Below are 230686 nucleotides of genomic sequence, written 5' to 3' on the forward strand. Positions count from 1 at the left end.
TGCTGTTTGCCTGCCCGGGTGGCTGGGTGCTGCACGCGACGCGTCGCCGCGAACAGCGGGCGCGGGCCTGTCTCGAAGCGCGTAGCAGCCAAAGCAATGAACGATTCGAAGCGCTGCTGGACCTGGCCACCCAGCGCATGAACCGGTTTTTCTACCGGTTCGGTTTTGCCTGCCTGGGGTTGGCACTGCTGATGTCGTGGATCAGCACTCAGCTCTGACTCCCTAAAGCGCCAACCCCGCCTTGACCCGATACTGATTGCGCACCGGCGTCGCGTATTGCAGCACCAGGAACGGTCGGTGTTCCTCCGGGCAAGCGTCCAATCGACGCTGCCATTCTTCTTCAGCCTTGGCCAGTTCCTCGGCGCCGAATACCTCGGCCGCCGTCGGCACCTGCAATTGTGGATCGGCATCGGCCCATTGGGCGTAGGCCAGGTAGTGCACCGGGAACAGGCGATAGCCGCCGAGAATCTGCCGGTCCATCTCCAGGGCCAACTGCTTGGTGTCCTCGAACAACTCGCTGATCGGCGGGGCGAAATTCACGTGGACCCGGCCCTTGTAGCCGGTGATGCCCTTGGCGATGCTGACGTCGTCCTCGCCCGGCGCCTTGGTGTACGTGCCGGTCGTGGCGCGGATGTACAGTTCGCGGGCCTTGGCCTGGTCGCACGGGTCATACTCGTAGCTGATCGACACCGGAGTGAGGTTCAGCGAGCGGATGACTTCGCCGAACGGCTCGTCCTTGCGGCTCATGTGGAACATCTTGAGGATCGCCGATTCGGTGCGATCATCCCCGTCCTTGGCGCGGCCCTCGGCCTGGGCGATCCAGATCGACGCGCAATCGTTGCGAATCGAGTGGTTGATGTACGCCGACAGCAACTGGTACGCCGCCATTTTTTCCCGGCGCCCGGTAATGGAGCGGTGCACGATGAAGCTCTTGTTCAGGCGCATCAGGTCGCTGACAAACGGCTTCTGCAGCAGGTTGTCGCCGATGGCAATGCGCGGGGTCGGCAGGCCGGCGTGGTACACGGCGTAATTGACGAAAGCCGGGTCCATCACGATGTCGCGGTGGTTGGCGATGAACAGGTACGCGTTGCCGGACTTGAATTGCTCCACCCCGGTGTACGTCACGCCATCGGTGGCGCGTTCGATAGTGTGGTCGACGTAGAACTCCACTTTGTCCTGCAAGGTGGCGACCGATGTCACACCGGCGAACTCTCGACGCAATTTCTGCGCTATAAGAGGTTTGAGCATCCAGCCAAAAGCGCCGGCCAGGCGCGGGAAGCGGAAGTGGGTGAGGATATCTAGAAACGCCTTGTCGCTGAGCAGCCGCGCCAGCACCGCTGGTACTTCGCTGTCGTCGTAAGGTCGGATGGCATCGAATTCGCCCATCATGCTCTCTTGTTGGAAACGGCTAGGGTAAGTAAAGGTTCGATCGAAAACGCGACAGGGCACGGTCTGAAAGTAAGCCAGACAAAAATAGCCCTGCAAACAGACCGGCGATTATACGCACAAGTCACTTGGGAGACCGCGATGCTGGAAGCTGCTCTTTATGAATGCCCGTATTGTGGGGAAGAGGTAGAGACTTCAGTGGATCTTTCCGGCGGCGACCAGACCTACATCGAAGACTGCCAGGTCTGTTGCCGACCGATTACCTTCGTCCTGCAGGTCCACGAAGACGAATGGCACCTCGAGGTCTTCAGCGAAAACGAGTGATGGGGCGGCCATGCAGCGAATCTACGAGTTGGAAAACCTGATGGAAGGCGAATTGCTCCAGGGCATGCTCGCCAGCGAAGGCATCACGGCGCACCTGGTCGGCCGCGACCTGGTGGGTGGCGCGGGTGAGTTGCCGATGTACGGCCTGCTGGGGCTGGCGGTTGAGGACGATCAGGCGCAATACGCCCGGGAATTGATCACCGCCTACAATGCCGCGCTGCCGGTGCCTGGCGATGAACCCGACAGTTACCCCGGTACGCTGGTCTGTTAGGCTGGCCGCCGTTTGATACGAGAGCCGTGTTGCCCCATGTGTGGACGTTATGCCCTGTTTCGTTGGAACCCCGCCTTTGCGGCCTTGCCCGGCTTCCCCGCCGACCAGAAGGCCCAATGGAACATCTCGCCCAATGACTCGGTACTGATGCTGCGCGCCGGCGCCGACGGCCAGCGCGAATTGGCCCGGGCGCGTTGGGGGCTGACGCCGCCGTGGCTGACCGATCTGTCCCGCACGCCGGCTCACGCCCGGGCCGAAACCGTGGCCGAGCAGCCCATGTTCCGCGAAGCCTTGCGTTTGCGGCGTTGCCTGCTGCCGGCCAACGGGTTTTATGAATGGCGCGGCGGCACCCGCAAGCGCCCGTACTGGCTGACCCCGGGCGAGGGTTCGTCGCTGTTTTTCGCGGCGATCTGGGAAGCCTATCCGGTGCAGGAGCAAGTGTGGCTGAGCACCGCTGTCATCACTCAACCGGCGGCCGGTCAACGCCGGCCACTGATTCTCGATGAAGAGGGCCAGCGCCAGTGGCTCGACCCCGAGACACCGCTGCATGTCTTGCAAGGACTGCTGGCGAGCGAGCCGGGGCAATTGCGCGAGCGGGTGCTGGCGAACATGGTCAACGACCCGAAACTCAATGGGCCGGAGTGCCTGACCCCGGCTTGAATCCGCGACTGTGCATCAGACCTTGAACTGATTGATCAACCGCCGCTGCTGCTCCGCCAGCTTGGTCAGCCCGGCGCTGGCCGCGCTGGATTCGTCGGCGCCGCTAGCCACCTCGTTCGCCACCTGCCCGATGTTGATCACGTTACGGTTGATGTCATCGGCCACGGCGCTTTGCTCCTCGGCGGCGCTGGCGATCTGGGTGTTCATGTCGTTGATCACCGACACGGCCTGGGTAATCGTCTCCAAGGCCTGGGCTGCTTTCGCCGCGTGCTGCACGCTTTCGTCGGTACGGTGCTGGCTGTCCTCCATCACGCGCACCACGTCCCGTGTGCCTTGCTGCAATTGCTGGATCATCGACTGAATCTCTTCAGTGGCCTGCTGCGTCTTTTGTGCCAGGTTGCGCACTTCATCGGCGACCACCGCAAAACCACGGCCCTGTTCACCGGCCCGGGCGGCTTCGATGGCCGCGTTGAGCGCCAACAGGTTGGTCTGCTCGGCGATCCCGCGAATGGCGGTGAGGATTGCGTTGATGTTCTCGCTGTCCTTGGCCAGGGTTTGCACCACGCCCACCGCCTTGCCGATTTCCACGGCCAGCGCGCCGATGGACGTCGAGGTATCCCGCACGATCTGCATGCCCTGGCTGGCAGCCTGGTCGGCGTGACTGGCGGCTTGGGCGGCCTGGGTTGCGTTGCGCGCTACATCCTGCGCCGTGGCGGTCATTTCTTGCACGGCGGTGGCGACCTGGTCGATCTCCGACATTTGCTTGTGCACACCTTGGTTGGTGCGGATCGCGATGTCGGCCGTGTGCTCCGATGAGTCGCTGACGCTCTGCACCGATGTCACCACTTGGGTGATCATGCCCTGCAACTTGCTCAGGAACGTGTTGAAGCCCTTGGCGATGGCGCCCAGTTCATCGGCGCGGTCGCTGGTCAGGCGGCGGGTCAGGTCGCCTTCGCCCTGGGCGATGTCATCGAGCATTGCCACCATTTGCTTGAGCGGTCGGGCGATGCCATGGCCCACCAGCCAAATCACCAGCAGGCCGAGCGCGGCAATGGCCAGGCCGACCATCGCCATGCCGAAAATATCGGTCTCGCGCTGATCGTCCAGGTCCTTCTGCAAGGCTTGCAGGTCGGCCATGACCGCGTTCAGCGGCAGTTGCATCATCAATGTCCAGCGCGCTTCGGCCTGGCCGATGCCGAAGGGCATGTACACCTCGATGTGGCCGTGCTCTTCGTCGATGTCGTAACGCACTTCGCCAATGCCGAGCTTGGTCAGGTTGTCCAGCTCGCTGGCGTCCAGCAGGTCGCTGGCTTTCTCGCCGAGCTTGCTCGGGTCTTTGGTGAAGGCCACCAATCGGTTGTTGTTCGAGAGCAGGGCCATTTCCCCGGCGCCGCCGTATAGCTTGGCGTCCGCGGCGACGAGCATGTCCTGGATGAAGTTCACCGACAGGTCGGCGCCGACGATGCCTTGGAACTTGCCCTCGACCAGGATCGGTTCGATGAACGAGGCGAGCATGGTCATCGTATTGCCGACGCGGTAGGGCGCCGGGTCGATCACGCAGGCTTTCTTGCTGTCCTGGGAGCACAGGTAGTACTCACTGGCGCGAATACCCGTGGACAGCAGTTTCTGGTCGGTCACGTCGGCGAGCTTTTCCAGGCCCAGGGTGCCGTCCTGATTACGAAACCACCACGGCAGGAAGCGCCCGTTGGTTTCCATGCCCAGCACTTGGCTGTTCACATAGTTGGCGTCGTCGTGGTCGATGGCGTTCGGTTCCCAGGCGATGTAGGCACCGAGGATTTTCGGGTTGCGCACCACGGTTTCCCGCAGCAGGCTGATCATCTGTTCACGAGGGAGCTTCAACTGCGGGCTGCCATCCGTGCCGCTCATGCCCATCAAGGCGTTGGTAGTTGCCAGGCCCCGGGCGAGCAACAGTGGCGCTTCGAGCTCCCGTTGGATCAAGCTGGCCTGGGTATGGGCGAGGGCGCTGAGGCGTTGCTCGATGAGTTGTTCAAACTGCGCCTTGGTCCGCTGTTGCACCATCTCCTGAGTACGGGCGCCGGCGAATAATGCATACAGCACCAGGGCGCCGACCACGCTGAGCACAATGGCTCCGGCCAGGGCGGCGACGGAAAATTGGATCGATTTGAATTTCATAAAGGCTCCGGACGCGGAAATGACGTCTGGAATTTTTATCGGCGTTTTCCGGGCCCGACATGAGGCGCTGTTCGTCGGATGACTGTTTTGGCATCGTCGGTGTCGCAAATGGCCGGGTTGAGATCTGACCGAAAAATCGGTAATCCGCTTCTGTGTATCTGGCGCCGATACAAATCAACGCCTAGGATACGCCCACGATTCCATGGAGCTTCTTTTGTATGAACAAGACTTTGATCGTGAGTGCCTTGAGCGCGGGTCTGCTGCTCGCCGGTTGCCAGTCGGTCAACACCACCAGCGGCGGAGCCGTGGGCGTGGAGCGCAAGCAGTACATGTTCAGCATGCTGTCGACCGCTGAGGTCAACCAGATGTATGCGCAGTCCTATCAGAAAAGCATGGGCGAAGCGAAAGCCCAGGGCGTGTTGGACAAGACCAGCAGCGATGCCAAGCGCGTCCAGGCCATCTCCAGCCGGTTGATCGCCCAGGCACCGGTGTTCCGTCCGGATTCGGCGCAATGGAACTGGGAAGTGAACCTGATCAAGAGCGACGAGCTCAACGCCAGCTGCGGCCCTGGCGGGAAAATCATTTTCTACACCGGTTTGATCGAAAAGCTGAAGCTCAACGACGATGAAATCGCCGCGATCATCGGCCATGAAATCGCCCACGCCTTGCGCGAGCACGGCCGTGAAGCGATGTCCAAGGCCTATGGCATCGAAATGGCCAAGCAGGGTGCCGGTGCCATATTCGGCCTGGGCCAGGACAGCCTGGCGCTGGCCGATACCGTGGCCAACTACGGCATGACCTTGCCCAACAGTCGTGGCAACGAGAACGAAGCCGACCTGATCGGCCTCGAACTCGCCGCCCGGGCCGGCTACGACCCGAACGCTGCAATCACCTTGTGGAATAAAATGGCCAAGGCTTCGGAGGGGGCGCCACCAGAGTTCATGAGCACCCACCCGGCGTCGAGCAGCCGGATCGCCTCGTTGCAGGCGGCGATTCCGAAGGTTATGCCGCTTTATCAGCAGGCTAAAAAGTAAGCGTCGTCATGCAGTAAAGCTGTGGCGAGGGGGCTTGTTCCCTCGCCACAACAGCCTCAAACCCATCCACTGCTCTGCATCGCCTTGTACACCGCCACGATCGCCAGGATGAAGAACGCCGAGGCGGCCAGGCGGCGGATGAGGGTCAACGGCAGTTTCTCGGCGGCGAAGTTGCCGGCCAGTACCACCGGCACGTTGGCAATCAACATGCCCACGGTGGTGCCAATGATCACCAGCCACAGTTCAGGGTATTGCGCAGCGAGCATGACCGTGGCGATCTGGGTCTTATCGCCGATTTCCGCCAGGAAGAAGGCGATCAGCGTGGTCAGGAAAGGTCCGAACTTGCGGGCGGTATTGGCTTCGTCGTCGTCCAGCTTGTCCGGCACCAGGGTCCACAGCGCCGTTGCCGCGAAGCTGGCCGCCAGTATCCAGTGCAACACCGCGTCCGAGAAGAACCCGCCGACCCAGGCGCCCACCGCGCCGGCCGCCGCATGGTTGGCCAGGGTCGCGGCGACGATGCCGGCGATGATCGGCCAGGGTTTACGAAAGCGAGCGGCGAGGATCAGCGCGAGCAGTTGCGTCTTGTCGCCGATTTCGGCCAGCGCAACGATAGCGGTCGGTACGAGGAAAGAGTCCAGCATCAGGGGATTCCTAAGAGGGGCGGGTCGACACGGCTATGACACGTACAGCCTCCCCGCCCCGGGTAAGGTGTGCGTGTCATAGGTCTTGTCAAACCCAGCGACCCTCTATGGGGGCGCTTGGGCCGCATACGCCATGGTCTGCTGACCAAGTATGTTGACGTATGCCGGGCGAGCATGGCGCTCGCGGGAGACTACTCCCCTAGGACGGTGCGGATTCTGCCTAGGCAAATCCGTTTGGGCAAGCGCTGTTTTTCTAAAACGCTTCAGCCGCGCTTGGCTCGGTAAATGCGAAAACCCTGGCCTTCGGCCTTGATCGCACAGATACCCAGATGCTCTTCGATCAATGGCTGATATTTGAGGAAACTGTTCGCCACCAAGCGCAGCTCGCCGCCGTTTTTCAGATGTTTGGCTGCTTTTCGCAGCAAGTTTTCTGTAGCGTGGTAATCGGTGTGGACGCCGACATGGAACGGCGGATTGCTCAGGATCGCGCTCAAGCCCATCGGCGCGGCATCGATGCCATCGCCGGTCAAAACCTCGGCTTCCAAGCCGTTGGCGGCCAGCGTCAGGCGACTGCTGGCGGCCGCGAAAGCGTCGACGTCAAGCAGCGTCACCGTGTTGTGCGGGTAACGGCGCTTGACTGCTGCTCCCAGCACCCCGGCGCCGCAGCCGAAATCCAGCAAATGGCCGCTGGGTAGTTTGTCCAGGTGTTCCAGCAGCAGCGCACTGCCGCGATCCAAGCGACCGTGACTGAACACGCCTGGCAGGCTGATCACCGTCAGCGGGCCCTCGGCGAGCGGCAATTGGTAACTTTGGGCCAGGCTTTCCAGGGGCTTGGCTTGGGGCGCATTGGCGACCGTGACCTGCCAGAGTTGGCAATGGCGCGCACTGTCGAGCTTGCGTGGCTTGCCGAAAGGGTTGAGCTGCTTGGACGCGCCTTCTATGCCGCTGCGCTTTTCGCCCACCAGGTACACTTCGCGACCGGCCAAGCGTGACGCCACGGCATTGAGAACGTAGTCGGTGAGGTCCTTGGCCTTGGGCAGGAACACCACGGCGGTGTCGAATTCGCGCTCCGGAACGTTCACGCCAAACTGGCTGCGTTCCGGGAACCGCGCGTCCAGCGCCGCCTGGTCGCCGGCGTGCCAGCACCAGCCATGAGCCTCGGGCAAGCGGCCGAGCAGATCATCGGCGGGCAGGCCGGCCAGCAGGACCGAACCCTGGAATAACTCGGCCTGACGAAGCAGTACTTCACTGCGCGGATCCATGGGCTGCTCCTTGAAAAAAAGTGCGGCAGTTTATCAACTGACGACACGTCGCGCTGTACCGCTGAAGAACCCTTGCGCGTTTTCCGTCAGTTGGCCGACGATTCGCTGGCGTGCCTCGCGGCTGCCCCAGGCGTTGTGGGGCGTGACGATCAACCGGGGGATGTCGCCGGCCAACAGCGGATTGCCCTGGGTCGGCGGCTCGACGCTCAGCACGTCGGTGGCAGCGCCGCCCAAGTGACCGCTGCGCAAGGCGTCGGCGAGGGCCTGTTCGTCTACCAGTCCGCCGCGTGCGGTGTTGACCAGGAACGCGCCGGGCTTGAGCAATGCCAGTTCGCGCGCGCCGATGAAATGGCGGGTGTGCTCGGTGAGCGGGCAGTGCAGGGTCAGGGCGTCAACTTGCGGCAGCAGCTCGTCCAGCGGCACGCGGTCGGGGCGGGCAGGGCGACCTGGAATCTGCCCCGGCAGCACGCGCATGCCAAAGGCTTCGGCCAGCCGCGCGACGGCACCGCCCAGTTCGCCATGACCCAGCAAGCCGAGGGTCTTGCCCTCCAGTTCGACAATTGGGAAATCCAGCAGGCAGAACTGCGGAGCCTGTTGCCAACGACCTTCGCCAACGGCTTTTTGGTAGTCGGCCAACCGCGTCGCCAGGTTCAGCAACAGCATGATCGTGTGCTGTGCCACCGACGGCGTGCCGTAGCCCTGGCAGTTACACACGGTGATGCCATGCTGGCGGGCGGCGGCCAGATCGACGTTGTTGGTGCCGGTGGCGCTGATCAGGATCAGTTTGAGTTCCGGGCTGGCGGCCATGGCGGCGGCATCGATCACCACTTTGTTAGTGATTGCCACCGTGGCGCCCTTGAGCCGCTCTGTCACTTGATCCTGGGTGGTCCGGGCGAACAGTTGCAGCTCACTGAAACATTGGCGCAACGGGCTCAAGTCGAGGTCACCGAGGTCCAGGGAAGGATGGTCGAGAAAAACGGCGCGAGCGGTATTCGTCATCAGCTGTACCTGTTATCTAAAAGACCGAAAGCGTAATGTGGCGAGCCTATCAGATGCATTGCGGCCGTGGTGCCGTAGACCCGTGGGATTTCATTTAACACAAGACTGTCGCAAGGAGCCCCATCATGTACCTCGCCGAATTCCTCACCGTCGCCCTGATCCACCTCTTGGCCGTCGCCAGTCCCGGCCCGGACTTTGCCGTGGTGGTACGGGAAAGCGTGACCCACGGTCGCCGCGCCGGGACGTGGACGGCGCTGGGCGTGGGTACGGCGATTTTCCTGCACGTGGGCTATTCGCTGCTGGGCATCGGCCTGATCGTGTCCCAATCGATCGTACTGTTCAACGCACTGAAGTGGGCCGCCGCCGCGTACCTGTTGTACATCGGCTTCAAGGCCTTGCGAGCGCAACCGGCCAAGGCCACCGAGGAAAACCTGCACAAGGCAGTGGGCGAACGTACCGCGCGCGGCGCGTTCACGGCTGGCTTCATCACCAACGGCTTGAACCCCAAGGCGACGTTGTTCTTCCTGTCCCTGTTCACCGTGGTGATCAATCCCCATACGCCGCTGGCGGTCCAGGCCGGCTACGGCGTTTACCTGGCCGTCGCCACGGCGGCCTGGTTCTGCATGGTGGCGATGCTGTTTAGCCAGGCGCGGGTGCGCGCCGGTTTCGCCCGCATGGGCCATTGGTTCGACCGGACCATGGGCGCGGTGCTGATTGCCATTGGCGTGAAGCTGGCGTTTACCGAGGCGCATTGACCGCGTAGGACAGCGTCCCTTGGATGGCTCAAGGCTAGTATTTCCGGGCGGATCAAATCATTCCTTCGGCTGATTTGATCCGCCGGCAGGCGCATTAGAGTGCTTACCTTCCAGCCAAGACCGTGCAGTCAGAAAAGGGACTCCTATGTTGCAGACTCGCGTTATTCCGCCAGCCGAGGGCGCTTATCAATACCCGTTGCTGATCAAGCGGCTGCTGATGTCCGGGGCGCGCTATGAGAAAACCCGCGAGATCATCTATCGCGACCAGATGCGCTACAGCTACCCGACGCTGATCGAGCGTGTCGCGCGCCTGGCCAATGTGCTGACCGAGGCGGGGGTGAAGGCCGGTGACACGGTGGCGGTGATGGACTGGGACAGCCATCGTTACCTGGAATGCATGTTCGCGATCCCGATGATCGGCGCGGTGATCCACACCATCAACGTGCGCCTGTCGCCAGAGCAGATCCTCTACACGATGAACCACGCCGAGGACCGCTTCGTGCTGGTCAACAGCGAGTTCGTCGGGTTGTACCAGGCAATCGCCGGGCACCTGACCACGGTGCGGAAGACGCTGCTGTTGACCGACCTGCCGGAAAAAACCGCCGACCTGCCAAACCTCGTGGGCGAATACGAGCAACTGCTGGCCAGCGCCAGCCCGGTCCACGATTTCCAGGACTTCGACGAGAACTCCGTCGCCACCACGTTCTATACCACCGGCACCACGGGCAACCCCAAGGGCGTGTACTTCACCCATCGGCAACTGGTGCTGCACACCATGGGCGTGTCGACCATCATGGGGTCCATCGACAGCGTGCGGCTGCTGGGCACCAACGACGTGTACATGCCGATCACGCCGATGTTCCACGTCCACGCCTGGGGCTTGCCGTATGTTGCGACCATGCTCGGGCTCAAGCAGGTCTACCCGGGGCGCTACGACCCAGAGTTCCTGATCGAGCTGTGGCGCAAGGAAAAGGTCACCTTCTCCCATTGCGTGCCGACCATCCTGCAAATGGTCCTCAACGCCAAGGGCGCCCAGGACACCGATTTTGGCGGCTGGAAAATCGTCATCGGCGGCAGCGCGCTCAACCGCAGCTTGTACGAGGCAGCGAAGGCCAAGGGCATCCAGCTCACTGCCGCTTACGGCATGTCGGAAACCGGCCCGCTGGTGTCGTGCGCTCATCTCAACGACGAGCTGATGGCCGGCAGCGAAGACGAGCGCATCACTTACCGGATCAAGGCCGGCGTGCCGGGGCCGTTGGTGGAAGCGGCGATCGTCGACGGCGAAGGGCGTTTCCTGCCGGCGGACGGCGAGACCCAGGGCGAACTGGTACTGCGTGCGCCGTGGCTCACCGAGGGTTATTTCAACGAGCCACAGAAAGGCGCCGAACTCTGGAAGGGCGGCTGGCTGCACACCGGCGACGTCGCCACGCTCGACGGCATGGGCTTCATCGACATCCGCGACCGCATCAAGGACGTCATCAAGACCGGCGGCGAGTGGATCTCGTCCCTGGACCTGGAAGACCTCATCAGCCGGCATGCGGCGGTACGCGAAGTAGCAGTGGTCGGCATCCCCGATCCGCAGTGGGGCGAGCGGCCGTTTGCCTTGCTGGTCATCCGCGAAGGGCATCAGATCGGGGCTCGCGAGCTCAAGGAACACCTCAAGCCGTTTGTCGAACTGGGGCACCTGAGCAAGTGGGCGATTCCGAGCCAGATCGCCCTTGTTACGGAAATTCCCAAGACCAGCGTCGGCAAGCTCGACAAGAAGCGCATCCGGGTCGACATCACCGAATGGCAGAGCAACAACAGCACCTTCCTCTCGACGCTTTAAGCGTTCGCGCCGTGCCCGAAAAGGGCACGGCAGCCCCACCAAGCAAGCGCTTGTCTTGTCAAAACCGAAAATTCAGCCATCCTTGCCGTGCCGACAACCGTCGGCCTGGCGAAGGACTGTTCCAGAGTGGTCGAAGGCTGCAAATCACACTTTAGAGGGATCAAGCCGTACTACCTGCTGGCTATAGTCCGCTCAAGGATTTTCGGAATGGGACGCGCGTGCCAGCACGGCGAAGGGTTTCCGGAAACGCCCACTGCCATAACAATAAAACACATGGAGTTGCGTCGATGACCTCAGCAAACACTTTCTGGCGCCGGGCAAAACTGCCTCTGGCCGTCAGTCTTGCCTCCTCGCTCGCCGGCCCGGCATTCGGCGTCAGCTTCAACATCGGTGAAATCGAAGGCCAGTTCGATTCGTCCCTGTCGGTGGGCGCGAGTTGGTCCACGTCCAAGGCCAACCGCGATCTGATCGGGGTGAACAACGGAGGCAAGGGCCTGTCCCAGACCTCCGATGACGGCCACCTGAACTTCAAGCGCGGGGAAACCTTCTCGAAGATCTTCAAGGGCATCCATGACCTGGAGCTGAAGTACGGCGACACCGGTGTGTTTGTACGAGGCAAGTACTGGTACGACTTTGAACTCAAGGACGAGAACCGTCTGTTCAAGGACATCAGCGACAGCAACCGCAAGGAAGGCGCCAAGTCCTCCGGCGGACAACTCCTCGATGCGTTCGTCTACCACAACTACGCCATCGCCGATCAACCGGGCTCGGTCCGCCTGGGCAAGCAGGTGGTCAGCTGGGGGGAGAGCACCTTCATCCAAGGGGGTATCAACTCCATCAACCCGGTCGACGTGTCCGCGTTCCGTCGCCCAGGCGCCGAGGTCAAGGAAGGCCTGATCCCGGTCAACATGTTCTACGTGTCCCAGAGCCTGACCGATAACTTGTCGGCTGAAGCCTTCTACCAGATCGAGTGGGATCAGACGGTTGTAGATAACTGCGGGACGTTCTTCTCCCAGCCGGATGTGATTGCGGATGGGTGTTCGGATAATTTGCGGGTACTGAACAAGCGTTCGACTATCCCAGGCGCCTTCTTGCCGTTCCTGACTGCGAACGGAGTGGATGTGAACGAGGAGGGCGTGCTGGTACGTCGAGGCCCGGATCGTGATGCTCGGGATAGTGGCCAGTGGGGCGCATCGCTGAAGTACATGTTTGAGCCGCTGGATACCGAGTTCGGCGCCTATTTCATGAACTATCACAGTCGCGCGCCTATTTTCAGTGCCACAGGTGCGCCGGCGGCGGCCTATGCTTCGCCATTACCACTACGGCCACTGATCGTGGCGGGCAATTCACAGTATTTCGTTGAGTACCCTGAAGATATCCGGCTCTATGGTTTAAGTTTTTCCACAACCTTGCCCACCGGTACCGCATGGAGTGGGGAGCTTAGCTACCGTCCGAATGCGCCGGTGCAATTGAGCACTACTGACATCCTTTTCGCCGGCGTGACGCCCATCCCGGGCTTCGGGGACGCATCCGTGCTTGATGGCTCGCCAGGTCAAGACCTGCACGGCTATCGCCGCAAAGAAGTCACCCAATTCCAAACCACGTTTACTCACTTCCTTGATCAGGTCATGGGCGCCAGTCGCTTAACCCTGGTAGGCGAAATCGGAGTCACGCATGTCGGTGGTCTGGAAAGTAAATCCGAGGCACGCTACGGTCGCGATCCGGTGTTCGGCCCAGGCGAACTGCCAAACGGTTTCTGTGATTCGCTCAATGACAGGACTGCCGCAGGCGGTGGGCAGACCGCTAACGACGTAAACAGCAACTGCAACAACGACGGCTTCACCACCTCCACCTCTTGGGGCTATCGCGCTCGTGCCATCTGGGAATACCCGGACGTCTTCGCCGGTGTGAATCTCAAGCCCAACGTGGCTTGGTCCCATGACGTAAAAGGCTACTCGCCAGGCCCTGGCGCCAACTTCGAGGAAGGTCGCAAGGCTGTCAGCCTCGGGCTGGATGCCGAGTACCAGAACACCTACAACGCGAGCCTGGCCTACACCAACTTCTTTGGTGGTGACTTCAGCACCGTGGACGATCGCGACTTCCTGGCGCTCAGCGTCGGCGTGACCTTCTAAGCACCGTATTTCAGGACGAACACTATGAAAATAACAAAAAATCTGTTGCAAGTCGGTGCGCTGGGGTTATCCCTGCTGGCGACCAGTGTCATGGCCGCCGTGCCTGCCGCCGAGGCCGACAAGCTGGGCAAGAGCCTGACGCCGATGGGCGCCGAGATGGCTGGCAATGCCGATGGGTCGATTTCCGCCTGGAAACCCATGGCCAAGAACGCTGGCAGCGTCGACGGCAAGGGCTTCCTCGCCGACCCGTACGCCAGTGAGAAACCTGTGTTCACCATCACGTCGCAGAACGTCGACCAGTACAAGGCCAAGCTCGCCCCAGGCCAGTACGCGATGTTCAAGCGCTACCCGGAAACCTTCAAGATGCCGGTCTACCCGACCCATCGCGGCGCCACCGTGCCGGATGAAGTCTTGGCCTCCATCAAGAAAAACGCCGTGAACACCAAGCTGGTGGGCGCTGGCAACGGCCTGGAGAATTTCGAGACGGCCGTGCCGTTCCCGATTCCCCAGAGCGGGCTGGAAGTGATCTGGAACCACATCACCCGCTATCGCGGCGGCAGCGTGACCCGCCTGGTGACCCAGGCCACGCCGCAGCCCAACGGTTCGTACAACCTGGTGTACTTCAAGGACCAGTTCGTCTTCCGCGACAAGATCAAGGGCTTCGATCCGGCCAACCCGGGCAACGTGCTGTTCTACTTCAAGCAACAAGTGACCGCACCCGCGCGTCTGGCGGGAACCGTGCTGCTGGTGCACGAGACGCTTGACCAGGTGAAGGAGCCGCGCAAGGCCTGGATCTACAACGCCGGCCAACGCCGCGTGCGCCAGGCGCCGCAAGTCGCCTACGACGGCCCGGGTACCGCCGCCGATGGCCTGCGTACATCTGACAACCTGGACATGTACAACGGCGCGCCGGACCGTTACGACTGGAAGCTCGAAGGCAAGAAAGAACTCTACATTGCCGCCAACAGCCACAAGATCGATTCGCCGCAGCTCAAGTACGCCGACATTCTTAAGGCTGGCCACATCAACCAGGACCTGGCGCGCTATGAACTGCGTCGCGTCTGGCACGTGACCGCGACCCTGAAGGAAGGCCAGCGTCACATCTACGCCAAGCGCGACTTCTACATCGACGAAGACACCTGGCAAGCCGCGGTCATCGATCACTACGACGGTCGTGGCCAACTGTGGCGCGTCGCCGAGGCCCATGCCGAGAACTACTACGACAAGCAAGTGCCGTGGTACGCCCTGGAAACCCTCTACGACTTGCAGTCCGGACGCTACCTGGCCCTGGGCATGAAGAACGAAGAGAAATCGGCCTACGACTTCGGCTTCACCGCGTCCACCAGCGACTTCACCCCGGCGGCACTGCGTCAGGAAGGCGTTCGCTAAACCGCTTTCCCCGAGGCCGCATCCTCAAGAAAACGCCCCGACTGGTTCGGGGCGTTTTTTTTTTGGCAACCCCAACAGAAATTGGCCACTTGTAGCCTTTTTGTAGTCATTTGTAGCACTCCCTTCAATACCTCTCCGTTTACGGCTAGTCTGCGGACATCTGCAACGCCGCCATCCGCATTTCAAACAAGAGCCGGCCATGACTGATTTGTCTTCACCCCCGGATTCTTCCCGTGCAGCCATCGCGGTACAGGAAGGGCGTTTTTACCGCCCACCTCTGCCCGACGGGCATGTCGTGCGGCCGCGGTTGTGCGAGCGTCTGAGCGCTGGGCTGGGGGGGCGGTTGCTGCTGGTGAGCGCGCCGGCGGGGTTCGGTAAAAGTTCGCTGGCGGTGGAGTTCTGCCAGGGGTTGCCGGCCCATTGGCGAAGCCTGTGGTTGGGGCTCAGTGCCAGGGACAACGATCCGGGGCGTTTCCTGGAGCGGCTGCTCGAAGGGCTCCAGGCGTTTTATCCCCAGTTGGGTGGCCGCGCTTTGGGCTTGCTGAAAATGCGTCAGCGCCACCAACCCTTCGCGTTCGAAGAATGGCTCGACGGCCTGCTGGATGAGCTGTCCGCGCATTTGTCAGCAAGCGCGCCCTTGCTGCTGGTGCTCGACGATTACCACTTGGCGCAGAGCCCGGTGCTGGATCGCTGCCTGCAATTTTTCCTCAATCACCTGCCCGAGGGGTTGCTGGTGCTGGTCACCAGCCGTCAGCGACCGGACTGGCACCTGGCACGCCTGCGGCTGTCGCGGCAGTTACTCGAACTCAACGAGCAGGACCTGCGCCTGACCCACGACGAAGCGCTGACCTTGCTCCAGCATCACAGCAGCGCGTTGCGTGGCGAAGCGTTGGAAAGCCTGATCCAGCGCAGCGAAGGCTGGGTCGCCGGGCTGCGCTTCTGGTTGCTGGCCGCTTCCGAAGCCGGCAGCGAAGGGCGACTGCCCCAAGCGTTGCACGGCGGTGAAGGGCTGATCCGCGATTATCTGCTGGAAGAAGTCATCGACTGCCTGCCCGCCGAGGTGCAGGCGTTTCTCTACGACATCGCCCCCCAGGATCGCTTTTGCAGCGAACTGTGCGATGCGGTGCGCGACGCCCATGACAGCCACGAAATCCTCAAGTTCCTCGCCGCCCACCAAGTATTCCTGGTGCCGCTGGACGAACATGGGCATTGGTATCGTTTCCATCATCTGTTTTCCGACCTGCTGCGCAGTCGCCCGAGCGCGCCGGCCATGGTGCCGGCCGGGACCCTGCATTTGCGTGCCTGCCGCTGGTTCAACGCCCAGGGCCTGATCGACGAAGCCGTGGAGCAGGCCCTGCGCGCCGGGCATCTGGACGTGGCGGCGAACCTGGTACAAAACCTTTCGGAGGAGCAACTGCTGGCCGAGCAGAACGTCGGCATGTTACTGCGCTGGAAAATGGACTTGCCCGACAGCCTGCTCATCAGCACCCCACGGCTGATCGTGCTGTACAGCTGGGCGCTGGGGCTGGCCTGCCAACTGGATGCCGCCGAAGAATTGGCCGCCCATTTGAGCCGCTTCCTGCCGGCGCCGTCAGCCACCGCGCATAAATCCATGCTCGCCCAATGGCTGGCGCTGAGCGGCATTGTTGCCCGCGGTCGTGGTGATCGTGAGGCCACGCTGCGCTATTGCACCGAGGCGCTGGAAAGCCTGCCGCAAAAACGCTACGGCCAGCGCCTGATGTGCTTGTCCACCCTGTCGAACCTGGCGATTGCCGACGGGGACCTTTGGCGCGCCCGGGCGTTGAACCGCGAGTCCCTGGAGTTGGCGCAGCGGGTTGGCAACCCACTTTTCGAGGCCCTGGCCCATTACGATCGCGCCCGGGTCTTGCAGGCGCGAGGGGAGATCCTGCGGGCACTCGAAGAGGTCAAGCAGGGACTGCAACGCTTGCACCCACTGTCACCCCAACGGCTGTACGCGGTGCGGGCACGGTTGGTCTTGTATGAGGGATTTTTGCTGACGCTGCGCATGCAGAACCAGGCCGGGTTGGCGCGGTTGCAGGCGGGGCTGACCGAAGCCCGGGCCTGCCGCGATATCAGCGTGTTGATCGGCCACTGTGTGATCGCTCGCGTCGAAGGCCAGGGCGGCGAGTTCGCCCGGGCCTTTGCCGAACTGGCCGAAGCCGAGCGCTTGATGCATATCTGGGACGTTCCGCCGGTTTATTACCTGGCGATGATTACGCTGGTCAAATGCGAGCTCTGGCTGGCCCAGGGCCGCACCGAACTGGCCGAAGCCTGGCTGGTGCGGCTGGGGCAGACCTACACGGGCGAAGGCGCCGCCGCCCCGCCGGAATTCCATCCACAACTGCCGCTGCATGTCGAACTGCAACAGGCGTTGCTCGAGTCGATCCGCGGCCAACCGATGCAGGCCGAAGGACGGCTCAATGCGTTGCTCGAACATTCGCAGCAGACCGGGCGGCAGATGCTCAGCGTGATGGTGCTCAACCAGAAAGTCGCCTTGCTGTTGAGCGCGGGGCGCGAGCCGGAAGCTCGCGTGGCCTTGGCCCAGGCGTTCGATGCCGCTGTTGGCGGCGCGCTGCAGCCCTTCGAGTGGCTGCTGCAAAAGCATCACGAATGGTTGCGCGAGCAACTGCTCCAGGCGCCGCCCAGCGGCCTGCGCGAGCACTTGCTCGAGCGCTTGCCGACGGCGGCGCTGCAACCGACCGAGTCCTGCGCGCACGTCGAAGCCCTCAGCAGCCGGGAGCGGGCAGTGCTGCAACTGATTGCCCAAGGATGTTCGAATCAGGAAATCAGCGAGCAATTGTTCATTTCGCTGCACACGGTGAAAACCCACGCCAGCCATATCAACAGTAAACTGGGGGTGGAACGCCGTACCCAGGCCGTGGCGCGAGCGAAGGCGTTGGGGTTGCTGGGCTGAGCAAGATTTTTTGCTCAGTGAGCAAACTAGCCATTGAGTGTGAACCCGGGAAATAGTCGAATGTTGCCCCTCTACAAAACCATCCCATCCCCTGTCGGCGAACTGATCCTCGTGGCCCGAGGCACGAAGCTGGCCGCTATCCTGTGGGAAAACGAACGGCTCAACCGCGTGCGCCTCGGGCCTTTGGAGCAAGACAACGCTCACCCGACCCTCAAGGAAACCGAGCGCCAGCTGCTTGAATACTTCACGGGTCAGCGGCGTGGTTTTGAATTGGATCTGGATTTCGCCGGTACCGATTTCCAGGTGCGGGTCTGGCAGGCATTGCTGACCATTCCGTTCGGCGAAACCCGCAGTTATCGCGACATCGCCATCCAGATCGGCCAACCGACCGCAACCCGCGCGGTCGGCGCTGCCAATGGACGCAACCCGATCTCGATCATCGCTCCCTGCCACCGCGTCATCGGCACCTCCGGCAGCCTCACCGGTTTCGCCGGCGGCCTCGCGGCGAAGCAGTTCCTGCTAAGCCTCGAAGGCCAGCAGAGCCTGCAACTGGCGTTCTGAACCCCGTGCCCGGTTCCGAGTGGTCGCTCAGGTTGGGGGTAACTTGGGCGCCAGCATGCGGGTTGGCGGCTTGCCGTTGGCGTTGTGCTGGACGATGTCCGTCGGCTGTCCCTGTTCGTTGAAAAATACCTGGCCGATCCCCGCCGAATTCCACAACCGCTCCCCAGCCTCGGCGTGCTCGGGGGTGTGAGGCACGATGCGCATGCTGCGACGCTTGGTGAACCAGTTCAGCGGCGAGCGTGGGGAATAGAGCCAACGGTTCAAGCGATCGAACCATTCCAGCAGCGCCGGCGGGAATTCATTCTTGATGCCGCTGCTGGTGATTTGCCAGATGCGCGGGCCGCCCTTGCGATGTGGGATAAGTACCTCGTAGACGAAGGAGTAGTGCACGTCGCCGGACAGCACCACGTAGCTGCCAGGCGTGCGCGAGTGGCGGAAAATATTCAGAATCACCTGGGCCGCGCCACGGTGGGCCATCCAGTTTTCCGCATCCACCAGCAGCGGGAATCCGCACCAGCTGAACACCCGCTGTACCGACTCGATCAGCTTGACGCCAAAAATTGGTGCCGGCGACACGATGATCGCCGAGGGATGATCCAGTAATTCCTGTTGCAGTTCGCTCAGGGCTTCCCAGTCCAGCAGGCCTGACGGTTGCTTGAGGTTGTTCTCGCTGCGCCAGCGCCGGGTGCGAGTGTCGAGCACGACCAGCGCCGGAGAGCTTGGCAACACGTAATGCCAGCGTTGGAAACTGAGCAGCGTGTCGATCAACCGGTCCTGGGGTTCGCTGTCGAGGTAGCGGTCGTTGGCGGTGCCGCACAAGGCCACGGTTTGTTCGACCACCTCGTCAAACGCGTCCGGGTTGTTGCCCCAGCCCTGGCAGAGCATGTAGGCGATCAGCGCGTTACCGATGATGCGCTTGGAGAACGGATGGCCGTAGGCCGTTTCCTCCCATTGCGCGGAGAGATTCCAGTCATCGGTGATGTCGTGGTCGTCGAAAATCATCAGGCAGGACAAATGCGCAAACACCCTGGCGACGCCGTCCAGCCCGGTTTTGAAGGCCTCGATGCGTTGCTGTTCCAAGTCGTAGCGCTGGCGCCGCTCGGCGGTCAACTCGGGAGGTTGCGGGGCGATCAACGTCCAGGGCACCGGCGACCAGACCAGCAGGTACATCGCCATGACTTCGGCGAAGGTCACCAGGTGGTTGTCGGCGCTGCTGCTGGTGAAAATCGGCTTGCGCGCGCCGCCGAAAAATCGCTCGCGCAGGGTTTCGTTGCTCTCGAGCGCCGGTAGCAGATCCGCGCGATGGTAATAGCTGGCCGGGTGTTGGTAGAGCTTGGCGCTGTCCTCCACCACCGCGCCCTCCAGGCATTCCTCGAACAACCCCAGGCGCTCGATCAAGGCATGAATCGCCCGCAACATCGGCCCGGCGACGTCGTCGGCGTACACCTGGTCGCCACTCATCATCAACAGGGCTGGCTGTTGCTCGGGGGCTTGTGCCAGCAATCGGTCGATACACAGCAATCCGTCATTGGCCGGATAATGGGGTTTGCGGCAGGAGCCGTGGACCAGTTGCTCGATGCGCGAATGCAGTACGAAACTCGGGTATTGCGCGCCGTCATACAACAGATGCGGCGCCCATTCGGCGATAGAAACGCCATCCACCAGTAGGTCATATTCGATGACCACATCCAAGGGCAGGGCGGCGTCGAGTCGCACGTCGATCAGGTGCACGAACGCCTGGCGCCCCACCGGCACCACGGTGCAACGCGTGGCATCCAGCGCAAGATCGCCCACGCCGTCCAGTCGCAAGGTCAATGTCAACGGTCGCGACCCCACCAGCCATATCACCAGCCGCGTGGCTTCCAGTCGCCGCAACAGCGGACCGACGAGGACGGGGGGCAGGGAGTTGGTTGTGTCGGAAGGGGACGGCAACATGCGTGGGAAAAGCTCTGCTTCAGAATGAGGCAGGGATCATAACGCAATGTGCTGAGTTGCTGGGAAGGCAGGCCCGACCTGTGACAAACCCGCTCCCGTGGCGAGGGAGCAACCTCCCTCGCCACGGTTCAGGCCCGAATATCAGCTCATCCCCAACCAGTTCGGCAGCGCCAGCGAAATCCATGGCACATAGGTAATCAGCACCAGGAACGCCAGCAGGATCATCAACCACGGCATGGCCGCGCGGATGGTCGCCGTCAGCGACATGCCGGTCACCGCCGAGGTCACGAACAGGTTCAGCCCCACCGGCGGCGTGATCAGGCCGATCTCCAGGTTCACCACCATGATGATGCCCAGGTGGATCGGGTCGATGCCCAGCTTCATGGCGATAGGGAACAGGATCGGCGCCAGGATCAGGATGATCGCCGACGGTTCCATGAACGCACCGGCAATCAGCAGCACGATGTTCACCACCAGCAAGAAGGTCACCGGCGTCAACCCGGCCTCGATCACCCACGCGGTGATTTGCTGCGGCAACTGCTCGGTGGTCAGCACATGGGCGAAGAGCATGGCGTTGGCGATGATGAACATCAGCATGATGCTCAGCTTGGCCGATTCCAGCAGCACCTTCGGTGTTTCGCGGAACGTCAGGTCCTTGTAGACGAACAACGCGATAAACGCCGAGTACACCGCTGCCACCGCGGCCGCTTCGGTCGGTGTGAACATCCCGGAATAGATCCCGCCGAGAATGATGACCATCAACAACAGGCCCCACAGCGCCTTGCGCGCAGTGGCTAACCATTCACGGAAGGTGGCCCTTGGTAGGGCAGGCAGGTTCTTTTTCACCGCGACAATATAAATCGCCACCATCAAGGACAGTCCCAGCAGCACGCCAGGAATCACACCGGCCATAAACAGCTTGCCGACGGACGTTTCGGTTGCGGCGGCGTAGACCACCATTACAATCGAGGGCGGAATCAGGATCCCCAATGTGCCCGCGTTGCAGACGATGCCTGCACCAAACGCCTGTGGATAACCCGAGCGCACCATGCCGGCAATCGCGATGGAGCCGACCGCCGCCACCGTCGCCGGGCTTGAGCCGGACAACGCCGCGAACAGCATGCACGCCAACACCGCCGCAATCGCCAGGCCGCCCCGGATGTGTCCGACGCAGGCGTTGGCAAAATCGATCAACCGTCGCGCCACGCCACCGGTGGTCATGAACGCACCGGCCAGCAGGAAGAACGGAATCGCCAGCAGGGTGTAGTGTTCGGAAGTTTCGAACAGCTTGATCGCCAACGAGCGAACCGAGTCGGGGCTGAAGAAAATGATCGTCAGCGATCCGGCCAAACCCAGGGAAATGGCGATGGGTACGCCGATGAACATCAGCACGAACAGCGCGATGAACAGGAAGGCAATGGTCATGGCTTGTCTTCCTCGATCTCGGTCAGTTTGATCGCTTCGGCCGCTTCATCGGCCAGGCCGAGGCCTGTCTGACGATTCATCAGGATGCGTACGAGAATTTCCGCAAAGCGGATGAAGACCAGGGCGAAACCCACTGGCACGATCAGCCCGACATGCCATTGCATGATGCCGAAATGGCCGAGGTCTTCGGCGCCGATCTCGGCAATCATCAAGGTGTTGATCCATTCGTAACTCGCCACCGCCAGCAACCCGGCATAGGCGAGGCAGCACAGGCAGGCGATCACGCCGATCAAACGCTGCACCGGTTTGCTGGCGAGCTTGACCAGCGCATCGACACCAATGTGCCCGGCGGTGCGCACGCCATACGACAGGCCAAAGAAAATCAGCCAGCCAAACAGCGCCTTCGTCAGCGAGCTGCTCCAGGTCATGGCCTGGGCCATGCCCATGATGCCGTCGCCGATGGCGAACATCGGTTCGCTGGCGGCCGGCCAGTTGTCACCGAGGCTATAAAAAACGCTATAGAGATTGTTGAGGACCACGTAGACGAAAGTTACCAGCGTCATGGCGGCCAGGAGGAAGGCAATGAACCCTTCCTCGAAGTGTTCCCAGGTGCGCCGAAGGGCGTTCATGGATGACATCTCCTGCTAGAGGACGATAGGCCGGCGCCACCAGGGACGGCAACACCGGCCAACCCATTACTGAGCCTTGTTGGAGGCTTCGGCGGCTTTGATCAGGTCGGCGCCGATGTCCCCTTCGAACTTCTTCCAGACCGGCTTCATCTTGTCGCGCCATTCGTTGCGTTGTTCAGGCGTGAGGGTAATGATTTCGGTGGTCTTGGCATCGAGGATGCGCTGCTTGTCGTTCTGGTTCAGTTGCGCCGCTTCTTTGTTCACGTGAGCGGTGACTTCCACAAGGATCTTGTCCAGTTCGCTGCGCACGTCTGGCTGCAGGCCGTTCCAGAACTTGGTGTTGGTGATCAGCATGTAGTCGAGCACACCGTGGTTGGACTCGGTGATGAACTTCTGCACTTCATGCATCTTCTGACTGTAGATGTTCGAGTACGGGTTTTCCGCACCGTTGACCACGCCGGTCTGCAGGCCTTGATAAACCTCGGCGAAGCTCATCTTGCGCGGGTTGGCGTTGACGGCCTTGAACTGTTCTTCCAGCACCGCCGATGCCTGTACGCGGAACTTCAAACCACGGGCATCCTTGGGTTCACGCAGCGCTTTGTTGGCCGACAGCTGCTTCATGCCGTTGTGCCAATAGGCCAGGCCGGTGATGTTCTTGCTTTCCATGGACTTGAGCAGCTTCTGGCCTTCCGGGCTCAGCTGGAAACGGTCCACGGCGGAGATATCGTCAAACAGGAAAGGCAGGTCGAACAACTGCACGCTCTTGGTGTATTGCTCGAACTTGGCCAGGGACGGCGCAATCATCTGCACGTCACCCAACAGCAGGGCTTCCATTTCCTTGCCGTCGCCAAACAGCGAGGAGTTCGGGTACACCTCGACCTTCACTTTGCCCGGCAGCCGTTCTTCCACCAACTTCTTGAACAGCAATGCACCTTGGCCTTTAGGGGTTTGCTCGGCCACTACGTGCGAGAACTTTATGATCACCGGGTCAGCCGCCATGGCGGTGCTCAACGCGCTGAGGGCCAGCGCGCAGACGAGTGCTTTCCACATAGGTTTAAACATTGGGGTTTCCTTTTATTTTTAGTTTTTCTCGTGCGGGCTCATTCAAAACACAACGCACGGTGGGACAGTTGCAAGTCTAGGCAGAAAAATAGCTTGCCGGACGATTGTTACATTAAACGCGCCGCATTACTGCGCCTGATTGGACGCCTCGGCAGCCTTCACCAAGTCCGGCCCGATAGCTTTTTCAAACTTCGCCCATACCGGCTTCATCTTGTCGCGCCAGGCGTTGCGTTCCTCTGGCGTGAGGGTAATGATTTCGGTGGTTTGGGCTGCAAGCACGCGTTGTTTGTCCTGTTCGTTCAGACGATCGGCCTGGTTGTTCACGTCGGCGGTGACTTCAGTCACGATCTTGTCCAATTCGCTGCGGATATCCGGCGGCAGGCCGTTCCAGAAATCGGACGTGGTGATCAGCATGTAGTCGAGCACGCCGTGATTGGTCTCGGTGACGTACTTCTGCACTTCATGCAGCTTTTGGTTGTAGAAGTTTGAATAAGGGTTTTCCGTCGCGTTGATCACGCCGGTCACCAATCCCTGATACACCACTGAAAAAATCATCTGTTGCGCTTTGGCGTCGACGGCCTTGAACTGTTCTTCCAGCACGGCGGAAGTCTGCACCCGGAACGTCAGGCCACGGGCGTCTTCGGGCTTGCGCAATGGTCGGTTGGCCGACAATTGCTTCATGCCGTTGTGCCAATAGGCCAGGCCCTTGATGTTATTGCGCTCCATGGCGCGCAACAGATTCTGGCCTTCAGGACTGGTTTGAAAACGATCGACTGAGGCAATGTCTTGAAACAAAAACGGTAAGTCGAACAACTGCACGGTTTTTGTGTATTGCTCGAACTTGGCCAGCGAACGGGCAATGATCTGCACGTCCCCCAGCAGCAACGCTTCCATTTCCTTGTCATCGCCAAACAACGTGGAGTTGGGGTAGACCTCGACCTTCACCTTTCCCGGCAAACGCTCCTCAACGAGTTTCTTGAACAGCAACGCACCCTGGCCCTTGGGTGTCTGCTCGCCTACCACATGGGAAAATCTGATGACGATAGGGTCAGCCGCCGTGGCCGTGCCCAGCGTGATAAAGGCCAGCGTGCACGCGAGCGCTTTGCAAAAAAGTTTGAGCATGGCGGATCCCTTCGAGTCATGTTTATCGTACGGGCCCATCCCGGCCCCGGCGAACTGCAAACACTGGCAAGTCTAGGAGAAAAACGACGGACCGCCGGAGTGTTACGAATCCAGCGCCGGACCCTTCAGCTCGATCTGATTGCCGTCCGGATCGAAGCAGTAGATCGACCAGCCTTCGCCCTCCGCGCCGTAGCGCATTTGCGCTTTCTCGACCTTCAGTCCGGCTGCTTGCAGATGTGCGAGCAGGGCGGGTTCGTCAAACGGTTCGATGCGCAGGCAGACGTGGTCGACGTTATGCCCCTGCTTGCCAGGCGCCGCACCGCCGTGACGGCCAAGCGGCCCGTCCACATCCACCAGATCGATCATCGACGCACCAGCGCCGAGGTGCATCAAGCCGAGATCGTCCCGACGTTTTTTGAGTTCGCAGCCGAGTACTGATGTGTAGAAGGCGATGCTGCGCTCGATGTCTCTTACACGCAGGACGACATGGTCGATGCGTTGAAGGGTGAAGTGCGTCATGGAGGCCTCCGCATGGGTGCTGCGCCAATAGATCCTGACACTGTAGTGGACAATTGCGCAGCGGTGCAGTCGTGTTGTTTTCTATCTGTGTGGTATGACGACATTTCAAGTCGTCATCTTTCGCAAAAGGCCGCCGCGTCGAGGTGTGGTCAATTTTTACTGATTGCAGGGGTTGACAGCCCCGATGAAACGTTCAAATAATCCGCCACGTTGTATGACGACATACAAATCAAAATAACAACACGGTGGCCCCTCCCTATGAGAATCACAGGCGTTCACGTCGAAATCTTTTCCACCCCGTCGCGCCGCGCCCAGGACAGTGCGGGCCACGCCCATCCGGGTGACGAGGGCATGATCAAGATGGCCCTGCTGCGAATCAGCTGCGACGATGGCTCGGAAGGTTATGCCTTTGGTACGCCTGAATTGATCCGTCCACACATCATCGAATCGTTCGTTCGCAAGGTGCTGATCGGCCGCAACCCGATGGACCGTGAAAGCATCTGGCAGGACCTGGCGCACTGGCAGCGCGGCAGCGCCGGACAGTTCACCGACCGGGCGCTGGCGCTGGTGGAGCAAGCCTTGTGGGATCTGGCCGGACGCAAGCTGAAGCTGCCGGTGCACAAGCTCATTGGCGGCTACCGCGACAAAGTCCTGGCCTACGGCTCGACCATGTGCGGCGACGATTTGCCGGGCGGTTTGTCCACCCCGGATGAGTACGGCCAGTTCGCGGAAAAGCTCGTCAAGCGTGGCTACAAGGCCATCAAGCTGCACACGTGGATGCCACCGATTTCCTTCGCGCCCAATCCGCGGATGGACATCCAGGCCTGCGCGGCAGTGCGCGAGGCGGTGGGTCCGGACATCGCGCTGATGCTCGATGGTTATCACTGGTACAGCCGCATGGACGCGCTGACCATCGGCAAGGCGCTGGAGCAGCTGAATTTCGCCTGGTTCGAAGAGCCGATGATGGAAGACTCGGCTGAGTCCTATGCCTGGCTCGCCGCCAACCTGGACATTCCGGTGCTGGGCCCGGAGAGCATCGCCGGTAAATTTCACAGCCGCGCCAGTTGGGTGACGCAGAAATCCTGTGACATCCTGCGCGCGGGCGTGGCGGGTGTCGGCGGCATCGGGCCGTGCCTGAAAGTGGCGCACCTGGCCGAGTCGTTCGGCATGGACTGCGAAGTCCACGGTAACGGTGCGGCGAACCTGGCGGTGGTCGGGGCGATCAGCAATTGCCGTTGGTATGAGCGCGGCTTGCTGCACCCGTTCCTCGACTATGAAGAAGTGCCCGCGCACCTCAACAGCATCGTCGACCCCATGGACGCCGACGGTTATGTGCACCTGTCCGACCGGCCGGGGTTGGGCGAGGACATCAATTTTGCATATATCGAGGCCAACACTTTGTCCCGACATTGATCCTGTTCCACGCCTGAGGCCGATGGCCGCCCGGGCGACAAGTCTTTATAAATATAAGAAAGGACTGAACCATGAATCTCTGGCCCAAGCGCCTGACCAGGCTGCTGTGTGTCACCGTGGCCCTGTGCGCAGTGCAGGTGCCCGTCAGCCTGGCGCAAGGCGAAACGCCCCCCGACCAATTGGTGGTGGGCATGAGCATGATCAATCTGCTGTCCCTGGACCCCGCCGCGGCGACGGGGCTGGAGGTCGCCGAAGTCAACGCGAACGTCTATGACATGCTCCTGGAGCAGGACGCGGCGCAGCCGGACACGCTGGTTCCGGCCCTGGCGAAAACCTGGGAAGTCAGCCCCGACCGCATGCGCCTGACTTTCCAATTGCGCGATGACGTCCGTTTTCACTCCGGTGCACCGCTGACCGCGCAGGATGTCGCCTGGTCGTTGCAGCGCGTCGTCACCCTCAACCGCGCCCTGGCTTCCACCTGGAAAGCCTACGGTTTTACCGCCGACAACGTGGTCAAACTGATGCGCGCCGAAGGGCCGCAAACCTTTGTCATGGAGCTGCCGCGGGTCACCGACCCGATGCTGGTGCTGAACACCCTGGCAACTTCGCCCAGCGCATTCATCGTTGATCGTTCGGTAGCCTTGCAACATCAGGTCGGCGACGACCAGGGCGCGGCCTGGCTGGCGACGCACACGGCTGGATCCGGTGCGTTCAAGCTCGACATCTGGCGCGCCAACGACGTCATCCTGATGAGTCGTAATGACGACTATTGGCGCGGCGCGCCGAAGTTGCGCCGAGTGATCATGCGCAACATGACCGAATCCCAGGCCCTGCGCCTGATGGTCGAGCGCGGTGATTTGGACGTCGCCCGCGGCATGGCCGCGACCGACATCAAGGCGCTGGGCAAGGTCGATGAAGTACGCATCCAGAGCATTGCCCGCGGCACGCTGTACTACGTGGCGATGAGCATGCAACAGCCGCTGTTCCAGGACATCCGCGTGCGCCAGGCCATCCGCCTGCTGATCGATTACCAGGGCATCAACGACGTGGTGATGCCGCACTACGGCGTGATCAATCAGCGGCCGATGCAACTGGGCTTGCCGGCGCGCCTGGACGATCCAGGTTATCGCCTGGATGTGGCCAAGGCCAAGCGCCTGCTGGCGGAGGCCGGACATGCCGAGGGCTTCAAGGTGAGCATTCGCTCGCTGACCGATCCGCCCTTCATCAACATTGCCACCAGCTTGCAAGCGACGCTGGCCCAGGCAGGCATCCAGGCGACGATCATCACCGGCACCGGCAACCAGATCTACGGGGCGATGCGCGATCGCCAGTTCGACATCCTCGTCGGGCGCGGCGGTGGCGGGGCGGAGCGCCATCCGCACTCGAGCCTGCGGGCCTTGGTGTACAACCCGGACAACCGCAGCGAAGCCAAGTTGAGCAATTTCCAGGGCTGGCGCACCTCGTTTTTCAACCCGCAGCTCAACCAGTTGATCGAACAGGCCGAGCGCGAGCGCGACCCCGAGCGCCAGCGGCAGATGTACGCCCAGGTCCAGACCCTCTACGACCAACAGGCCGGGGCAATCATGCCGGTCTCGCAGATGGTGGACGAAGTGGTGATCCACGCCGATGTGCGCAATTACATCGGCCACACCGCCGCCACCACGCGCCTTCGCGACGTTTATAAGCAGCGCTGAAATCGACGGCCACTCGGCCAAGGCAGGAATGAACATGTCGACTGCATCTTTTTCAATCTGGAGCACCCGGGCCGCTTCGGCAACCCGGCGCAGCGGCTCGGTGGCGGTGACGCTGCTGGGGTTGCTGCTACTGACTTTCTTTATCGGGCGGGTGATGCCCTTGGACCCGGTGCTGGCCATCGTCGGCCCGGACGCCGACGCCTCGGCCTACGCCCAGGTGTACAAAGAGCTGGGCCTGGACAAACCGTTGTGGACCCAGTTCGTGATCTACCTCGGCGACTTGCTGCACGGTGATTTCGGCATGGCCTTGCTGACCGGTAACCCGGTCATTACGGACATCGCCCGAGTGTTTCCGGCGACGTTGGAACTGGCGACCCTGGCGATTTTGTTCGGCGTGTTGGCAGGCTTGCCGTTGGGTGTCTACGCGGCGACGCATCAGGGACGGGCCGGTGACCATGTGGCGCGGCTGATCACCTTGTTCGGTTACTCCACGCCGATTTTCTGGATCGGCATGATGGCCTTCCTGGTGTTCTACGCCTGGCTGGGTTGGGCCGGTGGCGTCGGGCGGATCGGCCTGGCCTATGACGGGCTGATCCCGAGACACACCGGCTTGCTGTTGATCGACACCGCCTGGTCCGGCGATTGGGAAGCCTTTCGCAGCGCCTTGCGCCACATCCTGTTGCCGGCGGTGATTCTCAGCTTCAACTCGGTCGCCTACATCAGTCGCATGACCCGCAGCTTCATGCTCGAACAACTGTCCCAGGAGTACATCATCACCGCCCGGGTCAAGGGTTTGTCCCAGCGCAAGATTGTCTGGGGCCATGCCTTCGGCAACATCCGCGTGCAACTGCTGACCATCGTCGCGCTGGCCTACGGCGGGCTGCTGGAAGGCGCGGTGCTGATCGAAACCGTGTTCGCCTGGCCGGGCTTCGGCCAGTACCTGACGAGTAGTTTGTTGCTCGGTGACATGAACGCGGTGATGGCCTGTGTGCTGCTGATCGGCCTCATTTTCGTGACGCTGAACCTGATCAGCGATGCGCTGTACAAGATCTTCGACCCGAGGACTCGCTAATGAATCTGCCCCTTGCTTCCAGCGCAGCCGGCAGTGCCGCGCTGCCCGCTTCGAGTACGGCAGCACTGGTCGCCAGCAGCCTGCGCCTGCTGCGATTTTTGCTGCGCAACCCGATGACGTTTGCCGGCCTGGTCGTCGTCGCGACCCTGATGTTGGTCGCGATCTTTGCGCCGTGGATCGCCGGTCACGACCCACTGCTGCAAAACCTCGCCGGCGCCTTGCAAGCACCCAGCAGCGTGCATTGGTTCGGCACCGATGAGTACGGTCGCGATGTGTTCGCCCGATTGGTGTATGGCTCGCGCATCACGCTGTACATCGTCTTGCTGGTGACGGTGATTGTCGGCCCCATCGGCCTGTTGGTCGGGACCATTTCCGGCTACTTCGGCGGCTGGGTCGACAGCCTGTTCATGCGCATCACCGACATCTTTATCTCGTTCCCCAGCCTGGTGTTGGCGCTGGCCTTCATTGCCGCCCTCGGTCCGGGATTGGAGCACGCAGTAATCGCCATCGCACTCACCGCATGGCCGCCGATTGCCCGGCTCGCCCGCGCCGAAACCCTGCCGCTGCGCAACGCCGACTTCGTCGTCGCGGTGCAGCTCCAGGGCGCATCGAACACTCGGATCATCCTGCGCCACATCATCCCGATGTGCCTGTCGTCGGTGATCATCCGCCTGACCATGAACATGGCGAGCATCATCCTCACTGCCGCCGCCCTGGGTTTTCTCGGCCTCGGCGCCCAGGCACCGCTGCCGGAATGGGGCGCGATGATCTCCACCGGGCGACGCTACATGCTCGAAAGCTGGTGGCTGGTGGCGGCACCGGGTGCGGCGATCATGCTGGTGAGCCTGGCCTTCAACTTGTTGGGCGACGGCTTGCGCGATGTCCTCGACCCCCGCAGCCAATCCTGAGGAACAGCCCATGACTGAGATAAAACTTGCGGTACAGGACTTGTGCGTGGAGTTTCGCAACGCCGGCAAAACTTCCCTGGCGGTGCGTGATGTGTCGTTCAGCCTGGGGCGGGAAAAACTCGCCATTGTCGGCGAGTCCGGCTCGGGAAAATCCACCGTCGGCCGCAGCCTGTTACGCCTGCATCCGCCGACTGCGAAGGTCACTGCCAAGACCCTGCGCTTCGCCGATATCGATTTGCTGAAGGCGAGCGAAAAGCAGATCCAGGCGATTCGCGGCGCGCGCATGTCGATGATCATGCAAGACCCCAAGTACTCGCTGAACCCAGTGGTGCGCGTGGGCGAACAGATCGCCGAAGCGTATCTGGCCCATCACAAGGTGCCCCATCGCGAAGCCCGCGAACGAGCGCTGGACATGCTCGCCAAGGTGCACATTCGCGATCCCCGGCGGGTCTATGACCTGTACCCCCACGAAGTCTCGGGCGGCATGGGCCAGCGGATCATGATCGCGATGATGGTGATCACCGATCCCCAGGTGATCATCGCCGACGAACCTACTTCGGCGCTGGATGTATCGGTGCGCCGACAGGTGCTCAACGTGTTGGAAGAATTGGTCAGCGAGCGTGACCTGGGGCTGATTTTCATCAGTCACGATCTGAATCTTGTGCGGCATTTCTGCGACCGCGTGCTGGTGATGTACGCCGGCCGCGTGGTCGAGTCGATTGCCGCTGCCGATCTGGATAACGCCACCCATCCCTACACCCAAGGCCTGTTGGCCGCATTGCCGAGCCTGGACCATCCGCGCGCCACGCTGCCGGTGTTGCAGCGCGACCCACACTGGTTGAACGCTTGAGGAGCCTGTCATGAGCATGATCGAAATCGCTGGGCTGAACCTCAGTTTTGGCACCGGCGCGGCACTGAACGCGGTACTGCACGACGTCGATTTGAACGTCGGCGAAGGCGAGGCATTCGGCTTGGTCGGGGAGTCCGGCTCGGGCAAGACCACCGTGCTGCGTTGCCTGGCCGGGCAGTACCAGCATTGGACGGGACGGCTGCAAATTGCCGGTCAGGCGGTGACGCGCAAGCTGCCGCTGGACCACTACCGCACCGTGCAGATGGTTTTCCAGGATCCATATGCCTCGCTGCATCCGCGCTACACCATCGATGCCGCGTTGCAGGAGCCGCTGCGCATCCATGGCATCGATGGGCGTGCGCAGAAGGTCAGCGAGATCCTGCGCAAGGTCGGCTTGAACGACAGCTTTCGCTTCCGTTATCCGCACCAGTTGTCCGGTGGCCAGCGCCAACGGGTGGCGATTGCCCGGGCGCTGATCCTGCGTCCGCGGGTGCTGTTGCTGGACGAGCCGACCTCCGCGCTGGACGTCTCGGTGCAGGCGGAAATCCTCAACCTGCTGGCCGACTTGCGCCGCCAGGAGGGGCTGACTTACCTGATGGTCACTCATGACCTGGCCGTCGTTGCGCATTTGTGTGATCGGCTGGCGGTGATGCAGCAGGGCAGGGTAGTGGAGACGCTCGACAGTCATCTGCTGGCGAACGGTGGCGCCGCCCACGAATACACACGCCTGTTGGTGCAAGCCAGCCGCGACATACAACGAATACCTATCGCCGTCTGAAGTAATTAACCCGCTGTACCCGTTTCTAAACCGCAGAACCCGTTGAATCGCACGTTTCACCGCGCGCACGCGCTCGCCTGCGATTTGGCGTTTCACCCAACTAGTTATTTCAACCAACAAGAATAAAAAAACATGAAAAAGACCCTCGTAGTTTTGTCGATCGCTTCCCTGTTCACTTCGGTTGTCGCTCAGGCAGATACCGGTTACATCAACGTTCGCCATCAATACGCTGAAAAGACCCGCATGCACGCCGACCGCGCCAAGTTCGGCATTAGGCTGGATAACGGCGTGGGCCTGGAAGGCGAACTCAAATACAAGACCGCCGGTGACCGGCAGGACGTCGCCTTCGACAATACCGTCGGCAGCGGTCATGAATTTACCGTCAACTACCAGCACAAGATCAATGATCGCTGGATGTTGACGCCCTCGTTGGCGCTGGACAGCGATGAGGAATCCACCACCTACAAATTGGGATTGCGCCTGGGCTACCGCGTGAGCAAGGAGCTGAGCATCGCCGGTCGCTACCGTTTGGATTCAGCCAAGCTGGACCGCGACAAGATCGACCGTGACGTGCCGCACAATGGGCAGGACGATCAAACGGTCAACCGTTACGATGTCTATATCAACTATGGTCCCCAAGGACCGTGGGCCTATGAATATCAATTGACTTACTTCGATGCCGACTACATTCGCTATAACGGCGGCACCGATGATTATGAACAGAACGCCGTGGTCAAATACCAGTGGGATAAACGCTGGGCGCCGTTCTTTGAAGTGGGCGATATTAAAGTCAACTCGGTCGACAGTGATCGCCAGTTGCGGCTGCGGGTGGGTGTCAAGTACAGCTTCTTCTAAGTGTTATTCGTTGTAAAAAGCCTGTCGTCGCTGCGTTTCACACAGGCGCATGCGGCTGTTGCTCAAGTGCAAGTACATGGCCGCCCGCGCCGCATCGACGTTACCACTGGCGATGGCGTCGAAGATTTGCTGGTGTTCGGCGTTGATGCCTTGAAGATAGGCGCTGCGATCACTTTGCCCTGAGTAGGCGGAGTTCATCCGGGTGCGCGGAATCAGCTTCGTGCCCAGGTGCTTCATGATGTCGATCAGGTAGTAATTGCCGGCCGCCTTGGCGATTTTCAGATGGAACTGGAAGTCGGCGTTGATGGTGGTGCCGGATTTTTCCGGACCTTGCAGCAACGCCTCCAGCGCCTGGGCCAGTTCGGCCAGGGCTTCGGGCGTGGCGCGTTCGGCGGCCATGCCAGCGGCCTGGACTTCCAGGCTCAGGCGAAACTCCAGCAGGTTGAGCACATCCGACAACGTGGCAATCGTCGCCGGCCCGAGGGTAAAACCTTCGGGTGCCGGCATGTCCAGCACAAACGTGCCAACGCCATGGCGCGTCTCCACCAATCCCGCCGCCTGCAAGCGCGACAGCGCCTCGCGCACCACCGAACGACTGACGCCTTCGGCTTCCATGATGTGCACTTCGGTGGGGAGCTTTTCGCCGCACTTGAGGATGCCGTCGCGCATGCGCTGGGCAAAACGGTCGACCAGGGTTTCGGCGAGGCGGCGCGGTTTGTTCAGTGGAGATAACGCTTGGTCCGTCATCGGCGTGCTCTTGTGTGATCAGCGGGCATTATAGTGAGTTTTAGCGCAAGGTCGCGGCTATAATGCCGCGATCGTCTGGCTTGATGGATAAGTGCAATGGAGCGTGTCACAACCGATCGACGCCTGAGCATGACTCAGCAACTGGTGGTCGACCTGACGCAGCAGATACTCGCCGGCGAACTGCCCGCGGGCAGCAAGTTGCCGACCGAACAGGTGATCATCAAGGAGCGCGGCGTCAGTCGGACCGTGGTGCGTGAAGCCATGTCCCGGCTCCAGGCCGAAGGCTTGGTCGAAACCCGTCATGGCATCGGCACCTTCGTCGTCGACACCGCCCGCCCAGGCGATTTCCAAGGCAGCAAACACGTCAAGGGCGGTGCCTACGACGCGCTGGCGGTCATCGAACTGCGCCTGAGCCTGGAAGTGGAAGCGGCCGCCATCGCCGCGCAACGCGCCACGCCGGAACAATTGCAGGCAATGCGTGAAGCGCTCGACGCCGCGAACGCTATTGATGCGATGGATGAGGAAAGCGCCAGGATGGATTTCGAATTCCACCTGCAAATCGCCCAATGCACCGGCAACAGTTTTTTTATCGACGCAATGACACACGTGGGCAATACGCTGATCGCGGTAGTGCAACAGGCCGGGCCGGCTGTGACGTTGGAAAATCGAGCGCTGGTGGTGCGTGAGCGGGAGCAGATCTACGCGGCATTGGCGCGACAGGATGGCGAAGCAGCGCGGGCGTCGATGCGGTTGCATCTGATCAATATGCTGCAGCGGGTTCGCGGTGTGGTCGAGGTGGTGGCGCGATAAGCTTCCGCTGCAGACCGTCAATGCGAGCACATCCGGCATGCTCGCAGGGGGAAGTCACGGCTAAAGCGTTCCAGCTAGTTGCGCTTCCAGCACTCCGCAAACCGCGCGCACACCCCGTAACGTTCGTCCATCTGGGCCATCCTCTCCAGGTGATGACCCACCGCTTCGCCCGTCACGCCATTCCCGATCCGGAAATACTCAAGCATCATCGCGACATCAAGGTCCGTCTCGGCTTTCTCTGGCTTGGCATTGGTGGCTTTGGGCAGCGCCCACTTGGCCGGATCAGTCTTCACCGTGACGACCAGGCTTTTATCGATAACCCGGTTCATCAGCTCCAAGCGATGGGGTGTGTCCGGGTAGGTCTTAGGAAAGAACGCGTTGCGACCGGCGCAGGCCGGAAAGTCTTTTTTCACAATTGGGATCGGTGTACGCAGATCCTTGCCGTCGACCCGTTGCAGGCGTTGCAACTGGGTCAGGCAGAAATTCTTCTCGGTCTTGAACGTCACCTCGTATTCGGCGTTTGCCTCGGGCGTAAAGTTGAAGCCCTTGCCACATACGGCATAACCGCTGTTCATGTTGGTGCGCAGGTAGACCTGCTCCTTTCGCTTGCAGCGGCGCCCAAATGACGCCGCTGCAAGCGAGTGGAGTCAAACCGCCGCCGGGTTCTGTTTCTCCGGGTCAATGCCATAAAGTGCAATCGCCTCGGCGACCTTTTCCCTCGGTATTTCCCCGTCATCGGCCAGCGCTTTCAAAGCTGCCAGCGCGATGAAATGGCGATCCACTTCGAAAAATCTGCGCAGCGATTCGCGAGTGTCCGATTGGCCGAAACCGTCGGTGCCGAGGGCTACGAAACGTCGTTTTGGCACGAACGGACGGATCTGGTCGGCGAATATTTTCATGTAGTCGGTCGCGACCACTACCGGGCCCTGTTTGTCCTGCAGGCAACTTTCCACGTAACCGATACGCGGCGCATGTTCCGGATGCAACAGATTCCAGCGTTCGGCATCCTGCCCGTCCCGACGCAGTTCGGTCAGGCTGGTGACGCTCCAGACCTCGCTGCTGACGCCGAAATCCTGCTCCAGCAACAGCGCTGCCGCTACCACTTCCTGCAGGATCGATCCGCAGCCCATCAGCTGCACGTGCTTGCCCTCGATGGGCTGTTCAGGCGCCGAGAGTCGGTACATGCCTTTGAGAATGCCTTGCTCGGCGCCCTCGGGCATCGGCGGATGGGCGTAGTTTTCGTTCAGCAGCGTGATGTAGTAATAAATGTCCTCGTCCTCGGCGTACATCCGCCGCATGCCATCCTGGATGATCACCGCCAATTCGTAGGCGTAGGTCGGGTCGTAGGACACGCAGCAGGGAATGGTCGAGGACAGCACATGGCTGTGACCGTCGTCATGTTGCAAGCCTTCACCCATCAGCGTGGTCCGGCCGGACGTGGCGCCGAGCAGGAAACCCCGGGCGCGAGCGTCGCCTGCCGCCCAGGCGAGATCGCCGACGCGCTGGAAGCCGAACATTGAGTAGAAGATGTAGAACGGCACCGTCATCACGCCATGGGTGCTGTAGGAAGTGCTCGCCGCGATCCAGGAAGAAATCCCGCCGGACTCGTTCAACCCTTCCTGCATGATCTGGCCGTCCCGGGCTTCCTTGTAATAGCTCAGTTGGCCGGCATCCTGAGGCGTGTACAACTGGCCGACGTGGGAGTGGATACCGATCTGGCGGAACAGGCTTTCCATGCCGAAAGTGCGTGATTCGTCAGGGACGATGGGCACGATCAGCTTGCCGATGTTCGGGTCCTTGAGCAGCGTGCCGAGGATGCGCACGAAGGCCATGGTGGTCGAAATCGCCCGCTCGCCGGTGCCTTTGAGCTGGGTATCCAGCGTCGCCAAGGGCGGGATCTGCAAAGGCTCCACCGCACTGAATCGGGCAGGCACGTACCCGCCCAGTTGCGTACGCCGGGCTTGCAGGTAAAGCGCCTCGACGCTGTCGGCCGTCGGCTTGAGGTAGGGCATGTCGCCCAGTTGCTCGTCGCTGAGGTCCAGGCCGAAGCGATCACGGAACGCCTTGACCGCGTCGTCGCCCATCTTCTTGAGCTGGTGATTGATGTTCTGGCCTTCACCGGCTTCACCCATGCCGAAGCCCTTCACAGTCTTGGCCAGAATAACCGTCGGCCCGCCGGTGTGACGCATGGCGGCGGCATAGGCGTTGTAGACCTTTTCGGGATCGTGGCCGCCGCGCGACAGCTTCCAGATATCGTCATCGCTCAAGTCGCTGACCAACTCCAGCAGCTCGGGGTATTTGCCGAAGAAATGCTCTCGTACATAGGCGCCATTCTGGGATTTGTAGTTCTGATAGTCGCCATCGACGCACTCCATCATCCGCTGGCGCAGCAGGCCGGTCTTGTCCTTCTCCAGCAGGGCATCCCAACCGCTACCCCAGATCACCTTGATGACGTTCCAGCCGGCCGCGCGGTACAGGCTTTCGAATTCCTGGATCACCTTGCTGTTGCCGCGCACCGGCCCGTCCAGGCGCTGCAGGTTGCAGTTGACGACAAAAATGATGTTGTTGAGCTTCTCCCGACCGGCAAGGGAAATTGCCGCAAGGGATTCCGGTTGGTCCATTTCGCCGTCGCCGAGAAACGCCCAGACTTTACGTCCCTGATGTTCCTTCAGCCCGCGATCTTCCAGGTAGCGCATGAACCGTGCCTGGTACGCGGCGGTGATCGGTCCGAGGCCCATGGATACCGTCGGGAATTGCCAGAAGTCCGGCATGAGCCTTGGGTGCGGGTAGGACGAGATGCCGTCGCGATCGGTCTCGCGGCGGAAGTTGTCCAGTTGTTCTTCGCTCAGACGACCTTCCAGATAGGCGCGTCCATAGATGCCCGGCGAGGAATGGCCCTGGATATACACCATGTCGCCACCGAACTGCTCGGTGCGTCCACGGAAGAAGTGTTCGAAGCCGACGTCATACAGGACCGCCGCCGAGGCGTAGGAGGCGATGTGCCCGCCCACGTTCGAATGCTTGCCGGCGCGCAGCACCATGGCCAGCGCGTTCCAGCGAATATAGGCGTTGATCCGGCGCTCTACGGCCAGGTCGCCGGGGTACGGCTGCTGACGGTCGACCGGGATGGTGTTGACGTAGGGCGTGGTGACTCGCCCATAAAAATCGCCATGGCGGTTGGCGTCGAAATCCAGCATCTGGTCAATCAGGTAGTGGGCGCGAGACCGTCCTTCAACGCTCGCCACCGATTCAATGGATTCGAGCCATTCGCGAGTTTCTTGTGGATCCTCGTCGAGAAACATGGATTGTTGTGCCATCGTTGTCGTCTCCTGGACAGTGCAGCAGCACCGAGTCGTTTGGTGCCTGACTAAGGGGCGTGGGTCGACGCCAACCTTCAAGAATGTTTGTAGTTGCAATTGCAACTACGTGCGAGAACTTAGCCTGTCGCGCGCTACAATTGCAACTAAATCGATCTCATGAAAAAGGTGATGCATGTCTTCCAGCGAGCCGGATACCTGGTTCAGATTCGTCAGGGCGCACCGCTGCCTGATCCGCGAAATCGAGCGTCGGCTAGCCGCCGCCGGGTTGCCGGCCTACGCTTGGTACGACGCGTTGTGGGGCTTGGAAAGCGGCCCCGACGGAACCCGGCGCATGAACGAATTGGCAGATGTCATGGCTATCGAGCGCTACAATCTCACTCGCCTGGTGGACCGCTTGGAGGCTGAGGGCCTGGTCACCCGCAGCCGCGCCAGCGATGACGGCAGAGGTGCGTATGCCGCCATCACCGAGAGCGGAAAAGTGCTGCGCAAAAAGATGTGGCAAATCTACGAAGGGACGGTGGATGAATTGTTCCTGTCGCAGTTCGACGACGAACAGCAGCGGGTTTTCAGCGAGGCGCTGGAGCGTGCGGCCAGCGCAGCGCGCAATAGTGGGCGGGCGAAGTGAGGCGTTGCTCACTGCAGCAGGTACCGCTCCATGGCTTGCTCGACGCGTGCCTGGTTGATCACGCCTTCCTGAGCCAGCGCCTGCAGGGCCAGTACCACGATCCAGTGCTTGTCCACCCGGCCCATGGTGGTCCCGGTCGAGTCGGCACCGATGGCCACGAACCGTGACTTGACATGCGCCCCGATCTGCTCGGCGACATGCCGGGCGTAACCGGTCACTGCCACTACTGGCCAGTCTTCAGCGTCCAGGCAGTCGAGCAGATGCGCCGACCGTCGCGGCATCCCGGGATGCAGGCGGTTCCAGCGTTGCGCCTTGTCCGCGTCACGAGCCAGGCGGGTGTAGCTGGGGCAGCTCCACAGTTCGCTGGCCACACCCCAATCCTCGCGCAGCAACTGCGCCGCCGCCGCCACCGATTGCAAGGCCAGGCCTGCACCCAGCAAGCGCACCCGGGGCAGCCCCGAATCGACTTCGACGCCGCTGAGCCGGTACATGCCTTTCAAGGCCTGACTCGCGCTTAGGCCGCTGATGGGAGCGATGAAGTCATTGGGCTCATCGTGCAGCGCCATGTAGTAAAAACCTTCGTTGCCTTCCACATACAAACTCTGCAACGCCGCCAGGGCGATGGCATGCGCTTCGGCACCGCTGGCCGGATCGAATGGCACGCATCGGGGGTTGGCGACCAACCAGAGCGGCACCCACGGATGAGCACCTTTGGGCCAGCGTGAAGGCTGCGTCTCTATGTCATTGCACAGGATGCCCCGGTGAGCGGACTCGTTGGAAAGCGCACAAAGCTCGGCTGATGTCGCCGAACTGGTCAGGTACAGCAATGGTTTTTCACTGGCGCGGGCCGTGGCGCTGAAACGCAGGGGCCACGCGCTGATACGGGTGTGGGCATCTGCGGTTTGACGTTGCTTGTTGTCGCGGATGACCCAGATATGCCTGGCCGTTCCCGGGTCCCTTTCAAGGCGATTGGCGATGTCGATCATGGTGAAGAGCGGCGAGGAAAAACCAGCGGTGTGTTGCGGTGAAAAAGTACGGATCTTATCGATGCAGACCTGTGCAGCCAGGCTGGTTTCTGGCGTTTTACTGAAGCTGGAAAAGCCGATCATTCCACAATCTCCCGTGCGTTCCGTCGTGCTTGCACCATACTGCACGGCTTAATATGATTGCAAATGCAATTAAATAAGTCAGGAATGGAGTTCTTCATGAACGAGGCTTCCCCCATCACGCTGTATACGGCTGATACGCCAAACGGGCAAAAAATCAGTATTTTCTTGAAAGAAGCAGGCATTGGCTACGAAGTGGTGAAGCTCAACCTGTCTGAAGGGCGTCAGCATTCGCCGCAATTCCTCGCCATAAACCCGAATGGAAAGATCCCCGCGATCGTGGATCACCAGGCGGGGATATCGGTTTTCGAATCCGCCGCCATCCTGGGTTACCTGTCGCAGAAATACGGCCGCTTGCAACCTGATGGGGCTGTCGAACAGCTAGCGGTACAGCAGTGGCTGTTCTTCCAGGTGGGGGCCATTGGTCCGATGCTGGGCCAGCTCTGGTGGTTTTTGCATGCAAGCACTACGCGCAACGAGGAAGCAATCACGCGTTATCGCAAAGAAGCCCTGCGCCTCTATGGCGTGGTGGACAGGCAACTGGCGGAGCGCAGTTACCTGGCGTCCGACCAATATTCCATCGCGGATATTGCGGCTTTCCCATGGTTGCGCACCTATGAGGAGCTGGCTTTGGATATCACTCCGTACCCCCATGTGCTGCGCTGGCTAAAAACGATCGAGTCCCGTCCTGCCGTGCAAGCCGGGCTAGCCGAGTCTCGGGACACCCCTATAACTTGATGCCGCCCTGTTCTGGAGTTCGCCGCCCGAGCTGCAGGCGAGGGCCGGCTTCTCCAGCAGATGAATATCGTCAAGTCCTGCTTCATCCGGGTCATCGTACGTGTAGTGGTTATTTGGCTTTACTACGACTTGAGACTTGGATTGAATGCTTCCACAGCTCTACAAGGAAATCTGTAAAAGAAATAAATCCATAAAAAAGGGAATTTTTATGAGCAGTCAAGCTGTGAAAGGCCGGCGAATCATAAATACCGGGTCTGAGCTGGATGAAAGACTCAAGAGTACATTTGAAAAATGCCTGCGTCCGTTGGAAGGGTGCCATTACGCTTACTTCGTCATGTATAAAGGGCGCGATGTAAAGCCAAGAATTTTTTCCAACTATCCCAAACGTTGGCTCGATGTGTACAAGGCCGAGAACTATCATCTTATCGACCCGGTCATCAAGCACGGCATGAAGTGCATAGCGCCTTTCTTCTGGCATGAGGCGCTTGAGTCCAAGGCATCCGGTCAAGGGCAGGCGGTTTTTGCATCGTCGGAGCAATATCAGATATCGGACGGCTTTACTTTCAACCTGCACGATGCCAATGGTTTATTCGCTGCATTGAGTATCAGCAATACTGAGCGCCGTAAAGACTTCGAACAAACCATGATGCGCAGGGCGGCAGAAATCCAGATGACGCTCGTGCAGTTTCACCACAGATTGACCGAATGCTTTTCGTTGAACGAGTTATTTCCGGAGCTGACCGAGGCCGGTCTGTCGGACCGAGAGCTTGGCGTATTGAAATGGGTCGTCATGGGCAAGGCTTACAGCGAAATCGCCACAATCCACGCCATCTCGGTGCGCACCGTGAAATTCCATATGGCAAACATTGTAGACAAGCTATGCGTCTGCAACGCTAAACAGGCCGTCTACAAAGCTGTCAGCTTGGGACTGGTCTGAAAATCGCCAGCCATGCTGGCGATAGCGGGCTGTTTGGCGGTCATTGGCACGCCACGGGGCTGCTTGGACTCTATCGTTTGCTTAAGGCTCCAATCGTTCTCGGGGCGCACTGGCATATTGAGCAGCAGCACTTTTTCGCCGGGTGAGGCTTCGCCAGTATCCATGATTTCGTAGCGCCAACCAGCCCTGAGGACGATGCGCGACATGGCTTGGCTGACCACCGTTATGATCGAATCGAGGTTATGCCGGGCAGCATGATCGTGCATTGCCAAAAGCAGCATTTCGGTAAGCGGTACTTCGCTCAATCCCATGGCTCGGGAACGGGTCTTATCCACAAAAAAGCGACTGGATTCAGCAATCGATTCATGTTTGGGAAGTCCACACTTGAAGAATTTACGGAACGGGCCTTCGACCATATAAGGATTCAGCGTATTTATCAGGCGCAAACTGCTCAGTGGGCGCCCTGCATACAAACCTACGAGATAGGTTGCCTCGGCGTTGTCATATTCGTCGATCTCTCTTCCGTGGTGAGTCGTGACGCGCCATTCAAGTCGATCGGAAAAAATTTCCTTTCTCAATCCATACAAATCATTTAGCAACTCTTGTGAGGCTTCTGAATAGTTGATGGCGTGGAAGCTGAGCTTGTCCATATTTCCTGCAATATCCTTGCGTATTTGAATACTGAACTGCTATTGCGCGCCGAGCATGGCGACAGTGCTCAAATAAAGCAACTGTACCTAGATACAGGCAGGAAAAGACAAAGCTGCACCCAGGTACAGTTGTTGGACAAGAAAACAACGTTAACTATAGCGCAGGGTTTATCTACAGTGCCGTGAGCCAGCCGAGTGAGATAGACATCTTTAGCACCTATAGGAATAACAATATGAGTGTCATGACCCGTCTGGATGATAAAGAAGATATCACCCAACATGAAATTTCTGCCTTGAAGACACGCTTCAATCTCGCTGACGCCCACACGCATCAGGACCAAAGTGTTACCCAGCGAGAGATAGTCAACCGTCTTCCCGAACTCTGGTATCGCGCGCAAGGCCAAAGCCAATATCAAAGCGAGCAAGAATTCATCCAGGCCTTTTTCACCTTTCATGGCCAGGAGCATGCGCTCAAGCGACATGACGAAATTTATCTGGTTTATGCTGCCTCGATTGCAATGCACATCACCGCGACCTACCTGCGCAAACGCAATATGCGCGTAGGGTTGATCGAACCTTGTTTCGACAACCTGCATGACCTGCTCAAGCACATGGAAGTGCCGTTGACGCCGTTGGACGAAACCCTTCTGCAATCTCCGACGAACGTCTATGCAAAGCTTCAATCGGCGGCGGCAAATGTCGATGCGATTTTCCTGGTGGATCCCAATAACCCGACCGGTACCAGCATGTTTGCCAAGGGCGCCGACACCTTTGTTGAAGTGGCGCGTTACTGCAAGGACCACGGCAAACTGCTCATCCTGGACTTTTGCTTCGCCGCTTTTTTCAAAGCAGCAGGAGGCAGTCGTGTTGACGCCTATGCCATCCTGGATGACATCGGTACCCAGTACATCATCATGGAAGACACCGGAAAAACCTGGCCGCTACAGGACACCAAATGCGCGACGATCATGGCCAGTCGGGCGATTAACCCTGACATCTACAGCATCGTTACGAGCGTATTGTTGAACGTGTCGCCATTCATCCTGAATGTGGTGACTCAATATATTCGCGATAGCAGTGATGACGATTTCGAGTCGGTGCGTTCCGTACTCGACGTTAACCGCGCAGTCGCCCGACGCCATCTGCAAGGTAGCTTTCTGAATTACCTGACGCCAATGGTCGAGACCAGTGTCGCCTGGTTTGAAATCCTCCGCGATGACGTATCTGCCGATGATTTGCAGGCTTACCTGATGGCGTACGAAGTCTATGTCCTGCCTGGCAAATACTTTTATTGGAGCCAGCCGCAGGCCGGCCAGAAGTACATCCGCCTGGCGCTTGCGCGCAAACCCGAGGAATTCGAACAGGCGGTCGAAACCATCGCCCTGGCATTGGAGAACTATCATGGCTGAAGTCTCCGTTCCGGTTATCGACGCCACGGTATTCATGGGCATGCACCATAGCGATCCTGAGTTGCAGGCCAAATCGCTGGGTTTCTTCCGTGCATTTTATTCGCGTCAGGTGCTGATGAGCTTCGGCCAGATTGGGATATGTGATGCCATCATCTGGAAAAAGAGCCGGCACTTGCAGGACGTCTACTACCCGTTCATGGATGTCCTTCACACGGACATGGATATCCAGCGCCGAGGTTATTGCAACAAGGTTTTGAAACGGGCCTGCCTGGAACCTGACTGGGCGCACCTGAGCGTGGAAAAGAGGTTATTGGCGGCTCATGTAGTTGAGCACCAACAACCCTTTTTTACCCATGACGACTCGCTGCGTGAGCTGAGTTTGTTGAAGCCGTTCCTGAAAACATTTCCTTCATCGCTTTCGCAGTCCGCATTCCCTGAAAAACTTCAGCGTTTGTACGAGCAGTCTATGGAAATGACGATCGGGCAGGAGGATTTCCAGTATGTCGGGTAAGCATATCTATGTGCCCTTGATCACGCCGCTCGACGAACAGTCGCGGATCTGCGAGGCCAGCGTGCGCCGGTTGCTGCATTGCTCAAGGCCGTTTGTTGATGGCTACATTCCGTGCCTGACGTCCGGTGAAGGGTGGCGGCTTGGCAGGCGGGATTGGCAGCGCATGTTGGAGCTGACGTTGGCGCATGCGCAGGATAAAACCGTCATCGCCGGTATTGAAAGGGCGACGACAGCCGAGGTAATCGAATACGCAGTGTTGGCGCAAAAGCTTGGCGCCCAGGCGATCATGTTTACTTCGCCTTTTGCCCCCGGCACCCGCCAGCAAGACATCATCGAACACTACCGTTCGGTGCATGACGCCACGTCACTGGATATCTTCATCTACAACGAATCGGCGTTGTCCGGTAACGAGAAAAGCTTTGAAACGTTGCTTGCCATCGCCCAACTGCCAAGGGTCATCGGCATCAAGGACTCGCCATCGCAACCGCGCGTTCAAAGCGAAATCGAGCGACTGCGCAGCGAAGGCCTGGATTATTTCATCGGCTGGGAAATGCTCTTGGCGCGGGACCTGGAATCCGACGGCAACGTGGTGTCGTTGGCCAACCTGGAACCTGGGCTCTGTCGAATGGCGATCGCCACCCGGCAAACGGCGGTCGGCAGGCTGGTGGAAACCCTCAATGAGCATTTCGAACTGGGCGCGGACGATTGGTATGCCCAGGTCAAGAAAGAGCTCAAGGCCCGGGGCGTCATCAGCACCGACCAGGTATTGGCAGAGCAGGAGGCCCTCGCATGAGCGAACTGCAAAAGCAACTGTTCCTGGCCAATCGCGCCTGTATCAAGCAGCTCAAGCCGCTGGACGGCCACATCCTGGCCTTCGAACGTGACTGGATCGAATCAACCATCGACAAGACGCGAACCGCCAACCCGCCCACCGACCTGAGCGCATTGCGCAAGCAACTGGCCGAACTGGTGGAGTTGGACCGCAGCGTGATACCGCCCAGCGCGGCTTACGTGAGCGATCAGATGACCCTCGATGAATTCAAGATCCTGGTGCAGGAGTTCGCTCTTGATGGCTTGACCGAGGCGCAGGTGTTTTACCACTTGATGCCGCGGCTGAGCCTCGCCGCCCAGATGCCGATGTTGCGCATGATGATCGACGAATTTGGCTCCGGTAACTTAAAGCGTTCCCACACGACCCTGTACATCGACCTGCTTAACGAACTGCAGATGCCCACCGACTTGGGGTTCTATATCGACGTCAACGCGGCGGCCGGTTTTTCGTTTCCCAATATGTTCTGTTGGCTGGCGATGCGGGCAGACGACCCGTCGTATTTCGCTGGGGTAATCACCTATTTCGAAACGGTTGTGCCGTTCTTTTTCGAGTGCTACACCTCGATATGTTCGCGTTTGCAGATCAAGGCCCATACCTATTATTCCGAGCACGTCCACATCGATGTATTCCACGCTATTGAAGGTCAGCGCCTGCTCAAGGCGATGGATGCGGCAGGCGACCTGAACCCGACCAAAGCCTGGGAGGGGATATGCATGGGACGCGAAATCACCAACGTTGCTTTTGATGCCGCTGTTGATAAAGCCAGGCACCAGAAGTATTTCGACAAGGAGCGGATGATTGAGCGAGCCATCTGAGTTCCATCGCCCAGGCACATTCGCCGTCATCATTGGCGATCAACACTTCCAGGTGCCGCACACCTGTCCTCATCGCGCCGGATGGTTGGAACATGGCGTGGTCAATGAGCAACGCAAGAGCATCACCTGTCCCTTGCACTTTTCGGTGTTCAGCCTGGAAACGGGCGAACAACTGAGTGGGCCCCCTTGTGGGCGCCTTGAGGTGAAGCGCTTGAGTTAGCGCACATATTGACGGTGCGGTATTGCTGTCGGCCGCCGCGTCCCTTTGAGGCGCGGCGGTTAAGGTTAAGAACTGGCACTTGTGCGCCGATTTGCCGGTGCACTGGAGCTTGCTCCCGCTAGGCTGCGTAGCAGCCCAACCAATTTACTGACATGGCCGCAAGCAAAAACCATTATTGGATGAAGGCATCATCCTTCCCGGCGCATTCCGTTATGGCCGTACTCCAATAAAGAGATTGAGATTTTCAGGTAGTGTTTGCTGTATCGCTCGTTCTATTTGTCGAACCTGCGCTTCGCTCAAGGGCAACTCGCCAACGACCTCGTCCGCCAAACTCTCCCACCCCAAAATAGCCATGATTGCCGACTCAAATTCGGACCCCACGTCTAGCTCGAACTGAATAAAATCATCTTCGTGGTCTTCTGGGAAAAAGCCGGTTATTTCTAGATGCATTGATTGCACTCCTCACTTCGGGGTGGTTCGTCCTGGATCTGCGTCTTTTGTTCGTTCACCCGTGTCGGGGTTGAACTCACCCAGGTGCGCTCCCTGTTTGTCATAAAGCTCAATCCTGCCGTTCTCGTAATCCCATTCATAAATCCTGCCTTTACGGTCTTTCCAGCGACTCCTTTTCTGGCCTCCGCCTTGGACACTAGACATCTTCTTTGCTCGTTTAGCATCGGGAAAAGCAGTCAGCACCTTAGGCGCCGGATAATAACTATGATCCCCCCCAAAAGGCCGAGCAAACACCACATAAAGCGACTTCAGCCCCGTATCCGCCGGGAACACCAGGATACAGTCATCCGCCGTAACATCTTCTCCCGGTAGGCCGTCGATCTGGCTGTCGACATCCTCCGCTATCGGATGGACGAGGATCGTGCCCAGCTGCCTGCCTATGTCTTCGGGATAGGTCAGCGGTGGAAGCGAGCCGAGTGGGCTTTGCTGCGGCGTCCATATGAGCGTGATGCCGTTGAGGTTGGCCTCCATGGCGGTCTGGTCGGCGTTCCAGGTCACTTGTACCGTGCGCACGGAGTCGTCGCCGGTGGGGCCGCTGTGGATGCCGTATACCTGGAGCACGCCTTCGGCGTCGCGGCGGAATTGGAAGCGCACTCGGGTGGTGGCGTGGCTCATGCGGCGTAGCTGGTCATCGGTGTGAAGCGTGCCGTCGGCCATTTTGGTGGGGAGCATGCCCAGGACGAAGACGCTGGCCGGTCCGCCCGCGCCGCGTATGGCCCAGGTGAGGCGCTGCTGCATGATGCCGCCACCGGCGATGCGGCCTAGCGCCAGATCCGCGCCGAGCGCTGAGGCAATCGCGGTGCTCGCCGAGGGCATGAGCATGGCGCCCGCCACCATGATCCGGCCGAAATTCGAGGCCGCTTCGGTGGCCGTACCGATGCCCGTTTGGCACCAGTTTGCGGCAGTGCAGGATTTGGCGAACACCAAGTCATCCCGGGGCTTGGGCAATGGCCATTGTTCCGGGGCTCTGTCGACCGATTCTGGCGCAGGCCTCGACCGAGGCATGAAGCTGCCACCTGCGCCGGCGGAACCTGGCTTCACCAGCAACAAATCGCCGTTCCTGACGGCTTCGACGATATCGCTGTCATGGGGGATCTTCGACAGCGTTCCAAACTGATCCAGCCCGTCGATGGGGTGACCGCGCATCAGCGCGTCATCGACCAAACGTGCGGCCATTTCGGGAAGCTCCGTCGGTTCGAGCCCCTGATCCGCACTCCTTATCAAGCGCATTGCGTTCCTTGCGTTCAGTTAGGCGGGCTATTCTGGTGATGCGCGCTACGGCCAGCAACGCAAGGACCTTTGCGGCATATGTCTGGCCTGGGAGCCGGGACGTGGCGAGATTTCAGCGATCAGTCTTCGGTACAGACACTTAACGGATTACCAGGGATTTCACGGTCATGAAAAAACAAGAACAAGACAGCCTCATCCAAACCTTGAAAAAGCGCTTCGAAGACCACCTGAACCGTCACCCGGACATCCCATGGGCCGACGTCCAGGCCCGACTGGAAAACCAGCCAGGTGCCTTGAAATCGCTCCAGGCGATGGAAGCCACCGGCGGCGAGCCCGACGTGATCGGCCATGAGCCGAAGACGGACGTGATCACCTTCTGCGATTGCGCCAAAGAAAGCCCGACCGGCCGCCGCAGCCTTTGCTACGACCGCGCGGCGCTGGACGCGCGCAAAGAGAACAAGCCCAAAGGCAGTGCCATGGAAATGGCCGAGGAAATGGGCATCAGCCTGTTGACCGAAGACCAGTACCGAGCCCTGCAAACGCTGGGCGAGTTCGATGCGAAGACGTCCACATGGCTGGCGACACCTTCCGAACTTCGCGCCCTCGGCGGGGCGTTGTTTGGTGACTACCGTTATGAACGGGTGTTCATCTACCACAACGGCGTGCAGTCGTATTACGCGGCGCGTGGGTTTCGCGGGTTGCTGCGTGTCTAAGCAAGTCCGTGGCGAGGGAGCTTGCTCCCGCTGGGCTGCGCAGCAGCCCCTTGCGGTGTGCCAGGGGAAAACGGTCGCAGATTTTACGACTGCTGCGCAGCCGAGCGGGAGCAAGCTCCCTCGCCACAAAAACTCATGCGTCCGAAGCGCCGCCATGCAACAGAACCACCTCACTCAAAAACCAAAACCCCACTTCCCTTGGTCTCGACCATCTCGGCAAACGCCGGCAGCCGCGCCACGAAATCCGCTTCAAACGCCAGATACCGATCCTGCGCCGGCACATAGCGAATCTCCGGCTTGATCCGCGGGATATCTTTGGTCGACAGCTTCACCACCTCATTGCTGACCTGATTCCAAAACCACGCCAAGGTCTGCGTGCCAAAAGTGTTGGCGCGATAACTCCACACCCACCAATCCCCATGCCCGCGTGCAACTTGAAGCTGCCCATGAAACGTGCGCAACGTGATGACTTGTTTGGGCTGCGTGACGAGCATGCGTGTGTCCTGGCGCAGTTCACTGCCGAAACCGTCCAACGTCGCCCGGGTCGTGGCGCCGGTGATGAAGTTGAAGCGCCACGCCACCAGAACCGTCTCTTGATAACCCGTATGCTCGACGTTCTGCCGTGCGCCTTCGCTGAACAACAGGATCTCGTCACCGCCCAAGTAAGCCGTTGCGGCGCGCAACTTGTAGGCCTCGGCGGGCATCGGTTTGGCGACAATGGCCTGGTGCGGCGGGTCTTGATTCCAAGTCCAGCACTTCGGACCGTTGTGCTGCATGAACAGCAAGCGGCCAGCGCCGATGGGCAGGATTGTCAGTTCATCCGCGTACTCGAAAATCACCTCGCTGCTGTGCGCCGTGATCCGCCAGATCCGCGTCAAATGCTCGGGTTCGTAGATGCGCTTGCGTTCGAATATCTCCGAACCCACCACCACGCAAGGCTGTTCAAACTCCGGCCACTGCACCCCGACAGGCCCGAACGCCGCGATCTCGTCGCCTTGCCGAACTTCATATTGGTAGCGGTCGTCCGTACTGTAATCGCCGCGTACGACCCGACGCTTCCACAGGCTGCGCTGGGCATCGGCATCGATGAGCTGCAAGTCCGCGCCGTCCACGCCATCGGTGCGATGTTCGAGCATGTCCTGCTCGGCGGGCGGCCATTGGTTGTAATCGATCAGAAAGCACAACCACTGGTCTTCGTCCTGCTCGGTAATGGCGGCCCAACCGTTGCGGTAGTTGTATTCATGCACATAGGTGGCGCCGGGGTACTCATGGACTTCCTGCAGCCATTTCACCTTGCCGCGCTTGGGTTTGGCCGGTTTGAGCTCGACGGCGGCAGGCTCCGGCCGCTCGATCAAACTCGCCGTGAACCTCGGCTCGCCGCGCTGGTCCTGCCAATGCTGGGCAAACGCCTCGCGCTGATCGGCCGGGACAATCACCGGCCGATAATCATCGCCACCGGCATCCAGGTTCCACAAGTCATAACCCTGACCCGCCAACAGCGGCGCCAACGCCTCGAAGCAGACCTCGGGCATCTCGTTGGACAGTTCATCCAACAACGCCTCGAACCCCGGGCCGGCAAACACACCGATGTCGGGATAGTAATGCTGTAACAGCCCGAGCAAGTCGCTGCCGGGTGTTTTCCAATCGATATGAACCAATGGATCAAAACGAGATTGCATCACGCCTGTCTTCCTTGTGGATTCTCTGCGCATCTTAGCCGCATACCGCCGAACTTAAGCAAACCCATGATCCCTGGGCGAGGGTGCAAGCGCCGGATCGTCGACTGGCCTGGTTTTGCAGTTGAGCCCGGCCGCGGCGGTTATATCGTTTTTGCTGCTCCTTGGGGAACCAACCAACAAAATGATCTTATTGACTGTCAACTCTTACAGTTGTTGTGCAATTTTCCCCCACCTACAGTACCCGGAGTAACTTCAGCGGAAGTTGCAAAATTACTGAGGAACCGGAAATGACAGACGATAACGAAAAAACAAAGCGCCCCTTACCGATGGTGGGACAGGTAGAGCTAATAGAGATAATAGAGGAACGTCCACAATCCCCACAAATCTTCAAAAAAGTTGGGGCACACTTGCTCCGCGACCCCGAGGACTATGGCTATCACAGTGCCGGCTACATAGCTGGGTTTATGCAAAACTCGGCACAGGGAGGAAAATCTGCGGAGTCGAATATCTATATAGGCTTTCCGGTCCTTGACTGCCGCGCCGACAAGTTAGAAAAATATAGCTACCCAAGCGATTTCCTCAGCGGTCCCTCTTTAGGCTGGTTTTACATCGACCAGGACGGTCAGGAGCATCGGGTGACAACGGGGGAGATCGCGCTAAAGGTTGGCCTTCACTTTTATTCTTATGACGGCACATTTAGCTTTACTGATCGGGACGATAAAACATTCAAAGGATCTTTTAACCTTAAGCTCTCCGTACCCGGATCCAAGTGATAAAAAAACCAAGGCACACGCTCCGCGGGATACGCACAACGGCGTAGTTCCCGCGAGCTTGTCGAAGCGCGTAACGAGGCGATACCCCAAGCGGGAGCCGTAACACAACGAGGCTCATATCACTGTTCCGGAAAATCAGACAAATAGCACACAGGCGAACTCCCCTCCGCCCGCTTCTCCACCTCATCCTCCAACCATTGCGCCAACACCACCGCATTGTTCTCAACCATCGATTTAGCCGCATACACCAACGTCAGCGTCCCATCCCGGGCAATATCCACCAGCTTCCACCAATGCTCCGGCCGTCCCGCCAGCTCTCGCCGGTACGCCACGCTGAACTCGGCAAATGAAAGCGCCCCCGCCTTGAACGCCTTGCGCAGCGCATGTGAAGGCCCGACCTCCGGCAGCCACTCATCAATGACCAAAGCATCCTTGCGGCAATTACGCGGCCACAAGCGGTCAACCAAAACCCGTACGCCATCCTCGGCGCTCGCTGTTTCATAGGCGCGTTTGCATTGGATCATCACAGCCTGCCTGTCGAAGTGAGACCGCCTCAGCATAGGTCGCCCATGACGAGGCGACCAGCCTGCATCCGCCGTACCTCTCCCTCCCCGCGTAAAAAAATTTTCATCGCATCCCTTCATTCAAAAGCCCTGGGCGCTCAAGCAAAAGCGCGCTCTACAAGTCGCAGAGATGATGGGGCGGAGCACTGTGGGATTTTCGAGCCGCCATCCGTCCGGATGCGCTTTTCCATTTGATTTGTCGACAGCGAACCGCCTGGTCGTCATGGCGCGACCCGCCGTATTAAGGATGAGTGAACAAAAATGAATAGAGCTTACCGAGTCGTCTGGAATGCCGTGATGGGCGCGTGGCAGGTGGCATCCGAGTTGGTCAAAAGCCATGGCAAAGACAAAAGCCGTCAATCCCTGAGCCTTTTCATCGGCGTGGGCGGCGGTGTCTTCGCCTCGGTCGCGGCGGCGGGAGGGTTGCCTTCGGGCGGCACTATCGTGGCGGGTAGCGGCAGCGTTCATCAGAATGGCAACAACATGGCCATTCATCAGGGCAGCGATAAGCTCGCCATTGACTGGCAGAGCTTTTCCATCGGCAAAGGCAACACCGTCCAATTCTTCCAGCCTGGCGCTTCGTCCGTCGCATTGAACCGGGTGTTGGGCTCGGACGTATCGGTGATCCAGGGCGCGTTGAAAGCCAACGGCCAGGTGTTTTTGGTCAACCCCAACGGCGTGCTGTTTACCCCCAGCGCCCAGGTTGATGTCGGCGGCCTGGTGGCCTCCACGCTCAACGTGTCCACAGAAGATTTCCTCGCCGGCAACTACCGCTTCAGTGGCGACAGCGCCGCATCGGTGGTCAACCAGGGCAACATCAATGCGGCACAGGGCGGCACCATTGCCCTGATCGCCGCAAAAATCGTCAATGACGGCAACATCACCGCCCACAAGGGCAATGTGCTGCTGGGCGCCGGCAGCGTCGTGACGCTCGACCTGGGCGGGCCGGTGCAGTTGGAAGTGCAAGAAGGCGCGCTTCAAGCGTTGATCGAAAACGGTGGTGCCATTCGTGCCGATGCCGGCCGAATCCTGCTGACCGCCCGCGCGGCGGAAACCCTGGCGAGCACCGTCATCAACAACACCGGTTTGATCGAAGCCCGTTCCCTGGATATCGGTGAAAACGGCCTGGTCACGCTGATGGGCGACCACGGCGATGTGCAAGTCGCCGGACGCATCGACGTGTCCTCCGATACCGCCAAGGGCGGCAAGGTCGTCGTGACCGGCGATCGCGTGGCGATCAAGGGCGGCGCTGAGCTCGACGCCACCGGGGCCAAGGGCGGCGGCGAGATTTATGTGGGCGGTAGCTGGCAAGGCAAGGACCCGGCGATCAAACAGGCCAGCCAGACCACCATCGCCGCCGGTGCCGTGCTCGACGCATCGGCGACCGACAACGGCAAGGGCGGTACCGTGGTGGCCTGGTCCGATGTCAAGAAACCGGGCAGCGTGACCCGCGTCGATGGCACGCTGAAAGCCACGGGCGGCGCCAAGGGCGGCGACGGCGGCAAGATCGAGACCAGCGGCGCCAAGCTGGCGGTCAGCAAAGCCGCCGATGCGTCGGCCAAGAACGGCAAGGGCGGCTTGTGGTTGCTCGATCCGGACAGCGTCACGGTGGGGCCGGGTAACGGCGGGTTGACGGGCGGCGCCAATGGCACAGAAGCCACGGTCGGCTTCGACGCGATCGATACGGCCCTGGCCGGCGGCACCGATGTCGCGATCAAGGCCGACAACAGCATCCACTGGAACGGCGACTACACCCCGACGAGCATCAGCGGCGACCGGACCCTGACCTTGCAGTCCGGGCACAACGACGGCGGAACAGGCCGCTATGTCTTCGGCAATATTTTCCTCAACGGCGATATCGACGCCAGTGGTGCCGGCAATGGCAACAGCCTGGCGTTGATCCTCAACGGCAAGATCGCCCTCAACACCGACGTCAGCCTGAAAAGCAACGGCGGCAATGTCGTATTTGCCGGCGTGGTGGATTCCGATGCGGTGGCCAACAAACGCGAACTGCGCGTCGACGCCGGTTCAGGCTCGATCATCTTCAGTGACATGGTCGGCGGTAACAGCGCGTTGGGCGCCCTGTACGCGACCACCAGCGGCGCCGGCAAAACGTTTATCAACGGCGCCAGAGTCTTGACCAGTGGCGAGCAGATCTACAACGGCGCCGTCGAGCTGGGCACGTCACAATTCCTGAACGCCGACTTCGAAAACGGCCTGGTCGGCTGGAAGACCTCCATCGCCCAGTTCTTCACCGGCGTCACCGTGGTCGAAGGCGTGGTCTCGCCGGATGATCCGACGTTGCCGACCACCTCGCCAACCAATGGTAATGCGCCAAGCGTTTCGCCTGGCGACCAGGGCGACATGACCTACAAACCCCTCACCCCGGTCGCCGCGGCTGGCCAGGGCAAGGACGGCGGCGCTGCGCTGCTGCTGGGTACCGAAAACAATTCCAACTGCCTCAACGCCCCTGCTGGCTGCATCATGCGCGGCCCTTCGGTGGTGAGCGAGGGCACCGTCTCCCTGGCGGCGGGGGAAGCGGTCAGTTTCGATTACAAACCGGTCGCGGGCGGCGACACCTACGATGTCTTCGGCTATCTGTTGAACGTCAACACCGGCGAATACCAGATCATCCTGAACGAAACCGGGAACGGTACGGGCGCGGTGGATTGGAAAAGCCATACGGCAACGGCTGATAGGGCCGGCACCTACAAGTTCGTGTTCGTCTCGGGCAGTTTCGACCAAACTGCCGGCAAGCAGGTCGGCGGCTCGCTGTACGTCGACAACATCAAGACCAACACCTCGGGCAGCAAGGGCCTGCAAGGCAGTTCCATCACCTTCAACGGCAGCCTCAACAGCACCGACAACAACCTGGCCATCAAGGCCGACGATATCAATTTCAACGGCGGCGCCGGCAGCGTCACCGGCAATGGCTCAATTGCCCTTGAGACCAACACCCCGAGCAAAGACATTGCCGTGGGCGGCAGCACCGGCGACGCCCCCGGTGCGTTGGAACTGACCGGCAGCGACATCGGCGCCTTGGGCGACGGGTTCACCTCGGTCAAGATCGGCGGCGAGGACATGACCGGTGACATCAGCATCATCGAAGCCACCCGCATCAACGACAACCTCATCCTCGATGCCGGTACCGGCAATATCCACATCAATGACCAACTGACCGTGGCGGACGCACCGGGCACCGGTAACGACGACAACAAACCGGCTCCGGTCCTGGCGTTGCAAAGCAATGGCGGCAAGATCGACCAGACCTCCGGCGGCGCCATTGTCGCCGATGGCCTGGTGCTGCTGGGTGACGGCGCTGTTCATGACCTCGACAACGCGGCCAACGACGTCAACACGATCGCCAGCGACACCGGCACGGTCAGCTTTGCCGATGTCGATGACCTGACCGTCGGCGTGGTGACCATTCCCGATAGCCAGTCCCCGGCAAACCCGCAAGGCGTGCCGGTCGCGGGCATGACCCAGACCGGCGGCCTGAACCTGGTCGCCGACACGCTCACGGTCGGCCAGGCCTTGCTCACCCAAGGCGATACCAGCCTGAGCGCCGATGAAATTGACCTCGCCGCCAGTGTTGCCGGTGGCGGCAGTCTCACGCTGAAGCAGAAGACCGATGGCCTGGATATCCACGTGGGCGGCAGCGATGACCCGGAGGTGACCGGGCCTAATGATCCGTTGGTGCTGTCCGACGCTGACCTGGCGAATATCCAGGATGGCTTCGACAAGGTCGTCATCGGTAGCGACAAGACGCGCAACATCACCGTCGACGATGAAGGCGCGACGTTCCTGGACGATCTGGCGCTGGTCGCCAACGGCGCCCTCGACCTGCTGGGCGATCTGACGCTCGAGGATCCCGAAGGCACCGACGAAGACGGCACCACCGGCAAAGGGCTGACACTGAGCATCGACGCGGGCAAGGGTGCGACCCAGGCAACGGGGGCGACCATTACCGCAGACGAATTGGCCCTGCGCGGCGAAGGCGATTTCGACCTGGGCAAGGGGCATGACGTGGGTGTCATCGCCGCCGATGTCGGCAGCCTGAAGTTTGCCGGCAACGGCAACCTGACGGTGGGCGTCGTGGACGGCACGGTGGGGATAACCTCCGATGAGGCGGTCACTCTGAAAACCGATCACGACCTGGCGCTGGTCAAAGGCATCACCATTGAAAATGGCCCACGTGATGACGCCAGCCAAGGCCAAACCCGCGCCGACGACATCATCACCCTGGAAGTGGCGGGCAACACCACCCAGTCCGGCGACGCCGCAGCCAAGCTCAATGCCAGCGGCCTGGTGCTGCTGGACGGTGATTACGCGCTGGGCAACAAGGGCAACGTGATCGGCGATATCGCCAGCGATGCGGGCAAGGTCCAGTTCAACAACAGCGGGAACCTCAAGGTGGGCACGCTGACCGCGACCCATGTCGACGGCACGCAGACAACCGTCACCGGCGTGAACAACACCGGCGACGTGAGCATCGGCACCCAAGGCAACCTGGCGATCAACGAAGCGCTGACAACCAGCGGCAACGTGTTCCTCAACGTCGATGGCAAGACCACCCAGAATGCCAAAGGCAACATCACCGCCGATGGCCTGGCGCTCAAGGGCGGTGATTTCGACCTGCGCAACGCCAGCAACTGGGTCGGCGATATCGCCAGCCGAGCGAAGGATGTCAACTTCGTCAACCGCAGCGACGTGATCGTCGGGACGCTGACCGAGACGGCGCTGGACGGCACTCAACTGGATCAGATCGTCGGTATTGGCAACACCGGCAAAGTCCAGGTGGTGACGACGACCGGCAACATCACCCTGACCGAGAATGTCAGCACCACCAGCAATGCTTCCAACGCGATCGTGCTCAACGCCGGTCAATCCGCTTCGGCCGGCGTGGCAGCGGGCGGCGACGTGAAAGCCGACGCGGGCGTGACGGTCTCCACCGGCGCCGGTGGTCGGGCGGTGATCTACACCGGTAGCCTCGCCGGCAGCACCCACATGGTGGATGTAGTCGGCAGTGGCAGCGGCAACTTCCGCTACAACAGTGACGAGCAACAGAGCAATTTCGGCAGGGCGCTGGGCAATACGGGCGTGCATGCCGTTTACCGCGAGCAGCCGACGCTGGTGGTGTCCACGAACGGCGCGACCACCCAGACCAAACCGTTCGATGGCGGAACCACGTTCAATGGTGGCGGTTTCGCCGGGTTTGACGCCAACGGTCTGTGGAACGGCGACACCAAGCAGATGCTCGGCCAACCGGTGTATTCGATTGGGAGTCCGGACGTGGGTTCGCACCAGATCAACATCGGTGGGCTGGCCGATCTCGGTTACCTGATCGTCAGCGACCCGGCCAACGCCAACGTCACCGTGACGCAGTCGTTTGACATCGAAGCCATCCAGCAGAGCGTCGCCGATGCCACACGCGTCGGCGCGCAGGTGACGTCGCCCCATGCCCCGGAGCTCAACCCGGCCCAGCCAAAACCGGTTGACTGGTCTGACTATGGGGTCGATGACGGCGGTCTGTTGCTGGTGGATCAGGGCGGCACTCGTGCGAACGGCGGCAACGGCGAAGGCGATTCGGCTGCCCAGGCCCAGGACGCCGACAGCGAGCGGGAACTGGCCGGCAACGTCTGCGCCGATGGCGGTGTATCGGGTGGAGGCGCCTGTGCGGCCTACCCGCCGCAGACCGTGTTCGTCGTGCGCGGCGGTGTGCGCTTGCCAGGTCCAGGTCTGGCCATGCGTCCCTGATCCGCACTTTTCCCTTTGAAAAAGCCCCTTGGCCGCGTCCCTGGACGCGGTCATGGGCTCAGGCAACCCGTATTCTCCGAGACTTATTCAATGCATAACAAACTGATGTCCTGCGCCGCAGGTCTGGCGTTGCTCTCCACTTCCCCGGCCTGGGCGGCGACCCTGCCGGCACGCCCAATCCCCGACGCCGGCCGTATCCTGCAAGAGCTGCCGATTCCCCAGCAGGAACTGCCGCAAAGCATTCGCCTGGATGTAGAGGCGCCGCAACCGGCCCAGGAAAAAGTCGGCGGTGCCAAGGTCCAACTCAACGCCGTCCACTTCACCGACAATACCCGCATCGACGAGGCCAGCCTGCAACGCGTCGTCGCGCCGGCCATCGGCAAGGCCCACGACCTCGACGAGCTGCGCGAAGTCGCCCGGCAGGTCACGCTTTACTACCGCGAGCACGGCTACCCGTTTGCACGTGCCTACCTGCCGGCACAGCGCATGGCCAATGGCGAGCTGACCATCGCGGTGATCGAAGGGCGGTATGGCAAAGTCACCGCCGTCAATGACGATGCGAAACTTGCCGCACAGGCGCAGCCCTTCCTGGACGACTTGAAACCGGGCGACGTGATCGAGCGTGACCGTTTGGAGCGCAGCATATTGGTACTGTCTGACTTGCCGGGCGTGGCTGTTCGCCCGGTCATCCGCCCGGGTGAGGAGCTCGGTACCGGAGATCTTGATGCCAAAGTGAGCAAAATCGAGGCCTTCGAGGGTAAGGCTACGCTGGACAACCACGGCAATCGCTACTCGGGGCGCAACCGCCTGACGGTACAAGGTGACTGGAACAGCCCGTTGATGCTGGGCGACAAGCTCAGCGCCGCCGTGATGGCCACCGATGAAGAACTGTATTTCGGCAGCCTCGGCTACTCGATGCCATTGGGCACGTCCGGCCTGCGCGGCAACGTCGGTTATGCCCAGAGCGCTTACGACCTGGGCGCCGAATTCGCCGACCTGGGGGCGACCGGCACCGCCGAGGTCAGTAGCATCGGCCTGAGTTACCCGCTGCTGCGCAGCAACCAGGCGAACGTCATGTTGGCCGGGCAATACCAGCACAAGGACCTTGAGGATAAGTACGAAGTGCTGGGTCTGAGCTTTGAAAAAAGCAGCAACACGCTGCCCATCAGCTTGCAATTCGACGTGAGGGACACCTTGTTCGGTGGCGGCATCACCTACGGCGGCGCGACGCTGACCTACGGCGACCTGAAACTGGATTCGGCCCTGCGCGAGGGCGATCGCCAGACCGCCCAGACCGAAGGCCAATTCAGCAAAGTGAACGTCGACCTCGCCCGCCTGCAAGCGCTGCCCTCCAACTTCACGCTCTTCGCCCGGTTCCTCGGGCAGTGGAGCCAGGACAACCTCGATTCTTCCGAAGATTTCAGCCTCGGTGGCATCGACGGCGTGCGGGCGTACCCCCAAAGCGAAGCCTCGGGCGACGAAGGCATGCTGACCCAGATCGAGCTTCGCTACCCGATCGACAAGCTCACGCCTTACCTGTTCTGGGATGCCGGCAAAGTCCGCATCAACCACAACGAGTGGGCCGATGAGGAAAACACCCGCAGCATCTCCGGCGGCGGTGTGGGCCTGCGCGCTCAATACGGCCCAATCTCGTTCGATGCAACGGTCGCATGGCGTCACTCCGGCGGTGAAGCGCAGAGCGATACCCGCCAGGAGAACCCGCAGTTGCTGGCGCAGATCGGTTACCAGTTCTAACGACTGCTGCTCATTTAAGAAACTCAACAAACCCGTGGCGAGGGAGCTTGCTCCCGCTGGGCTGCGCAGCAGCCCCAAAGCAGTGAACTCAATCTTCCTGAAACACCGAGTTGCCTGGTTTGGGGGCTGCTTCACAGCCCAGCGGGAGCAAGCTCCCTCGCCACGGTTCGAGTGACCCGCTCGAACCCTCTCGCCAGGGCTGACATCCAGGCGCAGCCTCTTTCTGTTTGATATCCCGCCCCCGCCTCTGCGCCCCCCGCCAACAACATCCCGCATCGGACGGCATGACCGTTTATCGCCCCATGAAAATTTGATAGCTTCAGTTCTCGCTTTCCCTGCCGCTATATCGACTTGTTGCCGGCCCGATACCTGTTCCTCGCCTGGCAATTTCGCGACAGTGACCTGGCTAAACACAAAAAGAGACCTGGCGAATGGACAACGGACGATACGAAAGGCAGGCAGCGACGGCGGGGGGCGTGGTGGCGTCCGACGCGTTGCCGCATATTCTGCTGATCGACGATGTACCTGAAGACATCCGCGCCACGCTCATTCTTTTGAAGACACAGTCTTGGCGCATTTCCCTGGCCAGCGACGCCTACCAGGGCTATCAACGAGCCCTCGCCATGCGCCCGGACCTCATCGTCCTGGACGTGCACATGCCGCAAATGGACGGCTTCAGCCTGTGCCGGCTATTGCGCGAGGCGCCGGCCACCCGGCACACCCCGATCCTGTTCCTGTCTTCGGCCAACACCTCCTTGGAGCGGTTGGAAGGGCTGAGCGTGGGCGCGGTGGACTACATCCCCAAATCATGCGCCCCCGAAGAAGTACTGGCGCGTATCAAGATCCACCTGCAGTTGACCTGGCGTGCGCCACCGGCCACCCATGAAAGCCCGGCCGACCCGGAGCCGCAAGGCGATGAGATCGTGCTGCGCGCGGCGATGCGACTGATCGAAAACCAGCTGGACGACATGCCGTCCCTGGGCATGCTCGCGCAAAAAGTCGGCACCCATGAAAAACGCCTCACCGGCATTTTTCGCGAACACTTGGGGATGACCGTGTTCGCCTACATTCGCGACGCCCGATTGCGACGCGGCCAGGATTTGCTCTGCGAAAGCGCCATGAGCGTGCAGGACATCGCCGAGCTGGTGGGTTTTCGCAACGCCTGCAACTTCACCACGGCCTTCCGCCAGCGAATCGGCATGACGCCCAGTCAGTTTCGCCAGCAAACCCTGGGCATAGCAGATACAGAGTCGGCCGGGCGCCCCTGATGCGGCTTCTTCAGTTTGTATTACTGACGATAACGTTGTTATCCACAGGCTTGCTGCACGCCGCGCCTGTGGATATCTGCCGGGCTGATCACCTCGACTTGATCCCCGCGATACAAGTTTTTGAAGACTCCCAGGCCAACCTGAGCCTGGAAGACGTCGCGCAACTGCCCGACACCCATTTCAACCCCGCCACCCCAGGCTGGCCGACCCAAGGCTATAGCCGCTCCGCGTTCTGGTTGAAAGTGCAGCTCACCAACTCAAGCGTTGCGGCGTGTTCGCGTCTGCTGGTGATCGGCGCGCCGCGCCTGGAAGACATCCGCGTCTACCAACCGGGGCATGACGCCCACGCCGGAGCAGCCTATCCCATCGCTGAATGGCCCCAGCCGGCGGCGCGTCAACCGGCGTTCCCGGTCTCGCTGGCGGCGGGGGAGAGCGCCACGGTGTTCGTCCGCGTGGCGAGCAACTTCCAGATGTTGCTGGAGCCGGAACTGTGGTCCGAACCGGCGCTGCTGCGCAGCCAGCAACAGACTTACCTCAGCGACGGGCTCACCCTCGGCATCGTCCTGTTGGTTGTCCCGTTCGGCTTCATCGTCGGCTGGATCCTCCGTTCCCGATTGCTCAGCGTGAACGCCGGCGCAGTGCTCAGCTACATCCTGCTGACCTGCATCCTCAACGGCTACCTGATCTACTGGCCCACCGCGCTGGGTTGGACGCGCGAGCTGCTGACCTGCGCCAGCGCAATCTCGTTCGTACTGTTCCTGACCTACTTCCGCGTGCTGTTGCAGGTTTCTCAACTGCCCAAAGTCATTGGCTGGAGCTATTGGGTGCCGCTGCTGGGCTGTATCGTGGGGCGACTCTGGTGGCTGAAGATCGACTCGGTCCAGGGTGCGCAAATCGTCCAGATGTCCCTGTTCAGTTTCTATGGCGTGTTGCTCGGCACACTGTTCATGGCCTGGCGCAGACGACTAAGCTACAGCTGGATGGCCTGGTTGGTGCCGGGGCTGCTGGTTGGGCAATTGCTGATGCGGATTTTCTTCCCGCAAGAACAACTGCCCTGGCAATCGCCGGAAACGAAATACAGCCTGTCGTCCACCTTGGCGGGCGTGGTGTTGCTGGTGTGCACCTTGATCATGGAAGTCGCCCGCAGCCGCAACCGCGAAAAACAAGCGCTGTCCAGCCTCGAACAACAACGCCAAGCCGAGCACGAACGCCTGGAAAGCACCGTGGCGCTGCGCACCTCGCAGTTGCGCGAATCCCTCGCGGCCCGCAGCGCGTTGATGGCGCGGATCAGCCACGACCTGCGCTCACCGCTGGTGCGCATCATCGACTACGCGCGCCTGCTGCACGCCGGGCCCAACCGCGATTACCAAGCCACCATCGAGCGCAATGCCCGCCAGCAACTGGAGCTGATCGACGAGATGCTCGAGTTTTCCCGTGGCGAGTTGGAGCAGATGCAACTGGCTCTCGCGCCGGGCTACCTGTACGGCTTCCTCGAAGAAATCGCCGGCGAAGCGGGCTTTCTTGCCGCGCGCCAGGGCAATACCTTCGAGGCGGTGCTGGCGGAGGACTTGCCGCCACTCGTAGAAGCCGACTTCAAACGCCTTCGGCAGATCCTCATGAACCTTCTGGCGAACGCAGCAAAATTCACCCGCAACGGCCAGATCCGTTTCGAAGTGAGTGCTACTCCGGGAGCGACCGCAGACACCGTGGAACTGCGCTTCAGCGTGATCGACAGCGGCATCGGCATTGATCCACAAGAGTTCGAACAACTGCTGCAACCGTTCCGCCGCGGCCGCAATGCCCAGCGTTACGAAGGCAGCGGGCTGGGCCTGTCCATCGTCACGCAACTGCTGGAACGCATGGACAGCCGCCTCGAACCCCAAGCCACGGAGCAGGGCAGCCACTTCAGTTTTCGCCTGCCATTGAAATGCGCCCAAGAACACGACCTCGAAATCGGCATCGTCGACAACAACGCCACGCCGCTCGACGGGCAGGGCAAGCATGTCCTGCTGGTGGACGACATCGAACAAAACAGCGAATGGCTTTATGACTTGCTGGCCGGTTACGGTTTCGACGTGAGCATGGCGGCGACCGGCGAAGACGCCTTGGCCTGCCTGGCCGGACAATCAATCGACCTGCTGATCAGCGACCAGATGATGCCCGGCATGGACGGCTGGGAACTGCTGCGCCACGTGCGCGACAGTGGGCGCGATCTGCCGGTGATGCTTTATTCCGCAGTGCCGCCGCGCAGACCGGAGGATTATCCAGAGGACCTGGCCTTCGACGCGGTCTTGCTCAAGCCCGCAGACAGCCGCGAACTGCTGGCCTGCGTCAAGACACTGGCTTGCCCGGAAACGGTGCGTCGCGCGATGGCTCGGGAGTTCTAGCATGCCGGGTTCAGGTTATCGGCTGCTTCTGCTCGGCAGTCTCGCGGCATCGCCTTGGGCATCAGTAAATGCCGGACAAGAAGCGCCCAGCGCGCTCACACTCGACGAAACCACCGTCACCGCCCGCCGCCGCGAGGAGGACCCGCAAAACGTACCGATCCCGATCAACGTCCTCTACGGCGATCAACTGGACGAGGCCGGCCTGCACACGCTTAAAGACATCCAGCAACGCGTGCCCGGTTTGATAGTCTCCGGTCACGACGCCCGTTTCGCTGGCTTCGGCCTGCGCGGTTTCGGCGCGACGGCCTACAACGATGGCCTGGAAGGCAGCGTCGGCACCTACGTCGATGGCGTTTACCAGGCGCGCCAGGGCATGGCGTTCACCGAGTTGATGGACATCGAGCGCATCGAAGTGTTGCGCGGGCCGCAAGGCACCTTGTTCGGCAAAAACACCACGGCGGGCGCGCTGAATATCATCACTCGCCAGCCGACCTTCCAGCCCGAGGCCAATCTCGAAGCCAGCTACGGCGAGCACGGCTTGCGCGAATTTCGCGGGACGATTTCCGGTCCGCTGCAAGACGACGTCCTGGCCGGCCGACTGAACGTCTTCGACAGCGCCGCCGATGGCACCGTGGAAAACCTGCACGACGGCACCCGCCTCGGCGACGCCGACAGCCAGGGCCTGCGCGGCCAATTATTGTGGACGCCGAACAGCGACTTCAGCGCCCGCCTGATCGCCGACTACGCCGAGCAAAACGAGGCCGGCAACGTCCTGCTGCCCAATCATTACAGCGAGCAAACCCGTAAGCGTGCCAAGTTCCTCGGCTATCCACTGACCGAGCCCGACCCTTACAAACGCGAGTCCCGCATCGACGCGCCGGGCCGTCCGCAAACTCTGCAGAACGGCGTCTCACTGGAGTTGAACTGGGACCTCGACGAGGCAATGCGCTTCACCAGCATCACCGCCTACCGCGACTGGGATTATCGCGCCGCCCGCGATGGCGACAGCACTGCGCTGTCGGTGGCCCGCTCCGAAACCGAACTGGGCCACCGGCAGTTCAGCCAGGAATGGCGCCTGGCCGGGACGGCCGGCTCGTCCGTCGACTATGTCGCCGGGCTCTATTACCTGCGCCAGCAACTCGACCGGCAGATCGACGCCGAATTCGGCAAGGACGCCGCGTCCTGGTTCGTCGGCGATCAACTGGAGCAACTGAAGCAACTAGGCATCAACATCACCGATCCGAGCCAGGTGCCTTCCATGCTGCTCGATGGCGCCCAGCAACGTTATGACGGCGAGCAGAAGGGCGACAGCCGAGCCATTTTCAGCCAGGTTTCCTGGCGTCCGATTGACTCGCTGGAACTCACCGGCGGCCTGCGCTATAGCCAAGAGCGCAAGGACGGCTGGGTCTCCCGCGACGTCAGCAACCTCGCGCCGCTGACCGGCTTGCCCCCGGTGTTCCAGGCCGGTGGGCAACTGCTGCGCGACATCGCCCTCGGCGGTGGTTATTACCGCGAGGACTCGATTAAAGAAAACAACGTTTCCAGCCTCGCCAGCGCCAGCTACCGCTTCAGCGATGCGGTGATGGGCTACGTCAGCTGGTCGCGGGGCTACAAGGCTGGCGGCATCAACTTCGACGTGGTTGGTCCGTTCACCGCGCCCACCTTCGAGCCGGAACGCGCCACGTCCCTGGAGTTGGGCATGAAGACGCGCTTCTGGGACGAGCGCGCGATGCTCGACCTCGCCGTCTACCAGACCGACGTCGACGACTACCAAGCGCTCACCTACAGCCCGCCCACGTCCGTGTTCGCGCCGCCGCTGCGCGACAACCTGATCAACGTCGGCAAAGTCCGCCTGCGCGGCATCGAACTCGATTCCGCCTGGCAACTCACTTCCCGACTCACCGGCCGCCTCGGCCTGGCCTGGAGCGATGCGCGCTACCGCAGCTTCCCCAACGCACCGTGCCCACCGGCCTCGGGCCAATGGACCTGCGACCTCAGCGGCGAGCGTCTCTACAACGCGCCGGAATGGAACCTCAGCAGCGGCCTCGACCATACCCATCCGCTGCCCTACGGATTGGAAGCCTTCAGCGGCGTCGACTACAGCTTCCGCACCGGTTACTACGGCACCCTCGAAGGCGGCGAGGGCAGCTATCAACCCAGCTACGGCCTCACCAACCTGCGCCTGGGCCTGCGCAGCCAGGACCGTTCGTGGGAAGTGGAAGGCTGGGTGCGCAACGTCTTCGACCGGCAGTACATCACCGCCGTGTACTCACTGCTCGGCGCCGGTGATTACGGCGTCATGACTGGCAGCGAACGCACCCTCGGCACCACCGTCAGACTTCGCTATTGACCGAAATAAACCGCGTCGGACAAAACGCCAAACGATTACCGCCGGCCTTCTTCGACAGGTACATCGCCTGATCCGCCTTGCTGATCAGCCCATCGACCTCCAGCCCATGCTCCGGATAAAACGCTACCCCGATACTCGCCGCAATCTCCACCGTCTGCGCCCCGATCAAAATCGGCGCATTGGCCGCCGCCAGCATCCGCTTGAGCAAAGGCTCGCAGTCTCCCACTTCCTGCAACCCCACCAGCCCCGCGACAAACTCATCGCCGCCGAGCCGCGCCAACGTATCGCCCTCGCGCAACGTCGCATTGATCCGCGCCGCGACAATCTGCAACACCCGATCCCCCCAGTCATGCCCATAACTGTCGTTGAGCGCCTTGAACCCATCCAGATCAATAAACGCAATCGCCACCTTCTGCTGATGCAGGCGCGCCTTGCCCAACGCCTGGCGCATGCGCTCGGCCAACAACAAGCGATTGGGCAACTGCGTGAGCGCGTCATACCGCGCATCCCGCTCCAGCAACTGCAAGCGCTGCTTCATCTGCGTCATGTCGCCGAGCAGCGCCACGTAATGCTGAACATTGCCGTGCCGGTCATGCACCGCACTGATGCTGATCCGCGACGTCATCTCCCGGCCATCCTTGTGGCTACTTTGAATCTCACCGGACCAGTGGCCGTGGAAATCCAGCGCGTTTTTCATGGGGGCGTAAAAAGCGGTGAGGCGGCGGACCATGCGATGTGAGTTCAACTCGCGGCCCTTGATCTCTTCTTGCCCGTAACCGGTGAGGCGGGTGAAGGCCTCGTTCACGGCGATGACCCGGCCGAAGGGGTCGACAAGGATGATGCCTTCGCGGGCGTGGCTGAACACAGTGGCGGCCAGCTCTGGGCAGAGGGTGTTGAGGTGCCGGTCCAGCGCGCTTTCGTCACGGGTCGCCGGCCATACCTTGGAATCGAAACCTTGCTGGGCCAGATAGGCGGCGAGGGACGATAGCGACTTGTGCAGACGGATGAGCGCATTCGTGGCAAGCCTGGCGTTGAGGCAGTAGCTGCGAATGAAGGTGCGTAGGTTCATGGGAGGTACACGGTGCTCGGGTTGCAGCGGTAGGGTGAGTGAAGCGGGCATTATCGAGGCGGGGAATGGGAGGGGCGTTTGCTGGAGCGGATGGGGGCTTTGCGGGAGAGGATGTATGGGGAAGATTTTTCTTGGAGGTAAGGATGCGCGCAGCGATCAAGCTAAGGGAGTCGCTGCGCGCGACGTTTCATTAGTCCAATACAACAATGCCTTTTTGGGGAACGTTCACGAACGGCAACGCACTGCATCGCTGATGATGGGCTTCAAGGGCCAGTGCCTCGTACCAATGTAGATAGCCATTCAGCATATGTTTGGGGATGTTTGAATTGCGCAGCGGAAAGAACGCGACGGACAATTGGTCTTCCTTTTGTTCATGCCAGCGCCAGCCAGCCGAATGGCCACGAGCCCGGGCTCCCCAAAGCCCTGCGGACCAGGCAAATTGCCCCATGCGAAACTTGAAACTGCTCGTTTGCCCAATGTATTGGACGGTTGGATTGTCGGGAGAGGCCTTCCCGGTCGCTCTCCAGGCAATGCAGTAGACGCCCTTCGCAGCAACCATCTGTGCGAGAACGGGGTCCACGCCAGTGGATTTCTTGCCGACCCCGGGCCAGAAGCAACTGCTGATTTCTGCCCAGGGGTACCAGCCTGCGCCATGCGCCTCAAGATCAAACAGCTCGGGAACTTTCATTGTGATTCGTCCTTGATCGATCAGATTGAAGTGAAGGCAGGATACCGAGACTGATGCCTTAGTGCCATTATCCGGCTGAGGTATTGGTTTTGGCGGCGGTTGCTGGTCAGACAGGCACGGAGAGTTAGCTGCACGAAACGGAGTCAATCAACATGGCGGCCTCACTCAATACGCTCGGTGGGTGATATTCAGGCGCAGTTGTTGGCGGTGGTGCACAGCGCGCAATCGGCACAGAAGAGCGAGAACCCCTAGCTCCTCTGATCGCCACGCTGCTACCAAGTAGACACCGAACCCCGTGGCGAGGGAGCTTGCTCCCGCTGGGCTGCGCAGCGGCCCCTCTTCATCCATCGGCCAACCGCTCACGCCAGCCAAATGAAGCCCTGTCAGTAAAGCCCGACAGACACCGCCACGAAGCCTAGCCAGCCCACGTCGCCTTGCGCCTTTGCCTACAACTACGCCAGAATCCGCCGGCTTGTGCGCCTTGGGTTACGTCGGTAGTTTGAGACCTGTCACTGCTCATCAGTGATCGGGTTTAGTCGCCCGTTTTACCTAAGGCGTATCAGGTCCCTGTCGGACAGGCTTTGCTGTTCCTGTATTGATGGTGGCTGTGCGCAGGGCGCCCTCGGGCGCGCCGGGATTCTTAGGTTCACCGGTCGACTAACCTGCGCACAGCTGCCGCCCTCTCGTTTAGTCGCGAGGTGGTTCCAGCATCACTATAGGAACCTAAGTACATGGCCAAAATTACACCGAACCCTCCCGTTACCGATGAACACGTGTCTCGTGTCCAATCCGCCCGCAATAAGAAAATCGATGACGCTGCTACGCGGGCGTTGGATTTTTACCTGAAACCCAAGCCTAAGAGCGAAACGTCTGACAGGAGTGACTCCATTTTTCGGATTGATCCGGGTGTGGATTCTGAGTGCTTGCTTGCGAATCTCAGTGAGAATCTGGCTTCGGCGAATGCGATGATCAGCGATTTGGCGTTTGATCTGGATGGGTCGCGAAGGCGGGTTGCGTTGGGGATTTTGCAGGTGATTGAGGTGAGTGAGCTGTTGGCGAATCGGGCTTTGGATATTGTTGAGGTGAGGTAGCCGAGGCGTTCGTCTCGGTAGAGGAAAGGTCTTGCGCAGCAGACCTTTCCTGCCGCCTGACGGGAGCATCAAAGCACACCGCAGACCTGCACCGTGTGTGGGAAGACCAGAGTCGTTGTGATCTGCGCAAACACATCCGACAATTCCCGGTACTAAATCAGCTGGAGGACTTGCGTTGTTCCGCACCGTCCAAGTGGACGATCGGGGCTTCGATGTGAGCTGGGACGATGACTTGGAACTGGCGTCGTTACGCCCGGTGAAGGTCGATGATACGACGCCGAGGCCTTCCAGGATCTGGTGTAGGTTGTACGCAGCGCCGTGGAGAAATTTTACGTAAGGGTAGAAAAAATCCCCTATTGAAATTGACATGAGTTTGAATCCTTCAAGTCTGTAGTCATTCCTTGGTTTGCCTAGAAAAGAGCGTAAAGCGGCCAGATATTTGTGAGTCTATCCGAAGCGGACCGTGCCGTAGCTGAGTAGACACTTCATCGTGGGGGGAGCTCATTCCAGCTCGAGCGACTAACGAATCCAATGCGCCACCCAGAGTCTTTTGCCTGGATCGCCAATCGATAGGGCAGGGGCAGGGCCCTGTCCTCCACGACATTTCTACACTCAGCATTTCGTCGCCCGAGCCTTGCACAAGAGCAAGCAGGGCGACACTCACAAGCTCCATTACATCGGTTGATATGCCTGATTCGTGCCGCTGCCGATGCACTGCTGGCGGAACAAGCGAGCCTACGGAGCTGGGTTTTGCATGGATTTATGCATAAATGCATAATTTCTATTGATTTTATTACTGTGATTTTATACAGTGTTTGCGCCTTGTTCGCCGCCAGCTCTAAAGGGCTGAAAGCAACGTAGGCACGGAAGCCGCAGGTTTCGTTAGAGACCTTTAACAGTGCTGATGTCCCACTGATCAACAGTGGGGTTTCATATTAGGAGAGACATAATGTCTGCAAATGGAACAATTGAATTACCTCCAATAATTATTACACCTAACCCGCCGCCTCTACCGCCGCTGCAACCGCCCAGACCGATACCAGGTGGTGGTTATATTGCGAAGCCCCAACCGTGGGTAAAGGGGGTTGGACCAATTACAAAGCTAAGTGACTTGCGCATAAACTTAGATCATCCCAGTTCGTCAGTTTCTATATTTGTGGTGGCTGCTGGTTCCATAAAAAATATTGGAGATGCTTACCAAGCGAGTGTGCCAAAAATCCCCGCCAATCTAGAGTTGGAAGTCAGTCAGGCTATTGGCTCAAATGCTGATAGAACACTAGATGGGCTGAGGAAAGAAAAGGCGTTGATGGAGGCCCTTTTGCTGGCCAAGCAAGTTGCAATTAAAAACGATACTGTGAAATCCAACTCTTTTTTTGGAAGGCCTTTTTTAAGTAAGGACTTCAAGCAGAATGGAGTGGATTTTGTTAATCGAATTTTCTCTCATCGTGATAAGGACGCATATTATAATGTTTTTATTGCGGCCGGTATTGCGGCTTACAATGTTAAAGTTTTAGCAGAGGAGATTAGAATCCTCACTGAGAAAACTAAGACTCTCGCTACGAAGGTTGCGGCAGCCCAAGCAGCAGAGAAGGCCAAGGCAGAAGCTGAGGCTAAACGATTGGCGGAGGAGAAGGCCAAGGCAGAAGCTGAGGCTAAACGATTGGCGGAGGAGAAGGCCAAGGCAGAAGCTGAGGCTAAACGATTGGCAGAGGAGAAGGCCAAAGCAGATGAGGAGTTGAAAGGCGCAATTAAGTTCACCGCTGATTTTTACAAGGATGTAAGTGAAAGGTTCAGCACGCAGATGTCGTCTTTAGCTCAGCAGATGTCTGAGGATGCGAAAGGCAAAGTGCTTCGTAGCGCTGACGAGGCTTTGCGAGCGTTCGATCAGTACAAGGGCAATCTCAACAAGAAATTCAATGCCGCTGATCGGGCGGCAATTGTTAACGCTCTTGAGTCGCTAGATAGGAGCGAGCTGGCAAAAAATCTTGATTTTTTTGGTAAGGCTTTTGGGTACGTGGGAAAAGCTATCGACGCCACGGATCTGCTTGTCGAAATCAAAAAAAGCTATAAGACCGGTGACTGGAACGGTACGGTTTTGAAAGTCGAAACTCTATTTGCCGGCGCAGCGGCGACTGGTCTAATAGCGTTTGCGTTCGGCCTATCAGTGAGCACGCCTATGGGTATCGTTGCATTTGCTCTGATCATGGCGTTGGTAAGTGCGTTTGTTGACGATGCACGTGTCAAAATGTTCAACGACGCTCTCGATTCTATTTTGAGTCGATAAGGAAAAGGAGAGCGGTCTATCTAGGCCGCTCTCTTTATTCCCAAATAAATCAAAAAGCTACCGCCCAAAGGTATTGCCGTAGCCATGCATATAAAAAAATAGATGACGTAGAGTCCATTCTTTCCCGGGCTCTCAGTCAATAATCCAGTCGTCCAGAATTCACGGGTTGTAAAGCGTAGGCATGTATTTTCAATAAGCTTTCGAGAAAAGGGAAAAAGAAAGGCGCTGCAGAAGCCTGCAATCAGATAGCGCGGATTGGCTGTTTCGTATACGGGCTCTTTGTAAAACCAAACGCTTAGGCCTAGCACGAGTAAGCTGAGCGAAATTAAGAGATTGTTAAAGTAATATTTTTTGTTCAATGGGTGCCTCAAGAGTCATGTTGGGTGTCGGCTCGTTTGTTAAAATTTGCTTGAGGTTTTTTTGAGTTGTATGCAATTTCATCGCTGTGCCAGATAGTAATAAAATAACGTAATTATCAAGGAATAATATCAGTTCCTTCTGATGCTTGTATGATTTAGCTATTCTACTAGGGGCGTCCCGCCAATCTCAAGAGTCAAACGGGCGGATGTTTATACCCTTGCGCATCGTACGCGCCATTTTTTGGAGAAAGGGGATAGTTAGGTTCTAGGTTTACCTATCAATTGATTTCTTCTCGATGTACCCAAATGTCAATGATCGGAGCACGAAATTCGTCGCTGACTGAGCACAATCAGTGCCTTTCGCTTAGCAGCGTAATCCTTCGCGGCGATCGCGCCGGTAATCGCGATGGCGATCCAGAAGAGCATTTCCAGGTTGCTTACCATCCGCCGTTTCGCCTCGTGGGTTTCGGTCAGCCAACTGCCTATTGCTGCGATGATGTCGTCCATGGGTGACCTGCGTTTTGCCTGTCGAGCACTGCGGTTCACAGAATATCTTTCAGATAGGCTTTAAGCGCTATGAGCGGAGCATCTAGGCCTTCTATCGCCTGCACGGCGCTAAATGTCGTCGTCAGGTGATGCAACTCCCGCCCCAGCACCGTATCCACCCCACCAACCGCCCCCAGCGCCAAATCCAGGCACCGACCTATCTCACTTTGAATTCCAGCCACATCCCCCCGCCGTACCAACAACCCAAAGACTTCCCGATCACATCCGCCCATCAATGGATCATCCCGCAGGATCGGGCTGTGACCCTCTGTCTCATAAGCCAGCTTCAGCGAGTAAAGAGCGACCGTTTCCAGCAGCAATTCCATGGGGTGAAATCCTTTGTCAGCGGGTGAGAAGGGGGCGGTGGGTCAACTGGGCGTCGCAAGGCGGAGCATCGGTAGGGGCTGTGACATTTTTGTGAGCGCTTCGCGCTCAAGCGGGAGCAAGCTCCCTAGCCACAGGTTCCTACTAGCCACAGATTCTTCTTTGCCACAGGTTTGGTAATTGGGGCAGCTTCGCGGCCCAGCGGGGATAAATCCCCTCGCCACAAAAGCGTGCAGGGGATTGCCTGAACTCTGCGTTAGCCACAGAAAACCACTTTCCTACAGACGAAAAAAAAGACCTTGAATTTCAAGGTCTTTCTTTAAGATGGTGCCCCGAGGGAGACTCGAACTCCCACTCCTTTCGAAAACGGATTTTGAATCCGCCGCGTCTACCAATTCCGCCATCAGGGCTCAATGGCGGCGAAGTATAGAGAGGTGCCTACCGTTGGTCAATCACGTTTCATGGTGAATTTTTAATAATTCCGCTAGACTTTCCGGCCCTGCTAGACGAACCCCATCATGCGTGTTGCTGACTTTACCTTCGAACTCCCGGATTCGCTGATCGCTCGCCACCCTTTGGCCGAGCGTCGCGCCAGTCGACTGTTGACCCTGGACGGGGGCAGCGGGGCTATGGCTCACCGTCAATTCACTGATTTGCTTGAGCATTTGCGCCCAGGCGATTTGATGGTGTTCAACAACACCCGGGTGATTCCGGCGCGTTTGTTTGGCCAGAAGGCTTCCGGCGGCAAGCTGGAAATTCTGGTGGAGCGGGTGCTGGACAGTCATCGCGTGCTGGCCCATGTGCGGTCGAGCAAGTCGCCCAAGCCTGGCTCGTCGATCTTGATCGATGGCGGCGGTGAGGCGGTGATGGTGGCGCGGCATGATGCGTTGTTCGAGTTGGCGTTTGCCGAAGAGGTGTTGCCGCTGCTCGACCGTGTCGGGCACATGCCGTTGCCTCCTTATATAGACCGCCCGGACGAAGGTTCGGATCGCGAGCGTTATCAGACCGTTTACGCCGAGCGCCTGGGGGCGGTGGCGGCACCTACGGCGGGGTTGCATTTTGATCAGCCGTTGCTGGAGGCGATTGCCGCCAAGGGCGTGGAGACGGCGTTCGTGACGCTGCACGTCGGCGCCGGGACGTTCCAGCCGGTGCGGGTGGAGCGCATCGAAGACCACCACATGCACAACGAATGGCTGGAAGTCAGCCAGGAAGTGGTCGATGCCGTGGCGGCCTGTCGCGCGCGCGGCGGGCGGGTGGTGGCGGTGGGGACCACCAGCGTGCGCTCCCTGGAAAGCGCCGCGCGCGATGGCGTGCTCAAGCCGTTCAGTGGCGACACCGACATCTTTATCTACCCGGGCCGGCCGTTTCATGTGGTCGATGCCTTGGTCACCAACTTTCATTTGCCCGAATCCACGCTGTTGATGCTGGTTTCGGCGTTCGCCGGTTATCCCGAAGCCATGGCCGCCTACAAGGCCGCCGTCGAGCATGGATACCGCTTTTTCAGCTACGGTGATGCGATGTTCATCACCCGTAACCCCGCGCCACGCGGACCCGAGGAAACAGTATGAGTCGCACCTGTCGCATGTCCTTCGAGTTGCTCGCCACCGATGGCAAGGCTCGTCGCGGTCGCCTGACCTTCCCCCGCGGTAGCGTGGAAACCCCGGCGTTCATGCCGGTGGGTACCTACGGCACGGTCAAGGGCATGCTGCCGCGTGACATCGTCGCCACGGGCGCGGAGATCATCCTCGGCAACACCTTCCACCTGTGGCTGCGCCCGGGCATGGAAGTGATCAAGGCCCACGGCGACCTGCACGATTTCATGCAGTGGAAAGGCCCGATCCTGACCGACTCCGGCGGCTTCCAGGTGTTCAGCCTGGGCGCGATGCGCAAGATCAAGGAGGAGGGCGTGACCTTCGCTTCTCCGGTCGATGGTTCCAAGGTGTTCATGGGGCCGGAAGAGTCGATGCAGGTGCAGCGCGACCTGGGCTCGGACATCGTGATGATCTTCGACGAATGCACGCCGTACCCGGCCGATGAAGACGTGGCGCGGGTGTCCATGGAGCTGTCGTTGCGCTGGGCCCAGCGCTCGAAGAATGCCCATGGCGAGAACACCGCGGCGCTGTTCGGCATCGTCCAGGGCGGCATGCACGAGGATCTGCGCAAGCGCTCGCTCGACGGCCTGGACAAGATTGGCTTCGATGGCCTGGCGATTGGCGGCCTGTCGGTGGGCGAACCGAAGCACGAGATGATCAAGGTGCTTGATTACCTGCCGGGCCTGATGCCGGCTGACAAACCTCGTTACCTTATGGGCGTTGGCAAACCGGAAGATCTGGTTGAGGGTGTGCGCCGCGGGGTGGACATGTTCGATTGCGTGATGCCAACCCGTAATGCCCGCAATGGGCATCTGTTCATCGACACTGGCGTGCTGAAGATCCGTAACGCGTTCCATCGCCATGATGATTCGCCACTCGATCCGACGTGCGATTGCTACACCTGCCAGAACTTCTCCCGCGCTTATCTGCATCATTTGGACAAGTGCGGCGAAATGCTCGGCAGCATGCTCAATACCATCCACAATTTGCGCCATTATCAGGTGCTTATGGCTGGTTTGCGCGAGGCTATCCAACAGGGTACATTGGCCGCCTTTGTCGAGGCCTTCTATGCCAAGCGCGGGTTGCCTGTTCCGCCTTTGGACTGAGTTTTCCGATCCCTAGATTCAATATTGCAACTGGAGTGCTAAATGAGCTTTTTTATCTCTAATGCCATGGCTGACGCGGCTGCACCTGCTGCTGCCGGCCCTATGGGTGGCGGTTTCGAGTGGATTTTCCTGGTCGGTTTCCTGGTCATCTTCTACCTGATGATCTGGCGTCCACAGGCCAAGCGCGCCAAAGAGCAGAAGAACCTGCTCGGCAGCTTGCAAAAAGGCGATGAAGTGGTCACCACCGGCGGCATCGCTGGCAAGATCACCAAAGTGGCTGATGACTTCGTTGTACTGGAAGTGTCGGACACTGTTGAAATGAAGTTCCAGAAGGGCGCCATCGCGGCCACGCTGCCAAAAGGCACGCTGAAAGCGATCTAAGTAACAACTTCTCTTCAATCGACGGGGCGCGCAAGGCGCCCCGCGTCATAAGCGGGCGGCGTGATGCTGAACAAATACCCTCTGTGGAAATACGTACTGATCCTGGCGGTGCTGGCGGTCGGTGTGATTTATTCCGCTCCGAATCTATACCCGGATGACCCGGCCATCCAGGTCAGCGGCGCCAGCACGGCGTTGCAGGTCACCCAGGCCGATCTGGACCGCGCGAGCGCAGCGCTCAAGGCGTCCAATATCGATGTGAAGGCTGCGTCCATCGCCGAAAACGGCAAGGGCGGCCTGTTGCGCCTGGTCAAGTCGGAAGACCAACTGCCAGCCAAGGACGTCGTTCGCAAGGCCTTGGGCGACGATTACGTGGTAGCCCTGAACCTGGCGCAGACCACCCCACCGTGGCTGCGCAATCTTGGCGCGCACCCGATGAAGCTGGGTCTGGACTTGTCCGGTGGTGTGCACTTCCTGCTGGAGGTGGACATGGAAAAAGCCCTCGACGCACGCCTGAAAGTCTATGAAGGCGACGTCAAGAGCCTGCTGCGTAAAGAGCGCCTGCGTTATCGCAGCCTGCCGCAGTTCGAAGGTGCCATTCAGCTGGGCTTCAGCGATGAAGATGCCCGCGAACAGGCCCGTGCGCTGATCCGCAAGAACTTCAACGATTTCGACATCGTGCCGGCCGACCTCAATGGTCAGGCGGTGCTGCGTCTGGCGATGACCCCGGCCAAGCTGGCGGAAATCCGCGAATACTCCATCAAGCAGAACTTGACCACGGTGCGTAACCGCGTCAACGAGCTGGGTGTGGCCGAGCCAATCGTGCAGCGCCAGGGCGCCAACCGCATCGTGGTTGAGCTGCCGGGTGTGCAGGACACCGCCGAAGCCAAGCGTATCCTTGGCAAGACCGCCAACCTGGAATTCCGCCTGGCCGCTGAGCCGGGTGCGTCCAAGGCCACTACCGAGAGCTTCGAATTCCGTGAAGGCGGTCGTCCGGCGGCGCAGATCGAGCGTGGCCTGATCATCACCGGTGACCAGGTAACCGACGCCCAGGCGGGCTTCGACGAGCAGGGTCGCCCACAGGTGAACATTCGCCTGGACGGCCACGGCGGCGAACTGATGAGCCGCGCCACGCGCAGCAACGTCGGTCGCAGCATGGCGGTGATCTTCATCGAGCAGAAGCCGACCACCACTTACACCAAGCAAGTGGTCAACGGTGTTGAGAAGGACGTACCGGTCCAGACCTTCAAGGAAGAGAAGAAGATCATCAGCCTGGCGACCATCCAGTCGCCACTGGGCAGCCAGTTCCGCATCACCGGCCTGACCGGCCAGGGTGAATCCTCGGAACTGGCCTTGCTGTTGCGTGCTGGCGGCCTGGCCGCGCCGATGTACTTCGCTGAAGAGCGCACCATTGGCCCGAGCCTGGGCGCCGACAACATCACCAAGGGTGTCGATGCGTCGCTGTGGGGCATGCTGTTCGTGTCGCTGTTCATCATTGCCATCTACCGCTTCTTTGGCCTGATCGCCACGGTTGCGCTGGCGGTTAACATGGTGCTGCTGCTGGCCTTGATGTCCTTGCTGGGCGCCACGCTGACCCTGCCGGGTATCGCCGGTATCGTCTTGACCATGGGTATGGCGGTGGACGCCAACGTGCTGATTTTCTCGCGGATACGTGAAGAGATCGCCGCGGGCATGTCGATCCAACGGGCAATCAACGAAGGCTTCGGCCGCGCATTTACTGCGATTATCGACTCCAACCTGACCACGTTGCTGGTCGGCGGGATTCTCTTTGCCATGGGCACCGGCCCGGTCAAGGGCTTCGCAGTGACCATGTCCCTCGGGATCTTTACCTCGATGTTCACAGCCATTCTGGTGACCCGTGCAATGGTCAACCTGATTTATGGTGGCCGTGACGTCAAGAAGTTGTGGATTTAAGGGGCTGCCATGTTACGTACAATCAACTTCATGGGCGTTCGCAACATTGCGTTCGGCGTCACATTGTTCCTTACCGTCCTGGCCCTGTTCAGCTGGGCCACCAAAGGCCTGAACTACGGCCTGGACTTCACCGGCGGTACGCTCATCGAGCTGACCTACGAGCGTCCGGCCGACGTCACCAAGGTGCGTGAGCAACTGGCGTCCTCCGGCTACAGCGATGCCATCGTGCAGAGCTTTGGTGCAACGACTGATCTGCTGGTGCGGATGCCAGGTGAAGACCCGCAATTGGGTCACCAGGTAGCCGAAGCTTTGCAGAAGGCCGGCGGCGACAACCCGGCCCAGGTCAAGCGCGTCGAGTTCGTCGGCCCACAGGTGGGTGAAGAGCTGCGCGACCAGGGCGGCATCGGCATGCTGCTGGCGCTGGGCGGCGTGATGCTCTACCTGGCTTTCCGCTTCCAGTGGAAATTCGCGGTGGGCGCGATTGTCTCGCTGATCCACGACGTGATCGTGACCGTGGGCATCCTGTCGTTCTTCCAGATCACCTTCGACCTGACGGTGCTGGCGGCGGTGTTGGCGATCATCGGTTACTCGCTCAACGACACCATCGTGGTGTTCGACCGGGTGCGTGAAAACTTCCGTGTGCTGCGCAAGGCCTCGCTGATCGAGAACATCAACATCTCGACTACCCAGACCCTGCTGCGGACCATGGCAACGTCGATCTCGACCTTGCTGGCAATTGCCGCGCTGTTGTTCTTTGGCGGCGACAACCTGTTCGGCTTCTCCATCGCGCTGTTCATCGGTGTGATGGCGGGTACTTACTCGTCGATCTACATCGCCAACGTGGTGCTGATCTGGCTGAACCTGAGCTCCGAGGATCTGATTCCTCCAGCGGCCACTGAGACTGAGGTGGACGACCGCCCGTAAGGCTCGGTTTTCCGTCCGTCACCGCTGAAAAGGCGCGAGTTGAACTCGCGCCTTTTTTTGTGCTCCAAGGCTGGGAGAAGCGCGGATTAATCCGCATGTGATGGCCCTGGAGGTTCAAGTGAACAAATCGATGCTGGTTGGTGCGGTATTGGGTGCTGTCGGTGTGACTGCCGGTGGTGCGGTCGCGACCTACAGCTTGGTAAAGAGTGGCCCCGAGTATGCGCAAGTACTGGCCGTGGAGCCGGTCAAGACCCAAATCAAGACCCCGCGTGAAGTGTGCAAGGACGTCACCGTGACCCGGCAGAAGCCGGTTCAGGATCAACACCAGATCGCCGGTACCGTGTTGGGTGCCGTAGCCGGTGGCCTGTTAGGCAACCAGATCGGCGGCGGCAACGGCAAGAAAATCGCCACCGTGGCGGGTGCGGCCGGCGGCGGTTATGCCGGTAACAAGATTCAAGAAGGCATGCAGGAGCGCGACACCTACACCACCACCCAAACTCGCTGCAACACGGTCAATGACATCAGCGACAAGGTTGTGGGCTACGACGTTCGCTACATGCTCGATGGCAAGGAAGGCAAAGTCCGCATGGACCGCGACCCGGGCAACCAGATCCCAGTCAGCAAGGAAGGCCAGCTGATCCTCGGTCAGAACGAACCGGCCCAGTAATTGGAAGATGTACAAGAAGCACCCTTCGGGGTGCTTTTTTACGCCCGCGTTTTATGCCCCGCCCAAATCCCCTGTGTGCGAGCCCGCTCGCGAAAGCGGTGGTTCAACCTGCGTCAATTTCAGGGTGTAAACCATCGTGGCGAGGGAGCTTGCTCCCGCTGGGCTGCGCAGCAGACCCAAGATCTTGCGGTCGCTGCGCAACCGAGCGGGAGCAAGCTCCCTCGCCACGGGGGGGGGTACTCATTGGTTTGCACAGGCATAAAAAAAGCACCCCGAAAGGTGCTTTTTCTGTAGCCGAGTTGTTTAACGCTTCAACGAAGCCGGCAAGTGCGGCTGGATCGCCGTCAGCACGGCCTTGAAGCATTTGGTGTTGCCGGCAACGATGTGGCCTTTTTCCAGGAAGTCGTGGCCGCCGGTGAAGTCGCTCACCAAACCGCCGGCTTCCTGGATCAGCAGGGCGCCTGCCGCCATGTCCCACTCGGACAGGCCTGACTCCCAGAACGCATCGAAACGACCGGCAGCGACGTAAGCCAGGTCCAGGCTCGCGGCACCGGCGCGGCGGATGCCGGCGGTCTGGCCGACCAGGGCGCGGAACATGCCCAGGTAGTTGTCCAGGTTGTCCATCTGGTCGTCACGGAACGGGAAGCCGGTACCCAGCAGGGCGCCGTCCAGGCTGGTGCGGCCGCTGACGCGTAGGCGACGACCGTTCAGTTGGGCGCCGCGACCACGGCTGGCGGTGAATTCTTCTTGGCGAACCGGGTCCAGCACGACGGCGTGTTCCAGGCGACCACGGTATTTGCAGGCGATGCTGACAGCGAAGTGAGGGATGCCGCGCAGGAAGTTGGTGGTGCCGTCCAGCGGATCGATGATCCACAGGTACTCTTCGCCTTCGATGCCAGTGCCGGCGTGCATGCCGGTCTCTTCACCGAGGATGGAGTGGTTGGGGTAAGCCTTGCGCAGGGCGTCGACGATCTTCTGTTCGGCGGCGCGATCGACCTCGGACACGTAGTCCTTGGCGTCTTTTTCATCGACCTTGATGGTATCCAGGCGCTCGATGGAGCGGAAGATCAGTTCACTGGCGCTGCGGGCGGCGCGCAGCGCGATATTCAGCATGGGCTGCATGGATGTGTCACCTAAGGTTGTTAAAGAAAGCCGCGCATTCTATCAGAAAGTTTTCTCAGGAGAAGGTTGGTGTTCGCTTTCATAGCTTAACGGTAGGTGCTTAGGTAAGATTTGCTCCCTTTTAAGTGTTCGAGAGCGCCTCCCTTGTTGCAGAACATTCGTGTCGTCCTGGTCAATACCAGCCATCCGGGTAATATCGGCGGAGCTGCGCGGGCCATGAAGAACATGGGCCTGTCGCGGCTGGTGCTGGTCGAGCCTCGCTCGTTTCCCCATCACGAAGCCGATGCCCGGGCGTCCGGCGCCGGTGATGTCCTGGCCAATGCCCAGGTCGTCGCCACGTTGGAAGATGCCCTTGTAGGGTGCAACCTGGTGCTCGGCACCAGCGCCCGTGATCGCCGCATACCCTGGCCGCTGCTCGACCCTCGCGAGTGCGGCACCAAAGTGGTCGAGGAAGCCGCGCAGGGCGCTGAAATCGCCCTGGTGTTCGGCCGTGAAGATTCCGGCCTGACCAATGAAGAGCTGCAGCGATGTCACTTTCACGTGCATATCCCCTCCGACCCCGAATTCAGCTCGCTGAACCTCGGGGCGGCGGTGCAGGTGTTGAGCTATGAAGTGCGTATGGCCTGGTTGAAAGCCGAAGGCCAGCCAAGCAAGGTGGAAAAATACGAGGCGACGTCGCCGCGCAGTGAGACACTGGCGACCATGGACGAGCTGGAGCGGTTCTATGAACACCTGGAGCAGACCCTGGTGGATATCGAGTTCCTCGACCCGGACAAGCCTCGGCACTTGATGGCGCGCCTGCGTCGGTTGTACGGACGAAGCTCGGTGAGCCGGGCGGAAATGAATATATTGCGCGGCATCCTCACGGAAACCCAGAAAGCGGCCCGTGGCGAGCTGATTAAGCGGAAGGAATAAAATGTTCGAACGTTTGCGTGAAGATATCCAGAGCGTTTTCCATCGTGACCCAGCGGCGCGCAATGCTTTTGAAGTGCTGACCTGCTACCCGGGCATGCACGCCATCTGGATCCATCGCCTGTCCGGCGCCTTGTGGAACATGGGTTGGAAATGGTTGGCGCGGCTGGTCTCGAACTTCGGGCGCTGGTTGACCGGCATTGAGATCCATCCGGGCGCCAAGGTCGGTCGCCGGTTCTTCATCGACCACGGCATGGGTATCGTCATCGGCGAAACCGCCGAGATTGGCGACGACGTCACGCTGTACCAGGGCGTGACCCTCGGCGGCACCAGCTGGAACAAAGGCAAGCGCCACCCGACGCTAGAAGACGGCGTCGTCGTCGGTGCCGGCGCCAAGGTGCTCGGGCCGTTCACGGTGGGCGCGGGGGCGAAAGTCGGCTCCAACGCCGTGGTGACCAAGGCCGTGCCCCCCGGCGCGACCGTGGTCGGCATTCCAGGTCGGATCATCGTCAAGTCGGACGAGGAGCAGGATGCCCGGCGCAAAGCCATGGCCGAGAAGATCGGCTTCGACGCCTACGGTGTTGGCGAAGACATGCCCGACCCGGTGGCCCGTGCCATCAACCAGTTGCTCGATCACCTGCAAGCGGTGGACGGGCGCCTGGAGGGGATGTGCGGCGCCCTGAAGGACCTCGGCAGTAATTATTGCGCCAAGGACCTGCCTGAACTGCGCGAAGAAGATTTCGCCTGCGTGAAGGACAAGGACGAAACCCGCGCCAGCTGATCTCATCGCGGTATCGCTGGCCGCTGCAGGCTAGCCTTTGCTATGATGCGCGCGCTCTTTTGCGGGTAATCCCGAGTAAAGCACTAGGTCTTATACTTGACTTAAATACTCGGGAATTGCATACTCGCCCCCATTCCGAACTCCGTGGTAATTGTCCATGCGACTGACTACAAAAGGCCGATACGCCGTGACCGCGATGCTCGATCTGGCATTGCATGCGCAGCACGGGCCGGTGTCCCTGGCCGATATCTCCGAGCGCCAGGGCATCTCCCTGTCATACCTCGAACAGCTGTTCGCCAAGCTGCGCCGCAGCAACCTGGTTTCCAGCGTTCGTGGCCCCGGTGGCGGCTATCAGCTGTCGCGGGAGATGCAAGGCATCCAGGTCGCGCAGGTGATCGATGCCGTGAACGAATCGGTCGATGCGACCAAATGCCAGGGCCTTGGCGACTGCCATGGCGGCGATACTTGCCTGACCCATCATCTGTGGTGCGATTTGAGCCTGCAGATTCACGAATTTCTGAGTGGTATCAGCTTGGCCGACCTTGTAACTCGCCGTGAGGTGCAAGAAGTAGCCCAGCGTCAGGACCAGCGCCGTTGCAATAGCAAGTCGCTGCACCTGGACAAGATTGAAGCGTCCGCCGTCGAATGACTGCCGCAGAGCACGCGGAACGCCAGCCAGCCTGATTTAGGAGAGAGTCCATGAAATTGCCGATTTACCTTGATTACTCAGCGACCACCCCGGTTGATCCGCGTGTTGCGCAAAAAATGAGTGAATGCCTGCTGGTCGACGGAAACTTCGGCAACCCGGCGTCCCGTTCCCACGTATTTGGCTGGAAGGCTGAAGAGTCGGTCGAAAACGCCCGCCGCCAGGTCGCCGACCTGGTCAACGCCGACCCGCGTGAAATCGTCTGGACCTCCGGTGCTACCGAATCCGACAACCTGGCAATCAAAGGTGTCGCGCATTTCTACCACACCAAGGGCAAGCACCTGATCACCTCCAAGATCGAGCACAAGGCTGTCCTGGACACCATGCGCCAACTGGAGCGTGAAGGCTTCGAAGTCACCTACATCGAGCCAGGCGAAGACGGCATCATCACCCCGGCCATGATCGAAGCTGCACTGCGCGACGACACCATCCTGGTCTCGATCATGCACGTGAACAACGAAATCGGCACCGTCAACGACATCGCTGCCATCGGCGAACTGACCCGCTCCAAGGGCGTCCTGTTCCACGTCGACGGCGCGCAGTCCACCGGCAAGGTCGACATCGACCTGTCGAAGCTGAAAGTCGACCTGATGTCGTTCTCCGCCCACAAGACCTACGGCCCTAAAGGCATCGGCGCGCTGTACGTGAGCCGCAAGCCGCGTGTTCGCATCGAAGCGACCATGCACGGCGGCGGTCACGAACGCGGCATGCGTTCGGGCACCCTGGCGACCCACCAGATCGTCGGCATGGGCGAAGCCTTCCGCGTGGCCAAGGAAGACATGGCTGCCGAGAACGTTCGCATCAAGGCCCTGAGCGACCGTTTCTTCAAACAGGTCGAGCACCTCGAAGAACTCTACGTCAACGGCAGCCTGACCGCCCGCGTACCGCACAACCTGAACCTGAGCTTCAACTACGTTGAAGGCGAGTCGCTGATCATGGCGCTCAAGGATCTGGCCGTGTCATCCGGTTCGGCGTGCACCTCGGCGTCCCTCGAGCCTTCGTACGTACTGCGTGCCCTGGGCCGCAACGACGAACTGGCGCACAGCTCGATCCGCTTCACCTTCGGCCGCTTCACCACCGAAGAAGAAATCGATTACGCCGCGCAGAAAGTCTGCGAGGCCGTTACCAAGCTGCGCGCTTTGTCGCCGCTGTGGGATATGTACAAAGACGGCGTCGATATTTCGAAAATCGAATGGGCGGCGCACTGAGAAGTCGCCACCAGAGCGGCTCCACTGATGAGGATTAAAGCAAATGGCATATAGCGAAAAGGTCATCGACCACTACGAGAACCCGCGCAACGTCGGCAAGATGGACGCGCAGGATCCTGACGTCGGCACCGGCATGGTCGGCGCCCCGGCGTGCGGCGACGTAATGCGCCTGCAGATCAAGGTCAACGAGCAAGGCATCATCGAAGACGCCAAGTTCAAGACCTACGGCTGCGGCTCGGCCATCGCGTCCAGCTCCCTCGCCACCGAGTGGATGAAAGGCAAGACCCTCGATGAAGCCGAAACCATCAAGAACACTCAGCTGGCCGAAGAACTGGCGCTGCCGCCAGTGAAGATCCACTGCTCGGTACTCGCCGAAGACGCCATCAAGGCCGCCGTTCGCGATTACAAGCAGAAGAAAGGCTTGATCTGATCCGCGTTACGGTAAGGAGTTTTCCATGGCTATCCAGATGACAGAAGCGGCAGCTAACCATATCCAGCGCTCTCTTGCAGGGCGCGGCAAGGGCGAGGGTATCCGCCTGGGTGTTCGCACCACGGGCTGTTCCGGCCTCGCCTATGTACTGGAATTCGTCGACGAAGTCGGTGAAGACGACCAGGTATTCGAAAGTCATGGTCAGAAAGTGATCATCGACCCGAAAAGCCTGACGTACCTGGACGGCACCGAGCTGGATTTCGTCAAGGAAGGGTTGAACGAAGGCTTCAAGTTCAACAACCCCAACGTGCGCGGTGAATGTGGCTGCGGCGAAAGCTTCAACATCTGAGGCAGCTTGTGGGTACTCCTTGTCATTTTGCGTTGTTCCAGTTGCAGCCTGCGTTCCAGTTGGACCTCGATCAGTTGTCCGCGCGTTATCTGGAACTGGCCCGTGGCGTCCATCCCGACCGCTTTGCCGATGCCTCCGAGGCGGAGCAGCGGCGGGCGCTCGAGCAGTCGGCGAACCTCAACGAGGCTTACCAGACGCTCAAGCACCCGGCCAAGCGCGCACGTTACCTGCTCGCCATCAGCGGCCATGAGTTGCCGCTGGAGGTCACGGTCCACGATCCCGAGTTCCTGTTGCAGCAGATGCAATGGCGTGAGGAGCTTGAAGACCTGCAGGACAGCGCCGACCTGGCCGGAGTCGCGGTATTCAAGCGCCGCTTGAAAGACGCCCAGCAAACACTGAACGACAGCTTCGCAGCCTGCTGGAACGATGCCGCGCAACGCGAACAGGCCGAACGCCTGATGCGGCGCATGCAGTTCCTCGACAAGCTCACCTACGAAGTGCGCCAGCTCGAAGAGCGCCTCGACGATTAACCCAGTGCCGCTCCGGTCGCACGCCTGATTACAGATAAGTCCTGATTACGATGGCCCTACTGCAGATCGCCGAACCCGGCCAAAGTCCACAACCGCACCAGCGTCGCCTGGCTGTCGGGATCGACTTGGGTACTACCAATTCCCTGGTCGCTGCCTTGCGCAGCGGTCTTTCCGAACCGCTGGCCGACGAGCAGGGGCGGGTGATCCTGCCGTCTGCCGTGCGCTATCACGCCGATCATGTCGAAGTGGGCGAGTCGGCCAAGCTGGCCGCGGCCACCGATCCGCTGAACACTATTGTCTCGGTCAAGCGCTTGATGGGTCGTGGTCTGTCCGACGTCAAGCAATTGGGCGATCAGCTGCCGTACCGCTTTGTCGGCGGCGAATCCCACATGCCGTTCATCGAAACCGTACAGGGCCCGAAAAGCCCGGTTGAAGTGTCCGCCGACATCCTCAAGGTCCTGCGCCAGCGTGCCGAAGCGGCGTTGGGCGGTGAGCTGGTGGGTGCGGTCATCACTGTTCCAGCCTATTTCGATGATGCCCAGCGCCAAGCGACCAAGGATGCGGCCAAGCTCGCCGGCCTCAACGTCCTGCGCCTGCTCAACGAGCCGACGGCCGCTGCGGTGGCGTACGGCCTGGACCAACACGCCGAAGGCCTCGTCGCGATTTACGACCTGGGTGGCGGCACGTTCGATATTTCTATCCTGCGCCTGACTGGTGGTGTTTTCGAAGTCCTGGCCACCGGTGGCGACAGTGCCCTGGGCGGCGATGACTTCGATCATGCCATCGCCGGCTGGATCATCGAGCAAGCGGGCCTCTCCGCTGACCTCGACCCGGGTGCGCAACGCCAACTGCTGCAAACCGCCTGCGCGGCCAAGGAAGCCTTGACCGACGTCGCCACGGTTGAAGTTGCCTATGGCGACTGGAAGGCCGCGCTGACCCGCGAAGCCTTCGATGCCCTGATCGAGCCCATGGTCGCCCGCAGCCTCAAGGCCTGCCGCCGTGCCGTGCGTGATTCCGGCGTTGAGCTTGAAGAGGTGAAGGCAGTGGTCATGGTCGGCGGGTCGACCCGCGTGCCTCGGGTTCGCGAAGCCGTCGCCGAAGCCTTTGGCCGCCAGCCGCTGACCGAAATCGACCCGGATCAGGTGGTGGCCATCGGCGCCGCGATCCAGGCTGACACCTTGGCCGGCAACAAGCGCGAAGGCGGCGAATTGCTGCTGCTCGACGTGATTCCGTTGTCCCTGGGCCTGGAAACCATGGGCGGCCTGATGGAGAAGGTGATTCCACGCAACACCACCATCCCGGTTGCCCGCGCCCAGGACTTCACCACCTACAAAGACGGCCAGTCGGCCATGATGATCCACGTGCTGCAAGGCGAGCGTGAGCTGATCAGCGACTGCCGTTCCCTGGCCCGCTTCGAACTGCGCGGCATCCCGGCGATGGTTGCTGGTGCGGCGAAGATCCGCGTGACCTTCCAGGTCGATGCCGACGGCTTGCTCAACGTCTCCGCCCGCGAGCTGGGTTCGGGCGTCGAGGCGAGCATCCAGGTCAAGCCGTCCTATGGCCTGACCGACGGCGAGATCGCCAAGATGCTCAAGGATTCCTTCCAGCACGCCAGCGACGACAAGGTCGCCCGCGTATTGCGCGAACAGCAAGTCGACGCCCAGCGCCTGATCGAAGCCGTGCAGGCCGCCCTCGAAGCCGATGGCGAGCGCTTGCTCGACGCCGAAGAGCGCATGGTCATTGAAATGCGGATGCAAGAACTTTCTGAATTGATCAAAGGCACCGATGGTTATGCCATCGAGCAGCAGACCAAGCGTCTGTCGCAGGTCACCGATGCCTTTGCTGCCCGCCGCCTGGACTCGACGGTGAAAGCCGCCCTGGCGGGGCGCAACCTGAATGAAATCGAGGAATAACTGATGCCGCAGATCATTTTTCTGCCACACGCCGAGCATTGCCCGGACGGTATGGTGGTAGAGGCCGAAACCGGCAAGTCCCTGCTTGAAGTGGCCCATGACAACCACATCGAGATCGAGAGCGCCTGCGGCGGCGTGTGTGCCTGCACCACGTGCCATTGCATCATTCGCGAAGGTTTCGACTCGCTCAATGAGGCCGATGAGCTGGAGGAAGACTACCTTGATCGGGCCTGGGGCCTTGAGCCGACGTCGCGCCTGACCTGTCAGGCCAAGGTTGGCACCGAGGACCTGGTGGTCGAAATCCCGAAATATTCGCTTAACCATGCGGCTGAAGCGCCGCACTGATGGTGACACTGTCATGAGCTATGGTTGGAATGATGTACAACGCATCGCGGAAGAATTGGCCGAGGCCCACGAGGGTCTCGATCCGTACTCTGTAGGTTTCGTCCGCCTGCAGCAGATGATCCTGGAGCTGCCGGACTTCGATGCCACTTCTGGCCGAGTCGGCGAGAAGGTGTTGGAAGCGGTCCAGGAGCTCTGGGCCGCAGAATTGGACTGATCGCCTCGCAGGTTAGGCAATACCCAAGAACCCGCGTATAATTCGCGGGTTTAATTTTTCGTAAATTACCGTTTCTGGAGTTACACCATGGCTGTTCAACGTACTTTCTCCATCATCAAGCCTGACGCCGTTGCTAAAAACGTGATCGGCAAGATCGTTACCCGTTTCGAAGACGCTGGCCTGCGCGTTGTAGCTTCGAAAATGAAGCAGCTGTCCAAAGCCGAGGCCGAAGGCTTCTACGCTGAGCACAGCGAGCGCGGTTTCTTCGGCGAGCTGGTTGCCTTCATGACCTCCGGTCCGGTTGTCGTTCAGGTGCTGGAAGGCGAAAACGCCATCGCTCGCAACCGTGAGCTGATGGGCGCTACCAACCCTAAAGAAGCTGCTGCCGGCACCATCCGTGCTGACTTCGCTGAGTCCATCGACGCCAACGCCGTCCACGGTTCGGACTCCGAAGCCGCCGCTGCTCGCGAAATCGCTTACTTTTTCTCCGCTACTGAAGTAACCACTCGCTAAGCCCAGGCTTTTGAGTGAAGGTGAATCCATGACTACATCGAACGGCAAAACCAACCTGTTGGGCCTGACCCAGCCGGAAATGGAGAAATTCTTCGACTCGATCGGGGAGAAGCGTTTCCGTGCCGGCCAGGTAATGAAATGGATTCACCACTTTGGCGTCGACGACTTCGACGCCATGACGAATGTCAGCAAGGCCTTGCGCGAAAAGCTCAAGGCTGTTGCTGAAATTCGCGGTCCGGAAGTGGTCAGCGAGGACATCTCCAGCGACGGCACCCGTAAGTGGGTGGTGCGCGTGGCGTCCGGTAGCTGCGTCGAGACCGTCTACATTCCCCAGGGCAAGCGCGGCACCTTGTGCGTTTCGTCCCAGGCAGGCTGTGCCCTGGATTGCAGTTTCTGCTCCACCGGCAAGCAAGGCTTCAATAGCAACCTCACCGCCGCCGAAGTGATCGGCCAGGTGTGGATAGCCAACAAATCCTTTGGCAGCGTCCCGGCAACCGTCGACCGTGCCATCACCAACGTGGTGATGATGGGCATGGGTGAGCCGCTGCTGAACTTCGACAACGTCGTGGCCGCCATGCACCTGATGATGGACGACCTGGGCTACGGCATCTCCAAGCGCCGCGTGACCCTGTCCACCTCCGGCGTGGTGCCGATGATCGATGAGCTGGCCAAGCACATCGACGTCTCCCTGGCGTTGTCGCTGCACGCACCCAATGACGCATTGCGTAACCAATTGGTGCCGATCAACAAGAAATATCCGCTTAAGATGCTGCTCGAGTCGTGCCAGCGCTATATGTCGTCCCTGGGCGAAAAGCGCGTGCTGACCATCGAGTACACCTTGCTCAAGGACGTGAACGACAAGGTTGAACACGCCGTCGAGATGATCGAGCTGCTCAAGAACATCCCGTGCAAGATCAACCTGATCCCGTTCAACCCGTTCCCGCATTCCGGCTACGAGCGCCCGAGCAATAACGCGATTCGTCGCTTTCAGGATCAGCTTCACCACGCTGGCTTCAACGTCACCGTGCGCACCACCCGCGGCGAAGACATCGACGCCGCGTGTGGCCAGTTGGTAGGACAGGTGCTGGATCGCACCCGTCGCAGCGAACGCTACATTGCCGTGCGCGAATTGAACGCCGCCGACGATGCAGTGCAAAACGCTGCGAACAGTCACTAAGAGAGGAACTCTATGTCCCTGCGCTTTGCGCTGCTGTTGCTGTTGGCCGGCCTTTGTTCCGGTTGTGTGCTGTCGGGTGACTACAACCCGATGAAGACCAGCAAGGGCCGCGACGAAGCGCGCGAAGCCTACGTGCAGTTGGGCATCGGCTATTTGCAACAGGGCATGACCGAGCGGGCCAAGGTGCCCCTCAAGAAAGCCCTGGAGCTGGACGGCAGCGATGCCGATGCCAACGCGGCGCTGGCCTTGGTGTTCCAGGCGGAGATGGAGCCGGAACTGGCCGATGAACATTTTCGCAAGGCGCTGTCGGCCCGGCCGCAAGATGCCCGATTCCTGAACAACTACGGCAGCTTCCTTTACGAGCAGGCTCGTTACAAAGAGGCCTACGAACGCTTCGAGCAAGCGGCCGCCGATACCCTTTATCCCGAACGTTCACGGGTTTTTGAAAACCTTGGCATGACCGCCGCGAAACTCGGCCAGCGCGACCTGGCCCGCCAGCAGCTTGAAAAGGCACTGCGACTCAACCGCCAGCAACCGCGCGCATTGCTGGAAATGGCTGAGTTGTCTTACGAAGACAGGCATTATGTGCCCGCGCGTGACTATTACGAACGTTTTAGCCTGCTGAGCGAGCAAAATGCACGTAGTCTATTGCTCGGCGTTCGGCTGGCACATGTGTTTGAAGATCGTGACAAGGCCGCAAGCTATGGCCTGCAACTCAAAAGACTCTATCCCGGTACGCCGGAATATCAGCAATACCTGTCGGAGCAATGATGAAAGCGGCGCATCCCGAAGTTGTAGCAGCGACTCGCGTAAATCCCGGTGAGACCCTGCGTCAAGCCCGCGAAAGCAATGGTTGGTCGCTGGCCGAAGTGGCCCTCAAGCTCAATCTCACCGTGACTTCCCTGGGCAATCTGGAAGCTGGCGCGTTCGACAAATTGCCTGGGCACACCTTTGCCCGGGGCTATATCCGCGCCTATGCCAAATTGCTCGGCATGGACCAGACAGTGCTGGTCCAGCAATTCGATCAATACACCGGTTCCGACGCCCAGGGCAGCAGCGTGCACAGCCTGGGTCGTATCGAAGAGCCGGTGCGTGTTTCCCACACCATTTTGCGAATCGTCAGCCTGTTGCTGCTGATCGCGGTGATCGGTGGCGGTTTCGTCTGGTGGCAGGACCAGGCGTCCTTGCGCACCAAGGAACCGGTCGCCATGAACCCTGAACACGTCGAAGTCGAAGGCGCCGACGGCACCACCCAGATCCATCCGTTGGATGAGCCGGAAGACCAGGCTGTCGTGGAAGCACAAGCCGAAGGCGAAACCGCCCTGGCCTTGCCTCAGGGCCAGGACGGCGCCGAGGCCGATGCCGCCGCTGGCGCTGAGCCGAGCGCTCCAGTGGCTCCCGCACCTGCTCCAGCTCCTGCCGCACCGACGGCTCCAGCCCACGCCGGCACCGCGCCGGCAGCCCCGGCCCCGACGCTGGCCGCGCCAGCGCCAACCGTGGCCACGCCGACGGCTCCCGCGGCCCCGGCAGCTCCGGCAACCGCGGCGGCTCCGGCACCGGGTGATGGCCAGGTACAAATCCAATTCATCGCCGACTGCTGGACGCAGGTCACCGACGGCAACGGCAAGGTGTTGTTCAGTGGCCTCAAGCGCAAGGGCGACAGCACTTCCATCAACGGCAAGCCTCCGTTTGCGGTACGCCTGGGCTATGCCCGTGGCGCGCAGGTCAGCTACAACGGCCAGCCGGTCGACGTGGCTCCGTTCACCAGTGGCGAGACCGCTCGCCTGAAGTTGGGTCAATAAGTCATGCACGGCGAATCTCCAATCAAACGTCGCGAATCCCGGAAGATCTGGGTCGGTAACGTGCCCGTGGGCGACGATGCGCCAATCGCTGTGCAGAGCATGACCAACAGCGACACCAATGACGTAGCCGCCACCGTTGCGCAGATCAACCGCCTGGAAGCCGCCGGTGTCGACATCGTGCGTGTTTCCGTGCCTGACATGGACGCCGCCGAGGCGTTCGGCAAGATCAAGCAATTGGTCAAGGTGCCGCTGGTGGCCGACATTCACTTCGACTACCGCATCGCTTTGCGCGTGGCCGAGCTGGGCGTCGACTGCCTGCGTATCAATCCGGGCAACATCGGTCGCGAAGACCGGGTGCGCGCGGTGGTAGATGCCGCTCGCGACCGTGGCATCCCGATCCGCATCGGCGTCAACGCCGGTTCCCTGGAAAAAGACCTGCAAAAGAAATATGGCGAACCGACCCCGGCCGCGCTGGTGGAATCGGCCCTGCGCCATGTGGAGCACCTGGAGCGCCTGAATTTCCAGGACTTCAAGGTCAGCGTGAAGGCGTCCGATGTGTTCATGGCCGTCGAAGCCTACCGCCTGCTGGCCAAGGAAATCGTCCAGCCGCTGCACCTGGGCATCACTGAAGCCGGTGGGTTGCGTTCGGGCACGGTGAAATCCGCCGTCGGCCTCGGTATGCTGCTCGCCGAAGGGATTGGCGATACCATCCGCATCTCGTTGGCGGCGGACCCGGTCGAGGAAGTGAAAGTCGGCTACGACATTCTCAAATCCTTGCACCTGCGTTCCCGCGGTATCAACTTCATCGCCTGCCCGAGTTGCTCGCGGCAGAACTTCGATGTGGTCAAGACCATGAACGAGCTGGAAGGGCGCCTTGAAGATTTGCTGGTGCCGCTGGATGTCGCGGTGATCGGTTGCGTGGTCAACGGGCCGGGCGAAGCCAAGGAGGCCCACATCGGCCTGACTGGCGGTACGCCGAACCTGATTTACATCGACGGCAAGCCGTCGCAGAAACTGACGAATGACAATCTGGTGGATGAGCTGGAACGGCTGATCCGCCAGAAAGCGGCCGAAAAGGTCGAAGCCGACGCAGCGGTCATCGCGCGCGGTTAAGTCGAAAGATTAAGGAATACATGTGAGCAAGTCTCTGCAAGCCATTCGTGGCATGAACGACATCCTGCCCGAGCAGACGCCCCTGTGGCGCTATTTCGAGGGCACCGTGGCGCGCCTGCTGGATAACTACGGTTACCGGCAGATCCGCATGCCCATCGTCGAGTTCACCGAGCTGTTCAAGCGCTCCATCGGCGAAGTCACCGACATCGTCGAGAAAGAGATGTACACCTTCGACGACCGCAACGGCGATTCGCTGACCCTGCGTCCCGAAGGCACCGCGGCGTGCGTGCGTGCGGTGCTCGAACACGGCATCACCGGTGGCGGACAGGTGCAGAAACTCTGGTACATCGGCCCGATGTTCCGTCACGAACGTCCGCAGAAAGGCCGTTATCGCCAGTTCCACCAGATCGGCCTGGAAGTGTTCAACCTGGAAGGTCCGGACATCGACGCCGAGCTGATCGTCATGACCTGGCGCCTGTGGGGCGAGCTGGGGCTGCGCGATGCGGTCAAGCTTGAGCTCAACAGCCTGGGCACCAGCGAGTCCCGTGGCCGTTATCGCGAAGCGTTGGTGGAATTTCTTTCCGGGCACGTGGACAAGCTGGACGAAGACAGCCAACGCCGCCTGAAGACCAATCCACTGCGGGTGCTGGACACCAAGAATCCGGAAACCCAGGCGATCCTGGTCGACGCGCCGAAAATGGCCGACTACCTCGACGACGAATCCCGTGCGCATTTCGAAGGGCTGAAGGCGCGCCTGGACGCCGTCGGCATTCCCTACGTGATCAACCCCAAGTTGGTCCGTGGCCTGGATTACTACAGCAAGACCGTATTCGAATGGGTCACCGACAAGCTCGGCGCCCAGGGCACCGTATGCGCCGGCGGCCGCTACGACGGGCTGGTGGAACAGATGGGCGGCAAGCCCACGCCGGGCGTGGGCTTTGCAATGGGCATCGAGCGCCTGGTGCTGATGCTTGAAGCACTGGACAAGGTGCCTGAAGAACTGGCCCGCCAGGTTGACGTCTACCTGTGCGCCTTCGGCGAGGCCGCCGAACTGGCAGCCCTGGCCCTGAGCGAACGGGTCCGCGACCAGTTGCCCAACCTGCGCCTGCAGATCAATGCCGGCGGCGGCAGTTTCAAAAGCCAATTCAAGAAAGCCGACAAGAGCGGTGCGTTGTACGCATTGATCCTCGGTGACGACGAACTGGCCCAACAAGTGGTAGGTTTCAAACCCCTGCGTGGCCAGGGCGAACAACAAAGCATTGCCTGGGATGCGCTTGCTGCACACCTGGCCACCTGCGTCGTGCAGGGTTGAAGCTGTCAAACAGCCGATTTAGCGATTAAGGAGTATTGGGGTGTCGAGTAGCGAAGATGAACAGCTGGCGGATTTGAAGGACTGGTGGACGCGCAACGGCAAGCCACTGCTCACTGGCGGCCTGCTGGCGCTGGTCATCGTGTTCGGTTGGCAGGCCTACCAGAAATACCAGGGCAACCAGTCGCAAGGCGCCTCGATGCTCTATCAGCAATTGCTGGAGACCACCCTGACACCGGACGGCAAGCCTGACCCTGCCCGCGTGGCGGACCTGGCTGGCAAGCTCAACAAGGAGTTCGGCGGCACCGCCTACGCCCAGTACGGCAGCCTGTTCGTGGCCAAGGTCGCGGTAGACAGCGGCAAACTGGACGACGCGGCCACCGAGCTGAAGGCCATCGTCGACAAGCCGGCCAACCCGACCCTGGGCGAAGTGGCGCGTCAGCGTCTGGCACAGGTGCTGGCGGCGCAGAACAAGGCTGAAGACGCCTTGAAGCTGCTCGACGGCGACGCCGACAAGGCGTTCCTGGCGACTCGCGAAGAACTCAAGGGCGACCTGCTGGTACAGCTGGGCCGCGCTGATGAGGCCCATGCGGCCTACCAAAAAGCCAAGGCTGCGCTGTCGGATGAAGCCGCGGTCGGTGGCCTGCAAATCAAGCTGGACGACCTGGCTAAAGGGGATGCGTGACGTGATCCGTTGGAAACATGCAGCATTGCTGGCCCTGGCCATTCTGGCCGCGGGTTGCAGCAGCAACAGCAAGAAAGAACTGCCTCCAGCCGAACTGACCGACTTCAAAGAAGAAGTCGTGCTGCAGAAGCAATGGAGCCGTTCCATCGGTGACGGCCAGGGCGAAACCTACAACATGCTGGTGCCGGCTATCGACGGCGACACCATCTATGCCGGCGACGTCACAGGCGTCATCATGGCGATGGACCGCATGAGCGGCGACGTCAAATGGGAAAAGGATCTTGAACTGCCTGTGTCCGGCGCCGTTGGCGTGGGTTACGGGCTGGTGATGATCGGCACGCTCAAGGGCGAGATTGTCGCCCTTGACGCGAGCAGCGGTGAAGAGAAATGGCGCGCCCGCGTGACCAGTGAAGTCCTGGCACCGCCTGCCACCAACGGCGACGTGGTAGTGATCCAGACCCAGGATGATCGTCTGATCGGTTTGGATGCCGCCACCGGCAGCCAACGCTGGTTATATGACAGCACCCCGGCGGTACTGACCCTGCGCGGCACCAGCGCACCGATTGTCACCAACCGCCTCGCGGTGGCTGGCTTGTCGACCGGTAAAGTCGTTGCCCTGGACATTTCCAACGGCGTGCCGCTATGGGAACAACGCGTAGCCATCCCGCAAGGTCGTTCGGAACTGGAGCGCGTGGTCGACATCGACGGCGGCCTGCTGCTGTCCGGCGGCACGCTCTACGTTGCCAGCTACCAGGGCCGCGTCGCGGCGTTGGACCTGGAAAGCGGCCGTGTATTGTGGCAGCGCGATGCCTCCAGCTACGCCGGTGTCGCCCAAGGCTTCGGCAGCGTCTACGTGAGCCTGTCCTCGGGCACCGTCGAAGGCGTCGACGAGCGTTCCACCACGGCATTGTGGAGCAACGATTCCCTGGCCCGCCGTCAACTGTCGGCCCCGGAAGTCTTCTCCAGCTACGTTGCAGTGGGTGACCTGGAAGGTTACCTGCACCTGCTCAGCCAGGTGGACGGTCGTTTCGTCGGCCGCGAGCGCATCGACAGCGACGGCCTGCGTGCCCGTCCGCTGGTGGTGGGCAGCATGATTTATGTGTATGGCAACAGCGGCAAACTGGAAGCCCTGACCATCAAGTAAGACTATGCTTGGGGCTAATCCCCCAAGCGGCCTTGTTCGCAAGGTTCGCAGGGCTTGCACAGACTGCCCCGAGCACCAGCCGCTGCCTCGCAGCGGCTTTTGTATTTTCTGAAATAACGAAGTGGAGAGCCGCATGGTTCCCGTAATCGCCCTGGTGGGCCGACCGAACGTCGGCAAGTCCACCTTGTTCAACCGCCTGACCAGGACTCGCGACGCCATCGTCGGCGACTTGTCCGGTCTGACCCGTGATCGCCAATACGGTGAGGCCAAGTGGCAAGGGCGTACCTATATTCTGGTCGACACCGGCGGCATCTCCGGTGATGAACATGGCATGGACGAAAAAATGGCCGAGCAGTCGCTGCTCGCCATCGAAGAAGCCGATGTGGTGCTGTTCCTGGTAGACGCCAAGGCCGGTTTTACCGCCGCCGACCAGATGATCGCCGAGCATTTGCGCAAACGTAACAAGCGCTCCTACGTGGTTGCCAACAAGGTCGACAACATCGACCCGGACATGGCTCGCGCCGAGTTCGCGCCATTGGGAATGGGCCAGGCGATCCCGATAGCCGGCGCCCACGGCCGTGGCATCACCCAGATGCTGGAAATCGCCCTGGCTGATTTCCCCAAGGACGACGCAGACGAGCCGGAAGAGGGCGAGGAAGAAATCGTTGCCGAGGGCGAGGAAGCCAAGCGCATTCCTGGCCCGAGCGAAAAAGACGGGATCAAGATCGCCATCATCGGCCGCCCGAACGTCGGCAAGTCGACCCTGGTCAACCGCATGCTGGGCGAAGACCGGGTCATCGTCTACGACCAGCCCGGCACCACCCGTGACAGCATCTACATTCCCTTCGAGCGTAACGAAGAGAAGTACACGCTGATCGACACCGCCGGTGTGCGCAAGCGCGGCAAGATCCACGAGGAAGTCGAAAAATTCTCCGTGGTCAAGACCTTGCAGGCGATCAAAGACGCCAACGTGGTGATCTTCGTGATGGACGCCCGCGAAGGCGTGGTCGATCACGACTTGAACCTGCTGGGCTTTGCCCTGGAAGCCGGTCGTGCGCTGGTCATCGCGATCAACAAGTGGGACGGCATGACGCCGAGCGAGCGCGACTACGTGAAGGTCGAATTGCAGCGCCGGCTGTTCTTCGTCGACTTCGCCGACATCCACTTCATCTCGGCCCTGCACGGCACCGGCGTGGGCAACCTCTACGCCTCGGTACAGAACTCGTTCAAGTCGGCGGTCACTCGCTGGCCGACCAACCGCCTCACCCAGATCCTCGAAGATGCGGTGGGCGAACACGCGCCACCGATGGTCAACAACCGTCGGATCAAGTTGCGCTACGCCCACTTGGGTGGTGCCAACCCGCCGATCATCGTGATTCACGGTAACCAGATCGAAAAGGTGCCCAAGTCGTACGTTCGCTACCTGGAGAATACCTATCGCCGCGTCCTGAAGCTGGTCGGCACGCCGATCCGCATCGAGTTCAAGGGAGGCGAGAACCCGTACGAAGGCAACAAGAACACGCTCACCGACCGCCAGGTCAACAAGAAGCGCCGCTTGATGTCGCACCACAAAAAGGCCGACAAGAAGCGCCGCGATAAGAAATAAAAGCAGCGGCAAGTTGTAAGCTGCAAGCGGCAAGTTCGGTGCGCATCAGCTTGTAGCTTGTAGCTGCCGTAGAAAAAGGTGCCCTTGCGGGCACCTTTTTTTGTGGCGGCCGATTGGGCTATCCTCGACCTCTCCCGCGCCGCACCAGAGCCGGGTGCAGACCCAGGGAACCCTCGATGATCACCAGCAAGTTGCCGAATGTCGGCATCACGATTTTCACCCAGATGTCCCAGCTCGCCGCGCAGACCGGCGCGCTCAATCTGTCCCAGGGGTTTCCCGATTTCGACGGTCCGCAGGCCCTGCGCGATGCGGTCGGCCGGCATATCGCCGAAGGCCATAACCAATACTCGCCGATGACCGGCCTGCCAGCGCTGCGCCAGCAGATCGCGGCAAAGATCGCCCGCAGTTATGGCGCCAACGTCGATGCCGATCAGGAAGTCACCGTGACCCCCGGCGCGACCCAGGCGATTTTCTGCGCCATCGCGGCGGTGGTTCACAGCGGCGACGAAGTGATTGTCTTCGACCCTAGCTACGACAGCTACGAGCCTGCCGTGCAATTGGCCGGTGGGCGTTGCGTGCATGTTCAGTTGGGCCTGGACGATTTCGCCATCGACTTCCAGAAGCTCGGCGAGGCCCTGAGCCCGCGTACGCGCATGATCATCCTCAATACCCCGCACAACCCCAGCGGCGCCTTGATCAGCCGCGCCGAGCTGGACCAGTTGGCGGCGCTGATCCGCGATCGCGACATTTACCTGATCAGCGATGAGGTCTATGAACACCTGGTGTTCGACGGCGTACCCCACGCCAGCGTCCTCGCCCACGAAGAGCTGTATCGTCGCGCCTTCGTGGTCAGCTCGTTCGGCAAGACCTATCACGTCACTGGGTGGAAAACTGGCTACGTGGTAGCGCCAGCGGCGCTGACAGCTGAGCTGCGCAAGGTGCACCAGTACGTCAGCTTCTGCGGCGTGACGCCGTTGCAGTACGCCCTGGCCGACTACATGGCCGAGCATCCGGAACACGTCGACGAACTGCCGGACTTCTACCAGGCCAAGCGCGACCTGTTCTGCGATCTGCTGGCGCCGTCGCGCTTCAACTTCAAGCGGGTCGCCGGCACCTATTTCCAGCTGGTGGATTATTCGCAGATTCGCCCCGACCTGAATGACGTCGACATGGCCGTCTGGATGACCCGCGAACATGGCGTAGCGACCATTCCGATCTCGGTGTTCTACCAGAACCCGCCCCAAGGCCAGCGCCTGGTGCGCCTGTGCTTTGCCAAACGCGAGGAGACGCTGCGCGAAGCGGCGGAAAAACTATGCGTGATTTGAGTGCATTGCCGGACCTGAACATTGCGTTGGTCCAGACCACCTTGGCCTGGCACGACCGCCAGGCGAACCTGGAGCATTTCGAGGCGCTGCTCGAACAGGCGCGCGGGGCGGACCTCATCATCCTGCCGGAAATGTTCACCACCGGATTTTCTATGGAATCCGAAACCCTGGCGGAGCCTGAGAGCGGCCCCGCCAGCCAATGGCTCAAGGTCCAGGCGGCGAAGCTGGACGCGGTGGTCACCGGCAGCGTGATCGTCCAGGCCGGCGACGGCAGCCATCGCAATCGCTTGCTGTGGGCGCGACCGGACGGCGAAGTGTTGTATTACGACAAGCGCCATCTGTTCCGCATGGCGGGTGAACACAATCACTACACACCGGGCGAGCGCCAAGTACTGTTCGAACTCAAGGGCTGGCGGATCCGGCCGTTGATCTGCTACGACCTGCGCTTCCCGGCCTGGAGCCGCGACGCCGAGGACACCGACCTGTTGCTGTACACCGCCAACTGGCCGGGCGCCCGGCGCCAGCATTGGAATCGCCTGCTGCCGGCCCGTGCCATCGAAAACCTCTGCTACGTGGCGGCGGTGAACCGTATCGGCACCGATGGCAAGGGTTTCGCCTACACCGGCGACAGCCAGGTACTGGACTTCCAGGGCGAGACACTCCTCGGTGCCGGCGAGGCCGACGGCGTATTCACCGTTCGCCTGAGCGCGGCGGACCTGGCGGCGTACCGCACACGGTTCCCGGCGAACCTGGACGCTGATCGCTTCGAATTCGTATATTGAAACGATTCAGTCCTCAAGGAACGCTGTTGCAGGCCGATAACGGGTCAGCCAAGGAGGAGTCCCCATGACCAGTATCAGTGCAACGACCGTAAACCCTTATCCGCTGTCGGCACCCAAAGTGTCCATTCGCGGGGCTGAAGAAGAAAAAGTGCTCAGTCCAGTAGCACCGACTGATAGCGCGGAAGAAAAAGACAAGAAGTTGGAAGTCGACACCAGCGGCGCGAACATTGCCGGCGTTGGTGGCAGCAATGGCAGCAACGTCATCGAACAGCTGAAGAAGCAGATCGAGCGGACCGAAAAGTTGCTCGCCGACCAGCAAGCCCAATTGGCCCGTGTGCAGAAAAGCCAGGCCAACCAGGAGCAGAAAGCTCAGGAAACCATGGCGATCCAGACCCAGATCATGGGGACCCAGGCGACTTTGCAGACCTTGCAAGCTGCGCTTTTGCAGGCGATGACCGTTTCGATCGATACCCATGCCTGATAACGGTATGGCCTGACAGCCAGGCAATAATCAAACAAACAAAAGGCCCCGGGATTCACACCCCGGGGCCTTTTTGTTATTCAACGATCGATCAGGCCGCTTTGGCTTCCGGCTGGCTCAGCGAGCGGTTCAGCGCACTGAACAGCGCCTTGAAGCTTGCCGTGGTGATGTTTTCATCGATGCCGACGCCATGCACCGCGCGTTCACCGTTGACTCGCAGTTCGATGTACGCCGCGGCCTTGGCGTTGGTGCCGGCGCCGATGGCGTGTTCGTTGTAGTCCATGATTTCCACCGGGATCGGCAGCCCGGCCACCAGGGCTTCCAGCGCGCCGTTGCCCTTGCCGCGCCAGTGCAGGTTGGTCTCGCCCTGGCCCTTGCTGGCCACTTCAACTTCCACTGCACTGTTGCCGTTTTCTTCCTGCAGGCGATGGCTGACCAGCGCATACGGGGTATTGGCTTGCAGGTATTCGCGCTGGAGGAGGGCATGGATCTGCTGAGCGGTCATTTCCAGGCCCAGGCGGTCGGTTTCACGTTGCACCACTTGGCTGAACTCGATCTGCATGCGACGCGGCAGGCTGATGCCGTATTCCTGCTCCAGCAGGTAGGCGATGCCGCCTTTGCCGGACTGGCTGTTCACGCGGATCACCGCTTCGTAGCTGCGACCGATGTCGGCCGGGTCGATCGGCAGGTACGGCACTTCCCACAGGGTGTCCGGTTTCTGCTGGGCGAAGCCCTTGCGAATCGCATCCTGGTGCGAGCCGGAGAACGCGGTGTGGACCAGGTCGCCGACGTACGGGTGACGAGGATGAACCGGGATCTGGTTGCATTCCTCGACTACTTTGCGCACGCCGTCGATGTCGGAGAAATCCAGCTCGGGGTTGATGCCCTGGGTGTAGAGGTTCAGCGCCACGGTCACCAGGTCGACGTTGCCGGTGCGCTCGCCGTTGCCGAACAGGCAGCCTTCGACGCGGTCGGCGCCGGCCATCAGGCCCAGCTCGGTGGCAGCGACGCCGGTGCCACGGTCGTTGTGGGTGTGCAGGCTGATGAGCACGCTGTCACGACGGCTGATGTTGCGGTGGAACCACTCGATCTGGTCGGCGTAGATATTCGGGGTGGCGACTTCCACGGTGGCCGGCAGGTTGAGGATCACCTTGCGCTCGGGCGTCGGGTTCCACACTTCGATCACTGCGTCGCAGACCTCCTTGGCGAACTCCAGCTCGGTGGCGCTGAAGGTTTCCGGCGAGTATTCGAACTGCCATTGGGTTTCCGGCTGCTGGGCGGCATATTTGACGAACAGCTTGGCCGCGTTCACGGCGATTTCCTTCACGCCTTCCTTGTCCTGGTTGAACACGATGCGGCGGAACGACGGGCAGGTGGCGTTGTACAGGTGGACGATGGCTTTTTTCGCCCCGCGCAGGGATTCGAAGGTCCGGGCGATCAGGTCTTCACGGGCCTGGGTCAGCACCTGGATGGTGGTGTCGTCCGGGATGTGGCCTTCTTCAATGAGGGTGCGCACGAAATCAAAATCGGTCTGGGACGCGGCTGGGAACGACGCCTCGATTTCCTTGACGCCTACCGCCACCAGGGTTTTCCAGAAGCGCAGCTTCTTCGCAGCGTCCATCGGCTCGATCAGCGACTGGTTGCCATCGCGCAGGTCGGAGCTGCACCAGATCGGCGCGGCGGTGATGGTCTTCGACGGCCAGGTGCGATCCGGGAGGTTGATGGTCGGGAAGGCGCGGTATTTCGAAGACGGGTCTTTGAGCATGCTCATGGGGCGGAATCCTTATTGTCGTGGCCGGAAAAAGGCGGCCTGCCGGTGGTTCGAATAGGGTGGCTTGTCAGCCGGGACGAGGTGCCGCGATTCAGCCCGGCAGTCGTGCGCTGACGAGGCACAGGCTGCGGTGCTGGCGAAGCTGGATGAGGGTGTGAGAGGTTTTCATGGATTCAACCCTAACCGTGTGCACCGGGGATCGCAAGCAGTCGGAAAAAATTGGGATAAGTTCTGTTTTTAGGTAAAAGCACGAGATTTAATCGCGCTTTTTAGCAATATTTGTCTCAAAAATTGCGTCGATATTTGGAGCTCGGCAATTGCTGGTCGGCAGTGTCAGGGCTGGAACGCTCCGATGAAAATCGCCGGGTCCACCCGCGCATCGTTCAGGCTGATGTTCCAGTGCATGTGCGGCCCGGTCGCCCGGCCCGTGGCGCCGACCTTGCCCACCACTGTGCCCCGTGCCAGTTGCTGGCCAACCTTCACGTCGATTTTCGACATGTGGCAGAACATGCTGATGAAGCCCTGGCCATGGTCGACGAACACCGTGTTGCCATTGAAAAAGTAATTGCCGGTGAGGATGACCTTGCCGGCGGCCGGGGTCTTGATCGGTGTGCCGGCTGGTACGGCGAAATCCAGGCCGGAATGCGGGTTGCGTTCCTCGCCGTTGAAGAACCGGCGCACGCCAAACTTGCTCGACAGCGGGCCGTTGACCGGTTTGTCCAGCAACAGGTTGCTGGGAATGTTCGGGCTGAAGCTACGGTAGGCCTTCAATTGGACCGCGAGCTCGGCATTGATCCGCGCAAGGTCCGCCGGGTCCGGATTCACCTGGCGTTTGTTTTTCAACGTGATGCGCTGCTCGGGGTACTTCTTGTAGCCGACTACGAATGGCTGGGTGGTGCCGCCACTGCTGATCTGCTGGGTACCGGGCTGGACCGTCAGCGGAATGCCGACAATCGCCAGCCAGTTTTGCTGCTCCTTGACCACCAACACCGGTTTGCCCAGGTACGTGGCTTTCGGCGCCTGGGCCGCGGCGCCCAAATCGACCACGGCCACGCCGCCAGGCACCGGCTTGTTCAGCAGGCGGGTGATGTAGCTGTCGGCATGGGCGTTGAAGGCCAGGCACAGCAAGAGCAATGGAGCGAGAAATCGCGGCATGAATCAATCCAGTAGAGAAAGGGTGACCGGCGTCAGGTGATTGTCTTCGACCCGCACCAGCAGTTCGCCTTCGCCGAGCTTGGCGGTCAGGCGCTGGCCGGTCTGGGTCTGTGCGGCATTGCGGACCGCATGGCCGCGCTCGTCCAACAGAATGCTGTAGCCGCGGCCGAGGGTCGCCAGAGGGCTGACGATGTGCAGCGTCTGCATCTGATTCTGTAACTGCACGCGTCGGGTTTTCAGGCCTTCGCGCATGGCCCGGGGCAGGCGTTCGGCCAGGCTCTCCAGGCGATGGCGCAGCATCGCCAGCTGCCGGCCCGGATGTTGCCCAGCCAGGCGGGTCTCCAGGCGGATCAAGCGCTCGCGACGGATATTGAGACTGCGTTCGAAGGCCCGGCGCATGCGCATGTCCAGGTCGTCGAGGCGCTGGGCTTGCTGGCGCAGGCGTTCGCCGGGATGACGCAGGCGTCGAGTCAGGCCTTCGAGGCGAAGTTGATCGCGCATCAGCCGGTCGCGCATGCGCATCACCAACCGGCGATGCAGGCTTTCAACCCGGCGAACCAGATCCCCGGCATCCGGCGCCAGCAGTTCGGCGGCGGCGGACGGCGTCGGCGCGCGCACGTCGGCGACGAAATCGCTGATGGATACGTCGGTTTCATGGCCGACGGCGCTGACGATCGGCGTGACGCAAGCGTCCACCGCGCGGGCCACCGCTTCTTCGTTGAAGCACCACAAGTCTTCCAGCGAACCGCCACCCCGGGCCAGGATCAGCGCATCGAAACCGCGGGCGTCCGCCAATTTCAGGGCGCGGACGATTTGCGCGGTGGCTTCGCGGCCTTGCACGGCGGTGGGAATCAGCGTCAGGGCAATCTGCGGCGCCCGGCGGCGGAACACGCTGATGATGTCGCGGATCACCGCGCCGGTCGGCGAACTGATGATGCCGATGCGCTGCGGGTGAGCCGGCAGCGGCACCTTGCGCTCGGCGCTGAACAGGCCCTCGGCGCTGAGTTTTTCCTTCAAGGCATCGAAGGCCAGGCGCAGGGCACCATCGCCGGCCGGCTCGACGGTGTCGAGGATCAACTGGTAGTCGCCGCGACCCTCGAACAGCGAGACCTTGCCGCGTACCTTCACCGCCAAACCGTCCTTCAAGGCCTGGCGCACCCGCGCGGCGTTCTGCCGGAACAGCGCGCAACGCACCTGGGCGCCGCTGTCCTTCAGCGTGAAGTACACGTGGCCAGAGGCGGGCCGGGCGAGGTTGGAGATTTCGCCCTCGACCCAGATGTTGCTGAACACGTCTTCGAGCAGCACCCGCGCGCGGCCGTTGAGCTGGCTGACAGTCAGGACCTCGCGGTCCAGGCCCAGTCGGGCAAAGGGATCTTTAATCATGGGCGGCATGATAAGGGGATTCGTAGGTGAATCTCCATGAGCGCAGACATTTCGATTCCGTTAGCTCCATTACGGACAGCTCCGCCAGCATAAATGCTGGATATGCCGCGACACATCTGGCTAAAGTCGCCGCTTTCGTCCTCAGGGAAGTGCCGGATGGAGCTTTTGTCATGGCTGGGCCAGTGGTCATTCGCACCGACGCAGTGGCTGGTGATCGGGCTGGCGATCATCCTGGCCTACATTGTTTTTGGTATCGCCGGGTTTGGCACCGCGTTGGTGGCCGCGCCGATCCTGCTGCTGTACATGCCGCTGTCCAAGATCGTGCCGCTGCTGGTGCTGCTGGATTTTGTCGCGGCGTTCGGCAATCTGTTGCCCTCGCGGCGAGACGTCGCCCGGTCCGAGTTGCTGCGGTTGTTGCCGTGCATGGCGGTGGGGTGCACCCTCGGGGTGATTTTCCTGCTTAACCTCAAGTCCGACCTGTTGCTGTTGTTGATGGGGCTGTTCATCAGCGCCTACGCGATCTACAGCCTGTTGATTAAAACCCGGCCGACGCAGTTGTCGGCGCTGTGGGCGCTGCCGATGGGAACGGTGGGCGGGATGTTCGGTGCGTTGTTCGGCAGTGGCGGCTTTTTATATGCCATCTACCTCAGCAGCCGTTTGTCCAAGGAGGCGGCCCGGGCGACGCAGAGCGCGCTGATCAGTTGCAGCACGGTGGTGCGCTTGAGCCTGTTCGTCATTGCCGGGGTGTATGCCGAGCTACCCTTGTTGGTACTGGCGCTGTGTTTGTTGCCGGCCATGGCGCTGGGGCTGTGGGTCGGGCGTCGCTTGACCATGAAAATGTCCCGAGAGGCGTTCGTGCGCCTGGTTACCTGGCTGGTGCTCGCCAGCGGCCTTGCGTTGATTGTGCGCTACCTGAATGCTTGACCTGGCTCGGCCAGGGATTAAGCTGCCGGCCTTCTATCAGACCCGCCAGGGAAACAGCCAGGCCTCGCCATGAACTCGCAAAGCATCATCGTCCCGAAAATTTCTACCCTCCCGGTCCATGAGCCCCGAGCCCGGGCGATCGTGCGCTGGCTGGTGCGCAAGAATATCGTCGAAGAGCAACTGACCACTTGCGGGCGCACCGGCAACCGCATGGCCCACGCCATCGCCCCCGGTGCCCGCCATGTGGTCCTGCATCCCGACGCGCTGCCGTTCGGCGAACCGGTCAACGGCCTGGAGATCATCACCAAGCGCTGCATCTATACGCCGGCCAAGGGTTTTCTTGAGGAGGCAGGTTGTGCCGAGTGTCGCAAGGAGGTCGGCGAAGCGTTGTTCGAAAGCCTGGAAGACTGGATGCCGGGGCGCACCGATAACTTCACTTGCCCTGAGTGCGGGCATGAAGATGACATCAACGGTTTCCTTTTCCTGCAACCCTGCGCTTTCTCAAACCTGGGTTTCATTTTCAATAACTGGCTGGAAGCGGGGTTCAAGCAGGCTTTTCTCGATGAATTCGCCGATTGGCTGGATTTGCCGGTGAGTTGGGTGAAGGTGGAGTTGTAGCCAGAAACACGCAACCTGTGGCGAGGGAGCAAGCTCCCTCGCCACAGGTTCGGTGTATGACCGGAGCGCATTGATCAGCCCCGTCAATCACCCCGCCAATAATAGACAGAGTTTTACATTGAGCCAGACGGGGTCCATGAGTATAATGGCGCGCTTCCATTTTCCCGCTCGGGAGCCCCCGCGATGCTGCGTATCAGCCAAGAAGCTCTGACCTTCGACGACATTCTCCTAGTGCCCGGATATTCCGAAGTACTGCCCAACGAAGTCAGTCTCAAAACCCGTCTCACCCGTGGCATCGAACTGAATATCCCCCTGGTTTCCGCTGCCATGGACACCGTGACCGAAGCCCGTCTGGCCATTGCCATGGCCCAGGAAGGCGGTATCGGTATCATCCACAAGAACATGACCATCGAACAGCAGGCCGCCGAAGTGCGCAAGGTCAAGCGGTTCGAGGCTGGCGTGGTCAAGGACCCGATCACCATCGAGGCTGACGCCACGGTTCGCGATCTGTTCGAACTGACCCGCATGCACAACATCTCCGGCGTTCCGGTGCTGCACGATGGCGACCTGGTCGGCATCGTCACTTCCCGCGACGTGCGTTTCGAGAATCGCCTGGACGCCACCGTCCGTCAGGTGATGACGCCTAAAGAGCGCCTGGTCACGGTCAAGGAAGGCATCGGCAAGGACGAAGTTCGCGAGTTGCTGCACAAGCACCGCATCGAACGCGTGCTGATCGTCGACGACAAATTCGCCCTCAAGGGCATGATGACCGTCAACGACATCGAAAAAGCCAAGGCCTACCCGCTGGCCAGCAAGGACGACCAGGGTCGTCTGCGCGTCGGCGCTGCGGTCGGCACCGGCAAGGACACCGGTGACCGCGTTGCGGCCCTGGTCAATGCCGGCGTTGACGTGGTGGTGGTCGACACCGCCCACGGTCACTCCAAGGGCGTGATCGACCGCGTTCGCTGGGTCAAGCAGAACTTCCCTGACGTGCAGGTGATCGGCGGCAACATCGCCACCGGCGCCGCCGCCAAGGCCCTGGCCGAAGCTGGCGCCGACGCGGTCAAGGTCGGTATCGGCCCTGGCTCGATCTGCACCACGCGCATCGTCGCCGGTGTCGGCGTGCCGCAGATCAGCGCCATCGCCAACGTCGCCGCCGCCCTTGAAGGCACCGGCGTGCCGTTGATCGCCGACGGCGGTATCCGCTTCTCCGGTGACCTGTCCAAGGCCATCGTCGCCGGCGCGTCTTGCGTGATGATGGGTTCGATGTTTGCCGGTACCGAAGAAGCACCGGGCGAGATCGAGCTGTTCCAGGGGCGTAGCTACAAGGCCTATCGCGGCATGGGTTCGCTGGGTGCCATGTCCCAGGCCCAGGGTTCTTCCGACCGTTACTTCCAGGACTCCTCCGCGGGCGCCGAGAAGCTGGTGCCGGAAGGCATCGAAGGTCGCGTGCCGTACAAAGGCACCCTGAGCGCGATCATCCATCAACTGATGGGCGGCCTGCGTTCTTCCATGGGCTACACCGGCAGCGCTGACATCGAAGAGATGCGCACCAAGCCGGAATTCGTGCGCATCACCGGCGCCGGCATGGCCGAGTCCCATGTCCACGACGTGCAGATCACCAAGGAAGCGCCGAACTACCGCGTAGGTTAAGGCCTTCAGCAAAACGTTAAATCACCGGGGCTGTTCATTCAGCCCCGAGTTGTTTCTGATTCACTACATGAGAATGAGTCATGGCCCTCGACATTCACGCTCACCGCATCCTGATCCTCGACTTCGGTTCCCAGTACACCCAGCTGATCGCCCGCCGCGTGCGTGAAATCGGCGTGTACTGCGAACTGCATCCGTTCGACATGGATGACGAAGCGATTCGCGAATTCGCTCCCAAAGGCGTCATCCTCGCCGGCGGCCCCGAGTCCGTGCACGAAGCCGACAGCCCACGCTGCCCGCAAGCCGTGTTCGACCTGGGCGTGCCGGTCTTCGGTATCTGCTACGGCATGCAGACCATGGCCGAGCAGTTGGGCGGCAAGGTCGAAGGTTCGGACCTGCGTGAGTTCGGTTATGCCCGCGTCGACGTCGTCGGCAAGAGCCGCCTGCTGGACGGCATCGAAGACCACATCGACGCCGATGGCCTGTTCGGCCTCGACGTGTGGATGAGCCACGGTGACAAAGTCACCAGGATGCCGGAAGACTTCCACATCCTGGCCAGCACCCCGAGCTGCCCGATCGCAGGCATGTTCAACGACGATCGCCGCTACTACGGCGTGCAGTTCCACCCGGAAGTGACCCACACCAAGCAGGGCGGCCGCATCCTGTCGCGCTTCATCCTCGACATCTGCGAGTGCGAAGCCCTGTGGACCCCATCGAAGATCGCCGAAGACGCCATCGCCCAGGTCCGTGCCCAGGTCGGTACCGACAACGTGCTGCTGGGCCTGTCCGGTGGCGTCGACTCCTCGGTGGTTGCCGCATTGCTGCACAAGGCCATCGGCGACCAGCTGACCTGCGTCTTCGTCGACAACGGCCTGCTGCGCCTGCACGAAGGCGAGCAAGTGATGGCCATGTTCGCCGAGAACATGGGCGTCAAGGTGATCCGCGCCAACGCCGAAGAGCAGTTCCTGAACAACCTGGCCGGCGAGTCCGACCCGGAGAAGAAACGCAAGATCATCGGCCGCACCTTCATCGACGTGTTCGATGCCCAGTCCAACAAGCTGGACAACATCAAGTACCTGGCCCAGGGCACCATCTATCCCGACGTGATCGAGTCGGCCGGCGCCAAGAGCGGCAAGGCCCACGTGATCAAGTCCCACCACAACGTCGGTGGCCTGCCGGAAGAGATGAACCTCAAGCTGGTCGAGCCGCTGCGCGAATTGTTCAAGGACGAAGTGCGTCGCCTCGGCCTGGAACTGGGCCTGCCGTACGACATGGTCTACCGCCACCCATTCCCAGGCCCGGGCCTTGGCGTGCGGATCCTCGGTGAAGTGAAGAAGGAATACGCCGACCTGCTGCGCCGCGCCGACCACATCTTCATCGAAGAACTGCGCAAGGCCGACTGGTACCACAAGGTCAGCCAGGCATTCGTGGTGTTCCAACCGGTGAAATCGGTGGGCGTCGTTGGCGATGGCCGTCGCTACGCTTGGGTCGTCGCCCTGCGCGCCGTGGAAACCATCGACTTCATGACCGCTCGCTGGGCACACCTGCCGTACGAGCTGCTGGAAACCGTTTCCGGGCGGATCATCAATGAAATCGAAGGCATTTCTCGCGTCACGTATGACGTGTCGAGCAAGCCGCCGGCGACGATTGAGTGGGAGTGACGGAAGCTCAACAGGGTAACCCCCTGTTGTCCTGAAATCGATGCAACGTCGATTTTGTGATCGGAGGGAGAAAGGGGCAGGTTCAGCCTCTTTCTCAGCTCTGACGAGCCGGTTGTTGAAATAATCGTTTTTGCGCACTGCTCTTGTTATCTAATCGTTTTTATCCCATCTTAATCGTTAGCTGACCAGATCAGGCGGCACGACATCATTTCTTAGTCCCTAAAACTCATCTTGTCCGCGGAGGCCCTATATGACCGATTTGCCCGCAGACCCGATAGGCGCCGCCTGGCTGGCTCAAATCTATGGTGTGCAGCCTCTGGGGCGACTGCCGGTGATGAGTCAAGTAGGCGGGAGACGCGCAACTCAAGTCACCGATGGCTTTCGTATGGAGACCTACACCGAGGCGATGCGGCCGGATGAGGAGCCGGCTGCACATCTGCAGTTCCATCTGCGTCATGAAGTCCCGCATCTGGAGTTCCTTGCCCGTCTGTTCGAGAAGACGGGGCCTGTTTTCGTCCAGGACTGGGTTACGGTCGAGCCTACTGGGCAGTACGCGCGTCGTGCTGCGTTTCTATATGAATGGCTGACCGGAGACACTCTGGTCGTGCCCGAGCGCTTAGGCGGCAATTACGTCGATGCCATTGACGAAGCCAAGCTGGTATCGGCAACCCGCGACCGAGTGGTCAAGGTGCAGCGCTGGCGGGTAAATGACAACCTGCCCGGCACGCGTGAATTCTGCCCCTGCGTGGTCAAGACCGAGGCGGTAATGCGTGCGGTTGGACTGGACGTCCCACGCCTGTTCGGTGAATTGACAGATGAGTTCGGCGAGGATCTGCTGATGCGGTCGGCGGTCTGGATGACGTTACGCGAGAGCAAGGCCAGCTTTGCCATCGAAGGCGAGGCCGACCGGGTAGGGCGGGTGCAACGCTTTGCGGACGTGATGGCTCGTCGTACAGGGCAAGGTGCAGTCCCGTTGAGCAATGCCGCACTTGCAGAGTTGCAGCAAGAAATTCTCGGTGATCGGACGACGATCGCCCACTTCGGCGTGCGCCAGTCACCGGTTTTCGTCGGCGAAACGGTGCGCTACCAAGAGGTCGTACATTACGTCGCCCCTGCGGCCGATGAGATCGGCGCGATGCTTGAAGGGCTAAAGGTGTTCCTCGAAAGGACGCAAGGCCAATCGTCAGTGATGCGTAGCGCGGTGACAGCCTTTGGTTTCGTCTATATCCACCCTCTCGCTGATGGTAACGGCCGTGTGCACCGGTTTTTGGTCAATGACGTACTGCGACGCGACGGCGTGATTCCTGATCCGGTGATTTTACCGATCTCAGCGGTTATTACCGATGACGCGGGCGAGCGTCGCGGCTACGACCGAGTGCTGGACCAAGTGTCCAGGCCGCTTATGCAGGCTGTACGCGAACAAGTAGTCTTCGAATCCAGGCAGACGACCTATCCAGACGGTGTCGTGTCGAATTTCTCTTTTCAAGGTGCTGACCAAGCACGACCGCTGTGGCGTTATCCGGACCTCGGACCCCATACCGTGTTTCTGGCCAATATCATTGGCCGGACGTTGACCGAGCAGATGCGCGAAGAGTCTCGTTATCTGCGCAGCCACGCCCGGGCGCGGGCGATGCTGAAGGAGGTGGTCGAGATGCCCGATCAACAGGCAGATCGGGTGCTGCGCTCAATTGAGCAGAATCGTGGCGAGTTGAGCAATGTGCTTGCCAAGGAAATGCCCGTCCTGCAACAGGCCGGGGTGTGGGCTGAGATCGTTGATGCTGTCTCGCAGGCGTTTGCGCAGGACGGTGGAGTGGGTGTTGCTGTGATTGATCGCTATCGTCCGGGAAAGCCTGTCGACCGCTGAAACCCGGGCCAATTCGTACAGCACCCGTCCTTGCGGTCTGACTTGCCGCACTGAGCAAACTCAGTAACATGCGGGTCATGACTCTCGTGATCAGCTCTCTGGAACGTTTCCCTTAACTCCCCCGAACACTGCGAGGCTGCTCGACCCATGCCAAAGACGACTCCTCTGTCCGTGATTAAACCCGATCAAGTCCCGATTTCGAAGTGAACGAAGGTTGTCGATTGACAACCTTTTCCGCCGCGCGAATGCTGGAGATCACGGATGATTCGTCCCTCGCACCCGAAGAAAGAGGTCGAAGAAACGCTCAGGCAGGAATAAAACAATGGAATTTATCTTTACCCTGAAATATCAGCTTGCTGACGACGGCTGTGCCATGGAGGAATTGGTTGAGCGGTTGGGTGAAGCTGGCTGCGACGATGCCCTGGTAGGTATCGGACAGCCTGGGCGGCTGGCGCTTGAGTTCACTCGCGATGCGCCTGATGCCGCTGAGGCGGTGCTTAGTGCGCTAGACGATGTGCGCCGCGCGGTGCCGTCGGCCAAGTTGATCGAGGTTGCGCCTGATCTGGTCGGTCTGACCGACGTAGCCGAGATCGTAGGGGTCTCGCGGCAGAACATGCGCAAGCTGATGTTGACTCATCCGGGCAGCTTTCCGACGCCGGTGCACGAGGGCAGTGCATCCATCTGGCATCTGGCGGACATTCTGACCTGGCTGCAGGCCCGGGGCAGTTATTCGTCCGCCTCGGGTGTGTTGGATGTGGCCCGGGTGGCCTTGCAGGTCAATGTTGCGAAAGAGCGCCGACGGCTAGCTGAGGTGGGTTTCAAGGAGTTGGAAGCGCTGATTGAGTAACAGCGCTTATCGTCCGAACGCGCGCCGCGACAATCCTTCACTTAATCTTTCTCAATTGCAGGTGTATCGTATTCGCCTTTTCCGGGCCCCCCGGTCCGTCGCAGATTCAAGAGGTAGTCGCGTTCATGTCCTTTACCCGTCGCCAAATTCTCGGTGGCCTGGCCGGTCTTGTTGTCGTTGGCGTAGGTGCGGGAGGCGCGTCGCGGTATTGGCTGGGCAAGATGGCGGATGCCGAGGCCGGTCATGACTATGAACTGATTGCGGCGCCGTTGGACGTCGAGCTGGTAGCCGGGCACAAGACCCAGGCTTGGGCTTTTGGTCCGTCGGCGCCGGGCACCGAGCTGCGGGTGCGCCAGGGGGAGTGGTTGCGGGTTCGCTTCATCAATCATTTGCCGGTCGCGACCACGATTCATTGGCATGGGATCCGCTTGCCGCTGGAGATGGACGGCGTACCGTACGTCTCACAATTGCCGGTGTTGCCGGGTGAGTACTTCGATTACAAATTCCGTGTGCCGGACGCTGGCAGCTATTGGTATCACCCCCACGTCAACAGTAGCGAAGAGCTCGGGCGTGGGCTGGTGGGGCCGTTGATCATCGAAGAGCGTGAGCCCACCGGCTTCAAATACGAGCAGACCCTGAGTCTCAAGAGCTGGCATGTGGATGAGCAGGGCGAGTTCGTCGCGTTCAGCATCCCCCGTGAAGCGGCCCGTGGCGGCACGGCGGGGCGGTTGTCGACGATCAATGGCGTGGCGCAAGCGGTGATTGATTTGCCGGCCGGGCAGATCACCCGGGTGCGCTTGCTCAACCTCGACAACACCCTGACCTATCGCATCAACATCCCCGGCGTTGAAGCGCAGATCTATGCGCTGGACGGCAACCCCATCACGCCGCGCCCGCTGGGCAAGGAATACTGGCTGGGCCCGGGCATGCGCATCTGCCTGGCAATCAAGGCACCGCCGGCCGGGGAAGAGTTGTCGTTGCGCAACGGCCCGGTACGCCTGGGCACCCTGCGTTCGGTGGCCAACAATGACGCGCCGACTCCATGGCCGCCAGCATTGCCGCCTAACCCCGTGGCAGAGCCGGACCTGGCCAATGCCGAGAAACTCAACTTCAATTTCGAGTGGGTCGGCTCGGTGTCGGTCAATGTCGACAACGGCAAGCCGCCGAGCCTGTGGCAGATCAACGGCAAGGCTTGGGACATCACCGACAAGACCTGCGCCGACCGGCCGATCGCCACCCTGAAGAAAGGCCAGAGCTACATTTTCGAATTGAAGAACATGACCCAGTACCAGCACCCGATCCATTTGCACGGCATGAGCTTCAAGGTGATTGCGTCCAACCGGCATAAAGTCATTCCGTATTTCACCGATACTTACCTGCTGGGCAAGAACGAACGGGCGCAGGTGGCGCTGGTGGCGGATAATCCTGGCGTGTGGATGTTCCACTGCCATGTGATCGATCACATGGAAACCGGCCTGATGGCCGCCATCGAGGTGGCGTGATGCGCCAGATTCGCCCCGCCAGAATCATCGACCGCAGCGGTGACCAGGACTTCATGCGCGAAGCCCTGGCCCTTGCCGAGCAGGGTGCGGCCCTGGGCGAAGTGCCGGTGGGCGCGGTGTTGGTCCAGGACGGTGAAATCATCGGGCGTGGCTTCAACTGCCCGATCAGCGGTCACGACCCCAGCGCCCACGCCGAAATGGTCGCCATTCGCGCCGCCGCCCAGGCCGTGAGCAATTATCGCCTGCCCGGCAGCACGCTATATGTAACGTTGGAGCCGTGCAGCATGTGCGCCGGCCTTATCGTCCATTCGCGTATCGCTCGGGTCGTCTACGGCGCCCTGGAACCCAAGGCCGGGATTGTGCAGAGCCAGGGGCAGTTCTTCACCCAGGGTTTTTTGAATCATCGGGTGATGTTCGAGGGAGGGGTGCTGGCCGAGGAATGCAGCGCCGTGCTAAGCGAGTTCTTCAAGGCCCGACGAGCCAAGCCCCAAGATTAAACACATACCCCTGTGGCAAGCCTGGATTGCAGCGGCGGATCTGCGCTGTCTGTTTATTTGCGCGCCACAATCACCGCTCGCATCGGCGCCGGCAGCCCTTCGATGGTCTTGCTGTGGTCGGTGGGGTCGAGGAAGTCGCTCAGCGACTGGTACTTCATCCATTCGGTGCTGCGCTGTTCTTCGACGGTGGTCAGGCTTACGTCCACGCAACGCACGTCGCTGAACCCGGCACGGCGCAGCCAGCGTTCCAAGGCCGGGACCGACGGCAGGAACCACACGTTGCGCATCTGCGCGTAGCGGTCCTCGGGCACTAGCACCTGGTGCTCGTCGCCTTCGATCACGAGGGTTTCCAGCACCAGTTCGCCGCCTTTGACCAGGCAATCCTTCAAGGCCAGCAAGTGTTCGATCGGCGAGCGGCGGTGATAGAACACGCCCATGGAAAACACCGTGTCGAAGCCTTCCAGTTCCGGCGGCAGGGCCTCGAACGGGAACGGCAGGTGCCAGGCGTTGGGCTGCGACAGGTAACGCTGCACGGCCTGGAACTGACAGAAGAATAACCAGTTGGGATCGACACCGATCACCGTGTCGGCCCCGGCGCCCAGCATGCGCCACATGTAATAGCCGTTGCCGCAACCCACGTCGAGGATGCGCTTGCCCGCAAGGTCCAGGTGCGGCGCCACCCGCGACCACTTCCAGTCCGAGCGCCATTCGGTGTCGACGTGCACGCCAAACAGATCGAACGGCCCTTTGCGCCATGGCGACAGGCCCATCAGCGCCGTGCGCATCTGCACACGGGTTTCGTCGGAGCAATCGACATCCAGCGTCAGACCGTTCAGCAAGTCCACTGTGGTTGGCTGCAAGTCCGGCAAAGCATCAAGGGCGCTTTGCCAGCGCTCCAGATCGCCATGGCCCTTTTCCATTTTGCTGTCGAGCTGCGCCTGCAGCGTTGCGGCCCATTCGGCCAGCGGCGTGCCAGCCAGATGGTGGGTGAGGGGCGACAGATCAATCATGGCAGGGCAATCAACGAGGCGAAGTTAAGACACTGGAACCACGGCACGACTTTCGAGAAACCGGCCGCCAGCAGGCGCTCGCGGTGTTCGTCGAGGCTGTCGGGCTTCATGACGTTTTCGATGGCGCTGCGTTTCTGGGCGATTTCCAGCTCGCTGTAGCCGTTGGCGCGCTTGAACGCCACGTGCAGGTCGGTGAGCAGCGTGTGTTCCTCGGCATCGTTGAAGCGCAGCTTCTCCGAGAGGATCAAGGCACCGCCGGGCAGCAACGACTGGTGGATGCGACTCAGGAGTGCGGTTCGCTGGTCCGGCGCGATAAATTGCAGAGTGAAGTTCAACGCCACCACCGAGGCGGGCTGAAACTCGAGGGCAAGGATGTCGCCTTCGATCACTTCTACCGGCAGCAATTCCTGGAACATCGAGTCCTGGCCGTTGAGGTACTCGCGGCAGCGCTCGACCATGGCCGTCGAGTTATCCACGGCAATCACGCGGCAACCGTCGGTGCGCACGTGACGGCGCAGCGCCTGGGTCACCGCGCCCAGGGACGAACCCAAGTCGTAGAGCACGCTGCCCGGCTGGGCAAATTGCGCCGCGAGCACGCCGAGGTTCTCGACGATGGTCGGGTAACCCGGTACCGAACGCTTGATCATGTCCGGAAACACCCGCACCACGTCTTCATTGAAAGCGAAGTCAGGCACCTGGGCCAAGGGTTGGGCGAATAGGCGATCGGGTTCTTTGCTCACGGCGGTTCCGGTGGCAGGGGTGGAAAAGGCCGGCATTTTAACCAAAAAAACCATGAGCGCGAGCTTTGTTCAGGGGAACGTCAATTCACCGAAATGGCGCACTCAAAGGTTTCGACCGGTGGCACTTCCGGTGCCCAGGGCTGTTGATACGTCAGGCGTAATTTCCCGGTTCCGCCGGCAAACGCCTGGAAGCGCCAGGTGGACACTCCTGCGGCGCCGACAATGCCCGCGTCTTCGGGGTTGCGGTAAACCTCTGGCCCCAAGGCTTTCAGCACGCCACCCGCTGAATCCTGGATCGCCCAGCGATAACCGGTGCTGGGATTGCTCGGCAAACTCAGGATCAGGTTCTGCCCATTGTTGAGTTGCACGGGGCATTGGCTCTGTTTCTCCACCGTCACGTTTTGTTTTGGCTGCGTGGCGCAGGCGCTCAACAGGGCGAGGCTGACAGGGACGAGCAAGCGGGTGAGGGACATAAAGGCTCCGGCATTCACGACGAACGGCGAGCATAACCGAAGATGCCACGGGGTGTGTCGGGCGGGATGCGTTGCCTGTGGAGGCCCCCTCGCGCGCGAAGCTCGCGATGGGGCCGTACAGCCACTACATGAGTATCAGAACAACACCTTCGCCACATCCGCGAACCGCTTGGCAAAGTGCACCGTGACGCCTTCCTTGAGATAGTCCGGCAGTTCTTCGAAGTTGCCCCGGTTGGCTTCCGGCAGGATCAGTTCGTTGATTTTCTGCCGCCGCGCCGCGATGACTTTCTCGCGTACGCCGCCAATCGGCAGGACATGTCCGGTGAGGGTCAGTTCGCCGGTCATGGCCACGCCTTTTTTCGGTGCCTGGTTGCGCGCCAGGGACAGCAAGGCGCTAGCCATGGTTACGCCGGCGCTCGGGCCGTCCTTGGGCGTGGCGCCCTCCGGTACGTGCAGATGCACAAAAGCCTCGTCGAAGAACTTCGGATCCCCACCGAACTGCTTCAGGTGAGAACTGACGTAGCTGTGGGCGATTTCAGCTGATTCCTTCATCACCTCGCCCAGTTGCCCGGTGAGCTTGAAACCACGATTAAGGGTGTGAATGCGCGTCGCTTCGATCGGCAGGGTTGCACCGCCCATGCTGGTCCAGGCCAGTCCGGTAATCACGCCGACGCCGGACAGCACCTGTTCATTGCGGAACACGGGTTTGCCCAGCGAGGCTTCAAGGTCCTTCGGCCCGAGCTTGATCACCGCTTTTGGATCGTCGATCAGCTTCATGACCGCCTTGCGTACCAGTTTGCCCAGTTGCTTTTCCAACTGGCGTACCCCGGCCTCGCGAGCATAACCGTCGATCAAGGCCTTGAGGGCGCTGTCATTGATACTGAGGCTGCCCTTGGACACACCCGCCTTGGCCAGTTGCTTGGGCCACAAGTGGCGCTTGGCGATGGCGACTTTCTCTTCGGTGATGTAACCCGACAGGCGGATCACTTCCATGCGGTCCAGCAGCGGGCCAGGAATCGAGTCCAGCGTGTTGGCGGTGCAGATGAACAGCACTTTTGACAAGTCCAGGCGCATGTCCAGGTAATGATCCAGAAACTCGACGTTCTGCTCGGGGTCAAGGGTTTCCAGCAACGCGGAGGCCGGGTCGCCCTGGTAGCTCTGGCCCATTTTGTCGATTTCATCGAGCATGATCACCGGGTTCATCACTTCGACGTCCTTGAGCGCCTGCACCAGCTTGCCCGGCTGGGCGCCGATGTAGGTGCGCCGATGCCCCTTGATCTCGGCCTCGTCGCGCATGCCGCCGACGCTGAAGCGGTAGAACGGTCGCCCGAGGGATTCGGCAATCGACTTGCCTACGCTGGTCTTGCCCACGCCCGGCGGGCCGACCAGCAAGACGATGGAACCGCTGATCTCGCCTTTGTAGGCGCCCACCGCGAGAAATTCCAGGATACGGTCCTTGATGTCATCCAGGCCGGCGTGATGCTGGTCGAGGATCTTGCGGGCATGCTTGAGCTCCAGTTTGTCCTGGCCAAACACGCCCCACGGCACCGAGGTCGCCCAGTCGAGATAATTGCGGGTAACGGCATACTCCGGTGAGCCGGTTTCGAGGATCGAGAGCTTGTTCATTTCCTCTTCGATGCGCTTCTGGGCCTGGGCCGGCAGCACCTTGCCTTCGAGGCGCTGCTCGAACTGTTCAAGGTCGGCGCTGCGGTCGTCCTTGGTCAGCCCCAGCTCCTGCTGGATGACCTTGAGCTGTTCCTTGAGGAAGAACTGGCGCTGGTGTTCGCCGATCTTGCTGTTGACCTCGGCGGAAATTTCTTTTTGCAGCCGCGCGACCTCCACTTCCTTGCGCAGCATCGGCAGCACTTTTTCCATGCGCTTGAGCATCGGCACGCAGTCGAGAACTTCCTGCAACTCGCTGCCGGTGGCGGAGGTGAGCGCGGCGGCGAAGTCGGTCAGGGGCGAAGGATCGTTGGGGCTGAAGCGGTTGAGGTAGTTCTTCAGCTCTTCGCTGTACAGTGGATTGAGCGGCAGCAGTTCCTTGATCGCATTGATCAGCGCCATGCCGTAGGCCTTGACCTCGTCGGTCGGCTCGCTTGGTTGGTGCGGGTATTCGACTTCCACCAGGTAAGGCGGGCGATGGTGCTTGAGCCAGGTGCGGATGCGCACGCGGGTAAGGCCTTGGGCGACGAACTGCAATTTGCCCGCTTCGCGACTGGCGTGGTGCACCTTCACCAGCGTGCCGTACAGCGGCAGCTTCGAGGTGTCGAAGTGGCGCGGGTCCTCTTGGGGCGAGTCCATGAAGAACAGCGCCAGGGAGTGATGATCGGACTTGGCCACCAGTTCCAGGGTTTCAGCCCACGGTTCTTCATTGACGATGACCGGCAGCACTTGGGCCGGGAAGAACGGACGGTTGTGGATGGGAATGATGTAGACCTTGTCCGGCAGGCTCTGGCCAGGCAGGGCCAGGCCGGTGCCGGAAACGGTGTGCTCGATGTGCTCGGCGTCTGCGTATTCGTTTGTGGCTTCAGTAGAGTGCTGGTCGCTCATGGGGCACCTGCGCAATGGAGTATGGATCTTAGATGGGGCAGGTGAGGGGTTGTTTCAATGCTGGACAATTGTGAGCGGTTATTTCATTGGCCTGTGTTCAGGCTGGCGACAGGTTGGCGTGGCGAGGGAGCTACCCCTCGCCACAGGGGCTCAGTCAATGCGATTCAGATCGTTGTGACGGGTTTCCTTCAAGCACAGGACCGCGATTACGCTGAGCGCTGCGGCGACGGAAACGTAACCGCCAACGTAGCTTAGGCCGCCCATCGCCACCAGTTTCTGGGCGAAGAACGGCGCCGCTGAGGCGCCGACGATGCCGCCGAGGTTGTAGGCAGCCGACGCGCCGGTGTAGCGCACATGCGTGGGAAACAGCTCCGGCAGCAACGCACCCATGGGCGCGAACGTTACCCCCATCAGGAACAGCTCGATGCACAGGAACAGCGCCACGCCCCACGTCGAGCCGTGGGTCAGCAGGGGCTCCATGAGGAAACCCGAGGCAATCGCCAGGACGCCACCGATGATCAGCACCGGCTTGCGCCCGTAGCGGTCGCTGGCCCAGGCCGACAGCGGCGTGGCGGCGGCCATGAACAACACGGCGAAGCACAGCAGGCCGAGGAAGGTTTCGCGGCTGTAGCCAAGGGTGGCGACGCCGTAGCTCAAGGAAAACACCGTCGAGATGTAGAACAGCGCATAACACACGACCATGGCGGCAGCGCCCAGCAATGTCGGTGCCCAGTACTGGCTGAACAGCTCGACCAGCGGGATCTTCACGCGTTCCTGGCGAGCCATGGCATTGGCGAATACCGGCGTTTCATGAAGTTTGAGCCGCACATAGAGGCCGACGATCACCAATACGGCACTGAGCAGGAACGGAATCCGCCAGCCCCAGGACCGGAACTGCTCGTCATCCAGGCTCATGGCCAGGGTCAGGAACAAACCGTTGGCAGCCAGGAAGCCGATGGAGGGGCCCAACTGGGGAAACATGCCGAACCAGGCCCGCTTGCCCTTGGGCGCGTTCTCGGTGGCGAGCAATGCTGCGCCGCCCCATTCACCGCCAAGCCCGAGGCCCTGGCCGAAACGCAGCAGGCACAACAGGATCGGCGCCCAGGCGCCGATGCTGGCGTAGCCGGGCAGCACGCCGATAAGCGTGGTGCACACGCCCATCAACAGCAGCGAGGCCACCAGCGTGGACTTGCGTCCGATCCTGTCGCCGAAATGGCCGAACAGCGCCGAACCCAGCGGGCGGGCGAGAAACGCGATACCGAACGTCAGGAAGGACGACAGCATCTGTGCCGTGCCTGAGGTCTGCGGGAAAAACACCGGCCCGATCACCAGTGCGGCGGCGGTGGCGTAGACGTAGAAGTCATAGAACTCGATGGCGGTGCCGATGAAGCTCGCGGTCGCCACGCGGGTCGCCGAGTTGGTCGGTTGCGAGGCCACGGTGTCGTTGCAAGTGGTGGTTGTCATGCGGTTATCCCTGACAGTCATGTGCTCCGTTGGAGCGAATTATTATGGTCGAACACCCAGGGATGTGGGTTAGGGCGCTGCCGCTGTTTCGGGTAGGAACAGTCGCAGGGTTGAAGCGGATACTGCCGGTGGACTGCACGAACTGTCCGAATGCAGGGTAGGCACGGGGCTCGGGCGGGGCTGGGTAAGCGGATTGAGTATAGGAAGGGGGCTAACGGATCGACAAGAGCGCTGGCGTACAATATCGGCGCTTGCGATGAGCTTTTTGTGGCGAGGGGATTTATCCCCGTTGGGTCGCGCAGCGGCCCCCAAAATGGTTAGCCCCAGTGGCATCCGGCTCAGGCATCGTTTTTTGGGACTGCTTCGCAGCCCAGCGGGGATAAATCCCCTCGCCACAACAGTGTTTCACCTTGAAAGCCTGTTGGGATTTCAGGAGACGGTGGGCACCGAACTGTTATGCCACACCAGCACCTGGCTCACGCGGTTGTCGACGGTTTCGATGATTTCCAGCCGGTAGCGGCCGATCTTCAGGCAAACCGGACTCTCGGGGATGGTTTCCAGCGCCTCGGTCACCAGCCCGTTGAGGGTCTTCGGGCCGTCGCAAGGCAGATGCCAGCCCAGGGTCCTGTTCAGTTCGCGGATAGACGCCGCGCCATCGATCATCAAGCGCCCATCGGGCTGTGGATGGACGTGAGGGTTGTCGAGGCTGTGCTCGCTTTCAAACTCACCGACGATTTCTTCGAGGATGTCTTCCAGGGTCACGATGCCCAGCACTTCGCCGTATTCGTCCACCACCATGCCCAGACGCCGCTGTTGCTTGTGGAAGTTCAGCAATTGCAGCTGCAACGGGGTGCTTTCGGGCACGAAGTACGGTTCGTGGCAGGCCGTCAGCAGCGCTTCCTTGGTCAGGCTCGTATCCGCCAACAGGTGACGGATCTGGCGGGTGTTGAGCACGGCTTCGACCTGGTTGATGTCGCTGTGGAACACCGGCAGGCGGGTACGACGGTTCAGGCGCAACTGCTCGATGATATCGCCGATGGGATCGTCGAGGTTGATGCCGTCCACCTCGCTGCGGGGCACGAGGATGTCGTTGACGGTGATGTTGTCCAGCGCGTGGATACCGGAAACCGGATGCGCCCGACCGTGGCCGTGCTCCTGCTCGTGGTCGGTGCGCGGCGGTGCGGGCATTTCATCGTCGCTTTGCTGGACCGCGCCGCTCTTGCGGGCCAAGGGGTGCAGCAGCAACTGGCTGAGGCCATTGAGCAGCCAGGCTGCGGGATAAAGAATTTTCAATGGCACGCTGAGCAAGCTGTTGCCCACGTTGAGCACCGCATCGGGGTGACGGGTGGCCAGGGTGCGTGGCAGGTAGTCGGCAAAAACCAGCAAGGCCGCGCCGCTGCCGAGCCAGGCCAGCCAGGGGCCATTTTCCAACCAGGTGAAAATAGCCAGCCAAGTGCCGATGACCACGGCGAGGGCGCGACAGAGGGTATTGCAGAGGACCAGGCTGACCAGTGGGAAACTCAGCTTGGCCAGCGGCTTGTCGCTGGCGCGCGAGGCCCTGCGCTGGGCCAGCAAGTGCTGTTGGGCGGCTTCGATGGCCGTGAACAGGGCCGACCAGAGGATCAGCACGACCATTACCGCAAACAATGGCCCCAAGGGCAGCCTATCCATCAGCGTCATCCATCAAATATGCAGGATGTATTCACGGACCAGCTTGCTGCCGAAGTAGGCCAGCATCAGCAGGCAGAACCCGGCCAGCGTCCAGCGTATGGCCTTGTGGCCGCGCCAGCCGAGACGGTTACGGCCCCACAGCAGCACGCTGAACACCACCCATGCCAGGCAAGCCAGTAACGTCTTGTGTACCAAATGCTGTGCAAACAGGTTTTCTACGAACAGCCAGCCGGAGATCAGCGACAGCGACAGCAACGTCCAGCCGGCCCAGAGAAAACCAAACAACAGGCTCTCCATGGTTTGCAGCGGTGGGAAGTTGCGGATCAGCCCGGACGGATGCTTGTGCTTGAGCTGGTGGTCCTGGATGAGCAGCAACAACGCCTGGAACACGGCGATAGTGAACAGGCCGTAGGCCAGGATCGACAGCAGGATATGCGCAAGGATGCCGGGTTCTTCGTCGATGATCTGCACCGTGCCCGACGGCGCGAACTGCGCCAGCAGCACCGTGGCCAATCCCAGCGGGAAGAGCAGCACCAGCAGGTTTTCCACGGGGATGCGCGAGCAGGCCAGCAGCGTCAGGGCAATCACGGCGACGGCGATCAGGCTGGCGGCGTTGAAAAAATCCAGGCCCAGGCCGATCGGCGTCATCAAGTGGGTAAAAAGGCTGGCCGCATGGCCGAGCACCGCCAGCACGCCCAGCGTGACCAGCAGGCGTTTGTTCGCCTTGGCGCCAGTCGCCAGGCGGGTACCCTGATAAAAGGTCGCAGCGGCATAAAGACAAGCGGCGGCGAGGGAGGCAAGCAAGCTGGGTGACAAGGGGAGCATAAATCCTGTTAGGCAGGCCCGAAAGGCGCGAGTTTGGCATAGAACCCCCATCGCACGAAAGACCACCGCAACCGACAGCGAGGTGTACGTCGCGCGCTTCTTCGCTATAATCCGCGACCTGCCCACGCCGCAGGCTCGCCGAGCACATATTTCACGGTCTGGGCCGCCATTATCCCGGTCTCATCTGGGCCTGAAAGGATCGCGCATGTTTGAAAACCTAACCGACCGTCTCTCGCAGACGCTGCGCCATGTCACCGGCAAGGCGAAACTGACCGAGGACAACATCAAAGACACCCTGCGCGAAGTGCGCATGGCGTTGCTCGAAGCCGACGTCGCCCTGCCGGTGGTCAAGGACTTCGTCAATTCGGTCAAGGAGCGCGCCGTCGGCGCCGAAGTGTCGCGCAGCCTGACGCCGGGCCAGGCGTTCGTGAAGATCGTCCAGGCCGAACTCGAAAGCCTGATGGGCGCCGCCAACGAAGACTTGAACCTGAGCGCCGTGCCGCCAGCCGTGGTGCTGATGGCCGGCCTGCAGGGCGCGGGCAAGACCACCACCGCCGGCAAGCTGGCGCGCTTCCTTAAAGAGCGCAAGAAGAAGTCGGTAATGGTCGTGTCGGCGGACATCTACCGTCCGGCGGCGATCAAGCAGCTGGAGACCCTGGCCAACGAGATCGGCGTGACGTTCTTTCCGTCCGACCTGAGCCAGAAGCCGGTGGACATCGCCCAGGCGGCTATTAAAGAAGCAAAACTGAAATTCATCGACGTGGTCATCGTCGATACCGCCGGTCGCCTGCACATCGATGAAGAGATGATGGGCGAGATCAAGGCGCTGCATGTCGCGATCAATCCGGTGGAAACCCTGTTCGTGGTCGATGCCATGACCGGCCAGGATGCGGCCAACACCGCCAAGGCCTTCGGTGACGCGCTGCCACTGACTGGCGTGATCCTGACCAAGGTCGACGGCGACGCCCGTGGCGGTGCCGCGCTGTCGGTGCGGGCCATCACCGGCAAGCCGATCAAGTTCATTGGCATGGGCGAGAAGAGCGAAGCGCTCGAACCGTTCCACCCCGAGCGTATCGCTTCGCGTATCCTCGGCATGGGCGACGTGCTCAGCCTGATCGAGCAGGCCGAACAGACCCTCGACAAGGACAAGGCCGACAAACTGGCCAAGAAACTGAAGAAGGGCAAGGGCTTCGACCTCGAAGACTTCCGCGACCAGTTGCAACAAATGAAGAACATGGGCGGCCTTGGCGGCCTCATGGACAAACTGCCGAACATCGGTGGCGTGAACCTGGCGCAGATGGGCAATGCCCAGGGCGCGGCTGAAAAGCAGTTCAAGCAGATGGAAGCCATCATCAACTCCATGACTCCGGCCGAGCGCCGCGACCCTGATCTGATCAGCGGCTCGCGCAAGCGTCGGATCGCCATGGGTTCCGGCACCCAGGTGCAGGACATCGGTCGCTTGATCAAGCAGCACAAGCAGATGCAGAAGATGATGAAGAAATTCTCCGCCAAGGGCGGAATGGCCAAGATGATGCGCGGCATGGGCGGTATGTTGCCCGGCGGCGGCATGCCGAAAATGTAAAGAATCCAGGCGTCGGCAGTCATGCCGGCGCTGCCCACGGGGACGTGGGATCTCCAGCCCGCTCGCTTCGGCGGGGGCTGACCAGCCGTTTTCAACGACGGCTTCATGGCAGATCTGAACGGCACGCTGATAGGCGCCGGAAAAAGTCATTTGCAAAAGTCCGGATATTCCTTAGAATATGCGGCCTTTCGGGCACCTATGCCCGCTGTGCATTTAGATTTGCAGCACCGACTACAGGAACGATGTTCACATGCTAACAATCCGTCTTGCCCTTGGCGGCTCCAAAAAGCGCCCGTTTTACCACCTGACCGTAACCGACAGCCGCAACCCGCGTGACGGTTCGCACAAGGAACAGGTTGGTTTCTTCAACCCTGTTGCCCGTGGCCAGGAAGTTCGTCTGTCCGTGAACCAAGAGCGCGTAGCCTACTGGCTGAGCGTTGGTGCACAACCTTCTGAGCGCGTTGCTCAGTTGTTGAAGGAAACGGCTAAGGCTGCGGCCTGAGCAATATGAACGCGACGCCAAAAGATGCTGATGATTTGATCGTTGTCGGCAAGATCTATTCTGTTCATGGCGTTCGCGGCGAAGTGAAGGTGTATTCCTTTACTGATCCGATCAAGAACCTGTTGGAGTACAAAAACTGGACGCTCAAGCGCGAAGGTAGCGTGAAACAGGTGGAGCTGGTCAGCGGACGTGGGAACGACAAGTTCCTGGTCGCCAAGCTCAAGGATCTCGATGATCGTGAAGAAGCGCGTCTTCTGGCCGGTTATGAGATCTGCGTGCCGCGCAACCTGTTCCCTGAACTGACCGACGGCGAGTACTACTGGTACCAGCTGGTGGGTCTGAAGGTCATCGACCACCTCGGGCAATTGCTCGGGAAAATCGATCACCTGCTCGAGACCGGTTCGAACGATGTCATGGTGGTCAAGCCTTGCGTCGGCAGCCTGGATGATCGCGAACGCCTGTTGCCCTATACCGAGCAATGCGTGTTGGCCGTCGACCTTGCCGCAGGCGAGATGAAGGTGGAATGGGATGCGGATTTCTAGACGTGGCTAATTTGCGCGTTGAAGTCATCACATTGTTTCCCGAGATGTTTTCCGCCATCAGCGAGTACGGCATAACCAGCCGCGCGGTGAAACAGGAGCTGTTGCAGCTCACCTGTTGGAATCCGCGGGACTACACCACGGATCGACATCACACTGTGGACGATCGCCCGTTTGGCGGTGGTCCGGGCATGGTGATGAAGATCAAGCCCCTGGAAGATGCGCTGGTTCAGGCCAGGACAGCAGCCGGGGAGGGTGCGAAGGTGATCTACCTGTCGCCCCAAGGCCGCCAGCTGACTCAGTCGGCGGTACGCGAGCTGGCGAATTCGGATGCATTGATCCTGATTGCCGGCCGTTATGAAGGCATTGACGAGCGTTTCATTGAAGCTCATGTCGATGAAGAGTGGTCGATTGGCGACTATGTACTGTCTGGCGGCGAGCTGCCGGCAATGGTGCTGATCGATGCGGTTACACGACTGCTGCCTGGAGCTTTAGGGCATGCGGATTCCGCTGAGGAAGATTCCTTTACGGATGGTCTGCTGGATTGCCCGCACTACACCCGACCGGAGGTGTATGCGGATCAGCGTGTTCCCGACGTGTTGCTAAGTGGCAACCACGCGCACATCCGGCGTTGGCGTTTACAGCAGTCCCTTGGTCGGACCTATGAACGACGCGCCGATCTTCTGGAAAGCCGCTCGCTTTCTGGAGAAGAGAAGAAGCTGCTCGAGGAATACATCCGCGAGCGGGACGATAGTTAACAACGTATCGATGGTAAGTCCGATGACTTGCCTTAGGAGCACAGCATGACTAACAAAATCATCCTTGCACTCGAAGCAGAGCAGATGACCAAAGAGATCCCTACCTTTGCCCCGGGCGACACCATTGTCGTTCAGGTGAAAGTGAAGGAAGGCGACCGTTCGCGTCTGCAAGCGTTCGAAGGCGTTGTTATCGCCAAGCGTAACCGCGGCGTAAACAGTGCATTCACCGTTCGTAAAATCTCCAACGGTGTTGGCGTAGAGCGTACTTTCCAGACCTACAGCCCGCAAATCGACAGCATGGCCGTGAAACGCCGTGGTGACGTGCGTAAAGCCAAGCTGTACTACCTGCGTGACCTGTCCGGTAAAGCAGCTCGCATCAAGGAAAAACTGGCTTAAGTCCAGCTTCCGATGCAAAAAAAGCAGCCTGCGGGCTGCTTTTTTGTTGCCTGCGATTTGCTCTTTGAGCACCCTGCCTGTCTTCGTTCTCCGTTTCGATGCCGTTTACACCTGCATCCAGTATGAGTTTTTATGCCTGCCATTGATCATCCATTGATAGACCAGTTTCTCGATGCCCTGTGGCTGGAGAAGGGCCTGTCCGACAACACGCGGCAGGCCTATCGCAGCGACCTGGCATTGTTCAACGGTTGGTTGCAGGAAAAGAACCTGGAATTGGCCAATGCCGGGCGGGAGTTGATCCTCGATCATCTGGCGTGGCGCCTGGAGCAGAACTACAAGCCCCGCTCGACCGCGCGGTTTCTCTCCGGTCTGCGTGGCTTTTATCGCTATCTGCTGCGGGAAAAACTGATTGCGGTAGACCCGACCTTGCGCGTGGAAATGCCGCAACTGGGGCGTCCGCTGCCCAAATCCCTGTCGGAAGCCGATGTGGAGGCGCTGCTGGCGGCGCCCGACCTCGGCGAAGCCATCGGTCAACGCGACCGGGCAATGTTGGAAGTCCTGTATGCCTGCGGCCTGCGCGTCACCGAATTGATCAGCCTGACCTTGGAGCAAGTGAATCTGCGCCAGGGCGTGTTGCGGGTCATGGGCAAGGGCAGCAAGGAGCGGCTGGTGCCGATGGGCGAGGAAGCGATTGTCTGGGTCGAGCGCTACATGCGTGATGCCCGTCATGAACTGCTGGGCGGACGTCCCAGCGATGTGCTGTTTCCCAGCCTGCGCGGCGAGCAAATGACTCGCCAGACGTTTTGGCATCGTATCAAGCACCAGGCCAAGGTGGCCGGGATCAACAAATCCCTCTCTCCCCACACCTTGCGCCATGCCTTTGCCACGCACCTGCTCAATCACGGCGCCGACCTGCGGGTAGTGCAGATGCTGCTCGGTCATAGCGATCTGTCCACTACTCAGATTTACACCCACGTCGCCCGGGCGCGGTTGCAGGATCTGCATGCCAAGCATCATCCACGCGGCTGAGTGGCGTACCGCCCTCGCCACGGCTATTGATCCTGGTCCGTTGTGTTTTCTCTTGCGACAGCTGCATTCGGCCCCGCGGGCCTTATGTGGTAGGCTTTGCCGGTTTGCACAGTGGGCGGCTGGAACCCGGATCTGCGGGTCGGCGTTTCCCCGTCCCATTTGTCCGCCTCAGGAGTCCCCATGCGTTTGATCCAGTTGTTTACAGCCGCCGCCATTGCGTTGGCCAGCACCTTTGCTTTCGCCGACGACGCGGCTGACCAGGCTATCCGCAAGAGCCTGGCCAACCTTGAGCTTGAAGTGCCGATCGAAGCCATCACTGCCAGCCCCATGTCCGGCCTGTATGAAGTCAAGCTCCAGGGCAGCCGCGTGCTGTATGCCAGCGCCGATGGCCAGTACATCGTCCAGGGCAACCTGTTCGCACTCAAGGGCGGCAAGCCGGTCAATCTCACCGAGATCACCGAACGCCAGGGCGTTTCCAAGCTGATCAACGGCATTCCGGTTGCCGAAACCGTGGTCTATCCGGCGGTCGGCGAAACCAAGTCCCACATTACCGTCTTCACCGATACCACCTGCCCGTATTGCCACAAGCTGCACGCCGAAGTGCCGGAGCTGAACAAGCGCGGCATTGAAGTGCGTTATGTGGCGTTCCCGCGCCAGGGCCTGGGGTCGCCAGGTGATGAGCAACTGCAGGCGGTCTGGTGCTCGAAGGACAAAAAAGCGGCCATGGATAAAATGGTCGATGGCAAGGAAATCAAGGCCGCCAAGTGCGAGAACCCGGTTTCCAAGCAATTCGCGCTGGGCCAGTCCATCGGCGTGAACGGTACGCCGGCCATCGTTTTGGCGGACGGTCAGGTGATTCCGGGCTACCAGCCGGCGCCGCAAGTCGCCAAACTGGCCCTTGAGGCGAAATGATCATGGGCCGTGTGCTTCTGAAGATCACGGCTCGGCGAAAACTTTCGCTGGGCCGTTAAACACTAAGTCGCGTAGCTGCGCGGCTGTATTTCACGGCCGACCTTGCGTCGGCCGTTTCATGGGGAGTCAAGAGTGAATCCGGTCAAAGTAGGCATCTGTGGGTTAGGTACCGTCGGTGGCGGCACCTTCAACGTACTTCAGCGCAACGCCGAGGAAATTGCTCGTCGTGCCGGGCGTGGAATCGAAGTGGCACAAATTGCCATGCGCACGCCAAAGCCTCAGTTCCAGACGACCGGTATTGCGATTACCAACGATGTCTTCGAAGTGGCCACGAACCCTGAGATCGACATCGTGATAGAGCTGATGGGCGGCTATACCGTTGCCCGAGAGCTGGTACTCAAGGCCATCGAGAATGGCAAGCATGTGGTCACCGCGAACAAGGCGCTTATCGCCGTTCACGGTAATGAAATTTTCGCCAAGGCGCGTGAGAAAGGCGTAATCGTGGCGTTCGAAGCCGCCGTGGCCGGTGGCATCCCGGTGATCAAGGCGATTCGCGAGGGCCTGTCGGCCAACCGCATCAACTGGGTCGCGGGGATCATCAACGGCACCGGCAACTTCATCCTCACCGAGATGCGCGAGAAAGGGCGCACCTTCGAGGACGTGCTCACCGAGGCCCAGGCCCTGGGTTATGCCGAGGCTGATCCAACCTTCGATGTGGAAGGTATCGACGCGGCGCACAAGCTGACGATCCTGGCGTCTATCGCCTTTGGTATCCCGCTGCAGTTCGACAAGGCCTACACCGAAGGCATCACCAAGCTGACCACTGCCGACGTGAACTATGCCGAAGCCCTGGGCTACCGCATCAAACACCTGGGCGTGGCGCGCAGCACCGCCAGCGGCATCGAATTGCGAGTGCACCCGACGTTGATTCCGGCTGACCGCCTGATCGCCAATGTCAACGGCGTGATGAACGCGGTGATGGTCAATGGCGATGCCTCCGGCTCGACGCTGTTCTATGGCGCCGGTGCCGGCATGGAGCCGACCGCGTCTTCAGTGATCGCCGACCTGGTGGACGTGGTTCGCGCCATGACCTCCGATCCGGAAAACCGCGTGCCACACCTGGCCTTCCAGCCGGACTCGCTGTCGGCACATCCGATTCTTCCGATCGACGCTTGCGAAAGTGCCTACTACTTGCGCATCCAGGCCAAGGACCATCCGGGCGTATTGGCCCAGGTGGCGAGCATTCTCTCGGAGCGTGGCATCAACATCGAGTCGATCATGCAAAAGGAGGTCGAAGAACACGACGGCCTGGTGCCAATGATCCTGCTGACCCACCGCGTGGTCGAGCAGCGCATCAACGATGCGATTGCCGCATTGGAAGCCTTGCAGGGCGTGGTTGGCCCGGTGGTCCGTATCCGCGTCGAGCATTTGAATTGAAGCAGCTGCAAGCTCCGAGCTAAAAGCTGCAAGTTAAATCAATACAGCTCCAAGCCATGAGCTGCAAGCTACAAGTAAAAGCCCGGCTGCTTTTAACTTGTAGCTTGAAGCTTGAAGCTCGAAGCTCAAACCGAAGGTTTGCCCCTATGCGCTATATCAGCACCCGCGGCCAGGCACCGGCCCTGAATTTTGAAGATGTCCTGCTGGCCGGCCTGGCCACGGACGGCGGCCTCTACGTGCCGGAAAACCTACCGCGTTTCACTCAGGAAGAAATCGCCTCCTGGGCCGGCCTGCCGTACCACGAACTGGCCTTCCGCGTGATGCGCCCCTTCGTCACTGGCAGCATTCCAGACGCCGATTTCAAGAAGATCCTCGAAGAGACCTACGGGGTTTTTTCCCATAACGCTATCGCCCCGCTTCGCCAGCTCAACGGTAACGAATGGGTGATGGAGCTGTTCCACGGCCCGACCCTGGCCTTCAAGGATTTTGCCCTGCAATTGCTCGGTCGCTTGCTCGATTACGTGCTGCTAAAGCGTGGCGAGCGAGTGGTCATTGTCGGTGCGACCTCCGGTGATACCGGTTCGGCCGCCATCGAAGGCTGCAAGCATTGCGAGAACGTCGATATCTTCATCCTGCACCCGCACAACCGCGTCTCGGAAGTGCAGCGTCGGCAGATGACGACGATCTTTGGCGAAAACATCCACAATATCGCTATCGAAGGCAACTTCGATGACTGCCAGGAAATGGTCAAGGCCAGCTTCGCCGACCAGAGCTTCCTCAAGGGCACCCGGCTGGTGGCGGTGAACTCGATCAACTGGGCGCGGATCACGGCCCAGATCGTCTATTACTTCCACGCGGCCCTGCAGCTGGGCGGCCCGGCCCGTTCGGTGTCGTTCTCGGTGCCCACCGGCAACTTCGGCGACATCTTCGCCGGGTATCTGGCGCGCAACATGGGCCTGCCGATCAATCAGTTGATCGTCGCCACCAACCGCAACGACATCCTGCACCGCTTCATGAGCGGCAACCAGTACGTCAAGGAAACCCTGCACGCCACGTTGTCGCCTTCGATGGACATCATGGTGTCGTCGAACTTCGAGCGCTTGCTGTTCGACCTGCACGGTCGCAATGGCGCGGCGATTGCCGGCTTGATGGACAGCTTCCGCCAGGGCGGTGGTTTCAGCGTCGAGGCCGAACGCTGGACCGAAGCCCGCAAGTTGTTCGACTCCCTGGCGGTGGACGATGCGCAGACCTGCGAAACCATCGCCGAAGTGTTCGAACAGAGCGGCGAATTGCTCGATCCGCACACGGCGATTGGCGTAAGGGCCGCCCGTGAATGCCGTCGTAGCCTGGACATCCCCATGGTTATCCTTGGCACCGCTCACCCGGTCAAGTTTCCCGAAGCTGTGGAGAAAGCTGGCGTAGGAAAAGCGCTTGAACTGCCTGCACATCTTTCTGATTTGTTTGAGCGAAAAGAGCGGTGCACCGTATTGCCCAATGACTTGAAAGCCGTGCAGGCCTTTGTCAGTCAGCATGGTAACCGCGGCAAGCCTCTCTGACGTCCGCAAGCTGTCACATTTTGAAGCCCGTCTCCTGACGGGCTTTCTTGTTTCTGCATGCCAAACTGGCCGGGTTTTCGCCTTGGAGGGAGGGGCGAGTCATCTCGAAGGAAATGCAGATGTTGTTCTTTATCCGATGCAAACCAGCACTGAGCTGGATGATGGTTTTCACGCTGGCCTATTGGGCGCAGTGTGCAAGCGCCCAATTGGCGGCTTCCGGGCAATCACCGTTCGAGTCAGGAGGGCGGCTGGCGCTCGACGCCGATGAACTGAAATGGATCAGGGAAAATCCACGTGTCGTTGTTGCCTCGATGCAGTTCCCGCTGTATCTGTTCAAGGATGAGCATGGACGGTGGAATGGACTCACCGACGACATTCTCCGGCGCATCCAGGACATGACCGGGCTGGAGTTCGTCCATCGGGAATCGTTCTCCCCCGATCAATTGATGACGATGTTGCAAAATGGCGAAGCGGACTTGACGACGACCCTGGTGATGAACGACGAGCGCAGGGAGTTTCTGAGTTTCAGTCATGCATTTGGAGGGTCCGGTTGGGTATTTGTCAGTCGTCTTGGGGAACCGTTACTCCATTCGCTGAGCCAGCTCAACGGCAGGATTCTGGTATTGCCGGCACGGCATGCATTAGAAACGGAAATCAGGCGCGATTATCCGGCTATCGAGTTGCGTACAGTCAAGACCTATGGCGAGGCACGAGCCTTGGTCGAAAGCCGGGAAGCCTATGCCACCATCGAAAATGAAACCGGTGCGCACTTTTATCCCGCAGGGCACTTGCAAGTAGGCGGCAATCTGGAAAACCGGTGGGAGCCGGATTATCTGGCTGTTCGTCAGGAACTGCGGCCGTTGCTGGGTATTCTGAACAAGGCCCTGGAAGCTTTTCCGGCGGAAGACATGCGCGCGCTGCGCTCCAAGTGGCTGACGGGGTCGGTTTCCCCGCAAGCGCCTTCATCCTCGCTGCGCATCGCCCAGTGGGACTATTGGTGCGTGGCCGTGGTCGGGGTGTTCGGCCTGTTCTCGTTGCTATGGAACCGCCGCTTGCAAGCCCAGATCGACCAGCGCCTGAAGGCCGAGGCTGTCCTCAAAGACCAGTTGGCGTTCCAGCGAACGTTGATGAACGCCATTCCCGATCCGATCTTCATCCGTGATCTTGAGGGCCGCCTGATCATGTGCAATAAAAGTTATGAAGACCAGCTCGCGACTCGCTTCGAAATATTGCGCGGCACACGCCTGACGGACTCCGCGGCGTTTCCACTGGCGACTGCCGAACTGTTGCATGGGGAATTGATGGAACAACTGCTGACCCGTCAGCCGAGATTCGTAGATCGTCAGCTGATGTTCAGCAATGGACTGAGGGATATCTACCACTGGTCGGTGCCGTTTTATGGCAGTGATGGCCAGTTACGCGGTCTGCTGGGAGGGTGGGTTGATGTCCGGCCTCGAAGAAGCCGTTCCAACCGGTTCCTGGCTTGATTAACCGAATAGCCATGGTTGTTGTTTGTCTGTCACATTGGGCGCGCATCCTCGGTTGAACAGGGCGCAGGCGTGTCGGTTCGTTGCGCAGGCGAACTTTCTGCCGCAGCCCACGGTCACTTACTGTGCAGTTGTTTTTTTCGGATTATTGAAGGGTGATCGAATGGAAAGTATCAGCCTCTTGCTGAATGAAGCCTTGAGTCCGTATCAGGTCACGCTCACTCCCTCCGGCCCTCGTGAATGCCTGGTGACGTTGAGAAACCCGGCGGGCGCTATCATGGTCGAGCACGCGTTCAATCAGGCCCAGCTGGCCGACAAGCGCCAATTGACCGACGTGGTCGACGGCCTGCATCGCGATGTGCTGATTGCCGAGGGGCGCCTGGAGCCTTGTGTGATTGCGGCGTTGCGTAATGTGGCCCAGGACAAGGTCATGGCTGTTGCGAATTGATGTCTGAGGGAACCTTCCTACGTCCCCGTGAGTCAGACCTTTTACCAACAAGAGCAAGCATTGTGCTCCGGTGCTTGTCGCTTGTTGCACGGACCTTGAAGGGTCACGTTTAACCCCGAGTTGTCTCCCCACTTCTCGGGGTTTCTTTTTGCCCGGTGTTTTTGGGCGGAGCTCATGCACGCGCAAGCTCAGATGGCTCCCTCGGTACGCAATCGGGCGATGTGTTGTGCATCGTAGCCAAGCTCGTCGAGCACCTCTGCGGTATGTTCCCCGAGCGCCGGCCCGACCCACTCGGATGTGCCTGGTGTGTCGGAAAGTTTCGGTACGATGCCAGGCATCTTGAATGCCTTGCCGTCGGGCAGCTTGGCCTGCAAGAACATTTCACGGGCGAGGAATTGCGGGTCGCTGAACATGTCCTCGGCGCTGAAAATCCGGCTGGCCGGTACGCCCGCCTGGTTCAGTTGCTCGATGACGGCATCCAGTGGCAACGAGTTGACCCAGCGATCAATGACCCCATAGAGCTCGTCCCGGCGACTGTCACGTCCGTCGTTGCTGGCCAGCTGCGGGTCGTTGGCGAGGTCGTCGCGTCCAATGATTTGCATGAAGCGCTTGAAGATCGCGTCACCGTTTGCGCCGATTTGCACATGCTTGCCGTCGGCGCTGGTGTGGATGGATGAAGGTGTGATGCCGGGCATGATATTGCCGGTGCGTTCGCGGATGAACCCGAACACATCGAACTCCGGCACCATGCTTTCCATCATGGCGAATATCGCTTCGTATAACGCCACATCCACCACTTGTCCGGTTCCGCCATTGACCTCCCGATGCCGCAAGGCCATCAGCGCGCCAATCACTCCCCACAGCGCGGCAATCGAGTCGCCGATGGAAATCCCGGTGCGCACTGGCGGGCGGTCCTCGAAACCGGTGATGTAGCGCAGGCCACCCATCGACTCGCCGACGGCGCCAAAGCCGGGTTGGTCCTTCATCGGGCCGGTCTGGCCGAAGCCTGAGAGCCGTACCATGACCAGTTTCGGGTTCAGCGCATGCAGTACGTCCCAGCCCAGGCCTAGCTTTTCCAGCACCCCGGGACGGAAATTCTCGATCAGTATGTCCGCTTCGCCGATCAGTTTTTTCAGGACAGCCAAACCCTCCGGGTGCTTGAGGTTCAGGGTCAGCGACTTTTTGTTGCGGGCCTGGACGAACCACCAAAGGGACGTGCCTTCATACAATTTGCGCCACTTGCGCAGCGGATCGCCGCCATCGGGCGATTCGACCTTGATCACCTCGGCACCGAATTCACCGCAGATTCGCGAGGCAAAGGGGCCGGCGATCAAGGTGCCGAGTTCGATGACCTTGACGCCGGCAAGAGGTTTGGCAGTAAGCGACATGACGAATCCTGTAGGACAAAGGCAGAACGAATAGAGGGTTTTATCATAGGCCAAGGCCAGTCGCCGCAGGTTGATGGTCGGCAATTCGTGGATTGCCCGTCTCATCGGTTAGACTTGCCGCCTTTCCTCGTATCAAGAAGCCCGTTCATGGCCCAGCCGTCCACGACCTATAAGTTTGAACTGAACCTCACCGACCTCGACCGCAGTGTGTACGAAAGTGTGAAGCAGACCATCGCCCGCCACCCTTCGGAAACCGAAGAGCGTATGACCGTGCGCCTGTTGGCCTATGCGTTCTGGTACAACGAGCTGCTGGCGTTTGGGCGTGGTCTGTCGGACGTCGATGAACCTGCGCTGTGGGAAAAAAGTCTGGATGACCGTGTCTTGCATTGGATCGAAGTCGGCCAGCCGGATGCCGATCGCCTGACCTGGTGTTCGCGTCGTACCGAGCGTACCAGCCTGCTGGCCTACGGCAGCCTGCGGGTCTGGGAAGGCAAGGTGGTCCCCGCGGTGAAAAACCTGAAGAACGTGAACATCGCCGCCGTCCCCCAGGAGGTTCTTGAAACCCTGGCCAAGGACATGCCCCGCGTCATCAAGTGGGACGTGATGATCAGCGAAGGGACGATTTTCGTGACCGACGACCGTGGCCAGCATGAAGTCCAGCTGCAGTGGCTGTCGGGCGAGCGCGGTTGAGCCATTGATGCGGTAGTGAGTGAATTTCATTGTGGCGAGGGGGCTTGCCCCCTCGCCACAATCCAAGATCCCGAAAAAATAGAGAAATGTCCGTCACCCCATGCGCATAGAACCCCGCCAACTGCCCGACACCCTGCCATTTCTTGGCGACCTGCCGCCCTTGTTGACCCGTCTGTACGCCGCCCGTGGCGTGCAGTCCGAGGCTGAGCTGGACAAGAGCCTGGCGCGCCTGATTCCTTACCAGCAGCTCAAGGGGATCGATGCCGCGGTGGATCTGCTGGTGGTAGCGCTCGAGCAACGCCAGCGCATCCTGATTGTCGGGGACTTCGACGCCGATGGCGCGACGGCCAGCACGGTGGGCATGCTCGGGCTGCGCCTGCTCGGTGCGGCCCATGTCGATTATCTCGTACCCAATCGCTTTGAGTATGGCTATGGGTTGACGCCGGAAATCGTCGAAGTCGCCCTGACACGCGAGCCGCAGTTGTTGATCACCGTGGACAACGGCATCTCCAGTGTGGAAGGCGTGGCGGCGGCGAAAGCGGCGGGCCTCAAGGTGCTGGTGACCGACCACCACTTGCCGGGTCTCGAATTGCCAGCGGCCGATGCCATCGTCAACCCGAACCAACCCGGTTGCCAATTCCCGAGCAAGGCATTGGCAGGCGTCGGGGTGATTTTTTATGTATTGATGGCTCTGCGGGCTCGCCTGCGCAGCCTGGGCTGGTACGCCAGCACACCTCAGCCGAACATTGGCGAGCTGTTGGATCTGGTGGCGTTGGGTAGCGTCGCCGACGTGGTGCCCCTGGACGCCAACAACCGGATCCTGGTGCATCAGGGCCTCGAACGTATTCGCGCCGGGCGCGCCCGTCCCGGGATCAAGGCCATCCTGGAAGTGGCCAAGCGCGACTCTTCGCGAATTACTTCCACGGACCTGGGTTTCATTCTCGGCCCGCGGTTGAACGCGGCGGGGCGACTCGATGACATGAGCCTGGGTATCGAATGCCTGCTCACCGACGACCCGGCGCTGGCGCGGGACATGGCGGCGCAACTGGATGGCATGAACCAGGACCGCAAGTCCATCGAACAGGGCATGCAGCGCGAAGCGTTGGCGCAGCTCAAGGACCTGCCGGTGGAATCGATGCCGTTCGGCTTGTGCCTGTTCGACCCCCAATGGCACCAAGGCGTCATCGGTATCCTCGCGTCGCGTATGAAAGAGCGTTATTTCCGTCCGACCATTGCCTTCGCCGATGCCGGGGATGGCCTGCTCAAGGGCTCGGGCCGCTCGGTGCCGGGCTTTCACATTCGCGATGCGCTGAGCGTCGTCGCGGCGCAGCATCCGACGCTTATCAGCAAGTACGGCGGTCATGCCATGGCGGCGGGACTGACGCTGCCCGAGGCGAACTTTCCCTTGTTCGCCGAGGCTTTTGACGCTGAAGTACGTAGGCAACTGCGCGAAGAAGACTTGACCGGAAGGCTCCTGTCGGACGGCACCCTCGCGGTGGAAGAGTTCCACCTGGAACTGGCCCGGGCACTGCGCCATGCCGGTCCCTGGGGCCAGCATTTCCCGGAGCCGATGTTTCATGGCGTGTTCCAGTTGGTCGAGCAGCGCGTGGTGGGCGAACGGCACCTGAAGGTCGTGCTCAAGAGTGAGTGCGGTTCGGTGAAGCTCGATGGCATCGCCTTCGGTATCGACCGCGAGATCTGGCCCAACCCTACCGTGCGCTGGGTGGAGCTGGCCTACAAGCTCGACCTCAACGAATTCCGCGGCCAGGAAACGGTGCAACTGATGATTGCCCATATCGAGCCGCGGTAGGCAACACTGGCTGACGCGTGGTTCTCTTGTTTTTACCCCGGAACCCTCCCTCACCCCCGGTTGTCGACTAGTCTCTAAGCACTGCTTGATAGCCCTTGTGACGTCTTGTCGAATTTTTTGCCCGCGGGGGCGGGTGTTGCGTCCTTTGTCACTCGTCGACTTTTCAAACAGAACCCTGGAGCCTGCCCACTGATTCGAGAGGTGCCCCATGAGTCTGCTGCTGGAACCCTATACCCTTCGCCAATTGACCCTGCCCAATCGCATCGCGGTATCGCCGATGTGCCAGTATTCGAGCGCCGATGGCTTGGCCAATGACTGGCATCTGGTGCACCTCGGCAGCCGCGCCGTGGGCGGCGCCGGCCTGGTGTTCACCGAAGCTACCGCCGTCACCGCCGACGGCCGTATCACCGCCCAGGACTTGGGGTTGTGGAACGACGAACAGATCGAACCCTTGCAACGCATCACTCGTTTCATCACCGCCCAAGGTGCGGTGCCGGGCATCCAACTGGCCCACGCTGGCCGCAAGGCCAGTACCTGGCGACCCTGGTTGGGCAAGCATGGCAGCGTCAAGCCCGAGGAGGGTGGCTGGGTTCCGGTTGGCCCATCGCCTATTGCCTTCGATCCGCAGCACACCCCACCGACCCAGCTGGATGAAGGGCAAATCGCCGATGTCATCCAGGCGTTCGTGGACGCGGCCAAACGCGCCCTGACGGCTGGTTTCAAGGTCGTCGAGGTCCACGCTGCCCATGGTTATTTGCTGCATCAGTTCCTGTCGCCCTTGAGCAACCAGCGCCGAGATCAATATGGCGGATCTTTCGAGAATCGCATCCGGTTGGTGCTGCAAGTCACCGAAGCGGTCCGGGCCGTATGGCCTGAAGAACTTCCGGTGTTCGTCCGCGTCTCCGCCACCGATTGGGTGGAAGACGGTTGGAACCCGGATGAAACCGTCGAACTGGCGCGGCGCTTCAGAATATTGGGGGTGGACCTGATCGACGTGTCGTCGGGCGGTACCGCGGCGAACGCGGAAATTCCCACCGGCCCTGGCTACCAGACGCGCTTCGCCGAGCGGGTGCGCAAGGAGTCGGAAATCGCTACCGGTACCGTGGGCATGATTACCGAACCGGCCCAGGCCGAACACATCCTGCGCACTTGCCAGGCCGATATCATCTTCCTGGCCCGCGAATTGTTGCGCGATCCCTATTGGGCGCTGCATGCCGATGATGACCTGGGTGGACGCAAAGCCACCTGGCCGGCGCAGTACCAGCGAGCGACGCATCGGGACCAGCCGATCCACGAGTCGGATTTGCGCGACTGAGTGCTCGATAAGACAAAAGCCCCGGTTGGTCTGGCCGGGGCTTTTGTTTATCTGAGGTGCAGTGCTTGCGTGCTTAAGGGTATTTACGTTTATCCGGGGCTGGCGGGAAATACTGGTACAACCAGGTTTCGCTCAGGGTCCGGTCTTTGGTGCGGATAAACAGGCGCATTTCCACAGGATCCACGCGGTCGTCGGTCGGGTACCAGTCGAAGGTGATGCGGTAGCCCTTGATCGCATCCAGCACCAACACGTTGAAGTCCTTCACTTCGCCATGGGAGCAGGTCACCACCGGTTCGATGCCAGTGCCCGGAGGCAATTGATCGATGCCGCCGCCGGTGAAGTCCACGGCGAAACGTCGTGCCCAGACGGTTGGATAATGCTCGCCGGGCGCCCAACCTTCGATGAAGCCGCCCATGCCAGAACGTGTAGCGTCCACACGCGCCAGCTCAGTGCTCACCGGTGGCAGCGCGCTCCAATAGAGCTTGTAGCCATAGTTCAGCGAATCGCCGGCAGCGACTGGTTTCTTCGGCGTCCAGAAGGCAACGATGTTGTCGAGGGTTTCGCCGGTGGTGGGAATTTCCAGCAGATCGATAGAACCTTCACCCCAGGCCGTGGTGGGCTCGACCCACAGGCTTGGGCGTTTGCTGTACCAGTCCACGGTGTCCTGGTAGCTGTCGAAGTCATGATCGGTCTGCACCAGGCCAAAGCCTTTCGGGTTCTTGTCGGCGAAGGCGTTGAATTGCAGGGTGGCGGGGTTGTTCAGCGGACGGCAGACCCATTCGCCGTTGCCGCGCCACATGGCCAACCGGTCGGAATCGTGGATCTGCGGGTGGATGGTGTCGCACATGCGTCGCTCGACCGTGCCGCAGCTGAACATGCTGGTCATCGGCGCGATGCCCAGTTGCTCGATGGCGGTGCGGGCGTTGACATGGGCGTCGATTTCCATGACGACCCGGGTCGGCTGGCAATCGATATCAAACCGATAGGCACCCGTGGCGCTGGGCGAGTCGAGCAGGGCGTAGACCACAAAACGCGTGCTGTTCTTGTCCGGGGTTTCGAACCAGAATTTGGTGAAGTCCGGGAATTCCTCGCGTTTCTTTGCGTAGGTGTCGATGGCCAGGCCGCGGGCTGACAACCCGTACTGTCCGCTCTCATCCACGGCGCGGAAATAGCTGGCGCCCAGGAATGAAACGATATCGTGCCGATCCAGCTCTGGAGCCTTGAATGCCCGGAACCCGGCGAAGCCCAGGTCACCGGTCAGTTGCGAGGTGTTGACCGTGGTCTTTTCGTAATTGAACAGCTCCGGGCGGAAATGCACCTCGCGGGCCATGCGGGTCTTCGGATCGACGCTGTACATGCGCACCGGTTGCTTGAAGCCCATGCCGACATGGAAGAACTGCACGTCCAGTTGACCGTCCAGCGCATTCCACAACGAATGGTTGGCGTCGTACCGGATGGCATTGAATTGCAGGGGCGACATCTGGGCCAAGGTCGGCGGCAAGACTTGCTTGGTGTCGACGTAGCGGCTAGCGGCCAATTTCCGGGCCTGGTCTTTCAGCCCGTTGAAATCGAACGGCCGGGCTTCGCCGTCGGCCGCCTGATCGGCCGCCCAGGCTCGTGCAGCCATGAGTCCAGAGGCTGAAAGCCCGGTGTAGGCGGCGAAGGCCATAGAGGCCTTTAGCAGATTCCTGCGGTGCATAAATACAACCTTTTCTCGAAACAATCCCGAGCCGATCCTGGCCGCGGCAATTGATAAGGGAGTTCGGACATGCCTTTGGCCAAACGCGACGAACGTAAGAACAGATGCCTGGGAGCTGGATCGGTTCACCGAGGCGCAAAATCATAGGGGAATTGCTGGGCGGGAGAGAAAGGAAAAGCGTGGTTTGGTCAAACTTTCTTACAGATATTTCTTTTTTTCGGAGGATTTCTGATTTTTTTGACTAATTACTCTAAAACTCTCTTCTCACGCTTCGAATCCTCCCTATTCTTAGCGTGGACAGACGCTTCAACCCCTGAATCACGGAGCGCTATCAGGCCAAATCGACGTACAGAAGGACAACGTTCATGACGAAAATACAGGGCATTACCCAAATGCTGGGGATCTTTCCAGGCCTGACCAATGGGCGCAGGACACGACGACTCAGCCTGGAAGAACTGAGGCTGGTCGAACGTTATCGGGAGCTGTCGGAAAACGACCGGATCGCCATGCGTTACCTGGTGGATGCGATGCGCAGTGTTTCGCGGTTTTGAACGGTGACTAGATACGCTTCACCACGACCAGTACGACCCGTTGGTCGTGGTGTACCTTCAATTGGCGTCGACTCAATGCTTGAACATCACATGCCGCACCACCGTGTAATCCTCCAGCCCATACATGGACATGTCCTTGCCATAACCGGAACGTTTCTGACCGCCATGGGGCATTTCGCTGACCAGCATGAAATGGGTGTTCACCCAAGTGCAGCCGTACTGCAAACGTGCCGACAGGCGATGGGCGCGACCGATGTCAGCGGTCCACACCGATGAGGCCAGGCCGTAGTCCGAATCGTTCGCCCAAGCCAGGACCTGTGCTTCGTCGACGAATGACGTGACGGACACCACCGGGCCGAAAACCTCCCGACGGACGATTTCATCGTCCTGCTGGGCGTCGGCCAGCACGGTTGGTTCGAAGAAGAAGCCGTTGCCGTCGACGGCCTTGCCTCCAGTGATCAGGCGAATGTGCGGTTGGGCAATGGCCCGTTCGACGAAACCGGCCACGCGGTCGCGATGCTGGGCCGTGATCAGTGGACCCATCTCGGTGCCGGGCTCGTTCTGCAGGCCATATTTGATACTGCCGACCGCGGCGCCGAGCTTTTCGACGAACTGGTCATAGATGCCTTGCTGGGCATAGATGCGGCAGGCGGCGGTGCAGTCCTGGCCGGCGTTGTAGAAGCCGAAGGTGCGGATGCCTTCCACGGCCGCATCAATGTCGGCGTCGTCGAAAATGATCACCGGGGCCTTGCCGCCCAGCTCCATGTGCGTGCGCTTGACGGTGTCGGCAGTGCTGGAAATGATATTCGAGCCGGTGGCGATCGAGCCCGTCAGGGAAACCATGCGCACTTTGGGATGGGTAACCAAGGGCTGGCCAACCGTTTGCCCGCGCCCAAAGACTACGTTGAGTACGCCTGCGGGGAAAATTTCCGACGCCAGCTCCGCCAGGCGCAGGGCGGTCAATGGTGTCTGTTCCGACGGTTTGAGCACCACGGTATTACCGGCGGCCAAGGCGGGGGCGATCTTCCAGGCGACCATCATCAGCGGATAGTTCCACGGTGCGATGGAGGCAATCACGCCCACCGGGTCTCGACGGATCATCGAGGTGTGCCCCGGCAGGTATTCGCCGCCCGCCGAACCGTTCATGCAGCGGCTGGCCCCAGCGAAAAAACGGAACACGTCGGCAATCGCTGGAATCTCGTCATTCAGCGCGGCGCCCAAAGGCTTGCCGCAGTTATCCGACTCCAGCTTCGCCAGTTCTTCGCCGTTGGCTTCGATGGCATCGGCCAATTTGAGCAGTAGCAGGGAGCGGTCCTTGGGCGCCACCTGCGACCAGGATTCGAAGGCGCTGTCGGCGGCGCGCACGGCGGCGTCGACCTGGGCTTCGCTGGCTTCATTGATTTCCACCAGCACCCGGCCCAGCGCCGGGTTGAATACCGCCTGGCCGGGGCCTTCGCCGTTGACCAGGTGGCCGTTGATCAGCAGTTTGGTTTGCATGTGCATGTCCTCTTGAATCTGGTTTGTAACCCCGTGGGGGCCGGTTTCACAGTGACATTCATTTACCGCCGCTCCCCGCCACGCTCTCGCCCCCACGGGTCAGGTAATAGGCGCCGAGTATCGGCAGCATCGTGACCAGCATCACTAGCATGGCCACCACGTTGGTCACCGGCACGTCGCGGGGGCGGCTGAGCTGGTTGAGCAGCCAGAGCGGCAGCGTGCGCTCATGGCCTGCGGTGAAGGTGGTGACGATGATTTCATCGAACGATAAGGCAAACGCCAGCATTCCGCCGGCCAGCAACGCTGACCCCAGGTTAGGCAAGATGATGTAGCGAAAGGTCTGCCAGCCGTCGGCGCCCAGGTCCATCGAGGCTTCGATCAGGCTGTGGGACGTGCGGCGCAGTCGGGCGATGACGTTGTTGTAGACGATCACCACGCAGAAGGTCGCATGGCCGACGATGATGGTGAACATGCCGGGTTCGATGCCCAAGGTCTTGAACGTTGCCAGCAAGGCGATGCCGGTGATGATCCCCGGCAAGGCAATCGGCAGGATCAGCATCAGCGAAATGCCCTGCTTGCCGAAGAAATCACGGCGATACAGCGCCGCCGAGGCAAGCGTGCCGAGGACCATGGCAATCAGCGTGGCGACGGCCGCGACCTGCAAGGACAATTTGATCGCTTCCAGCACGTCCGGGCGCGAGAAGGCGATGCTGAACCACTTCAGGGTCAAGCCCTTGGGCGGGAAGCTGAACGCCGCGTCTTCGGTATTGAAGGCGTAGAGAAAGATGATCAGGATCGGAAAGTGCAGGAACACCAGCCCGCCCCATGCCGCGATCCGCAAGCCCCACGAGGCCCGAGAGTCAGAGTGCATCGAAAGCCCCCAGTCGCTTGACGATGGATAAGTAGATGGCGATCAGCACGATAGGCACCAGCGTGAACGCCGCCGCCATGGGCATATTGCCGATGGCCCCTTGCTGGGCGTAGACCATGCTGCCGACGAAGTAGCCCGGCGGGCCCACCAGTTGCGGCACGATGAAATCCCCCAAGGTCAGCGAAAACGTGAAGATCGAGCCAGCGGCGATGCCTGGGATCGACAGCGGCAGGATCACCTGCGTGAACGTCTGGCGTGGCCTGGCGCCCAGGTCCGCCGAGGCTTGCAGCAGCGACGGTGGCAAACGCTCCAGCGACGCTTGGATCGGCAGGATCATGAACGGCAGCCAGATGTAGACGAACACCAGGAAACGCCCTAGGTGCGAGGTGGACAAGGTGCTGCCGCCCACGCCCGGGATTCCCAGCACGAACTGCAACACCGGCCCCAGGCCCAGGTGCTGGACGAACCACTGCGCCACGCCACCCTTGGCCAGCAGCAACGTCCAGGCATAGGCCTTGACGATGTAGCTGGCCCACATCGGCAGCATCACCGCAATGTAGAAAAATGCCTTGGTCTTGCCGCTGGTGTAGCGCGCCATGTAATAGGCGATCGGGAAGGCGACGATGGCGCTGGCAATGGACACGGCGATTGCCATGGCCAAGGTGCGCGCAATGATGTCGAAATTCGACGGCTGGAACAGCGCCGAAAAGTTCGCCAGGGTCAGGTCGGGCGTGACCGCCATGGTGAAGTCGTCGAAGGTGTAGAAACCCTGCCAAAGCAAAGTCAGCAGCGAACCCAGGTAGATCGCGCCGAACCAGATCAGCGGTGGCACCAGCAACATCGACAGGTAGAGGTTGGGCCGTCGGTACAGCAGGTTGGAAAAACGGCGTAACGGCGAGCCGTGCGCGGGCGTTTGAGTGATGGCCACGGTGTTCATTTCAGGCCTCGCCGCCAACGGTGTCGTGCAGGGCGACCATCGCCTCACGCGCCCAGCGTACCGTGATCGGTTGGCCGGTCTGGTGCTGGGCGCTGTTGTCGTTCCATTGGGTGTTGGCCTGGCTGAGGCTGAGCGTCTGGCCGGTCTCCAGCGTCAGCTCGTAGCGCGTCGCACTGCCTTGGTATTGGATGTCATGGAGCAGGCCGCTGACTTCGATTTCATGCCCAGCCAGCGGGCCTTCGGCAAAACGCACATGTTCCGGGCGGATCGAGAACGGCTGTGGGTGCCCGCTCAATTGCCGGGCCAGTTCGCCACGAATCACGTTGGAGGTGCCGACGAATTCGGCGACGAAGGTGGTGGCCGGCCGCATGTACAGGTTGCGCGGCGTATCGACCTGTTCGATGCGGCCCTTGTTGAACACCGCGACGCGATCGGACATCGACAACGCTTCGGTCTGGTCATGGGTGACAAAAATGAAGGTGATGCCCAGCTGCCGTTGGAGTTTCTTCAATTCGCTCTGCATCTGTTCGCGCAGCTTCAGGTCGAGGGCGCCCAGGGGCTCATCCAGCAGCAGGACGCGCGGGCGGTTGACCAGCGCGCGGGCCAGGGCGACGCGTTGACGTTGGCCGCCGGAGAGTTGCACCGGCTTGCGCTGGCCGTAGCCGTCCAGGGCAACCATCTCCAGTGCTTCGTCGGCGCGCTTGATGCGTTCGGCCTTGGCGATGCCTTTGACCTTCAGGCCATAGGCGACGTTGTCGCGCACGTTCATGTGGGGGAACAGGGCATAGTCCTGGAAAACCGTGTTGACGTCCCGCTGATAGGGCGCGAGCCCCACGGCTTCCTCGCCGTGGATGCGGATCGAACCGGCGCTGGGCTGCTCGAACCCGGCGATCAGCCGCAGGCAGGTGGTCTTGCCGGAACCGGACGGTCCCAGCATGGAAAAGAACTCGCCGTCCTGAATGTCGATGGAAACCCGGTCAACGGCCTTCACATCGCCGAACTGACGGGAAACGTGGGTGAACTGGACTGCAAGCGTCATGGTGCGGGGCTCCAGAAAGCGGGGCGGGTATGAAATCGCAACGGTTGGAACGCGGTCCCGTGGCGAGGGAGCTTGCTCCCGCTGGGTGGCGCAGCCACCCCAAAACCAGCCGATGCGGTGGGCAGGTCATACCGCGTCGGTCGGTTTTGGGCGTGCTGCGCGCGCCAGCGGGAGCAAGCTCCCTCGCCACAGGGTTAACCATGTCCCCCCGGTCCAAACAGGTGACTGCGACTTAGCGCCCACCCATGATCGCAATGTAATCCTGGGTCCAGCGACTGTACGGCACGAACTTGCCGCCCTCGGCCTGTGGGGTTTTCCAGAAGGCGATCTTGTCGAACTGGTCGAAGCCGTTGGTCTTGCAGCCTTCGGCGCCTAGCAGTTCGCTGCCTTTGCACGCCGCCGGCACGGCCGGCAAGGAGCCGAACCAGGCGGCTACGTCGCCCTGGACCTTGGGTTGAAGCGACCAGTCCATCCATTTGTACGCGCAGTTGGGGTGCTTGGCCTCGGCGTGCAGCATCGTGGTATCGGCCCAGCCGGTGGCGCCTTCCTTGGGAATGGTCGAGGCGATCGGCTGTTTCTCGTTGGTCAGGCCATTGACCTGGTACGGCCAGGCGCCGGATGCCACCACGCCTTCGTTCTTGAAGTCGCTCATCTGCACAGTGGTGTCATGCCAGTAACGGTGGATCAACGGTTGCTGGGCCCGCAGCAATTCCAGCACAGCCTTGTACTGGGCTTCGTCGAGCTGGTACGGGTCCTTGATGCCCAATTCGGGCTTGGCGGTCTTGAGGTAGAGCGCCGCATCGGCGATGTAGATCGGGCCATCGTAGGCTTGCACGCGTCCCTTGTTCGGCTTGCCGTCAGGCAGGTTCTGCGCCTCGAACAGCACACTCCAGCTGGTCGGTGCCTGCTTGAACACCTCGGTGTTGTACATCAGCACGTTCGGGCCCCATTGGTACGGGGTGCCGTAGGTCTGCTGATTGACCACGTACCACGGCGCATCCTTGAGACGCGGGTCGAGGTTTTTCCAATTGGCGATCAGCGCGGTGTTGATCGGCTGCACGCGTTTGCCGGCAATCAGCCGCAAGGAGGCGTCGCCGGAGGCAGTGACCAGGTCATAGCCGCCCTTGCTCATCAGGCTGACCATTTCATCGGACGTCGCGGCAGTCTTCACGTTGACCTTGCAACCCGTTTCCTTCTCGAAGCCGGTCACCCAATCGTAGGCCTTGTCGCTTTCACCACGCTCGATGTAGCCCGGCCAGGCGACGATATCCAGTTGGCCTTCGCCAGCGCCAACCGCCTTGAGCGGTTCGGCGGCCTGGAGGCTGACGCTGGTCAGAAGCGCCGTGGTGATTGCACTGAGCAATGCGGTCTTGTGCGCGTACATGGAAATCCCTCTTGCTTTAATTATGGTCGGGGCAGTTTCGCAACGGGGTGAAGCGCCAGGGCTGGCCTGTTATTAGAGTAGTGCTGTTATCTACAGATGCTGGCCGTGGCGGGCCATGATATGGCGCACCACGCTGTAGTCCTGGAGCGAATCGCTCGACAGGTCTTTCCCATAGCCCGAGCGTTTCAGGCCGCCATGGGGCATTTCGCTGACCAGCATGAAATGGCTGTTGATCCAGGTGCAGCCGTATTGCAGCCGCGCGGCCACCTGCATCGCCTTGTCAAGGTTATGGGTCCAGACGGAGGAGGCCAGGCCGTATTCCGAGTCGTTGGCCCAGTCCACCGCCTGGCTGAGCTCATCGAAGCGAGTCACCGTGACCACCGGGCCGAACACCTCGCGCTGGACGATTTCATCGTTTTGCTTGCAACCGGCCAACAGCGTCGGCTGGTAAAAGAAGCCGGCGCCGGAATGCACCGCCGCACCCGTGATGCGTTCGATGTGCGGCTGGCCGAGGGCGCGCTCGACAAAACTGGCGACGCGGTCGCGCTGGCGGATGCTGATCAGCGGGCCGATCTCATTGTCGGCATCGCGCTTGCCGGCAAAACGCAGGCTGCCGACCGCCGCGCCGAGCTCGGCCACCAGACGGTCGTGGATCCCCGCCTGGGCGTAGATCCGGCATGCCGCGGTGCAATCCTGCCCGGCGTTGTAGTAACCGTAGGTGCGCACGCCTTCGACCACCGCTTGCAAGTCCGCATCGTCACAGACGATCACCGGAGCCTTGCCGCCCAATTCCAGGTGCGTGCGCTTGAGGGTTTTGGCGGCGGCCTGGAGGATTTTCTGCCCGGTGACGATATCGCCCGTCAACGAAACCATGCGGACCTTGGGATGACTGACCAGATGGCTGCCGACACCTTCACCGCCGCCGCAGACAATGTTGATGACGCCGCGCGGCAGGATCTGCGCCAATAATGGCGCCAGGGCCAGGATCGATAGCGGCGTATGCTCCGAGGGCTTGAAGACCAAGGTGTTGCCGGCGGCCAGGGCGGGAGCGATTTTCCAGGCCGCCATCATGATCGGGTAATTCCACGGCGCAATGGACGCGACCACGCCAATCGGATCGCGGCGCACCATGCTGGTATAGCCGGGCAGGTATTCGCCGCTGAGCTGGCCGGTCTGGCAGCGTACCGCGCCGGCAAAGAAGCGGAACACATCCACCGTGGCGCTCAGGTCATCCTGGCGTGCCAAGTGCAGCGGCTTGCCGCAGTTCAAGGATTCGAGGCGGGCCAGGTAATCGGCGTTCTTCTCGATCGCGCTGGCAATGTCCAGCAGCAGGTTTGAGCGCAGCTGTGGGGTGGTGCGCGACCAGCCATCGAAGGCGCGATGGGCAGCATGGATTGCGGCTTCGACCTGTTCGGTGCTGGCCTCGGCAATGTGCGCCAGCGTTTCACCGGTGGCGGGGTTGAGGATTGGCTCGACAAAACCGTCGCCGGGCACGCTTTCGCCATCAATCAGCAACGCGGTACACAACGGGGTCTGCGTGCCAGCCATTGTCGGTTTCTCTTTTTGTCAGTGGCCCAAAGGATGCAGCAAGACTAGTGCGCAGTCCGGCGGACAACAAATTCTAAATACTCAAGGCTGCATTCGATTAAATAGATGGCTTGCGCCCGCCGTGACGCTGTTCCCTCGCGACCGCCAGGAACGGGTCGACCGACGCCGGCCGCGCGGTGCCTCGGCGCCAGGCCAGGCCAACATCAAGGGTCTGGTTGAGGTCGGCAATTGGCCGGGCCTCGATGATGTCGCCTTCCAGTGACCAGGGGCGGTAGGTCATGTCCGGTTGGATCGACACGCCCAGCCCGGCCGCCACCAGGCTGCGCACCGCTTCGGTCGAGGCAGTGCGCAGCGTGATGTTCGGTTGCAGGCCGGCGCCACGCCACAGGCGTTGCGCGTTGCGATCCATTTCGTCGACATTCAATTGGATCAGCGGCTCGCGGGCCACGTCCGACAGGTGGATGCTGTCGTGCTCCAGCAACGGATGCTGGGCCGGCAGCCACAAGCGGTGGGGCGAGTGGGTCAGCACCTCAGTCTGCAGCGCGTGGCGATCTTCCAGGTTGGACAGGATCAGCACGCCGACGTCGATTTCGCCGCTGACCAGCAAATGCTCGATATACGGCCGCTCGTCTTCCATCACGCGAATCGCCACGTTGGGATAGGCGCGCTGGAAACGGGTCAGCAGGTCCGCCAGGTAATACCCGGCAACGAGGCTGGTCACGCCGATGGTGACTTGGCCGGCGACCTGGTCGGTGCTCTGTTGCAGGCTGCGCTTGGCGTTGTCGACGGTGGCAAGGATCAGGTGGGCCTGGCGCAGGAATTGATGCCCCTGGTGGGTCAGGGTCATGCCCTTGGCGTGGCGGCTGAACAGGCTGACGCCGATGTCTTCCTCCAACTGCTGGATGGCCAGGGTCAGCGTCGACTGGGAAATGAACGCCGTTTGCGCCGCAGCGGAAATCGACCCGGTCTCGGCCACGGCGATGAAGTGACGGATCTGGCGCAGGGTCATCATGGTTGAGCACCGCCGAGCGAATTTATCGATGTCTTGGAGTGTATATCGTTTTTATCGAATGGCTGCAGGTCGACTGAATCCTGTCAGGCAACATCTCGAAGCAATCTCGCCGAGGATGCCGGGCACTTTCGATCTAGGCTGGGGGCCTTATGATCCGGTTAACCCGAATGCGTGGAGGCAACAAATGAACACCCGTGGATTGCTCGATCAGTTACTCAAGTCCGGCCAGGAAATGCTGCAGAACAAGGCTGGCGGCTCCCAGGGCAAGTCGTCCGGCGGGTTGGGCGGATTGCTCGGTGGTTCCGGCAACCTGGGCGGAATGCTCTCCGGCGCGGGTGGCGGGGCGTTGGCAGCCGGTGCCATGGGCTTGCTGCTGGGCAACAAGAAAGCCCGCAACTTCGGCGGCAAGGCACTGACCTATGGCGGCCTGGCTGCGTTGGGCGTCATTGCGTACAAGGCTTATGGCAACTGGCAGGCCCAACAGGGCACTGCACCGAAAACCGAGCCGCAGACCCTGGACCGCGTCCCGCCGGCGCAGGTCGAGCAGCACAGCCAGGCGATCCTCAAGGCTCTGGTCGCGGCGGCCAAGGCCGACGGCCATGTAGACGAGCGTGAACGGCAGTTGATCGAGGGCGAATTCACCAAGCTCGACAACGACCAGGAATTGCAGCACTGGCTGCACGCCGAACTCAACAAACCCCTGGATCCCAGCGACGTCGCCCGTGCGGCAAGCACACCGGAAATCGCCGCCGAAATGTACATCGCCAGCGTGATGCTGGTGGACGAAGAAAACTTCATGGAGAAATCCTACCTCGACGAACTGGCGCGGCAGTTGAAGTTGGAGCCAGGGCTGAAAGCGGAACTGGAAAAGCAGGTGCGGCAGGCGACTATATAGATCAATCCCAACCTCAATCCCTGTGGCGAGGGAGCTTGCTCCCGCTGAGCGGCGAAGCCGCTCCCAAAAAAAACTGCCGATAGATCTCTCGGCTGACGGACGACGGGAGCAGCTCCCTCGCCACAGGTGCGCCACCGATCAAGACAACGGCGGCCGAAAATCCCCCCCAGCCGTCATGCAGACGCACCATTGCCCTCGGCTATACTCCCGGCAATTCAAAGTGCCCCGAGGTTTTACTGTGAAGAACTGGACGTTGCGCCAACGCATCCTGGCGAGTTTTGCGGTGATCATCGCCATCATGTTGCTGATGGTAGTGGTCACGTATTCGCGGTTGTTGAAGATCGAGGCCAGTGAACAGAAAGTGCGTACCGACGCCGTCCCAGGGGTTTATTTCAGTTCCATGATCCGAGGCGGCTGGGTCGACAGTTACGTCAAGACCCAGCAGATCGTCGGCCTTTCCGGCCAGCGCGAAATCACCGCTGAGGACAAGGCGCTCTACCAGGGTTACGAGCAGCATCTTCGCGAAGAAATCCAGAACTATCAGAAGTTGATCCAGGACCCGGCCGACCAGGCTTCGTTCGACGAATTCGAGGTCAATCACCAGGACTTCAACAAGGCCTTGGCAAAGGTGCTGGATCTGTACCAGCGCAAGGACTACGAAGGCGCACGGTTGGCATTGGAAAAAGAGCTGACGCCGGCATGGCTCGACGGCCGTGGGCACTTGAACCAGATCATCGAGCGCAATCGCGAGCTGGCGGAGCGAGCCGCTCAGACAATTGGCCATGCGGTAACGGCCGCCGAGATTGCGATGGGTCTGTCATTTGTCGTCGCGGTGCTCGTGGCTGTGCTTTGCGGCCTGTTGCTGATGCGCGCGATCATGGCGCCCATGACTCGCATCGTGGAGATTCTCGATGTCATGCGCAGCGGCGACCTGAGCGGGCGCCTGAACCTGGCGCGCAAGGACGAATTCGGCGCCGTGGAGACTGGCTTCAACGACATGATGGCCGAGCTGACGTCGCTGGTGTCCCAAGCCCAGCGTTCCTCGGTGCAGGTCACCACTTCGGTGACCGAGATCGCCGCCACTTCCCGACAGCAGCAGGCCACGGCCACCGAAACCGCCGCGACCACCACTGAGATCGGCGCAACCTCCCGGGAAATCGCCGCCACGTCCCGCGACCTGGTGCGCACCATGACCGAAGTCTCCACCGCCGCCGACCAGGCCTCGGTCGCTGCCGGTTCAGGCCAGCAGGGCCTGGCGCGCATGGAAGAGACCATGCACTCGGTGATGGGCGCCGCCGATCTTGTAAACGCCAAGCTGGCGATCCTCAACGAGAAGGCCGGCAACATCAATCAGGTGGTGGTCACCATCGTCAAGGTCGCCGACCAGACCAACTTGCTGTCGCTCAACGCCGCCATCGAGGCCGAGAAGGCCGGTGAGTACGGACGCGGTTTCGCCGTGGTCGCCACCGAAGTCCGCCGCCTGGCCGACCAGACCGCGGTTGCCACCTACGACATCGAGCAAATGGTTCGCGAGATCCAGTCGGCCGTTTCGGCGGGAGTGATGGGCATGGACAAGTTCTCCGAAGAAGTGCGCCGCGGGATGGCCGAGGTACAGCAGATCGGCGAGCAACTCTCGCAGATCATTCATCAGGTCCAGGCGTTGGCGCCGCGGGTGTTGATGGTCAATGAGGGGATGCAGGCCCAGGCCACCGGCGCTGAGCAGATCAATCACGCCCTGGTGCAACTGGGCGATGCCAGCAGCCAGACCGTGGACTCCCTACGCCAGGCCAGTTCCGCCATCGATGAACTCAGCCAGGTGGCCGCGGGGCTGCGCAGCGGCGTCTCGCGCTTCAAAGTCTGATGGGCGAGTTCGAAGCCCGATATGGCGTCGCTCCGGCGGCCCGGCAAACGCTGTTCCTGGTGTTCTGCATCGGAAACGAGCGCTACGCCTTGCAGGCCACCGACGTGGTGGAAGTATTGCCGCGCTTGTCACTCAAGCCGATCGCCCGGGCGCCGTCCTGGGTGGCGGGGGTGTTTGCCTGGCGCGGGGTTGTCGTGCCGGTGATCGACCTTTGTGCCCTGACCTTCGGCCAGGATGCCCAGGCGCGCACCAGCACCCGGCTGGTACTTGTGCACTATCGGCCGCAGGCGCAGCAAGCCGCGCAGGTGCTGGGTTTGATTCTGGAACAGGCCACCGACACGTTGCGTTGTGATCCGGCCGATTTCAAGCCTTATGGCCTGGACAATCGCCAAGCACCTTACCTCGGCCCGGTGCGTGAAGATGCCCAGGGCATGCTGCAATGGGTCCGGGTTAACGATTTGCTCGACGAGTCCGTTCGCGCGGTGCTGTTTCCCACGCCACCGCTGGACCTCAATGACAACGAGGGAGAGCGATGAACAGCGACCAGCGTTTTTTCGACTTCCTCAAGGAGCGTATCGGCTTGGACGTCACGTCCGTCGGCACTGCCATTATCGAGCGAGCGGTCTGCCAGCGTGTCCTCGCCGTCCCTGGCCGATCCACTGACGAGTACTGGCAATCGCTGCAACACTCTACCCAGGAGCAGCAGGCGCTGATCGAAGCGGTAATCGTCCCGGAGACCTGGTTCTTCCGTTACCCGGAATCCTTCGCCACGCTGGCCCGGCTGGCAACCCTGCGTCTCGCCGAGATCAAGCACCTGCGGGCGCTGCGCATTCTCAGCCTGCCGTGCTCCACCGGCGAAGAACCCTACTCGATCGCCATGGCCTTGTTCGACGCAGGCCTTGGGCCGCATCAGTTCAAGGTCGATGGGATGGACGTCAGCCCGCTGTCGGTGGAAAAGGCCAGGCAAGCGCGTTACGGCAGAAACTCTTTTCGGGGTGCGGACCTGGGTTTTCGCGAACGATATTTCAACGCCGAGGATGACGGCTATCGTCTCGATGGGCGCGTACGCGAGCAGGTGCGCCTGCAAGTGGGCAACTTGTTGGACCCGGCCCTGCTGGTAAACGAGGCCCCCTACGATTTTGTCTTCTGCCGCAACCTGCTGATCTATTTTGACCAGCCTACCCAGCAGCAAGTGTTCGCGGTTCTCAAGCGCCTGACCCATGAGGGCGGCGTGCTGTTCATCGGGCCCGCCGAGGGCAGTCTGTTGGGGCGCCTTGGCATGCGCTCGATCGGTATCGCCCAGTCGTTCGCCTTCAGCCGCCAGGGCGCGCCGGAGCCGCAACCGCTGCCGGCCCTGATGCCGACGCCGCTGCCGATTCGCCAGCCGCCACCGCGAGTCGCTGCGCCGGTGATTCGGCCCCGGCCGTTTGCTGGCGGCGTCACCCCGATTGCCGCACCGAAAAGCAGCGACGCCGCCACCTTGCTAGCCAATATTGCCGCCCTTGCCAACGGCGGCAGAAGCGCCGAGGCCCGCGCCGCTTGCGAACAGTACGTGCGCAGCCATGCGCCAAACGCCCAGGTCTTCTATTGGTTGGGACTGCTCAGCGACATGGCCGGCAGTGCACTCGAGGCCCAGGGTTTTTATCGCAAGGCGCTGTATCTTGAGCCGCAACACGCCGAGGCGTTGGTGCACTTGGCGGCGCTGCTGGCTTCCCAGGGAGACGCGGCCGGTGCCCGTCGATTGCAGGAGCGCGCGGCACGCAGTGGGCGCGCGGCTGACAGTGAGCGTAGATGATGAGCGGTTCGGCTTTCTATAACGTGACCCATGACGATACCCAGGCCATCGATGACTGTTGGAATCGCATCGGCGTTCATGGCGACAAGTCTTGCCCGCTGCTGGCTGAGCATATTCACTGTCGCAATTGCTCAGTGTATTCGGCCGCCGCCACCCGTTTGCTCGACCGTTACGCCCTGCGCCAGGACGACCGCGACTTGGCTTATGCCCCGGTGGACGCCGATATCGTCACGCGCTCGCTGCTGATGTTCCGCCTGGGCGAAGAGTGGCTGGGCCTGACCACCCGCAGCCTGGTGGAAGTGGCGCCGTTGCAGCCGATCCATTCATTACCTCACCAGCGCTCCCGGGCCTTGCTCGGGGTTGCCAATGTGCGCGGGGCCTTGGTGGCTTGCCTGTCGCTGGTTGACTTGCTCGGGCTGGAGCCCGGCTCGGCGGCGCCCTCCGGTGGTCGGGTCATGCCGCGCATGCTGATCGTCGGCGCACAAGGCGGGCCGGTGATGATGCCGGTCGATGAGGTGGACGGGATCCATGCCATTGATGAACGTATTCTGGCGAACGCTTCGCAATCGACCGGCAAATACACCCGGGGTGTCCTGCAGTACAAAGGCCGCAACCTGCGTTGGCTGGATGAAGAGCAGCTGCTGTCCGCCGTGTCCCGGAGCTTGTCATGACCCCCGACCAGATGCGCGACGCCTCGCTGCTGGAGCTGTTCAGCCTGGAAGCCGAAGCCCAGACCCAAGTGCTGAGCGCCGGCCTGCTGGCGCTGGAACGTGATCCGACCCAGGCCGACCATCTGGAATCGTGTATGCGCGCGGCTCATTCCCTCAAGGGTGCCGCGCGGATCGTCGGGGTCGATGCCGGGGTCAGCGTGGCTCATGTGATGGAAGATTGCCTGGTCAGCGCCCAGGAACGGCGCCTGGTGTTGCGCGCCGAACACATCGATGCCTTGCTGCAAGGCACTGATCTGTTGACCCGCATTGCGACGCCCGGCAACAGTGTCGGCGCCGAAGACGTCGAGGCCTATGTCGCACTGTTGGGCCGTTTGCTTGACCCTGCCGCGACGCCGGCGCCGACGGTTGTGTCGCCGAAGGACGACCTATCCGCCGAGCCCATTGCTCTCGAAATGGCCGAGCCCGCGTCCACGGAGCCCGCGGGGCCGCCCACCAAGAAAAAGCGCGTCACCGAAGAGGGCGAGCGGGTCTTGCGAGTCACCGCCGGGCGCCTGAACAGCTTATTGGACTTGTCGAGCAAGTCCCTTGTTGAAACCCAGCGTCTCAAGCCTTGGCTGGCGACCATGCTGCGGCTCAAGCGCCAGCAAGGCAATGGTCTGCGCGCCCTCGAAGACTTGAATGTGCACCTCAAGGACCACGTCCTGAGTTTGCAGGCCCAGGAAGCCCTCGGCGATGCCCGGCGCCTGCTGGCCGAAACCCAGCAATTGCTGGCGCAGGAAATCGCTGAACTGGACGAGTTCGCCTGGCAGGCCAGCCAGCGGGCGCAAGTGCTGTACGACACGGCGCTGGCCTGTCGCATGCGCCCGTTTGCCGATGTGCTTTCGGGGCAGGCGCGCATGGTTCGCGACTTGGGCCGCAGCCTCGGAAAACAGGTGCGCCTGGAAATCGAAGGGGAGAAAACCCAGGTCGATCGCGACGTACTGGAAAAACTTGAAGCGCCGCTGACTCACTTGCTGCGCAACGCCGTGGACCATGGCATCGAGACGCCGGAACAACGGGTGTTGGCCGGCAAACCCGCCGAAGGCCTGATCCGCCTGCGTGCCTCGCACCAGGCCGGCCTGCTGGTGTTGGAACTGGCGGACGACGGTGCGGGCGTGGACCTGGAGCGGGTACGCCGCAGTGTCGTGGCGCGCGGCCTGTCCCCCGAGCACACCGCCGCCAGCCTGAGTGAGGAAGAGCTGCTGGCGTTTCTGTTCCTGCCCGGCTTCAGCCTGCGGGACAAAGTGACCGAAGTGTCCGGGCGCGGTGTCGGCCTGGATGCGGTCCAGCATATGGTCCGGCAGTTGCGCGGCGCGGTGGTGCTGGAGCAGACGGCCGGGCAGGGCAGTCGTTTCCACCTCGAAGTACCGCTGACGCTATCGGTGGTGCGCAGCCTGGTGGTGGAAGTCGGCGGCGAAGCCTACGCGTTTCCCTTGGCCCATATCGAACGCATGTGCGACCTGGCGCCCGAGGACATCGTCCAGGTCGAAGGTCGCCAGCACTTCTGGCACGAAGGTCGCCATGTTGGCTTGGTTGCCGCCACTCAACTGCTCAATCGCCCGGCGACGCCGAACAGCGACCAGACCCTCAAGGTCGTGGTGATCCGTGAGCGGGAGGTGATTTATGGCGTGGCGGTGGAACGGTTCATTGGTGAGCGGACCCTGGTGGTCCTGCCCCTGGACGAGCGCCTGGGCAAGGTCCAGGACATTTCCGCCGGCGCCTTGCTGGACGACGGCTCGGTGGTGTTGATTGTCGATGTCGAAGACCTCTTGCGCTCGGTGGAGAAACTGCTCGATGCCGGCCGACTGGAGCGCATTGCCCGGCGGAACGAGGCCCAGTCGCCGCGCAAGCGGATCCTGGTCGTTGATGACTCGCTGACCGTGCGTGAGCTGGAACGCAAGCTGTTGCTCAATCGCGGCTACGACGTGGCCGTGGCCGTCGACGGCATGGACGGTTGGAATGCGTTGCGCGCGGAAAATTTCGACCTGCTCATCACTGACATCGACATGCCCCGCATGGACGGTATCGAGTTGGTATCGTTGCTGCGGCGCGACAGCCGCTTGCAATCGCTGCCGGTGATGGTGGTTTCCTACAAGGATCGCGAAGAAGATCGTCGCCGTGGCCTGGACGCCGGGGCCGACTATTATCTAGCCAAGGCGAGTTTTCACGACGACGCCTTGCTTGATGCCGTGGTCGAATTGATCGGAGGAGTACGGGTTTGAAGATCGCCATTGTCAATGACATGCCCCTGGCGGTCGAGGCCCTGCGCCGCGCGCTGGCGTTGGAGCCTGTGCATCAGCTGGTCTGGGTGGCCGTCAATGGCGCTGACGCTGTGCAGCGGTGCGCCGAATACACCCCGGACCTGATCCTGATGGACCTGTTCATGCCGATCATGGATGGGGTGGAGGCGACGCGGCGGATCATGGCCGACACCCCGTGCGCCATCGTGATCGTGACCGGTGACAGCCAGCAGAACGTCCATCGGGTATTCGAGGCCATGGGCCATGGCGCCCTCGACGTGGTCGATACGCCGGCCCTGGGCGTCGGCAGGCCGGAGGACGCCGCGGCACCGCTGTTGCGCAAGATCGCCAACATCGGCTGGCTGATCGGCGAGCGCGGGAACGCTGAGCGCGCCACCCCGACCGCACCGCGCGCGCCGTTGTCACGCAACAGCCTGGTGGCGATCGGCTCGTCGGCGGGCGGCCCGGCTGCGTTGGAAGTGCTGCTCAAGGGGCTGCCGCGTGACTTCGCCCCGGCCATTGTGCTGGTTCAGCACGTGGACGAAGTGTTTGCCGCCGGCATGGCCGAATGGCTCAGCGGCGTGTCGGGCCTGGATGTCCGGTTGGCCCGGCATGGCGAGACGCCGCAAGGCGGCACCGTGTTGCTGGCAGGGACCAACCACCATCTGCGCCTGTTGAAAAACGGTACGCTTGCCTACACCGCCGAGCCGGTCAATGAGATCTATCGGCCCTCCATTGATGTGTTTTTCGAAAGTGTCGCCCATTACTGGAACGGCGATGCGGTGGGGGTATTGCTCACTGGTATGGGCCGCGACGGAGCGCAGGGGCTTAAACTCATGCGCCAGCAGGGCTGCGTGACCATCGCCCAGGACCAGCAGAGCAGCGCGGTGTATGGCATGCCGAGGGCGGCGGCGGCCATCGACGCGGCGGCACAAATTCTCGCGCTGGATAAAATAGCGCCACGCTTGGCGGAAATTTTCACCCCATGATCAACCCTCGCGCCCCAGGCAGTTTCAGGTGAGCCTCCATGAATGATTTACAGCTCGACGATTTCAAGCGCGACGAGAACGCCGCGATGGTCTTGCTCGTCGACGACCAGGCGATGATCGGCGAGGCGGTGCGGCGCGGGTTGTCGAATGAACAGAACATCGATTTCCACTTCTGCTCCGACCCTCACCAAGCCATCGCCCATGCCGTTCGTATCAAGCCGACGGTGATTCTCCAGGACTTGGTTATGCCAGGCCTCGACGGCTTGAGCCTGGTGCGTGAATACCGCAACCACCCGGCTACCCGTGACATCCCGATCATTGTCCTTTCCACCAAGGAGGATCCGCTGGTCAAGAGCGCGGCGTTTGCCGCCGGGGCCAATGATTACCTGGTCAAATTGCCGGATAACATCGAGCTGGTGGCGCGCATCCGTTATCACTCGCGGTCCTACATGATGCTGCTGCAGCGCGACGCAGCTTATCGCGCCTTGCGGGTCAGCCAGCAGCAGTTGCTCGACACCAACCTGGTGTTGCAACGGCTGATGAATTCCGATGGCCTCACTGGGCTGTCCAACCGTCGGCACTTCGATGAATACCTGGAGCTTGAGTGGAGGAGGGCGCTACGGGACCAGACCCAGCTGTCGCTGTTGATGATCGACGTGGACTACTTCAAGCCCTACAACGACAACTTCGGCCACCTGGAGGGCGATGAAGCCCTGCGCAAGGTCGCCACGGCGATCCGCGATGCCTGTAGCCGCCCTTCGGACCTGCCGGCCCGTTACGGCGGCGAGGAATTCGCCCTGGTTTTGCCGGGCACCGCGCCTGGCGGCGCCCGGTTGATGGCCGAGAAACTGCGCCAGAGCGTGGTCGCCCTGAAAATCCCTCATGCCACGCCTGACGGTGGCGAGAACCTGACCATCAGCATTGGCGTCTCGACCTTCATCCCACAGCAGGGCGGCGATTGCCGGCAACTGATTTCGGCGGCGGACAAGGGGCTGTACCTGGCCAAGCACAATGGGCGTAATCGGGTTGGAGTCGAATAAGCCTCTGCGGGATGGCTTTCGTGGCGAGGGAGCAGCTCCCTCGCCACAGAACCTGTGGCGTATCAGGAATTGGTGTTCCTAAAGCCGCCAGGCGGGCTGCCGCTGGCGCTTGATTACGTTATACTCGCCGGCTTTCAAAAGTTCGCCAACGAGTGCTGCCCGCCATGGAAATCAACCCGATCCTGAACACCATCAAGGACCTGTCCGAGCGCTCCGAAACTATTCGGGGGTATCTTTGACTACGATCAAAAGCATGAGCGCCTGACCGAAGTCAATCGCGAGCTTGAAGATCCGAATGTCTGGAACAACCCTTCCTACGCCCAGGAGCTGGGCCGCGAGCGCTCTGCGCTGGCGCAGATCGTCGAGACCCTGGACGAAATGTCCAGTGGCCTGGCCGATTGCCGCGACCTGCTGGACATGGCCGTCGAAGAGAATGACGAAGGTGCGGTCGGCGATGTCGTCGCCGAACTGACACGTCTCGAAGAGGCCCTGGCCAAGCTGGAATTCCGTCGCATGTTCAGCGGCGAAATGGACATGAACAACGCCTACCTGGACATCCAGGCCGGTTCCGGCGGCACCGAAGCCCAGGACTGGGCCAACATCCTGCTGCGCATGTACCTGCGCTGGGCTGACAAACGCGGTTTCGACGCCACCATCATGGAACTGTCCGCTGGTGAAGTCGCCGGGATCAAGGGCGCCACCGTGCACATCAAGGGCGAATACGCCTTTGGCTGGCTGCGTACAGAGATCGGCGTGCACCGCCTGGTGCGCAAGAGCCCGTTCGACTCCGGCAACCGTCGGCACACCTCGTTCTCGGCGGTATTCGTCTCGCCGGAAATCGATGACAACATCGAAATCGAGATCAACCCTGCCGACCTGCGCATCGACACCTACCGCTCCTCCGGTGCCGGTGGCCAGCACGTCAACACCACCGACTCGGCCGTACGGATTACCCACGTACCGACCAACACCGTGGTCAGTTGCCAGAACGAACGTTCCCAGCATGCGAACAAAGACACCGCGATGAAAATGCTGCGGGCCCGTTTGTACGAGCAGGAAGTGCAGAAGCGCAATGCCGCGTCCCAGGCGCTGGAAGACACCAAGTCGGACATCGGCTGGGGTCACCAGATCCGTTCGTACGTGCTCGACGCCTCGCGGATCAAGGACCTGCGCACCAGCATCGAACGCAGCGACTGTGACAAAGTGCTCGACGGCGACATCGACGAATACCTGATCGCCAGCCTCAAGCAAGGGCTGTAACGCGACACCCACGCGGTGGGCAGGCACGCTTTTTCGGGAGCGCGGCTTGCCCACAAACTCCGGCCCCGGGGCCGGGGGCAACGAACCTGTGATGGAAACCTTAAAGACATGAGCGACCTAGAACTCGACCCGCAAGCCCTGCAACAGGAAGAAAACTCCCTGATCGCCCTGCGCAAGGAAAAGCTTGCTGCCGAGCGCGCCAAGGGCCAGGCCTTCCCTAACGACTTCCGCCGCGATTCGTACTGCGACGCCCTGCAGAAGAAGTATGCGGACAAGACCAAGGAAGAGCTGGCCGAGGCTGCGATTCCGGTCAAGGTTGCCGGTCGCATCATGCTCGACCGTGGTTCGTTCCTGGTGATCCAGGACATGACCGGTCGCATCCAGGTCTACGTCAACCGCAAGACCCTGCCGGAAGAAACCCTGGCCGCCGTCAAGACCTGGGACCTGGGCGACATCATTGCCGCCGAAGGCACCCTGGCCCGTTCCGGCAAGGGCGACCTGTATGTCGAAATGACCAGCGTGCGCCTGCTGACCAAGTCCTTGCGCCCGCTGCCGGACAAGCACCACGGCCTGACCGACACCGAGCAGCGCTATCGCCAGCGCTACGTCGACCTGATCGTCAACGAAGACGTGCGCCACACGTTCCGTGTCCGCTCGCAAGTCATCGCCCACATCCGCAGCTTCCTGATGAAGCGCGACTTCCTCGAAGTCGAGACGCCGATGTTGCAGACCATTCCTGGCGGCGCGGCGGCCAAGCCGTTCGAAACCCACCACAACGCCCTGGACATGGAAATGTTCTTGCGCATTGCGCCGGAGCTGTACCTCAAGCGGCTTGTTGTCGGTGGATTTGAAAAGGTCTTCGAGATCAACCGTAACTTCCGTAACGAAGGCGTCTCGACCCGGCACAACCCTGAGTTCACCATGCTCGAGTTCTACCAGGCCTACGCCGACTACGAAGACAACATGGACCTGACCGAAGAGCTGTTCCGCGAGCTGGCGCAGTTGGTATTGGGCACCACCGACGTGCCTTACGGCGACAAGGTGTTCCATTTCGGCGAACCGTTCGTGCGCCTGTCGGTGTTCGACTCGATCCTCAAGTACAACCCGGATATCACCGCGGCCGACTTGCAGGACATCGACAAGGCTCGCGCCATCGCCAAGAAGGCCGGCGCCAAGGTCCTTGGCTTCGAAGGCCTGGGCAAGTTGCAGGTGATGATTTTCGAAGAGCTGGTCGAGCACAAGCTGGAGCAGCCGCACTTCATCACCCAGTACCCGTTCGAAGTGTCGCCGCTGGCCCGTCGCAATGACGAGAACCCAAGCGTGACTGATCGTTTCGAGCTGTTTATCGGTGGCCGTGAAATCGCCAACGCCTACTCCGAGCTCAACGACGCGGAAGACCAGGCCGAGCGCTTCATGGCCCAGGTGGCCGACAAGGACGCGGGCGACGACGAAGCCATGCACTACGACGCCGATTTCGTCCGTGCCCTGGAGTACGGCATGCCGCCGACGGCTGGCGAAGGCATCGGGATCGATCGCCTGGTGATGTTGTTGACCAACTCACCGTCGATCCGCGATGTCATCCTCTTCCCGCACATGCGGCCCCAAGCGTAAGTGTTTCAATTAAAAAGCCGCCTCGATGGGCGGCTTTTTATTGCCTGTCTGGTACAAACGTATCAAATGGTTACTTCTGACTAGCGAGGAAAGACCTGTCGTGAATCGTGCAATGGCTCCAGAAGGTGCAGCGGGCGTCGCCACTGCTGTCGCTGAAAGTGTTCAGTACCAGGGCCGCAAGGCCAGCCGACAGGGCAGTGAACAGCGCCGCCAGGAGATTCTCGACGCGGCCATGCGCATCGTGGTGCGCGATGGCGTGCGGGCAGTGCGACACCGCGCGGTGGCTGCTGAAGCGGGCGTGCCGCTGTCGGCCACCACTTACTATTTCAAGGACATCGACGACCTGCTCACCGATACCTTCGCCCAGTATGTGGAGCGCAGCGCGGCATTCATGGCCAAGCTGTGGACCAACAATGAAGGCCTGTTGCGCGAAATGGTCGCCTATGGCGACGGCAGCGCGGCAGCACGCTCGCAACTGGCGGACGACATCGCGCGGATGACGGCGGAGTACGTGCAGCATCAATTGCAGAGTCGTCGCGATTACCTGATGGCCGAGCAGGCGTTCCGCCAGGAAGCGCTGCTCAACCCACGCCTGGCGGAGTTGGTGCGTTCCCACCAGCAGATTTTGCTGCACGGCACGTGTCAGTTTTTCCAGGTTCTGGGCTCGCGCGAGCCGCAACAGGATGCCAAAGTGTTGACGGCGATTATCGGACGGATGGAATATCAGGGCTTGCTCAATGGCGCCGAGCCGGTAGCCGATGAAGACATGCTCGGCATCCTGACCCGTTACATGCACCTGGTACTGGCGTCGGTGTGACCCAGATGGGTTCACCACAGCCCTTGTGGCGAGGGGATTTATCCCCGCTGGGCTGCGAAGCGGCCCCAAAACCAGCCAACTCGGTACATCTGGCTAACTGAGCTGACTGCAAGGGGCTGCTCCGCAGCCCAGCGGGGATAAATCCCCTCGCCACAGACCATAGGGAGTTCAAATGAAAGCCTGGCGTGCCGTTGTACTGGCCGTGTCGTTGTTGTTGCTAAGTGGTTGCCTGGTGTCGTTCAAGGCGCCGCTGCCCGACAGCGAAGCCGCACCCAAGGGCCTGCTCGGGCAGTGGACCAGCACCAACGCCTGGGGTGAACCGTTGAACCTGGAGCTGACGGAAGTCGGCAAGCACCGCTACCAGGCGATCAGCTACTTCAGGGCCAAGCCCCAGGAGCGCGAAGCCATTCCCCTGACCGTCTCCCGTCACGGCAGCCGCTGGTACCTGTCGGCCAAAGTGCCGGCGCGCTATGGTGGGCATTTCCTGATCGCCGGCTTCGAACTGACCGACAAACACGAGCTGGTGGTCTACAACCTGGACCTGGAGCAGATCAACCAGGCGATCGGACAGAAGATTCTCAGTGGTCAGCCAAACCAGAGCGGGGAAGGCGACGGCGTGTTGGTGGACAGTGACATGGACAAGGTTTTCAGCTACCTCGACAACCCGGCCAACTCCGATGTGTTCTCGGAAGCCGTGCGCTACCAACGACTGACCCAACCCCAATAACTGCAACAAGCGGACGTTTTTTCACAGGAGTTCCGGGTGGACGATTACCAGCAGACGATACGCAACTTGTCCGATCGCATTGTGCTGGCGCAAACGCCGATTCGCATTCTCGACGCGGTGAAGTGGGACGAGAACATCCGCAAGGGCTTTCTCAAGGCCAAGGGCAAGGAAATGCCCGCCGTGGACCGCGACTATTACCTCAACCGACCGCTGGCGTTCGATTCGAGCAAGGTGAAGCTGGAATTCCAGAACATCGAGCGCGACATCACCCGCCAACTCGGGCAGTTCAACCCGGTTGGCCAGATCATGCGGCGCATGTGCAAGGAGTACCGCATGGTGGTGCGCATGCTCGAAGCGCGCGGCACCGAGGATTTCGGGCTGATTTCCCAAGAGCTGTACGGCGCCGCCTCCGACGCCTTCCATGCCGGTGACCCGACCCTGGCCGACCTGGGCCTGATGCTCTCTGATTACCTGAATAACATCGACGGCCGTGGCGACCTCAAGGACGAACCCAAGGAGCTCAGTGCCAAGGAAGCCGTCAGCCTGTTGCAACACCGCCTCAACCGGGTGTTTGGCGAAGCCGAGGAAACCATCCGTGTGTTCGAGTCCGACGGCATCGTGGCCGACGCGGCGGCGGGCGCCGACTACATCAAGATTCGCACCGATGCGATGTTCAATGAGCGAGACGTGCGGGCCCTGGAAGTCCATGAGGGATTGGTGCACGTCGGCACCACCCTGAACGGTTTGAACCAGCCGATCTGCACCTTCCTGTCCAAGGGGCCGCCCTCGTCGACGGTGACCCAGGAAGGCCTGGCGATCCTCATGGAAATCATCACGTTCGCCTCTTACCCGAGTCGCCTGCGCAAGCTCACCAACCGCACCCGCGCCATCCACATGGTGGAGGAGGGGGCCGATTTCCTGCAGGTGTTCGAGTTCTTCCGCGAGCAAGGTTTTGAAATGGCCGAAAGCTATGGCAACGCCAGTCGGGTTTTCCGTGGCTCGGTGCCGACCGGTCTGCCATTCACCAAGGACTTGTCCTACCTCAAGGGCTTCATCATGGTTTACAACTATATTCAGCTGGCCGTGCGCAAAGGCAAGCTGGAGCAAGTGCCGCTGCTGTTCTGCGGCAAGACCACCCTGGAGGACATGCGCACGTTGCGGCAACTGGTGGACGAAGGCCTGGTCGTCCCGCCCAAGTATCTGCCCGAACAATTTCGCGACATGAACGCGCTGTCGGCCTGGATGTGCTTCTCCAACTTCTTGAACCATCTGAGCCTGGACCGGATCGAAGCGGATTATTCCAACATCCTTTGAGCATCACGAAGTCCAACCACAGGGGGACTGCGTTCAACTTCTGACTTGCGAGGCTGCACCGGATGCGAACCCTCGGCATCATTTGCCTGTTGTTGGCCCTGAGCGGTTGCAGCTCACTGCTGTTCTACCCGGAGCGCGGCCTGCCTTTCACGCCGGAGCGGGCCAAGCTCCAATACCGCGATGTCACCCTGACCACCGCTGACGGCCTGAAGCTGCGCGGCTGGTGGCTGCCGGCCAAGCCGGGCGCCGAGGTCAAGGGCACGGTGCTGCATCTGCACGGCAATGGCGGCAACCTGGCCTGGCACCTGGGCGGGAGCTGGTGGTTGCCCGAGCAGGGTTATCAAGTCTTGATGGTCGATTATCGTGGCTATGGCGTGTCCGAAGGTGAGCCGAGCCTGCCGGCGATCTATCAGGACATTGACGCGGCGTTCCAATGGCTCGACCAGTCGCCCGACGTCCAGGGCAAGCCGCTGGTGTTGCTCGGCCAGAGCCTGGGCGGCGCGCTGGCGGTGCATTACCTTGTCGAACATCCCCAGCGCCAGCGGCAGCTCAAGGCGCTGGTGCTCGACGGCGTGCCCGCCAGTTATCGCGACGTCGGCCGTTTTGCCTTGGGCACGTCATGGCTGACCTGGGCGTTGCAAGTGCCGCTGTCATGGCTGGTGCCGGACGGTGACAGCGCCATCGGCTCGATGGCGCAACTGACCGGCGTGCCGAAACTGATCTACCACAGCCTTGACGATCCCATCGTGCCCCTTTCCAATGGCATCCGCTTGTACCAAGCTGCGCCGCCGCCTCGAGTCCTGCAATTGACGCGGGGCGGGCATGTACAAACCTTCGCCGACCCGACCTGGCGAACCGTGATGCTGCGCTACCTCGACGATCCCCAGCATTTCGACGGCCTGCGCCGCCTGGGCGAGGTTGCGAATTACCCGAAATCATCCGTTGAATCACCTGAGAATCCGCAATGAGCGAAGAACGTAACGCCATCCCCCTGATCATCACCGGCATCTGCAGCATCCTCGGCACCGTCGCGGTGCTCTGGTACTACGGCTACCTGCATTTCGCCAAGCCCGAGGATGCGTTGCTGCTCGACCAGTTCACCATGCTCAAGACCGTCCCGGGTGAAGATTACAAAGTCGCCCTGGAGCCTGCGCCACAGGTCGCCCAATGTATCGATGGCGTGCTGGTGTTGTTCGACACCGAGCAGAAAGGCCTGACTGGCGTGCTGATCAACCAGAAGAAGCGTGCCGTGCGCTGCATGGGCCAGGAAACGCCGCAAAAACTGCAGCCTTGAGCGATTCCATTGTGTGAGCCCATAAAAAGCCCCGCCTGAGCGAACCCGGGCGGGGCTTTTTGTCATGCCGTCAGCCGATCATTGTGCGCTCATGGATGAACGTGGGGCGACTGGCTGGTTGTCGTTGGAGATGGTCACTTCCACACGACGGTTCATGGCACGGCCAGAGACGCTGGTGTTGTCGGCCACCGGGAATTCCTTGCCGTAACCCTGGGTCACGATGCGGGCTGGGTCGACGCCCATTTTCACCAGGGCGGTACGCACGGAGCTGGCGCGACGCTCGGACAGCGACTGGTTGTACGAGTCGGAGCCGGTGGTGTCGGTATACCCTTCGATGATCACTTTGCGATCCGGGTTTTCCTGGAGGAACTGCGCCAGTTTGCTCACGTTGGTCATGCCGCTGGTACGCAGGTCGGACTTGTTGGTGGCAAACAGCACGTCGCCGAAGGTCACCAGCGTACCGCGCTCGGTCTGCTTGGCGTTGAGGCTGTCCTGCAGCTGCTTGATCTGCGCGTTACGGGCTTCGAGCAGTGCGCGGGCGCGTTCGTCACCGGCGTTTTTCAGCTCGGCTTCGGCGTTGCGCAGGGCGATGGTCTGTTTGGCCACCTCGACACGCTGGTTGGTCAGGTAGGCCAGTTGGTCAACCTTGGCTTCGTCTTCCTTGTCCAGGTAGGCCTTGTCGGCCTTGGCCAGGAAATCGGCCGCGTCCTTGGTTTCCAGGGCGGCGACTTTAGTTGCGGCTGGATCGGCCTGCAGGCCGTTGTAGTTGGTGCGGGCCTGTTCCAGGTTCGCGTTCGGGTCGTGGGAGCAAGCGGCCAGGGCTACGCAGGCAGCGAGCAGGGCGGGCATCATGAAATGTTTGTGCGTCATAGTCTGTCGTCCTTTTATCGTTGAGAAGTACGTCGTGGCGTGAACAGGCTTACTGGACCTTGTTCATGCCTTCCTGACGCAGTTCCTGAACCCCTTTCTGGGAATCCTTGAGTGCTTGTTCGGCTTTGGCGGCCTGGGCCTTGCGCTCGGCGACGCGGGCGTCCCACTCGGCCTGTTCGGCCAGACGCTTGGCCTCTTCGTAATTCTCGTCGTGCATGGCGATCTCGGCCTGCTTGAGCTTGTCCTGGGCCGATTTCATTTCCACTGCAGCGAACTCGGTACCGCCGGCGCTGACGGCGCTGTTGACCGCCGATTGCGTGACTGCGTACTGCTCAGAAGGTGGATTGCCGGCACAACCGGCCAGGATGAAGCTGCTACCGATAGCCAGGGCAGCCAACTTCAGGCCGCGCAGGCCAGTGGATGAGGGTTTGGCAGTGCAGGTATTCATAGGCTTCAACTCCATTGGAAAACTCCTGAAAAAAACACTTATCCATGCTGGGACCGAAGCCGTGACGTCTGTTTTGGCGCTGGCGCCAGGGCGCGTTTATTTAAACGGCCGTTCCAGTATGGTTACTCGGTGTGACCCGAGGCGTTTTTCAAAAGTTCAGGCAAGGATGGCCAATCGCCAAAAGAAATGCTGACTGATCGGTCAGCCGCGAAAAAGCTGAACTTTCAAGGCGCGCGGCGGTATTCCCGGCACCTTGAGATCAAGTCCAGTGCCGGGAATCGCGCAATAACGGATGGGGGGAGGTCAGTGCCTGGACTTGTCGTTCTGCGAAGAAAGTTGCTGCAAGTGACGACGGGAAAGCGCGAGAAAACGCGGGGTTGGACCGACATCTTCGTACAGCGGATCGCCTTCCTCGTCGGTGGCGACGACATGCGAACCCTTGATGTAGGGAAAGCTCGCTTCGAGCTCCTCCAGCGCCGCGCCGATCAGCTCGCCGAGCAGCTCCTCGGGCTGGCGCTTGGGGTACATGTCGCAGATTGCCGCCAGTCGCGCGGCCGCTTCCACATCCAAATGAATCGAGTAGCCGGTCTGGGTCAGGTGACCCTTGGCGTTTTCTTCCCAATGCTGGGCGAGCTCACGGATTTTCATGATGGCCTCAGTGGGCCTGCTCGTGGCAGGCGCGATAGTGACAAGCCGTTGTGTGGCTTATTCATGAGACTAGCTTTGTCCGACAAGGTTTAAAGTCCCTTCGTCGCTTGTCATAAACGACCGGCATCGGCACTCTCTTCCCAGGAGCTGTGTTCTACAAAGCTGTCCGGACCTTTTTGCTGGAGAACTGCCGATGACCGATATCGATGCCCGCTTGCGTGAGGATGTCCACTTGCTTGGCGAGCTGCTGGGCAACACCATCCGCGAGCAGTACGGGGACACCTTTCTCGACAAGATCGAGCAGATCCGCAAGGGCGCGAAGGCTGACCGTCGCGGCTCCATGGACGCCGAGCTGAGCGCCAGTCTCAACCAATTGAGCGAGGATGAGCTGCTGCCGGTGGCGCGTGCGTTCAACCAGTTTCTCAACCTGGCCAACATCGCCGAGCAGTACCAACTGATCCATCGGCGCGAAGAATCGAAGCCGGCTCCGTTCGAAGCAAGGGTGCTGCCCGAATTACTGGCGCGCCTGCGAGCCGAAGGCCATGGCGCCGAATCCCTGGCCCGGCAGTTGGCGCGGCTGGATATCGAACTGGTGCTCACCGCCCACCCGACGGAAGTGGCCCGACGCACCCTGATCCAGAAATACGACGCCATCGCTGCGCAGCTGGCAGCCCAGGACCACCGCGACCTCACCAGCGCCGAGCGCGCGCAGATCCACGCGCGCTTGCAGCGGTTGATCGCCGAAGCCTGGCACACCGAAGAAATCCGCCGGACCCGGCCCACGCCGGTGGACGAGGCCAAGTGGGGTTTCGCGGTGATCGAGCATTCGCTGTGGCACGCCATCCCCAATTACCTGCGCAAGGCTGACCAGGCCTTGCATGCCGCCACCGGGCTGCGCCTGCCACTGGAAGCCGCACCGATACGCTTTGCTTCGTGGATGGGCGGCGACCGGGATGGCAACCCGAACGTCACCGCGGCGGTCACTCGCGAAGTGCTGTTGCTGGCGCGTTGGATGGCCGCGGACCTGTATCTGCGCGACGTTGATCAACTGGCCGCCGACTTGTCCATGCAGAACGCCAGCGAGGCCTTGCGTGCCCAGGCCGGCGACAGCGCCGAACCCTATCGCGCGGTGCTCAAGCAATTGCGCGAACGCCTGCGGGCGACGCGCAATTGGGCCCAGGCCTCCTTGAAAGCCACGACGCCGGCCAGCGCCGAGGTATTGCAGAACAATCGTGAACTGCTCGATCCGCTCGAGCTGTGCTATCAGTCGTTGCACGACTGCGGCATGGGCGTGATCGCCGACGGACCGCTGCTCGATTGCCTGCGTCGGGCGGTGACCTTCGGGCTGTTCCTGGTGCGTCTCGATGTGCGCCAGGACTCGACGCGCCATACGGCGGCCATGACCGAAATCACCGATTACCTGGGACTGGGGCGCTACGAGGAATGGGACGAGGAGCAGCGCATCGGCTTCCTGCTCGATGAGCTGAATAACCGTCGTCCCTTGCTGCCGCCGCACTTCAAGCCATCGGCCGACACTGCCGAAGTCCTGGCGACGTGTCGTGAAGTCGCGGCGGCGCCAGCGGCGTCCCTGGGTTCCTACGTGATCTCGATGGCCGGCGCGGCTTCCGATGTACTGGCGGTGCAACTGCTACTCAAGGAAGCCGGTGTGCTGAGGCCGATGCGGGTGGTGCCGCTGTTTGAAACCCTCGCCGACCTGGACAATGCCGGGCCAGTGATCGAGCGCCTGTTGTTGCTGCCGGGCTATCGCTCGCGCCTGCAAGGACCGCAGGAAGTCATGATCGGTTACTCCGACTCGGCCAAGGACGCCGGGACCACGGCGGCGGCCTGGGCGCAATATCGGGCCCAGGAGCGGCTGGTGGACATCTGCCGCGAGCAGCAAGTCGAACTGCTGCTGTTCCATGGTCGCGGTGGCACGGTCGGCCGTGGTGGCGGCCCGGCGCATGCGGCGATTCTGTCCCAGCCGCCGGGCTCGGTGGCCGGTCGTTTCCGCACCACTGAACAAGGCGAAATGATTCGTTTCAAATTTGGCCTGCCGGACATCGCCGAACAAAACCTCAATCTATACCTCGCCGCGGTGCTCGAAGCGACCCTATTGCCACCGCCGCCGCCCACGCCCGAATGGCGGCACCTGATGGACGAATTGGCCGCTGACGGTGTCAATGCGTACCGCGCCGTGGTGCGTGAGAATCCGCAGTTCGTCGAGTATTTCCGTCAGTCCACGCCGGAGCAGGAGCTCGGCCGCCTGCCGTTGGGTAGCCGTCCGGCCAAGCGTCGCGCCGGCGGTATCGAAAGCCTGCGGGCCATTCCGTGGATCTTCGGCTGGACCCAGACCCGCCTGATGTTGCCGGCCTGGCTCGGCTGGGAGACGGCGCTGGGCAAGGCGCTGGAGCGGGGCGAGGGCCAACTGCTCGCGCAGATGCGCGAGCAATGGCCGTTCTTCCGGACTCGCATCGATATGCTGGAGATGGTGCTGGCCAAGGCCGACGCCGACATCGCGCTTTCCTACGATGAGCGCTTGGTGGAGCCGGCGCTGTTGCCGCTGGGTGAGCATTTACGCGACCTATTGTCGCAGGCCTGTTCGGTGGTCCTCGGCCTGACTGGTCAGTCGCAGCTGCTGGCACATAGCCCAGACACACTGGAATTCATCCGCCTGCGCAATACCTACCTCGACCCGCTGCACCTGTTGCAGGCCGAGCTGCTAGCCCGTTCGCGGCAACAGGACGTGGCCCAGGGCAGCCCCGTGGAACAGGCATTGCTGGTGTCTGTGGCAGGGATTGCCGCCGGTTTGCGCAACACCGGCTAATCTCCCGGAAGGTCAAAAAACAGCGCGCCCGGCATGTCCGGGCGTAGCTGTTTGCAGGGGCAGGGAGGTCGACCAGGCGACAGTTTGTTGTCCGGTTGCGACTCTCATCACCCCCTACGAAGGTCGCGTGCGGCGCGGGTTACTCCGACTTTCGGCGGCTTGTGTGGGTCGGGCCTGCTGTGTATCTTGATCAGCCTTTGGCCGTTTGGGCGGTCACGATCCTGTTTTCGAAGATTGGCCCCACGAGGCGAATCCGAGCGTTTTACATAAAAAAATTGAGGAGCACATCGATGCGCGTCATTCTGCTGGGAGCTCCCGGGGCCGGTAAAGGTACTCAGGCAAAGTTCATCACCGAAAAATTCGGTATCCCGCAAATCTCCACTGGCGACATGCTTCGCGCCGCGGTCAAGGCTGGAACTCCGCTGGGTGTTCAGGCCAAGAGCATCATGGATGCCGGCGGCCTGGTATCGGATGACCTGATCATCGCCCTGGTCAAGGACCGTATTGCTCAAGCCGACTGCGCCAACGGCTTCCTGTTCGATGGCTTCCCGCGGACCATTCCCCAGGCTGAAGCGCTGGTAAGCGCTGGTGTCGAGCTGGATGCGGTCGTCGAAATCGCTGTCGAGGACGAAGAAATCGTCCAGCGCATTGCCGGTCGACGCGTTCATGAGCCGTCCGGGCGCGTCTACCACACGGTCTACAATCCTCCGAAAGCTGAAGGCAAGGACGACCTGACCGGTGAGGAACTGGTGCAGCGCAAGGACGACACCGAAGAAACCGTGCGTCATCGCCTGTCGGTCTACCATTCCCAGACCAAGCCGCTGGTGGAGTTCTACCAGAATCTGTCCGCCAATAACGGCGGCAAGCCGAAGTACAGCCACATCCCGGGCGTCGGCTCGGTTGAAGAAATCACTGCCAAAGTGCTTGCAGCCTTGAGCTGAAAAGTCTGATCAGCTGCATCAACTCCGGCCCGCTTGCGGGCCGGAGTTGTTTATACTGGCGCACTTTTTTCCCACCTGATTTACGGACACATTGATGAGCACCTTGCTGGCCCTGGACACCGCGACTGAAGCTTGCTCCGTTGCCTTGCTGCATGACGGCAAGGTCACGAGCCATTACGAGGTGATCCCGCGCCTGCACGCGCAAAAATTGCTGCCGATGATCCAGCAATTGCTCAGCGATGCGGGAATCACCTTGCAAGCCGTGGATGCGGTCGCCTTTGGTCGTGGCCCCGGGGCGTTTACCGGCGTGCGCATCGCCATTGGCGTCGTGCAGGGCCTGGCCTTTGCCTTGGAACGCCCAGTCTTGCCGGTGTCGAACCTGGCGGTGCTGGCCCAGCGGGCCATGCGTGAGCACGGCGCACGTCAGGTGGCAGCGGCCATCGATGCGCGCATGGATGAGGTGTATTGGGGCTGCTATCGCGAAACTGCCGGTGAGATGCGCCTGGTCGGTGCTGAAGCGGTGTTGCCTCCCGAAGCGGCGGCGTTACCGGCAGATACCAGCGGCGACTGGTTCGGTGCCGGGACTGGCTGGGGCTATGGCGAGCGGATCGGCGTCAGCCTCATCGGCCAGGACGCCTCGATGTTGCCCCATGCCGAAGACCTGCTGACCCTGGCACGCTTCGCTTGGGAGCGCGGCGAAGCCATCCCGGCTGACGATGCGCAACCCGTTTACTTGCGGGACAAAGTCGCAACGCCCAAGTCCGAGCGATAACTCAAGCTTCGAGCACACTTCCAAGCGGGCACAGTTGTGGCGAGGGGATTTATCCCCGCTGGGCGCGCAGCGCCCCCTACATTGTTGTGTCAGCCGCTGAGCTGGCGAGCGCTGCGCACTCGAGCGGGGATAAATCCCCTCGCCACAAAGCCATTGCCCAGCACAAACTCATTTCCCCGGCCAAAAGTCACACCCAAAATTGCCAGTCGTCACTTTTTCCCCCGGTTTTTAAACCTTTTTACCTTTATGTGTTCTAGTTATCACTTGCGCATTTGCGCGGACGCGAATGTGCCGCTAAATTGCCATCATTGATACCGAGCATTCTGTTATGCGTATAGACGGCGTTTCATCCCAGTCCTACCCCATCAAGCGTCGGCCTCGTGCGGGTAAAGCCTCTGAGCCTGAAAACTTCGATGACATCGAGGGTGAACTGGAGTTTCCGTCCGAAGAGCAACTGGCCGCCCGTGCCGCCAAAGCCTCTGCGCAACGCCTGGGCAATCTTCCCGCCCGTCAGCAGGACATGCTGTATCACCGCGCAATGAGCCGCAGCGTCGCCACCGCGCTGGCCAGTTACCTGAGCACCGCCGGTTTCGTCGACTGGGATATGGAAGTGCTGGGGCTCGACCTCTACATCTGATGCGGTTGCCTTACTATCTGGGCTGCCCGTCATGGAGTGAAAACGCCTGGCGCGATTATCTTTACCCGCAGGACGCCAAAAGCTCCGATTTCCTTAGTCTCTACTCTCAAGTATTCAACGCCGTGGAAGGCAACACGACCTTCTACGCGAGCCCGGCCGCGACCACCGTTCAGCGCTGGGCCGAAATCATGCCCGAGCACTTTCGCTTCACCGCCAAGATCCCCGGTGACATCAGCCACGGCGGCGACCTGCGCGAACACCTGACCGCCACCGAAACCTTTGTCCAGTTGCTGAGCCCGTTGGGCGAGCGGGTTTCGCCGTTCTGGCTGCAATTGTCCAAGGCGTTCGCGCCCAATCGATTGCCGGAGCTGGCAGCCTTCATCGACGCGTTCCCACGGCCGCTGGCCGTCGAGGTGCGTCACGATGAGTTTTTTGCCAAAGGCGATGCCGAACGACAGCTCAATCGCTTGCTGCTCGATCGCGGCGTCGAACGCATCTGCCTCGATCCCCGGGGCCTCTTCAGCTGCGCGTCGAGCGCCCCTGAAGTGATTCACGCGCAATATAAGAAACCACGGGTGCCAACGCGGCCGGCGGCGTTCACTCAATGTCCGCAGGTGCGCTTCGTCGGTCATCCCGTAGTCGAGGCCAACGAGCCATTCCTGACGCCATGGGTAGAGAAAATCGCCGTGTGGATCGAAGAGGGGCGCACGCCGTATATGTTCCTGCACACCGCCGACAACTTGCTGGCGGCAAAACTCGCGATGCATTTTCACAATCGCTTGATGGATCGTTTGCCTGGCTTGCCGGCCCTGCCTGAGCTATATAGAGAACCCGCCGCTGAGCAACTGGGATTGCTCTGAGGCGAACTCTTCCACAGCCCAGGAGCGACTTTGATGGATGCGCAAACCCGACGAGCCCAGGCGTTCAAGGCCTTGCACGAACGCGAAGGGGCGTTTGTCATTCCCAATCCATGGGATGCCGGTTCGGCAAAGATGCTCGCCAGCCTTGGCTTTGAAGCATTGGCGACGACCAGTGCCGGTCACGCTTTTTCCCTGGCACGACCTGACGGCGCCCTGGGCCTGGATGACACGCTGGCAAATGTGCGAGCGATTGTTGCGGCCACGGACCTGCCAGTGGCCGTCGACCTGGAGAACGGTTTTGCCGATGCGCCCGAAGACTGTGCCCGCAGTTTGCTCCGCGCGGCGGAAGCTGGGGCTGTGGGTGGCTCCATCGAAGACGCCACGGGCCGCGAAGACGACCCGATCTATGCTTTCGAGCACGCAGTGGCTCGGGTCAAGGCGGCCGCCGAGGCGGTGCGCAGTCTGCCGTTCCCTTTCCTGCTGACCGCGCGGGCGGAAAATTTCCTGCATGGCAGGCCGGACCTGGACGACACGATCCGGCGCCTGAAGGCCTTCGCCGACGCCGGCGCCGACGTGCTGTACGCGCCGGGGCTGAGCAGCACCGAGCAAGTGCTGGCGGTGGTCCGTGCCGTGGCGCCCAAGCCCGTTAACGTACTGATGTCCGGCGCACTGGACCTGACGGTGGCGCAATTGAGCGAACTGGGTGTCAAGCGCATCAGTGTCGGATCGGCCCTCGCGCTGGCGGCATATGGCGAGTTCTTCCGCGCTGCCGAGGAAATCCAGCAGCAGGGGACCTTCACCTTCACGCGTCGCTCGATGCCTTTCAGCCAGGCCAATCAATTATTCAAGGGCTGATGCCCGAGGCGTTGTCGTGCGGTTTTTGAAAGCACTGATGGTATTGACGCTGATCGCTGGCGTCGCGGTGTTGGCGGTATGGCGCGGCTGGCTCGCCGTGCCGCCGCAATGGAATCCCTGGGCGCCGCTGGACGTGAAAGCGCCGCCGAATCTGCTGACCCGCTACAAGCTCATGGCCCTGCGCAACGATCCGCAACTGTGTGACCAGGCGCTCGCGACGTCGGGGCTTCGGACGGCTCGCCAGGCGGACAGCGGCGCGAATACTTCGTGTCCGTTGACCAACGTGTTGAGGGTGCAGGGCGGTGAGGTGGCGCTGAGCAGCAGTTTTCTCGCCAGTTGCCCGCTGGCGGTGGCCTTCGCGCTGTTCGAGCGACATGCGCTGCAGCCAGCGGCGGCGACGGTGTATGGGCAGAAAGTCACGCGGGTCGATCACCTGGGCAGCTTTGCCTGCCGCAACATGTACGGCCGTGAAACGGGTGCGCGTAGCCAACACGCCACTGCCAGCGCGCTGGACATTGCCGGGTTTCGCCTGGCCGACGGGCGCACGGTCAGCGTGCTCCGGGATTGGCCGAAGGAGAGCACTGATGCGCAATTCCTGCGTCAGGTGCGCGACGGCGCCTGCGACATGTTCAGTGTGGTCTTGAGTCCGGACTACAACGCCGCACACCGCAACCATTTCCACTTGGATGTGGGGCCGTGGTGGATCTGTCGGTAAGAATCAGGCAGCGATACGCAGGTTCTGCAGCACGATCGGGCGTGCCCAGCGGGTATCGAAGTCGAGTTGTTTCTGTTGCGCCACCAATTCTTCTTCCGGGAACGGAGGGAATGGCTTGTCCAGCAGGTCGAGTTCGAACTCGGCGATTGGCAGGTGCAATGGACGCGGCTGCGGCGCCGGGCCGGGCTCCGGCAGCGGTTGGCCGGCGGTAAGGACGAGTGGGCGAACCCAGCTGCTTTCGAAGTTCTGTTGTTTTTGCTGGGCGACGATTTCTTCCGCTGGGAAGGGCGGGAAGGGCTTGTCGAGCAGGTCGAGTTCGAATTCGGCGATCGGCAGGAACAGCGGTTCAGGCGGCTTGACCTGGGTTTCGGTCACGTCGCAGGTGCGCTGGCTGATGATGTGCTCCAGCAGCTCGGCGCCAAGGGTCGGTTCAACCGCTTCATCGAGGGGCACTGGCTGGTAGCTGCCAGGCGCCGGTGCGTCATCACCCAGTTGATCGGCCAGGGCCCGGGCAAAAAAATCCTGCCACAGGTGACTGACGCCGCTCAGCGCTTGAGTGTTACGCAGGCTGTAATCGCCGTAAGGGGAGATAACGCCTATCGATGTGGATTGAATGTCTGACATTTTTCTCGGTCGACGCTCAGCTCTGGCAAAATGCCGTTCACCGTTGTTATCGGCCGTTTTTGCCGATCCTTAATTTTTTGAGCGTGTTTTCATGATCGAGCAATCCACAGCCTGCCGCATCCACGTCGAGGCCCTGGCCACTGCCTTCCAACCGCAGGCCGAGCAGTGGGCCGAGCGGCTCGGCCTGCCTTTGCAAATGGACGCTGGTGAGTTTGCCTTGCAGGTCGGCGAGCAGGGGCTGCAATTGCAGCAACTGGGGCCGGAGGCGCCAGGGCCGGTGCGTGTGGACTTCGTCGAGGGTGGCGCCGCCCATCGTCGTTTGTACGGCGGCGGCAGTGGCCAGATGATCGCCAAGGCGGTCGGTGTCGCCCAGGGTGTGCGTCCACGGGTGCTCGACGCCACGGCCGGATTGGGCAAGGACGCGTTCGTGCTGGCGAGCCTGGGTTGCGAAGTGAACCTGATCGAGCGCCAGCCGCTGATTGGGGCTTTGCTGGAGGATGGCTTGGCGCGGGGCGCGGAAGATTTCGATGTGGCGCCCATCGTGGCGCGGATGCGCTTGCTCAAGGGCAACTCCATCGAGGTGATGCGCAACTGGCAAGGCGAGCCGCCCCAGGTGATCTACCTGGACCCGATGTTTCCCCATCGAGAGAAAACCGCCCTGGTGAAGAAGGAAATGCGTCTGTTCCGGCCGCTGGTGGGCGATGACAACGACGCCCCTGCGTTGCTGGCCGCTGCATTGGCACTGGCGACCCACAGGGTGGTGGTCAAACGGCCACGCAAGGCGCCTTGTATCGAAGGACCGAAGCCGAGCCATGGGCTCGAAGGCAAGTCCAGTCGCTACGACATTTACCCGAAGAAGGCGCTCAAGGCTTGAGGCTTCCCGGTGGCTAAGGCCGATATGCCCGCATGAACAAGCCCACCACCTCCTGCACATGGGCCTCGGCCGCTTCAGCGTCCTGCGGCCCGTCGCAGCCGTACAGCAATCGGAAATTCGCGGCGCCCTTGATCAGGCAGAAAAAGTGCTCGGCGGCATTTCTGGGTTTGTCGATGCTCAAGGCGCCGCTCTGGTTGACCTTGACCAGCAGCCGTTCCATCCCTGACAGCATTCGTTGCGGCCCGGCCTCGTAGAAGATGCTCGAGAGTTTCGGATCCTGGCTGCCCAGCGCCAGCATCAACCGATGCAGGTTCACCGACTCGTCGCTGTTGATCAATTGATTGAAGCCACGCGCGATGTTCAGCAGCACGTGCTCAATCGGCACGCCATCAGCCCATTCGAAGAACAGCGGCGGCACCTGTTCCTCGCACTTGGCAATCACTGCGGAGGAAAACAGGGTTTCCTTGTCGTTGAAGTGGCTATACACCGTCAACTTCGACACGCCGGCCTCGGTCGCCACGGCGTCCATGCTGGTGCTGGCGTAACCCAGGCTCAGGAACAGGCGTTTCGCCGCGTCGAGAATGGCCTGGCGCTTGGCCAGATCCTTGGGACGACCGGGGCCGTTGGGGGGAGACGGATTGTTCGACATTATTCGCTTTTAATACTGGACTGGTGAGTTTGCTATTAATAACATACCCGCCAGTATAATTATTCCAAGCACCATTAGCGAAAGGTCATCCACCATGTTCCGCTATGTCCTGCCCCTCGCCGTGCCAATCAGCCTGGCTTTTTTATTGTCCGCGTGTGGCCAGGATGAGCCGGTGTCCGTCGCCATCCGCCCCGTCATGGTGGTCAAGCCAGAGCCTTCGAGCCAGGCCACGGACAGTTATCCCGGCGAAGTGCGTGCGCGGTTCGAGCCGGACCTGGCCTTTCGTATTGGTGGCAAGGTGAGCCGACGATCGGTCGAAGAGGGCCAGCGGGTCAAGGCCAACCAAGCCCTGGCGGAACTCGATCCCGAGGATGTGCGCCTGCAACTGGAAGCGAGCCGCGCCCAGGTCGCCGCCGCCGAGGCCAACCTGAGCCTGGTGAAAGCCGAGCGTGACCGCTACAAGACCTTGATGGAACGGCAGATGGTCAGCCGTTCCCAATACGATAATGCCGAGAACCTCTATCGCTCCGGTGCCGCGCGGCTCAAGCAGATCAAGGCGCAGTTCGACGTCGCCAGCAATCAGGCCAGTTATTCGGTGCTGCGTGCGCCCCAGGACGGCGTAGTGGCCCGCCGTTCCGTGGAAGTTGGGCAGGTGGTGTCCGCCGGACAAACGGTGTTCACGCTCGCTACCGACGGCGAGCGTGAGGTGCTGATCAGCCTGCCGGAGCAGGGTTTCGGCCGCTTCAGGATCGGCCAGCCGGTTTCGGTGGAGCTGTGGAGCCAGCCCGATCAACGCTTCAGCGGACGCATCCGCGAACTTTCCCCGGCGGCCGATCCGAAATCGCGCACCTTCGCTGCTCGCGTCGCCTTTACCGCGGGCAGCGTCCCGGCGGAACTAGGACAGAGCGCGCGGGTGTTTATCCAGACTGCGGAAAAGGCCCCGCTGTCAGTACCGCTTTCCGCCCTCACTGCCGAGAATGGCGCCACCTACGTCTGGGTGGTCAACCCTGACAACACGCTCAAGAAAGTCCCGGTCCGCGTCGGTGCCTTCGGCGAAGAGACCGTGCCGGTGCTCGAAGGCCTGAGCGCGAGTGACTGGGTGGTGGCCGCAGGCGTGCATGTGCTCCTCGACGGCCAGCAGGTCCGGCCGGTGGATCGCTCCAACCGCGTGGTCAACCTGGCGGCCAAGGAGTAATCCCCGATGGGCTTCAATCTTTCCGAATGGGCGTTGCGTAACCGCCAGATCGTACTGTTCCTGATGCTGTTGCTGGCAATCGTCGGCGCACTTTCCTACACCAAGCTCGGCCAGAGCGAAGACCCGCCATTTACCTTCAAGGCCATGGTCATTCGCACAGTATGGCCGGGGGCGACGGCCGAGGAAGTGTCGCGCCAAGTCACCGAGCGCATCGAAAAGAAGCTGATGGAAACCGGCGATTACGAAAAGATCGTCTCGTTCTCCCGCCCGGGCGAATCCCAAGTGACTTTCGCGGCGCGCGATTCCCTGCATTCGGCGCAGATTCCCGAGCTGTGGTACCAGTTGCGCAAGAAGATCGGCGATATCCGCCACACCCTGCCGCCGGATGTCCAGGGGCCGTTCTTCAACGATGAATTCGGGACCACCTTCGGCAATATCTACGCGCTGACCGGCGACGGCTTCGACTATGCCGTGCTCAAGGACTACGCCGATCGTATCCAGCTGCAGCTGCAACGAGTCAAGGACGTAGGCAAAGTCGAGCTGATCGGCTTGCAGGAAGAGAAGATCTGGATCGAATTGTCAAACGTGAAGCTGGCAACCCTCGGTCTGCCCTTGGCGGCGGTCCAGCAGGCCCTTGAAGAGCAAAACACGGTCTCCACCGCAGGTTTCTTCGAAACTGGCAGCGAGCGATTGCAGCTTCGGGTTTCGGGGAATTTTCAGACGGTGGAAGAAATCCGCAATTTCCCGATCCGGGTCGGCGATCGTACGTTCCGTATCAGCGACCTCGCCGATGTGCGCCGCGGTTTCAACGACCCGCCGGCGCCACGCATGCGCTTCATGGGCGAAGACGCCATTGGCCTGGCCGTGGCGATGAAGCAAGGAGGGGATATCCTGGTTCTGGGCAAGGCCCTTGAGGTCGACTTCGCCCGTCTCCAGAACACCCTGCCGGCCGGCATGCAATTGCGCAAGGTGTCGGACCAGCCTGCGGCGGTGAAGACCGGGGTCGGTGAGTTCGTCCAGGTGCTGGTGGAAGCACTGACGATTGTGTTGCTAGTGAGCTTCTTCTCCCTGGGGCTGCGCACCGGGATGGTAGTGGCCCTGGCGATTCCGCTGGTGCTGGCGATGACGTTCGCGGCGATGTATTACCTGGGGATCGGCCTGCACAAGATTTCCCTCGGCGCGCTGGTATTGGCCCTGGGGCTGCTGGTGGATGACGCGATCATTGCAGTGGAGATGATGGCGATCAAGATGGAGCAAGGTTTCGACCGGATCAAGGCGGCCAGCTATGCCTGGACCAGCACGGCGTTTCCAATGCTCACCGGTACGTTGATCACAGCGGCCGGCTTCCTGCCGATCGCCACCGCGCAGTCGGGCACCGGTGAATACACCCGTTCGATTTTCCAGGTCGTGACCCTGGCGTTGGTCGCCTCCTGGGTGGCTGCCGTGGTGTTCGTGCCGTACCTGGGGGAAAAATTCCTGCCGGACCTGGCGAAAATTCACGCGGCCAAACATGGCACGACTGACGGCCAGACCGACCCTTACGGCACGCCGTTCTATCAACGTGTCCGGCGGGTGGTCGAGTGGTGCGTGCGTCGGCGCAAAACCGTCATCCTGCTGACCGTGCTGTTGTTCGTCGGCTCGGTGGTGTTGTTCCGGTTCGTGCCGCAGCAGTTCTTTCCGGCATCGGGGCGGTTGGAGTTGATGGTCGACTTGAAGCTGCAGGAAGGCGCCTCCCTGAGCAATACCGCCGAGCAGGTCAAGCGCCTGGAAGCGCTGCTCAAGGACCATGCCGGCATCGACAATTACGTGGCTTATGTCGGCACCGGTTCACCGCGTTTCTACCTGCCGCTGGATCAACAGCTGCCGGCCTCCAGCTTCGCCCAGTTCGTGGTGCTGGCCAAGACCATTGAAGACCGCGAACCGCTGCGCAGTTGGTTGATCTCGACTCTGAACGAGCAATTCCCGACCCTGCGCTCGCGGGTAACGCGCCTGGAAAACGGCCCTCCCGTCGGTTATCCCGTGCAATTTCGCGTCACGGGCGAACACATCGAAGAAGTGCGGGCCCTGGCACGGAAAGTGGCGACAAAAGTTCGCGAAAACCCCTACGTGGTCAACGTGCATCTGGACTGGGAAGAGCCGAGCAAGGTGGTGTACCTGAACGTCGACCAAGACCGCGCCCGGGCCCTGGGTGTCAGTACGGCCCACTTGGCGAGTTTCCTGCGCAGTTCCCTCACCGGCTCCAGCGTCAGCCAGTACCGGGAAGACAACGAACTGATCGAGATCCTGCTGCGCGGTACAGTGCATGAGCGCACGGAGCTGTCGTTGCTGCCGAGCCTGGCAGTGCCGACCGACAACGGCAAAAGCGTTGCCCTGTCGCAGGTCGCGACATTGGAATACGGCTTTGAAGAGGGTGTGATCTGGCACCGCAACCGCTTGCCCAGTGTGACCGTACGGGCTGACATCTATGGCAAGGAACAACCGGCGACCCTGGTGCAGCAGATTTTCCCAACCCTGGAGCCGATTCGCGCGCAACTGCCGGACGGTTATTTGCTTGAAGTGGGCGGCACCGTAGAGGACTCGACTCGTGGCCAGAAGTCGGTTAACGCCGGTGTGCCGCTGTTCATCGTGGTGGTGCTGACCTTGCTGATGCTACAACTGCGCAGCTTTTCACGCACGGCCATGGTGTTTCTCACCGCTCCGTTGGGGCTGATTGGCGTCACGCTGTTCCTGCTGGTGTTCCGCCAGCCGTTCGGTTTCGTGGCCATGCTGGGGACCATCGCGCTGTCTGGCATGATCATGCGCAACTCGGTGATCCTGGTGGACCAGATCGAACAGGACATCAAGGCCGGGCTGGCGCCCTGGCAGGCAATCATCGAAGCGACCGTGCGACGTTTCCGCCCGATTGTGCTCACCGCGCTGGCGGCGGTGTTGGCGATGATCCCATTGTCGCGCAGCCTGTTCTTCGGGCCGATGGCGGTCGCAATCATGGGTGGCTTGATCGTGGCGACAGCGTTGACACTGCTGTTCCTACCGGCGTTGTATGCAGCGTGGTTCAGGGTCAAGAAAACCTGATCAACAGGGGCACACCGAACCTGTGGTGATGATCATTCCCACGCGGAGCGTGGGAACGATCCTTGACTCAGAGCGTACCGAAAACCTTCTTCGCCAAACTGGTCGCGGCAGCCGCCGGGTTCTGGCGGATGGTGGCTTCCTGCTTGCCGATCATTTCGAACAAACCGTCCAGCGCTTGCTCAGTCACGTAGTTTTCCACGTTGGCGCTTTTGGCATCCAGCACCCCGAGCGTTGCAGCCTGACCGGCAAAGGCGTTGTATTTTTGAGCCAGGCCGACCTTGTCCGTAGCTTGCTTGACGATGGGCAGGAACTTGGCGCGGATCTGCTCACGGCTGCTTTTGTTCAGGTATTGGGTGGCCGAATCGTTCCCACCGCTCAAGATACCCTTGGCATCGGTCACGCTCATGTTCTTTACCGCGTCGACCAGGATCGGCTGGGCCTGTACCACGGCGGCTTCGGCAGCCTGGTTCATGCTGGTTTCCAGTTGATCGACCTGGTCGCCCATGCCGAAGGCCTTCATCTTGCTGGCGACTTTACCGAGCTTGCCGGGCAATTCGATCTTCACGTCCGGGTTGTTGCTGAACCCACCCGGAGTGCCCAATTGTTTGACGGCGATCTGGGCGCCTTGGGTCAGTGCATCCTTGAGACCGCCCGTGGCGTCTTTCTGGGAGAGATCGCTCAGGGACAGGGCCATGACGTTGGCGCAGATCAACAGGCCGGCGCATAGACTGGTGAAGCGAAGGGGAGAGCGGAGCATGACAGCTTCCTTGAACAGATTTGGAAAAAAATCAGCGTGCGGCGTTGACGCGGATCTTCAACGGCTGCGGATCTTTGCCATCGAGCTGCACGGCGTTCTGTTCAGTGGTGATGAACATCAATTGGCCGTCAACCTCGATGCGGGCGCTCACGGCATAACGATGACCGGGCTTGACCTGGGCGGGATCATAACTGAGCTTGAAAGGTAATGGGACCTGCCCTTTGACCGGGCCGCGCTGTTCATCGATCACCACCGCAGGAGCATCGGCCAGGGAAATGTCCTGCAGGCTAACGGTCAAGGTAGCGGTAGGCGGCAAGGCGATGCGTTGCAAATAGAATACTTCGCCATCAAGGGATTCGAGGGAGGCGGTGGGTGGTGCTGCCGATTGGCAGGCAGTCAGTAAAGCCATGGAGGCAAGCAGGGCAAATTTTTTCATGGTGGATACCATTCTCCTTGGCGCCAGCAACATGCCGGCGTCAAGGAGAATCTGGAGGATTTTGAGTTATTAATCCACCCGAACGTCGCGGTTTAGGAGCCGAACGCGAATGGCTCGGTGTCTTCCTCAGTCGATACTGGCGCAAGGATCAAGTTGAAGTCGACTTCCTGATCGCCGCCGTTCCAGGTAAACGTATGTGGGGTATCAAGAAACAGAGGGCGGGGGCCTGTGATCTGCGCGCCCACCGAAAACTCTTCCCCTTCGCTGACAACGTCGCTGTCAACGGTAAAGCTTACGATCCAAGGCATCTTGGTCGGTATTTGGTTGGAGCCGCTGCCACCAGAGGTGTGCGGCGTGGTGAAGTTGATGTGGGTGCCGCCACTTTCAGGAAGTTGAAAGCCGTCTGGCGAGTGCAGGGTTACTTTGATGGTGTATAGGCTCATGTTGAATTCCTTTTCTATGCGTCGAATTGACGGGGCCATGTTGAGGCCCTGTCATTAAATATTCTGTAGGGCTTTTCCCTGCTGGGTATCAACTTTGTCGCCGCGCAACGTCGGAGCGAACTTCGAGGCGTTACTGGATCGATCGTGGTGTCTGTCAAGCCAAAACAAGCAGTACTGCTTGTTAGTAGGACTTTAAACTGAAGCCACCAGTACCTCGATCGGCTTCAGGTAATTGGCGCGCGGGTCGACGGGGTGGGAGGTTTTATTGATGAACCGTAACTCACCCGCGGTTTCGATACGCACCCTGATCGCATAAGTACGGCCTTCGATAATAGCCGATACGGGCATGTGCAGTTCGAAGTCCAGGCCGGCGGTCTCGGCATTTTCAACGATGCAAGTGGCAATGATTTCAGCCGGTGCGTCGGCGAAACTGATGTCTTCCAGGAAAGCATGCAGGGTCGAGTCGGGAGCCAGACTGATTTTTTCCAGATAATGGGCAATGCCGGAAATGATGTAGAGGTTATTCATAATAATGTCCTTATATTGAAATGGGCGCCGTCAATGGCGTGAATTGGAATATAAGGGTTTTCGTGAGGAGGAAAAGTAGGAAAAATCTTTAATTGATGCTTGGCATGAACGGGTTGTGTCAGTGAATGTTTTAGCGCTTCGGCTATTTTAATGATGGGTTATTCATGTTTCATGAAAAGAATGCGGTTTAATGCCGCCGCTGTGGCGGCATTAAACCGATTCTTTATGCTTGAGCGTCAGTATCGCGTTCCGCCGCGTCTTCACCCCGATGCAGCGCCACCTGCCGAATCGACAAGCGAATCTCCGCCGGCAGTACCCGCTTGGCCGCGCCTTCGGCCAGTTCGCCGTCGAGGTTCGTGGCGGATGGGGCAGAAGGCGAAAGCGATTCGCAAGCCGCCAATAAGGCACTGGATACAAGCAGAGCGAACTTTTTCATTGGAAGGCACCTGCATCGTTGATGCTAGCAATAAACTGGCATCAACGAGCATCAAGCGGATTTATACCCAAGCATCCACACATCACTTCATGTCGCGACTTTAGAGTTCAGCGCGGGCGCCTGGACAGTCAACGGATGATGCTGGCGCCAGGTTTAGACGAATGTCAACCTGTCGATGATCGCCTTAGGCGCCGGCCACGTTGGAACCTTGGCCGCCGTTGCTGTTGGAACCCTGTCCACCGGTGACATTGGAACCTTGGCCGCCGTTGCTGTTGGAACCCTGTCCACCGGTGACATTGGAACCTTGGCCGCCGTTGCTGTTGGAACCCTGTCCACCGCTGACATTGGAGCCTTGGCCGCCGTTGTTAGCGATGTGCAGCAGCACTTCGATTGGGCGCAGATAGTTGGCGCCAGGCTCGACGTGATGGCTTTCCGTGGTGGTGAACATCAGTTCGCCATTAGCTTCAATGCGTGCTTGTATGGCGTAACTATGTCCCTCAATGACTGCCGACGCCGGCACCAGAAGTTCGAAGCCCAGCCCTGCGCTTTCTGCATGCTCAATGACGCAACTGGCGATTGGCTTGGAGGGTAAATCGGCCACACTGATATCCTCTAAGGAAGCGTACAGTGTCGAATTCGAGGGTAAGGCGATTTTTTCGAAATAGTAAGCGATGCAGGGAACAGTGTAAGTGGTCATGTTTATAAATCCATTATTAAATTAGCGCCGTCATTGGCGTGCCGTTGAAGGTACGGGTTTATTGAGGAAATATCTGTAGGATGTTTCTGATTTAATGGTATGGTGTATGGTTTTTAGATTTATCCAAAGGGTGTGCACTGTTCCGCAAGCGTAACTCTTTAGTTTGTCTGGCATCGTCGCTGTCATTCTGGCAGCAGCTGGACAAGTCCGGGGGAAACGCTAAGAGTGTGGTTGTACTTGTTGTCGGTACTGGTCAATGAATAATATTTGCCTGGGAGGATTTTGTCCGGATCATATTTCAGGTAGAACGACGTGGCACGGTGTTCGTCCTGGGTGACACGCACCAACTCAGCCTCCGGTTGGCCGGCTTCATGCAAGCAAACCGTGACGGCTTCTTCCGCCGGTATATCACGAGGTTGCTGAACACTTACATATAGGTGCCCAAGAGGGCTCAAATGTAAGGTTTCACGATGAGGTGTATTGTTGACGATCACGGAGTAGTGTTGTCGCAGAAGCAATGGTCTGTTGTCGTGGAACAGCTGTATATGAACCCGATATTGAATACCGATATTCGCGTACGGGTGGGCGAACCAGAAAGTCCACTCACCTTCGACTATCGAGGCATAGCGCCAGCTTCCAATCTCAATCGGTTGTAATGGGTTATTGATCATTTGAATGTCGATAACCGTTTCCTGAGCGCCGCCGACAGGTGCGTGGAAGTCAGGGGGCAAACTGAAGGTGAGGCCGACCCGTGTATTCGATTCGTTCTTCAATAGGTTCATTTCGATATCCTTGTCGTCGTGTTTGAGTAAACTTATTAAGGCATGGGTCAACTAATTGGAAAAGTTTGCTGGTCAAAAATTAGTTGTCGATAAGTTACACGCTTCAGGGTCGACTTTTTTAAGAGCTGCGCCGGGAGATCCGGGAAATACCGCCCACCGGAACCGTTCCCTGGTTCACGGTGAGTGGATGGCCCAAGGTCAAATGTCGGGACTGACGGCGATCTCCATAGCATCTTCACTTCGGTGCAGCGCCACCTGGCGGATCGACAGGCGAATCTCTGCTGGCAGCACCCGCTTGGCCGCGCCTTCGGCCAGTTCGCCGAGCAGTTCGTGGTAGCCGAGTTTACCGGCCTCGTCGCGGCGCAACACGTCGAGGTCGAGCATCGTCTGGATGAAATGGCGGAACAGGCTCTTGTCGAAGAATTCCGGCGCATTCAGGCCATGCAGGATCGATAGGCGCTGGGCCATGACCGTGCAAAGATCTTCCAACTCTTCGGCGCTGATGCTGTTCTGGCCACTGTTGAGCAGCAGCGAGACGGTCATGTAGAAGCGCTGCAGGGTCTGGGCGATGCTTTTTGACAGCAGGGTCAGCAGCACGAAATGCCGCGAGCTCGGCGCCGGTCGCAGGTACAGGTCTTTTTCGAAACGCAGCAGGCCTTGTTCGACGAAGGCTTCGAGCCATTGATCGACCACGGCGTCCAGCTCTTCCAGCGACCAGCGGATGAACAACTCCGATTGCAAGTAGGGGTACAAGGCTCGGGTGTAGCGCAGGAGCTGCTCGCGATTCATGCGCGAGCTGCTCTGGAAGAAACTCGCCAGCAATGCCGGCAAGGCAAAGATGTGCAAGACATTATTGCGGTAGTAGGTCATCAGGACCGCATTCTGCTCATCCAGATACAGAATCTTGCCCAAGGCATCGCTCTGTTCCGACAGCAGGTCCATGCCCTTGACATGATCGATCAGCGCTCGGCCGTCACCTTCGGGCAGGGTGGTATGAGGCGAATATGGCACTTTGCGCAGCAACGCCAGGTACAAGTCGAGCACGCGGGCCAAGGCCTGGTCGTCCAGGGCCAGGCGGCTGGTGGACAGTAACGCCAGGGCAACCAGGTTGACCGGGTTGATAGCGGCAGCCTCGTTCAAGTGCCGGGCCACGCGTTCGCCGAGGCGGTGGGTGGTCGCGTTGAGCCAGGCCGGCTTGAACTGCGGGCCCAGCTCCTGCTGGCGCCAATCCGGCTGCTCGCTGTCGAGGAACTCCGCCAGTTTGATCGGCTCGCCGAAATTCACTGCGACTTGGCCAAAGCGTTGCTTGAGGGCGCCGATGACTTTGAAGATGTCAAAGATCGACTCCTTCTTCTTGCTCGCCCCGCGCAATTCGCCGAGGTAGGTCCGGCCTTCCAGTACCCGCTCATAACCGATGTAAACCGGCACGAACACGATCGGCATGCGTGACGATCGCAAGAAGCTGCGCAGGGTAATGGCGAGCATGCCGGTCTTGGGTTGCAGCATGCGTCCGGTGCGCGAGCGCCCGCCCTCGACGAAATACTCCACCGGGAAACCCTTGGTGAACAACGTGTGCAGGTATTCATTGAACACGGCGGTGTAGAGCGGGTTGCCCTTGAAGGTACGGCGCATGAAGAACGCCCCGCCACGGCGCAGCAGACCGCCAATCACCGGCATGTTGAGGTTTATGCCGGCGGCGATGTGCGGTGGGGTCAGGCCGTTGCGAAACAGCAGGTACGACAGCAGCAAGTAATCGATATGGCTGCGGTGGCACGGCACGTAGATGACTTCGTGGCCCTGGGCGACGTTCTGCACGCCCTCGATGTGGTTGACCTTGATGCCGTCGTAGATCTTGTTCCAGAACCAGCTCAGCACCACTTCAAGGAACCGGATCGCGGTGTAGGTGTAGTCCGAGGCGATCTCGTTGCCGTAGCGCAGGGCCTGGGCCTTGGCCTTTTCTGCGGGAATCTTTTCTCGCTCGGCCTCGTCGAGAATGGCCTGCTTGACCAGCGGCTGGTTCAGCAGTCCCTTGACCAGGTTGCGCCGGTGGGAGATGTCCGGGCCGATGACCGCTGCTTTCAAGTTGCGAAAGTGCACCCGCAGGATTCGCTGGGCCATGCGCACGGTGCGCTCGTGGCCCTTGTCGTGTTCGATCAGCTCGCGCAAATGGATCGGCGCAGAGAACTGCACGCGGGTCTTGCGCCCAAGGATCATGATGCTCAACAGGCGGCGCAGGCGTCCGGTGACGGCCCAACTGTCGGCGAACAAGAGTTTCCACGGGCTCGATTCGCTGTCGGGCGACTGCCCCCAGAACACGCTGACCGGGATGATCTGCGCGTCTTCGGCGGCGTTGTGGGTCAGCACATCGACCAGCCGCGTCAGGGTGGGGGGCGCGCCGCGTTTGTCCTGGCGCCCAAGCCAGTCCGGCGCCGGTGTGAGGTAAAAGAATGCCGCTGGTTCCAACAGGTCGCCCACCGATACGGGCAGGACGGGGCGCGGCAGGCCGGCCTTGGTGCACTCGGTGTCGAGCACCGCCAGGTCGGTGAGCGACGGGTCTTGCAGAACGTAAAATACCGGACGGCTGCGGTCGAGGTTGAGGGTGAAGGACGACTGGTTGATCGTCTCGGAGCGAACCCAGAGGTACAACAGTCGGCGCAAGGTGCCAAACACAAGACGGCGGAACGGGGAACGGGTCATACGGCTTCTGCATGAGTGGATAAGAACAAGCGGCGCTAGTGTGCCGGATTCACCGAAAATCGGCAAAAAAGCGCCGAAGTAAAGTCAGTTGAGAGTTTTTCCGGGTGTCATATACTCGGCCGTTACTGCCCTGGCCTCCTTCATGGACGGCCGGACGGTGACTGAAGTTCGTACGGCTTTGCCTTTTGCAGCTGGGCAGGAAAAGCCGACCTAACAATAAGAAATGGAGTGAGCATCATGGCAGCACGGGAAACCGGCAATGTGAAGTGGTTCAACGACGCCAAAGGCTATGGCTTCATCCAGCGTGAAGACGGTGCGGATGTGTTCGTGCATTACCGCGCGATCCGGGGCGACGGCCACCGTTCGCTGACTGAAGGCCAGCAGGTCGAATACGCAGTGGTGGTAGGGCAGAAGGGCTTGCAGGCTGAGGATGTGGTGGGGTTGTAACTCACCTCGGTAGCCATGAAAAATCCCCTGCGGAGCGAAGATACTCGCTCCGCAGGGGATTTTTTGATGCGGCATCGATAGGTGGGCATATGCCCACCGGGGCGATCAGGCTGTCTTCCAGGTGATCTCTTCTTCACCATCGGCACTGATCCGGATCCAGCGATCCGCCGATTCCTCGCCTTCCTCTTCCACCCACGATCCCGGCGCGCAGCGCACTTCCACGTTCAGCGCGGCGAAAGCGGCGCGGGCGCAGGCGATGTCGTCTTCCCACGGGGTCTGGTCGCTTTCCAAGTACAGGCTGTTCCATTTGCCCACAGCCTTGGGCAGCCAGGTCACCGGGACGTTGCCGGCCCTGCATTTGTAGGTCTGGCCTTTCTGTACCCAGTCGCTGCACGGGCCAAGGGCCTGGCCGAGCCAGCCGGCGATGGCCTTGTGGTCGACGTCGGCGTCTTTGAGGTAAATCTCGATATCGGGTTGGCGCATGGATGTCCTCGCTGCGGTCTTGAAAAATCCATTCGCGGATTTAACTGGCCCCCGGACGGTTTGCCCGAGGTCCGGAATAAAAAGGTTATTGAAGAACGAAATAATCGTAGCGCATCGACACCGTGACCTCGAACGGATCGGCCTGCTCGATCACGCTGGCGCGGCGTTCGGCACTGGCGCGCCAGCCGTGGGGCGTCATCGCCAGCAGGTTGGCGCGGTCCTGGCCACTGTCGAGCGTCAGCTTGAATTCGAGGGTTTCGCTGTGATTGAGCACCATGCCCGTCGGCACCAGGGCCAGGTGCTTGTCATCGGTGTATTCGCGCACTTCGTCGTAGAGGCGCTCGCGCAATTCCATCAGGTGGCCGGCGGTGGGGCCGACTTTCATCAGGCCGCCGCCGGGGCTGAGCAAGCGTTTGGCTTCTTGCCAGTCCAATGGGCTGAAGACGCTGGCGAGGAACTGGCAGCAGCCGTCCGCCAGCGGCACCCGGGCCATGCTGGCGATCAACCAGGTCAGTTGCGGGTTGCGCTTGCAGGCCCGTTTGACGGCTTCGCGAGAGATGTCCAGGGCATAGCCATCGGCGTTGGGCAGGGCGTCGGCGATCTGCGCGGTGTAGTAGCCTTCACCGCAACCGATGTCGAGCCAGCGTCCGGGCGCGCGTTCGGCTGCCAGCTCGGCCAGGCGCCGGGCGACCGGGGCGTAGTGCCCGGCGTTGAGGAAGTCGCGGCGTGCTTCGACCATGGCCAGGTTGTCGCCGGGGTCGCGGCTGTTCTTGTGCTGCACCGGCAGCAGGTTCAGGTAACCCTGGCGCGCACGGTCAAACCGATGCCCGGCCGGGCACACCACGCCGTTGTCCACGGCGTTCAGCGGTTCGCTGCAGATCGGGCAGGCGAGCATCAGGCGAGCAACTTGATCAGCGTCTTGTAGTAGATCTCGGTCAACACGTCGAGATCGGCCGCCAATACGCGTTCGTTGACCTGGTGGATGGTCGCGTTGACCGGCCCCAGTTCTACCACTTGCGTGCCCATGGTGGCGATGAAGCGACCGTCGGACGTGCCGCCACTGGTGGACGCCTGGGTCTCGCGACCGGTGACGTCCTTGATGCTCGACGACACCGCATCGAGCAGCGCACCCGGTTCGGTGAGGAACGGCAGGCCGGACAAGGCCCAGTCGATGTGCCAGTCCAGTTGATGCTTGTCGAGGATATCGGCGACGCGCTGTTGCAGGCCTTCAACGGTGGATTCGGTGGAGAAGCGGAAATTGAAGACTGCCTCCAGGTCACCCGGGATCACGTTGGTCGCGCCGGTGCCGGAGTTGAGGTTGGAGATCTGGAAACTGGTCGGCGGGAAGAAGTCGTTGCCATGGTCCCAGTGCTCGGCGGCTAATTCGGCCAAGGCGGGTGCGGCCAGGTGGATCGGGTTTTTCGCCAAGTGCGGGTAGGCCACGTGGCCTTGCTTGCCGCGCACGCTCAGCTTCGCGCCGAGGGAACCGCGCCGGCCGTTCTTGACCACATCGCCCACCAAGGTGGTGCTTGACGGCTCGCCGACGATGCACCAGTCCAGTCGTTCCTGACGGGCCTTGAGGCGCTCGACCACGGCTTTGGTGCCATGGTGGGCCGGGCCTTCTTCATCGCTGGTGATCAGGAAAGTCACCGTACCCTTGTGGTCCGGGTAGTCGGCGACGAACCGTTCGGCCGCCACGACCATCGCGGCCAGGCTGCCTTTCATGTCCGCCGCGCCGCGGCCGCAGAGCATGCCTTGTTCGTCGATGACGGCATCGAACGGGTCGAGCTGCCATGCCTGTACCGGACCGGTCGGCACCACGTCGGTATGCCCGGCGAAGCACAGCACCGGACCGTCATGCTTGCCATGGCTGGCCCAGAAGTTATCCACATCCTCGATGCGCATCGGCTCGAGCTTGAAACCCGCGTCGCCCAGGCGCTGCATCATGATTTTCTGGCAATCGGCATCCACCGGCGTCACGGACGGACGGCGGATCAGGTCGCAGGCAAGTTGCAGGGTCGGCGAGAGGTCGGCGTGGGCCGTCATGAAAGCTCCGGGATATAGTGTGAACGCAAGGCTTGTATGAGCGCGGGCTGGCTCGCGCGAAATGGCGGTTATCTTATAGCAAAACGATAACGGTGGGCTCAGGTGCCGGTCGGTTTGGCCACAAAAACCATGGAGGTTTTGCTCAAATTGCTCAGGCAAAGCCCTATAATGCGCGCCGGTTTTTGGGGTAATGGTCATGAGTACAGAAGATCCACGGTTCGCCGGCATCGCCCGTTTGTATGGCATTGAAGGCCTGGAGCGCCTGCGGGCGGCCCATGTGGCGATTGTCGGCGTCGGCGGTGTCGGGTCCTGGGCGGCGGAAGCCATTGCCCGTTGTGGCGTGGGCGAGATTTCGCTGTTCGACCTGGACGATGTCTGCGTCAGCAATGCCAACCGCCAGTTGCACGCCCTGGACAGCACCGTCGGCAAGCCCAAGGTCGAGGTGATGGCCGAGCGGCTGCGCGGGATCAACCCCGATTGCACGGTGCACGCGGTGGCGGACTTCGTTACGCGCGAGACCATGGCCGAGTACATCACGCCGAACATCGATTGCGTGATCGACTGCATCGACAGCGTCAACGCCAAGGCCGCGCTGATCGCCTGGTGCAAGCGCCGCAAGATCCAGATCATCACCACTGGCGGCGCGGGCGGGCAGATCGACCCGACGTTGATCCAGGTCTGCGACCTGAACCGCACGTTCAATGATCCGCTGGCCTCCAAGGTGCGCTCCACCTTGCGCCGCGACTACGGTTTTTCCCGCACCGTCACCCGCCATTACAGCGTGCCGTGCGTGTTCTCCACGGAACAACTGCGCTACCCGAAGCCGGACGGCAGCATTTGCTTGCAGAAGAGTTTCGTCGGCGACGGCGTCAAGCTCGACTGCGCCGGTGGGTTTGGTGCGGTGATGATGGTGACAGCGACGTTCGGCATGGTCGCGGCGACCAAGGCTGTGGATAAGATCGTGGCGGGCGTGCGGCGGCCGGCGGATAGGCCTAAGCCCGGACAGTAATGCAACGTTGTTCCCTAAGGGAGTGATGAACCTGTGGCGAGGGAGCTTGCTCCCGCTGGGCTGCGCAGCAGACCCATTAATGTGAGCGCTTCGCGCTCAGGCGGGAGCAAGCTCCCTCGCCACGGTTATTGCGTCAGTTCGCGCATCCGCTTTAGCACCGCATTCAACCCATTGCTACGCGACGGCGATAGCTGTCGCGACAACCCCAGCTGATTGAACCAACCCGGCAAATCCACCTGCCGCAACTCTTCAGCGGTCAGCCCGTTGACGCGCGCCAGCAGCAACGCCACCAACCCCCGGATCAACCGCGCATCGCTGCCCGCGCAAAACTGCCAATGCCCGTCATTCAGCCGGCCCAGCAGCCATACCTGGCTTTCACAACCACTGACGAGGTTCGCATCGCATCTGTCCTCGTCGCTCAATGGCGCCAGGCGCTCGCCCCACTGCATCAACAGCCGCGCACGTTGTTCCCAGCCTGACGCGTCCTGGAAAATCTGCAGCGCCGCGGCGGCGTCGGCAGGCAGTTTCATCGCAGCATCTCCAGGGCCTGATCCAGCGCGTCGAAGAACCGTTCAATGTCGGCGGAGTCGTTGTACAGCGCCAGCGAAACCCGGATCGCCCCGGACAGCTTCAGGTGTTTGAACAATGGCATGGCGCAGTGATGCCCGGCGCGCACGGCAATGCCTTGCTCGGTCAGCAGGTGCGCCAAATCAGCGTTGTGGATGCCGTCGACAACAAAGCTGACCAGGGCCAGCTGCGGCTCGCCCACAAGACGAACGCCGTTGCGAGCTCGCAGGCCGTGAAGCAAATAGTCATGCAGCGCTCGTTCATGATCGATGACCGCTTGCCCGTCGATATCGGACAGGTAATCGAGCGTCGCCCCCAAGCCGATCACGCTGGCTATGGGCGGTGTACCCGCTTCAAAACCCAGCGGTGCCGGGCGGAACGTGGCGTTGTGATAATCGGCTTGCTGGACCATTTCGCCTCCGAACTGCCAATGGCGCAATTGGCCCAGCGCTTCGGTGCGACCGAACAGCACGCCCAAGCCTTCGGGACCATAGAGCTTGTGGCTGGAAAATACATAGAAGTCACAGCCCAGCGCATCCACGTCATGACGGCCATGGACGATGCCCTGGGCACCGTCGACTACCGTCAGCGCTCCCTGGGCCTTGGCCATCGCCAGCAATGCCTGCAATGGTTGCCAGGTTCCCAGGACATTCGACAACTGACTCACCGCGAGCAGGCGGGTGCGCGGGCCGATCAGCTCGGCGGCAGCGCTCTTGTCAATTACCCCATCGGCATCCAGCGGCAGCACCACCAGCGACAACGAGCGGCGCTCGGCCAGTTGTTGCCAGGGCAGCAGGTTGGCGTGATGTTCCAGGGCGCTGACGACAATTTCATCGCCTGGATTGAACAGGTGTTCCAGCCCGTAGGCCAGCAGGTTCAGCGCCGAAGTCGCGCCATGCGTGAAGATGACCTGGCCGCAGTCCACGGCATTGAGCCACTGGGAAACCTTGAGGCGACTGTCCTCGAACGCCTGGGTGGCGAGGGCGCCCGGCAAGTGTTGCGCGCGGTGCACGTTGGCCGCGCCATTGGCATAGTAATGCGCCAGGGCGTCCAGCAAGGCTTGGGGTTTCTGTGTGGTGGCGGCGTTGTCCAGGTAGGTCTGGCCTTGCCGTTGCAGGGCGGCGATGGCCGGGAAGTCGGCACGCCAGGGTGAGGGCAGGAACATGGTGATCAGGACTCGTTTGGGCGGGCCGGGCGTCGATGATACGCGCCCGGCCGCTCCATTGGCACGCGGCTTAGTTGTGTGCGTGCAGTGCTTCGTTCAGCTCGATGGCGGATTTGTGGGTCTTGCATTCCACCGCGCCGGTCTCGGAATTGCGGCGGAACAACAGGTCGGGCTGGCCGGCCAAGTCGCGGGCCTTGACCACTTTCACCAGTTGGTTGTTTTCGTCCAGCAGCGCGACTTTGGTGCCGGCGGTCACGTACAGGCCCGACTCCACGGTGTTGCGGTCGCCCAGCGGGATGCCGATGCCGGCGTTGGCGCCGATCAGGCAACCTTCGCCGACCTTGATAACGATGTTGCCGCCACCCGACAGGGTGCCCATGGTCGAGCAACCGCCGCCCAGGTCAGAACCCTTGCCGACGAATACGCCCGCCGAGACGCGGCCTTCGATCATGCCCGGGCCTTCGGTGCCGGCGTTGAAGTTGACGAAACCTTCGTGCATCACCGTGGTGCCTTCACCCACATAGGCGCCCAGGCGCAGACGCGCGGCGTCGGCGATACGCACGCCGGCCGGGACCACGTAGTCGGTCATTTTCGGGAACTTGTCCACCGAGAACACTTCCAGCAACTCGCCGCGCAGGCGGGCTTCGAGCTGGTGCTCAGCCAGTTCGGCCAGGTCGATAGCGCCCTGGCTGGTCCAGGCCACGTTCGGCAGCAGCGGGAAGATGCCGGCGAGGTTCAGGCCGTGGGGCTTGACCAGGCGATGGGACAGCAGGTGCAGCTTGAGGTAAGCCTCAGGGGTGGAACTCAGTTGGGCATCTTCGGCCAGCAGGGTGGCGACCAGCGGCTTGTGGCTTTCAGCCAGGCGGGTCAGCAGCTTGGCTTGCGCGGCATCGACGCCCCGGAGTGCATCAGCCAGTTGCGAGGCCTGGGCCGTGGTAAACGTGATGGCTTGGTTGCCTGCGCTGTAGCCAAGAATCGGCGCGATAGCCGCAACGACGTCTGCCGACGGGTTGAGCAGCGGCTGTGCGTAGAATACTTCCAGCCAGGCGCCTTCGCGGTTTTGGGTGCCGACACCAAAGGCCAGGCTGAACAGGGTAGTGGACATGAAATTACCTCTACAAAATGGACTGGGCAGGCTTACTTTATCTCTGCCGCATAAATATCTGGCTTGAAGCCAATCAGGGTTCGGTCACCGAGATCAAGCACTGGACGCTTGATCATCGAGGGTTGGGCGAGCATCAGTTCGATGGCTTTCGTCTGGTCGAGATCGGCTTTGCGTTCGTCGTCGAGTTTGCGAAAGGTCGTACCGGCACGGTTCAACACCACTTGCCAGCCATGCTCGTTGCACCATTGGGTCAGGTGCTCACGGTCGATGCCGGCAATCTTGTAATCATGAAAGTCATAACGCACCGCGTGCTCATCGAGCCAGGTGCGGGCCTTTTTCATCGTGTCGCACGCTTTGATGCCGAAAAGGTGCAACGTTTTGCTTGAATCGGTCAAGGAACTGCCCCCTTTGCAGGTGCTGGAAATAAAAGGTGAAGGATTATGCCATGACCGGACGGTTCGCGGCGGCCCAGATCGGCATGCTCCCATCGGCTCATTCCACAGGGCGGCCTGCGACATAGGTGTAACGGCCAAGCTAATGTTAGGCGGTTAATATGGCACTTCATCGGCAAGCTGTTGCCGGATGTGTGTCGCCGCAAGTGGAAAACCGTCATGCAAAGCGCTTATACCGTCCTGATCCTGTTGATGCTGGTAGGCGTGTCTCGCCTGATCGGACGGTTGATCCCGTTGCCGTTGCCTCTGGTGCAGATCGCCGCCGGCGCCTTGCTGGCCTGGCCGTCCCTGGGCTTGCACGTGGCCCTCGATCCTGAGTTGTTCCTCTTTCTCTTTCTTCCGCCGCTGCTGTTCTCCGACGGTTGGCGCATGCCCAAGCGCGAGCTCTGGCGCCTGCGTGGGCCGATCCTGACGCTGGCGGTGGGGCTGGTGTTGTTCACGGTGGTGGGCGCCGGCTATTTCATTCATTGGCTGTTGCCGAGTATCCCGTTGCCAGTGGCCTTTGCCCTGGCCGCGGTGCTGTCGCCGACCGACGCCGTGGCGGTCTCGGCGATTGCCCGGGACCGTCTGCCCGCGCCGTTGATGCACATGCTCCAAGGCGAGGCGCTAATGAACGACGCGTCGGGCCTGGTGACCTTCAAGTTCGCCCTGGCGGCGGCGATCACCGGCGTGTTTTCCCTGGCGGGTGCGAGCCTGGCCTTTGTCCTGGTGGCGGTCGGCGGCCTGTTGGTCGGCGTGGCTTTGAGCTGGCTGGTGGGCCGCTTGCGGGCGTGGATGATTGCCCGAGGCTGGGACGATCCGGCCACCCATGTGGTGTTCATGTTGCTGCTGCCGTTTGCCGCCTATGTGCTGGCTGAACGCTTGGGCGCGTCGGGCATTCTCTCGGCGGTGGCGGCGGGGATGATGCAGAGCTGGCTCGACCTGCTGCCGCGCCAGACCGGCACGCGGCTGCTCAATCGCAGCGTTTGGTCGCTGCTGGAATTTGCCTTCAATGGCTTGATCTTCCTGCTGCTGGGCCTGCAACTGCCGGACATCATCAAGGCGGTGACCAGCCACGAGACGACGCTGTGGCCAACGCTGGTCTACCGCTGCCTGGAGGTGGTGGCGATTTTTTTGGTGTTGCTGGTGTTGCGGTTTGTCTGGGTGCAAAGCATCTGGCGCTTGTCTGGGCTACTGCGGCGCTGGCGCGGCAAGGGCGAGTTGACCCTGGTGCCGACCACGCGTTCTTGCTGGCTGCTGACATTTGGCGGGGTGCGCGGGGCGGTGACGTTGGCGGGTGTGTTGTCGGTGCCGTTGTTGTTAAGCGCCGGTGTTGAATTCCCGGAGCGCGACTTGCTGATCTTCATTGCCGCCGGGGTGATTCTGTTGTCGCTGATTGCGGCCTGCATCGCCTTGCCATTGCTGCTGCGAGGTATCGAGAAAAGTCCCGATGACAAGCGTCGCAACGAAGTTCGCGAGGCCTGGCGCAAAACCGCTGAAGCGGCGATCCATGCGCTGGAAGTGGAGGAGCCGACCGAAGCGACCAGCACACCGGATGCGGCCCAGGCGGCACTGGCGACTGAGGTCAAGGCACGGCTGATGTCCGAATATCGTCACCAGCTCGACGTCTTCAACGACTCCGCCGAAGCCCAGGCACTGGCGTTCGAAATGGACCTGCTGGAACGCCGGCTGCGCTTGAAAGCCTATCGGGCGCAGCGACTGGAGTTGTATCGCCTCAGTCGTGAACACCAGATTGGCGATGATGTATTGCGAGAGGTGTTGGGGGAGTTGGATTTGGCGGAGGCGAATTTGGGGTTGGGGAAATAGCAGCCATGGCGCAAAGCTAATTGTGGCGAGGGGATTTATCCCCGTTGGACTGCGCAGCAGTCCCAAAGCAGTCAATTCAAGCTGTCTGACACAGCGCGTTGTTAGCTTTGAGGGCTGCTTCGCAGCCCAGCGGGGATAAATCCCCTCGCCACAGGATAGATCACCACCACTTTGCGGATCTTCGGCATTTCAGGCGCAACAAAGCCCGGTGTGCCTCGTTCTCATAGAAAGCAAAGCCACCCGAAGGCGGTTTCAATCGACACGCAGCTGAGGTTGCTTTGCCCCGTCTGCGTGGCTGGGTCAACCCGGAGAGGGACCCAGACTCCTGCCAGCTTTCGCTGGTGACGGGGGCGATCATGGCTGCTGGTATTAGCGAATTCAAACCAGCTTGATTCTTGAAACAGGGCTGCATGAGATTTGTTGAAGTGTTAAACCCGTAAAATCAATGGCTTGCTTTAGGGGGGCGCGTTTTATTTCTTTTCTTGTCTGAGCAAGCGATTGTGGTCTGTCAGACGCGCCGAAGTTTCCGACAAGTTTTTAAGGTTGCCCGTCGGAAGCGAGGGCTCTAGCCTCTGGGTGTCGCTGCCAATTCAGCGACCGGACGTGAGAATCCGAACAACACCTCTAGGAGCACGGGCTTCTGCGCTATCCAAGCGCGGGGCTTTACATACTTCAGCTCTAGGGAGCAATTTTGATGGACAAGAAAGAGACTCAAAACGCACCAAAGCCAGCCTCCACTTTCCCCTACGGTGACTATGCCCCCGAAAAGCTGCAAGAGGCAGCCGATCGTGTGTTGGATCAATATCTCAAGCCTGATGACGACAGCAAGTCAGACCCCAAACCCTCGGTACAGTTATTCACTGTGGCTGACGGTATCGACACCGAAGTGTTGCTCGCCAACCTCAGCGAAACCCTGGCTTCGGCCAATGCGATGCTCAATGACCTTGCCTTCGATCAGGACGGCTCGCGACGACATGTAGCATTGGGGGTGGCGCAGATGATTGAGTTGGGGATGTTGTTGGCGAACAAGTGCCTGGACCGGGTAGAACTTCGGACTTGATGCAATAAGTGCCGGCCTGATCGCGAGCAAGTTCGCGCCCACAGGGGATTTGTGGTGTTTGATCGTTCCCACGCTCTGCGTGGGAATGCCGCCAGGGACGCTCCGCGTTCCGCTTCGGGGATGTGACGCAGAGCGTCACGGGATGAATTCCCACGCAGAGCGTGGGAACGATCAATGGGGTGATTAACCCCGACGCTGGATGAACGCCCGAATTCGCTCCGCCGCTTCCACGCATTCAGCCAATGGCGCGACCAGGGCCATGCGCACGCGGCCGGCGCCTGGGTTGACGCCGTCGACATCGCGGGACAGGTACGAACCCGGCACGACGGTCACGTGTTCCTGTTCGAACAGGTCACGGCAGAACGCTGCGTCGTCGCCCGCTACGTTCGGCCACAGGTAGAAGCTGCCGTCGGGGCGTTGCACGTCCAGCACAGGGCTGAGGATTTCCAGCACCGCGTCGAACTTTTCCCGGTACAGCACGCGGTTGGCGCGTACGTGCACTTCGTCGTTCCACGCGGCGATGCTCGCCAGTTGGGTTTGAACCGGCATGGCGCAGCCGTGGTAGGTGCGGTACAGCAGGAAGCCCTTGAGGATGTCCGCATCGCCGGCCACGAAGCCGGAGCGCAGGCCGGGCAGGTTGGAGCGTTTGGACAGGCTGTGGAACACCACGCAGCGCTTGAAGTCCTTACGCCCGAGTTCAACGCAAGCCGTGAGCAGCCCCGGCGGCGGGGTTTGTTCGTCGAAGTAGAGTTCGCTGTAGCACTCGTCCGAGGCGATGACGAAGTCGTATTCGTCAGCCAGGGCAATGAGTTTCTTCAGCACATCCACCGGGATCAACGCGCCGGTCGGGTTGCCCGGGGAGCACAGGAACAGGATCTGGCAGCGTTTCCAGATGTCTGGCGATACGGCGTCGAAATCCGGGTTGAAGCCGTTCTCGTCCAGGCACGGCAGGTAGTGCGGCTTGGCCCCGGCCAGGAACGCCGCGCCTTCATAGATTTGATAGAAGGGGTTCGGACTCACCACCAGGGCATCGTCGGCCCGGTTGACCACGGTCTGGGTGAAGGCGAACAGCGCCTCGCGGGTGCCGTTGACCGGCAGTACGTGGCGCGCCGGGTCGAGCCAGCCGTTCGGCACGTTGAAGCGGCGCTCGCACCAGCCGGTGATGGCTTCACGCAGTTCCGGGATGCCGAGGGTGGTCGGGTACACGGCCATCTTTTCCAGATTGCTGGCCAGGGCCTCAGCCACGAAGCTCGGCGAACGATGCTTGGGCTCGCCGATGGACAACGCGATCGGGCGCTTGTCCGGGTTGGGCGTGACGCTGCCGAGCAGGGCGCGCAATTTTTCGAACGGGTAGGGCTGGAGCTGGTTCAGGGCGTTGTTCATCGTTGCGCAATCTCTCAAAACGGCTGAATCATGACGCAATCAGATGCTGATGCGCGTCAGGTTGATGTCGGGTTCCTGGTTGACGCTCAAGTGCCGGACGATCGCTTCCTGCAAGCGGCTGCACAACTGCGGATCGGACAGCGGCTGGTTGTGAGCGTCGGTGATAAAGAAAACGTCTTCCACCCGCTCGCCGAGCGTTGCGATCTTGGCGTTCTGCAGTGACAGGTCGAACTCCAGGAAGATATGGCCAACCCGCGCCAACAGGCCCGGCCGGTCCGGAGCACTGAGTTCCAGTACCGTGACCTGGCGCTGGGCATCGTTGTGGATCGTCACCAGAGGCGCGAAGGCGAAGTGCTTGAGCTGGCGCGGCACCCGGCGCTGGATGATGGTCGGGTAGTCCGCCGGGTTGCGCAGGGCTTCGGTGAGGCCGTCGCGAATCTGCTTGACCCGCGCCGGGTTATCGCCGATCGAGTCGCCGTCGGTGTCGAGCACGATGTAGGTGTCGAGGGTGAACTGGCTGCTGGACGTGATGACCCGGGCGTCATGAATGTTGAGGTTGAGCTGGTCCATTGCGGCCACGGTCACGGCGAAGAAGTCGTGCTGGTCCGGGGCATAGATGAATATCTGCGTGCCGCCCTCGAACTCGCGCTGGGTGGTTTCCTTGATCAACACCAGCGGCCCGCCATCGGCCGGTTGCTGGAGAATCGCGTCGCTGTGCCAGGCCACGTCGCCGGCGGTATGGCGCAGGAAATAGTCATCGCCCAGTTGCGACCAGAGCTGCTCGACGTCGTCTGGGTCGGTGCCGCCGCGCACCAGGATGTCCAGCGCCGCGCTTTGGGTGCGACGGATCTGCTCTTCGCGGTCCACCGGGTTTTCCAGGCCGCGGCGCAAGGCACGCTTGGTCTCGGTGTAGAGCTGGCGCAGCAGGCTGGCGCGCCAGGAATTCCACAGGCTCGGGTTGGTGGCGTTGATGTCGGCCACGGTCAGCACGTAGAGGTAATCCAGGCGGGTTTCATCGCCGACGATCTGGGCGAAGTCATGGATCACCTGCGGGTCGGACAAATCCTTGCGCTGGGCGGTGGTCGACATCACCAAGTGGTTCTGTACCAGCCAGACGATCAACCGGCTGTCCCATACCGGCAGCTGATGCCGCTGGCAGAAGGCTTCGGCATCCACCGCGCCGATTTCGGAATGGTCGCCTTGGCGACCTTTACCGATGTCGTGATACAGCCCTGCCATGTAGATCAGCTCGGGCTTGGGCAACTTGGCCATGAGCTTGCTGGCCAGCGGGAATTTCTCCGACACCTGGGTGTACTGCAGCTTGCGCAGGTGCTTGATCAGGTTCAGCGTGTGGGCGTCGACCGTATAGATGTGGAACAGGTCGTGCTGCATCTGCCCAACAATGAAGCCGAATTCTGGCAGGTAACGCCCGAGGATCCCGTAGCGGTTCATCCGCCGCAGGTTGCGGTGCACGCCGATCTTGCACTTGAACAGCTCGATGAACAGGCTGGTGTTGCGAATATCGTGGCGGAAGTCGTCGTCGATCAGGTGACGGTTTTCCCGCAGCAGGCGGATGGTGTCGGCGCGCACACCCTTGATTTCCGGCTGCTGGGCCATGAGCACGAAGATTTCGAGCATGGCAAAGGGCGTGCGGCGGAACACATTGGGGTTGCGCGCTTCGATGTAGCCGTCGTGCAACTGGAAACGTGAGTTGATCGGCTGCGGTGGCTCTTCGTCTTCGGGCGCGAGGATGACTTCCTCGAAGTGCTGGATGATCAGCTCGCTGAGTTGGGCGATGCTCATCACCACGCGGTAGTACTGTTGCATGAAGTTTTCGATGGACTGCTTGGCATCCTGCCCCTCGAAACCCAGCAGGCCAGCGATGGATCGCTGATGATCGAACAGCAGGCGGTCCTCGGAGCGTCCGGCGAGCATGTGCAGCGCATACCGGACCTTCCACAAGAATTCCTGGGACGAGGCCAGCAAGGCGTTTTCGCTCTCCACCAAGAAGCCTTCCCCGGCAAGGGCCCGCAGGTTCAGCGTGCCGTACTGGCGGCGGGCGACCCACAGGATCGTCTGGATGTCCCGCAGCCCGCCCGGTGAGCCCTTGACGTTGGGTTCCAGGTTGTATTCGGTGTCGTTGTACTTGTGGTGGCGGGCCTTCTGCTCGGCGTGCTTGGCCAGGAAGAAATCCTTGCTCGGCCACATGTGCGCCGTGCTGGTGACATCGAGCATGCGCTGGCGCAGCCGCTCGGGGCCGGCGATGGTGCGACTTTCCATCAGGTTGGTGATCACGGTGAGGTCGGCGCGAGCCTCGTCGGCGCATTCCTGCACCGAACGCACGCTTTGGCCGACCTCCAGGCCGATGTCCCACAGCAGCGTCAGGAAACGCTCGATGGAGTCGCGGAAGATTTCATGGTCGGCGCTGTCCAGCAGGATCAGCAAGTCGATATCCGAGTAGGGGTGCAGTTCGCCACGCCCGTAGCCGCCCACCGCGACCAGGGCAATGTCGGCATCCTCGCTCCAGTTGAACTGTTCCCAGGCCTTTTGCAGGATGTTATCGACGAACCAGGCGCGATCCTCGATCAGCCGGCGAATATCCCTGCCGCTGCGAAAGCGCTGGTCGAGCACTTCGCGGGCCTGGCGGATCGCTTTCTTGAACGCCGATATGGGGCTTGCCTTCAGGGCCAGTTCAGCCTGGAACTGGCCGCGGTCGAAGAGTTCGGGATCCACCTGCGGCATCGAATGGCTTTCCTTTCTATCTATCTATAGCTATAGGCTGGGCGCGGATCAGGCGGAAACGCGAGCAATGGTGTCATCGCTGCGCAGGGTAAAGATCTCGTAGCCGGTCTCGGTCACCAGCAACGTGTGTTCCCACTGGGCCGACAGCTTGCGGTCCTTGGTGATGGCAGTCCAGCCGTCGCCCAATACCTTGGTGTCGGCGCGACCCTGGTTGATCATCGGCTCGATGGTGAAGGTCATGCCCGCCTGCAGTTCCATGCCGGTGCCGGCGCGGCCGTAGTGCAGGATCTGCGGTTCTTCGTGGAACACCTTGCCAATGCCGTGGCCGCAGAATTCGCGCACCACCGAGAAACCGTTCTTCTGCGCGTGCTTCTGGATCACTTCGCCGATGTCACCAAGGCGGCAGCCCGGTTTCACCAGTTCAATGGCCATGTACATGCATTCCTGGGTGACCTTCGACAGACGCTGGGCCCACTCCGGAACGTTGCCGACATGGAACATGCGGCTGGTATCGCCGTGGTAGCCATCCTTGATGACGGTGACGTCGATGTTCAGGGTGTCGCCATCCTTCAACGGTTTTTCGTTGGGGATGCCGTGGCAGACCACGTGGTTGATCGAGGTGCAGATCGACTTGGGGAAGCCTTTGTAGTTGAGCGGCGCCGGGATGGCTTTCTGCTCGTTGACGATATAGTCGTGGCAGATGCGGTCCAGCTCTTCGGTGGTCACGCCCGGCTTGACGTAGTCGGCGATCATTTCCAGCACTTCGGCGGCGAGCTTGCCGGCGACACGCATTTTTGCGATGTCCTCGGGAGTCTTGAGGGTAACGGTCATACAGGCTCTCTCTGCGCCCGACGGCGCTGTTCAAAACGAAATGGGCGGCGGATGATGGTCGGTGCGGCCCTGAAAGAGGCGATTCTAACAGACGCTCGGCGCAAATCCGCGCCCGCGTGCATCGCTTCTCTCTATAAGGGGCTGTCGCCACAGTCAATGAATGGGCTGCATGAGGGCGCTTCGCCGGGTTTTCAGAATCCGGGTTTCGTTTTCATCCTTGCTGTGGTATAAAATGCGCCGCTTTCCGGGGATGACCCCGTGAGCTTAAATCCACACACGTGTCGACACGATGGCCTGGGTGCCTTCGGCTTATTCAGCCGCTGGTTGGTCATTGGGATACGTGGAGGCCAAACCCGACTTATCAAGGAACTATCATGTCCCAAGTCAACATGCGCGATATGCTGAAGGCCGGTGTGCACTTCGGTCACCAGACCCGTTACTGGAACCCGAAAATGGGTAAGTACATTTTCGGCGCGCGCAACAAGATCCACATCATCAACCTTGAAAAAACCCTGCCGATGTTCAACGAAGCACTGACCTTCGTAGAGCGCCTGGCCCAGGGCAAAAACAAGATTCTGTTCGTCGGCACCAAGCGTTCCGCTGGCAAGATCGTTGCTGAAGAAGCAGCACGTTGCGGTTCGCCGTACGTCGATCACCGCTGGTTGGGCGGCATGCTGACCAACTTCAAGACCATTCGCGCTTCCATCAAGCGTCTGCGTGACCTTGAAGTCCAGTCCGAAGACGGTACTTTCGCCAAGCTGACCAAGAAAGAAGCGCTGATGCGCACTCGCGATCTTGAGAAGCTGGACCGCTCCCTGGGCGGTATCAAGGACATGGGCGGTCTGCCTGACGCACTGTTCGTGATCGACGTTGACCACGAGCGCATCGCGATCACCGAAGCCAACAAGCTGGGTATCCCGGTCATCGGCGTTGTCGATACCAACAGCAGCCCGGAAGGCGTTGACTACATCATCCCAGGCAACGATGACGCCATTCGCGCCATCCAGCTGTACATGGGTGCGATGGCTGACGCTGTCATCCGTGGTCGCAACAATGTAAATGGCGGCACCGAAGTCTTCGCTGAAGAAGCTCCGGCAGCAGCCGCTGAGTAATTGACGCCCTGGCGTTGACTCAGTAAGCAAAAAGGGGGCTTGGCCCCCTTTTTGCCACCTCGAAAACCATTTGTAGGCAGCGCAGCTACAGCATCTGTAACGTGCAGCGGCTAACAAAGGGTGTTTCAGGAAGAATTGATCGCCCGTTCGGTCGGGTGGAATGGTTGAAAACCTATCCAAGAGGATTTTGAAATGGCAGAGATTACTGCAGCGTTGGTCAAAGAACTGCGCGAGCGTACCGGCGAAGGCATGATGGACTGCAAGAAAGCCTTGACCAAGGCTGGCGGCGACATCGAAAAAGCCATTGATGACATGCGTGCTTCGGGCGCCATCAAGGCTGCCAAGAAAGCCGGCAACATTGCCGCTGAAGGCGCGATCGGCATCAAGGACGACGGCAAGGCCGCCGTTATCATTGAAGTCAACTCGCAGACCGACTTCCTGGCCCTGCAAGACGACTTCAAGGCATTCGTTGCCGCCAGCGTCGAAAAAGCATTTGCCGACAAACTGACCGACGCAGCTCCGCTGATCGCCGCTCAGGAATCGGCTCGTGAAGCCCTGGTTGCCAAAGTAGGCGAGAACGTCAACATTCGTCGCCTGGTTCGCGTTGAAGGCGATGTTGTCGGTTCTTACCTGCACGGCAACAAGATCGGCGTAGTCGTGGCCCTCAAAGGCGGCAACGTCGAGCTGGCCAAGGACATCGCGATGCACGTCGCTGCCAGCAACCCTGAGTTCCTGCTGCCGTCGGAAGTTTCCGCTGACGCCATCGAACGCGAGAAAGCCGTGTTCATGCAGCTCAACGAAGACAAGATCAAAGGCAAGCCAGCCGAAATCGTTGAGAAAATGGTTGCCGGTCGCATCACCAAGTTCCTGGCTGAAGCCAGCCTGGTTGAGCAGGCGTTCGTCAAGAACCCTGAAATCAAGGTCGGCGAACTGGCCAAGAAGGGCGGCGCTGAAATCGTTTCCTTCACCTACTTCAAAGTCGGCGAAGGCATCGAGAAGCCAGTAGACAACTTCGCTGAAGAAGTCGCTGCTCAGTTGGCTGCCAGCAAGCAATAAGACGGTTTCACGACTGTCGCCCAGAAGAGGCTGCCCGCTCACGCGCGCAGCCTCTTTTCGGATGGGGATGCCGATTTATATTGGTTTCCCGCCGGAACTGGCTTACAAAGCCGTGTTCCGATGGCGCGGTTTCAGCGCCAAGCTAGAGTGAAGGCAGGCTGCAAACAGCCTCAAAGAATTTTCGAAAATACGCCGCAGGAGAGATTCGCAATGGCTCAGCAGGGCAGTGGTTATCAGGCTCGCTATAAACGCATTCTACTCAAGCTTAGCGGCGAGGCCCTGATGGGCTCGGAAGAGTTCGGGATCGATCCGAAGGTGCTGGATCGCATGGCGCTGGAAGTCGGGCAGTTGGTCGGGATCGGCGTTCAGGTCGGCCTGGTCATCGGCGGCGGCAACCTGTTCCGTGGCGCGGCGTTGAGCGCGGCGGGCATGGATCGGGTCACGGGCGATCACATGGGCATGCTGGCCACTGTGATGAACGCCTTGGCTATGCGCGACGCGCTGGAGCGTGCCAATATCTCGGCCATCGTGATGTCGGCCATTTCCATGGTTGGCGTGACCGATCACTATGATCGCCGCAAAGCCATGCGCCACCTCAATTCCAAGGAAGTGGTGATTTTTGCCGCCGGTACCGGCAATCCGTTTTTCACCACGGATTCGGCCGCTTGCCTGCGAGCGATCGAGATCGACGCCGATGTCGTGCTCAAGGCAACCAAAGTGGACGGCGTGTATACCGCTGACCCATTCAAAGACCCGCATGCCGAGAAGTTCGATCATCTGACCTACGATGAAGTGCTGGATCGCAAGCTGGGTGTAATGGATCTGACCGCCATCTGCCTGTGCCGCGACCACAAGATGCCGCTGCGGGTTTTCAACATGAACAAGCCTGGCGCCCTGCTCAATATCGTACATGGCGGCGCCGAAGGAACACTGATCGAGGAAGGCAAGCAATGATCAATGAAATCAAGAAAGACGCTGAAGAGCGCATGAAGAAGTCCTTGGAGTCTCTGAGCCACGCATTCGGCCAGATTCGTACCGGCAAGGCTCACCCGAGCATCCTCGGTAGCGTCATGGTGCCTTACTACGGCACTGACACACCGCTGAGCGGCGTCGCCAACGTCACCGTGAAAGATTCGCGCACCCTGCAGGTCGTGGCTTTCGAGCGCAACATGCTCGCTGCTGTAGACAAGGCGATCCAGAGCGCCGGTCTGAATCTCAACCCAACCAACCTGGGTGAGCTGCTGCTGATCCCGATGCCGGCCCTCACCGAGGAAACGCGCAAAGGCTTCACCAAACAGGCTCGTAGCGCAGCGGAAGACGCGCGTGTTGCCGTGCGCAATATCCGTCGTGACGCGTTGGGTGAACTGAAGAAGCTGGTCAAGGATAAGGAAATCAGTGAAGACGAAGAGCGTCGTGCCATCGCTGATATCGATAAGCTGACAAAAGAATCCGAGGCCCAGATCACCAAGGCCACGGACGAGAAAGAAAAAGACCTGATGGCCGTATAAGGGTCTCGCTTTAATGGAAAAGACCAAGCAGGCCGTGCCGTTCGCGGTACCGCGCCATGTGGCGATCATCATGGACGGCAATAACCGCTGGGCCAAGAAACGCTTTATGCCTGGCGTTGCCGGGCACAAGGCGGGGGTCGATGCGGTTCGTGCTGTTATCGAAGTGTGCGCCGAGGCTGGGGTCGAGGTGCTCACTCTGTTCGCCTTCTCCAGCGAGAACTGGCAGCGTCCCGCCGATGAAGTCAGTGCCTTGATGGACCTGTTCCTCAAGGCCCTGCGGCGCGAAGCCAAGCGATTGGACGAGAACAGGATCTGCCTGCGGATCATTGGTGATCGCTCGCGTTTCCATCCTGAGCTGCAAGCCGCAATGCGTGAGGCTGAGGCTGCCACGGCTGGCGCCGATCGTTTTGTGCTGCAAATTGCTGCCAATTATGGCGGCCAGTGGGACATCGCCCAGGCGGCCCAGCGACTGGCGCGTGAAGTCCAGGCCGGTCACCTGCGGCCCGAAGACATCACCCCCGGGCTGTTGCAGGCCTGCCTGGCGACCGGTGACCTGCCGTTGCCGGATTTGTGTATCCGCACCGGTGGCGAACACCGCATCAGCAATTTCCTGCTCTGGCAGCTGGCTTACGCCGAGCTGTACTTCTCCGACCTGTTCTGGCCGGACTTCAAACACGAAGCCATGCGCATCGCACTGGCCGATTTCGCTTCCCGTCAGCGTCGTTTCGGTAAAACGAGCGAGCAGATCGAAGCTGGAGCCCGGGTTTAATGCTAAAACAACGAATCATCACTGCCCTGATCCTGTTGCCCATCGCCTTGGGTGGTTTTTTCCTGCTCGAAGGGGCGGGCTTTGCCCTGTTCATCGGGCTGGTCGTGACGCTGGGTGCGTGGGAATGGGCGCGGCTGGCAGGTTTTGCCGGGCAGTCGGCGCGCGTGACCTATGCGGTGGCGGTCGCCGCCATGTTGTTCGTCATGTACCTGGTGCCCGGCATCGCGCCGTGGGTGCTGGGGGCGGCAGTGCTGTGGTGGGCGACGGCGACCTTCCTGGTGTTGACCTATCCGCGTACCACTCATCACTGGTCCAATGCCGCTACCAAGCTGATGATTGGTCTCTTGATCCTGCTGCCGGCCTGGCAGGGGCTGATCTGGATCAAGCAGGGGCCGCTGGGCAACTGGCAGATCATGGCGGTGATGGTGCTGGTCTGGGGGGCTGATGTCGGTGCTTATTTCTCCGGTCGTGCTTTTGGCAAGCGCAAGCTGGCGCCAAAGGTCAGTCCTGGCAAGAGCTGGGAAGGTGTCTATGGTGGGCTGGCCTTGAGCCTGGTGATCACGGCTGTGGTCGGCTTCGTGCGCGACTGGACGGTCGCGCAGCTGCTGATGGGCCTGATCGGCGCAGCGATCATTGTATTTGTGTCGGTGGTCGGCGACCTGACCGAAAGCATGTTCAAGCGCCAATCCGGGATCAAGGACAGCAGTAACCTGCTGCCGGGCCACGGTGGCGTGCTCGATCGTATCGACAGCCTGACCGCCGCGATCCCAATCTTTGCAGTGCTGTTGTGGATGGCGGCATCGTGAGTCGTCCCCAGCAGATTACCGTCCTGGGTGCCACTGGTTCGATCGGTCTCAGTACGCTGGATGTCATCGGCCGGCATCCAGAGCGCTACCAGGTGTTTGCCCTCAGCGGTTTCACGCGCCTGAGTGAATTGCTGGCGCTGTGCATACGCCACGCGCCGCGGTTTGCCGTGGTGCCCGAGGCAGCCGTGGCGCAGGGGCTGCAGGACGATTTGCGCGCAGCCGGTTTGCAGACGCGTGTCCTGGTGGGGGAGGAGGGCCTGTGCCAGGTAGCCTCCGATCCGGAGGTCGATGCTGTTATGGCGGCAATTGTCGGCGCTGCGGGCTTGCGTCCGACGCTGGCTGCGGTCGAGGCGGGCAAGAAGATCCTGTTGGCCAACAAGGAAGCGCTGGTGATGTCCGGCGCACTGTTCATGCAGGCGGTGCGCAAAAGTGGCTCCGTGCTGTTGCCCATCGACAGCGAGCACAATGCGATTTTTCAATGCATGCCGCGGGATTTCTCTCGCGGCCTGGGCGTGGTGGGTGTACGCAGGATTCTTCTGACAGCCTCTGGCGGTCCGTTCCGGCAGACGCCGCTGGAAGAATTGGTGCATGTTACGCCCGAGCAGGCCTGTGCCCACCCGAACTGGTCCATGGGGCGCAAGATTTCCGTGGATTCGGCCAGCATGATGAACAAGGGGCTGGAGCTGATCGAGGCCTGCTGGCTGTTCGATGCCCGGCCGTCCCAGGTCGAGGTGGTGATTCACCCGCAAAGCGTGATTCACTCCCTCGTGGATTACGTCGATGGGTCCGTGCTGGCACAGTTGGGCAACCCGGACATGCGCACGCCAATCGCCAATGCCCTGGCCTGGCCGGAGCGGATTGATTCGGGCGTGGCGCCGTTGGACTTGTTCGCCATTGCGCGCCTGGATTTCCAGGCGCCCGATGAGCAGCGCTTCCCGTGTCTTCGCTTGGCGCGACAGGCAGCCGAGGCGGGCGACAGTGCACCGGCCATGCTTAACGCCGCCAACGAAGTGGCGGTCGCGGCGTTTCTCGACGGGCGTGTCCGTTACCTCGAGATCGCGAGTATCATCGAGGAGGTCCTGAATCTTCAGGCCGTGGTTTCACTCGATGACCTCGACGCGGTATTCACCGTGGATGCCAGGGCTCGAGAGCTGGCGGGTCAGTGGTTGAGGCGCCACGGGCGTTGAGGCGGCGGTACGTTAGCCAGGGTTGTCCTGGACAGGATTGTGGAGAAAACAGATGAACGCGCTCTATATGATTGTCGGCACCCTGGTTGCGCTGGGGGTGCTGGTCACTTTTCACGAATTCGGCCATTTCTGGGTCGCGCGTCGCTGTGGCGTCAAGGTCCTGCGTTTTTCCGTCGGTTTCGGCATGCCGTTGCTGCGCTGGCACGACAAGCAGGGGACCGAATTTGTCGTGGCGGCCATCCCGCTGGGCGGCTACGTCAAGATGCTCGATGAGCGTGAGGGCGAAGTGCCCGCCGAGCAGCTCGATCAGTCCTTCAATCGCAAGACCGTTTGTCAGCGTATCGCCATCGTTGCTGCCGGGCCGATCGCCAACTTCCTGCTGGCCATGGTGTTTTTCTGGGCGCTGGCGATGTTGGGCAGCGAGCAGGTACGGCCGGTTATCGGTGCGGTCGAGGCGGGCAGCGTGGCGGCTCGCGCCGGATTGAGCGCTGGCCAGGAAATCGTTGCCATAGATGGTGAACCGACCTCGGGCTGGGCTGCCGTCAACCTGCAACTGGTACGTCGCCTGGGTGAAAGCGGTTCGTTGCAACTGCTGGTGCGTGAGCAGGGATCGACGGCGGATTTGCCCCGGGAGCTGATGCTCGATAATTGGCTCAAGGGTGCCGACGAACCAGACCCGATCCGTTCCCTGGGGATTCGCCCATGGCGGCCGGCGTTGCCACCACTGGTGGCTGAACTTGATCCGAAAGGCCCGGCTCAGGCCGCTGGCTTGAAGGCCGGTGACCGCTTGCTGGCTTTCGATGGCCAGCCGGTCAGTGACTGGCAGCAGGTAGTCGACTCGGTTCGTGTACGTCCTGATACCAAGATTGTGCTGCGTGTCGAACGCGACGGTGCTTCAATCGACGTCCCGGTGAACTTGGCCGCCCGCGGCGAAAGCAAGGCGCCGACCGGTTATCTGGGGGCTGGCGTCAAGGCTGTCGAGTGGCCAGCGGAAATGATCCGCGAGGTCAGCTTCGGTCCTGTCGCGGCCATTGGAGAGGGTGCGCGGCGTACTTGGACCATGAGTGTCCTGACCCTAGACTCGCTCAAGAAAATGTTGTTCGGCGAGCTCTCGGTAAAAAACTTGAGTGGACCGATAACCATTGCTAAAGTGGCGGGCGCTTCTGCCCAGTCGGGCGTCGCTGATTTCCTGAATTTCCTTGCTTATCTGAGCATTAGCCTGGGGGTTCTGAATTTGCTGCCCATTCCGGTACTGGATGGGGGGCATCTGCTGTTTTATCTGATCGAGTGGGCGCGTGGTCGTCCCTTGTCGGATCGGGTGCAAGGTTGGGGGATACAGATCGGTATCAGCTTGGTGGTCGGGGTGATGTTGCTTGCCTTGGTCAACGATCTGGGTCGTCTGTAACGCTTCGCTGAATTGCGAATCTGCCGCATTTTGCGGCAGTTTGTTTATTGCCAGTTGGAATAAGAAAGGACTTCATGAAACGTCTGCTGCTAACTGCGGTTCTCACCGTATTGATGATCGCCGAAGTTCACGCCGAGTCCTTCACTATCTCTGATATTCGCGTCAACGGCCTCCAGCGGGTTTCCGCGGGTAGCGTCTTTGGTGCCTTGCCGCTCAACGTCGGCGAGCAAGCGGATGATCGGCGCCTGGTGGAATCCACTCGCGCTCTGTTCAAGACCGGCTTCTTTCAAGATATCCAGCTGGGCCGTGACGGCAATGTCCTGGTCATCACGGTCGTCGAGCGCCCGTCGGTCGCCAGTATCGAGATCGAAGGCAACAAGGCGATCTCCACTGAAGACCTGATGAAAGGCCTCAAGCAATCCGGCCTGGCCGAAGGCGAGATATTCCAGCGCGCCACCCTCGAAGGTGTGCGCAACGAGCTGCAACGCCAGTACGTTGCCCAGGGCCGCTATTCGGCCACGGTCGACACCGAAGTGGTGCCGCAGCCGCGCAACCGCGTCGGCCTGAAGGTCAACATCAACGAAGGCACCGTTGCGGCCATCCAGCACATCAACGTGGTGGGCAACACTGTCTTCCCCGATGAAGACCTGATCGACCTGTTCGAACTCAAGACCACCAACTGGTTGTCGTTCTTCAAGAACGATGACAAGTACGCCCGTGAAAAACTCTCCGGTGACCTGGAGCGCCTGCGTTCCTACTACCTGGACCGTGGCTACATCAACATGGACATCGCCTCGACCCAGGTGTCCATCACTCCGGACAAGAAACACGTCTACATCACCGTCAACGTCAACGAAGGCGAGAAATACACCGTTCGTGACGTCAAGCTCAGTGGTGACCTGAAGGTTCCCGAGGACCAGGTCAAGTCGCTGTTGCTGGTGCAGAAGGGCCAGGTGTTCTCGCGCAAGCTGATGACCACCACCTCTGAACTGATCACCCGTCGCCTGGGTAACGAGGGCTACACCTTCGCCAACGTCAACGGCGTGCCGCAGCCGCACGATGAAGACCATACCGTCGACATCACCTTTGCCGTGGATCCGGGCAAGCGTGCCTACGTCAACCGCATCAACTTCCGTGGCAACACCAAGTCCGAGGACGAAGTGCTGCGCCGTGAAATGCGCCAGATGGAAGGTGGCTGGGCGTCGACCTACCTGATCGACCAGTCCAAGACCCGCCTGGAGCGCCTGGGCTTCTTCAAGGAAGTCAACGTCGAGACCCCGGCTGTACCGGGCGTCGATGACCAGGTCGATGTGAACTACAGCGTCGAAGAGCAGGCTTCCGGCTCGATCACCGCCAGCGTCGGTTTCGCCCAGAGTGCGGGCCTGATCCTCGGTGGTTCGATCACCCAGAACAACTTCCTGGGTACCGGTAACAAGGTCAGCATCGGCTTGACCCGCAGCGAATACCAGACCCGCTACAACTTCGGCTTCGTGGACCCCTACTGGACTGCCGACGGCGTAAGCCTGGGCTACAACGCCTTTTATCGCACCACCGACTATGACGAACTCGATTCCGATGTATCCAGCTATGCAGTAGACAGCTTGGGTGCCGGCGTCAACGTGGGCTATCCAATCAGCGAGACTTCGCGCCTTACATTCGGCCTCACCGCCCAGCAGGACGAGATCAGCACTGGCCGCTATACCGTTGACGAGATCTTCGATTTCGTCAACAAGGAAGGCGACAAGTACCTGAACTTCAAGGCGTCTGTCGGCTGGTCCGAATCGACCCTGAACAAAGGTGTACTGGCGACCCGCGGCCGTTCCCAGAGCCTGGTCCTGGAAACGACTACGCCTGGCAGCGACCTGTCGTTCTTCAAGATCGACTATCGAGGCCAGCTGTTCCAGCCGTTGACCGACAACTACACCATGCGCCTGCACACCGAGCTGGGTTATGGCGACGGTTACGGTTCGACTGACGGCCTGCCGTTCTACGAGAACTACTATGCCGGTGGTTTCAACTCGGTACGTGGCTTCAAGGACAGCACCCTGGGCCCGCGCAGTACGCCGAGCCGAGGCAACAACCCAGGCACCATTGCCGACCCGGACCAGGATCCACTGCCGTTCGGTGGCAACGTGCTCATCCAGGGCGGCGCCGAAATCCTGTTCCCGATGCCGTTCGTCAAGGATCAGCGCTCCCTGCGTACCTCGGTATTCTGGGATGTGGGTAACGTGTTCGACTCCAGTTGCGACGACACCACCAACGCTAACGGTACGAGCTCCAATACCAAGTGCAATGACATCAGCCTGAGCAACCTGGCCAGCTCAGTCGGCGTGGGCGTGACCTGGGTCACCGCGCTGGGTCCATTGAGCTTCGCGTTGGCAATGCCGATCAAGAAACCGGATGACGCTGAAACTCAAGTGTTCCAATTCTCCCTCGGCCAGACGTTCTAAGCGTCTGACCCAAGATAACGACAATGGATTTTGTAGGAGTACATCGTGCGTAAGTTGACTCAATTGGTTCTCCTGGCGACCGTACTGGTCGCGGGTCCGGCTTTTGCCGACATGAAGATCGCCGTACTGAATTATCAGATGGCCCTGCTGGAATCCGACGCGGCGAAGAAATACGCCGTGGATGCGGAGAAAAAATTTGGCCCGCAACTGACCAAGCTCAAGGGCCTGGAAAGCAGTGCCAAGGGTATCCAGGATCGTCTGGTCGCCGGTGGTGACAAGATGGCCCAAGGCGAGCGCGAGCGCCTGGAGCTTGAATTCAAGCAGAAGGCCCGGGACTTCCAGTTCCAGTCCAAGGAGCTGAACGAAGCAAAAGCTGTTGCTGACCGTGAAATGCTCAAGCAGCTCAAGCCGAAACTCGACAGCGCTGTGGAAGAAGTCATCAAGAAAGGTGGTTTTGACCTGGTGTTCGAGCGTGGTGCAGTGATCGATGTCAAACCTCAATACGACATCACGCGCCAGGTTATCGAGCGCATGAATCAGCTGAAGTAATCCATGACAGCGACTATCAAGCTCGGCCAATTGGCCGAGTTCCTCGGCGCCACCCTGCGTGGCGACCCGGAGAAGGCAATTACTGGGCTAGCCACTTTGCAAGAGGCTGGCCCAGCTCAGTTGAGCTTCCTGGCAAATCCTCAATACCGCAAATACCTGGCTGACAGCCGGGCTGCCGCGCTGTTGCTCAAGGCTGGCGATGCCGAAGGGTTTGCCGGCGATGCGCTGATAGTGCCCGATCCGTACCTGGCGTATGCGCGCATTTCCCATCTGTTCGATCCCAAGCCGAAGTCGGCCGCTGGCATTCATCCCAGCGCGGTGATCGCGGCGGATGCCCTGGTTGACCCCTCGGCCAGCATCGGTCCTTTTGTCGTCATCGAAAGCGCGGCCCGAATCGGTGCCGGCGTCACGCTGGGCGCCCATTGCGTCATTGGCGCACGCAGCGAGATAGGCGAAGGCGGCTGGCTGGCGCCACGCGTGACCCTGTACCACGATGTGCGCATCGGCAAGCGGGTGGTGATCCAGTCCGGCGCCGTGCTGGGCGGTGAAGGGTTCGGTTTCGCCAACGAGAAAGGCATTTGGCAGAAGATCGCCCAAGTCGGCGGTGTCACCGTTGGCGATGACGTGGAAATCGGCGTCAATACCGCGATTGACCGTGGTGCCCTGGCCGATACCGTAATAGGCAATGGCGTCAAGCTCGACAACCAGATCCAGATCGCCCACAACGTCCAGGTCGGTGACCACACCGCCATGGCTGCCTGCGTGGGCATCTCCGGCAGCACCAAGATCGGCAAGCATTGCATGTTGGCCGGTGGCGTAGGGCTGGTGGGACACATCGATATCTGTGACAACGTTTTCCTGACCGGCATGACCATGGTTACCCACTCGATTACCGAGCCGGGTGCCTATTCTTCCGGTACGGCCATGCAGCCGGCAGCCGAATGGCGCAAGAGCGCGGCGCGTATCCGCCAGCTCGACGACATCGCGCGGCGCCTGAAACAGATGGAAAAGCGTGTAGGGGACGTGACCCCTGGCGGCAATGCTTCATCAGATGGCTGATACCATTTCCATATCAAGTGTGCACAGCCGTTAGGGCATCTTGATTTGCTAGCGGAGTGCGCGTCACTCGTGCGCTCCCAATCTTTACATAGGCTTCCCCCCGAAATGATGGACATCAACGAGATTCGCGAATACCTGCCTCACCGTTACCCGTTCCTGCTGGTGGATCGGGTCGTGGACCTGGATGTTGAAGGCAAGCGCATTCGCGCCTACAAGAATGTCAGCATCAACGAGCCGTTCTTCAATGGTCACTTCCCCGCGCACCCAATCATGCCGGGCGTATTGATCATCGAGGCGATGGCCCAGGCTGCCGGGATCCTTGGTTTCAAAATGCTCGACGTAAAGCCTGCCGACGGCACGCTTTATTATTTTGTCGGCTCCGACAAGCTGCGCTTCCGCCAGCCTGTCACCCCGGGCGATCAGTTGATCCTCGAGGCCAAATTCATCAGCTGCAAGCGCCAGATCTGGAAATTCGAGTGCCAGGCTTCGGTCGACGGCAAGCCGGTCTGCTCCGCTGAAATCATCTGCGCGGAACGCAAGCTATGAGTTTGATTGACCCTCGCGCAATCATCGATCCGACGGCCGTGCTGGCCGCCGATGTCGAGGTTGGCCCTTGGTCGATCATCGGCGCAGGTGTGGAAATCGGCGAGGGCACGGTGATCGGCCCCCACGTAATTCTCAAGGGGCCGACCCGGATCGGCCGGCACAATCGCATCTACCAGTTTTCGTCGGTAGGCGAGGACACGCCCGATCTCAAGTACAAAGGTGAAGAAACGCGTCTGGTCATCGGCGATCACAATGTGATCCGCGAAGGCGTGACGATTCACCGTGGCACCGTTCAGGACCGTTCCGAAACGACCCTGGGCGACCACAACCTGATCATGGCGTATGCCCACATCGGTCATGACAGCGTTATCGGCAACCATTGCATCCTGGTCAACAACACCGCGCTGGCCGGCCACGTGCATGTGGACGATTGGGCGATCCTGTCCGGGTTTACCCTGGTCCATCAGTATTGCCATATCGGCGCCCACAGTTTTTCCGGCATGGGCACGGCCATCGGCAAGGACGTTCCAGCCTACGTCACCGTGTTCGGTAACCCGGCCGAAGCCCGCAGCATGAACTTCGAAGGCATGCGCCGCCGTGGTTTCAGCGAAGAGGCAATTACCGCGCTGCGTCGGGCCTACAAGGTCGTGTATCGCCAGGGCCTTACCGTCGAGCAGGCGCTCGCCGAGCTGGCCGAGGCTTCGGCGCAGTACCCGGAAGTCGCGATCTTCCGCGATTCCATCCAGTCTTCGACCCGCGGCATCACTCGCTGACCATGGCTAACGTGCGCGTTGCACTGGTGGCGGGAGAGGCTTCCGGTGACATTCTGGGCGCCGGTCTGATGCGCGCGCTCAAGGCGCAGCATCCCGCGGTGGAGTTCATCGGGGTCGGCGGACCGTTGATGCAGGCCGAGGGCTTGACCTCCTATTTCCCGATGGAGCGCCTGTCGGTGATGGGCCTGGTGGAGGTGCTCGGTCGCCTGCGTGAGTTGCTGGCCCGGCGCAAGAAGTTGATCCAGGCCCTGATCGAAGAAAAACCGGATGTGTTCATCGGCATCGACGCGCCGGATTTCACGCTTAACATCGAACTCAAACTGCGCCAGGCCGGCATCAAGACTGTGCATTACGTCAGCCCGTCGGTCTGGGCCTGGCGGCAGAAGCGGGTGCTGAAGATACGCGAAGGCTGCGACCTGATGCTGACGCTGTTGCCGTTCGAAGCCAGGTTCTACGAAGAAAAGGGCGTGCCCGTGCGGTTTGTCGGTCACACCCTGGCCGACACCATTCCCCTGGAAGCCGACCGCGTGGCGGCGCGCCAGGCGTTGGGCCTGCCCGACGGTCCGTTGGTGGCGTTGATGCCCGGCAGCCGGGGCGGCGAGGTGAGTCGCCTGGGGGGCTTGTTCTTCGATGCGGCCGAACGTCTGCAAGCGATGCGTCCTGGCGTCCGGTTCGTCTTGCCGTGCGCCAGCCCTCAGCGGCGGGTCCAGCTTGAAGCACTGCTGGCCGGGCGCGATTTGTCGGTGACGCTACTCGACGGTCAATCCCATCAGGCGCTAGCGGCCTGCGATGCCGTGTTGATTGCTTCCGGCACTGCTACCCTTGAGGCATTGTTATTCAAGCGCCCGATGGTGGTCGCCTATCGCCTGGCGCCGCTGACATTCTGGATTCTCAAGCGCATGGTCAAGAGCCCTTACGTCTCGTTACCGAACCTGCTGGCCCAGCGCCTGTTGGTGCCTGAATTGCTTCAGGACGACGCAACGGCCGACGCGCTGGCCAATACGCTTTTGCCGTTGATTGATGGCGGTGAAGAGCAGACGCGGGGCTTTGATGAAATTCACCGTACCTTGCGCCGCGACGCCTCCAACCAGGCGGCGGACGCGGTATTGACCTTGATTGGCGCAAAACAATGAATCATGTGAAGCAGATGGGCCTGGACTTCAACCTGGTCGCCGAAGTCGACGAGCTGGTGGCCGGTGTCGACGAGGTAGGTCGTGGCCCGTTGTGCGGAGCCGTGGTGACGGCTGCGGTGATTCTCGACCCGAACCGGCCGATCATTGGCCTCGATGATTCGAAAAAACTCACCGAGGCCCGTCGTGAAAGGCTCTACGACGAAATCTGCGAAAAAGCGCTGAGCTGGTGCATCGCCCGGGCCGAGGTCGAAGAGATCGACGAGCTGAACATCCTGCACGCCACCATGCTTGCCATGCAGCGTGCGGTACAAGGCCTGCACATCACCCCGAGGCTGGCGATGATCGACGGCAACCGCTGCCCGAAACTGTCGATGCGCGCCGAAGCGGTCATCCAGGGCGACGGCAAGGTGCCGGCCATCGCCGCGGCTTCGATCCTGGCGAAAGTCAGCCGTGACCGGGAAATGACCGCTTTCGAATTGATCTACCCGGGATACGGGATTGGCAGCCATAAGGGCTATGCGACACCGGTTCATCTGGAAGCCCTGGCACGCCTCGGACCGACGCCCATTCATCGACGCTCCTTCGCCCCGGTGCGGCTGGCTTATGAAGCCCGTGATGGCTTGATCGAAAGCGAGGGGTTCACCTGATTCATCGTGGCGAGGGAGCTTGCTCCCGCTTGGGTGCGAAGCGCCCATAAGAAGGGGCTGCTGCGCAGCCCAGCGGGAGCAAGCTCCCTCGCCACGGGTTCGAGTGGACAGCGCGGTTGCTGGCTGATGTTTTACCCAAGGCCCGGTACAATCCGGGCCTGGTTGTTTTCATGACTTAACGCAGGATCACTATGCCGGCTTCATTCGTTCATCTACGCCTGCACACTGAATACTCCCTGGTCGACGGTCTGGTGCGGATCAAGCCACTGGTCAAGACCCTGGTGGGCATGAACATGCCTGCCGTGGCGGTCACCGACCAGAACAACATGTGTTCGCTGGTCAAGTTCTACAAGGCCGCCATGGGCGCCGGGATCAAGCCGATCTGTGGCGCCGACCTGTGGCTGTCGAACAAGGACCCGGACGCGCCGCTGAGCCGTATCAGCCTGTTGGTGATGAACGCCCAGGGTTATCGCAACCTCACCGAGCTGATCTCCCGTGGCTTTATCGATGGCCAGCGCAACGGCTCGATCATCATCGAGCGCGAGTGGGTGGCCGAGGCCAGTGAAGGGCTGATCATGCTGTCAGCGGCCAAGGAGGGTGAAATCGGCCTGGCCCTGCTCAGTGGCAACCCCGAGGAAGCCGAGACCCTGGCCCGTGACTGGATGGCGGTGTTTCCCGACCGCTTCTACATCGAGGTTCAGCGCACCAATCGCCCCAATGACGAAGAACACCTGCACGCCGCCGTGGCCCTGGCCGACAGGATCGGCGCGCCGCTGGTGGCGACCAACGACGTGCGGTTCATCAAGCAGGAAGATTTCGAAGCCCACGAAACCCGTGTTTGCATCGGTGAAGGCCGGGCCCTCGACGACCCGCGTCGGTCGAAGAATTACAGCGACCAGCAATACCTCAAGAGCGCCGAGGAAATGGCCGAGCTGTTCAGCGACTTGCCCGAGGCGTTGGAAAACACCGTCGAGATCGCCAAGCGCTGCAACATCGAAGTGAAGCTGGGCAAGCACTTCCTGCCCAACTTCCCGATTCCCGATGGCATGACCATCGACGAATATTTTCGCAAAGTGTCCTTCGACGGCCTTGAGGAACGCCTGAGCGTCCTGCTGCCCAAGGACACCACCGAAGATTACGAAGCCAAGCGCCAGGTCTACGTCGACCGGTTGAATTTCGAGCTGGATATCATCATCCAGATGGGGTTCCCCGGTTACTTCCTGATCGTGATGGACTTTATCCAGTGGGCCAAGAGCAACGGTGTGCCGGTCGGTCCAGGCCGGGGTTCGGGTGCCGGGTCGCTGGTGGCCTATGTGCAGAAGATCACCGACCTCGACCCGCTGGAATACGACCTGCTGTTCGAACGTTTCCTCAACCCGGAACGGGTTTCCATGCCCGACTTCGACGTCGACTTCTGCATGGATGGTCGTGACCGGGTAATCGACTACGTGGCCGAGAAATACGGCCGCAACGCCGTAAGCCAGATCATCACCTTCGGTTCCATGGCGGCCAAGGCTGTGGTGCGCGACGTGGCGCGGGTGCAGGGTAAGTCCTACGGCCTGGCGGATCGCCTGTCGAAAATGATTCCGTTCGAAGTCGGCATGACCCTGGAAAAGGCCTACGAGCAGGAAGAGATCCTGCGGGACTTCATCAAGGTCGATGAAGAGGCCGCGGAAATTTGGGAAATGGCCCGCAAGCTTGAAGGCGTGGTGCGTAACGTCGGCAAGCACGCCGGTGGCGTGGTGATCGCGCCGACCAAGCTGACTGACTTCTCGCCAATTTATTGCGATGAAGAAGGCGATGGCCTGGTGACCCAGTTCGACAAGGATGACGTCGAGGCGGCCGGCCTGGTGAAGTTCGACTTCCTCGGCCTGCGTACCCTGACCATCATCGACTGGGCGCTCAAGACCATCAACCGCGACCGCGCCAAGGTTGGCGAAGCGCCGCTGGACATTGCCTTCATCCCGCTGGATGACAAGCCGACCTACAGCCTGCTGCAAAAAGCCGAAACCACGGCGGTGTTCCAGCTTGAATCCCGAGGCATGAAGGAGCTGATCAAGAAGCTCAAGCCCGACTGCCTGGAAGACCTCATTGCACTCGTGGCCCTGTTCCGCCCGGGCCCCCTGCAATCGGGCATGGTGGATGACTTCATCAACCGTAAGCACGGTCGCGCCGAGCTGGCGTACCCGCACATCGATTATCAGTACGAAGGCTTGAAGCCAGTGCTGGCGCCGACCTATGGCATCATCCTGTACCAGGAACAGGTGATGCAAATTGCCCAGGTGATGGCCGGCTACACCCTCGGCGGCGCGGACATGCTGCGTCGGGCCATGGGTAAGAAAAAACCCGAGGAGATGGCCAAGCAGCGCGGCGGCTTCATCGAAGGTTGCGCGACCAACGGCATTGACCCTGACCTGGCCGGCAACATCTTCGACCTGGTGGAAAAATTCGCCGGCTACGGCTTCAACAAATCCCACTCCGCCGCCTACGGCCTGGTGTCGTACCAGACCGCCTGGCTGAAGGCGCATTACCCGGCGCCGTTCATGGCGGCGGTACTCTCGGCGGATATGCACAACACCGACAAGGTCGTGACCTTGATCGAAGAAGTGCGGACCATGAAGCTGCGCCTCGATGCGCCGGACGTGAACGCTTCGGAGTTCAAGTTCACGGTGAACGACGAGGGCCGGATCATCTACGGCCTCGGCGCGATCAAGGGCGTGGGCGAGGGGCCGGTGGAGGCAATCACCGAGGCGCGCCAGGACGGGCCGTTCAAGGACCTGTTTGATTTCTGCGCGCGGGTCGACCTCAAGCGTATCAACAAGCGCACCCTTGACGGTTTGATCCGCAGTGGCGCGCTGGACCGCCTGGGCCCTTACTTCCAGGATGAGCCCAAGGCCTATCAGGCCAATATCGATCGCAACCGCGCGGTGTTGCTGGCGGCGATGGAAGAGGCGATCAAGGCCGCCGAGCAAACGGCGCGCACCCACGACAGCGGTCACGCCGACCTGTTTGGCGGGCTGTTCGTCGAAGAAGACGCCGATGTCTACGCCAACCATCGCAAGGCCAAGGAACTGACCCTCAAGGAACGCCTCAAGGGTGAGAAAGACACCTTGGGCCTGTACCTGACCGGTCACCCGATCGACGAGTACGAAGGCGAGATCCGCCGCTTCGCCCGCCAGCGCATCATCGACCTCAAGCCCGCTCGCGATACACAAACCGTCGCCGGTATGATCATTGCCCTGCGGGTGATGAAAAACAAAAAGGGCGACAAGATGGGCTTCATCACCCTCGACGACCGCTCCGGGCGCATCGAGGCTTCGTTGTTCGCCGATGCGTTTCATTCGGCGCAGTCGCTGTTGCAGACCGACGCGATGGTGGTGGTGGAAGGCGAAGTCAGCAACGACGACTTTTCCGGTGGCCTGCGGCTGCGGGTCAAGCGGGTGATGAGCATGGAAGATGCCCGTACCAACCTCGCCGAAAGCCTGCGCCTGAAGTTGCAGACCCAGGACTTGAAGGGCGATCAGCTACGCTGGTTGGGCGAGTTGTTCAAGCGCCATCGCGGTGCGTGCCCGATCACCATGGAGTACGTGCGCCCCGACGCCAAGGCCGTGTTGCAGTTCGGCGAGGGCTGGCGGATCGATCCGGCGGATGCGTTGATTCAAGCCTTGCGTGACCAGTTCGGCAAAGACAACGTCTTCCTCCAATACCGTTGACGGCCAGGTGCCACTCTTGAACCCAGAGCGCCCCTGACCTCGACTCGAATTTTTAATCTCGACCTGAACGCGCCTCTCCCTTAAGGTAGGGCGCGAATAGACAACCGGCCGGCCCAAGCTCTCTTGGACGTCGACCCAAGACGGACGCCTATGAACCCGAATTTTCTAGATTTCGAACAGCCGATCGCCGACCTTCAAGCCAAGATTGAAGAGTTGCGCTTGGTCGGTAACGACAATTCGCTGAATATCGGCGATGAAATCTCTCGGCTGCAGGACAAAAGCCGCACGCTCACCGAAGACATCTTCGGCAAGCTGACCAGCTGGCAGATCGCGCGTCTGGCGCGTCATCCGCGTCGCCCCTACACCCTGGACTACATTGAACACATCTTCACCGAGTTCGATGAGCTCCACGGCGACCGTCATTTCTCCGACGACGCCGCGATTGTCGGCGGTGTCGCTCGCCTGGACGACCAGCCGGTCATGATCATCGGTCACCAGAAGGGCCGCGAAGTACGCGAGAAAGTGCGCCGCAATTTTGGCATGCCGCGTCCGGAAGGCTACCGCAAGGCCTGCCGCCTGATGGAAATGGCCGAGCGCTTCAAGATGCCGATCCTGACCTTCATCGACACGCCGGGCGCCTATCCGGGTATCGACGCCGAAGAGCGCAACCAGAGCGAAGCGATCGCCTGGAACCTGCGTGTCATGGCACGCCTGAAAACCCCGATCATCGCCACCGTGATTGGCGAAGGCGGTTCCGGCGGTGCGTTGGCCATTGGCGTCTGCGACCAGTTGAACATGCTGCAATATTCCACCTACGCGGTGATCTCGCCGGAAGGCTGCGCCTCGATCCTGTGGAAAACCGCCGAGAAAGCGCCGGATGCCGCTGAGGCCATGGGCATCACCGCCGAGCGTCTCAAAGGCCTGGGCATCGTCGACAAAGTGATCGGCGAGCCGGTGGGCGGCGCCCATCGTGACCCAGCGGCGGCCGCGGCACTGGTCCGCGCCGAGCTGAGTTCGCAGTTGTCGATGTTGAAGAAGTTCGACAACGATGAACTGTTGACCCGTCGCTATGAGCGGTTGATGAGCTACGGTCTCTGATCTGAGCGCTGCATCCATGTGGGGCGAGCTGTCTCGCTCCCACATGGGCTCGTCCCAAGGCTGAATCCTATGAACCCCGGCGTGGATCTGCCAACCCGTCTCCTCGCACAGCTAGCCCCTTGGCGCGACGCCGCCAACTGGCGCATCGCCTTCTCCGGTGGTCTCGATTCCACCGTCCTGCTGCATCTGCTCGTCTCCCTGGCAAAAAACCAAACCTTGCCTGCGCTAAGCGCTATCCATGTGCATCACGGTCTCCAGGCTGCGGCCGATGCCTGGCCGGACCATTGTCGGCGGGTTTGCGAGGCGCTGGGAGTGCCGCTGCAGGTGGTCAGTGTCCGGGTTCGTCCCGGCGCCAGCGTCGAGCGCGCTGCCCGGGATGCGCGTTATGGAGCGTTCATCGCGGCGACGCATGACAACGACGTGCTGCTCACCGCCCAGCACCGGGACGACCAGGCTGAAACCCTGCTGTTTCGCTTGCTGCGCGGAGCGGGGGTGAGGGGTTTGTCGGCAATGCCGAGGCAACGTCCCTTGGGGCAGGGCCATTTGCTGCGGCCGTTGCTCGATGTGTCCCGCGCCGAGCTGCAAACCTATGCGGCGCAACAGGGCCTGAGCTGGGTCGAGGACCCTTCCAACGATGATCATCGCTACGCGCGCAACTACCTGCGCCAGCGAGTTTTTCCGGCATTGACCGAGCAATGGCCCCAGGCTTCGATGACCCTGGCCCGCAGTGCCGCGCACCTGAGCGAGGCCCAAGGTTTGCTGGACGATCTGGCGCAGATCGATCTGGGGCGAGTCCTGACGCCTGGCGCGTTCGACTGGCTTGGATTGCGATCGCTTGAGCTGGCGCCATTGCAAGCATTGTCACCAGCCCGCCAGCGCAATGTCTTGAGCCATTGGTTGGCCTCGGTGACGAGGCTTCCCGACAGCGATCATTGGGCCGGCTGGGATTCGTTGCGTGATGCAAAGGAAGATGCCCATCCGGTCTGGCGATTGGCGGATGGCGAGTTGCACCGTTCAGGCGGACGAATCTTTTGGTTATCCGACCGCTGGTTGCGAGCGGTCGCGGGTCCTATTCAATGGCCTCGGATCGACTCGCCATTGTCGCTGCCGGGCAATGGCCGGGTGATGCTGCGCGGCGCGATTCCCGCCGGTCCGCTCTGCATCCGTTATCGCCAGGGCGGCGAAGTCATGCAATTGCCGGGGCGCGGCCACCGTGACCTCAAGCGTTTGTTCAACGAAAGCGGCGTGCCGGCGTTCGCTCGTGGTCGATGGCCGCTGCTGTACCGTGGCGAGCAATTGCTGGCGGTGGCGAGCCTTGCGGGGCTCGACGGCAGTGCTGATCGCGGTTGGCAGTTGATCTGGCAGCCATGAAAGCCAAGATCTGGGTTTGAGCTGAAAGGGGCTTTCCGGTAGACTACGCTCCCTTCTTGATACAACTTCTGTGGATTCGCCTGAATTGCAGGAGTTGCCGATTACCAAGCAGTCTTTGCTGGGCGATTCCAAAAAATGTGTAGCGAGCAACGTACCGGTGATTTCACCTCCGGTCTGTCCCGACGCGGCGGTTTTTTTGAAAGGTGCACTGTGATTAATGCAGGTGATCGGGGGCTTCGGCCTTCCTTCGCTTTCCCCGGCGGCTCGGACCGCTTTAACGCAGACTTCTAGGGTTTTTCATGACGCGCTACATATTCGTCACGGGCGGTGTTGTTTCTTCATTGGGGAAAGGCATTGCCTCGGCTTCATTGGCGGCCATCCTGGAGGCGCGGGGACTTAAGGTCACCATGCTCAAGCTGGACCCGTACATCAACGTCGACCCGGGCACCATGAGCCCGTTCCAGCACGGTGAAGTGTTCGTCACCCACGACGGCGCCGAGACCGACCTGGACCTGGGCCACTACGAGCGGTTCATCCGCACGACCATGACCCAGAACAACAACTTCACCACCGGCCGTGTCTACGAGCACGTGCTGCGCAAAGAGCGCCGTGGTGATTACCTGGGCGCGACCATCCAGGTCATCCCGCACATCACCGACGAGATCAAGCGCCGCATCATCAAGGGTGCCGGCGACGCCGACGTGGCGATGGTCGAGATCGGCGGTACCGTGGGCGACATCGAGTCCCAGCCGTTCCTCGAGGCTATCCGCCAACTGCGTTTCGAAATCGGCGCCAAGCGCGCGATGCTGATGCACCTGACGCTGGTGCCGTACATCGCTACCGCGGGCGAAACCAAGACCAAGCCGACCCAGCACTCGGTCAAGGAACTGCGCTCCATCGGCCTGCAGCCGGACGTACTGATCTGCCGCTCCGATCACCCGATCGACATTTCCTCGCGTCGCAAGATCGCCCAGTTCACCAACGTTGAAGAGCGCGCGGTGATCGGCCTCGAAGACGCCGACACCATCTACAAGATCCCGGGCATCCTGCACGCCCAAGGCCTGGACGACTTTGTCGTCGAGCGCTTCGGTCTGCAGTGCGCGAGCGCCGACCTGTCCGAATGGGAGGCCGTGGTCGATGCCAAGCTCAACCCTGAGCACGAAGTCACCATCGCCATGGTCGGCAAGTACATGGAACTGCTTGACGCCTACAAGTCGCTGATCGAAGCGATGAGCCACGCCGGTATCAGCAACCGCACCAAGGTCAACCTGCGCTACATCGATTCCGAAGACATCGAGAACCAGGGCACCGGCCTGCTCGAAGGCGCCGATGCGATCCTCGTGCCCGGCGGCTTTGGCCTGCGTGGTGTAGAAGGCAAGATCACCGCGGTGCAATACGCTCGTGAAAACAAGGTGCCGTACCTGGGCATCTGCCTGGGCATGCAAGTGGCGGTCATCGAGTTTGCCCGTAACGTGATGGGCTGGAAGGACGCCAACTCCACCGAGTTCGATCGTGCCAGCGGCCACCCGGTCGTCGGCCTGATCACCGAGTGGGAAGACGCCACCGGTGCCGTGGAAGTGCGTACCGAAACGTCGGACCTGGGCGGCACCATGCGCCTCGGCGCCCAGGAATGCCTGCTTGAAGCCGGCTCCAAAGTGCACGATTGCTACGCCAAGGATGTGATCGTCGAGCGCCATCGTCATCGCTACGAAGTGAACAACAACCTGCTGCCGCAACTGATCGAAGCCGGCCTGAAGATTTCCGGCCGCTCCGGTGACGGCGCGCTGGTTGAAGTGGTCGAGGCGGCGGATCACCCATGGTTTGTCGCTTGCCAGTTCCACCCGGAGTTCACCTCGACACCGCGCGACGGTCATCCGTTGTTCAGCGGTTTCGTGAAAGCCGCTTTGGCTCAACACCAGAAAAAGGCATAAGACCATGGCCCAGAAGATCATCCGCGTCGGCGACATCGAGATTGCCAACGACAAGCCCATGGTGCTGTTCGGCGGCATGAACGTGCTGGAAAGCCGCGACATGGCGATGCAGGTCTGCGAAGAATACGTGAAGGTCACCCAGAAGCTGGGCATCCCTTATGTCTTCAAGGCCAGCTTCGACAAGGCCAACCGCTCGTCGGTCACTTCTTACCGTGGCCCCGGCCTGGAAGAAGGCATGCGGATCTTCCAGGACGTCAAGCAAGCCTTCGGCGTGCCGATCATTACCGACGTCCACGAGCCGGCCCAGGCTGCGGTGGTCGCCGAGGTCTGCGACATCATCCAGTTGCCGGCCTTCCTGTCGCGCCAGACCGACTTGGTAGTGGCGATGGCCAAGACCGGCGCGGTGATCAATATCAAGAAAGCCCAGTTCCTCGCGCCCCAGGAAATGAAGCACATCCTGAGCAAGTGCGAAGAAGCCGGGAACGACCAGTTGATCCTCTGCGAGCGTGGTTCGAGCTTCGGCTACAACAACCTGGTAGTGGACATGCTCGGCTTCGGCATCATGAAGCAGTTCGAGTATCCGGTGTTCTTCGACGTGACCCATGCGTTGCAAATGCCCGGCGGTCGTTCCGACTCCGCCGGCGGACGTCGCGCCCAGGTGACCGACCTGGCCAAGGCCGGCATGAGCCAGTCCCTGGCGGGCCTGTTCCTCGAAGCCCATCCTGATCCGGACAACGCCAAGTGTGACGGCCCCTGTGCCTTGCGCTTGAACAAGCTGGAACCTTTCCTGTCTCAGCTCAAGTCGCTGGACGAGCTGGTCAAGGGTTTTCCGACGATAGAAACCGCGTAATACGGCTTTCTCCGGTAAAGTACCGCTCGATAAACGCTCTGGCCTGCGGGCCGGGCGTTATCGTCGGCAAGCCTGCCCGCTGCATTCTGCCCGCCGACGGTAAAAGATTTCCTCTCGCTGCGTCGTTTTCGTCAACTTTGGAGTGTTTACAACAATGGCAAAAATCGTCGACATCAAAGGTCGTGAAGTTCTCGACTCCCGTGGCAACCCCACTGTCGAAGCGGACGTGCTTCTCGACAACGGCATCATCGGCAGCGCCTGCGCGCCGTCCGGTGCTTCCACTGGCTCGCGCGAAGCGCTGGAGCTGCGTGATGGCGACAAGAGCCGTTACCTGGGCAAGGGCGTGCTGAAAGCCGTCGCCAACATCAACGGTCCGATCCGCGACCTGTTGCTGGGCAAGGATCCTGCCGACCAGAAAGCCCTCGATCAGGCCATGATCAAGCTCGACGGTACTGAAAACAAAGCCACCCTGGGCGCCAACGCGATCCTCGCCGTTTCCCTGGCCGCTGCCAAGGCTGCCGCCCAGGACCAGGACCTGCCGCTGTATGCACACATCGCCAACCTGAACGGTACGCCGGGCGTCTACTCGATGCCGGTGCCGATGATGAACATCATCAACGGCGGCGAGCATGCCGATAACAACGTCGACATCCAGGAATTCATGGTACAGCCGGTCGGCGCCAAGACCTTCTCCGAAGGCCTGCGCATGGGCACCGAGATCTTCCATCACCTCAAGGCAGTGCTCAAAGCCCGTGGCCTGAGCACTGCGGTGGGCGACGAAGGCGGTTTCGCGCCGAACCTGGCGTCCAACGAAGACGCACTGAAAGTGATCTCCGAAGCCGTGGCCAACGCTGGCTACAAACTGGGCACCGACGTGACCCTGGCCCTGGACTGCGCCGCCAGTGAATTCTACGAAGACGGCAAGTACAACCTGTCCGGCGAAGGCCAGGTATTCACCGCCGAAGGTTTCGCCGACTACCTCAAGGGCCTGACCGAACGTTACCCGATCATCTCCATCGAAGACGGTCTGGACGAGTCCGATTGGGCCGGCTGGAAAATCCTCACCGACAAGATCGGCGAAAAAACCCAGCTGGTGGGTGACGACTTGTTCGTGACCAACACCAAGATCCTGAAAGAAGGCATCGACAAGAAGATCGCCAACTCGATCCTGATCAAGTTCAACCAGATCGGCACCCTGACCGAAACCCTGGAAGCCATCCAGATGGCCAAGGCCGCCGGCTACACCGCCGTGATCTCTCACCGCTCCGGTGAAACCGAAGATTCGACCATCGCCGACCTGGCCGTCGGCACTGCGGCGGGCCAGATCAAGACCGGTTCGCTGTGCCGTTCCGACCGCGTGTCCAAGTACAACCAACTGCTGCGTATCGAAGAGCAGTTGAATGGCAAGGCCAAGTACAACGGTCGCGCCGAGTTTCGCGGTTAAGCGGTAAATGGTAAAAAGACAGCGGATTTTGTCGCAAAGGTCGCCATGACGGCGGTTTTGCCTCTAATCTGATGCCTTATCAAGCACAAGCCTGGGTTCTCCAGGCTTCGTGCTATCAGACGCTTCAAAGTTTGGCATGGCGGTCTTTTTTCACTGGATACCTGATATTCGATGCGCAGTCCCAATTGGTTGTTCCTTGTCTTGCTCTTGTTGCTGGCCGGCCTGCAGTACCGCCTGTGGGTGGGTAACGGCAGCTTGGCGCAAGTGGCCGACCTGACCCAGCAAATAGCCGATCAGCACGCTGAAAACGAAGCACTGCTGGAGCGCAATCGGGTAATGGACGCCGAAGTGATGGAACTGAAAAAAGGCATGGAGACCGTGGAAGAGCGGGCCCGTCATGAGTTGGGCATGGTCAAGGAGGGCGAAACCCTCTATCAGCTCGCCCAATGAGTATTCGTCTACCGGCCTTCTGGGCCGTGATTCCTGCCGCGGGCGTTGGCGCCCGAATGGCCGCGGACCGTCCCAAGCAATATCTGCAACTGGCCGGGCGCACTATTCTCGAACACAGCCTTGGCTGTTTCCTCGATCACCCGACCGTCAAGGGCGTGGTGGTCAGCATTGCCCATGATGACCCTTACTGGCCGACCCTGGCTTGTGCCGACGACCCGCGCATCCAGCGTGTAGACGGAGGCGCGCAACGTTCGGACTCGGTGCTCAATGCCTTGCTGCATCTGCACGAGCAGGGCGCCGATGATCATGATTGGGTGCTGGTACACGATGCCGCCCGGCCGAACCTGGCCCGGGAAGACCTGGACACTTTGCTGGGCGAGCTGTCGATCGATCCGGTCGGCGGTCTGCTGGCCGTCCCGGCGCGGGACACACTCAAGCGCGTCGATAAACACGGGCGCGTGCTGGAAACCGTTGATCGCAGCGTGATCTGGCAAGCCTATACACCGCAGATGTTCCGCCTCGGTGCCCTGCATCGGGCCTTGGCCGACAGCTTGGTGGCGGATGCGCTGATTACCGACGAAGCGTCCGCCATGGAATGGGCGGGGCAGGCGCCTCGGTTGATCGAAGGGCGGGCCGACAACATCAAGGTCACCCGGCCGGAAGATCTGGAGTGGTTGCGTCAACGTTGGGCTAATCGCCGCTAGCCCACACGGGTTCAATACCCATGAAACCGCCGGCTCCTAACCGCGGTATTCCGGCCGCTGCGCCAACCCTTCCTTCAAGTAATCCACCAACTTGCGCACCTTCGGCGACAAATGCCGCTGCTGTGGATACAACGCCCATACCGCCGTGTTGGGAGGCTGATGGGCTTCCAGCAGTGAAATCAACGCACCGCTTTTCAAGTGCTCCAGCACGTAATAATCCGGAAGCTGGCACAACCCCACGCCTTGCAGCGCAGCGTCCAACACCGCCTGCCCACTGTTGCAACGCCAGTTTCCCTGTATCCGCTGCGAAAATTCCCGGCCGTTCTGTTCTAGCTGCCAGAGGTCGGAGCTGCCGATCAGGCAGTTGTGGCGACTCAGTTCAGACAAACTGTGGGGCCGGCCGTAGCGTTCCAGATAGGACGGTGAAGCGCACAGGTACATTTGCCGTGGCGCCAGGCGCGTGGCCACCAGGCGCGAGTCCTGTAAACGGCCGAGGCGAATCGCCAGGTCCAGGCTTTCGTGCACCAGGTCCAGTGGCCGGTTGCTCAGTTCGATGTCCACCCGCAACTGCGGATAAATCCCCATGAACCGCGTCACCAACGGCACGATGAACCGTTCGCCGTAGGCCACGGCGCAGGTCATTCGAAGCATGCCCTTGGGTTCGCTGGTCAGGTCGCCCACCGCCCGCAATGCTTCTTCGCGTCCGTCCTGGAGGCGCTGGCAATGCTGCAAGAAGGTTTGGCCGGCTTCGGTCAGTGTTACCCGGCGAGTGCTGCGATAGAGCAATCGTGTTTGAAGACGCTCTTCAAGCCGTACGATTTGGCGACTGATATGGGACGAAGAAACCCCAAGGCGTTCGGCGGCGGCGGTGAATTGGCTGCATTCGGCCACGGCGACAAACTCATCGATTCCTTCCCAGCGGCTATCGGACATTGAGGATTATCCCTATACAGCAATAATGTTTTGCTTTCGGCCGGATTATTCATCGTCCGGTGGAGGATTACACTCCCTGTCTCGTTTTTATTTACCGGAGTATTCGAATGATCAAGTCGCGCGCCGCCGTTGCCTTCGAGGCCAAGAAACCGCTGGAAATCGTCGAAGTCGACGTCGCCATGCCCAAGGCAGGCGAAGTGTTGCTGCGCGTAGTGGCTTCGGGTGTTTGTCATACTGATGCCTACACTTTGTCCGGCGCCGATCCGGAGGGGATTTTCCCGTCGATTCTCGGCCACGAAGGCGGCGCGATTGTCGAAGCCATCGGTGAGGGCGTGACTTCGGTAGCGGTGGGCGACCACGTGATTCCGCTCTACACCCCGGAGTGCGGCCAGTGCAAGTTCTGTAAGTCAGGCAAGACCAACCTGTGTCAGGCGATTCGCGCTACCCAGGGCAAGGGCTTGATGCCGGATGGCACTTCGCGTTTTTCCTACAAGGGCGAGACGATTTTCCACTACATGGGTACTTCGACGTTCTCCGAGTACACCGTGTTGCCGGAAATCTCCGTCGCGAAGATTCAAAAAGAAGCGCCGCTGGAAAAGGTTTGCCTGCTGGGTTGTGGCGTCACCACTGGTATCGGCGCGGTGCTCAACACCGCGAAGGTCAAGCCGGGTGACACCGTGGCCATTTTTGGCCTGGGCGGCATCGGCCTGTCAGCGGTGATTGGCGCCGTGAAAGCCAAGGCTTCGCGCATCATCGCCATCGACATCAACCCGGCCAAGTTCGAAATCGCCAAGCAGCTCGGTGCCACCGACTGCGTCAACCCGAAAGACTTCGACCGTCCGATCCAGGAAGTCATCGTCGATATGACCGACGGCGGGGTGGACTTTTCCTTCGAGTGCATCGGCAACGTTCAACTGATGCGTGCCGCGCTGGAATGCTGCCATAAAGGTTGGGGCGAGTCGGTGATCATCGGCGTGGCCGGGGCCGGGCAGGAAATAGCCACCCGTCCATTCCAGTTGGTGACCGGGCGCGTCTGGCGCGGTTCGGCATTTGGTGGTGTGCGCGGTCGCAGCGAGTTGCCCAGCTACGTGGAAATGGCCGAGAAAGGCGAGATCCCGCTGGACACGTTCATTACCCACACCATGGGCCTGGAAGATATCAACAAGGCCTTTGACCTGATGCACGAAGGCAAGAGCATTCGTACCGTTATTCATTTCTGAGGTCGGTCATGAGCCTGGAAAACATTTCCTGCCAGAAAAGCTTCGGCGGCTGGCACAAGCGTTACCGACACCGTTCCGAAGTGCTTGGTTGTGACATGGTGTTTGCCGTCTACCTGCCGCCGCAGGCCGAGCAGGGCGGCAAGTTGCCCGTGTTGTATTGGTTGTCCGGACTGACCTGCACCGACGAAAACTTCATGCAGAAGGCCGGGGCCCAGCGCTTGGCTGCCGAGTTGGGGCTGATCATTGTCGCGCCGGACACCAGCCCCCGTGGCGCCGACGTGCCGGGCGATCCGGATGGCGCCTGGGACTTCGGGCTCGGCGCGGGCTTTTATGTCAACGCCACGCAGGATCCTTGGGCGCGGCATTATCGGATGCATGACTACGTCGTGCAGGAATTGCCGGCGCTGGTCGAAGCCCATTTCCCGGCGTCTGATAAACGTGGCATCAGTGGTCACTCCATGGGTGGGCATGGCGCGCTGGTCTGCGCGTTGCGCAACCCCGGGCGTTATCGCTCGGTATCGGCGTTTTCGCCGATCAACAACCCCATGGATTGCCCATGGGGGCAGAAAGCTTTCTCCCGCTACCTGGGGGAAGACCGCTCGAAATGGCGTGAGTGGGATGCCTGTGCGTTGATCGCCGAGGCCGGTGAAAAGCTCCCGCTGCTGGTGGATCAGGGTGATCGTGACGATTTCCTGGCCAACCAGCTCAAGCCCGAAGCCTTGCAACAAGCCGCCAAGGCGGCCGACCATCCTTTGGAACTGCGCCTGCAACCGGGCTATGACCACAGCTACTTTTTCATCGCCAGCTTCATCGATGAACACTTGCAACATCATGCACGCGCCCTGAACGGCTAATGCAGGTAG

Annotated in this window: 209 protein-coding genes, 1 tRNA gene and 1 riboswitch (1 of these 211 running past the window's edge); of the genes, 141 read left to right on the top strand and 69 right to left on the bottom strand. The window is 60.7% G+C overall.

What is annotated here, in order from left to right; all coding sequences use genetic code 11:
• Window positions 1-218 carry the 3' portion of a hypothetical protein gene (locus HU762_RS06800; RefSeq protein WP_186634580.1) on the top strand. It extends 64 nt beyond the left edge of the window, so only the last 218 of its 282 coding nucleotides appear in the window; the start codon falls outside the window, past its left edge; its stop codon occupies window positions 216-218.
• Window positions 219-222: 4 nt separating this feature from the next.
• Here HU762_RS06800 and HU762_RS06805 read toward each other — a convergent pair whose 3' ends face one another.
• Window positions 223-1389, bottom strand: a complete 1167-nt coding sequence (locus HU762_RS06805; RefSeq protein ID WP_186634583.1) for a 1-acyl-sn-glycerol-3-phosphate acyltransferase — start codon at window positions 1387-1389, stop codon at window positions 223-225.
• A gap of 138 nt (window positions 1390-1527) precedes the next feature.
• Here HU762_RS06805 and HU762_RS06810 point away from each other — a divergent pair, with 138 nt between their 5' ends.
• From HU762_RS06810 to HU762_RS06820, 3 genes are read left to right on the top strand one after another with little or no spacing between them, the layout of a single operon-like run.
• Complete coding sequence (locus HU762_RS06810) at window positions 1528-1710, top strand: CPXCG motif-containing cysteine-rich protein (RefSeq protein WP_186634586.1); 183 nt, start codon at window positions 1528-1530, stop codon at window positions 1708-1710.
• 10 nt (window positions 1711-1720) lie between these two features.
• Complete coding sequence (locus HU762_RS06815) at window positions 1721-1981, top strand: DUF2007 domain-containing protein (RefSeq protein WP_186634589.1); 261 nt, start codon at window positions 1721-1723, stop codon at window positions 1979-1981.
• Between the two features lie 36 nt (window positions 1982-2017).
• Entirely contained in the window at window positions 2018-2641 is a 624-nt protein-coding gene (locus HU762_RS06820) for an SOS response-associated peptidase (protein WP_186634592.1), read from the top strand.
• A 15-nt stretch (window positions 2642-2656) separates the two neighbouring features.
• On the opposite strand, the gene HU762_RS06825 is transcribed toward HU762_RS06820, so the two are convergent.
• Window positions 2657-4795, bottom strand: coding sequence for a methyl-accepting chemotaxis protein (locus HU762_RS06825; protein WP_186634595.1), 2139 nt, complete (start codon window positions 4793-4795; stop codon window positions 2657-2659).
• A gap of 218 nt (window positions 4796-5013) precedes the next feature.
• Between HU762_RS06825 and HU762_RS06830 the strand changes: the two genes are divergently transcribed.
• On the top strand, window positions 5014-5829 hold the full coding sequence (locus HU762_RS06830; protein ID WP_186634598.1) for a M48 family metallopeptidase: 816 nt from the start codon (window positions 5014-5016) through the stop codon (window positions 5827-5829).
• A gap of 56 nt (window positions 5830-5885) precedes the next feature.
• Here HU762_RS06830 and HU762_RS06835 read toward each other — a convergent pair whose 3' ends face one another.
• The 3 genes from HU762_RS06835 to HU762_RS06845 all read right to left on the bottom strand — a co-directional run bounded on the left by HU762_RS06835 (window position 5886) and on the right by HU762_RS06845 (window position 8731).
• Window positions 5886-6470, bottom strand: a complete 585-nt coding sequence (locus HU762_RS06835) for a TMEM165/GDT1 family protein (RefSeq protein WP_186634601.1) — start codon at window positions 6468-6470, stop codon at window positions 5886-5888.
• Window positions 6471-6561: 91 nt separating this feature from the next.
• A riboswitch (yybP-ykoY riboswitch) is annotated at window positions 6562-6682 on the bottom strand.
• Window positions 6683-6733: 51 nt separating this feature from the next.
• Entirely contained in the window at window positions 6734-7732 is a 999-nt protein-coding gene (locus HU762_RS06840; RefSeq protein ID WP_186634604.1) for a class I SAM-dependent methyltransferase, read from the bottom strand.
• A gap of 33 nt (window positions 7733-7765) precedes the next feature.
• Window positions 7766-8731, bottom strand: coding sequence for a 2-hydroxyacid dehydrogenase (locus HU762_RS06845; protein ID WP_186634607.1), 966 nt, complete (start codon window positions 8729-8731; stop codon window positions 7766-7768).
• 125 nt (window positions 8732-8856) lie between these two features.
• Between HU762_RS06845 and HU762_RS06850 the strand changes: the two genes are divergently transcribed.
• The 6 genes from HU762_RS06850 to HU762_RS06875 all read left to right on the top strand — a co-directional run bounded on the left by HU762_RS06850 (window position 8857) and on the right by HU762_RS06875 (window position 18331).
• On the top strand, window positions 8857-9486 hold the full coding sequence (locus HU762_RS06850; RefSeq protein ID WP_186634610.1) for a LysE family transporter: 630 nt from the start codon (window positions 8857-8859) through the stop codon (window positions 9484-9486).
• Window positions 9487-9631: 145 nt separating this feature from the next.
• Window positions 9632-11314, top strand: a complete 1683-nt coding sequence (locus HU762_RS06855) for a fatty acid--CoA ligase (RefSeq protein WP_186634613.1) — start codon at window positions 9632-9634, stop codon at window positions 11312-11314.
• Between the two features lie 287 nt (window positions 11315-11601).
• Window positions 11602-13446, top strand: coding sequence for a DUF1302 domain-containing protein (locus HU762_RS06860; RefSeq protein ID WP_186634616.1), 1845 nt, complete (start codon window positions 11602-11604; stop codon window positions 13444-13446).
• Between the two features lie 24 nt (window positions 13447-13470).
• Window positions 13471-14835: a DUF1329 domain-containing protein gene (locus HU762_RS06865; RefSeq protein ID WP_186634618.1), complete on the top strand. Its 1365-nt coding sequence runs from the start codon at window positions 13471-13473 to the stop codon at window positions 14833-14835.
• Window positions 14836-15034: 199 nt separating this feature from the next.
• On the top strand, window positions 15035-17770 hold the full coding sequence (locus tag HU762_RS06870; protein WP_186634621.1) for a LuxR C-terminal-related transcriptional regulator: 2736 nt from the start codon (window positions 15035-15037) through the stop codon (window positions 17768-17770).
• A 60-nt stretch (window positions 17771-17830) separates the two neighbouring features.
• Window positions 17831-18331, top strand: coding sequence for a methylated-DNA--[protein]-cysteine S-methyltransferase (locus HU762_RS06875; protein ID WP_186634624.1), 501 nt, complete (start codon window positions 17831-17833; stop codon window positions 18329-18331).
• A gap of 27 nt (window positions 18332-18358) precedes the next feature.
• On the opposite strand, the gene HU762_RS06880 is transcribed toward HU762_RS06875, so the two are convergent.
• The 6 genes from HU762_RS06880 to HU762_RS06905 all read right to left on the bottom strand — a co-directional run bounded on the left by HU762_RS06880 (window position 18359) and on the right by HU762_RS06905 (window position 25023).
• Complete coding sequence (locus HU762_RS06880; protein WP_186634627.1) at window positions 18359-20266, bottom strand: alkaline phosphatase D family protein; 1908 nt, start codon at window positions 20264-20266, stop codon at window positions 18359-18361.
• Between the two features lie 141 nt (window positions 20267-20407).
• Window positions 20408-21691 carry a C4-dicarboxylate TRAP transporter large permease protein DctM gene (gene dctM, locus HU762_RS06885; protein ID WP_186634629.1) on the bottom strand — a complete coding sequence of 428 codons (1284 nt, stop codon included), beginning with the start codon at window positions 21689-21691 and terminating at the stop codon, window positions 20408-20410.
• A complete protein-coding gene (locus tag HU762_RS06890; protein WP_186634632.1) occupies window positions 21688-22320 on the bottom strand; it encodes a TRAP transporter small permease in 633 nt (210 codons plus the stop codon). Before HU762_RS06890 ends, dctM begins: the two co-directional genes overlap by 4 nt.
• Before the next feature lie 66 nt (window positions 22321-22386).
• Complete coding sequence (gene dctP, locus HU762_RS06895) at window positions 22387-23382, bottom strand: C4-dicarboxylate TRAP substrate-binding protein DctP (RefSeq protein ID WP_186634635.1); 996 nt, start codon at window positions 23380-23382, stop codon at window positions 22387-22389.
• 126 nt (window positions 23383-23508) lie between these two features.
• Window positions 23509-24504 (bottom strand): TRAP transporter substrate-binding protein, encoded by a 996-nt coding sequence (locus HU762_RS06900; RefSeq protein WP_186634638.1) that lies wholly within the window; start codon window positions 24502-24504, stop codon window positions 23509-23511.
• A gap of 102 nt (window positions 24505-24606) precedes the next feature.
• Window positions 24607-25023 carry a VOC family protein gene (locus tag HU762_RS06905; protein ID WP_186634640.1) on the bottom strand — a complete coding sequence of 139 codons (417 nt, stop codon included), beginning with the start codon at window positions 25021-25023 and terminating at the stop codon, window positions 24607-24609.
• Between the two features lie 258 nt (window positions 25024-25281).
• On the opposite strand from HU762_RS06905, the gene HU762_RS06910 reads away from it, so the two are divergent.
• From HU762_RS06910 to HU762_RS06940, 7 genes are all read left to right on the top strand, one after another.
• Window positions 25282-26436 carry a mandelate racemase family protein gene (locus tag HU762_RS06910; RefSeq protein WP_186634642.1) on the top strand — a complete coding sequence of 385 codons (1155 nt, stop codon included), beginning with the start codon at window positions 25282-25284 and terminating at the stop codon, window positions 26434-26436.
• Between the two features lie 71 nt (window positions 26437-26507).
• Window positions 26508-28130: an ABC transporter substrate-binding protein gene (locus HU762_RS06915; protein ID WP_186634643.1), complete on the top strand. Its 1623-nt coding sequence runs from the start codon at window positions 26508-26510 to the stop codon at window positions 28128-28130.
• Between the two features lie 34 nt (window positions 28131-28164).
• Entirely contained in the window at window positions 28165-29202 is a 1038-nt protein-coding gene (locus tag HU762_RS06920; RefSeq protein ID WP_186634645.1) for an ABC transporter permease, read from the top strand.
• The gene (locus tag HU762_RS06925; RefSeq protein WP_186634647.1) at window positions 29202-30110 is read left to right on the top strand and encodes an ABC transporter permease; all 909 of its coding nucleotides are present in this window, start codon (window positions 29202-29204) and stop codon (window positions 30108-30110) included. Before HU762_RS06920 ends, HU762_RS06925 begins: the two co-directional genes overlap by 1 nt.
• A gap of 10 nt (window positions 30111-30120) precedes the next feature.
• On the top strand, window positions 30121-30960 hold the full coding sequence (locus HU762_RS06930; RefSeq protein WP_186634649.1) for an ABC transporter ATP-binding protein: 840 nt from the start codon (window positions 30121-30123) through the stop codon (window positions 30958-30960).
• A gap of 10 nt (window positions 30961-30970) precedes the next feature.
• On the top strand, window positions 30971-31738 hold the full coding sequence (locus HU762_RS06935; protein ID WP_186634651.1) for an ABC transporter ATP-binding protein: 768 nt from the start codon (window positions 30971-30973) through the stop codon (window positions 31736-31738).
• 132 nt (window positions 31739-31870) lie between these two features.
• Entirely contained in the window at window positions 31871-32593 is a 723-nt protein-coding gene (locus HU762_RS06940; protein WP_186634654.1) for an oligogalacturonate-specific porin KdgM family protein, read from the top strand.
• 3 nt (window positions 32594-32596) lie between these two features.
• Here HU762_RS06940 and HU762_RS06945 read toward each other — a convergent pair whose 3' ends face one another.
• Complete coding sequence (locus HU762_RS06945) at window positions 32597-33340, bottom strand: FadR/GntR family transcriptional regulator (protein WP_186634657.1); 744 nt, start codon at window positions 33338-33340, stop codon at window positions 32597-32599.
• 96 nt (window positions 33341-33436) lie between these two features.
• Here HU762_RS06945 and HU762_RS06950 point away from each other — a divergent pair, with 96 nt between their 5' ends.
• Window positions 33437-34150, top strand: a complete 714-nt coding sequence (locus tag HU762_RS06950) for a FadR/GntR family transcriptional regulator (protein ID WP_186634660.1) — start codon at window positions 33437-33439, stop codon at window positions 34148-34150.
• A gap of 74 nt (window positions 34151-34224) precedes the next feature.
• Here HU762_RS06950 and HU762_RS06955 read toward each other — a convergent pair whose 3' ends face one another.
• Window positions 34225-34725 (bottom strand): hypothetical protein, encoded by a 501-nt coding sequence (locus tag HU762_RS06955; protein WP_238340364.1) that lies wholly within the window; start codon window positions 34723-34725, stop codon window positions 34225-34227.
• A 72-nt stretch (window positions 34726-34797) separates the two neighbouring features.
• Complete coding sequence (aceE, locus tag HU762_RS06960; protein ID WP_186634663.1) at window positions 34798-37467, bottom strand: pyruvate dehydrogenase (acetyl-transferring), homodimeric type; 2670 nt, start codon at window positions 37465-37467, stop codon at window positions 34798-34800.
• Window positions 37468-37642: 175 nt separating this feature from the next.
• Here aceE and HU762_RS06965 point away from each other — a divergent pair, with 175 nt between their 5' ends.
• Window positions 37643-38095, top strand: coding sequence for a MarR family transcriptional regulator (locus tag HU762_RS06965; RefSeq protein ID WP_186634666.1), 453 nt, complete (start codon window positions 37643-37645; stop codon window positions 38093-38095).
• A gap of 8 nt (window positions 38096-38103) precedes the next feature.
• Here HU762_RS06965 and HU762_RS06970 read toward each other — a convergent pair whose 3' ends face one another.
• The gene (locus tag HU762_RS06970) at window positions 38104-39204 is read right to left on the bottom strand and encodes a pyruvate dehydrogenase (RefSeq protein WP_186634669.1); all 1101 of its coding nucleotides are present in this window, start codon (window positions 39202-39204) and stop codon (window positions 38104-38106) included.
• Between the two features lie 96 nt (window positions 39205-39300).
• On the opposite strand from HU762_RS06970, the gene HU762_RS06975 reads away from it, so the two are divergent.
• Both HU762_RS06975 and HU762_RS06980 read left to right on the top strand, forming a co-directional pair.
• On the top strand, window positions 39301-39939 hold the full coding sequence (locus HU762_RS06975) for a glutathione binding-like protein (protein WP_186634672.1): 639 nt from the start codon (window positions 39301-39303) through the stop codon (window positions 39937-39939).
• Between the two features lie 208 nt (window positions 39940-40147).
• The gene (locus HU762_RS06980; protein WP_186634675.1) at window positions 40148-40876 is read left to right on the top strand and encodes a LuxR family transcriptional regulator; all 729 of its coding nucleotides are present in this window, start codon (window positions 40148-40150) and stop codon (window positions 40874-40876) included.
• Here HU762_RS06980 and HU762_RS06985 read toward each other — a convergent pair.
• Window positions 40846-41526: an acyl-homoserine-lactone synthase gene (locus tag HU762_RS06985; protein WP_186634677.1), complete on the bottom strand. Its 681-nt coding sequence runs from the start codon at window positions 41524-41526 to the stop codon at window positions 40846-40848. The two genes, HU762_RS06980 and HU762_RS06985, sit on opposite strands and share 31 nt — an antisense overlap.
• Window positions 41527-41759: 233 nt before the next feature.
• On the opposite strand from HU762_RS06985, the gene HU762_RS06990 reads away from it, so the two are divergent.
• From HU762_RS06990 to HU762_RS07010, 5 genes are read left to right on the top strand one after another with little or no spacing between them, the layout of a single operon-like run.
• Window positions 41760-42935, top strand: coding sequence for an aminotransferase class I/II-fold pyridoxal phosphate-dependent enzyme (locus HU762_RS06990; protein ID WP_186635464.1), 1176 nt, complete (start codon window positions 41760-41762; stop codon window positions 42933-42935).
• Complete coding sequence (locus tag HU762_RS06995; RefSeq protein ID WP_186634680.1) at window positions 42928-43446, top strand: DUF6190 family protein; 519 nt, start codon at window positions 42928-42930, stop codon at window positions 43444-43446. The genes HU762_RS06990 and HU762_RS06995 overlap by 8 nt, the downstream gene beginning before the upstream one ends.
• A complete protein-coding gene (locus tag HU762_RS07000) occupies window positions 43436-44239 on the top strand; it encodes a dihydrodipicolinate synthase family protein (RefSeq protein WP_186634683.1) in 804 nt (267 codons plus the stop codon). Before HU762_RS06995 ends, HU762_RS07000 begins: the two co-directional genes overlap by 11 nt.
• Window positions 44236-45093: an iron-containing redox enzyme family protein gene (locus HU762_RS07005; protein WP_186634686.1), complete on the top strand. Its 858-nt coding sequence runs from the start codon at window positions 44236-44238 to the stop codon at window positions 45091-45093. Before HU762_RS07000 ends, HU762_RS07005 begins: the two co-directional genes overlap by 4 nt.
• Window positions 45077-45313, top strand: coding sequence for a Rieske 2Fe-2S domain-containing protein (locus HU762_RS07010; protein WP_186612329.1), 237 nt, complete (start codon window positions 45077-45079; stop codon window positions 45311-45313). The genes HU762_RS07005 and HU762_RS07010 overlap by 17 nt, the downstream gene beginning before the upstream one ends.
• Window positions 45314-45523: 210 nt before the next feature.
• Here the strand turns inward: HU762_RS07010 and HU762_RS07015 are convergent, their stop codons facing one another.
• Window positions 45524-45763: a pyocin S6 family toxin immunity protein gene (locus tag HU762_RS07015; protein WP_186634689.1), complete on the bottom strand. Its 240-nt coding sequence runs from the start codon at window positions 45761-45763 to the stop codon at window positions 45524-45526.
• 12 nt (window positions 45764-45775) lie between these two features.
• Complete coding sequence (locus HU762_RS07020; RefSeq protein WP_238340365.1) at window positions 45776-46999, bottom strand: S-type pyocin domain-containing protein; 1224 nt, start codon at window positions 46997-46999, stop codon at window positions 45776-45778.
• Window positions 47000-47220: 221 nt separating this feature from the next.
• Here HU762_RS07020 and HU762_RS07025 point away from each other — a divergent pair, with 221 nt between their 5' ends.
• Window positions 47221-47766 (top strand): DUF4256 domain-containing protein, encoded by a 546-nt coding sequence (locus HU762_RS07025; protein WP_186634692.1) that lies wholly within the window; start codon window positions 47221-47223, stop codon window positions 47764-47766.
• Between the two features lie 170 nt (window positions 47767-47936).
• Here the strand turns inward: HU762_RS07025 and HU762_RS07030 are convergent, their stop codons facing one another.
• Complete coding sequence (locus HU762_RS07030; protein WP_186634695.1) at window positions 47937-49445, bottom strand: hypothetical protein; 1509 nt, start codon at window positions 49443-49445, stop codon at window positions 47937-47939.
• A gap of 287 nt (window positions 49446-49732) precedes the next feature.
• Here HU762_RS07030 and HU762_RS07035 point away from each other — a divergent pair, with 287 nt between their 5' ends.
• Window positions 49733-50218, top strand: coding sequence for a hypothetical protein (locus HU762_RS07035; protein WP_186634698.1), 486 nt, complete (start codon window positions 49733-49735; stop codon window positions 50216-50218).
• Between the two features lie 119 nt (window positions 50219-50337).
• On the opposite strand, the gene HU762_RS07040 is transcribed toward HU762_RS07035, so the two are convergent.
• On the bottom strand, window positions 50338-50742 hold the full coding sequence (locus tag HU762_RS07040; RefSeq protein ID WP_186634701.1) for a DUF488 family protein: 405 nt from the start codon (window positions 50740-50742) through the stop codon (window positions 50338-50340).
• Window positions 50743-51042: 300 nt separating this feature from the next.
• On the opposite strand from HU762_RS07040, the gene HU762_RS07045 reads away from it, so the two are divergent.
• The 5 genes from HU762_RS07045 (at window position 51043) to HU762_RS07065 (ending at window position 64298) form a co-directional block, all read left to right on the top strand.
• Window positions 51043-56538: a filamentous hemagglutinin N-terminal domain-containing protein gene (locus HU762_RS07045; protein WP_186634704.1), complete on the top strand. Its 5496-nt coding sequence runs from the start codon at window positions 51043-51045 to the stop codon at window positions 56536-56538.
• 90 nt (window positions 56539-56628) lie between these two features.
• Window positions 56629-58293 (top strand): ShlB/FhaC/HecB family hemolysin secretion/activation protein, encoded by a 1665-nt coding sequence (locus HU762_RS07050; RefSeq protein ID WP_202883640.1) that lies wholly within the window; start codon window positions 56629-56631, stop codon window positions 58291-58293.
• Between the two features lie 431 nt (window positions 58294-58724).
• The gene (locus tag HU762_RS07055; protein ID WP_186634707.1) at window positions 58725-59561 is read left to right on the top strand and encodes a DNA-binding response regulator; all 837 of its coding nucleotides are present in this window, start codon (window positions 58725-58727) and stop codon (window positions 59559-59561) included.
• Window positions 59561-61948 (top strand): 7TM-DISM domain-containing protein, encoded by a 2388-nt coding sequence (locus HU762_RS07060; RefSeq protein WP_186634710.1) that lies wholly within the window; start codon window positions 59561-59563, stop codon window positions 61946-61948. The genes HU762_RS07055 and HU762_RS07060 overlap by 1 nt, the downstream gene beginning before the upstream one ends.
• 1 nt (window position 61949) lies before the next feature.
• Window positions 61950-64298, top strand: coding sequence for a TonB-dependent receptor (locus HU762_RS07065; protein ID WP_186634713.1), 2349 nt, complete (start codon window positions 61950-61952; stop codon window positions 64296-64298).
• Here the strand turns inward: HU762_RS07065 and HU762_RS07070 are convergent.
• Window positions 64282-65367, bottom strand: coding sequence for a sensor domain-containing diguanylate cyclase (locus tag HU762_RS07070; protein ID WP_186634716.1), 1086 nt, complete (start codon window positions 65365-65367; stop codon window positions 64282-64284). The genes HU762_RS07065 and HU762_RS07070 overlap by 17 nt on opposite strands.
• 190 nt (window positions 65368-65557) lie before the next feature.
• The gene (locus tag HU762_RS07075; protein ID WP_186634719.1) at window positions 65558-66055 is read right to left on the bottom strand and encodes a hypothetical protein; all 498 of its coding nucleotides are present in this window, start codon (window positions 66053-66055) and stop codon (window positions 65558-65560) included.
• A 731-nt stretch (window positions 66056-66786) separates the two neighbouring features.
• Between HU762_RS07075 and HU762_RS07080 the strand changes: the two genes are divergently transcribed.
• Both HU762_RS07080 and HU762_RS07085 read left to right on the top strand, forming a co-directional pair.
• Complete coding sequence (locus HU762_RS07080; protein ID WP_186634722.1) at window positions 66787-67146, top strand: DUF6124 family protein; 360 nt, start codon at window positions 66787-66789, stop codon at window positions 67144-67146.
• A gap of 949 nt (window positions 67147-68095) precedes the next feature.
• Window positions 68096-69430 (top strand): colicin-like pore-forming protein, encoded by a 1335-nt coding sequence (locus HU762_RS07085; RefSeq protein WP_186634724.1) that lies wholly within the window; start codon window positions 68096-68098, stop codon window positions 69428-69430.
• Between the two features lie 668 nt (window positions 69431-70098).
• Here HU762_RS07085 and HU762_RS07095 read toward each other — a convergent pair.
• The 3 genes from HU762_RS07095 to HU762_RS07105 all read right to left on the bottom strand — a co-directional run bounded on the left by HU762_RS07095 (window position 70099) and on the right by HU762_RS07105 (window position 71069).
• Window positions 70099-70296, bottom strand: a complete 198-nt coding sequence (locus HU762_RS07095; protein WP_186634730.1) for a hypothetical protein — start codon at window positions 70294-70296, stop codon at window positions 70099-70101.
• A 35-nt stretch (window positions 70297-70331) separates the two neighbouring features.
• The gene (locus HU762_RS07100; RefSeq protein WP_092223330.1) at window positions 70332-70661 is read right to left on the bottom strand and encodes a hypothetical protein; all 330 of its coding nucleotides are present in this window, start codon (window positions 70659-70661) and stop codon (window positions 70332-70334) included.
• A gap of 323 nt (window positions 70662-70984) precedes the next feature.
• Window positions 70985-71069: transfer RNA gene (locus tag HU762_RS07105), tRNA-Leu, on the bottom strand.
• A gap of 108 nt (window positions 71070-71177) precedes the next feature.
• Here HU762_RS07105 and queA point away from each other — a divergent pair.
• The 6 genes from queA (at window position 71178) to HU762_RS07135 (ending at window position 77261) form a co-directional block, all read left to right on the top strand.
• Complete coding sequence (gene queA, locus HU762_RS07110; protein WP_186634733.1) at window positions 71178-72227, top strand: tRNA preQ1(34) S-adenosylmethionine ribosyltransferase-isomerase QueA; 1050 nt, start codon at window positions 71178-71180, stop codon at window positions 72225-72227.
• Window positions 72228-72241: 14 nt separating this feature from the next.
• The gene (tgt, locus tag HU762_RS07115) at window positions 72242-73357 is read left to right on the top strand and encodes a tRNA guanosine(34) transglycosylase Tgt (protein WP_186635473.1); all 1116 of its coding nucleotides are present in this window, start codon (window positions 72242-72244) and stop codon (window positions 73355-73357) included.
• Window positions 73358-73399: 42 nt separating this feature from the next.
• Window positions 73400-73738, top strand: coding sequence for a preprotein translocase subunit YajC (gene yajC, locus HU762_RS07120; RefSeq protein ID WP_003185175.1), 339 nt, complete (start codon window positions 73400-73402; stop codon window positions 73736-73738).
• A gap of 63 nt (window positions 73739-73801) precedes the next feature.
• A complete protein-coding gene (gene secD / locus HU762_RS07125) occupies window positions 73802-75670 on the top strand; it encodes a protein translocase subunit SecD (protein WP_186634736.1) in 1869 nt (622 codons plus the stop codon).
• A gap of 9 nt (window positions 75671-75679) precedes the next feature.
• The gene (gene secF, locus HU762_RS07130) at window positions 75680-76594 is read left to right on the top strand and encodes a protein translocase subunit SecF (protein ID WP_186634739.1); all 915 of its coding nucleotides are present in this window, start codon (window positions 75680-75682) and stop codon (window positions 76592-76594) included.
• Between the two features lie 118 nt (window positions 76595-76712).
• Window positions 76713-77261 (top strand): glycine zipper 2TM domain-containing protein, encoded by a 549-nt coding sequence (locus HU762_RS07135; protein WP_018607449.1) that lies wholly within the window; start codon window positions 76713-76715, stop codon window positions 77259-77261.
• A 303-nt stretch (window positions 77262-77564) separates the two neighbouring features.
• On the opposite strand, the gene suhB is transcribed toward HU762_RS07135, so the two are convergent.
• The gene (suhB, locus tag HU762_RS07140) at window positions 77565-78383 is read right to left on the bottom strand and encodes an inositol-phosphate phosphatase (RefSeq protein WP_003185165.1); all 819 of its coding nucleotides are present in this window, start codon (window positions 78381-78383) and stop codon (window positions 77565-77567) included.
• A gap of 144 nt (window positions 78384-78527) precedes the next feature.
• Here suhB and trmJ point away from each other — a divergent pair, with 144 nt between their 5' ends.
• The 22 genes from trmJ (at window position 78528) to HU762_RS07250 (ending at window position 97708) form a co-directional block, all read left to right on the top strand.
• A complete protein-coding gene (gene trmJ / locus HU762_RS07145; protein WP_186611087.1) occupies window positions 78528-79298 on the top strand; it encodes a tRNA (cytosine(32)/uridine(32)-2'-O)-methyltransferase TrmJ in 771 nt (256 codons plus the stop codon).
• A gap of 1 nt (window position 79299) precedes the next feature.
• Window positions 79300-80076 carry a serine O-acetyltransferase gene (cysE, locus tag HU762_RS07150; protein WP_186634742.1) on the top strand — a complete coding sequence of 259 codons (777 nt, stop codon included), beginning with the start codon at window positions 79300-79302 and terminating at the stop codon, window positions 80074-80076.
• A 157-nt stretch (window positions 80077-80233) separates the two neighbouring features.
• Entirely contained in the window at window positions 80234-80725 is a 492-nt protein-coding gene (gene iscR / locus HU762_RS07155) for a Fe-S cluster assembly transcriptional regulator IscR (protein WP_039592124.1), read from the top strand.
• A 50-nt stretch (window positions 80726-80775) separates the two neighbouring features.
• Complete coding sequence (locus HU762_RS07160) at window positions 80776-81990, top strand: IscS subfamily cysteine desulfurase (protein WP_186634745.1); 1215 nt, start codon at window positions 80776-80778, stop codon at window positions 81988-81990.
• Between the two features lie 43 nt (window positions 81991-82033).
• Window positions 82034-82420, top strand: a complete 387-nt coding sequence (iscU, locus tag HU762_RS07165) for a Fe-S cluster assembly scaffold IscU (RefSeq protein WP_003185157.1) — start codon at window positions 82034-82036, stop codon at window positions 82418-82420.
• Window positions 82421-82445: 25 nt separating this feature from the next.
• Window positions 82446-82769 carry an iron-sulfur cluster assembly protein IscA gene (iscA, locus tag HU762_RS07170; RefSeq protein ID WP_003185155.1) on the top strand — a complete coding sequence of 108 codons (324 nt, stop codon included), beginning with the start codon at window positions 82446-82448 and terminating at the stop codon, window positions 82767-82769.
• A gap of 8 nt (window positions 82770-82777) precedes the next feature.
• Window positions 82778-83299: a co-chaperone HscB gene (hscB, locus tag HU762_RS07175; RefSeq protein ID WP_186634748.1), complete on the top strand. Its 522-nt coding sequence runs from the start codon at window positions 82778-82780 to the stop codon at window positions 83297-83299.
• 50 nt (window positions 83300-83349) lie between these two features.
• Window positions 83350-85212: a Fe-S protein assembly chaperone HscA gene (hscA, locus tag HU762_RS07180; RefSeq protein WP_186634751.1), complete on the top strand. Its 1863-nt coding sequence runs from the start codon at window positions 83350-83352 to the stop codon at window positions 85210-85212.
• Window positions 85213-85215: 3 nt separating this feature from the next.
• On the top strand, window positions 85216-85557 hold the full coding sequence (gene fdx, locus HU762_RS07185) for an ISC system 2Fe-2S type ferredoxin (protein ID WP_042727996.1): 342 nt from the start codon (window positions 85216-85218) through the stop codon (window positions 85555-85557).
• Window positions 85558-85570: 13 nt separating this feature from the next.
• Window positions 85571-85771, top strand: coding sequence for a Fe-S cluster assembly protein IscX (gene iscX / locus HU762_RS07190; RefSeq protein ID WP_016773328.1), 201 nt, complete (start codon window positions 85571-85573; stop codon window positions 85769-85771).
• Between the two features lie 87 nt (window positions 85772-85858).
• Window positions 85859-86284 carry a nucleoside-diphosphate kinase gene (ndk, locus tag HU762_RS07195; RefSeq protein WP_042727994.1) on the top strand — a complete coding sequence of 142 codons (426 nt, stop codon included), beginning with the start codon at window positions 85859-85861 and terminating at the stop codon, window positions 86282-86284.
• 28 nt (window positions 86285-86312) lie between these two features.
• The gene (gene rlmN / locus HU762_RS07200) at window positions 86313-87461 is read left to right on the top strand and encodes a 23S rRNA (adenine(2503)-C(2))-methyltransferase RlmN (protein WP_186634754.1); all 1149 of its coding nucleotides are present in this window, start codon (window positions 86313-86315) and stop codon (window positions 87459-87461) included.
• Between the two features lie 12 nt (window positions 87462-87473).
• Entirely contained in the window at window positions 87474-88232 is a 759-nt protein-coding gene (gene pilW / locus HU762_RS07205; protein WP_186611093.1) for a type IV pilus biogenesis/stability protein PilW, read from the top strand.
• Window positions 88232-89263 carry a RodZ family helix-turn-helix domain-containing protein gene (locus tag HU762_RS07210; protein ID WP_186634757.1) on the top strand — a complete coding sequence of 344 codons (1032 nt, stop codon included), beginning with the start codon at window positions 88232-88234 and terminating at the stop codon, window positions 89261-89263. Before pilW ends, HU762_RS07210 begins: the two co-directional genes overlap by 1 nt.
• Before the next feature lie 3 nt (window positions 89264-89266).
• Entirely contained in the window at window positions 89267-90376 is a 1110-nt protein-coding gene (gene ispG, locus HU762_RS07215; RefSeq protein ID WP_186634760.1) for a flavodoxin-dependent (E)-4-hydroxy-3-methylbut-2-enyl-diphosphate synthase, read from the top strand.
• A 22-nt stretch (window positions 90377-90398) separates the two neighbouring features.
• Window positions 90399-91688, top strand: a complete 1290-nt coding sequence (gene hisS / locus HU762_RS07220) for a histidine--tRNA ligase (RefSeq protein ID WP_186634763.1) — start codon at window positions 90399-90401, stop codon at window positions 91686-91688.
• 40 nt (window positions 91689-91728) lie between these two features.
• Complete coding sequence (locus tag HU762_RS07225) at window positions 91729-92370, top strand: tetratricopeptide repeat protein (protein ID WP_186634766.1); 642 nt, start codon at window positions 91729-91731, stop codon at window positions 92368-92370.
• A complete protein-coding gene (gene bamB / locus HU762_RS07230; protein ID WP_186634769.1) occupies window positions 92363-93514 on the top strand; it encodes an outer membrane protein assembly factor BamB in 1152 nt (383 codons plus the stop codon). Before HU762_RS07225 ends, bamB begins: the two co-directional genes overlap by 8 nt.
• 133 nt (window positions 93515-93647) lie before the next feature.
• Window positions 93648-95120, top strand: coding sequence for a ribosome biogenesis GTPase Der (gene der / locus HU762_RS07235; RefSeq protein ID WP_186611099.1), 1473 nt, complete (start codon window positions 93648-93650; stop codon window positions 95118-95120).
• Between the two features lie 176 nt (window positions 95121-95296).
• The gene (locus HU762_RS07240; protein WP_186634772.1) at window positions 95297-96445 is read left to right on the top strand and encodes a pyridoxal phosphate-dependent aminotransferase; all 1149 of its coding nucleotides are present in this window, start codon (window positions 95297-95299) and stop codon (window positions 96443-96445) included.
• Window positions 96433-97227: an amidohydrolase gene (locus tag HU762_RS07245; protein ID WP_186634775.1), complete on the top strand. Its 795-nt coding sequence runs from the start codon at window positions 96433-96435 to the stop codon at window positions 97225-97227. The genes HU762_RS07240 and HU762_RS07245 overlap by 13 nt, the downstream gene beginning before the upstream one ends.
• A gap of 64 nt (window positions 97228-97291) precedes the next feature.
• The gene (locus HU762_RS07250) at window positions 97292-97708 is read left to right on the top strand and encodes a hypothetical protein (RefSeq protein WP_186634778.1); all 417 of its coding nucleotides are present in this window, start codon (window positions 97292-97294) and stop codon (window positions 97706-97708) included.
• A 91-nt stretch (window positions 97709-97799) separates the two neighbouring features.
• On the opposite strand, the gene leuA is transcribed toward HU762_RS07250, so the two are convergent.
• The 3 genes from leuA to xseA all read right to left on the bottom strand — a co-directional run bounded on the left by leuA (window position 97800) and on the right by xseA (window position 102017).
• Entirely contained in the window at window positions 97800-99479 is a 1680-nt protein-coding gene (gene leuA, locus HU762_RS07255) for a 2-isopropylmalate synthase (protein ID WP_186634781.1), read from the bottom strand.
• A 333-nt stretch (window positions 99480-99812) separates the two neighbouring features.
• A complete protein-coding gene (locus HU762_RS07260; RefSeq protein WP_186634784.1) occupies window positions 99813-100634 on the bottom strand; it encodes a M23 family metallopeptidase in 822 nt (273 codons plus the stop codon).
• A gap of 3 nt (window positions 100635-100637) precedes the next feature.
• On the bottom strand, window positions 100638-102017 hold the full coding sequence (gene xseA / locus HU762_RS07265) for an exodeoxyribonuclease VII large subunit (RefSeq protein ID WP_186635477.1): 1380 nt from the start codon (window positions 102015-102017) through the stop codon (window positions 100638-100640).
• Between the two features lie 156 nt (window positions 102018-102173).
• On the opposite strand from xseA, the gene HU762_RS07270 reads away from it, so the two are divergent.
• The 8 genes from HU762_RS07270 to tadA all read left to right on the top strand — a co-directional run bounded on the left by HU762_RS07270 (window position 102174) and on the right by tadA (window position 111580).
• Window positions 102174-102941, top strand: coding sequence for a sulfite exporter TauE/SafE family protein (locus HU762_RS07270; RefSeq protein WP_186634786.1), 768 nt, complete (start codon window positions 102174-102176; stop codon window positions 102939-102941).
• 69 nt (window positions 102942-103010) lie between these two features.
• Entirely contained in the window at window positions 103011-103559 is a 549-nt protein-coding gene (locus HU762_RS07275; protein ID WP_186634789.1) for a sugar ABC transporter ATPase, read from the top strand.
• Window positions 103560-103742: 183 nt separating this feature from the next.
• Window positions 103743-105212, top strand: coding sequence for an IMP dehydrogenase (gene guaB / locus HU762_RS07280; RefSeq protein WP_186634792.1), 1470 nt, complete (start codon window positions 103743-103745; stop codon window positions 105210-105212).
• 80 nt (window positions 105213-105292) lie between these two features.
• Window positions 105293-106870, top strand: coding sequence for a glutamine-hydrolyzing GMP synthase (guaA, locus tag HU762_RS07285; RefSeq protein WP_186634795.1), 1578 nt, complete (start codon window positions 105293-105295; stop codon window positions 106868-106870).
• A gap of 250 nt (window positions 106871-107120) precedes the next feature.
• Window positions 107121-108734 (top strand): Fic family protein, encoded by a 1614-nt coding sequence (locus HU762_RS07290; protein WP_186634798.1) that lies wholly within the window; start codon window positions 107121-107123, stop codon window positions 108732-108734.
• Window positions 108735-109056: 322 nt separating this feature from the next.
• On the top strand, window positions 109057-109581 hold the full coding sequence (locus tag HU762_RS07295; protein WP_186634801.1) for a DNA-binding protein: 525 nt from the start codon (window positions 109057-109059) through the stop codon (window positions 109579-109581).
• Window positions 109582-109706: 125 nt separating this feature from the next.
• Complete coding sequence (locus HU762_RS07300) at window positions 109707-111083, top strand: multicopper oxidase family protein (protein WP_186634804.1); 1377 nt, start codon at window positions 109707-109709, stop codon at window positions 111081-111083.
• Entirely contained in the window at window positions 111083-111580 is a 498-nt protein-coding gene (tadA, locus tag HU762_RS07305; protein ID WP_186634807.1) for a tRNA adenosine(34) deaminase TadA, read from the top strand. Before HU762_RS07300 ends, tadA begins: the two co-directional genes overlap by 1 nt.
• Window positions 111581-111633: 53 nt before the next feature.
• Here the strand turns inward: tadA and cmoB are convergent, their stop codons facing one another.
• The 7 genes from cmoB to ccsA form a co-directional block, all read right to left on the bottom strand.
• A complete protein-coding gene (gene cmoB / locus HU762_RS07310) occupies window positions 111634-112590 on the bottom strand; it encodes a tRNA 5-methoxyuridine(34)/uridine 5-oxyacetic acid(34) synthase CmoB (RefSeq protein ID WP_186634810.1) in 957 nt (318 codons plus the stop codon).
• Window positions 112587-113366, bottom strand: coding sequence for a carboxy-S-adenosyl-L-methionine synthase CmoA (cmoA, locus tag HU762_RS07315; RefSeq protein ID WP_186635480.1), 780 nt, complete (start codon window positions 113364-113366; stop codon window positions 112587-112589). Before cmoA ends, cmoB begins: the two co-directional genes overlap by 4 nt.
• 44 nt (window positions 113367-113410) lie before the next feature.
• On the bottom strand, window positions 113411-113803 hold the full coding sequence (locus tag HU762_RS07320) for a protease inhibitor I42 family protein (protein WP_186634813.1): 393 nt from the start codon (window positions 113801-113803) through the stop codon (window positions 113411-113413).
• 135 nt (window positions 113804-113938) lie between these two features.
• Window positions 113939-116353: an endopeptidase La gene (lon, locus tag HU762_RS07325; RefSeq protein ID WP_225923641.1), complete on the bottom strand. Its 2415-nt coding sequence runs from the start codon at window positions 116351-116353 to the stop codon at window positions 113939-113941.
• Between the two features lie 150 nt (window positions 116354-116503).
• Entirely contained in the window at window positions 116504-117817 is a 1314-nt protein-coding gene (locus tag HU762_RS07330; RefSeq protein ID WP_186634816.1) for an MFS transporter, read from the bottom strand.
• A 429-nt stretch (window positions 117818-118246) separates the two neighbouring features.
• Window positions 118247-119488 carry a transporter associated domain-containing protein gene (locus tag HU762_RS07335; RefSeq protein WP_186634831.1) on the bottom strand — a complete coding sequence of 414 codons (1242 nt, stop codon included), beginning with the start codon at window positions 119486-119488 and terminating at the stop codon, window positions 118247-118249.
• Window positions 119489-119500: 12 nt separating this feature from the next.
• Window positions 119501-120313, bottom strand: coding sequence for a cytochrome c biogenesis protein CcsA (gene ccsA, locus HU762_RS07340; RefSeq protein ID WP_186611122.1), 813 nt, complete (start codon window positions 120311-120313; stop codon window positions 119501-119503).
• A gap of 205 nt (window positions 120314-120518) precedes the next feature.
• Here ccsA and ffh point away from each other — a divergent pair, with 205 nt between their 5' ends.
• The 11 genes from ffh (at window position 120519) to HU762_RS07395 (ending at window position 130959) form a co-directional block, all read left to right on the top strand.
• A complete protein-coding gene (gene ffh / locus HU762_RS07345) occupies window positions 120519-121895 on the top strand; it encodes a signal recognition particle protein (RefSeq protein WP_186634834.1) in 1377 nt (458 codons plus the stop codon).
• A 250-nt stretch (window positions 121896-122145) separates the two neighbouring features.
• Window positions 122146-122397, top strand: coding sequence for a 30S ribosomal protein S16 (gene rpsP, locus HU762_RS07350; RefSeq protein WP_025212042.1), 252 nt, complete (start codon window positions 122146-122148; stop codon window positions 122395-122397).
• A gap of 5 nt (window positions 122398-122402) precedes the next feature.
• On the top strand, window positions 122403-122939 hold the full coding sequence (gene rimM / locus HU762_RS07355) for a ribosome maturation factor RimM (protein WP_186634837.1): 537 nt from the start codon (window positions 122403-122405) through the stop codon (window positions 122937-122939).
• On the top strand, window positions 122921-123694 hold the full coding sequence (gene trmD, locus HU762_RS07360; RefSeq protein WP_186611125.1) for a tRNA (guanosine(37)-N1)-methyltransferase TrmD: 774 nt from the start codon (window positions 122921-122923) through the stop codon (window positions 123692-123694). Before rimM ends, trmD begins: the two co-directional genes overlap by 19 nt.
• 45 nt (window positions 123695-123739) lie before the next feature.
• Window positions 123740-124090: a 50S ribosomal protein L19 gene (gene rplS, locus HU762_RS07365; protein WP_003175895.1), complete on the top strand. Its 351-nt coding sequence runs from the start codon at window positions 123740-123742 to the stop codon at window positions 124088-124090.
• A gap of 132 nt (window positions 124091-124222) precedes the next feature.
• Window positions 124223-125119, top strand: coding sequence for a site-specific tyrosine recombinase XerD (gene xerD, locus HU762_RS07370; RefSeq protein WP_186634840.1), 897 nt, complete (start codon window positions 124223-124225; stop codon window positions 125117-125119).
• Window positions 125120-125299: 180 nt separating this feature from the next.
• Window positions 125300-126031 carry a bifunctional protein-disulfide isomerase/oxidoreductase DsbC gene (dsbC, locus tag HU762_RS07375; RefSeq protein ID WP_186611127.1) on the top strand — a complete coding sequence of 244 codons (732 nt, stop codon included), beginning with the start codon at window positions 125300-125302 and terminating at the stop codon, window positions 126029-126031.
• A gap of 132 nt (window positions 126032-126163) precedes the next feature.
• Window positions 126164-127468: a homoserine dehydrogenase gene (locus HU762_RS07380; protein ID WP_030139555.1), complete on the top strand. Its 1305-nt coding sequence runs from the start codon at window positions 126164-126166 to the stop codon at window positions 127466-127468.
• Between the two features lie 146 nt (window positions 127469-127614).
• Window positions 127615-129024 carry a threonine synthase gene (gene thrC / locus HU762_RS07385; protein ID WP_186634843.1) on the top strand — a complete coding sequence of 470 codons (1410 nt, stop codon included), beginning with the start codon at window positions 127615-127617 and terminating at the stop codon, window positions 129022-129024.
• A gap of 119 nt (window positions 129025-129143) precedes the next feature.
• A complete protein-coding gene (locus HU762_RS07390; protein WP_186634846.1) occupies window positions 129144-130511 on the top strand; it encodes a transporter substrate-binding domain-containing protein in 1368 nt (455 codons plus the stop codon).
• 163 nt (window positions 130512-130674) lie between these two features.
• Complete coding sequence (locus HU762_RS07395; RefSeq protein WP_186611130.1) at window positions 130675-130959, top strand: DUF3509 domain-containing protein; 285 nt, start codon at window positions 130675-130677, stop codon at window positions 130957-130959.
• 188 nt (window positions 130960-131147) lie between these two features.
• On the opposite strand, the gene HU762_RS07400 is transcribed toward HU762_RS07395, so the two are convergent.
• Window positions 131148-132347, bottom strand: coding sequence for a CaiB/BaiF CoA-transferase family protein (locus HU762_RS07400; protein ID WP_186611131.1), 1200 nt, complete (start codon window positions 132345-132347; stop codon window positions 131148-131150).
• 147 nt (window positions 132348-132494) lie between these two features.
• Between HU762_RS07400 and HU762_RS07405 the strand changes: the two genes are divergently transcribed.
• The 3 genes from HU762_RS07405 to HU762_RS07415 all read left to right on the top strand — a co-directional run bounded on the left by HU762_RS07405 (window position 132495) and on the right by HU762_RS07415 (window position 136162).
• Window positions 132495-133037, top strand: coding sequence for a YaeQ family protein (locus HU762_RS07405; RefSeq protein WP_186634849.1), 543 nt, complete (start codon window positions 132495-132497; stop codon window positions 133035-133037).
• 100 nt (window positions 133038-133137) lie between these two features.
• A complete protein-coding gene (gene recJ / locus HU762_RS07410; protein WP_186634852.1) occupies window positions 133138-134847 on the top strand; it encodes a single-stranded-DNA-specific exonuclease RecJ in 1710 nt (569 codons plus the stop codon).
• Between the two features lie 208 nt (window positions 134848-135055).
• Window positions 135056-136162 carry an NADH:flavin oxidoreductase/NADH oxidase gene (locus HU762_RS07415; RefSeq protein WP_186634855.1) on the top strand — a complete coding sequence of 369 codons (1107 nt, stop codon included), beginning with the start codon at window positions 135056-135058 and terminating at the stop codon, window positions 136160-136162.
• A 73-nt stretch (window positions 136163-136235) separates the two neighbouring features.
• On the opposite strand, the gene HU762_RS07420 is transcribed toward HU762_RS07415, so the two are convergent.
• Window positions 136236-137861 carry a glucan biosynthesis protein D gene (locus HU762_RS07420; protein ID WP_186634858.1) on the bottom strand — a complete coding sequence of 542 codons (1626 nt, stop codon included), beginning with the start codon at window positions 137859-137861 and terminating at the stop codon, window positions 136236-136238.
• Between the two features lie 365 nt (window positions 137862-138226).
• Here HU762_RS07420 and HU762_RS07425 point away from each other — a divergent pair, with 365 nt between their 5' ends.
• Window positions 138227-138412: a hypothetical protein gene (locus tag HU762_RS07425; RefSeq protein WP_186634861.1), complete on the top strand. Its 186-nt coding sequence runs from the start codon at window positions 138227-138229 to the stop codon at window positions 138410-138412.
• A 72-nt stretch (window positions 138413-138484) separates the two neighbouring features.
• On the opposite strand, the gene HU762_RS07430 is transcribed toward HU762_RS07425, so the two are convergent.
• The 7 genes from HU762_RS07430 to HU762_RS07460 all read right to left on the bottom strand — a co-directional run bounded on the left by HU762_RS07430 (window position 138485) and on the right by HU762_RS07460 (window position 146700).
• Window positions 138485-139909 carry a gamma-aminobutyraldehyde dehydrogenase gene (locus HU762_RS07430; RefSeq protein WP_186634864.1) on the bottom strand — a complete coding sequence of 475 codons (1425 nt, stop codon included), beginning with the start codon at window positions 139907-139909 and terminating at the stop codon, window positions 138485-138487.
• A 58-nt stretch (window positions 139910-139967) separates the two neighbouring features.
• Window positions 139968-140780, bottom strand: coding sequence for an ABC transporter permease (locus HU762_RS07435; protein WP_186634867.1), 813 nt, complete (start codon window positions 140778-140780; stop codon window positions 139968-139970).
• Complete coding sequence (locus HU762_RS07440; protein WP_186634870.1) at window positions 140770-141717, bottom strand: ABC transporter permease; 948 nt, start codon at window positions 141715-141717, stop codon at window positions 140770-140772. The genes HU762_RS07435 and HU762_RS07440 overlap by 11 nt, the downstream gene beginning before the upstream one ends.
• 1 nt (window position 141718) lies before the next feature.
• Entirely contained in the window at window positions 141719-142756 is a 1038-nt protein-coding gene (locus tag HU762_RS07445) for an ABC transporter ATP-binding protein (protein WP_186634873.1), read from the bottom strand.
• A 232-nt stretch (window positions 142757-142988) separates the two neighbouring features.
• Window positions 142989-144140: a putative ABC transporter substrate-binding protein YdcS gene (gene ydcS / locus HU762_RS07450; protein ID WP_186634876.1), complete on the bottom strand. Its 1152-nt coding sequence runs from the start codon at window positions 144138-144140 to the stop codon at window positions 142989-142991.
• Window positions 144141-144230: 90 nt separating this feature from the next.
• A complete protein-coding gene (locus HU762_RS07455) occupies window positions 144231-145688 on the bottom strand; it encodes a gamma-aminobutyraldehyde dehydrogenase (RefSeq protein WP_186634879.1) in 1458 nt (485 codons plus the stop codon).
• 97 nt (window positions 145689-145785) lie between these two features.
• Complete coding sequence (locus HU762_RS07460; RefSeq protein WP_186611144.1) at window positions 145786-146700, bottom strand: LysR family transcriptional regulator; 915 nt, start codon at window positions 146698-146700, stop codon at window positions 145786-145788.
• 184 nt (window positions 146701-146884) lie between these two features.
• Between HU762_RS07460 and HU762_RS07465 the strand changes: the two genes are divergently transcribed.
• The 15 genes from HU762_RS07465 (at window position 146885) to HU762_RS07535 (ending at window position 163253) form a co-directional block, all read left to right on the top strand.
• Complete coding sequence (locus HU762_RS07465; protein WP_186634882.1) at window positions 146885-147595, top strand: tellurite resistance TerB family protein; 711 nt, start codon at window positions 146885-146887, stop codon at window positions 147593-147595.
• Window positions 147596-147833: 238 nt separating this feature from the next.
• Entirely contained in the window at window positions 147834-149456 is a 1623-nt protein-coding gene (locus HU762_RS07470; protein ID WP_186634885.1) for a methyl-accepting chemotaxis protein, read from the top strand.
• A complete protein-coding gene (locus HU762_RS07475) occupies window positions 149456-149992 on the top strand; it encodes a chemotaxis protein CheW (RefSeq protein ID WP_186634888.1) in 537 nt (178 codons plus the stop codon). The genes HU762_RS07470 and HU762_RS07475 overlap by 1 nt, the downstream gene beginning before the upstream one ends.
• Entirely contained in the window at window positions 149989-151251 is a 1263-nt protein-coding gene (locus HU762_RS07480; RefSeq protein ID WP_186634890.1) for a protein-glutamate O-methyltransferase CheR, read from the top strand. The genes HU762_RS07475 and HU762_RS07480 overlap by 4 nt, the downstream gene beginning before the upstream one ends.
• Complete coding sequence (locus HU762_RS07485; protein WP_186634892.1) at window positions 151251-151922, top strand: chemotaxis protein CheW; 672 nt, start codon at window positions 151251-151253, stop codon at window positions 151920-151922. Before HU762_RS07480 ends, HU762_RS07485 begins: the two co-directional genes overlap by 1 nt.
• Window positions 151919-154183 (top strand): hybrid sensor histidine kinase/response regulator, encoded by a 2265-nt coding sequence (locus HU762_RS07490; protein ID WP_186634894.1) that lies wholly within the window; start codon window positions 151919-151921, stop codon window positions 154181-154183. The genes HU762_RS07485 and HU762_RS07490 overlap by 4 nt, the downstream gene beginning before the upstream one ends.
• The gene (locus tag HU762_RS07495; RefSeq protein WP_186634897.1) at window positions 154180-155190 is read left to right on the top strand and encodes a chemotaxis response regulator protein-glutamate methylesterase; all 1011 of its coding nucleotides are present in this window, start codon (window positions 154180-154182) and stop codon (window positions 155188-155190) included. Before HU762_RS07490 ends, HU762_RS07495 begins: the two co-directional genes overlap by 4 nt.
• Window positions 155191-155228: 38 nt before the next feature.
• Window positions 155229-156230 carry a diguanylate cyclase gene (locus HU762_RS07500; RefSeq protein WP_186634900.1) on the top strand — a complete coding sequence of 334 codons (1002 nt, stop codon included), beginning with the start codon at window positions 155229-155231 and terminating at the stop codon, window positions 156228-156230.
• A 164-nt stretch (window positions 156231-156394) separates the two neighbouring features.
• A protein-coding gene (prfB, locus tag HU762_RS07505; RefSeq protein WP_186611153.1) for a peptide chain release factor 2 occupies window positions 156395-157490 on the top strand; the annotation gives its coding sequence in 2 pieces (ribosomal slippage) (window positions 156395-156466 and window positions 156468-157490; 1095 coding nt in all).
• A gap of 108 nt (window positions 157491-157598) precedes the next feature.
• Complete coding sequence (gene lysS, locus HU762_RS07510; RefSeq protein WP_186611154.1) at window positions 157599-159101, top strand: lysine--tRNA ligase; 1503 nt, start codon at window positions 157599-157601, stop codon at window positions 159099-159101.
• Between the two features lie 100 nt (window positions 159102-159201).
• Window positions 159202-159918 (top strand): TetR family transcriptional regulator, encoded by a 717-nt coding sequence (locus tag HU762_RS07515; protein ID WP_186634903.1) that lies wholly within the window; start codon window positions 159202-159204, stop codon window positions 159916-159918.
• Window positions 159919-160090: 172 nt separating this feature from the next.
• Complete coding sequence (locus tag HU762_RS07520) at window positions 160091-160645, top strand: hypothetical protein (protein WP_186634906.1); 555 nt, start codon at window positions 160091-160093, stop codon at window positions 160643-160645.
• A gap of 36 nt (window positions 160646-160681) precedes the next feature.
• Entirely contained in the window at window positions 160682-161959 is a 1278-nt protein-coding gene (locus HU762_RS07525; RefSeq protein ID WP_186634909.1) for a flavohemoglobin expression-modulating QEGLA motif protein, read from the top strand.
• A gap of 62 nt (window positions 161960-162021) precedes the next feature.
• The gene (locus HU762_RS07530) at window positions 162022-162927 is read left to right on the top strand and encodes an alpha/beta hydrolase (protein WP_186634912.1); all 906 of its coding nucleotides are present in this window, start codon (window positions 162022-162024) and stop codon (window positions 162925-162927) included.
• Window positions 162924-163253, top strand: coding sequence for a hypothetical protein (locus HU762_RS07535; RefSeq protein WP_186611159.1), 330 nt, complete (start codon window positions 162924-162926; stop codon window positions 163251-163253). Before HU762_RS07530 ends, HU762_RS07535 begins: the two co-directional genes overlap by 4 nt.
• 78 nt (window positions 163254-163331) lie before the next feature.
• Here the strand turns inward: HU762_RS07535 and HU762_RS07540 are convergent, their stop codons facing one another.
• From HU762_RS07540 to HU762_RS07550, 3 genes are all read right to left on the bottom strand, one after another.
• Complete coding sequence (locus HU762_RS07540) at window positions 163332-164123, bottom strand: OmpA family protein (RefSeq protein WP_186634914.1); 792 nt, start codon at window positions 164121-164123, stop codon at window positions 163332-163334.
• A 49-nt stretch (window positions 164124-164172) separates the two neighbouring features.
• Window positions 164173-164586, bottom strand: coding sequence for a DUF4398 domain-containing protein (locus HU762_RS07545; protein ID WP_014336761.1), 414 nt, complete (start codon window positions 164584-164586; stop codon window positions 164173-164175).
• Between the two features lie 288 nt (window positions 164587-164874).
• Window positions 164875-165219, bottom strand: a complete 345-nt coding sequence (locus HU762_RS07550) for a pilin assembly protein (RefSeq protein ID WP_186611161.1) — start codon at window positions 165217-165219, stop codon at window positions 164875-164877.
• Between the two features lie 193 nt (window positions 165220-165412).
• Between HU762_RS07550 and ppc the strand changes: the two genes are divergently transcribed.
• From ppc to HU762_RS07585, 7 genes are all read left to right on the top strand, one after another.
• Complete coding sequence (gene ppc / locus HU762_RS07555; RefSeq protein WP_186634917.1) at window positions 165413-168043, top strand: phosphoenolpyruvate carboxylase; 2631 nt, start codon at window positions 165413-165415, stop codon at window positions 168041-168043.
• A gap of 290 nt (window positions 168044-168333) precedes the next feature.
• Window positions 168334-168984: an adenylate kinase gene (adk, locus tag HU762_RS07560; protein WP_186634920.1), complete on the top strand. Its 651-nt coding sequence runs from the start codon at window positions 168334-168336 to the stop codon at window positions 168982-168984.
• Window positions 168985-169078: 94 nt separating this feature from the next.
• A complete protein-coding gene (gene tsaB, locus HU762_RS07565) occupies window positions 169079-169756 on the top strand; it encodes a tRNA (adenosine(37)-N6)-threonylcarbamoyltransferase complex dimerization subunit type 1 TsaB (RefSeq protein WP_186634923.1) in 678 nt (225 codons plus the stop codon).
• Window positions 169757-170084: 328 nt separating this feature from the next.
• Window positions 170085-170393 carry a hypothetical protein gene (locus HU762_RS07570; protein WP_186634926.1) on the top strand — a complete coding sequence of 103 codons (309 nt, stop codon included), beginning with the start codon at window positions 170085-170087 and terminating at the stop codon, window positions 170391-170393.
• A complete protein-coding gene (locus HU762_RS07575; RefSeq protein WP_186634929.1) occupies window positions 170393-171253 on the top strand; it encodes a DUF72 domain-containing protein in 861 nt (286 codons plus the stop codon). The genes HU762_RS07570 and HU762_RS07575 overlap by 1 nt, the downstream gene beginning before the upstream one ends.
• Window positions 171254-171286: 33 nt before the next feature.
• Window positions 171287-172108, top strand: coding sequence for an isocitrate lyase/phosphoenolpyruvate mutase family protein (locus HU762_RS07580; protein ID WP_186634931.1), 822 nt, complete (start codon window positions 171287-171289; stop codon window positions 172106-172108).
• A 16-nt stretch (window positions 172109-172124) separates the two neighbouring features.
• The gene (locus tag HU762_RS07585; protein WP_186634934.1) at window positions 172125-172823 is read left to right on the top strand and encodes an extensin family protein; all 699 of its coding nucleotides are present in this window, start codon (window positions 172125-172127) and stop codon (window positions 172821-172823) included.
• Window positions 172824-172826: 3 nt separating this feature from the next.
• On the opposite strand, the gene HU762_RS07590 is transcribed toward HU762_RS07585, so the two are convergent.
• Window positions 172827-173447, bottom strand: coding sequence for an energy transducer TonB (locus tag HU762_RS07590; protein WP_186634937.1), 621 nt, complete (start codon window positions 173445-173447; stop codon window positions 172827-172829).
• A 94-nt stretch (window positions 173448-173541) separates the two neighbouring features.
• Here HU762_RS07590 and HU762_RS07595 point away from each other — a divergent pair, with 94 nt between their 5' ends.
• Window positions 173542-174321: a class I SAM-dependent methyltransferase gene (locus HU762_RS07595; RefSeq protein WP_186635486.1), complete on the top strand. Its 780-nt coding sequence runs from the start codon at window positions 173542-173544 to the stop codon at window positions 174319-174321.
• Between the two features lie 13 nt (window positions 174322-174334).
• Here the strand turns inward: HU762_RS07595 and HU762_RS07600 are convergent, their stop codons facing one another.
• Complete coding sequence (locus HU762_RS07600) at window positions 174335-174970, bottom strand: TetR/AcrR family transcriptional regulator (RefSeq protein WP_186634940.1); 636 nt, start codon at window positions 174968-174970, stop codon at window positions 174335-174337.
• Window positions 174971-175064: 94 nt separating this feature from the next.
• Here HU762_RS07600 and HU762_RS07605 point away from each other — a divergent pair, with 94 nt between their 5' ends.
• Window positions 175065-176165, top strand: a complete 1101-nt coding sequence (locus HU762_RS07605; RefSeq protein WP_186634943.1) for an efflux RND transporter periplasmic adaptor subunit — start codon at window positions 175065-175067, stop codon at window positions 176163-176165.
• Between the two features lie 6 nt (window positions 176166-176171).
• Entirely contained in the window at window positions 176172-179237 is a 3066-nt protein-coding gene (locus HU762_RS07610; RefSeq protein WP_186634946.1) for an efflux RND transporter permease subunit, read from the top strand.
• Between the two features lie 67 nt (window positions 179238-179304).
• On the opposite strand, the gene HU762_RS07615 is transcribed toward HU762_RS07610, so the two are convergent.
• From HU762_RS07615 to plsB, 8 genes are all read right to left on the bottom strand, one after another.
• Window positions 179305-179994 (bottom strand): DUF4197 domain-containing protein, encoded by a 690-nt coding sequence (locus HU762_RS07615; protein WP_186634949.1) that lies wholly within the window; start codon window positions 179992-179994, stop codon window positions 179305-179307.
• Window positions 179995-180025: 31 nt separating this feature from the next.
• Window positions 180026-180430 (bottom strand): YbaY family lipoprotein, encoded by a 405-nt coding sequence (locus tag HU762_RS07620; RefSeq protein WP_186634952.1) that lies wholly within the window; start codon window positions 180428-180430, stop codon window positions 180026-180028.
• A gap of 92 nt (window positions 180431-180522) precedes the next feature.
• Complete coding sequence (locus tag HU762_RS07625) at window positions 180523-180873, bottom strand: hypothetical protein (RefSeq protein ID WP_186634955.1); 351 nt, start codon at window positions 180871-180873, stop codon at window positions 180523-180525.
• A 192-nt stretch (window positions 180874-181065) separates the two neighbouring features.
• Entirely contained in the window at window positions 181066-181401 is a 336-nt protein-coding gene (locus HU762_RS07630; protein WP_186634958.1) for a YbaY family lipoprotein, read from the bottom strand.
• Window positions 181402-181624: 223 nt separating this feature from the next.
• Complete coding sequence (locus tag HU762_RS07635; RefSeq protein ID WP_186634961.1) at window positions 181625-181837, bottom strand: hypothetical protein; 213 nt, start codon at window positions 181835-181837, stop codon at window positions 181625-181627.
• A 184-nt stretch (window positions 181838-182021) separates the two neighbouring features.
• A complete protein-coding gene (locus HU762_RS07640; RefSeq protein WP_186634963.1) occupies window positions 182022-182534 on the bottom strand; it encodes a YbaY family lipoprotein in 513 nt (170 codons plus the stop codon).
• 182 nt (window positions 182535-182716) lie between these two features.
• Entirely contained in the window at window positions 182717-183316 is a 600-nt protein-coding gene (locus HU762_RS07645) for a hypothetical protein (RefSeq protein ID WP_186634966.1), read from the bottom strand.
• Window positions 183317-183514: 198 nt separating this feature from the next.
• A complete protein-coding gene (gene plsB, locus HU762_RS07650) occupies window positions 183515-186013 on the bottom strand; it encodes a glycerol-3-phosphate 1-O-acyltransferase PlsB (protein ID WP_186634969.1) in 2499 nt (832 codons plus the stop codon).
• 237 nt (window positions 186014-186250) lie between these two features.
• On the opposite strand from plsB, the gene HU762_RS07655 reads away from it, so the two are divergent.
• Entirely contained in the window at window positions 186251-186460 is a 210-nt protein-coding gene (locus HU762_RS07655) for a cold-shock protein (RefSeq protein ID WP_186634972.1), read from the top strand.
• Window positions 186461-186565: 105 nt separating this feature from the next.
• On the opposite strand, the gene HU762_RS07660 is transcribed toward HU762_RS07655, so the two are convergent.
• The 3 genes from HU762_RS07660 to dapE form a co-directional block, all read right to left on the bottom strand.
• Window positions 186566-186943: a hypothetical protein gene (locus tag HU762_RS07660; protein ID WP_186634975.1), complete on the bottom strand. Its 378-nt coding sequence runs from the start codon at window positions 186941-186943 to the stop codon at window positions 186566-186568.
• A gap of 85 nt (window positions 186944-187028) precedes the next feature.
• Window positions 187029-187838 (bottom strand): putative RNA methyltransferase, encoded by an 810-nt coding sequence (locus HU762_RS07665; protein WP_186634977.1) that lies wholly within the window; start codon window positions 187836-187838, stop codon window positions 187029-187031.
• Complete coding sequence (gene dapE / locus HU762_RS07670; RefSeq protein WP_186634980.1) at window positions 187838-188989, bottom strand: succinyl-diaminopimelate desuccinylase; 1152 nt, start codon at window positions 188987-188989, stop codon at window positions 187838-187840. Before dapE ends, HU762_RS07665 begins: the two co-directional genes overlap by 1 nt.
• Before the next feature lie 190 nt (window positions 188990-189179).
• On the opposite strand from dapE, the gene tcdA reads away from it, so the two are divergent.
• Window positions 189180-189998: a tRNA cyclic N6-threonylcarbamoyladenosine(37) synthase TcdA gene (gene tcdA / locus HU762_RS07675; protein WP_186634983.1), complete on the top strand. Its 819-nt coding sequence runs from the start codon at window positions 189180-189182 to the stop codon at window positions 189996-189998.
• A 125-nt stretch (window positions 189999-190123) separates the two neighbouring features.
• Here the strand turns inward: tcdA and HU762_RS07680 are convergent, their stop codons facing one another.
• From HU762_RS07680 to HU762_RS07695, 4 genes are all read right to left on the bottom strand, one after another.
• Window positions 190124-190528 carry a SufE family protein gene (locus HU762_RS07680; RefSeq protein WP_186634986.1) on the bottom strand — a complete coding sequence of 135 codons (405 nt, stop codon included), beginning with the start codon at window positions 190526-190528 and terminating at the stop codon, window positions 190124-190126.
• Window positions 190525-191730, bottom strand: a complete 1206-nt coding sequence (locus tag HU762_RS07685; protein ID WP_186634989.1) for a cysteine desulfurase — start codon at window positions 191728-191730, stop codon at window positions 190525-190527. The genes HU762_RS07680 and HU762_RS07685 overlap by 4 nt, the downstream gene beginning before the upstream one ends.
• 70 nt (window positions 191731-191800) lie before the next feature.
• The gene (gene dapD, locus HU762_RS07690) at window positions 191801-192835 is read right to left on the bottom strand and encodes a 2,3,4,5-tetrahydropyridine-2,6-dicarboxylate N-succinyltransferase (RefSeq protein WP_186634991.1); all 1035 of its coding nucleotides are present in this window, start codon (window positions 192833-192835) and stop codon (window positions 191801-191803) included.
• A 32-nt stretch (window positions 192836-192867) separates the two neighbouring features.
• Window positions 192868-193230, bottom strand: coding sequence for an ArsC family reductase (locus HU762_RS07695; protein ID WP_272975769.1), 363 nt, complete (start codon window positions 193228-193230; stop codon window positions 192868-192870).
• 216 nt (window positions 193231-193446) lie between these two features.
• Here HU762_RS07695 and HU762_RS07700 point away from each other — a divergent pair, with 216 nt between their 5' ends.
• Complete coding sequence (locus tag HU762_RS07700) at window positions 193447-195093, top strand: Na+/H+ antiporter (protein WP_186634994.1); 1647 nt, start codon at window positions 193447-193449, stop codon at window positions 195091-195093.
• 694 nt (window positions 195094-195787) lie between these two features.
• Window positions 195788-196153 (top strand): DUF6124 family protein, encoded by a 366-nt coding sequence (locus HU762_RS07705; protein ID WP_186634997.1) that lies wholly within the window; start codon window positions 195788-195790, stop codon window positions 196151-196153.
• A gap of 183 nt (window positions 196154-196336) precedes the next feature.
• Here HU762_RS07705 and dapC read toward each other — a convergent pair whose 3' ends face one another.
• The 3 genes from dapC to map are packed head-to-tail and all read right to left on the bottom strand — an operon-like array spanning window position 196337 to window position 201109.
• On the bottom strand, window positions 196337-197536 hold the full coding sequence (gene dapC / locus HU762_RS07710; protein ID WP_186635000.1) for a succinyldiaminopimelate transaminase: 1200 nt from the start codon (window positions 197534-197536) through the stop codon (window positions 196337-196339).
• Between the two features lie 39 nt (window positions 197537-197575).
• Complete coding sequence (locus tag HU762_RS07715) at window positions 197576-200278, bottom strand: [protein-PII] uridylyltransferase (protein WP_186635002.1); 2703 nt, start codon at window positions 200276-200278, stop codon at window positions 197576-197578.
• Between the two features lie 48 nt (window positions 200279-200326).
• The gene (gene map / locus HU762_RS07720) at window positions 200327-201109 is read right to left on the bottom strand and encodes a type I methionyl aminopeptidase (protein ID WP_053118843.1); all 783 of its coding nucleotides are present in this window, start codon (window positions 201107-201109) and stop codon (window positions 200327-200329) included.
• A 374-nt stretch (window positions 201110-201483) separates the two neighbouring features.
• Between map and rpsB the strand changes: the two genes are divergently transcribed.
• From rpsB to ispD, 23 genes are all read left to right on the top strand, one after another.
• The gene (gene rpsB / locus HU762_RS07725) at window positions 201484-202221 is read left to right on the top strand and encodes a 30S ribosomal protein S2 (RefSeq protein WP_186635005.1); all 738 of its coding nucleotides are present in this window, start codon (window positions 201484-201486) and stop codon (window positions 202219-202221) included.
• 192 nt (window positions 202222-202413) lie between these two features.
• Window positions 202414-203277, top strand: a complete 864-nt coding sequence (gene tsf, locus HU762_RS07730) for a translation elongation factor Ts (RefSeq protein ID WP_024619613.1) — start codon at window positions 202414-202416, stop codon at window positions 203275-203277.
• Between the two features lie 210 nt (window positions 203278-203487).
• The gene (gene pyrH / locus HU762_RS07735; RefSeq protein WP_039591983.1) at window positions 203488-204231 is read left to right on the top strand and encodes a UMP kinase; all 744 of its coding nucleotides are present in this window, start codon (window positions 203488-203490) and stop codon (window positions 204229-204231) included.
• Window positions 204228-204785: a ribosome recycling factor gene (gene frr / locus HU762_RS07740; protein ID WP_186635008.1), complete on the top strand. Its 558-nt coding sequence runs from the start codon at window positions 204228-204230 to the stop codon at window positions 204783-204785. Before pyrH ends, frr begins: the two co-directional genes overlap by 4 nt.
• Before the next feature lie 13 nt (window positions 204786-204798).
• The gene (uppS, locus tag HU762_RS07745) at window positions 204799-205554 is read left to right on the top strand and encodes a polyprenyl diphosphate synthase (RefSeq protein WP_186635011.1); all 756 of its coding nucleotides are present in this window, start codon (window positions 204799-204801) and stop codon (window positions 205552-205554) included.
• On the top strand, window positions 205554-206360 hold the full coding sequence (locus HU762_RS07750) for a phosphatidate cytidylyltransferase (RefSeq protein ID WP_186635015.1): 807 nt from the start codon (window positions 205554-205556) through the stop codon (window positions 206358-206360). The genes uppS and HU762_RS07750 overlap by 1 nt, the downstream gene beginning before the upstream one ends.
• Window positions 206357-207547 carry a 1-deoxy-D-xylulose-5-phosphate reductoisomerase gene (gene ispC / locus HU762_RS07755; RefSeq protein WP_186635018.1) on the top strand — a complete coding sequence of 397 codons (1191 nt, stop codon included), beginning with the start codon at window positions 206357-206359 and terminating at the stop codon, window positions 207545-207547. Before HU762_RS07750 ends, ispC begins: the two co-directional genes overlap by 4 nt.
• Window positions 207548-207599: 52 nt before the next feature.
• Window positions 207600-208952: a sigma E protease regulator RseP gene (gene rseP / locus HU762_RS07760; protein ID WP_186635021.1), complete on the top strand. Its 1353-nt coding sequence runs from the start codon at window positions 207600-207602 to the stop codon at window positions 208950-208952.
• Between the two features lie 74 nt (window positions 208953-209026).
• The gene (bamA, locus tag HU762_RS07765) at window positions 209027-211402 is read left to right on the top strand and encodes an outer membrane protein assembly factor BamA (protein ID WP_186635024.1); all 2376 of its coding nucleotides are present in this window, start codon (window positions 209027-209029) and stop codon (window positions 211400-211402) included.
• Window positions 211403-211447: 45 nt separating this feature from the next.
• Complete coding sequence (locus HU762_RS07770) at window positions 211448-211951, top strand: OmpH family outer membrane protein (RefSeq protein ID WP_003184901.1); 504 nt, start codon at window positions 211448-211450, stop codon at window positions 211949-211951.
• A 3-nt stretch (window positions 211952-211954) separates the two neighbouring features.
• A complete protein-coding gene (gene lpxD / locus HU762_RS07775) occupies window positions 211955-213010 on the top strand; it encodes a UDP-3-O-(3-hydroxymyristoyl)glucosamine N-acyltransferase (protein WP_186635027.1) in 1056 nt (351 codons plus the stop codon).
• Window positions 213011-213115: 105 nt separating this feature from the next.
• Window positions 213116-213556 carry a 3-hydroxyacyl-ACP dehydratase FabZ gene (gene fabZ / locus HU762_RS07780; RefSeq protein WP_003184897.1) on the top strand — a complete coding sequence of 147 codons (441 nt, stop codon included), beginning with the start codon at window positions 213116-213118 and terminating at the stop codon, window positions 213554-213556.
• A complete protein-coding gene (gene lpxA / locus HU762_RS07785) occupies window positions 213553-214329 on the top strand; it encodes an acyl-ACP--UDP-N-acetylglucosamine O-acyltransferase (RefSeq protein WP_186635030.1) in 777 nt (258 codons plus the stop codon). The genes fabZ and lpxA overlap by 4 nt, the downstream gene beginning before the upstream one ends.
• 2 nt (window positions 214330-214331) lie before the next feature.
• The gene (gene lpxB, locus HU762_RS07790; protein WP_186635033.1) at window positions 214332-215462 is read left to right on the top strand and encodes a lipid-A-disaccharide synthase; all 1131 of its coding nucleotides are present in this window, start codon (window positions 214332-214334) and stop codon (window positions 215460-215462) included.
• Complete coding sequence (rnhB, locus tag HU762_RS07795) at window positions 215459-216109, top strand: ribonuclease HII (RefSeq protein WP_186635037.1); 651 nt, start codon at window positions 215459-215461, stop codon at window positions 216107-216109. Before lpxB ends, rnhB begins: the two co-directional genes overlap by 4 nt.
• A gap of 191 nt (window positions 216110-216300) precedes the next feature.
• The gene (gene dnaE / locus HU762_RS07800; protein WP_186635041.1) at window positions 216301-219822 is read left to right on the top strand and encodes a DNA polymerase III subunit alpha; all 3522 of its coding nucleotides are present in this window, start codon (window positions 216301-216303) and stop codon (window positions 219820-219822) included.
• A 150-nt stretch (window positions 219823-219972) separates the two neighbouring features.
• Complete coding sequence (locus HU762_RS07805) at window positions 219973-220920, top strand: acetyl-CoA carboxylase carboxyltransferase subunit alpha (RefSeq protein ID WP_186635044.1); 948 nt, start codon at window positions 219973-219975, stop codon at window positions 220918-220920.
• A gap of 69 nt (window positions 220921-220989) precedes the next feature.
• Entirely contained in the window at window positions 220990-222291 is a 1302-nt protein-coding gene (tilS, locus tag HU762_RS07810) for a tRNA lysidine(34) synthetase TilS (protein WP_186635047.1), read from the top strand.
• Between the two features lie 299 nt (window positions 222292-222590).
• The gene (locus HU762_RS07815; RefSeq protein WP_186611207.1) at window positions 222591-224222 is read left to right on the top strand and encodes a CTP synthase; all 1632 of its coding nucleotides are present in this window, start codon (window positions 222591-222593) and stop codon (window positions 224220-224222) included.
• A 4-nt stretch (window positions 224223-224226) separates the two neighbouring features.
• Window positions 224227-225072 carry a 3-deoxy-8-phosphooctulonate synthase gene (gene kdsA, locus HU762_RS07820; protein ID WP_186635050.1) on the top strand — a complete coding sequence of 282 codons (846 nt, stop codon included), beginning with the start codon at window positions 224227-224229 and terminating at the stop codon, window positions 225070-225072.
• A gap of 154 nt (window positions 225073-225226) precedes the next feature.
• Window positions 225227-226516, top strand: a complete 1290-nt coding sequence (eno, locus tag HU762_RS07825) for a phosphopyruvate hydratase (protein ID WP_186611208.1) — start codon at window positions 225227-225229, stop codon at window positions 226514-226516.
• 171 nt (window positions 226517-226687) lie between these two features.
• Entirely contained in the window at window positions 226688-226966 is a 279-nt protein-coding gene (gene ftsB, locus HU762_RS07830) for a cell division protein FtsB (RefSeq protein ID WP_024779031.1), read from the top strand.
• Entirely contained in the window at window positions 226963-227670 is a 708-nt protein-coding gene (gene ispD, locus HU762_RS07835) for a 2-C-methyl-D-erythritol 4-phosphate cytidylyltransferase (RefSeq protein ID WP_186635052.1), read from the top strand. The genes ftsB and ispD overlap by 4 nt, the downstream gene beginning before the upstream one ends.
• Before the next feature lie 36 nt (window positions 227671-227706).
• Here ispD and HU762_RS07840 read toward each other — a convergent pair whose 3' ends face one another.
• Window positions 227707-228603 (bottom strand): LysR substrate-binding domain-containing protein, encoded by an 897-nt coding sequence (locus tag HU762_RS07840; RefSeq protein ID WP_186611210.1) that lies wholly within the window; start codon window positions 228601-228603, stop codon window positions 227707-227709.
• A 107-nt stretch (window positions 228604-228710) separates the two neighbouring features.
• Between HU762_RS07840 and HU762_RS07845 the strand changes: the two genes are divergently transcribed.
• Window positions 228711-229823: an S-(hydroxymethyl)glutathione dehydrogenase/class III alcohol dehydrogenase gene (locus HU762_RS07845; protein ID WP_058542189.1), complete on the top strand. Its 1113-nt coding sequence runs from the start codon at window positions 228711-228713 to the stop codon at window positions 229821-229823.
• An 8-nt stretch (window positions 229824-229831) separates the two neighbouring features.
• Entirely contained in the window at window positions 229832-230677 is an 846-nt protein-coding gene (gene fghA / locus HU762_RS07850; protein WP_186635055.1) for an S-formylglutathione hydrolase, read from the top strand.
• Window positions 230678-230686: the final 9 nt, after the last annotated feature.

The organism is Pseudomonas sp. SWRI92 (assembly GCF_014268685.1).
GTDB lineage: Bacteria > Pseudomonadota > Gammaproteobacteria > Pseudomonadales > Pseudomonadaceae > Aquipseudomonas > Aquipseudomonas marvdashtae.

Bases quoted from the DNA above. Each gene is read 5' to 3' on its own strand.
- HU762_RS06805 (WP_186634583.1), bottom strand. From the start codon at position 1,389: ATGATGGGCGAATTCGATGCCATCCGACCTTACGACGACAGCGAAGTA.
- HU762_RS06810 (WP_186634586.1), top strand. From the start codon at position 1,528: ATGCTGGAAGCTGCTCTTTATGAATGCCCGTATTGTGGGGAAGAGGTA.
- HU762_RS06815 (WP_186634589.1), top strand. From the start codon at position 1,721: ATGCAGCGAATCTACGAGTTGGAAAACCTGATGGAAGGCGAATTGCTC.
- HU762_RS06820 (WP_186634592.1), top strand. From the start codon at position 2,018: ATGTGTGGACGTTATGCCCTGTTTCGTTGGAACCCCGCCTTTGCGGCC.
- HU762_RS06825 (WP_186634595.1), bottom strand. From the start codon at position 4,795: ATGAAATTCAAATCGATCCAATTTTCCGTCGCCGCCCTGGCCGGAGCC.
- HU762_RS06830 (WP_186634598.1), top strand. From the start codon at position 5,014: ATGAACAAGACTTTGATCGTGAGTGCCTTGAGCGCGGGTCTGCTGCTC.
- HU762_RS06835 (WP_186634601.1), bottom strand. From the start codon at position 6,470: ATGCTGGACTCTTTCCTCGTACCGACCGCTATCGTTGCGCTGGCCGAA.
- HU762_RS06840 (WP_186634604.1), bottom strand. From the start codon at position 7,732: ATGGATCCGCGCAGTGAAGTACTGCTTCGTCAGGCCGAGTTATTCCAG.
- HU762_RS06845 (WP_186634607.1), bottom strand. From the start codon at position 8,731: ATGACGAATACCGCTCGCGCCGTTTTTCTCGACCATCCTTCCCTGGAC.
- HU762_RS06850 (WP_186634610.1), top strand. From the start codon at position 8,857: ATGTACCTCGCCGAATTCCTCACCGTCGCCCTGATCCACCTCTTGGCC.
- HU762_RS06855 (WP_186634613.1), top strand. From the start codon at position 9,632: ATGTTGCAGACTCGCGTTATTCCGCCAGCCGAGGGCGCTTATCAATAC.
- HU762_RS06860 (WP_186634616.1), top strand. From the start codon at position 11,602: ATGACCTCAGCAAACACTTTCTGGCGCCGGGCAAAACTGCCTCTGGCC.
- HU762_RS06865 (WP_186634618.1), top strand. From the start codon at position 13,471: ATGAAAATAACAAAAAATCTGTTGCAAGTCGGTGCGCTGGGGTTATCC.
- HU762_RS06870 (WP_186634621.1), top strand. From the start codon at position 15,035: ATGACTGATTTGTCTTCACCCCCGGATTCTTCCCGTGCAGCCATCGCG.
- HU762_RS06875 (WP_186634624.1), top strand. From the start codon at position 17,831: ATGTTGCCCCTCTACAAAACCATCCCATCCCCTGTCGGCGAACTGATC.
- HU762_RS06880 (WP_186634627.1), bottom strand. From the start codon at position 20,266: ATGTTGCCGTCCCCTTCCGACACAACCAACTCCCTGCCCCCCGTCCTC.
- dctM (WP_186634629.1), bottom strand. From the start codon at position 21,691: ATGACCATTGCCTTCCTGTTCATCGCGCTGTTCGTGCTGATGTTCATC.
- HU762_RS06890 (WP_186634632.1), bottom strand. From the start codon at position 22,320: ATGAACGCCCTTCGGCGCACCTGGGAACACTTCGAGGAAGGGTTCATT.
- dctP (WP_186634635.1), bottom strand. From the start codon at position 23,382: ATGTTTAAACCTATGTGGAAAGCACTCGTCTGCGCGCTGGCCCTCAGC.
- HU762_RS06900 (WP_186634638.1), bottom strand. From the start codon at position 24,504: ATGCTCAAACTTTTTTGCAAAGCGCTCGCGTGCACGCTGGCCTTTATC.
- HU762_RS06905 (WP_186634640.1), bottom strand. From the start codon at position 25,023: ATGACGCACTTCACCCTTCAACGCATCGACCATGTCGTCCTGCGTGTA.
- HU762_RS06910 (WP_186634642.1), top strand. From the start codon at position 25,282: ATGAGAATCACAGGCGTTCACGTCGAAATCTTTTCCACCCCGTCGCGC.
- HU762_RS06915 (WP_186634643.1), top strand. From the start codon at position 26,508: ATGAATCTCTGGCCCAAGCGCCTGACCAGGCTGCTGTGTGTCACCGTG.
- HU762_RS06920 (WP_186634645.1), top strand. From the start codon at position 28,165: ATGTCGACTGCATCTTTTTCAATCTGGAGCACCCGGGCCGCTTCGGCA.
- HU762_RS06925 (WP_186634647.1), top strand. From the start codon at position 29,202: ATGAATCTGCCCCTTGCTTCCAGCGCAGCCGGCAGTGCCGCGCTGCCC.
- HU762_RS06930 (WP_186634649.1), top strand. From the start codon at position 30,121: ATGACTGAGATAAAACTTGCGGTACAGGACTTGTGCGTGGAGTTTCGC.
- HU762_RS06935 (WP_186634651.1), top strand. From the start codon at position 30,971: ATGAGCATGATCGAAATCGCTGGGCTGAACCTCAGTTTTGGCACCGGC.
- HU762_RS06940 (WP_186634654.1), top strand. From the start codon at position 31,871: ATGAAAAAGACCCTCGTAGTTTTGTCGATCGCTTCCCTGTTCACTTCG.
- HU762_RS06945 (WP_186634657.1), bottom strand. From the start codon at position 33,340: ATGACGGACCAAGCGTTATCTCCACTGAACAAACCGCGCCGCCTCGCC.
- HU762_RS06950 (WP_186634660.1), top strand. From the start codon at position 33,437: ATGGAGCGTGTCACAACCGATCGACGCCTGAGCATGACTCAGCAACTG.
- HU762_RS06955 (WP_238340364.1), bottom strand. From the start codon at position 34,725: ATGAACAGCGGTTATGCCGTATGTGGCAAGGGCTTCAACTTTACGCCC.
- aceE (WP_186634663.1), bottom strand. From the start codon at position 37,467: ATGGCACAACAATCCATGTTTCTCGACGAGGATCCACAAGAAACTCGC.
- HU762_RS06965 (WP_186634666.1), top strand. From the start codon at position 37,643: ATGTCTTCCAGCGAGCCGGATACCTGGTTCAGATTCGTCAGGGCGCAC.
- HU762_RS06970 (WP_186634669.1), bottom strand. From the start codon at position 39,204: ATGATCGGCTTTTCCAGCTTCAGTAAAACGCCAGAAACCAGCCTGGCT.
- HU762_RS06975 (WP_186634672.1), top strand. From the start codon at position 39,301: ATGAACGAGGCTTCCCCCATCACGCTGTATACGGCTGATACGCCAAAC.
- HU762_RS06980 (WP_186634675.1), top strand. From the start codon at position 40,148: ATGAGCAGTCAAGCTGTGAAAGGCCGGCGAATCATAAATACCGGGTCT.
- HU762_RS06985 (WP_186634677.1), bottom strand. From the start codon at position 41,526: ATGGACAAGCTCAGCTTCCACGCCATCAACTATTCAGAAGCCTCACAA.
- HU762_RS06990 (WP_186635464.1), top strand. From the start codon at position 41,760: ATGAGTGTCATGACCCGTCTGGATGATAAAGAAGATATCACCCAACAT.
- HU762_RS06995 (WP_186634680.1), top strand. From the start codon at position 42,928: ATGGCTGAAGTCTCCGTTCCGGTTATCGACGCCACGGTATTCATGGGC.
- HU762_RS07000 (WP_186634683.1), top strand. From the start codon at position 43,436: ATGTCGGGTAAGCATATCTATGTGCCCTTGATCACGCCGCTCGACGAA.
- HU762_RS07005 (WP_186634686.1), top strand. From the start codon at position 44,236: ATGAGCGAACTGCAAAAGCAACTGTTCCTGGCCAATCGCGCCTGTATC.
- HU762_RS07015 (WP_186634689.1), bottom strand. From the start codon at position 45,763: ATGCATCTAGAAATAACCGGCTTTTTCCCAGAAGACCACGAAGATGAT.
- HU762_RS07020 (WP_238340365.1), bottom strand. From the start codon at position 46,999: ATGGCCGCACGTTTGGTCGATGACGCGCTGATGCGCGGTCACCCCATC.
- HU762_RS07025 (WP_186634692.1), top strand. From the start codon at position 47,221: ATGAAAAAACAAGAACAAGACAGCCTCATCCAAACCTTGAAAAAGCGC.
- HU762_RS07030 (WP_186634695.1), bottom strand. From the start codon at position 49,445: ATGCAATCTCGTTTTGATCCATTGGTTCATATCGATTGGAAAACACCC.
- HU762_RS07035 (WP_186634698.1), top strand. From the start codon at position 49,733: ATGACAGACGATAACGAAAAAACAAAGCGCCCCTTACCGATGGTGGGA.
- HU762_RS07040 (WP_186634701.1), bottom strand. From the start codon at position 50,742: ATGATCCAATGCAAACGCGCCTATGAAACAGCGAGCGCCGAGGATGGC.
- HU762_RS07045 (WP_186634704.1), top strand. From the start codon at position 51,043: ATGAATAGAGCTTACCGAGTCGTCTGGAATGCCGTGATGGGCGCGTGG.
- HU762_RS07050 (WP_202883640.1), top strand. From the start codon at position 56,629: ATGCATAACAAACTGATGTCCTGCGCCGCAGGTCTGGCGTTGCTCTCC.
- HU762_RS07055 (WP_186634707.1), top strand. From the start codon at position 58,725: ATGGACAACGGACGATACGAAAGGCAGGCAGCGACGGCGGGGGGCGTG.
- HU762_RS07060 (WP_186634710.1), top strand. From the start codon at position 59,561: ATGCGGCTTCTTCAGTTTGTATTACTGACGATAACGTTGTTATCCACA.
- HU762_RS07065 (WP_186634713.1), top strand. From the start codon at position 61,950: ATGCCGGGTTCAGGTTATCGGCTGCTTCTGCTCGGCAGTCTCGCGGCA.
- HU762_RS07070 (WP_186634716.1), bottom strand. From the start codon at position 65,367: ATGAACCTACGCACCTTCATTCGCAGCTACTGCCTCAACGCCAGGCTT.
- HU762_RS07075 (WP_186634719.1), bottom strand. From the start codon at position 66,055: ATGAAAGTTCCCGAGCTGTTTGATCTTGAGGCGCATGGCGCAGGCTGG.
- HU762_RS07080 (WP_186634722.1), top strand. From the start codon at position 66,787: ATGGCCAAAATTACACCGAACCCTCCCGTTACCGATGAACACGTGTCT.
- HU762_RS07085 (WP_186634724.1), top strand. From the start codon at position 68,096: ATGTCTGCAAATGGAACAATTGAATTACCTCCAATAATTATTACACCT.
- HU762_RS07095 (WP_186634730.1), bottom strand. From the start codon at position 70,296: ATGGACGACATCATCGCAGCAATAGGCAGTTGGCTGACCGAAACCCAC.
- HU762_RS07100 (WP_092223330.1), bottom strand. From the start codon at position 70,661: ATGGAATTGCTGCTGGAAACGGTCGCTCTTTACTCGCTGAAGCTGGCT.
- queA (WP_186634733.1), top strand. From the start codon at position 71,178: ATGCGTGTTGCTGACTTTACCTTCGAACTCCCGGATTCGCTGATCGCT.
- tgt (WP_186635473.1), top strand. From the start codon at position 72,242: ATGTCCTTCGAGTTGCTCGCCACCGATGGCAAGGCTCGTCGCGGTCGC.
- yajC (WP_003185175.1), top strand. From the start codon at position 73,400: ATGAGCTTTTTTATCTCTAATGCCATGGCTGACGCGGCTGCACCTGCT.
- secD (WP_186634736.1), top strand. From the start codon at position 73,802: ATGCTGAACAAATACCCTCTGTGGAAATACGTACTGATCCTGGCGGTG.
- secF (WP_186634739.1), top strand. From the start codon at position 75,680: ATGTTACGTACAATCAACTTCATGGGCGTTCGCAACATTGCGTTCGGC.
- suhB (WP_003185165.1), bottom strand. From the start codon at position 78,383: ATGCAGCCCATGCTGAATATCGCGCTGCGCGCCGCCCGCAGCGCCAGT.
- cysE (WP_186634742.1), top strand. From the start codon at position 79,300: ATGTTCGAACGTTTGCGTGAAGATATCCAGAGCGTTTTCCATCGTGAC.
- iscR (WP_039592124.1), top strand. From the start codon at position 80,234: ATGCGACTGACTACAAAAGGCCGATACGCCGTGACCGCGATGCTCGAT.
- HU762_RS07160 (WP_186634745.1), top strand. From the start codon at position 80,776: ATGAAATTGCCGATTTACCTTGATTACTCAGCGACCACCCCGGTTGAT.
- iscU (WP_003185157.1), top strand. From the start codon at position 82,034: ATGGCATATAGCGAAAAGGTCATCGACCACTACGAGAACCCGCGCAAC.
- iscA (WP_003185155.1), top strand. From the start codon at position 82,446: ATGGCTATCCAGATGACAGAAGCGGCAGCTAACCATATCCAGCGCTCT.
- hscA (WP_186634751.1), top strand. From the start codon at position 83,350: ATGGCCCTACTGCAGATCGCCGAACCCGGCCAAAGTCCACAACCGCAC.
- fdx (WP_042727996.1), top strand. From the start codon at position 85,216: ATGCCGCAGATCATTTTTCTGCCACACGCCGAGCATTGCCCGGACGGT.
- iscX (WP_016773328.1), top strand. From the start codon at position 85,571: ATGAGCTATGGTTGGAATGATGTACAACGCATCGCGGAAGAATTGGCC.
- ndk (WP_042727994.1), top strand. From the start codon at position 85,859: ATGGCTGTTCAACGTACTTTCTCCATCATCAAGCCTGACGCCGTTGCT.
- rlmN (WP_186634754.1), top strand. From the start codon at position 86,313: ATGACTACATCGAACGGCAAAACCAACCTGTTGGGCCTGACCCAGCCG.
- pilW (WP_186611093.1), top strand. From the start codon at position 87,474: ATGTCCCTGCGCTTTGCGCTGCTGTTGCTGTTGGCCGGCCTTTGTTCC.
- HU762_RS07210 (WP_186634757.1), top strand. From the start codon at position 88,232: ATGAAAGCGGCGCATCCCGAAGTTGTAGCAGCGACTCGCGTAAATCCC.
- ispG (WP_186634760.1), top strand. From the start codon at position 89,267: ATGCACGGCGAATCTCCAATCAAACGTCGCGAATCCCGGAAGATCTGG.
- bamB (WP_186634769.1), top strand. From the start codon at position 92,363: ATGCGTGACGTGATCCGTTGGAAACATGCAGCATTGCTGGCCCTGGCC.
- der (WP_186611099.1), top strand. From the start codon at position 93,648: ATGGTTCCCGTAATCGCCCTGGTGGGCCGACCGAACGTCGGCAAGTCC.
- HU762_RS07240 (WP_186634772.1), top strand. From the start codon at position 95,297: ATGATCACCAGCAAGTTGCCGAATGTCGGCATCACGATTTTCACCCAG.
- HU762_RS07245 (WP_186634775.1), top strand. From the start codon at position 96,433: ATGCGTGATTTGAGTGCATTGCCGGACCTGAACATTGCGTTGGTCCAG.
- HU762_RS07250 (WP_186634778.1), top strand. From the start codon at position 97,292: ATGACCAGTATCAGTGCAACGACCGTAAACCCTTATCCGCTGTCGGCA.
- leuA (WP_186634781.1), bottom strand. From the start codon at position 99,479: ATGAGCATGCTCAAAGACCCGTCTTCGAAATACCGCGCCTTCCCGACC.
- HU762_RS07260 (WP_186634784.1), bottom strand. From the start codon at position 100,634: ATGCCGCGATTTCTCGCTCCATTGCTCTTGCTGTGCCTGGCCTTCAAC.
- xseA (WP_186635477.1), bottom strand. From the start codon at position 102,017: ATGATTAAAGATCCCTTTGCCCGACTGGGCCTGGACCGCGAGGTCCTG.
- HU762_RS07270 (WP_186634786.1), top strand. From the start codon at position 102,174: ATGGAGCTTTTGTCATGGCTGGGCCAGTGGTCATTCGCACCGACGCAG.
- HU762_RS07275 (WP_186634789.1), top strand. From the start codon at position 103,011: ATGAACTCGCAAAGCATCATCGTCCCGAAAATTTCTACCCTCCCGGTC.
- guaB (WP_186634792.1), top strand. From the start codon at position 103,743: ATGCTGCGTATCAGCCAAGAAGCTCTGACCTTCGACGACATTCTCCTA.
- guaA (WP_186634795.1), top strand. From the start codon at position 105,293: ATGGCCCTCGACATTCACGCTCACCGCATCCTGATCCTCGACTTCGGT.
- HU762_RS07290 (WP_186634798.1), top strand. From the start codon at position 107,121: ATGACCGATTTGCCCGCAGACCCGATAGGCGCCGCCTGGCTGGCTCAA.
- HU762_RS07295 (WP_186634801.1), top strand. From the start codon at position 109,057: ATGGAATTTATCTTTACCCTGAAATATCAGCTTGCTGACGACGGCTGT.
- HU762_RS07300 (WP_186634804.1), top strand. From the start codon at position 109,707: ATGTCCTTTACCCGTCGCCAAATTCTCGGTGGCCTGGCCGGTCTTGTT.
- tadA (WP_186634807.1), top strand. From the start codon at position 111,083: ATGCGCCAGATTCGCCCCGCCAGAATCATCGACCGCAGCGGTGACCAG.
- cmoB (WP_186634810.1), bottom strand. From the start codon at position 112,590: ATGATTGATCTGTCGCCCCTCACCCACCATCTGGCTGGCACGCCGCTG.
- cmoA (WP_186635480.1), bottom strand. From the start codon at position 113,366: ATGCCGGCCTTTTCCACCCCTGCCACCGGAACCGCCGTGAGCAAAGAA.
- HU762_RS07320 (WP_186634813.1), bottom strand. From the start codon at position 113,803: ATGTCCCTCACCCGCTTGCTCGTCCCTGTCAGCCTCGCCCTGTTGAGC.
- lon (WP_225923641.1), bottom strand. From the start codon at position 116,353: ATGAGCGACCAGCACTCTACTGAAGCCACAAACGAATACGCAGACGCC.
- HU762_RS07330 (WP_186634816.1), bottom strand. From the start codon at position 117,817: ATGACAACCACCACTTGCAACGACACCGTGGCCTCGCAACCGACCAAC.
- HU762_RS07335 (WP_186634831.1), bottom strand. From the start codon at position 119,488: ATGGATAGGCTGCCCTTGGGGCCATTGTTTGCGGTAATGGTCGTGCTG.
- ccsA (WP_186611122.1), bottom strand. From the start codon at position 120,313: ATGCTCCCCTTGTCACCCAGCTTGCTTGCCTCCCTCGCCGCCGCTTGT.
- ffh (WP_186634834.1), top strand. From the start codon at position 120,519: ATGTTTGAAAACCTAACCGACCGTCTCTCGCAGACGCTGCGCCATGTC.
- rpsP (WP_025212042.1), top strand. From the start codon at position 122,146: ATGCTAACAATCCGTCTTGCCCTTGGCGGCTCCAAAAAGCGCCCGTTT.
- rimM (WP_186634837.1), top strand. From the start codon at position 122,403: ATGAACGCGACGCCAAAAGATGCTGATGATTTGATCGTTGTCGGCAAG.
- trmD (WP_186611125.1), top strand. From the start codon at position 122,921: ATGGGATGCGGATTTCTAGACGTGGCTAATTTGCGCGTTGAAGTCATC.
- rplS (WP_003175895.1), top strand. From the start codon at position 123,740: ATGACTAACAAAATCATCCTTGCACTCGAAGCAGAGCAGATGACCAAA.
- xerD (WP_186634840.1), top strand. From the start codon at position 124,223: ATGCCTGCCATTGATCATCCATTGATAGACCAGTTTCTCGATGCCCTG.
- dsbC (WP_186611127.1), top strand. From the start codon at position 125,300: ATGCGTTTGATCCAGTTGTTTACAGCCGCCGCCATTGCGTTGGCCAGC.
- thrC (WP_186634843.1), top strand. From the start codon at position 127,615: ATGCGCTATATCAGCACCCGCGGCCAGGCACCGGCCCTGAATTTTGAA.
- HU762_RS07390 (WP_186634846.1), top strand. From the start codon at position 129,144: ATGTTGTTCTTTATCCGATGCAAACCAGCACTGAGCTGGATGATGGTT.
- HU762_RS07395 (WP_186611130.1), top strand. From the start codon at position 130,675: ATGGAAAGTATCAGCCTCTTGCTGAATGAAGCCTTGAGTCCGTATCAG.
- HU762_RS07400 (WP_186611131.1), bottom strand. From the start codon at position 132,347: ATGTCGCTTACTGCCAAACCTCTTGCCGGCGTCAAGGTCATCGAACTC.
- HU762_RS07405 (WP_186634849.1), top strand. From the start codon at position 132,495: ATGGCCCAGCCGTCCACGACCTATAAGTTTGAACTGAACCTCACCGAC.
- recJ (WP_186634852.1), top strand. From the start codon at position 133,138: ATGCGCATAGAACCCCGCCAACTGCCCGACACCCTGCCATTTCTTGGC.
- HU762_RS07415 (WP_186634855.1), top strand. From the start codon at position 135,056: ATGAGTCTGCTGCTGGAACCCTATACCCTTCGCCAATTGACCCTGCCC.
- HU762_RS07420 (WP_186634858.1), bottom strand. From the start codon at position 137,861: ATGCACCGCAGGAATCTGCTAAAGGCCTCTATGGCCTTCGCCGCCTAC.
- HU762_RS07425 (WP_186634861.1), top strand. From the start codon at position 138,227: ATGACGAAAATACAGGGCATTACCCAAATGCTGGGGATCTTTCCAGGC.
- HU762_RS07430 (WP_186634864.1), bottom strand. From the start codon at position 139,909: ATGCAAACCAAACTGCTGATCAACGGCCACCTGGTCAACGGCGAAGGC.
- HU762_RS07435 (WP_186634867.1), bottom strand. From the start codon at position 140,780: ATGCACTCTGACTCTCGGGCCTCGTGGGGCTTGCGGATCGCGGCATGG.
- HU762_RS07440 (WP_186634870.1), bottom strand. From the start codon at position 141,717: ATGAACACCGTGGCCATCACTCAAACGCCCGCGCACGGCTCGCCGTTA.
- HU762_RS07445 (WP_186634873.1), bottom strand. From the start codon at position 142,756: ATGACGCTTGCAGTCCAGTTCACCCACGTTTCCCGTCAGTTCGGCGAT.
- ydcS (WP_186634876.1), bottom strand. From the start codon at position 144,140: ATGTACGCGCACAAGACCGCATTGCTCAGTGCAATCACCACGGCGCTT.
- HU762_RS07455 (WP_186634879.1), bottom strand. From the start codon at position 145,688: ATGGCTGGCACGCAGACCCCGTTGTGTACCGCGTTGCTGATTGATGGC.
- HU762_RS07460 (WP_186611144.1), bottom strand. From the start codon at position 146,700: ATGATGACCCTGCGCCAGATCCGTCACTTCATCGCCGTGGCCGAGACC.
- HU762_RS07465 (WP_186634882.1), top strand. From the start codon at position 146,885: ATGAACACCCGTGGATTGCTCGATCAGTTACTCAAGTCCGGCCAGGAA.
- HU762_RS07475 (WP_186634888.1), top strand. From the start codon at position 149,456: ATGGGCGAGTTCGAAGCCCGATATGGCGTCGCTCCGGCGGCCCGGCAA.
- HU762_RS07480 (WP_186634890.1), top strand. From the start codon at position 149,989: ATGAACAGCGACCAGCGTTTTTTCGACTTCCTCAAGGAGCGTATCGGC.
- HU762_RS07485 (WP_186634892.1), top strand. From the start codon at position 151,251: ATGAGCGGTTCGGCTTTCTATAACGTGACCCATGACGATACCCAGGCC.
- HU762_RS07490 (WP_186634894.1), top strand. From the start codon at position 151,919: ATGACCCCCGACCAGATGCGCGACGCCTCGCTGCTGGAGCTGTTCAGC.
- HU762_RS07500 (WP_186634900.1), top strand. From the start codon at position 155,229: ATGAATGATTTACAGCTCGACGATTTCAAGCGCGACGAGAACGCCGCG.
- lysS (WP_186611154.1), top strand. From the start codon at position 157,599: ATGAGCGACCTAGAACTCGACCCGCAAGCCCTGCAACAGGAAGAAAAC.
- HU762_RS07520 (WP_186634906.1), top strand. From the start codon at position 160,091: ATGAAAGCCTGGCGTGCCGTTGTACTGGCCGTGTCGTTGTTGTTGCTA.
- HU762_RS07530 (WP_186634912.1), top strand. From the start codon at position 162,022: ATGCGAACCCTCGGCATCATTTGCCTGTTGTTGGCCCTGAGCGGTTGC.
- HU762_RS07535 (WP_186611159.1), top strand. From the start codon at position 162,924: ATGAGCGAAGAACGTAACGCCATCCCCCTGATCATCACCGGCATCTGC.
- HU762_RS07540 (WP_186634914.1), bottom strand. From the start codon at position 164,123: ATGACGCACAAACATTTCATGATGCCCGCCCTGCTCGCTGCCTGCGTA.
- HU762_RS07545 (WP_014336761.1), bottom strand. From the start codon at position 164,586: ATGGAGTTGAAGCCTATGAATACCTGCACTGCCAAACCCTCATCCACT.
- HU762_RS07550 (WP_186611161.1), bottom strand. From the start codon at position 165,219: ATGAAAATCCGTGAGCTCGCCCAGCATTGGGAAGAAAACGCCAAGGGT.
- ppc (WP_186634917.1), top strand. From the start codon at position 165,413: ATGACCGATATCGATGCCCGCTTGCGTGAGGATGTCCACTTGCTTGGC.
- adk (WP_186634920.1), top strand. From the start codon at position 168,334: ATGCGCGTCATTCTGCTGGGAGCTCCCGGGGCCGGTAAAGGTACTCAG.
- tsaB (WP_186634923.1), top strand. From the start codon at position 169,079: ATGAGCACCTTGCTGGCCCTGGACACCGCGACTGAAGCTTGCTCCGTT.
- HU762_RS07570 (WP_186634926.1), top strand. From the start codon at position 170,085: ATGCGTATAGACGGCGTTTCATCCCAGTCCTACCCCATCAAGCGTCGG.
- HU762_RS07575 (WP_186634929.1), top strand. From the start codon at position 170,393: ATGCGGTTGCCTTACTATCTGGGCTGCCCGTCATGGAGTGAAAACGCC.
- HU762_RS07580 (WP_186634931.1), top strand. From the start codon at position 171,287: ATGGATGCGCAAACCCGACGAGCCCAGGCGTTCAAGGCCTTGCACGAA.
- HU762_RS07590 (WP_186634937.1), bottom strand. From the start codon at position 173,447: ATGTCAGACATTCAATCCACATCGATAGGCGTTATCTCCCCTTACGGC.
- HU762_RS07600 (WP_186634940.1), bottom strand. From the start codon at position 174,970: ATGTCGAACAATCCGTCTCCCCCCAACGGCCCCGGTCGTCCCAAGGAT.
- HU762_RS07605 (WP_186634943.1), top strand. From the start codon at position 175,065: ATGTTCCGCTATGTCCTGCCCCTCGCCGTGCCAATCAGCCTGGCTTTT.
- HU762_RS07610 (WP_186634946.1), top strand. From the start codon at position 176,172: ATGGGCTTCAATCTTTCCGAATGGGCGTTGCGTAACCGCCAGATCGTA.
- HU762_RS07615 (WP_186634949.1), bottom strand. From the start codon at position 179,994: ATGCTCCGCTCTCCCCTTCGCTTCACCAGTCTATGCGCCGGCCTGTTG.
- HU762_RS07620 (WP_186634952.1), bottom strand. From the start codon at position 180,430: ATGAAAAAATTTGCCCTGCTTGCCTCCATGGCTTTACTGACTGCCTGC.
- HU762_RS07625 (WP_186634955.1), bottom strand. From the start codon at position 180,873: ATGAGCCTATACACCATCAAAGTAACCCTGCACTCGCCAGACGGCTTT.
- HU762_RS07630 (WP_186634958.1), bottom strand. From the start codon at position 181,401: ATGAATAACCTCTACATCATTTCCGGCATTGCCCATTATCTGGAAAAA.
- HU762_RS07635 (WP_186634961.1), bottom strand. From the start codon at position 181,837: ATGAAAAAGTTCGCTCTGCTTGTATCCAGTGCCTTATTGGCGGCTTGC.
- HU762_RS07640 (WP_186634963.1), bottom strand. From the start codon at position 182,534: ATGACCACTTACACTGTTCCCTGCATCGCTTACTATTTCGAAAAAATC.
- HU762_RS07645 (WP_186634966.1), bottom strand. From the start codon at position 183,316: ATGAACCTATTGAAGAACGAATCGAATACACGGGTCGGCCTCACCTTC.
- plsB (WP_186634969.1), bottom strand. From the start codon at position 186,013: ATGACCCGTTCCCCGTTCCGCCGTCTTGTGTTTGGCACCTTGCGCCGA.
- HU762_RS07655 (WP_186634972.1), top strand. From the start codon at position 186,251: ATGGCAGCACGGGAAACCGGCAATGTGAAGTGGTTCAACGACGCCAAA.
- HU762_RS07660 (WP_186634975.1), bottom strand. From the start codon at position 186,943: ATGCGCCAACCCGATATCGAGATTTACCTCAAAGACGCCGACGTCGAC.
- HU762_RS07665 (WP_186634977.1), bottom strand. From the start codon at position 187,838: ATGCTCGCCTGCCCGATCTGCAGCGAACCGCTGAACGCCGTGGACAAC.
- dapE (WP_186634980.1), bottom strand. From the start codon at position 188,989: ATGACGGCCCACGCCGACCTCTCGCCGACCCTGCAACTTGCCTGCGAC.
- tcdA (WP_186634983.1), top strand. From the start codon at position 189,180: ATGGTCATGAGTACAGAAGATCCACGGTTCGCCGGCATCGCCCGTTTG.
- HU762_RS07680 (WP_186634986.1), bottom strand. From the start codon at position 190,528: ATGAAACTGCCTGCCGACGCCGCCGCGGCGCTGCAGATTTTCCAGGAC.
- HU762_RS07685 (WP_186634989.1), bottom strand. From the start codon at position 191,730: ATGTTCCTGCCCTCACCCTGGCGTGCCGACTTCCCGGCCATCGCCGCC.
- dapD (WP_186634991.1), bottom strand. From the start codon at position 192,835: ATGTCCACTACCCTGTTCAGCCTGGCCTTTGGTGTCGGCACCCAAAAC.
- HU762_RS07700 (WP_186634994.1), top strand. From the start codon at position 193,447: ATGCAAAGCGCTTATACCGTCCTGATCCTGTTGATGCTGGTAGGCGTG.
- HU762_RS07705 (WP_186634997.1), top strand. From the start codon at position 195,788: ATGGACAAGAAAGAGACTCAAAACGCACCAAAGCCAGCCTCCACTTTC.
- dapC (WP_186635000.1), bottom strand. From the start codon at position 197,536: ATGAACAACGCCCTGAACCAGCTCCAGCCCTACCCGTTCGAAAAATTG.
- HU762_RS07715 (WP_186635002.1), bottom strand. From the start codon at position 200,278: ATGCCGCAGGTGGATCCCGAACTCTTCGACCGCGGCCAGTTCCAGGCT.
- map (WP_053118843.1), bottom strand. From the start codon at position 201,109: ATGACCGTTACCCTCAAGACTCCCGAGGACATCGCAAAAATGCGTGTC.
- rpsB (WP_186635005.1), top strand. From the start codon at position 201,484: ATGTCCCAAGTCAACATGCGCGATATGCTGAAGGCCGGTGTGCACTTC.
- tsf (WP_024619613.1), top strand. From the start codon at position 202,414: ATGGCAGAGATTACTGCAGCGTTGGTCAAAGAACTGCGCGAGCGTACC.
- pyrH (WP_039591983.1), top strand. From the start codon at position 203,488: ATGGCTCAGCAGGGCAGTGGTTATCAGGCTCGCTATAAACGCATTCTA.
- frr (WP_186635008.1), top strand. From the start codon at position 204,228: ATGATCAATGAAATCAAGAAAGACGCTGAAGAGCGCATGAAGAAGTCC.
- uppS (WP_186635011.1), top strand. From the start codon at position 204,799: ATGGAAAAGACCAAGCAGGCCGTGCCGTTCGCGGTACCGCGCCATGTG.
- HU762_RS07750 (WP_186635015.1), top strand. From the start codon at position 205,554: ATGCTAAAACAACGAATCATCACTGCCCTGATCCTGTTGCCCATCGCC.
- rseP (WP_186635021.1), top strand. From the start codon at position 207,600: ATGAACGCGCTCTATATGATTGTCGGCACCCTGGTTGCGCTGGGGGTG.
- bamA (WP_186635024.1), top strand. From the start codon at position 209,027: ATGAAACGTCTGCTGCTAACTGCGGTTCTCACCGTATTGATGATCGCC.
- lpxD (WP_186635027.1), top strand. From the start codon at position 211,955: ATGACAGCGACTATCAAGCTCGGCCAATTGGCCGAGTTCCTCGGCGCC.
- fabZ (WP_003184897.1), top strand. From the start codon at position 213,116: ATGATGGACATCAACGAGATTCGCGAATACCTGCCTCACCGTTACCCG.
- lpxA (WP_186635030.1), top strand. From the start codon at position 213,553: ATGAGTTTGATTGACCCTCGCGCAATCATCGATCCGACGGCCGTGCTG.
- lpxB (WP_186635033.1), top strand. From the start codon at position 214,332: ATGGCTAACGTGCGCGTTGCACTGGTGGCGGGAGAGGCTTCCGGTGAC.
- rnhB (WP_186635037.1), top strand. From the start codon at position 215,459: ATGAATCATGTGAAGCAGATGGGCCTGGACTTCAACCTGGTCGCCGAA.
- dnaE (WP_186635041.1), top strand. From the start codon at position 216,301: ATGCCGGCTTCATTCGTTCATCTACGCCTGCACACTGAATACTCCCTG.
- HU762_RS07805 (WP_186635044.1), top strand. From the start codon at position 219,973: ATGAACCCGAATTTTCTAGATTTCGAACAGCCGATCGCCGACCTTCAA.
- tilS (WP_186635047.1), top strand. From the start codon at position 220,990: ATGAACCCCGGCGTGGATCTGCCAACCCGTCTCCTCGCACAGCTAGCC.
- HU762_RS07815 (WP_186611207.1), top strand. From the start codon at position 222,591: ATGACGCGCTACATATTCGTCACGGGCGGTGTTGTTTCTTCATTGGGG.
- kdsA (WP_186635050.1), top strand. From the start codon at position 224,227: ATGGCCCAGAAGATCATCCGCGTCGGCGACATCGAGATTGCCAACGAC.
- eno (WP_186611208.1), top strand. From the start codon at position 225,227: ATGGCAAAAATCGTCGACATCAAAGGTCGTGAAGTTCTCGACTCCCGT.
- ftsB (WP_024779031.1), top strand. From the start codon at position 226,688: ATGCGCAGTCCCAATTGGTTGTTCCTTGTCTTGCTCTTGTTGCTGGCC.
- ispD (WP_186635052.1), top strand. From the start codon at position 226,963: ATGAGTATTCGTCTACCGGCCTTCTGGGCCGTGATTCCTGCCGCGGGC.
- HU762_RS07840 (WP_186611210.1), bottom strand. From the start codon at position 228,603: ATGTCCGATAGCCGCTGGGAAGGAATCGATGAGTTTGTCGCCGTGGCC.
- HU762_RS07845 (WP_058542189.1), top strand. From the start codon at position 228,711: ATGATCAAGTCGCGCGCCGCCGTTGCCTTCGAGGCCAAGAAACCGCTG.
- fghA (WP_186635055.1), top strand. From the start codon at position 229,832: ATGAGCCTGGAAAACATTTCCTGCCAGAAAAGCTTCGGCGGCTGGCAC.